General features: G+C 73.4%; 210 protein-coding genes, 5 pseudogenes and 1 riboswitch. Of the genes and pseudogenes, 113 read left to right on the forward strand and 102 right to left on the reverse strand.

The annotated features are described in order from the left end of the window. Positions 1–291: ADP-ribosylglycohydrolase family protein (locus tag B085_RS50185; RefSeq protein ID WP_037732761.1), on the reverse strand; the 291-nt coding region annotated here is incomplete at its 3' end. 417 nt (positions 292–708) lie between these two features. Here B085_RS50185 and B085_RS0129795 point away from each other — a divergent pair. Both B085_RS0129795 and B085_RS0129800 read left to right on the forward strand, forming a co-directional pair. Then, the gene (locus tag B085_RS0129795; RefSeq protein ID WP_018562263.1) at positions 709–1,989 is read left to right on the forward strand and encodes a VWA domain-containing protein; all 1,281 of its coding nucleotides are present in this window, start codon (positions 709–711) and stop codon (positions 1,987–1,989) included. Then, positions 1,989–2,885, forward strand: coding sequence for a hypothetical protein (locus B085_RS0129800; protein WP_018562264.1), 897 nt, complete (start codon positions 1,989–1,991; stop codon positions 2,883–2,885). The genes B085_RS0129795 and B085_RS0129800 overlap by 1 nt, the downstream gene beginning before the upstream one ends. Before the next feature lie 62 nt (positions 2,886–2,947). Here the strand turns inward: B085_RS0129800 and B085_RS0129805 are convergent, their stop codons facing one another. From B085_RS0129805 to B085_RS0129815, 3 genes are all read right to left on the reverse strand, one after another. After that, on the reverse strand, positions 2,948–3,385 hold the full coding sequence (locus tag B085_RS0129805) for an ankyrin repeat domain-containing protein (RefSeq protein ID WP_018562265.1): 438 nt from the start codon (positions 3,383–3,385) through the stop codon (positions 2,948–2,950). 10 nt (positions 3,386–3,395) lie between these two features. Next, complete coding sequence (locus B085_RS0129810) at positions 3,396–4,496, reverse strand: WD40/YVTN/BNR-like repeat-containing protein (RefSeq protein ID WP_199789250.1); 1,101 nt, start codon at positions 4,494–4,496, stop codon at positions 3,396–3,398. Positions 4,497–4,746: 250 nt separating this feature from the next. Beyond that, positions 4,747–6,081 carry a hypothetical protein gene (locus tag B085_RS0129815; RefSeq protein ID WP_018562267.1) on the reverse strand — a complete coding sequence of 445 codons (1,335 nt, stop codon included), beginning with the start codon at positions 6,079–6,081 and terminating at the stop codon, positions 4,747–4,749. Positions 6,082–6,353: 272 nt separating this feature from the next. Here B085_RS0129815 and B085_RS0129820 point away from each other — a divergent pair, with 272 nt between their 5' ends. From B085_RS0129820 to B085_RS0129830, 3 genes are all read left to right on the forward strand, one after another. Next, a complete protein-coding gene (locus tag B085_RS0129820; protein WP_018562268.1) occupies positions 6,354–7,316 on the forward strand; it encodes a hypothetical protein in 963 nt (320 codons plus the stop codon). 55 nt (positions 7,317–7,371) lie between these two features. Next, on the forward strand, positions 7,372–8,919 hold the full coding sequence (locus B085_RS44230) for an APC family permease (protein WP_018562269.1): 1,548 nt from the start codon (positions 7,372–7,374) through the stop codon (positions 8,917–8,919). Between the two features lie 103 nt (positions 8,920–9,022). Next, the gene (locus B085_RS0129830) at positions 9,023–10,981 is read left to right on the forward strand and encodes a primary-amine oxidase (RefSeq protein ID WP_018562270.1); all 1,959 of its coding nucleotides are present in this window, start codon (positions 9,023–9,025) and stop codon (positions 10,979–10,981) included. 58 nt (positions 10,982–11,039) lie between these two features. Here B085_RS0129830 and B085_RS0129835 read toward each other — a convergent pair whose 3' ends face one another. After that, entirely contained in the window at positions 11,040–12,044 is a 1,005-nt protein-coding gene (locus B085_RS0129835) for an aldo/keto reductase family protein (protein ID WP_018562271.1), read from the reverse strand. A gap of 220 nt (positions 12,045–12,264) precedes the next feature. After that, positions 12,265–13,128, reverse strand: coding sequence for a DUF6528 family protein (locus tag B085_RS0129840; protein ID WP_018562272.1), 864 nt, complete (start codon positions 13,126–13,128; stop codon positions 12,265–12,267). 69 nt (positions 13,129–13,197) lie between these two features. Between B085_RS0129840 and B085_RS44235 the strand changes: the two genes are divergently transcribed. After that, positions 13,198–13,812: a GNAT family N-acetyltransferase gene (locus tag B085_RS44235; RefSeq protein WP_018562273.1), complete on the forward strand. Its 615-nt coding sequence runs from the start codon at positions 13,198–13,200 to the stop codon at positions 13,810–13,812. Positions 13,813–13,887: 75 nt separating this feature from the next. Next, the gene (locus B085_RS0129850; RefSeq protein ID WP_018562274.1) at positions 13,888–16,284 is read left to right on the forward strand and encodes a Tex family protein; all 2,397 of its coding nucleotides are present in this window, start codon (positions 13,888–13,890) and stop codon (positions 16,282–16,284) included. A gap of 60 nt (positions 16,285–16,344) precedes the next feature. Here the strand turns inward: B085_RS0129850 and B085_RS51525 are convergent, their stop codons facing one another. From B085_RS51525 to B085_RS0129870, 4 genes are read right to left on the reverse strand one after another with little or no spacing between them, the layout of a single operon-like run. Next, positions 16,345–16,704, reverse strand: coding sequence for an alpha/beta hydrolase (locus B085_RS51525; protein ID WP_018562275.1), 360 nt, complete (start codon positions 16,702–16,704; stop codon positions 16,345–16,347). 10 nt (positions 16,705–16,714) lie between these two features. Continuing rightward, positions 16,715–18,295: an alpha/beta hydrolase gene (locus B085_RS0129860; protein WP_234018695.1), complete on the reverse strand. Its 1,581-nt coding sequence runs from the start codon at positions 18,293–18,295 to the stop codon at positions 16,715–16,717. A 15-nt stretch (positions 18,296–18,310) separates the two neighbouring features. Then, positions 18,311–19,837: an alpha/beta hydrolase gene (locus tag B085_RS0129865; RefSeq protein ID WP_018562277.1), complete on the reverse strand. Its 1,527-nt coding sequence runs from the start codon at positions 19,835–19,837 to the stop codon at positions 18,311–18,313. A 47-nt stretch (positions 19,838–19,884) separates the two neighbouring features. Next, complete coding sequence (locus B085_RS0129870; protein ID WP_018562278.1) at positions 19,885–21,447, reverse strand: alpha/beta hydrolase; 1,563 nt, start codon at positions 21,445–21,447, stop codon at positions 19,885–19,887. Between the two features lie 310 nt (positions 21,448–21,757). On the opposite strand from B085_RS0129870, the gene B085_RS0129875 reads away from it, so the two are divergent. The 5 genes from B085_RS0129875 (at position 21,758) to B085_RS0129895 (ending at position 26,549) form a co-directional block, all read left to right on the forward strand. Then, positions 21,758–23,746, forward strand: a complete 1,989-nt coding sequence (locus B085_RS0129875; RefSeq protein ID WP_018562279.1) for a Xaa-Pro dipeptidyl-peptidase — start codon at positions 21,758–21,760, stop codon at positions 23,744–23,746. Between the two features lie 94 nt (positions 23,747–23,840). Beyond that, positions 23,841–25,184: an MFS transporter gene (locus B085_RS0129880; RefSeq protein ID WP_018562280.1), complete on the forward strand. Its 1,344-nt coding sequence runs from the start codon at positions 23,841–23,843 to the stop codon at positions 25,182–25,184. A gap of 440 nt (positions 25,185–25,624) precedes the next feature. Further along, positions 25,625–26,014, forward strand: coding sequence for a hypothetical protein (locus B085_RS0129885; RefSeq protein ID WP_158689856.1), 390 nt, complete (start codon positions 25,625–25,627; stop codon positions 26,012–26,014). Between the two features lie 62 nt (positions 26,015–26,076). Beyond that, on the forward strand, positions 26,077–26,247 hold the full coding sequence (locus tag B085_RS49660; protein ID WP_018562282.1) for a hypothetical protein: 171 nt from the start codon (positions 26,077–26,079) through the stop codon (positions 26,245–26,247). A gap of 119 nt (positions 26,248–26,366) precedes the next feature. Beyond that, positions 26,367–26,549 (forward strand): hypothetical protein, encoded by a 183-nt coding sequence (locus B085_RS0129895; RefSeq protein ID WP_018562283.1) that lies wholly within the window; start codon positions 26,367–26,369, stop codon positions 26,547–26,549. A gap of 24 nt (positions 26,550–26,573) precedes the next feature. Here the strand turns inward: B085_RS0129895 and B085_RS0129900 are convergent, their stop codons facing one another. After that, positions 26,574–27,074, reverse strand: a complete 501-nt coding sequence (locus tag B085_RS0129900) for a VOC family protein (protein ID WP_018562284.1) — start codon at positions 27,072–27,074, stop codon at positions 26,574–26,576. An 84-nt stretch (positions 27,075–27,158) separates the two neighbouring features. On the opposite strand from B085_RS0129900, the gene B085_RS0129905 reads away from it, so the two are divergent. Continuing rightward, positions 27,159–27,701: an MOSC domain-containing protein gene (locus B085_RS0129905; RefSeq protein ID WP_018562285.1), complete on the forward strand. Its 543-nt coding sequence runs from the start codon at positions 27,159–27,161 to the stop codon at positions 27,699–27,701. 2 nt (positions 27,702–27,703) lie between these two features. On the opposite strand, the gene B085_RS0129910 is transcribed toward B085_RS0129905, so the two are convergent. After that, positions 27,704–29,077: a tannase/feruloyl esterase family alpha/beta hydrolase gene (locus tag B085_RS0129910; RefSeq protein ID WP_018562286.1), complete on the reverse strand. Its 1,374-nt coding sequence runs from the start codon at positions 29,075–29,077 to the stop codon at positions 27,704–27,706. Positions 29,078–29,426: 349 nt separating this feature from the next. On the opposite strand from B085_RS0129910, the gene B085_RS0129915 reads away from it, so the two are divergent. Together B085_RS0129915 and B085_RS0129920 are read left to right on the forward strand one after the other, a co-directional pair. Then, positions 29,427–30,446, forward strand: a complete 1,020-nt coding sequence (locus B085_RS0129915; protein ID WP_018562287.1) for an isopenicillin N synthase family dioxygenase — start codon at positions 29,427–29,429, stop codon at positions 30,444–30,446. 38 nt (positions 30,447–30,484) lie between these two features. Next, positions 30,485–31,561: a PP2C family protein-serine/threonine phosphatase gene (locus B085_RS0129920; RefSeq protein ID WP_018562288.1), complete on the forward strand. Its 1,077-nt coding sequence runs from the start codon at positions 30,485–30,487 to the stop codon at positions 31,559–31,561. A 15-nt stretch (positions 31,562–31,576) separates the two neighbouring features. Here the strand turns inward: B085_RS0129920 and B085_RS44240 are convergent, their stop codons facing one another. Further along, positions 31,577–32,461, reverse strand: coding sequence for a peptidoglycan recognition protein (locus B085_RS44240; protein ID WP_018562289.1), 885 nt, complete (start codon positions 32,459–32,461; stop codon positions 31,577–31,579). 189 nt (positions 32,462–32,650) lie between these two features. Further along, positions 32,651–33,096, reverse strand: a pseudogene (locus B085_RS47550) (alpha-amylase); the annotation flags it as partial. A 310-nt stretch (positions 33,097–33,406) separates the two neighbouring features. Here B085_RS47550 and B085_RS0129940 point away from each other — a divergent pair. Continuing rightward, positions 33,407–34,168, forward strand: a complete 762-nt coding sequence (locus B085_RS0129940) for a class I SAM-dependent methyltransferase (RefSeq protein ID WP_018562290.1) — start codon at positions 33,407–33,409, stop codon at positions 34,166–34,168. 20 nt (positions 34,169–34,188) lie between these two features. Here the strand turns inward: B085_RS0129940 and B085_RS0129945 are convergent, their stop codons facing one another. Further along, positions 34,189–34,977, reverse strand: coding sequence for a class I SAM-dependent methyltransferase (locus B085_RS0129945; RefSeq protein ID WP_018562291.1), 789 nt, complete (start codon positions 34,975–34,977; stop codon positions 34,189–34,191). Positions 34,978–34,999: 22 nt separating this feature from the next. Then, positions 35,000–36,238, reverse strand: a complete 1,239-nt coding sequence (locus B085_RS0129950) for a DUF4032 domain-containing protein (protein ID WP_018562292.1) — start codon at positions 36,236–36,238, stop codon at positions 35,000–35,002. 65 nt (positions 36,239–36,303) lie between these two features. Between B085_RS0129950 and B085_RS0129955 the strand changes: the two genes are divergently transcribed. Next, on the forward strand, positions 36,304–37,683 hold the full coding sequence (locus tag B085_RS0129955; RefSeq protein ID WP_037732785.1) for an FAD-dependent oxidoreductase: 1,380 nt from the start codon (positions 36,304–36,306) through the stop codon (positions 37,681–37,683). 18 nt (positions 37,684–37,701) lie between these two features. On the opposite strand, the gene B085_RS0129960 is transcribed toward B085_RS0129955, so the two are convergent. Next, positions 37,702–38,631, reverse strand: coding sequence for a hypothetical protein (locus B085_RS0129960; protein WP_018562294.1), 930 nt, complete (start codon positions 38,629–38,631; stop codon positions 37,702–37,704). Positions 38,632–38,722: 91 nt separating this feature from the next. On the opposite strand from B085_RS0129960, the gene B085_RS44245 reads away from it, so the two are divergent. Both B085_RS44245 and B085_RS0129970 read left to right on the forward strand, forming a co-directional pair. Continuing rightward, a complete protein-coding gene (locus B085_RS44245; RefSeq protein WP_018562295.1) occupies positions 38,723–39,094 on the forward strand; it encodes a hypothetical protein in 372 nt (123 codons plus the stop codon). A gap of 14 nt (positions 39,095–39,108) precedes the next feature. Beyond that, complete coding sequence (locus B085_RS0129970) at positions 39,109–39,423, forward strand: hypothetical protein (protein ID WP_234018696.1); 315 nt, start codon at positions 39,109–39,111, stop codon at positions 39,421–39,423. An 88-nt stretch (positions 39,424–39,511) separates the two neighbouring features. On the opposite strand, the gene B085_RS0129975 is transcribed toward B085_RS0129970, so the two are convergent. Further along, the gene (locus B085_RS0129975; protein ID WP_018562297.1) at positions 39,512–39,832 is read right to left on the reverse strand and encodes a hypothetical protein; all 321 of its coding nucleotides are present in this window, start codon (positions 39,830–39,832) and stop codon (positions 39,512–39,514) included. A gap of 78 nt (positions 39,833–39,910) precedes the next feature. Continuing rightward, positions 39,911–40,435, reverse strand: a complete 525-nt coding sequence (locus tag B085_RS0129980) for a PadR family transcriptional regulator (RefSeq protein ID WP_018562298.1) — start codon at positions 40,433–40,435, stop codon at positions 39,911–39,913. Between the two features lie 71 nt (positions 40,436–40,506). On the opposite strand from B085_RS0129980, the gene B085_RS0129985 reads away from it, so the two are divergent. Further along, positions 40,507–41,280 (forward strand): alpha/beta fold hydrolase, encoded by a 774-nt coding sequence (locus tag B085_RS0129985; protein ID WP_018562299.1) that lies wholly within the window; start codon positions 40,507–40,509, stop codon positions 41,278–41,280. On the opposite strand, the gene B085_RS0129990 is transcribed toward B085_RS0129985, so the two are convergent. After that, entirely contained in the window at positions 41,205–41,888 is a 684-nt protein-coding gene (locus tag B085_RS0129990; protein ID WP_018562300.1) for a class I SAM-dependent methyltransferase, read from the reverse strand. The genes B085_RS0129985 and B085_RS0129990 overlap by 76 nt on opposite strands. A gap of 6 nt (positions 41,889–41,894) precedes the next feature. Here B085_RS0129990 and B085_RS0129995 point away from each other — a divergent pair, with 6 nt between their 5' ends. The 7 genes from B085_RS0129995 to B085_RS50190 all read left to right on the forward strand — a co-directional run bounded on the left by B085_RS0129995 (position 41,895) and on the right by B085_RS50190 (position 47,940). Further along, on the forward strand, positions 41,895–42,230 hold the full coding sequence (locus tag B085_RS0129995) for a YnfA family protein (protein WP_018562301.1): 336 nt from the start codon (positions 41,895–41,897) through the stop codon (positions 42,228–42,230). A 135-nt stretch (positions 42,231–42,365) separates the two neighbouring features. Further along, positions 42,366–43,136 carry an MHYT domain-containing protein gene (locus B085_RS0130000; RefSeq protein WP_018562302.1) on the forward strand — a complete coding sequence of 257 codons (771 nt, stop codon included), beginning with the start codon at positions 42,366–42,368 and terminating at the stop codon, positions 43,134–43,136. A gap of 125 nt (positions 43,137–43,261) precedes the next feature. Further along, entirely contained in the window at positions 43,262–45,736 is a 2,475-nt protein-coding gene (locus B085_RS44250) for a nitrate- and nitrite sensing domain-containing protein (RefSeq protein ID WP_018562303.1), read from the forward strand. Beyond that, on the forward strand, positions 45,733–46,155 hold the full coding sequence (locus tag B085_RS0130010) for a roadblock/LC7 domain-containing protein (protein WP_018562304.1): 423 nt from the start codon (positions 45,733–45,735) through the stop codon (positions 46,153–46,155). The genes B085_RS44250 and B085_RS0130010 overlap by 4 nt, the downstream gene beginning before the upstream one ends. Positions 46,156–46,169: 14 nt before the next feature. Continuing rightward, positions 46,170–46,565, forward strand: coding sequence for a DUF742 domain-containing protein (locus tag B085_RS0130015; protein WP_018562305.1), 396 nt, complete (start codon positions 46,170–46,172; stop codon positions 46,563–46,565). Further along, the gene (locus B085_RS0130020) at positions 46,546–47,136 is read left to right on the forward strand and encodes a GTP-binding protein (protein WP_018562306.1); all 591 of its coding nucleotides are present in this window, start codon (positions 46,546–46,548) and stop codon (positions 47,134–47,136) included. The genes B085_RS0130015 and B085_RS0130020 overlap by 20 nt, the downstream gene beginning before the upstream one ends. Positions 47,137–47,283: 147 nt before the next feature. Continuing rightward, positions 47,284–47,940 (forward strand): hypothetical protein, encoded by a 657-nt coding sequence (locus tag B085_RS50190; protein WP_018562307.1) that lies wholly within the window; start codon positions 47,284–47,286, stop codon positions 47,938–47,940. A gap of 26 nt (positions 47,941–47,966) precedes the next feature. Here the strand turns inward: B085_RS50190 and B085_RS0130030 are convergent, their stop codons facing one another. After that, a complete protein-coding gene (locus tag B085_RS0130030) occupies positions 47,967–48,395 on the reverse strand; it encodes a PPOX class F420-dependent oxidoreductase (protein WP_026251589.1) in 429 nt (142 codons plus the stop codon). Positions 48,396–48,429: 34 nt separating this feature from the next. Beyond that, complete coding sequence (locus tag B085_RS0130035) at positions 48,430–49,449, reverse strand: alpha/beta fold hydrolase (RefSeq protein ID WP_018562309.1); 1,020 nt, start codon at positions 49,447–49,449, stop codon at positions 48,430–48,432. A 238-nt stretch (positions 49,450–49,687) separates the two neighbouring features. Here B085_RS0130035 and B085_RS44260 point away from each other — a divergent pair, with 238 nt between their 5' ends. From B085_RS44260 to B085_RS44265, 5 genes are all read left to right on the forward strand, one after another. Further along, complete coding sequence (locus B085_RS44260; RefSeq protein WP_018562310.1) at positions 49,688–51,958, forward strand: nitrate- and nitrite sensing domain-containing protein; 2,271 nt, start codon at positions 49,688–49,690, stop codon at positions 51,956–51,958. Beyond that, positions 51,955–52,365 carry a roadblock/LC7 domain-containing protein gene (locus B085_RS0130045; RefSeq protein WP_018562311.1) on the forward strand — a complete coding sequence of 137 codons (411 nt, stop codon included), beginning with the start codon at positions 51,955–51,957 and terminating at the stop codon, positions 52,363–52,365. Before B085_RS44260 ends, B085_RS0130045 begins: the two co-directional genes overlap by 4 nt. Before the next feature lie 6 nt (positions 52,366–52,371). Then, a complete protein-coding gene (locus tag B085_RS0130050; protein ID WP_018562312.1) occupies positions 52,372–52,764 on the forward strand; it encodes a DUF742 domain-containing protein in 393 nt (130 codons plus the stop codon). Positions 52,765–52,816: 52 nt separating this feature from the next. After that, complete coding sequence (locus B085_RS0130055) at positions 52,817–53,296, forward strand: macro domain-containing protein (protein ID WP_018562313.1); 480 nt, start codon at positions 52,817–52,819, stop codon at positions 53,294–53,296. Between the two features lie 96 nt (positions 53,297–53,392). After that, positions 53,393–54,277, forward strand: coding sequence for a DUF6397 family protein (locus B085_RS44265; RefSeq protein WP_018562314.1), 885 nt, complete (start codon positions 53,393–53,395; stop codon positions 54,275–54,277). A 261-nt stretch (positions 54,278–54,538) separates the two neighbouring features. On the opposite strand, the gene B085_RS0130065 is transcribed toward B085_RS44265, so the two are convergent. Together B085_RS0130065 and B085_RS0130070 are read right to left on the reverse strand one after the other, a co-directional pair. Next, entirely contained in the window at positions 54,539–55,405 is an 867-nt protein-coding gene (locus B085_RS0130065) for an acyl-CoA thioesterase (protein WP_018562315.1), read from the reverse strand. 37 nt (positions 55,406–55,442) lie between these two features. Next, positions 55,443–57,956 (reverse strand): DEAD/DEAH box helicase, encoded by a 2,514-nt coding sequence (locus tag B085_RS0130070; protein ID WP_018562316.1) that lies wholly within the window; start codon positions 57,954–57,956, stop codon positions 55,443–55,445. A 135-nt stretch (positions 57,957–58,091) separates the two neighbouring features. Here B085_RS0130070 and B085_RS0130075 point away from each other — a divergent pair, with 135 nt between their 5' ends. After that, the gene (locus B085_RS0130075) at positions 58,092–58,883 is read left to right on the forward strand and encodes a metal-dependent hydrolase (protein WP_026251590.1); all 792 of its coding nucleotides are present in this window, start codon (positions 58,092–58,094) and stop codon (positions 58,881–58,883) included. A 52-nt stretch (positions 58,884–58,935) separates the two neighbouring features. Here B085_RS0130075 and B085_RS0130080 read toward each other — a convergent pair whose 3' ends face one another. Further along, on the reverse strand, positions 58,936–60,717 hold the full coding sequence (locus B085_RS0130080; protein ID WP_018562318.1) for an ABC transporter ATP-binding protein: 1,782 nt from the start codon (positions 60,715–60,717) through the stop codon (positions 58,936–58,938). Then, positions 60,714–62,525, reverse strand: a complete 1,812-nt coding sequence (locus tag B085_RS0130085) for an ABC transporter transmembrane domain-containing protein (protein WP_018562319.1) — start codon at positions 62,523–62,525, stop codon at positions 60,714–60,716. Before B085_RS0130085 ends, B085_RS0130080 begins: the two co-directional genes overlap by 4 nt. A 177-nt stretch (positions 62,526–62,702) precedes the next feature. Between B085_RS0130085 and B085_RS0130090 the strand changes: the two genes are divergently transcribed. Beyond that, positions 62,703–63,419: a L,D-transpeptidase family protein gene (locus tag B085_RS0130090; RefSeq protein WP_018562320.1), complete on the forward strand. Its 717-nt coding sequence runs from the start codon at positions 62,703–62,705 to the stop codon at positions 63,417–63,419. Between the two features lie 232 nt (positions 63,420–63,651). Further along, positions 63,652–65,355 carry a carbohydrate-binding module family 20 domain-containing protein gene (locus B085_RS0130095; protein WP_018562321.1) on the forward strand — a complete coding sequence of 568 codons (1,704 nt, stop codon included), beginning with the start codon at positions 63,652–63,654 and terminating at the stop codon, positions 65,353–65,355. Between the two features lie 43 nt (positions 65,356–65,398). Here the strand turns inward: B085_RS0130095 and B085_RS0130100 are convergent, their stop codons facing one another. Further along, complete coding sequence (locus B085_RS0130100) at positions 65,399–65,866, reverse strand: MarR family winged helix-turn-helix transcriptional regulator (RefSeq protein WP_018562322.1); 468 nt, start codon at positions 65,864–65,866, stop codon at positions 65,399–65,401. Positions 65,867–65,961: 95 nt separating this feature from the next. Between B085_RS0130100 and B085_RS0130105 the strand changes: the two genes are divergently transcribed. The 4 genes from B085_RS0130105 to B085_RS0130120 all read left to right on the forward strand — a co-directional run bounded on the left by B085_RS0130105 (position 65,962) and on the right by B085_RS0130120 (position 70,565). After that, positions 65,962–67,767 (forward strand): ABC transporter ATP-binding protein, encoded by a 1,806-nt coding sequence (locus B085_RS0130105; RefSeq protein WP_026251591.1) that lies wholly within the window; start codon positions 65,962–65,964, stop codon positions 67,765–67,767. Between the two features lie 9 nt (positions 67,768–67,776). Further along, complete coding sequence (locus B085_RS0130110) at positions 67,777–68,388, forward strand: hypothetical protein (protein WP_018562324.1); 612 nt, start codon at positions 67,777–67,779, stop codon at positions 68,386–68,388. Between the two features lie 102 nt (positions 68,389–68,490). After that, positions 68,491–68,865, forward strand: coding sequence for a DoxX family protein (locus B085_RS0130115; RefSeq protein WP_018562325.1), 375 nt, complete (start codon positions 68,491–68,493; stop codon positions 68,863–68,865). A 44-nt stretch (positions 68,866–68,909) separates the two neighbouring features. Next, positions 68,910–70,565 carry a bifunctional 3'-5' exonuclease/DNA polymerase gene (locus B085_RS0130120; RefSeq protein ID WP_018562326.1) on the forward strand — a complete coding sequence of 552 codons (1,656 nt, stop codon included), beginning with the start codon at positions 68,910–68,912 and terminating at the stop codon, positions 70,563–70,565. An 11-nt stretch (positions 70,566–70,576) separates the two neighbouring features. On the opposite strand, the gene B085_RS0130125 is transcribed toward B085_RS0130120, so the two are convergent. Genes B085_RS0130125 through B085_RS0130135 form a run of 3 tightly spaced genes read right to left on the reverse strand, consistent with a single transcriptional unit; the run spans position 70,577 to position 73,511 of the window. Next, positions 70,577–71,224: a LutC/YkgG family protein gene (locus tag B085_RS0130125; protein ID WP_018562327.1), complete on the reverse strand. Its 648-nt coding sequence runs from the start codon at positions 71,222–71,224 to the stop codon at positions 70,577–70,579. Beyond that, complete coding sequence (locus tag B085_RS0130130) at positions 71,221–72,750, reverse strand: lactate utilization protein B (protein ID WP_018562328.1); 1,530 nt, start codon at positions 72,748–72,750, stop codon at positions 71,221–71,223. Before B085_RS0130130 ends, B085_RS0130125 begins: the two co-directional genes overlap by 4 nt. Then, the gene (locus B085_RS0130135) at positions 72,747–73,511 is read right to left on the reverse strand and encodes a (Fe-S)-binding protein (protein WP_026251592.1); all 765 of its coding nucleotides are present in this window, start codon (positions 73,509–73,511) and stop codon (positions 72,747–72,749) included. The genes B085_RS0130130 and B085_RS0130135 overlap by 4 nt, the downstream gene beginning before the upstream one ends. 187 nt (positions 73,512–73,698) lie before the next feature. Here B085_RS0130135 and B085_RS0130140 point away from each other — a divergent pair, with 187 nt between their 5' ends. From B085_RS0130140 to B085_RS0130150, 3 genes and pseudogenes are all read left to right on the forward strand, one after another. Continuing rightward, positions 73,699–74,019, forward strand: coding sequence for an L-rhamnose mutarotase (locus B085_RS0130140; protein WP_026251593.1), 321 nt, complete (start codon positions 73,699–73,701; stop codon positions 74,017–74,019). Between the two features lie 337 nt (positions 74,020–74,356). Further along, a pseudogene (locus B085_RS50195) lies at positions 74,357–74,758 on the forward strand (RNA-guided endonuclease TnpB family protein); the annotation flags it as partial. Between the two features lie 257 nt (positions 74,759–75,015). Further along, entirely contained in the window at positions 75,016–76,041 is a 1,026-nt protein-coding gene (locus B085_RS0130150; RefSeq protein WP_018562332.1) for a LacI family DNA-binding transcriptional regulator, read from the forward strand. 68 nt (positions 76,042–76,109) lie between these two features. Here B085_RS0130150 and B085_RS0130155 read toward each other — a convergent pair whose 3' ends face one another. From B085_RS0130155 to B085_RS52015, 5 genes and pseudogenes are all read right to left on the reverse strand, one after another. After that, positions 76,110–77,210 carry a flavin-containing monooxygenase gene (locus tag B085_RS0130155; RefSeq protein WP_018562333.1) on the reverse strand — a complete coding sequence of 367 codons (1,101 nt, stop codon included), beginning with the start codon at positions 77,208–77,210 and terminating at the stop codon, positions 76,110–76,112. A 20-nt stretch (positions 77,211–77,230) separates the two neighbouring features. Beyond that, the gene (locus B085_RS51115; RefSeq protein WP_018562334.1) at positions 77,231–77,686 is read right to left on the reverse strand and encodes a hypothetical protein; all 456 of its coding nucleotides are present in this window, start codon (positions 77,684–77,686) and stop codon (positions 77,231–77,233) included. Between the two features lie 128 nt (positions 77,687–77,814). Beyond that, positions 77,815–78,471: pseudogene (locus tag B085_RS0130165) on the reverse strand (LLM class flavin-dependent oxidoreductase); the annotation flags it as partial. 11 nt (positions 78,472–78,482) lie between these two features. After that, positions 78,483–78,986 (reverse strand): annotated as a pseudogene (locus tag B085_RS44270) (ABC transporter substrate-binding protein); the annotation flags it as partial. A gap of 187 nt (positions 78,987–79,173) precedes the next feature. Beyond that, positions 79,174–79,257 (reverse strand): putative leader peptide, encoded by an 84-nt coding sequence (locus tag B085_RS52015; protein ID WP_419196570.1) that lies wholly within the window; start codon positions 79,255–79,257, stop codon positions 79,174–79,176. A gap of 165 nt (positions 79,258–79,422) precedes the next feature. Between B085_RS52015 and B085_RS0130180 the strand changes: the two genes are divergently transcribed. Next, positions 79,423–79,845 (forward strand): secondary thiamine-phosphate synthase enzyme YjbQ, encoded by a 423-nt coding sequence (locus B085_RS0130180; protein WP_018562338.1) that lies wholly within the window; start codon positions 79,423–79,425, stop codon positions 79,843–79,845. 35 nt (positions 79,846–79,880) lie between these two features. On the opposite strand, the gene B085_RS0130185 is transcribed toward B085_RS0130180, so the two are convergent. The 5 genes from B085_RS0130185 to B085_RS0130205 form a co-directional block, all read right to left on the reverse strand. Next, positions 79,881–80,552: an HAD family hydrolase gene (locus B085_RS0130185; protein WP_018562339.1), complete on the reverse strand. Its 672-nt coding sequence runs from the start codon at positions 80,550–80,552 to the stop codon at positions 79,881–79,883. 24 nt (positions 80,553–80,576) lie between these two features. Beyond that, positions 80,577–81,065, reverse strand: coding sequence for an Lrp/AsnC family transcriptional regulator (locus B085_RS0130190; protein ID WP_018562340.1), 489 nt, complete (start codon positions 81,063–81,065; stop codon positions 80,577–80,579). 71 nt (positions 81,066–81,136) lie between these two features. Further along, positions 81,137–83,344 carry a xanthine dehydrogenase family protein molybdopterin-binding subunit gene (locus B085_RS0130195; RefSeq protein WP_018562341.1) on the reverse strand — a complete coding sequence of 736 codons (2,208 nt, stop codon included), beginning with the start codon at positions 83,342–83,344 and terminating at the stop codon, positions 81,137–81,139. Further along, positions 83,341–84,330 (reverse strand): FAD binding domain-containing protein, encoded by a 990-nt coding sequence (locus B085_RS0130200; RefSeq protein WP_018562342.1) that lies wholly within the window; start codon positions 84,328–84,330, stop codon positions 83,341–83,343. The genes B085_RS0130195 and B085_RS0130200 overlap by 4 nt, the downstream gene beginning before the upstream one ends. Next, on the reverse strand, positions 84,317–84,844 hold the full coding sequence (locus tag B085_RS0130205; RefSeq protein WP_018562343.1) for a (2Fe-2S)-binding protein: 528 nt from the start codon (positions 84,842–84,844) through the stop codon (positions 84,317–84,319). The genes B085_RS0130200 and B085_RS0130205 overlap by 14 nt, the downstream gene beginning before the upstream one ends. Positions 84,845–85,211: 367 nt before the next feature. On the opposite strand from B085_RS0130205, the gene B085_RS0130210 reads away from it, so the two are divergent. From B085_RS0130210 to B085_RS0130220, 3 genes are all read left to right on the forward strand, one after another. Further along, on the forward strand, positions 85,212–86,729 hold the full coding sequence (locus B085_RS0130210; RefSeq protein WP_018562344.1) for an FUSC family protein: 1,518 nt from the start codon (positions 85,212–85,214) through the stop codon (positions 86,727–86,729). Between the two features lie 580 nt (positions 86,730–87,309). Further along, positions 87,310–88,446, forward strand: coding sequence for a nitric oxide synthase oxygenase (locus B085_RS0130215; RefSeq protein WP_037732806.1), 1,137 nt, complete (start codon positions 87,310–87,312; stop codon positions 88,444–88,446). A 78-nt stretch (positions 88,447–88,524) separates the two neighbouring features. After that, a complete protein-coding gene (locus B085_RS0130220; RefSeq protein WP_018562346.1) occupies positions 88,525–89,562 on the forward strand; it encodes a lactonase family protein in 1,038 nt (345 codons plus the stop codon). 93 nt (positions 89,563–89,655) lie between these two features. Here B085_RS0130220 and B085_RS0130225 read toward each other — a convergent pair whose 3' ends face one another. From B085_RS0130225 to B085_RS0130255, 7 genes are all read right to left on the reverse strand, one after another. Then, the gene (locus B085_RS0130225; protein WP_078620142.1) at positions 89,656–90,531 is read right to left on the reverse strand and encodes a sirohydrochlorin chelatase; all 876 of its coding nucleotides are present in this window, start codon (positions 90,529–90,531) and stop codon (positions 89,656–89,658) included. A gap of 126 nt (positions 90,532–90,657) precedes the next feature. Then, complete coding sequence (locus B085_RS0130230; protein ID WP_018562348.1) at positions 90,658–91,497, reverse strand: phospholipid scramblase-related protein; 840 nt, start codon at positions 91,495–91,497, stop codon at positions 90,658–90,660. A 25-nt stretch (positions 91,498–91,522) separates the two neighbouring features. Next, on the reverse strand, positions 91,523–92,200 hold the full coding sequence (locus tag B085_RS0130235) for a uracil-DNA glycosylase (protein ID WP_026251596.1): 678 nt from the start codon (positions 92,198–92,200) through the stop codon (positions 91,523–91,525). A 31-nt stretch (positions 92,201–92,231) separates the two neighbouring features. Further along, a complete protein-coding gene (locus B085_RS0130240; protein ID WP_018562350.1) occupies positions 92,232–93,320 on the reverse strand; it encodes a sialidase family protein in 1,089 nt (362 codons plus the stop codon). A 319-nt stretch (positions 93,321–93,639) separates the two neighbouring features. Further along, entirely contained in the window at positions 93,640–95,052 is a 1,413-nt protein-coding gene (locus B085_RS0130245; protein WP_018562351.1) for a nucleobase:cation symporter-2 family protein, read from the reverse strand. Positions 95,053–95,187: 135 nt separating this feature from the next. Then, positions 95,188–96,534, reverse strand: coding sequence for an FAD-dependent oxidoreductase (locus tag B085_RS0130250; RefSeq protein WP_026251597.1), 1,347 nt, complete (start codon positions 96,532–96,534; stop codon positions 95,188–95,190). A 143-nt stretch (positions 96,535–96,677) separates the two neighbouring features. After that, positions 96,678–97,355: a DUF305 domain-containing protein gene (locus B085_RS0130255; RefSeq protein WP_078620152.1), complete on the reverse strand. Its 678-nt coding sequence runs from the start codon at positions 97,353–97,355 to the stop codon at positions 96,678–96,680. A 104-nt stretch (positions 97,356–97,459) separates the two neighbouring features. Between B085_RS0130255 and B085_RS0130260 the strand changes: the two genes are divergently transcribed. Further along, positions 97,460–98,833: an LVIVD repeat-containing protein gene (locus tag B085_RS0130260; protein ID WP_202470593.1), complete on the forward strand. Its 1,374-nt coding sequence runs from the start codon at positions 97,460–97,462 to the stop codon at positions 98,831–98,833. On the opposite strand, the gene B085_RS0130265 is transcribed toward B085_RS0130260, so the two are convergent. The 6 genes from B085_RS0130265 to B085_RS0130295 form a co-directional block, all read right to left on the reverse strand. Continuing rightward, the gene (locus B085_RS0130265; protein ID WP_026251600.1) at positions 98,824–99,462 is read right to left on the reverse strand and encodes a TetR/AcrR family transcriptional regulator; all 639 of its coding nucleotides are present in this window, start codon (positions 99,460–99,462) and stop codon (positions 98,824–98,826) included. The genes B085_RS0130260 and B085_RS0130265 overlap by 10 nt on opposite strands. A gap of 154 nt (positions 99,463–99,616) precedes the next feature. Then, complete coding sequence (locus B085_RS0130275) at positions 99,617–100,312, reverse strand: HAD family hydrolase (protein WP_018562357.1); 696 nt, start codon at positions 100,310–100,312, stop codon at positions 99,617–99,619. Between the two features lie 40 nt (positions 100,313–100,352). Then, a complete protein-coding gene (locus B085_RS0130280; RefSeq protein ID WP_018562358.1) occupies positions 100,353–101,063 on the reverse strand; it encodes a phosphatase PAP2 family protein in 711 nt (236 codons plus the stop codon). Positions 101,064–101,073: 10 nt separating this feature from the next. Next, positions 101,074–102,012: a M56 family metallopeptidase gene (locus B085_RS0130285; protein ID WP_018562359.1), complete on the reverse strand. Its 939-nt coding sequence runs from the start codon at positions 102,010–102,012 to the stop codon at positions 101,074–101,076. Between the two features lie 72 nt (positions 102,013–102,084). After that, entirely contained in the window at positions 102,085–102,675 is a 591-nt protein-coding gene (locus B085_RS0130290) for a DUF5134 domain-containing protein (RefSeq protein ID WP_018562360.1), read from the reverse strand. A gap of 103 nt (positions 102,676–102,778) precedes the next feature. After that, positions 102,779–103,684 carry a DMT family transporter gene (locus tag B085_RS0130295; protein ID WP_018562361.1) on the reverse strand — a complete coding sequence of 302 codons (906 nt, stop codon included), beginning with the start codon at positions 103,682–103,684 and terminating at the stop codon, positions 102,779–102,781. On the opposite strand from B085_RS0130295, the gene B085_RS0130300 reads away from it, so the two are divergent. Further along, positions 103,683–105,137: a PLP-dependent aminotransferase family protein gene (locus B085_RS0130300; protein WP_018562362.1), complete on the forward strand. Its 1,455-nt coding sequence runs from the start codon at positions 103,683–103,685 to the stop codon at positions 105,135–105,137. The genes B085_RS0130295 and B085_RS0130300 overlap by 2 nt on opposite strands. A 9-nt stretch (positions 105,138–105,146) precedes the next feature. Here the strand turns inward: B085_RS0130300 and B085_RS0130305 are convergent, their stop codons facing one another. Next, positions 105,147–105,533: a VOC family protein gene (locus tag B085_RS0130305; RefSeq protein ID WP_018562363.1), complete on the reverse strand. Its 387-nt coding sequence runs from the start codon at positions 105,531–105,533 to the stop codon at positions 105,147–105,149. 74 nt (positions 105,534–105,607) lie between these two features. Here B085_RS0130305 and B085_RS0130310 point away from each other — a divergent pair, with 74 nt between their 5' ends. Next, complete coding sequence (locus tag B085_RS0130310) at positions 105,608–106,444, forward strand: hypothetical protein (RefSeq protein ID WP_018562364.1); 837 nt, start codon at positions 105,608–105,610, stop codon at positions 106,442–106,444. 40 nt (positions 106,445–106,484) lie between these two features. Beyond that, on the forward strand, positions 106,485–107,030 hold the full coding sequence (locus tag B085_RS0130315) for a GNAT family N-acetyltransferase (protein WP_018562365.1): 546 nt from the start codon (positions 106,485–106,487) through the stop codon (positions 107,028–107,030). Positions 107,031–107,074: 44 nt separating this feature from the next. Here the strand turns inward: B085_RS0130315 and B085_RS0130320 are convergent, their stop codons facing one another. Beyond that, a complete protein-coding gene (locus tag B085_RS0130320) occupies positions 107,075–107,770 on the reverse strand; it encodes a glycerophosphodiester phosphodiesterase (RefSeq protein WP_018562366.1) in 696 nt (231 codons plus the stop codon). Between the two features lie 228 nt (positions 107,771–107,998). Between B085_RS0130320 and B085_RS0130325 the strand changes: the two genes are divergently transcribed. From B085_RS0130325 to B085_RS0130335, 3 genes are read left to right on the forward strand one after another with little or no spacing between them, the layout of a single operon-like run. Then, on the forward strand, positions 107,999–109,417 hold the full coding sequence (locus tag B085_RS0130325; RefSeq protein ID WP_420706630.1) for a DUF6421 family protein: 1,419 nt from the start codon (positions 107,999–108,001) through the stop codon (positions 109,415–109,417). Between the two features lie 26 nt (positions 109,418–109,443). After that, positions 109,444–110,208: an SDR family oxidoreductase gene (locus B085_RS0130330; RefSeq protein WP_026251602.1), complete on the forward strand. Its 765-nt coding sequence runs from the start codon at positions 109,444–109,446 to the stop codon at positions 110,206–110,208. Further along, positions 110,187–111,284, forward strand: a complete 1,098-nt coding sequence (locus B085_RS0130335) for a threonine aldolase family protein (protein ID WP_018562369.1) — start codon at positions 110,187–110,189, stop codon at positions 111,282–111,284. The genes B085_RS0130330 and B085_RS0130335 overlap by 22 nt, the downstream gene beginning before the upstream one ends. Before the next feature lie 79 nt (positions 111,285–111,363). Here B085_RS0130335 and B085_RS0130340 read toward each other — a convergent pair whose 3' ends face one another. Together B085_RS0130340 and B085_RS44275 are read right to left on the reverse strand one after the other, a co-directional pair. Then, on the reverse strand, positions 111,364–111,633 hold the full coding sequence (locus B085_RS0130340; RefSeq protein WP_018562370.1) for a chaplin: 270 nt from the start codon (positions 111,631–111,633) through the stop codon (positions 111,364–111,366). 37 nt (positions 111,634–111,670) lie between these two features. Beyond that, positions 111,671–112,840: a sialidase family protein gene (locus B085_RS44275; RefSeq protein ID WP_018562371.1), complete on the reverse strand. Its 1,170-nt coding sequence runs from the start codon at positions 112,838–112,840 to the stop codon at positions 111,671–111,673. A 293-nt stretch (positions 112,841–113,133) separates the two neighbouring features. Here B085_RS44275 and B085_RS0130350 point away from each other — a divergent pair, with 293 nt between their 5' ends. Next, positions 113,134–114,528, forward strand: coding sequence for a peptidase C39 family protein (locus tag B085_RS0130350; RefSeq protein WP_026251603.1), 1,395 nt, complete (start codon positions 113,134–113,136; stop codon positions 114,526–114,528). A 20-nt stretch (positions 114,529–114,548) separates the two neighbouring features. Here the strand turns inward: B085_RS0130350 and B085_RS45965 are convergent, their stop codons facing one another. Next, positions 114,549–116,474: a M48 family metallopeptidase gene (locus B085_RS45965; RefSeq protein WP_018562373.1), complete on the reverse strand. Its 1,926-nt coding sequence runs from the start codon at positions 116,472–116,474 to the stop codon at positions 114,549–114,551. A 78-nt stretch (positions 116,475–116,552) separates the two neighbouring features. Next, a complete protein-coding gene (locus tag B085_RS0130360) occupies positions 116,553–118,214 on the reverse strand; it encodes an IclR family transcriptional regulator domain-containing protein (protein WP_018562374.1) in 1,662 nt (553 codons plus the stop codon). 145 nt (positions 118,215–118,359) lie between these two features. On the opposite strand from B085_RS0130360, the gene B085_RS0130365 reads away from it, so the two are divergent. The 11 genes from B085_RS0130365 to B085_RS0130415 all read left to right on the forward strand — a co-directional run bounded on the left by B085_RS0130365 (position 118,360) and on the right by B085_RS0130415 (position 128,294). Beyond that, entirely contained in the window at positions 118,360–119,130 is a 771-nt protein-coding gene (locus B085_RS0130365; protein ID WP_018562375.1) for a CoA transferase subunit A, read from the forward strand. Beyond that, positions 119,130–119,786, forward strand: a complete 657-nt coding sequence (locus B085_RS0130370; RefSeq protein ID WP_018562376.1) for a CoA transferase subunit B — start codon at positions 119,130–119,132, stop codon at positions 119,784–119,786. The genes B085_RS0130365 and B085_RS0130370 overlap by 1 nt, the downstream gene beginning before the upstream one ends. Further along, complete coding sequence (locus B085_RS0130375; RefSeq protein WP_018562377.1) at positions 119,783–120,976, forward strand: thiolase family protein; 1,194 nt, start codon at positions 119,783–119,785, stop codon at positions 120,974–120,976. The genes B085_RS0130370 and B085_RS0130375 overlap by 4 nt, the downstream gene beginning before the upstream one ends. A gap of 9 nt (positions 120,977–120,985) precedes the next feature. Next, positions 120,986–121,768 (forward strand): protocatechuate 3,4-dioxygenase subunit beta, encoded by a 783-nt coding sequence (gene pcaH / locus B085_RS0130380; protein WP_018562378.1) that lies wholly within the window; start codon positions 120,986–120,988, stop codon positions 121,766–121,768. Further along, positions 121,765–122,343 carry a protocatechuate 3,4-dioxygenase subunit alpha gene (gene pcaG, locus B085_RS0130385; protein ID WP_018562379.1) on the forward strand — a complete coding sequence of 193 codons (579 nt, stop codon included), beginning with the start codon at positions 121,765–121,767 and terminating at the stop codon, positions 122,341–122,343. The genes pcaH and pcaG overlap by 4 nt, the downstream gene beginning before the upstream one ends. Next, positions 122,312–123,739, forward strand: coding sequence for a 3-carboxy-cis,cis-muconate cycloisomerase (gene pcaB, locus B085_RS0130390; RefSeq protein ID WP_051102205.1), 1,428 nt, complete (start codon positions 122,312–122,314; stop codon positions 123,737–123,739). Before pcaG ends, pcaB begins: the two co-directional genes overlap by 32 nt. Positions 123,740–123,770: 31 nt before the next feature. Continuing rightward, the gene (gene pcaC, locus B085_RS0130395; protein WP_018562381.1) at positions 123,771–124,952 is read left to right on the forward strand and encodes a 4-carboxymuconolactone decarboxylase; all 1,182 of its coding nucleotides are present in this window, start codon (positions 123,771–123,773) and stop codon (positions 124,950–124,952) included. A gap of 8 nt (positions 124,953–124,960) precedes the next feature. Next, on the forward strand, positions 124,961–126,142 hold the full coding sequence (locus B085_RS0130400) for a 4-hydroxybenzoate 3-monooxygenase (protein WP_018562382.1): 1,182 nt from the start codon (positions 124,961–124,963) through the stop codon (positions 126,140–126,142). An 84-nt stretch (positions 126,143–126,226) separates the two neighbouring features. Continuing rightward, positions 126,227–126,937, forward strand: a complete 711-nt coding sequence (locus B085_RS0130405; protein ID WP_018562383.1) for a molybdopterin-dependent oxidoreductase — start codon at positions 126,227–126,229, stop codon at positions 126,935–126,937. Further along, entirely contained in the window at positions 126,921–127,565 is a 645-nt protein-coding gene (locus B085_RS44285; protein WP_051102206.1) for a cytochrome b/b6 domain-containing protein, read from the forward strand. The genes B085_RS0130405 and B085_RS44285 overlap by 17 nt, the downstream gene beginning before the upstream one ends. Before the next feature lie 279 nt (positions 127,566–127,844). Then, complete coding sequence (locus B085_RS0130415) at positions 127,845–128,294, forward strand: phospholipase (protein WP_018562385.1); 450 nt, start codon at positions 127,845–127,847, stop codon at positions 128,292–128,294. Between the two features lie 63 nt (positions 128,295–128,357). Here B085_RS0130415 and B085_RS0130420 read toward each other — a convergent pair whose 3' ends face one another. Next, on the reverse strand, positions 128,358–128,855 hold the full coding sequence (locus tag B085_RS0130420) for a peptidylprolyl isomerase (RefSeq protein ID WP_018562386.1): 498 nt from the start codon (positions 128,853–128,855) through the stop codon (positions 128,358–128,360). 93 nt (positions 128,856–128,948) lie between these two features. On the opposite strand from B085_RS0130420, the gene B085_RS0130425 reads away from it, so the two are divergent. Then, entirely contained in the window at positions 128,949–129,581 is a 633-nt protein-coding gene (locus B085_RS0130425) for a GNAT family N-acetyltransferase (RefSeq protein WP_018562387.1), read from the forward strand. Positions 129,582–129,649: 68 nt separating this feature from the next. On the opposite strand, the gene B085_RS0130430 is transcribed toward B085_RS0130425, so the two are convergent. After that, positions 129,650–130,657 (reverse strand): aldo/keto reductase, encoded by a 1,008-nt coding sequence (locus B085_RS0130430; protein ID WP_018562388.1) that lies wholly within the window; start codon positions 130,655–130,657, stop codon positions 129,650–129,652. A gap of 633 nt (positions 130,658–131,290) precedes the next feature. Next, positions 131,291–131,480, forward strand: a riboswitch (cyclic di-AMP (ydaO/yuaA leader). Positions 131,481–131,484: 4 nt separating this feature from the next. On the opposite strand from B085_RS0130430, the gene B085_RS0130435 reads away from it, so the two are divergent. The 3 genes from B085_RS0130435 to B085_RS0130445 all read left to right on the forward strand — a co-directional run bounded on the left by B085_RS0130435 (position 131,485) and on the right by B085_RS0130445 (position 135,816). Next, positions 131,485–132,639 (forward strand): transglycosylase family protein, encoded by a 1,155-nt coding sequence (locus tag B085_RS0130435; protein WP_018562389.1) that lies wholly within the window; start codon positions 131,485–131,487, stop codon positions 132,637–132,639. Between the two features lie 208 nt (positions 132,640–132,847). Beyond that, positions 132,848–133,663, forward strand: a complete 816-nt coding sequence (locus B085_RS0130440) for an SAM-dependent methyltransferase (protein ID WP_018562390.1) — start codon at positions 132,848–132,850, stop codon at positions 133,661–133,663. After that, positions 133,660–135,816 carry a putative bifunctional diguanylate cyclase/phosphodiesterase gene (locus tag B085_RS0130445; protein ID WP_018562391.1) on the forward strand — a complete coding sequence of 719 codons (2,157 nt, stop codon included), beginning with the start codon at positions 133,660–133,662 and terminating at the stop codon, positions 135,814–135,816. Before B085_RS0130440 ends, B085_RS0130445 begins: the two co-directional genes overlap by 4 nt. Here B085_RS0130445 and B085_RS0130450 read toward each other — a convergent pair. Further along, positions 135,783–136,613: an alpha/beta fold hydrolase gene (locus B085_RS0130450; RefSeq protein ID WP_234018698.1), complete on the reverse strand. Its 831-nt coding sequence runs from the start codon at positions 136,611–136,613 to the stop codon at positions 135,783–135,785. The two genes, B085_RS0130445 and B085_RS0130450, sit on opposite strands and share 34 nt — an antisense overlap. A gap of 134 nt (positions 136,614–136,747) precedes the next feature. Between B085_RS0130450 and B085_RS0130455 the strand changes: the two genes are divergently transcribed. The 5 genes from B085_RS0130455 (at position 136,748) to B085_RS0130475 (ending at position 140,548) form a co-directional block, all read left to right on the forward strand. Then, complete coding sequence (locus B085_RS0130455; protein ID WP_018562393.1) at positions 136,748–138,088, forward strand: PLP-dependent aminotransferase family protein; 1,341 nt, start codon at positions 136,748–136,750, stop codon at positions 138,086–138,088. 135 nt (positions 138,089–138,223) lie between these two features. Further along, positions 138,224–138,607, forward strand: a complete 384-nt coding sequence (locus B085_RS0130460) for a hypothetical protein (protein ID WP_026251605.1) — start codon at positions 138,224–138,226, stop codon at positions 138,605–138,607. Next, positions 138,604–139,584, forward strand: coding sequence for a hypothetical protein (locus B085_RS0130465; RefSeq protein ID WP_018562395.1), 981 nt, complete (start codon positions 138,604–138,606; stop codon positions 139,582–139,584). The genes B085_RS0130460 and B085_RS0130465 overlap by 4 nt, the downstream gene beginning before the upstream one ends. 80 nt (positions 139,585–139,664) lie before the next feature. Next, positions 139,665–140,057, forward strand: a complete 393-nt coding sequence (locus B085_RS0130470) for a roadblock/LC7 domain-containing protein (protein WP_018562396.1) — start codon at positions 139,665–139,667, stop codon at positions 140,055–140,057. 116 nt (positions 140,058–140,173) lie between these two features. Then, complete coding sequence (locus B085_RS0130475; protein ID WP_018562397.1) at positions 140,174–140,548, forward strand: hypothetical protein; 375 nt, start codon at positions 140,174–140,176, stop codon at positions 140,546–140,548. A gap of 106 nt (positions 140,549–140,654) precedes the next feature. Here B085_RS0130475 and B085_RS0130480 read toward each other — a convergent pair whose 3' ends face one another. Then, positions 140,655–141,086: a hypothetical protein gene (locus B085_RS0130480; RefSeq protein ID WP_158689857.1), complete on the reverse strand. Its 432-nt coding sequence runs from the start codon at positions 141,084–141,086 to the stop codon at positions 140,655–140,657. Positions 141,087–141,429: 343 nt separating this feature from the next. Between B085_RS0130480 and B085_RS0130485 the strand changes: the two genes are divergently transcribed. Next, complete coding sequence (locus B085_RS0130485) at positions 141,430–142,608, forward strand: acyl-CoA dehydrogenase family protein (protein ID WP_018562399.1); 1,179 nt, start codon at positions 141,430–141,432, stop codon at positions 142,606–142,608. Positions 142,609–142,678: 70 nt separating this feature from the next. Here the strand turns inward: B085_RS0130485 and B085_RS0130490 are convergent, their stop codons facing one another. Both B085_RS0130490 and B085_RS0130495 read right to left on the reverse strand, forming a co-directional pair. Then, positions 142,679–143,116: a hypothetical protein gene (locus tag B085_RS0130490; protein ID WP_018562400.1), complete on the reverse strand. Its 438-nt coding sequence runs from the start codon at positions 143,114–143,116 to the stop codon at positions 142,679–142,681. A 215-nt stretch (positions 143,117–143,331) separates the two neighbouring features. Next, positions 143,332–144,381, reverse strand: a complete 1,050-nt coding sequence (locus B085_RS0130495; RefSeq protein ID WP_199789252.1) for a LacI family DNA-binding transcriptional regulator — start codon at positions 144,379–144,381, stop codon at positions 143,332–143,334. Positions 144,382–144,521: 140 nt separating this feature from the next. Here B085_RS0130495 and B085_RS0130500 point away from each other — a divergent pair, with 140 nt between their 5' ends. From B085_RS0130500 to B085_RS0130530, 7 genes are read left to right on the forward strand one after another with little or no spacing between them, the layout of a single operon-like run. Beyond that, positions 144,522–145,826, forward strand: coding sequence for an ABC transporter substrate-binding protein (locus tag B085_RS0130500; RefSeq protein WP_018562402.1), 1,305 nt, complete (start codon positions 144,522–144,524; stop codon positions 145,824–145,826). A 16-nt stretch (positions 145,827–145,842) separates the two neighbouring features. Then, positions 145,843–146,772: a carbohydrate ABC transporter permease gene (locus B085_RS0130505; protein WP_018562403.1), complete on the forward strand. Its 930-nt coding sequence runs from the start codon at positions 145,843–145,845 to the stop codon at positions 146,770–146,772. After that, positions 146,772–147,590, forward strand: a complete 819-nt coding sequence (locus tag B085_RS0130510) for a carbohydrate ABC transporter permease (RefSeq protein WP_018562404.1) — start codon at positions 146,772–146,774, stop codon at positions 147,588–147,590. Before B085_RS0130505 ends, B085_RS0130510 begins: the two co-directional genes overlap by 1 nt. 47 nt (positions 147,591–147,637) lie before the next feature. Next, positions 147,638–149,932: a beta-glucosidase family protein gene (locus B085_RS0130515; RefSeq protein WP_078620153.1), complete on the forward strand. Its 2,295-nt coding sequence runs from the start codon at positions 147,638–147,640 to the stop codon at positions 149,930–149,932. Continuing rightward, the gene (locus B085_RS0130520) at positions 149,929–151,533 is read left to right on the forward strand and encodes a glycoside hydrolase family 43 protein (protein ID WP_018562406.1); all 1,605 of its coding nucleotides are present in this window, start codon (positions 149,929–149,931) and stop codon (positions 151,531–151,533) included. Before B085_RS0130515 ends, B085_RS0130520 begins: the two co-directional genes overlap by 4 nt. A gap of 13 nt (positions 151,534–151,546) precedes the next feature. Continuing rightward, a complete protein-coding gene (locus B085_RS0130525; protein ID WP_018562407.1) occupies positions 151,547–152,512 on the forward strand; it encodes an acetylxylan esterase in 966 nt (321 codons plus the stop codon). Between the two features lie 57 nt (positions 152,513–152,569). Beyond that, entirely contained in the window at positions 152,570–153,826 is a 1,257-nt protein-coding gene (locus B085_RS0130530; protein ID WP_018562408.1) for an MFS transporter, read from the forward strand. A 108-nt stretch (positions 153,827–153,934) separates the two neighbouring features. Here B085_RS0130530 and B085_RS0130535 read toward each other — a convergent pair whose 3' ends face one another. The 3 genes from B085_RS0130535 to paaI all read right to left on the reverse strand — a co-directional run bounded on the left by B085_RS0130535 (position 153,935) and on the right by paaI (position 156,605). Continuing rightward, complete coding sequence (locus B085_RS0130535) at positions 153,935–154,729, reverse strand: ArsR/SmtB family transcription factor (RefSeq protein WP_018562409.1); 795 nt, start codon at positions 154,727–154,729, stop codon at positions 153,935–153,937. Positions 154,730–154,848: 119 nt separating this feature from the next. Beyond that, positions 154,849–156,195 (reverse strand): phenylacetate--CoA ligase PaaK, encoded by a 1,347-nt coding sequence (gene paaK / locus B085_RS0130540; protein ID WP_018562410.1) that lies wholly within the window; start codon positions 156,193–156,195, stop codon positions 154,849–154,851. Next, entirely contained in the window at positions 156,192–156,605 is a 414-nt protein-coding gene (paaI, locus tag B085_RS0130545; RefSeq protein ID WP_018562411.1) for a hydroxyphenylacetyl-CoA thioesterase PaaI, read from the reverse strand. Before paaI ends, paaK begins: the two co-directional genes overlap by 4 nt. A 110-nt stretch (positions 156,606–156,715) precedes the next feature. Between paaI and B085_RS0130550 the strand changes: the two genes are divergently transcribed. The 7 genes from B085_RS0130550 (at position 156,716) to B085_RS0130580 (ending at position 162,872) form a co-directional block, all read left to right on the forward strand. Beyond that, complete coding sequence (locus B085_RS0130550; RefSeq protein ID WP_018562412.1) at positions 156,716–157,921, forward strand: thiolase family protein; 1,206 nt, start codon at positions 156,716–156,718, stop codon at positions 157,919–157,921. A gap of 112 nt (positions 157,922–158,033) precedes the next feature. Continuing rightward, entirely contained in the window at positions 158,034–159,017 is a 984-nt protein-coding gene (gene paaA / locus B085_RS0130555; protein WP_018562413.1) for a 1,2-phenylacetyl-CoA epoxidase subunit PaaA, read from the forward strand. Next, on the forward strand, positions 159,014–159,322 hold the full coding sequence (gene paaB, locus B085_RS0130560) for a 1,2-phenylacetyl-CoA epoxidase subunit PaaB (RefSeq protein WP_018562414.1): 309 nt from the start codon (positions 159,014–159,016) through the stop codon (positions 159,320–159,322). Before paaA ends, paaB begins: the two co-directional genes overlap by 4 nt. Positions 159,323–159,331: 9 nt before the next feature. Beyond that, a complete protein-coding gene (gene paaC, locus B085_RS0130565) occupies positions 159,332–160,189 on the forward strand; it encodes a 1,2-phenylacetyl-CoA epoxidase subunit PaaC (RefSeq protein ID WP_018562415.1) in 858 nt (285 codons plus the stop codon). After that, a complete protein-coding gene (gene paaD, locus B085_RS0130570; protein WP_018562416.1) occupies positions 160,186–160,707 on the forward strand; it encodes a 1,2-phenylacetyl-CoA epoxidase subunit PaaD in 522 nt (173 codons plus the stop codon). The genes paaC and paaD overlap by 4 nt, the downstream gene beginning before the upstream one ends. Next, entirely contained in the window at positions 160,707–161,816 is a 1,110-nt protein-coding gene (gene paaE, locus B085_RS0130575) for a 1,2-phenylacetyl-CoA epoxidase subunit PaaE (RefSeq protein ID WP_018562417.1), read from the forward strand. Before paaD ends, paaE begins: the two co-directional genes overlap by 1 nt. 114 nt (positions 161,817–161,930) lie before the next feature. Beyond that, positions 161,931–162,872: an anti-sigma factor RsbA family regulatory protein gene (locus tag B085_RS0130580; protein WP_018562418.1), complete on the forward strand. Its 942-nt coding sequence runs from the start codon at positions 161,931–161,933 to the stop codon at positions 162,870–162,872. A gap of 128 nt (positions 162,873–163,000) precedes the next feature. On the opposite strand, the gene B085_RS47560 is transcribed toward B085_RS0130580, so the two are convergent. The 4 genes from B085_RS47560 to B085_RS0130600 form a co-directional block, all read right to left on the reverse strand. Then, positions 163,001–163,135: a CsbD family protein gene (locus B085_RS47560; RefSeq protein WP_234018705.1), complete on the reverse strand. Its 135-nt coding sequence runs from the start codon at positions 163,133–163,135 to the stop codon at positions 163,001–163,003. Further along, the gene (locus tag B085_RS44290) at positions 163,089–163,970 is read right to left on the reverse strand and encodes a YihY/virulence factor BrkB family protein (RefSeq protein WP_018562419.1); all 882 of its coding nucleotides are present in this window, start codon (positions 163,968–163,970) and stop codon (positions 163,089–163,091) included. The genes B085_RS47560 and B085_RS44290 overlap by 47 nt, the downstream gene beginning before the upstream one ends. A 164-nt stretch (positions 163,971–164,134) precedes the next feature. After that, positions 164,135–165,283, reverse strand: a complete 1,149-nt coding sequence (locus B085_RS0130595; RefSeq protein WP_018562420.1) for an iron-containing redox enzyme family protein — start codon at positions 165,281–165,283, stop codon at positions 164,135–164,137. Between the two features lie 109 nt (positions 165,284–165,392). Beyond that, complete coding sequence (locus tag B085_RS0130600; protein WP_018562421.1) at positions 165,393–165,854, reverse strand: SRPBCC family protein; 462 nt, start codon at positions 165,852–165,854, stop codon at positions 165,393–165,395. A 136-nt stretch (positions 165,855–165,990) separates the two neighbouring features. Between B085_RS0130600 and B085_RS0130605 the strand changes: the two genes are divergently transcribed. The 6 genes from B085_RS0130605 (at position 165,991) to fxsA (ending at position 174,501) form a co-directional block, all read left to right on the forward strand. Continuing rightward, complete coding sequence (locus B085_RS0130605) at positions 165,991–168,387, forward strand: SpoIIE family protein phosphatase (RefSeq protein ID WP_018562422.1); 2,397 nt, start codon at positions 165,991–165,993, stop codon at positions 168,385–168,387. Between the two features lie 93 nt (positions 168,388–168,480). Next, positions 168,481–168,921: an Lrp/AsnC family transcriptional regulator gene (locus B085_RS0130610; protein ID WP_018562423.1), complete on the forward strand. Its 441-nt coding sequence runs from the start codon at positions 168,481–168,483 to the stop codon at positions 168,919–168,921. Between the two features lie 180 nt (positions 168,922–169,101). After that, complete coding sequence (locus B085_RS0130615; protein WP_078620154.1) at positions 169,102–170,652, forward strand: amidohydrolase; 1,551 nt, start codon at positions 169,102–169,104, stop codon at positions 170,650–170,652. 705 nt (positions 170,653–171,357) lie between these two features. After that, on the forward strand, positions 171,358–173,016 hold the full coding sequence (lnt, locus tag B085_RS44295; RefSeq protein ID WP_018562425.1) for an apolipoprotein N-acyltransferase: 1,659 nt from the start codon (positions 171,358–171,360) through the stop codon (positions 173,014–173,016). Continuing rightward, the gene (locus B085_RS0130625; RefSeq protein ID WP_026251612.1) at positions 173,013–173,807 is read left to right on the forward strand and encodes a polyprenol monophosphomannose synthase; all 795 of its coding nucleotides are present in this window, start codon (positions 173,013–173,015) and stop codon (positions 173,805–173,807) included. The genes lnt and B085_RS0130625 overlap by 4 nt, the downstream gene beginning before the upstream one ends. Positions 173,808–173,850: 43 nt before the next feature. After that, entirely contained in the window at positions 173,851–174,501 is a 651-nt protein-coding gene (gene fxsA / locus B085_RS0130630; RefSeq protein WP_051102209.1) for an FxsA family membrane protein, read from the forward strand. 61 nt (positions 174,502–174,562) lie between these two features. Here the strand turns inward: fxsA and B085_RS0130635 are convergent, their stop codons facing one another. The 3 genes from B085_RS0130635 to B085_RS49665 all read right to left on the reverse strand — a co-directional run bounded on the left by B085_RS0130635 (position 174,563) and on the right by B085_RS49665 (position 177,951). Continuing rightward, the gene (locus tag B085_RS0130635) at positions 174,563–174,937 is read right to left on the reverse strand and encodes an RNA polymerase-binding protein RbpA (protein WP_026251613.1); all 375 of its coding nucleotides are present in this window, start codon (positions 174,935–174,937) and stop codon (positions 174,563–174,565) included. A gap of 256 nt (positions 174,938–175,193) precedes the next feature. Further along, positions 175,194–176,633 carry an MFS transporter gene (locus tag B085_RS0130640; RefSeq protein WP_018562429.1) on the reverse strand — a complete coding sequence of 480 codons (1,440 nt, stop codon included), beginning with the start codon at positions 176,631–176,633 and terminating at the stop codon, positions 175,194–175,196. 166 nt (positions 176,634–176,799) lie between these two features. Then, the gene (locus B085_RS49665; protein WP_158689858.1) at positions 176,800–177,951 is read right to left on the reverse strand and encodes a cell wall anchor protein; all 1,152 of its coding nucleotides are present in this window, start codon (positions 177,949–177,951) and stop codon (positions 176,800–176,802) included. 842 nt (positions 177,952–178,793) lie between these two features. On the opposite strand from B085_RS49665, the gene B085_RS51120 reads away from it, so the two are divergent. Beyond that, the gene (locus B085_RS51120) at positions 178,794–179,930 is read left to right on the forward strand and encodes a class F sortase (protein WP_018562430.1); all 1,137 of its coding nucleotides are present in this window, start codon (positions 178,794–178,796) and stop codon (positions 179,928–179,930) included. Positions 179,931–179,961: 31 nt separating this feature from the next. Here the strand turns inward: B085_RS51120 and B085_RS48290 are convergent, their stop codons facing one another. Both B085_RS48290 and B085_RS48295 read right to left on the reverse strand, forming a co-directional pair. Next, positions 179,962–180,750, reverse strand: coding sequence for a glycerophosphodiester phosphodiesterase (locus tag B085_RS48290; protein ID WP_018562431.1), 789 nt, complete (start codon positions 180,748–180,750; stop codon positions 179,962–179,964). After that, positions 180,747–181,427: a YczE/YyaS/YitT family protein gene (locus B085_RS48295; protein WP_026251616.1), complete on the reverse strand. Its 681-nt coding sequence runs from the start codon at positions 181,425–181,427 to the stop codon at positions 180,747–180,749. The genes B085_RS48290 and B085_RS48295 overlap by 4 nt, the downstream gene beginning before the upstream one ends. Before the next feature lie 98 nt (positions 181,428–181,525). Between B085_RS48295 and B085_RS0130665 the strand changes: the two genes are divergently transcribed. Beyond that, positions 181,526–183,016, forward strand: a complete 1,491-nt coding sequence (locus B085_RS0130665) for a PLP-dependent aminotransferase family protein (RefSeq protein ID WP_018562433.1) — start codon at positions 181,526–181,528, stop codon at positions 183,014–183,016. A 75-nt stretch (positions 183,017–183,091) separates the two neighbouring features. Here B085_RS0130665 and B085_RS0130670 read toward each other — a convergent pair whose 3' ends face one another. Together B085_RS0130670 and B085_RS0130675 are read right to left on the reverse strand one after the other, a co-directional pair. Next, positions 183,092–183,478 (reverse strand): hypothetical protein, encoded by a 387-nt coding sequence (locus tag B085_RS0130670; protein WP_018562434.1) that lies wholly within the window; start codon positions 183,476–183,478, stop codon positions 183,092–183,094. Positions 183,479–183,704: 226 nt separating this feature from the next. Beyond that, positions 183,705–185,009 carry a M28 family metallopeptidase gene (locus B085_RS0130675; RefSeq protein WP_018562435.1) on the reverse strand — a complete coding sequence of 435 codons (1,305 nt, stop codon included), beginning with the start codon at positions 185,007–185,009 and terminating at the stop codon, positions 183,705–183,707. Positions 185,010–185,176: 167 nt separating this feature from the next. Here B085_RS0130675 and B085_RS0130680 point away from each other — a divergent pair, with 167 nt between their 5' ends. Then, entirely contained in the window at positions 185,177–185,554 is a 378-nt protein-coding gene (locus B085_RS0130680; RefSeq protein WP_026251618.1) for an RNA-binding S4 domain-containing protein, read from the forward strand. Between the two features lie 223 nt (positions 185,555–185,777). Here B085_RS0130680 and B085_RS0130685 read toward each other — a convergent pair whose 3' ends face one another. After that, entirely contained in the window at positions 185,778–188,090 is a 2,313-nt protein-coding gene (locus B085_RS0130685; RefSeq protein ID WP_018562437.1) for an ABC transporter permease, read from the reverse strand. Continuing rightward, the gene (locus B085_RS0130690) at positions 188,087–188,794 is read right to left on the reverse strand and encodes an ABC transporter ATP-binding protein (RefSeq protein ID WP_018562438.1); all 708 of its coding nucleotides are present in this window, start codon (positions 188,792–188,794) and stop codon (positions 188,087–188,089) included. Before B085_RS0130690 ends, B085_RS0130685 begins: the two co-directional genes overlap by 4 nt. Positions 188,795–188,932: 138 nt before the next feature. On the opposite strand from B085_RS0130690, the gene B085_RS0130695 reads away from it, so the two are divergent. Continuing rightward, on the forward strand, positions 188,933–189,859 hold the full coding sequence (locus B085_RS0130695) for a sensor histidine kinase (protein WP_018562439.1): 927 nt from the start codon (positions 188,933–188,935) through the stop codon (positions 189,857–189,859). Beyond that, complete coding sequence (locus B085_RS0130700; protein WP_018562440.1) at positions 189,856–190,566, forward strand: response regulator; 711 nt, start codon at positions 189,856–189,858, stop codon at positions 190,564–190,566. Before B085_RS0130695 ends, B085_RS0130700 begins: the two co-directional genes overlap by 4 nt. A 28-nt stretch (positions 190,567–190,594) precedes the next feature. Here B085_RS0130700 and B085_RS0130705 read toward each other — a convergent pair whose 3' ends face one another. After that, positions 190,595–191,839, reverse strand: a complete 1,245-nt coding sequence (locus B085_RS0130705; protein WP_018562441.1) for an MFS transporter — start codon at positions 191,837–191,839, stop codon at positions 190,595–190,597. A 57-nt stretch (positions 191,840–191,896) separates the two neighbouring features. Next, positions 191,897–192,349, reverse strand: a complete 453-nt coding sequence (locus tag B085_RS0130710; RefSeq protein ID WP_018562442.1) for a YchJ family metal-binding protein — start codon at positions 192,347–192,349, stop codon at positions 191,897–191,899. 111 nt (positions 192,350–192,460) lie between these two features. Between B085_RS0130710 and B085_RS0130715 the strand changes: the two genes are divergently transcribed. Next, the gene (locus tag B085_RS0130715) at positions 192,461–193,363 is read left to right on the forward strand and encodes a hypothetical protein (protein WP_018562443.1); all 903 of its coding nucleotides are present in this window, start codon (positions 192,461–192,463) and stop codon (positions 193,361–193,363) included. 3 nt (positions 193,364–193,366) lie between these two features. On the opposite strand, the gene B085_RS0130720 is transcribed toward B085_RS0130715, so the two are convergent. From B085_RS0130720 to B085_RS0130740, 6 genes and pseudogenes are all read right to left on the reverse strand, one after another. Next, complete coding sequence (locus B085_RS0130720) at positions 193,367–194,128, reverse strand: uracil-DNA glycosylase family protein (RefSeq protein ID WP_018562444.1); 762 nt, start codon at positions 194,126–194,128, stop codon at positions 193,367–193,369. Positions 194,129–194,255: 127 nt separating this feature from the next. Further along, positions 194,256–194,465: pseudogene (locus tag B085_RS52020) on the reverse strand (hypothetical protein); the annotation flags it as partial. A gap of 39 nt (positions 194,466–194,504) precedes the next feature. Then, positions 194,505–195,617 carry a spore photoproduct lyase family protein gene (locus tag B085_RS0130725; protein WP_078620158.1) on the reverse strand — a complete coding sequence of 371 codons (1,113 nt, stop codon included), beginning with the start codon at positions 195,615–195,617 and terminating at the stop codon, positions 194,505–194,507. A 78-nt stretch (positions 195,618–195,695) separates the two neighbouring features. Beyond that, positions 195,696–197,063, reverse strand: coding sequence for a cytochrome P450 (locus B085_RS0130730; protein ID WP_018562446.1), 1,368 nt, complete (start codon positions 197,061–197,063; stop codon positions 195,696–195,698). A gap of 561 nt (positions 197,064–197,624) precedes the next feature. Further along, positions 197,625–198,428 (reverse strand): DUF3152 domain-containing protein, encoded by an 804-nt coding sequence (locus B085_RS0130735; protein WP_018562447.1) that lies wholly within the window; start codon positions 198,426–198,428, stop codon positions 197,625–197,627. Positions 198,429–198,652: 224 nt separating this feature from the next. After that, the gene (locus B085_RS0130740) at positions 198,653–199,363 is read right to left on the reverse strand and encodes a TetR/AcrR family transcriptional regulator (RefSeq protein WP_018562448.1); all 711 of its coding nucleotides are present in this window, start codon (positions 199,361–199,363) and stop codon (positions 198,653–198,655) included. Positions 199,364–199,480: 117 nt separating this feature from the next. Here B085_RS0130740 and B085_RS0130745 point away from each other — a divergent pair, with 117 nt between their 5' ends. After that, positions 199,481–200,701 carry a saccharopine dehydrogenase family protein gene (locus B085_RS0130745; protein WP_018562449.1) on the forward strand — a complete coding sequence of 407 codons (1,221 nt, stop codon included), beginning with the start codon at positions 199,481–199,483 and terminating at the stop codon, positions 200,699–200,701. Here the strand turns inward: B085_RS0130745 and tgmB are convergent. From tgmB to B085_RS0130770, 5 genes are all read right to left on the reverse strand, one after another. Beyond that, positions 200,668–201,624: an ATP-grasp ribosomal peptide maturase gene (gene tgmB / locus B085_RS0130750; RefSeq protein WP_018562450.1), complete on the reverse strand. Its 957-nt coding sequence runs from the start codon at positions 201,622–201,624 to the stop codon at positions 200,668–200,670. The two genes, B085_RS0130745 and tgmB, sit on opposite strands and share 34 nt — an antisense overlap. Before the next feature lie 15 nt (positions 201,625–201,639). Then, on the reverse strand, positions 201,640–201,831 hold the full coding sequence (gene tgmA / locus B085_RS0130755; protein ID WP_018562451.1) for a putative ATP-grasp-modified RiPP: 192 nt from the start codon (positions 201,829–201,831) through the stop codon (positions 201,640–201,642). A 242-nt stretch (positions 201,832–202,073) separates the two neighbouring features. Continuing rightward, positions 202,074–203,561, reverse strand: a complete 1,488-nt coding sequence (locus tag B085_RS0130760) for a cryptochrome/photolyase family protein (protein WP_018562452.1) — start codon at positions 203,559–203,561, stop codon at positions 202,074–202,076. A gap of 181 nt (positions 203,562–203,742) precedes the next feature. Then, entirely contained in the window at positions 203,743–204,297 is a 555-nt protein-coding gene (locus tag B085_RS0130765) for a GNAT family N-acetyltransferase (RefSeq protein WP_018562453.1), read from the reverse strand. Further along, a complete protein-coding gene (locus tag B085_RS0130770) occupies positions 204,294–205,181 on the reverse strand; it encodes an amidohydrolase family protein (protein WP_026251621.1) in 888 nt (295 codons plus the stop codon). The genes B085_RS0130765 and B085_RS0130770 overlap by 4 nt, the downstream gene beginning before the upstream one ends. A gap of 265 nt (positions 205,182–205,446) precedes the next feature. On the opposite strand from B085_RS0130770, the gene B085_RS44305 reads away from it, so the two are divergent. The 3 genes from B085_RS44305 (at position 205,447) to B085_RS0130785 (ending at position 210,235) form a co-directional block, all read left to right on the forward strand. Next, entirely contained in the window at positions 205,447–206,583 is a 1,137-nt protein-coding gene (locus B085_RS44305) for a CaiB/BaiF CoA transferase family protein (RefSeq protein WP_018562455.1), read from the forward strand. Positions 206,584–206,799: 216 nt separating this feature from the next. Next, a complete protein-coding gene (locus tag B085_RS0130780; RefSeq protein WP_018562456.1) occupies positions 206,800–208,014 on the forward strand; it encodes an acetyl-CoA C-acetyltransferase in 1,215 nt (404 codons plus the stop codon). Positions 208,015–208,051: 37 nt separating this feature from the next. Then, on the forward strand, positions 208,052–210,235 hold the full coding sequence (locus tag B085_RS0130785; RefSeq protein ID WP_018562457.1) for a 3-hydroxyacyl-CoA dehydrogenase NAD-binding domain-containing protein: 2,184 nt from the start codon (positions 208,052–208,054) through the stop codon (positions 210,233–210,235). Between the two features lie 54 nt (positions 210,236–210,289). On the opposite strand, the gene B085_RS0130790 is transcribed toward B085_RS0130785, so the two are convergent. The 3 genes from B085_RS0130790 to B085_RS0130800 all read right to left on the reverse strand — a co-directional run bounded on the left by B085_RS0130790 (position 210,290) and on the right by B085_RS0130800 (position 214,155). Continuing rightward, positions 210,290–211,066: a MerR family transcriptional regulator gene (locus B085_RS0130790; protein WP_018562458.1), complete on the reverse strand. Its 777-nt coding sequence runs from the start codon at positions 211,064–211,066 to the stop codon at positions 210,290–210,292. Between the two features lie 144 nt (positions 211,067–211,210). Further along, positions 211,211–212,818, reverse strand: coding sequence for a PP2C family protein-serine/threonine phosphatase (locus B085_RS0130795; RefSeq protein ID WP_234018699.1), 1,608 nt, complete (start codon positions 212,816–212,818; stop codon positions 211,211–211,213). 179 nt (positions 212,819–212,997) lie between these two features. After that, positions 212,998–214,155 carry a PP2C family protein-serine/threonine phosphatase gene (locus B085_RS0130800; RefSeq protein WP_018562460.1) on the reverse strand — a complete coding sequence of 386 codons (1,158 nt, stop codon included), beginning with the start codon at positions 214,153–214,155 and terminating at the stop codon, positions 212,998–213,000. A gap of 136 nt (positions 214,156–214,291) precedes the next feature. On the opposite strand from B085_RS0130800, the gene B085_RS0130805 reads away from it, so the two are divergent. The 4 genes from B085_RS0130805 to B085_RS0130820 all read left to right on the forward strand — a co-directional run bounded on the left by B085_RS0130805 (position 214,292) and on the right by B085_RS0130820 (position 218,260). After that, positions 214,292–214,786 carry a MarR family winged helix-turn-helix transcriptional regulator gene (locus B085_RS0130805; protein ID WP_018562461.1) on the forward strand — a complete coding sequence of 165 codons (495 nt, stop codon included), beginning with the start codon at positions 214,292–214,294 and terminating at the stop codon, positions 214,784–214,786. Between the two features lie 206 nt (positions 214,787–214,992). Continuing rightward, positions 214,993–216,210 carry a PP2C family protein-serine/threonine phosphatase gene (locus tag B085_RS0130810; RefSeq protein ID WP_018562462.1) on the forward strand — a complete coding sequence of 406 codons (1,218 nt, stop codon included), beginning with the start codon at positions 214,993–214,995 and terminating at the stop codon, positions 216,208–216,210. Then, positions 216,207–217,820, forward strand: coding sequence for a sensor histidine kinase (locus tag B085_RS0130815; protein WP_037732829.1), 1,614 nt, complete (start codon positions 216,207–216,209; stop codon positions 217,818–217,820). Before B085_RS0130810 ends, B085_RS0130815 begins: the two co-directional genes overlap by 4 nt. 2 nt (positions 217,821–217,822) lie before the next feature. Beyond that, a complete protein-coding gene (locus tag B085_RS0130820) occupies positions 217,823–218,260 on the forward strand; it encodes a response regulator (protein WP_037732834.1) in 438 nt (145 codons plus the stop codon). Positions 218,261–218,279: 19 nt separating this feature from the next. Here B085_RS0130820 and B085_RS0130825 read toward each other — a convergent pair whose 3' ends face one another. Beyond that, positions 218,280–219,107: a DUF1206 domain-containing protein gene (locus B085_RS0130825; protein ID WP_018562465.1), complete on the reverse strand. Its 828-nt coding sequence runs from the start codon at positions 219,105–219,107 to the stop codon at positions 218,280–218,282. A gap of 171 nt (positions 219,108–219,278) precedes the next feature. Here B085_RS0130825 and B085_RS0130830 point away from each other — a divergent pair, with 171 nt between their 5' ends. Next, positions 219,279–219,542, forward strand: coding sequence for a GlsB/YeaQ/YmgE family stress response membrane protein (locus B085_RS0130830; protein WP_026251622.1), 264 nt, complete (start codon positions 219,279–219,281; stop codon positions 219,540–219,542). 169 nt (positions 219,543–219,711) lie between these two features. Further along, positions 219,712–220,215, forward strand: a complete 504-nt coding sequence (locus tag B085_RS0130835) for a DUF6328 family protein (protein WP_018562467.1) — start codon at positions 219,712–219,714, stop codon at positions 220,213–220,215. 91 nt (positions 220,216–220,306) lie between these two features. On the opposite strand, the gene B085_RS46310 is transcribed toward B085_RS0130835, so the two are convergent. The 3 genes from B085_RS46310 to B085_RS44310 form a co-directional block, all read right to left on the reverse strand. Next, positions 220,307–221,026 carry a hypothetical protein gene (locus B085_RS46310; protein ID WP_018562468.1) on the reverse strand — a complete coding sequence of 240 codons (720 nt, stop codon included), beginning with the start codon at positions 221,024–221,026 and terminating at the stop codon, positions 220,307–220,309. Beyond that, entirely contained in the window at positions 221,023–221,670 is a 648-nt protein-coding gene (locus B085_RS0130845) for a hypothetical protein (protein ID WP_018562469.1), read from the reverse strand. The genes B085_RS46310 and B085_RS0130845 overlap by 4 nt, the downstream gene beginning before the upstream one ends. A gap of 129 nt (positions 221,671–221,799) precedes the next feature. Further along, positions 221,800–222,168 (reverse strand): ATP-binding protein, encoded by a 369-nt coding sequence (locus B085_RS44310; protein WP_018562470.1) that lies wholly within the window; start codon positions 222,166–222,168, stop codon positions 221,800–221,802. A gap of 222 nt (positions 222,169–222,390) precedes the next feature. On the opposite strand from B085_RS44310, the gene B085_RS0130855 reads away from it, so the two are divergent. Then, positions 222,391–223,257, forward strand: coding sequence for a SigB/SigF/SigG family RNA polymerase sigma factor (locus B085_RS0130855; RefSeq protein ID WP_018562471.1), 867 nt, complete (start codon positions 222,391–222,393; stop codon positions 223,255–223,257). 79 nt (positions 223,258–223,336) lie between these two features. Continuing rightward, positions 223,337–224,533 (forward strand): low temperature requirement protein A, encoded by a 1,197-nt coding sequence (locus B085_RS0130860; protein WP_051102215.1) that lies wholly within the window; start codon positions 223,337–223,339, stop codon positions 224,531–224,533. A 54-nt stretch (positions 224,534–224,587) separates the two neighbouring features. Here the strand turns inward: B085_RS0130860 and B085_RS0130865 are convergent, their stop codons facing one another. Beyond that, positions 224,588–226,765 carry a discoidin domain-containing protein gene (locus B085_RS0130865; RefSeq protein WP_018562473.1) on the reverse strand — a complete coding sequence of 726 codons (2,178 nt, stop codon included), beginning with the start codon at positions 226,763–226,765 and terminating at the stop codon, positions 224,588–224,590. Positions 226,766–226,853 lie beyond the last annotated feature (88 nt).

Genomic DNA, 226,853 nt, shown 5'->3' on the forward strand with positions numbered 1-226,853 from the left:
CTGGAAGCCGGCGGCGATCGCGTCCAGGGCCTCGGGGCCGCGCAGGTCCGCCCCGGTCGCCGCCACCTGGGCGACGCAGACCTGCATCTGGGTGTCGTCGGAGTACTCGCCCGGCTCGTACGGACCCAGGCCGCCGCCGATCATCCGCGGCCGCTGGTCCTCACGCAGCGTCGCCTTGAACTCGTACGGCACACCCAGCGCGTCGCCCACGGCCGCGCCGAGCAGCACCCCGGCGGCCCGGTCGGCGGCGCGTGCGTCCAGGTGGGGATGGGGTACGGGGGAGTGGGCCACGGGCGTCCTCCAAATGATCCGGCGGCACGTGCGGGACGGGGCGAACGGCGGGTGCCGGGGCGAGCGCGGTCCTGGCCGAACGCGGCGGCTCCGGGGCATCCCGGGGCTGCCGGTTCGGAAGGGATCTCCGGCGTGATGCCACGTCAGCCTTCCACGGCGCCCCCCTTATCGTCAATAGGACACTATGGGTTCGGGAGGCGGATCGGGCGCGGTCCCGCAGGTGGCGGCGGCGGGGTGGCCGTCCGATGTGACGGCACGTCAGTTCGGTCGGCCGAGCCGGATGAGAGGGGTGACGGCGGACGCCCGCTGGTCCGCGCCGTGTCCCGGGCCCGAGGCACGGGCCGCTTCGGGGAGGGCCAGGGAGGAGCGGCCGGGGCCGAGTTGGGGGCGGCGGCGGATCTTCCATAGGATCCGCCAATGATCATAAGCAAACGGCTGGCGGCGGGGCTCTGCGGCCTCGCGGCCACCCTCGCCACCGCGCTCTTCCCGGCCGCGGCGCCGGCCGCCGCGGACGACGGGCCGGAGACCGCTCCCGAGCCCCCCAAGGTCGAGTTGGTGCTCGACGTCAGCGGTTCGATGCGCGCCAGCGACATCGACGGCAGGTCCCGCATGTCGGCGGCCAAGCAGGCGTTCAACGAGGTCATCGACGCCGTACCGGACGAGGTACGGCTCGGCATACGCACCCTCGGCGCCAACTACCCCGGCAAGGACAAGAAGGTCGGCTGCAGGGACACCGAGGCCCTCTACCCGGTCGGCACCGTCGACCGCACCGAGGCCAAGACGGCGGTCGCCACCCTCGCCCCCACCGGATGGACGCCGATCGGCCCCGCCCTGCAGGCCGCGGGCAAGGACCTCGCCGGCGGCGACGGCACCCGCCGCATCGTGCTCATCACCGACGGCGAGGACACCTGCCAGCCGCTCGACCCCTGCGAGGTCGCACGCGAACTCGCCGCCGAGGGCACCCACCTGGTCGTCGACACCCTCGGCCTGGTGCCCAACACCAAGATCCGCGAGCAGCTCAGCTGCATCGCCGAGGCCACCGGCGGCACCTACACCGCCGTCGACCACGCCGACCAGCTCTCCGACCGCATCAAGCAACTCGTCGACCGCTCGGCCGACAACGTGGTCGTCACCCCCACCGTCACCCAGGGCGCCGACCGCTGCGGGGACGCCCCGCTGCTCGGGGCCGGCGTCTACAGCGACCGCGAGGCGTTCACCGAGCACCGCTGGTACCGGGTGAGCGTCACCGACGGACAGGAACTGCGCGCCTCCGTCAGCGTCGGCGCCGACCGCGCCGTCAACCGCGACTACGGTGTCCTCGTACGGGCCGTCACCAGCGGTGGCCGGGAACTCGTACGGGGCTCCGAGGCGAGCAGCGGACGCACCGACGTCATCTCGTCCGGCCTGCGCTACGCCTGGCCCGAACGCGACGACTCCGACGCCGCGACCGCCCGCACCGTGTGCATCGAGGTCAGCAACTCCTTCTCCGCCCCCGACGCCGTCAAGCGCACCCCGGGCCTGCCGCTCGAACTCAGCGTCGACCTGGTCTCCTCGCCCGACGAGCCCTCCGACGTCGCCTCCTTCGGCCTGGGCCGCGGCTGGTGGCTGCTGGCGCTGATGGTCGTGACCGGTCTGGTCGCCGGTGTGCTGTGGGGCTGGATCTCGCGCTGGCGCGTCGCCGTCTGGAGGACCAACTGATGCGTACCATCCGAACGGCGCGCCGGGCGGCCGCCGTACTGCTCGCCGGTGCGGCCGTGTTCGCGGCCGGAGCGGGCACCGCCGCGGCCGACGACGCCACGCCCAGCCCGGGCGCGAGCGGCACCGGCGCCACCGAGGAGACCGTCCAGCCCGGCACCGGGTTCCGCACCGCGGGCAACCTCCGGCCGGGGGTGCGGACCACCCCGGCCAGTGCCTCCACCGGTGACTACCTGTACTGGGTGTTCCCCGCCGCCGCGGGCGAGGTGCCCACGGTCTCCGCGACCGTCACACTGCCGGAGGCCGCGACCCGGCACGGCAGCCAGACCTGGCAGCTCGACGTCTACGACGGCCTGCGCCGCCGTCAGGCGTGCGCCTCGGGCAAGCCGACCAGGACGGCGTCAGCGCAGGACACCCAGCTGGAGCTGAGCTGCCGGCTGCGCAGCGTCCGCGCGTGGTCCGAGGCCTGGGCCGACGACCCGCTGCCGGGCGCCTACTACATCCGGCTGACCGTGCTGCGGCTCCCGGACCAGGACCTCGGTCTGCCCGTCCAGGCGCAGATCGGCACCACCTCGACGGACGCGGGCGGCTCCAAGGCCGTCGACGGTGAACTCGCCGCCCCCCTCACCCCCGTCGCCAAGGCCGGGGCCACCCTCGACCCCAATGCCGTGCCCTCCGCCTCCGTCACGGAGGAGTCCGACGAAGCGGCGGACGGCGAGGCCGACCCCAGCGCCTCCCCGGTGCCGGCCGGTCTGGCCCAGCCCGAGGACGGCTGGGGCGGCGGCTGGTGGTCCGACCGCTGGATCTGGACCGCGGCCGGAGGCGTGCTCGCCGCGCTCGCGGGCGTCGCCGGCTACAGCCTCACCCGTGGTCGGGGACGCGTCCGCCCGGTCGCCTGACCCGCGGGACCGGTCACGCGCCGGTACGGAGCCCCGGAGGCTCCGTACCGGCGCGTGCGTGTTCACCCCTGCCCGGCGGGCGCCCTCCGCGCCGCCGCCGCCGCGCGCAGCAGCTCCGCCGTTCCCGGGTGCGGGCCGCGTTCCGCCCATTCCAGTGGGGTGAGCCCCGTGCCGTGGTCCTCGCGCAGCCCGGGGTCCGCGCCGTGGGCCAGCAGCTGACGCACCGTCTCCTCGTCGCCCCAGCAGGCGGCGGCGCACAGCGGTGTGCCCTCATCGCCGTGGCCGCTCTCGGTGTCCGGCCGCGCTCCCGCCGTCAGGAGCGGCGCGGCCACTGCTGCCGCGCCGCTCACCGAGGCCGCGTAGAGCGGGGTCGTGCCGTCCCGGTCGGCGTGTTCGGGGGACGCCCCCCGGCGCAGCAGTTCCCGGGCGGTACGGAGGGCGCCGCTCCCCGCCGCGGTCACCAGGGCCCGGCTGAGCTTCTTGCGGCGTCTGCGGTTCACCGGGAGCAGGTCACGCGGTGGCCGCCCCGCCGCGGCCGATCCCCAGGCGGGCGACGCGGCCCTTCTCGCCGGCGGCCCAGCAGCCCAGGTCCGGGGCGCAGTCGACGGTGTCGTAGGACCCGGTGGCGAACGTCCGCCAGGTCCGGCCCCCGTCCAGGCTCAGGTCGCTGCCGGACGGGCCCACCGCGATCGCCGCGCGCGAGGAGTGCGGCAGCCAGGTCACGCCCGAACGGTAGGCGGTGGGGGGACGTCCGGAACCGGACCAGGTCGCGCCGCCGTCGCGGGACACCGCGGCCGCCTCGGGGGAGGCCTGGTCGGGGCGGTAGTCCCCGCCCACGGCGATCCCGTGCCGCGCGTCGCGGAAGGCCAGTGCGAACACGCCCTTGGCCGGGTCGCCGGCGGGCAGCGTGGACGCCGCCACGGTCCAGGTCAGCCCCCGGTCGCGGGAGTGCAGGACACGGGCCTGCGACGCCCCGCCGGTCGCCAGCCACACGTCGCGCGGGCCCCGGCTCACCAGGCACTGACCGCTCGCCGCGAAGGAGGCCTCGCCGGCGAGCGCGGGCGGCATGCCGGCGGAGGGCAGCACCCGCCAACTGCGGCCCCCGTCACCGGTGGACAGCATCCGGTACCTGCCGTCGACCGGGTCGCTGACGGCGAGGCCGTGCCGGTCGTCGAAGAAGGTGACGCAGTCGTAGAAGGCCCGGGGGTCGGTGTTGCGGAACGTCTCCGTCCAGGTCGCGCCGCCGTCCTGGGTGCGCAGCACGCGGGACGCCTCGCCCTCGCCGATCGCCAGCACCACCGCGCGCCGCGCGTCGAACGCCTCGATGTCACGGAACTGCAGTTCGGCGGCACCGGGCGGCGACACGTCCGCCCAGTGACGTCCGCCGTCCACCGTGCGCAGCACCGTGCCCTCGGAACCGGCCACCCAGGCGGTGTCCCTGCCGACCGCCGCCAGCCCGCGGAAGCGCGCCGAGCTGCCGGTCTCCTTCAGTTCCCAGCGCGGACCGGGCCGTTCACCCGTCGCGCGGGCCGGGACCGCCGTCAGCGCGGCGAGCGCCGCCCCGCACAGCACGGCCGTCCACACCCGTCTCATCGTCCCCATCGGCGTCATGGCGCGGCAACCTAGCCCACCGCGCGGCACCGCACCAGACCGCCTCCGGCGCACCGCGCCCGCCACCACCACGCCGACTGCGGTCCTCTGGCCCGGGGTTCGCACGCGGGGCGCCGGACGGCCTCGTGGAGCACGGCCGGATCGCGGTGAGCGCGGCCCCCGAGCACGTCACCCGGGCCCGCTGCCGGCGGCGGGCCCGGGTGACCCGCGCCGCGACGGCGGCACCGGTCGGTCCGGCAGGGACGGTTCGTCAACGGGCCGCCGACAGCGCCGTCCTGGCCTGCTCGACGGCGATGGCCACCCGGGGGGACCCGCAGTCCCGGGCGAGTTCCACGGCGTCCCCCGTCAGGGCGCGGGCGGTGCCGAGGTCGCCGGTCAGGGCGCGGGCGAGCGCGGCACGCGCGGTGTAGAGCGTGCGGTCGCGCCGGTAGAGGGGATCCTGGATCGCCAGCGCCTTCTCCAGCAACGGGGCGGCCTCCTCCGCACGGCCGAGGTCCAGCAGCGCGATTCCGCTCTGCGCGCACAGTTCCGCCTCGTCGAACCAGTAGATCCACGAGGGGTCGTCGTCGCCCGGCGCGGTGTCCAGCAGCCGCCCCGCCTCCTCCAGCGACCGGCGGCACGCCGAGTCCTCGCCGAGCCCCGCGTGGGCCCGGGCCCGGCGGGTGGCGAGCATCGCCCGGGTGCGCGAGGTCGCCCCCGCCGCCACGGACTCGGCGGCCCGGGCCGCGGCGAGGGCGTCGTCGTGGCGGCCCGCGAACACGGCCTGGAGGCTCATTCCCGCCCACAGGTTGGCGGCCTGCGGGCGGTCCTCCGCGCCGTGCGCGAGGCGCAGTCCGGTGAGGAAGTGCCGCTGGGCGGCCCCGTGCCGTCCGCAGTCCGTGGCGGACCAGCCGCCCAGCTGGGCCAGCCCTGCGGCGGCGCGCAGCAGACGTGCGTCGAGTCCGTCCCGGCACGGCCCCCGGCGCAGCAGGTCCAGGGCGATCCGCAGATCGGCCTCCACCCGGTGCCGCACGGCCGCGCCGCCGAGCCGGTCGTCCAGTCGGCGCAGGCCGAGCACACCGCGCTCCAGCCACGCCACGGTCTCCTCGTCGGCCGCCGGCCCCTCCCGGCCGGCGACCGCTCCCGGGCCGCCCTGCGACGGCCCGCTGCCCCGCGCGCCGTCCGTCGCGGCGCTCCAGTCGCTGACGGCGTCGAGGAACCGCCGTCCCTCCAGCACCGGGTGGCTCCGCGGATCGCGTCCCCCGCCGTCCAGCAGGGCGTCCAGCGCGTCGAGACCGCCCGCCCGGGTCCACGGCAGCCCGTCGGGGATGCCGTCGAACGTCGGTAACCAGCCGGGCCACGGGCGGGCGTCGACCTCCCGCAGCGGTACGCCCAGCGCCCGGGCGAGGGCGCGCTGGCTGTCCCTCTCCGGCACCACGCCCCAGTGTTCCCAGCGCCACACCTTCTCCCGCCGGGCCGCCATGGGCACGCCCAGGGCACGGGCGTTGTCGGCGACGACCCGAGCGAGGTCCTGGTAGCTCCAGCCGTGGCTGCGCCGTACGGACGCCAGGGGATGAGGCGGTGCCGGCGCGGTGTCGTCCGCCACGGCGATGCTCCTTCGTCTCATATTCGTACGTTCGAATATCAGGCGCGGCGTGTGCCGCGCAGGCGATCGCCGCGATCCGTCCCGTTCCGTGTCCCGCGGCGCCCGCCCGTGCTCGGACACACGTGCGGGACTACATCGAGACAACAGAACCAGACTTGAAGTGGACCTGCTCATACCGCTTGGCTTTGTGTGATCAAGCGATCACCGGACGCCGAACGGGAAGCCCCGCCCCGGGCCGGACCTCACGTGCGCGCCGTGGAGGCACCCCGAGGATGACTCCTCCTCCACCCCCGTTCGGTTTCTCCCGCTCCCGGGACGACCTGCGGTTCGATCCTGCCCTGGACGACGAGCCACTGGCCGACGCCCGCGCCGCGCTCGCCCAGGGACGCTGGACGGCCGCCCGCAGCCTGCTCGCCGAGACCGGCGACGACTGGGACCGCCGCGGGCACCGCCTGGTCGTCCTCGGCGAGGGCGGCGCCAGCGCCACCTGGGCCCGCGAGTGGCAACTCGCCGAACCCGGCAGCTCCGACGCGGCCGCGCTGCTGGCCTCCGCGACGGTGTTCCGTGCCGTCGCCGGCAAGGAGAAGCCCGAACAGGCCCGCGAGGCCTGCCTCGCCGCCGCCGCGCTCACGCCGGCCGACCCCACCCCGTGGCTCTGCCTGCTGATCCTGGCCCGCCACACCGGCAGTGACGACGAGCAGATACGCGCCTTCGACCAGGTCCGCGGCCGCCATCGCAGCCACCACCACGGGCACCACCTGATGACGGCCTGCCTCGCCGAGCGCCCCCAGGCCGCGGACGGCGGCGCCTTCCACGAGGTGTACGAGTTCGTGGACTGGGCCGTCGGCGAGGCGCCCGCCGGCTCGCCGCTGGCCGTCCTCCCGGTCGTCGCGCACGCGGAGCTGTACCGCGTCCAGGCCACCGCCGGCACCCTGCCCGCCGACCCCGCGGCCTCCGGGCACTGGGACGGATGGCGGGCCCGGCAGGCGCTCAAGCGGGGCTTCGACTGGTGGCTGGAGTTCGACGGCGACGGGCACGACCACCCGCGCCTCCACCTCGACCTCAACTTCCTCGTCCACGCGCAGTTCCTGCAGGGCCGCACCGCCGAGGCCGCGGCCCTGTTCAACCGGATCGGCGTACACGCCACCCGCATCCCGTGGGCCTATCCGGACCGCGACCCCAAGAAGGCCTTCCGCGCCGCGCGCGAGGCCGTCCTCGGCCCCGGCTCCCCGTAGGGCCCGCTCACATGACGCACCAGCACACCATCACCCCTCCAAGGAAGGAACCATCATGCTGACGGGCAACAACCCTGGGATCAGCACGTTCAAGGGCGAGGAGAGAGCCCTGCGGGCCGACCGGCTCGGCATGCCCGGCCTGCTCCTGTCCGTGGTCGCCGCCAACGCCCCGCTCATGGTGGTCGCGGGCGTCATGCCCACCGCGTACGGAGTCATGGGCATCATCGGGCAGCCGCTGCTGTTCGTGATCCTCGGCTTGGTGCTCATCCTCTTCAGCGTCGGATACGCCGAGATGAGCCGCCATGTGCACAACGCGGGCGCCTTCTACGCCTACATCGCGCGCGGCCTCGGCGGCACCGCGGGCGCCGGCGCGTCGCTCGTCGCGCTCGTGTCCTACAGCGCCCTGCAGTTCGGCGTCTACGGCCTGTTCGGTTTCGAGATCTCCGGACTGTTCGAGACCTACCTGCACACCACGGTCGCCTGGTGGATACCGGCGGTCCTGGGCGTCCTCGTGGTCGGCGCGCTCGGCTGGCTGAAGATCGACCTCAACGCCAAGGTCCTGGGCGTCCTGCTGCTGATCGAGATCACCCTGGTCGTCATCTTCGACGTCGCCGCCATCGGCAACCCCGGCAAGGAGGGACTGTCGCTGCACGCCTTCGACCCGGGCACTCTCAGCGGCGCCGGGCTCGGTACGGCGCTGTGCCTGTGCATCGCCGCGTTCGTCGGCTTCGAGCAGCCCCCCGTCTACGCCGAGGAGACCAGCCGGCCGCAGGTGCTCGTCGCCCGGGTGACCTTCCTCGCCGTCACCTTCGTCGCGGTCTTCTTCGCCATCAGCTCCTGGGCGCTGAGCGTGGCCACCGGTCCGTCGCAGATCGTCGGCCAGTCGCAGAAGCAGGGTCCCGGGCTGCTGTTCGGGCTCAGCGAGTCGATCATCGGCGCCACCTTTACCGACGTCCTCCACGTCCTGTACGTGACCGGCATGTTCGCCTGCCTGCTCAGCTTCCACAACGTCGTCGCCCGCTACGCCTTCGCCATGGGCCGCGAGGGCCTGCTGCCCCCCGCCTTCGGGCGTACCAACCCCAAGAGCGGTGCCCCCGCCCACGGTTCGCTGCTGCAGACCGTCATCTCCCTCGTCGCCGTCGTCGCTTTCGCCGTCACCGACAGCAGCGGAGCCGCCGACCACGACCCGACCGCGCCCGTGCTCAAGCTCTTCACCTGGGGCGGCAACGTCGGCGCCCTGGGCATCATCGTGCTGCTGGCCACCACGGCCTTCGCGGTCATCGGCTACTTCGTCCGGCGCGGCGCGCTGCGCACCCAGGCGCCGAGGATCGCGGCCTCCGCTCTGGCGGGCATCGCGCTGGTCGTCATCGCGGTCTACGCGGTCAAGGACTTCGACGTCCTGGTCGCCGGCGCCGGCTCCGCCGTCTCCTGGGTGCTGCCCGGCATCATCGGTGTCACCGTCGTCGGCGGCCTGGGCTACGGCCTGGTCCTGCGCTCCACGCGTCCCGAGATGCACGCCCGCATCGGCCTCGGCAACGAGGCGTTCCGGATCGAGCAGGCCCGGGAGACCACGGACACCGAAGCGGAGACCGCCGCCTCCTGACCCCGGCCGGCTCGTCGCCCCTGCGGCCCGGGGGCGGCGGGCCGGTTCCATGTCCGTAGCACCCGTCCGCGCAACGACCAACGTCCACAAGAGGGTTGTCCCGATGTCCTCCTGCTGCCACACCGACGCAGACGCCGCGCCCGCCGCACCCCACCCCCTCGACCCGCTGACCGCCGACGAGATCTCCGCCGCCCGCCGCATCCTGACCGAGGAGGGCAGGGTCACCGACGCGACCCGCTTCCCCCTGGTCCTCCTCGACGAGCCCGACCGGCACACCGCCGACGCCCATCGCGACGGGGACCCCGTGGTGCGCCGGCTGCGCGTCACCCTCCTCGACTCGGTCACCGGCGCCGCCGCCGAGGCACTGGTCGACGTCACCGCGGGCGCCGTGGTCGCCCATCGCGCACTCGACACCGAGCAGGAGGGCCAGCCGCCGGTCACCTTCGAGGAGTACGAGATCGTCGAGCAGGTCGTGAAGGCCGACCCCGGCTGGCGCAAGGCCATGGCCGACCGCGGCGTCACCGACCTCGACCTGGCCGTCGCCGCGCCACTCGGCGCCGGCCCGCTGCGCTTCGAGGACCGCCCCGGCGCCCGCCTGATGCGCTCCCTGACCTGGCTGCGCTGCGACGCCTCCGACAGTCCCTGGGCGCACCCGGTGGCCGGGCTCGTCGCCGACGTCGACGTCATCGAGCGCAAGGTCGTCCGCCTCATCGACACCGGCGCCGTGCCCATTCCCACCGAATGCGGCCGCTACGAGGCCGAGTTCAACGGCCCGGCCCGCACCGATCTGCGCCCGCTGGAGATCACCCAGCCGGAGGGGCCGTCCTTCGCCCTGAGCGGCCGGCTGCTGACCTGGCAGAAGTGGCGCTTCCGCATCGACTTCAACGGCCGCGAGGGCCTGGTCCTGCACCAGATCGCCCACGAGGACGGCGACCGCGTCCGTCCCGTGCTGCACCGCGCCTCCCTGGCCGAGATGGCCGTCGCCTACGCCGAGCCCGGCGACGACCGCAACTGGGTCGCCTTCCTCGACGCCGGAGAGTACTCGCTGGGCCGCAACGCCAACGCCCTGAAGCTGGGCTGCGACTGCCTCGGCGAGATCACCTACCTCGACGCCGTCCTCTCCGACGACCTCGGCAACCCCGAGACGCTGCCCAACGCCATCTGCATCCACGAGGAGGACTACGGCCTCCTGTGGAAGCACACCGACATCTTCAACGACATGGCCGCCGAGAGCCGCCGCGCGCGCCGCCTGGTCGTCTCCTACATCGCCACCGTGGGCAACTACGACTACGGCTTCTACTGGTACTTCCACCAGGACGGCACGATCGCCTTCGAGGCCAAGTCCACCGGCATCGTGCAGACCTCGGCCGTCGAGCCCGGCACCGCCGACGCGGTCGGCACGGAGGTCGCGCCCGGCCTGCTCGCCCCGTTCCACCAGCACCTGTTCTGCGTACGGCTGGACGCGGCGGTCGACGGCCACGCCAACACGGTGGAGGAGGTGGACGTCGTCCCCGTCCCGAGCGGACCGGACAACCCCAACGGCAACGTCTTCACCACCCGGGTGACCCCGCTCGCCGACAGCGCCGAGGGCGGCCGCCTCGCCGACCCGCTGGCGGGCCGCCGCTGGCGGATCACCAACCCCGGCTCCCTCAACCGCATGGGCAAGCCCGTGGCGTACACCCTCGTGCCGCAGCCCGGCCCGGTCGTGCTCGCCCAGCCCGACTCGGCGGTCGCCCGGCGCATGGCCTACGGCACCAAGCACGTGTGGGTCACCCGGCACCGCCCCGAGCGGCGCTTCCCCGCGGGCGACTACCCCAACCAGAACGCGGGCGGCGCCGGACTGCCCCTGTGGACCGCGGCAGGCGAGTCGCTGGAGGACACCGAGCTGACCGTCTGGCACACCTTCGGCCCCACCCACCTGCCGCGGCTGGAGGAGTGGCCGGTCATGCCCGTCGACCACAGCGGGTTCACCCTCAAGCCGACCGGCTTCTTCGACCGCAACCCCTCGCTCGACCTCCCCAAGGAGACCCCGCGGGGCGAGGGCCACTGCCACACCGCCTGACGTGCACGCGCGCCCCGGCCCCGCGGTCCGTGCGGACCGCGGGGCCGGGGCGCACCGCTCAGGAGCGGTGCGGAGGGACGTTCTCGTGGACCCGCTTGGGGTCGGTCTCGGCGACCGGCTCCAGGATCTCCTCGATGCGCGCCATCAGCTCCTTCTCCAGGACGACGCCCGCCGCCTCGGCGTTCTCCGCGACCTGCTCCGGGCGGGAGGCGCCGACGATGGCCGCCGAGACGTTGGAGTTCTGCAGCACCCACGCCACCGCCAGCTGGGCCAGGGACAGCCCGGCCTCCGCGGCGAGCGGCTGGAGCCGCTGGACGGCGTCGAGCACGTCGTCGCGCATCCACCGCGAGATCATGCCCGCGCCGCCCTTGTCGTCGGTGGCACGCGAGCCCGCCGGGGGCTCCTGCCCCCGCCGGTACTTGCCGGTCAGCACACCCTGCGCGATCGGCGAGAAGACGATCTGGCCCATGCCCAGTTCCTCGCAGGCCGGGATGACCTCGCCCTCGATGGTCCGCCACAGGGCGTTGTACTGCGGCTGGTTCGACACCAGCGGGATGCGCAGCTCCCGCGCCATGGCGTGGGCGCGCCGGATCTGCTCGGCCGGCCACTCGGAGACGCCGATGTAGAGGGCCTTGCCCGAGTGGACGACGTCGGCGAACGCCTCCATCGTCTCCTCGAGCGGGGTGTCCACGTCGTACCGGTGCGCCTGGTACAGGTCGACGTAGTCGGTCTGCAGGCGGCGCAGCGAGCCGGCGATCGACTCCATGATGTGCTTGCGCGACAGCCCGCGGTCGTTGCGGCCCGGACCGGTCGGCCAGAAGACCTTGGTGAAGAGCTCGATGCCCTCGCGGCGCTCGCCCTTCAGCGCCTCACCGAGGACGGACTCGGCACGCGTGCCCGCGTAGACGTCGGCGGTGTCGAAGCTGGTGATGCCGACGTCCAGTGCCGCGCGCACGCACGCCGTGGCGGCGTCCGCCTCCACCTGCGAGCCGTGGGTGAGCCAGTTGCCGTACGCGATCTCGCTGATGACCAGGCCGCTACGGCCGAGATGGCGGTATTCCATGGGAGCGAAGCCTCCGGTGGCGTGTGCGTGGGTGCCGGTCGGCCGGGTGCTGGCGCACCGGGGCCGGCCGGGGGCGCGGCGCCCGGTCGGGCGTCGGCCGCAGGAAAGGTGGCAGGGGCAAGTACATCTGATCATTACATGCCCGGGTTGCGGCCCGGGGGCGGGTCCCCGCCCCGGCCCGCTCTGTCGCGACCCGGCGGCCCGCCCCGTCGCGTCCGCCTCAGCGGAAGTCCGGGGTCCACAGGCGCACCGTGGCGAACTCCGCACCGGGACGGGTCCGCGCGTACTCCGGCGTTCCGTCGGCGTCGAGGAACTCGACCGTCGGCCCGCCCCGGCCGCGGGGCCCCGCCGCCTGCGAACGGGCCCGGATCCGCGTCCCGGTCGGCTGGCTGGTGTACGCGCTCACCCCGCTCGCCCCGTCCACCTGCCGGTACCTGCGCGTCGCGACGTCCAGCCGGTACACCCCGTAGGTGTCGGTGAACCACAGCGCCCCCGGCTCGCCGTACACCGGCTGCAGGTCACGGCCCTCGCCCTCGAAGCGGACGGCGCTGTGCTCCGTCAGCGTCGTCGCCGCGCCCCTGCCCGACACCGTGTAGCGCACCAGCCGCCCGGCGCCGATCGCCCACAGCGCCCCGTGCTCCGGGTCGTACAGCACACCGCGCGCCCTCGGCAGCGGCACCGTGCGGAACGGCGTGCTCTGCTTGGTGTCCGCGTACAGCCGCAGCCGCCCGGGCGCCCCGGAGGCCACCACGATCACCCCGCCCGGGATGCGCTCGATCGCGTGCGGGCTGTCGGCCGGGGTCACCGTCTGCCACACGATCGCCCCGGTGTCCTCGCGCACCATCGCCGCCCGGCCGCCGGACGCGGCCACGAGCACCACCGGTCCGTACGCCTGCGTCCTGCGCAGCCGCACGTCCGACAGGTGCTGCCAGCTCGTGCCGGCCCCGCCCGGCGCACTCCAGCGCCAGGTCACGGCGGAGGCCCCCGACCAGTCGGCGGCCTCGGGGTCGAAGACCAGGACGCCGTTGCAGGACTGGTCCGCCGTGGCGATGGGATGGCTCTTCCGCGCGGCGTGCCGCGTCATGTCGTGCCCCCGTACGTCGTTGACGTGCCAACGAATATTCGGAGGATAGCGACGGCGGGTGCTGCCACGATGGGCCGCGTGACCGTACCGCGACCGAACGTCCACGCTTCGCCCGTATGGGAGATCGCCCCGCTCGCCGTTGACGACCCCGTCTCGAAGGACTTGCTGTGGAGGTACTACGACGACATCGTCAGCCGCTACTACGGCAGGCCGATGACCCGGGGGGAGATCGACGACCTGCTCACCGAGCACACCAGTGACGACCTCTCCGGCGCCTGCGGGCGCTTCCTCGTCGGCCGCCACGGGGGCCGCCCGGCCGGGTGCGCGGGCGTCCGTCTCCTCGCCCCCGGCGTCGCCGAACTCCGCCGTGTCTGGGTCGCCCCGGCGGCCCGCCGCACCGGCGGGGCCGCGCTGCTGGTAGGGGCGGCGGAGCGCGCGGCGCGCGATCACCTGGGCGCGGGCGTGATCCGCCTGGACACGCGGGCCGATCTGGTCGAGGCACGGACCCTGTACGCGAAGCTGGGCTACCGCGAGATCGCCGACTACAACGGAGAACGCTACGCCGACCACTGGTTCGAGAAGCGTCTCGGACCGGACCCCGGCGCGGACTGCGGCCCGGACTCCGGCGCGGACTTCGACCCGGACTTCGGCGCGGACTTCGACCCGGACTTCGGCGCGGCATAGGCCCAGGCTCGCGGCCGGACGGCCGGGCTCCGCAATAATGCACCGGTAGTCCAGCCAGAAAGCAGGTCGCACATCGTGACGACAACGGTCTCGGTCGAGCGCAGGATCGCCGAGGAACTCGGCGTACGGGAAGGTCAGGTCACATCGGCAGTCGAGCTGCTCGACGGCGGCGCGACCGTGCCGTTCGTGGCCCGGTACCGCAAGGAGGCGACGGACGGTCTCGACGACGCCCAGCTGCGGACGCTCGAGGAGCGCCTGCGCTACCTGCGCGAACTGGACGAGCGGCGGGCCGCGATCCTGGAGTCCATCGAGTCCCAGGGCAAGCTCGACGACGCACTGAAGGCGCAGATCCTCGCCGCGGACTCCAAGGCCCGCCTCGAGGACATCTACCTGCCCTACAAGCCCAAGCGGCGCACCAAGGCGCAGATCGCCCGCGAGGCGGGCCTGGAGCCGCTCGCCGACCGCCTCGTCGGTGATCCGTCCCTGGACCCGCAGGCCGAGGCCGCCGGCTTCGTCGACGCCGACAAGGGCGTCGCCGACGCCGCGGCGGCGCTGGAGGGCGCCCGGTCGATCCTCACCGAGCGGTGGTCCGAGGACGCCGACCTCGTCGGTGAACTCCGCACCCGGATGTGGGAGCGGGGCCGGCTCGTCGCCAAGGTGCGCGAGGGCAAGGAGGAGGAGGGCGCGAAGTTCGCGGACTACTTCGACTTCGCCGAGCCGTTCACCAAGCTCCCCTCGCACCGTGTGCTCGCCATGCTGCGCGGCGAGAAGGAGGAGGTCCTCGACCTCACCATGGAGCCGGAGGAGCCCGTCGAGGAGGGCCCCTCCACCTTCGAGCGCAAGATCGCCCACCACTTCGGCATCACCGACCGCGGCCGCCCCGCCGACAAGTGGCTCGGCGACAGCGTGCGCTGGGCCTGGCGCACCCGCTTCCTCGTACGGCTCGGCCTCGACCTGCGCGTCCAGCTGCGCCAGGACGCCGAGGACGAGGCGGTCCGGGTCTTCGCCGCCAACCTGCGCGACCTGCTGCTCGCCGCCCCCGCCGGCACGCGCGCCACCATGGGCCTGGACCCGGGCTTCCGCACCGGCGTCAAGGTGGCCGTGGTCGACGCGACGGGCAAGGTCGTCGCCACCGACACCATCTACCCGCACGTGCCGCGCAACCAGTGGGACGCCTCCATCGCGACGCTCGCCCAGCTCGCCGCCGCGCACAAGGTCGACCTCGTCGCCATCGGCAACGGCACCGCCTCGCGCGAGACCGACAAGCTCGCCGCGGACCTCGTCAAGCGCCACCCGGAGCTGAAGCTCACCAAGGCCGTCGTCTCGGAGGCCGGCGCCTCGGTGTACTCCGCCTCCGCCTACGCCTCGGCCGAGCTGCCCGACCTCGACGTGTCGCTGCGGGGCGCGGTCTCCATCGCCCGCCGCCTCCAGGACCCGCTCGCCGAACTCGTCAAGATCGACCCCAAGTCGATCGGCGTCGGCCAGTACCAGCACGACCTGTCCGAGGTGAAGCTCTCGCGCTCGCTCGACGCGGTCGTCGAGGACTGTGTGAACGGCGTCGGCGTCGACGTCAACACCGCCTCCGTGCCGCTGCTGCGCCGGGTCTCCGGGATCACCGAGAGCCTGGCCGCCAACATCGTCGCCCACCGGGACACCAATGGCCCGTTCCGCCGGCGCACCGCCCTGAAGGACGTGGCCCGGCTCGGCCCGAAGGCGTACGAGCAGTGCGCCGGCTTCCTGCGGATCCCCGACGGCGACGACCCGCTGGACGCCTCCAGCGTGCACCCCGAGTCCTATCCCGTCGTACGGCGCATGAGCACGGCGGCGGGCACCGACATCAAGGCGCTCATCGGCAACTCCACGGTGCTGCGGGGGCTGAGGCCGCAGGAGTTCGTCGACGACACCTTCGGTCTGCCGACCGTCAGCGACATCCTGTCCGAACTGGAGAAGCCCGGACGCGACCCGCGGCCCGCCTTCAAGACCGCCGCCTTCAAGGAGGGCGTGGAGGAGCTCAAGCACCTCGAGCCCGGCATGGTCCTGGAAGGCGTCGTCACCAATGTCGCGGCGTTCGGCGCCTTCGTGGACGTCGGTGTCCACCAGGACGGTCTGGTGCACGTCTCGGCGATGTCCAGGAACTTCGTGAGCGACCCCCGCGAGGTCGTCAAGCCCGGCGACATCGTCCGCGTCAAGGTGCTCGACGTCGACATCCCGCGCAAGCGCATCTCCCTCACCCTGCGCCTGGAGGACGAGGCGGGCGCGGCCAAGGGCAACGCCGGCGGCGGCCGCCAGGAGCGCGGTCAGCGCCCCGAACGCCAGGAGCGCGGCCCCCGTCCCGACCGCCGGGGCGGCAACCCGCCCCGCCAGTCCCGGGGCGACCGTGACCGCCCGGCCCCCGGCGGTGCCATGGCCGACGCCCTGCGCCGTGCCGGGCTCGACAAGGGACTCGGCGGAGGCAACGGCCGCCGCGGCTGAGCCGGCCGACGCGAGGCGCGCCCCCCCCGGCCGTACGGGGGAGCGCGCCTCGGCGGGGCCTCAGGGGCAGACGGTGCCCGCGGGCGGGAGCCCGCCGCCGAGCAGGTACCGGTCGACCACGGCGTCGACGCAGGCACTTCCAGGCTGAAGGTAGGCGGTGTGCCCGTCGCCGTCCCAGATGAGCAGCCGGGCCGAGGGGAACAGCCGGGTGAGCGCCTGCGCCCAGGAGTACGGGGTGGTCGGGTCGCGCAGGGTGCCGACGACCAGGATCGGCGCGGTGGACGGGGCCGGGCCGCGGCCGCGCGTCGTCGTCGCCTCCCGGGCCCGTGGCCGGTGTGCCTGACTGCGTCCATCGTCCTGCCTTTCCCATGTCGTGCGAAGTGGCGTGTGCCGAAGTGGTGCGCGGCGCTCGTCCCCCACGCGGTGCCCGTCAGCGGCATACGGTGCCGTCCGCCGGGAGCCGGCCGTGCAGGAGGTAGTCGTCGACGGCGGTGTCGACGCAGCGGCTGCCCTGCTGGTAGGCGGTGTGCCCGTCGCCGTCCCAGGTCAGGAGCCGGCCGGAGGAGAGCTGGCGGGCCAGGGCCCGGGCCTGGTCGTAGGGGGTGGCGGGGTCGCGGGTGGTGCCGACGACGAGGATGGGCGGGGCGCCGCGGGCGCTGATGCGGTGCGGCACCTGGGTCGGCCGGGCCGGCCAGTGGGCGCACATCGGGAGGAACCCGGCGTAGTAGGCGCCGAACTGGGGTGCCGCACGGCGGAACTCGGGCACGGCCGCACGCGTCTGCGCGTCGGTCGAGCGCGGACCCAGCGCGGAGCTCAGGCAGTTGATCGCCGCCAGGGACTGCTCACCCGGTCCTCCGGCGTCGTCCGTACCGAGGAGCAGCCGCCGGGTGGCGGCGTCGCCCGCCTGCACCTCGCGGAGCAGGGAGCGCAGTCCGCCCCATGCCGGCGTCGCGAGTGCCGAGGTGACCGCGGTGAGCAGATCGTCGCCGGTGGCCGGGACACCGCGGCCGTCCCCTTCGCGGGAGGCTTCGTCGAGTTCGGCGACCAGGTCGTCCAGGACGCGCCCCGCGTCCCGGAGCGAACCGCCGACCGGGCAGCCGGGGCGGGGGACGCAGTCGGCGGCGAAGGCCTCCCAGGCCACCTGGTAGCCGCGCGCCATGCCCAGGGTGGCGCGGAAGGCGTCCATGCCGGGGTCGACGGCGCCGTCGAGGACCATGCGGCCGACGCGGGAGGGGAAGAGCTCCGCGTAGGTGGCCCCCAGATAGCTTCCGTAGGAGTACCCGAGGAAGCCCAGCCGGTCGTCGCCGAGCAGCGCCCGTACGACGTCCATGTCCCGGGCGGCGTCTGGGGTGCCGACGTGGGGCAGGAGCCGGCCGGCGGTCCGCGCGCACGCACCGGCGATCAGCGCGAAGCCCGACCCGGGCCCCACGGCGTCCCCCTCGGCCTCGAGGGCGGCCGGCGAGGTGCCCGTCCCGCAGTCGACCGGGTCGCTGCGCCCCACGCCCCGGGGGTCGACGCCGACGAGGTCGTACGCGGCGCGTAGCGCGGGGGAGAAGCCGTCGGCGAAGGACAGGACGTCGTCGACCGCCGACACCCCGGGTCCGCCGGGATTGAGCAGCAGCGAGCCGAGCCGGGCCGCGCGCGGCCCGGTGGCCGGGTGGCGGACGACCGCCAGCCGGATGTCGCCGCGCTCCGGATGGGTGTAGTCCAGCGGCACCGTCACCGAGGTGCACCGGAACGACGCCGCTTCCCGGCAGGGCCGCCAGTCCAGTCGCTGCCGGTAGTAGCGCGACACGTCCGGCGCCGCCGCCGCCGAGGCGGCCACGGACGCCGCCGCCGAGGCGGCGGAGCCGACCGGAGTGGGCGCGGTCGCGGCCGCGGCCGCGGACCGCTTGGCTCCCGCCGGCCGGTGCGGGCGCTGTGGTGAACAGGCCGTCAGCACCAGGCAGGTGCTCAGCAGCCCGGCCGCGACGCGCCCGCGCCTGCCGGACAGGACACCCGTGGCCCGCACGGCGGCCACCGCCCGTCAGACGCAGACCGTGCCGGAGGGTGGTGTCCGGCCTTGTGTCAGGTAGGTGTCGACAGCGCTCTCTATGCAGGTGCTGCCCTGGTGGTACGCGGTGTGCCCGTCGCCGTCCCAGGTGAGGAGCCGCCCGGAGGAGAGCTGTCCGGCGAGGGCCCGCGCCCAGGGGTACGGGGTGGCCGGGTCACGCAGGGTGCCCACGACCAGGATCGGCGCCGCGCCGGCCGCGGTGATCCGGTGCGCGGACTGGTCCGGACGGACGGGCCATTGGGTGCACATCGGCAGGGTCCCGGCGTAGTACTCGCCGAACTGCGGGGCGGCCCGGCGGAATTCGGGCAGCGCCGCCTCCGCCTGGGCGACGGTCGACCACGTTCCCAGCGTGGAACTCAGACACGACACGGCGTAGTACGACTGGTCGCCCGGGTCGGTCTCCTCGTCCGCGCCCACGAGCGACTGAACCGCCGTGGTGTCACCGGCCCGCAACTGCGCGAGCGCGGCGCGCAGCGCCTCCCAGGCCGGGGCCCGCAGGGCGACGACCACCGCCGCGAGGACGGAGTCTCCCGTGACGGCGATGTCCTTGCCCTGCCGAAGGGGCGTGCGGTTCGCCTTCGCCACCAGGGAGTTCAGGATGCGGTCGGCCTCCTGGACCGAGTGCCCGACGGGGCAGCCGGGCCGGGTGGCGCAGTCGGCGGCGAAGGACTTCCAGGCGACCTCGTAGCCCCGGGCCTGTCCGATCGTGAACTCGTACCCGTCCAGGGAGGGGTCGACGGCGCCGTCGAGGACCATGCGGCCGACGCGGGTGGGGAACAGCTCGGCATAGGTGGCGCCGAGGTAGGTGCCGTACGAGAAACCCACGTAGTGGAGCCGCTCGTCGCCCAGCACGGCGCGTACGACGTCCATGTCGCGGGCGGCGTCCAGGGTGCCCACGTGCGGCAGCAACCGCCCCGCGTGGCGGCGGCATTCGGCCGCCACCTGCGCGTAGGCGGCGGCCGAGGCGCCGATGTCCGCCCTGCGCGCACCGGGGTCCGGGGCCGCCGCGGTGGTCTCGGTGGCGCAGTCCACCGGGGTGCTGGCGCCGACACCGCGCGGGTCGACCGCGACCAGGTCGTACGCGGCGCGCACCGCGGGGGAGAAGGAGTCGGCGTTGCCGAGGAGGTAGGCGATCGCGGACGAGCCCGGTCCGCCCGGGTTCATCTGCAGCGAGCCGACGCGGGCGGCGCCGTTCCCGGTGGCCTTCTGGCGTATCGCGGCCAGGGTGATCTCGCCGCCCGCGGGGCGGTCGTAGTCCAGTGGCACCTCGATGGTGGCGCACTGGAACGACGGCACCTCGGCGCAGGCCTTCCAGACCGGCTTCTGCCCGTAGTAGCGCGCCAGTTCCGCCGGTCCGGAGGTGGCGGCACCTCCTGCGGGCGCCGCCGGTGCCCCGGCCGGCGTCTGCCGGAGGTCGCCCGCCGCGCACGCGGTGAGCAGCAGCGCGCAGCTGCCGAGCACGGCGACGAAGCCGTGGAGCCTGCGTCGGGGTGCGTTCATGGCCACGCCTTTCTGTGCGCCGCGCGGAGCGCGGGGCGGGTGGTCAGTCAGCGGCAGACCGCGCCGGTGGGCGGGAGCAGACCGTGCAGCAGGTAGTCGTCGACGGCGGTGTCGACGCAGCGGCTGCCGCGCTGGTAGGCGGTGTGCCCGTCGCCGTCCCAGGTCAGGAGCCGGCCGGAGGAGAGCTGGCGGGCCAGGGCCCGGGCCTGGTCGTAGGGGGTGGCGGGGTCACGGGTGGTGCCGAGCACGAGGATGGGCCCGGCGCCGCGGGCGCTGACGCGGCGCGGGAGTTGCGTGGGCCGCGCGGGCCAGTGGGCGCACGTCGACAGGTCCTCGTTGTAGAACGCGCCGAACTGGGGCGAGGCCCGCCGGAACTCGGGCAGCGCCGCGAGCGTCTGGGCCGGGGTCGAGCGCGATTCGAGCGCGGAACTCAGGCAGTTGACGGCCGTCATGGACTCGTCGCCGGGCGCGTCGTCCTCCGAGCCCACGAGTTCCCGCAGCACACCGGTGTCGCCGGACCGCACACCGTCGAGCAGCGAGCGCAGCGTCTCCCAGTCGGGCGCGCGCAGCGCGGTGACGACCGCGCCGAGCAGGGCCTCGCCGTCGAGACGGTCGTCCTTGCCCTGCCGAAGGGGCGCGCGGTCGAGCGCGGCGACCAGCGCGTCCAGGGTCCGGCCCGCCTCCTTGACGGAGCGGCCGACCGGGCAGTGTCCGCGGCGGGCGCAGTCGTCGGCGAAGGACTCCCAGGCGATCTGGTACCCGCGGGCCTGGTTGAGGTAGGCGTGGTAGCCGTCCATGGCCGGGTCCACGGCGCCGTCCAGGACGAACCGGCCGACGCGGGAGGGGAAGAGCTCGGCGTAGGTGGCGCCCAGGTAGGTGCCGTAGGAGAAGCCGAGGAAGTGCAGGCGGTCCTCGCCCAGTACGGCGCGTACGACGTCCATGTCGCGGGCGGCGTCGAGGGTGCCCACGTGCGGCAGCAGCCGCCCGGCGCGCCGGGCGCAGTCCGCGGCGACCTCCGCGTGGTAGTCGGCCCAGGTGTCGATGATCGCGGCCTCGTCCGAGGACGGCGCACCGCGCGTCCCGGTGCCCGGAAGGCCGGTGGCACCGCACTCCACCGGCGTGCTGTGCCCGACGCCGCGCGGGTCGACCGCGACCAGGTCGTACGCGGCGCGCAGGGACGGGGAGTAGCTGTCGGCGTAGGCCAGCAGGTCGTCGACGGCGGAGAGACCGGGCCCGCCGGGGTTGATCTGGAGCGCGCCGATGCGCGCCGCCCCGCGGCCGGTGGCGGGCCTGCGGATGGCGGACAGCGCGATGTCGCCCGCCTCCGGGTGCGCGTAGTCGCGCGGCACCCTGAGGCTCGCGCACTGGAACGACCGTTCGGGGCAGTGCCTCCAGCGCGGGTCCTGCGTGTAGTAGCGCCGCAGGTCCACGCGGATCGGGGCGTCGGACGCACTCGCGGAGGCCGTCCCGGAGGGGACGGGCCCGGCGGTCCCGCCCGGGTGCGTCACGGCGGTGCACGTGGCGAGCAGCAGCCCGAACGCGACCAGCACGACGAGCGTGCAGAGCAGGCCGCGCCAGGGTATTCGGCCCGAGGCCGGGACAGCTTTCATCGCCACGCCTTCGTTTCCGCCCGTTGGGAGACGCGGGGCCGGTCGGCATCGGTGAGCGGCCGCGGGGACGGGTCCGGGCGCCACTCCCCGGCAGGGAGCGGTCACGCCGTCGCCCCCGCCCTTCGACTGCGTAACCAGGTCATCACAGATCGTGTGCGGGGGATCGCCGGGCTGAGCCGAACGCGTGAACCCGGCGCGCGGCCCCTGTGCCGCTCCGCGTCACAAGTGCCAAGGCGCCCCCGCAAGTTGTCCGGTATCGCTCTGGCACCAGGGGCGGGGCCGCGGCTAGCGTCCGCGGGTGCCTTCACCCATGCGCACCACCAGCCCCCGTACCGACCGCATCCGCATACGAACGACCTCCCTGGTGGCGACCGTGATCGCCGCCCTCGCAGCCGTCCTCCTCCCGGTCGCCACCGTGCAGGCCGCCTCCGCCGCTGGCACCGTCCGCCACGGGCTGAGCCGGCCGGACTACTCGTACGCCGACGCCGTCCGCGAGGCGGTCTGGGTCGAGACGGGCCGCGACGACGACGGCGACGGCCGCACCGACCGGGTCGCCGCCGACATCGTGCGGCCCCGCGAGCCCGCGGCCGCCGGCCGCAAGGTCCCGGTGATCATGGACGCGAGCCCTTACTACTCCTGCTGCGGACGCGGCAACGAGGGCCAGTCGAAGACCTACGACGACCAGGGCCGCATGGTCCAGGCCCCGTTGTACTACGACAACTACTTCGTCCCGCGCGGCTACGCCGTCGTCCTGGTCGACCTGGCCGGCACCAACCGCTCCGACGGCTGCGTGGACGTCGGCGGCCCCTCCGACATCGGCTCGGCCAAGGCAGTGATCGACTGGCTGAACGGCCGGGCCAAGGGCTACACCTCCCGCACCGGCTCCCGGCCCGCGAGCGCCCGCTGGTCCACCGGCGACGTCGGCATGATCGGCAAGAGCTGGGACGGGACGATCGCCAACGGCGTCGCCGCGACCGGGGTGCGCGGCCTGCGCACCATCGTGCCGATCAGCGCCATCAGCTCCTGGTACGACTACTACTTCCAGCAGGGTGCCGCCCTCTACGACTCCGGCCCCGACTGGCTGTCGGGCTACGTCGAGAGCCCGGACGCCCGCGCCCGCTGCGCCGCCGTGCAGCAGCGCATCGTCGACGGGGCGCCCCGCAGCGGCGACTGGACGAGGTTCTGGAGCGAACGCGACTACACCAAGGACGCCGGGAAGGTCCGCGCCAGCGTCTTCGCCGTCCACGGCATGCAGGACCTCAACGTCCGCACCAAGCACTTCGGCCAGTGGTGGGACGCGCTGGCCGCGCACGGCGTGGAACGCAAGGTGTGGCTGTCGCAGACCGGCCACGTCGACCCCTTCGACTTCCGGCGCGACGCATGGGTGTCCGCCCTGCACCGCTGGTTCGACCACTACCTGCTGGGCGTGCGCAACGGCGTGGAGCGCGAGCCCGGCGCCGACGTCGAACGCGCCCCCGACCAGTGGACGACCGACCGCTCCTGGCCGCCCGCCGGCACCGAACCCACCCGGCTGAACCTGCGCCCCGGCGCCGTCCCCGGCCAGGGCGGCCTGAGCACCGCGCCCGCCGTGCCCGGCAGCACCGCGGCCTTCACCGACACGCCGCAGGAGTGGGAGGAGGACTGGGCCGCCGGGGCGGACACCCCGAGCGACTCCAGGGCCGTCTTCACCACCGGCACCCTCAAGCGCGACCTGAGGCTGTCCGGCAGCGGGACGGTCACCGTCACCGCGTCCTCGTCGACCACCAGCGCGCACCTCTCGGCGGTCCTGGTCGACCTCGGCCCTGACACCGTCCGGGACTTCCTGGGCGCCAAGGAGGGCATCCTCGACCTGGCCACGAGCTCGTGCTGGGGCGAGAGCACGGAGGGCGACAGCGCCTGCTTCCGCGACACGGCCACCGACGCGGCCGACGTCACCCACACCGTGGTGAGCCGCGGCTGGGCCGACCTAGGGCACGCCGCCTCCGCGTGGCACGGGCGACCGCTCGTCCCGGGCCGGGCCTACACGGCCACCGTCACCCTGGCGGCCACCGACCACGTCGTCCCGGCCGGGCACCGGCTCGCGCTGATCGTCGCCGGCACCGACGGGGGAATGGTCGAGCCCCCCGACACCATCCCCACCGTCACCCTCGACCTGGCCCGCTCGCGTGCCCTGCTGCCGCTCGTCGGTGGAGCGCGCGGCCTCTCCGCCGCTGCCCCGCACGCGTCCGCCGCACAGCGCGTCGCGGACGTCCCGCCTGCCCCGCGCCGCACCTCGACCACGGTCCCCGCGGGGCGCTGATACAGGCCCTGCCCGTCCGCCCTCACGACCGGTGAGGGCGGACGGGTAGTGTCAGCGGGTCAGCGATAGTTGTACGAGGAAGCAAACAGCACCCGTGGACAGCAGCAAGAAGACCGCCGAGGACGCCCCCGCCGACGAACCCACCGCGGACCGCGTCACGGCGGCCGGCACAGCCGCCGCAGAGGACAGCAGCACCCGCCGGCGACGCTGGCTCATGGACACCCGCCCCCTGCGCCACCCCGCCTACCGCCGCCTGTGGAGCTCCACCACCGTGACCGCCGTGGGCAGCCAGCTCACCGCCGTCGCTGTGCCCAAGCAGATCTACGACATCACCGGCTCGTCCGCGTGGGTCGGCTACTCCAGCCTCGCCGGGCTTGTCCCGCTGGTGGTGTTCGCCCTGTGGGGCGGGGCCGTCGCCGACAGCGTGGACCGGCGCAAGCTGATGCTGCTCACGAACATCGCCATCGCCGTCACCTCGCTGCTCTTCTGGGTGCAGGCCTTCGCGGGCGCGCACTCCGTCTGGCTGCTCATGGTGCTGCTCGCCGCCCAGCAGGCGGCGGCCGGCATGAACGCCCCCGCGCGCAGCGCCGCCATCGCCCGCCTGGTGCCCGCCGAGGAACTGCCCGCCGCCATCGCCCTCGGCTCGACCGTCATGCAGACCGGCCTGATCGTCGGCCCGCTGCTCGCCGGCGTCCTCATACCCGTCATCGGCCTGGCCGACCTCTACCTCATCGACGCGATCGCCCTCACCGCGACCGTGTGGGCGGTGTGGCGGCTGCCCGCGCTGCCGCCCCTGGAGGCGAACGGGGCGCCCGTCGCCCGGCGCGGCGGCTGGCGCGAGGTCGGCGCCGGCTTCCGCTACATCACCGCGCAGCGCATCCTTCTGCTGTCCTTCCTCGCCGACATCGTCGCCATGGTCTTCGGCATGCCGCGCGCCCTGTTCCCCCAGCTCGCCCACACCACCTACGCCTCCTGGAACGAGGGCTTCGCACTCGGCCTGCTGTACGCGGCCATCCCCATCGGCGCCGTCGCCGGGGGACTGTTCTCGGGCACGTTCTCCCGCGCGAAGCGCCACGGCCTGATGGTCGTCATCGCGGTCTGCGGCTGGGGCGCCGCGATCACCGGACTGGGGCTCAGCGGCAGCCTGTGGTGGGCCGCGGGATTCCTGGCGCTGGCCGGGTTCGCGGACATGGTCTCGATGGTGTTCCGCAGCGCCATCCTGCAGTCGGTCGCGACCGACGACATGCGCGGGCGCATGCAAGGCGTCTTCACCGTGGTGGTCGCGGGCGGGCCCCGGCTGGCCGACCTCCTCCACGGCACGGCCGGCTCCGCGTTCGGGACGCGCGGCGCGGTCGCCGTGGGCGGTGTGCTCGTCGTGGTCGTGATGCTGGGCCTCGCGGCGGCGTTCCCCGTCTTCACCCGGTACCGGGGGGCCTGAGCCGGGGGAGTGGTGCCGAGCGCCCCGTCTCCGCTGTGGCGGTTCCCGGCGGCGACCCGGCCGCCGCCCCGTCCCGGTCGGGCACACGGGGGGCGGGGGCACGTCCGCGAGGTTCCGGGCGGAGTGCCGCCCCTGATCGTACCGGGCGCGACGTGCGGGGCGGTCGAGGGGGCCGCCTGGCGCGCCGCGGCTGTGCGTGTCCGGGGCGCGCCTCCCGCGGCCCGGTGGTTGTGTGCGGGTCCGTTGCGCCTGCGGCGGGCGGGGGAACCGCCCGCCGCAGGCGCGAACAACCCGCACCCGACAACGGACCGCAACCACAACGTCCCGCCCCCCGGATTGCGCCCCCCGGATGAACACGTGAGCCGATCAGCGTAGCGCCCCACGGGGTTCCCGTACGCGGCCGGTTAAGAGTGGGGTGTACGCATCCGGAGGAGCAGCGCATGCCGCATGCCGCAGCGGGACGTCCCCGTCGGGCCCCCGCAGGGCCCGCAGGGGCCGCGGTCGGGCTTTTCGCGGCGCTCGTGTGCCTGCTCCACGCGCTGTGCGCACCCGGGGTCGCGGCCCTGCAGTCGCCGGAGCCGACGGTGTCCGTGGCCGTCGCCACGGACGACCGGGGCAAGCAGACACACCACCTCCCGGCGAGCGTCGGGCGGCGGACCGCCCCGCAGGCCGGCCCCCAGCAGCGGGCCGGCACCGTCCAGGGCCACGCGGCGGACGCGGTCCACGACACCTGCCCCCCTGACCCCGTCGGGGCCGCGCTTCGCGGTCCCGCCCGGCATGTCGCCCCCGCGGGAAGACCGGAACACCTGCACCTCGTCCTGCGCTGCTGACGGGCCCTGCGTTCGCGGCCCCACACCCGTCAGCAGGACGAACCCCGCAGGAGGACCCCGCCATGCCCGTGGACATCTACGCGGCCCTGGGCGCGCTCGTGCGCGCCGAGGCCGCCCGTGACCGGGAACGGCCGGCCGCCGCCGACCGTCAGGAGACCACCCCCGAGTGCGCGACGGCGCCGGACGCGCCCGCGCAGGAACCCAGGGAACTGACCGAACGCCACCACGAGTGAGACCCGCCGGCCGCGCCCTGCCCGGCACCGGGCAGGGCGCGCCGTACGGGGGAACCGTCGCGCGTGATGCCGCGTTTACCCCAGTGAGTGCGGCACGTGCCGCAGACGGAGGCGGGAAGATGTCCAATCGCGCGAAGGTCGCCGTCGGCGGCGTGGCCGTCGGCCTGATCCTGTTGTGGGTGCTGCCGGCCTGGCTGGCGGTGCTGATCATCGTGGGCGTCCCCGTGGCCGCCTACCTCACCCTGGACCCTTCCCAGCGGCGCAGGCTGCGCCGGTCCGGCAGGCGCCAGATCGGCAAGTGACGAAGCGCGGGCCGCGATCGTCCCTCAGGTGGCGGAGCCCGCGGCCGCACCGGTGCCGAGGTCGGGGCCCCAGCGGTCGAGCGATGCCTGCAGGTCGAGGGGGAGGGGGCGGGTCACTTCCTGCCCCCGCGGCCAGTCCTCGCGGGGGACGCGCCACATGACCTCGAACTCGTTGCCGTCCGGGTCCTTGGCGTACAGCGACTTCGACACGAGGTGGTCGCTGGAGCCGACGAGCGCGTCGCGCTCGGTGAGCAGCCGGGCGGTGTCGGCCAGTTCGCGGAGTGTGCCGACCTCCCAGGCCAGGTGGTAGAGCCCGACGCGGCCCTGTTCGGGGCCGGGTGCGTCCGGGCCGATGACGAACAGCCCGAGGTCGTGGTCGTTGAGGGTGTCCTCGGCCCTCAGGAAGGCGGCGCGGCCGGGGATCTCCGCGGCCACCTCGAAGCCGAACACGGCGGTGTAGAACTCGACGGACCGGGCGACGTCGCGGATGTAGAGGACTGCGTGGTTCAGACGGCGAACAGGCATGACCTCAGGCTACGCCGCCATCATTGAAACTTCAATGAAATCTTTCGTTAGACTGACTGGGCGTTCGACCGACCGAGGGGGAGCATGACCGCGACCGTGACCGCCGTCAGCCGTGACGAGGGACATCACTTCAGCAAGCCCGTCCGCGACAGGATCCGCCTGCTGGCGGGACTCGGCGTGGAGGGCGACGCCCACCTCGGGGTGACGGTGCAGCACCGTTCGCGGGTGGCCCAGGACCCGACGCAGCCCAACCTGCGCCAGGTCCACCTGATCCACGGCGAACTCCACGACGAGTTGCGCACGTCAGGCTTCGAGGTCGCCCCCGGCGAGCTCGGCGAGAACGTCACCACGCGCGGTGTCGACCTGCTGGGCCTGCCCGTCGGGACCCGGCTGCGGCTCGGCGATCAGGCCGTCGTCGAGGTGACCGGGCTGCGCAACCCCTGCCTGCAGATCGACGGCTTCCGGCAGGGCCTGCTCAAGCAGGTCGTCGGCCGGGACGAACACGGCGCTGTCGTGCGCAAGGGCGGGATCATGGGCGTCGTCCTGCACGGCGGGGAGGTGCGGCCCGGCGACCCGATCGCCGTCGAGCTCCCCGACGGGCCGCACCGTCCGCTCGAGCGGGTCTGAGCTCAGGTCAGCGGGCAGGAGTCGACCACGTCCCCGGTCGCCGGCCGGGGCACCGTGCGGTCGGCGGGCGGGGTGCGGCCGTGCTCCACCCATGAGGTCAGCACGTCGAACGCGGCCCGGTAGCAGGGCAGGATCGGGCGCAGCCGGTCCGGATACGTGTCGTACAGGCCGTCGACGTGGTTGCCGCCCTCGATCGTGTAGTAGCGGTGCAGCCCACCCCGGCCCGCGGAGTCGATCATGCGGTCGTAGACGTCCGAGTCGGTCGCGATCGGCAGCAGCGTGTCAAGGGTGCCGTGCAGGGTGATCATCGGTTTGCCGATGCGCCCCGTGAGCGACACGCGGCCCACGGCCCGGTGCACGGCGGCCGGGCGCGCCGCGTAGTCGTAGTCGGCGTCCGACGCGCAGGGCGCCAGGATCTCCGGCACGGTCGTACCCGCGCTCGCACCCGGACAGGCGGGGTCGTACGAGGGGTCGAACAACGCGCGGTACACCTTCTGCGTCAGGCCCCAGTAGGCCTGCTGGTGGTAGGCCCACAGGAACTCCGAGCCCGGCGCGAAGCCCGCCGCCAGCAGGTCGGCGTCGCCGGCCCGGCCCAGGGAGCGGGCCACGGTGACCGGCAGTGAGGTCAGCAGGTTGGGGCCGTCCGCCGTCCAGAGCGTGCCCTCCCAGTCCACGCCGCCGTCGTAGAGCGCCGGGTGGTGCTCCAGCTGCCAGCGGGTGAGGTAGCCCCCGTTGGAGATGCCGGTCATGTAGGTACGGTGCGGCGTGCGGCCGTAGCGCGAGGCCACCGCCGCCTTCGCGGCCACCGTGAGCTGGGTCGTGCGCCGGTTCCACTCGGCCATCGCGTCACCCGGGCGGCGGCCGTCGGTGTAGAAGTCCGGCCCGCTGTTGCCCTTGTCTGTGGAGGCGAACGCGTACCCCCGGGCGATCGCCCAGTCGGAGATCAGGACGTCGAGCGAGTACTGCTTGCGGGTGCCGGGCGCGCCGGTCACGATCAGGCCACCGTTCCAGCGGTCCGGCAGCCGCAGCACGAACTGGGCGTCGTGCCGCCAGCCGTGCGTGGTGTTGAAGCCCGAGGTGTCGGGGAAGTAGCCGTCGACCTGCACTCCCGGCACGCCGGACGGGCGGGTGGTGCCGGCCGCCGCCAGACCCGCCTGGTCGGCGGTGTCGGTGTACGCGCTGCCCGCCAGCGCGGTGGTCGTCATGTCGGCCAGGCAGGCCTTCTGCTGGTGCTCGGCGCCGGGCACGGCGACCCGGTCCAGCCGGGCGCAGTGCCCCGCCGCACCCGAGGCCGCCTCCGCACCGGCGGGGACCGCGGCCGCGCCGAGCGCGAGCAGTGCGGCGGCGAGCAGGGGGACGCCTCTCCAGGGGCGCATGGGGAGCCTCCATTTGCACGTCGGGGATGGCTGCCGCCACATCGTGGCCCGTCCGTCACCGCAGCGGCCATGGCGTCGCCCCACGCCCGTGGCGCCCGGCTCATGGGGCCGCGTGACATGCGTCACCGACGACGATGACGCTGCGCAGTACCCTTGGCCCATGCTCTTGCTCGTGCGCCGCCGTCATGTGGACTTCGTCCGCGTCACGAGCATGTCCTGTCGCCGCAGCGGCTGATCCGACCCCGCCCCCTTCTCCCACTCGGCCCGCGACGCCGCCCCACCAGGGCCCCGCCGCGCAGCGTCCGGTCACCACCGGCGTGCCGGGTCCTCACCCTGCGGACACCACACCATGACGCTCCAGCTCCCCGTGATCGACCTCTCCGCGGCGGACCGCGGCCCCGAGGCACGAGCCCGTCTCCACCGCGAACTGCACTCCGCCGCCCACGAGGTCGGCTTCTTCCAGCTCACCGGCCACGGCGTGACCGCCGACGAGACCGCCGCCCTGATGCGGGCGATCCGCGCGTTCTTCGCCCTGCCCGAGGCCGACCGGCTCGCCATCGGCAACCTGAACTCCCCTCACTTCCGGGGCTACACCCGCACCGGCGAGGAGCGCACCGGCGGCAGCCGGGACTGGCGCGACCAGCTCGACATCGGGGCCGAGCGCCCGCAGCACGTCCCGGCCGCGGGCGAGCCCGCGTACTGGTGGCTGGAGGGCCCCAACCAGTGGCCGGGGTCCCTGCCCGAGCTCCGCGAACTCTCCCTGGCATGGATCGACCGGCTCAGCCGCGTCGCCCACCGGCTGCTGCACGAACTGCTCGCCGCCATCGGCGCCCCCGAGGACTTCTACGACGCGGCCTTCGCCGACGAGCCGCACCTGCACCTCAAGCTCGTCCGCTACCCGGGGACCGCACCCACCGGCGACGACCAGGGGGTCGGCGCGCACAAGGACTACGGCTTCCTCACCCTGCTGCTCCAGGACGAGGTCGGCGGCTTGCAGGTGGAGCGCTCCGACGGCCGCTTCCACGACGTGCCGCCGCTGCCCGGCGCCTTCGTCGTCAACCTGGGCGAACTGCTGGAGGTCGCCACCGACGGCTACCTCAAGGCCACCAACCACCGCGTGGTCAGCCCGGCCGGCGCCCGCGAACGCTACTCCGTGCCCTTCTTCTACAACCCGCGCCTCGACGCGCGCGTCGCCCCGCTCCCGTTCGAGCACGCCCACCGCGCGCCCGGCGCCACCCGGGACCCGGCCAACCCGCTCTTCGCCGAGTACGGCCGCAACGAGCTCAAGGGGTGGCTGCGCGCCCACCCCGAGGTCGCCCGCAGGCACCACCCGGAGCTCGTCGGGGCCGCGGCCGCGCCCACCGGCTGAGACGCGCGGCCCGCGCCCCCCGCGGTTACGGTGCCTGCATGGGCACGGCTCCGGCCGGGGACGGCACACTGCGGATCGGCGCACCGCCGCGCTGGCTGCGCCTGCTTCCGGTCGTCCTCCTCACCGCGCTGATCCTGGCCCAGGGCGTCACGCCCGGCGATGTCGAGCTCGGCGCCTACTACGCGGCGGTGGCGCCGCTCGCCGCGCTCACCTACGGCGTGGCGGGCACCGCGGTCATGGCGGCCGCCGTCGTGGTCGTCATGGAACTCCCCGTCGTGGGTTCGGGGACGCTGGTGGGCGCCGAACTCGGCGCCGTCGTCCTCATCGGCGCCCTCAGCGTGGTCATCGCCGCGGTGCAGCAACGCTTCCGGGGCCGCCTGGTGCTGGCCCGGACGGTGGCGGAGGCGGCGCAGCTCGCCGTCCTCGCCCCGGTGCCCGGCACGGTGGGGCGGGTGCGCTGCGCCGCCCTGTACCGGGCCGCGCAGCGCGGCACCCTGGTGGGCGGCGACCTGTACGACGTGCGGCCCGGCCCCTTCGGCGTACGGGCGCTGGTCGCCGACGTCCAGGGACACGGCCTCGCCGCGGTCGGCACGGTCGCGGCGCTGCTCGGCGCCTTCCGCGAGGGGGTGCTCGACGAGCGGGAGCTGCGTGGAGTTGCGGGACGCCTAGAACGGCGGCTCTCCCTGGACGCCGCCGGGAACGCCGAGTTGTTCGCCACCGCGTTGCTGCTGGAGTTCCCCGACGACGGGTCACGGGTGCGGCTGGTCTGCCAGGGGCACCCGCCCGCGCTGCTGCTGCGCGACCGCGAGGTGCGGGAGCTGGAGTGCGACCCCGGTCCGCCGCTCGGCGCGGGCCTGCCCGGACAGGCGCCGGCCCTGCCGTCGGTGGTGACCCTGCTGCCGGGGGACGTGATCCTCGCGTACACCGACGGCGTCACCGAGGCCCGCGACGCCTCGGGCACCTTCTACCCGCTCGCCCAACGCCTCGCCGCGAGGCTGGCGGAGGGCGCCGACCGCTCCCCGGAGGCGATCGTCGACGCGGTCTGGGAGGACCTGCGACGGTACGCGGGCGCGGTCGGCGACGATGTCGCGCTGCTGGCGCTCGCCCCCCGATGACACGGGAGGGGCCGGTCAGCCCTTGCTCTTCGCGGCGCGCAGCGGGGGGCGGCCCTGCAGTCGTGCGGCCTCGGTGCGGATCTCCGGGAGCTTGGCGTACAGCTCCTTGCCGGGGCAGTCGGTCATATAGGCGTCGCGGTGACCCGCGATGACGTGGAAGACCGCCCGCTCGCCCTTCTTGAAGCGGCTCTTGCTGCTGCTGGAGACCAGGCCGACCTCGCCCCGGGGATCGATGTCGGACAGCCCGAGCTTCCAGGCGGCGATCCGGGCGATCGACTCGGCCATCGCCTGCGGGACGCTGCCCTTCGCGTCGTAGGTGCCGATCGCGGCGATGCCCATGGTGTCCTTGTTGAAACCGATCGAGTGCGCCCCGGTGACGGGGCGGTCGGAGCCGCCCGCGCGCCCCTCGTAGATCGTGCCGCACTTGTCGACGAAGAAGTTGTAGGCGACGTCGTCCCAGTGGCGGCTCTGGATGTGGCCGGAGTAGATGTCCCGGATGATCTGCGGCACGTCCTTGCACCGGTAGTCGTTGCCGCTGTCGGTGTGGTGCAGGAAGACGGCCTTGACCGTGGTGCTGTAGTGCGGGGGCTCGGTGCGCAGCGACTCGTCGGCCCCCCAGCTCTTGCGCGGGACGATGTCGGGTTCGTGGGCCGGGTAGAGCGGTACCCGCTGCAGCCGGGCCCGGGCGGCCAGGTCGGGGAAGGGCATGAGCTGCGGGCTCGGCGCGGGGCGGGCGTGGACGGCGGGCGGGTCGGTGTGGATGACCGCGCTGTGCACCCCGAGGGCGGCCACGGCGACGACGCCGGCCGTCCCTGCGGCCGTGGCCCAGACGCGCGTCGTACGGCACGGACGTCCGGCCGCGCGGCGGCGCGCGTGCTTGGCCGCACGGTGTGAACCCATGAAATGAACATCAGCTCAAATGACCGGCACGCGGGGAGAGGACACGCCGGAGGGACCGCTGACCTCACCCGGATGTCCCGGTGCCCGCTGCCCCGGGGTGTCCCGGGCTTCCCCGCGAGTCCCGCGGACCCGCCGCCGCGGTGACGACCGCGGCGGCGGGTCCGGGGGCCCGGGTCGCCGTACCGCTCGTCACCTCAGGTAGGGCCCGTCCGAGGCGACCTTGCGCGGCGCGGTGTTGCCGCCGCCCAGGTCGAGGACGTACACGCGCAAATTGGCCTTGCCGGCGCGCCGACGGACAGGCTCCCGCCGGTCACGGTCCTGACCGCGCCGGTCACCGCGTCCGTGTATGTGCCGTGGGTATCCCGGTGAACGTGGCGCCGCCGCTCACCGTGAGCAGCGCGAGGCTGTCCACGCCGGTGGCGGCGTCGGTGCAGCGGCGCTTGAAGGCCACCTCGCCGACGACCCCGGCCGTGGAGTACTGGCCCGTCTGCAGCGCCGGCACCGCCCGCCGGATCCGGTTCAGCCGCTGCACGTGCTTGACCGGCGGCTGGGCGAGGGTCGTGGCCACCTGTCCGGACGCCGAGCCCCACGCTGCGGAAGCCGGAGGCGGTGACCTGGCTCTCCAGGTGCGTCCCGGTGGCGCGCGCCGGTCTCCACCCGCTCCTCGGGGATCCGGTCGAGTGGAAGACGACCTCCGGGTGGGGTAAGGAGTCAAGGCCGTACAGCGCCTCGGGCCCGAACCGCTCCCCGTCCGGCAGGATCACCGCCTCGACGCCGCCCCAGTCGTCGTCGCGACCGGCACGCGTCCGCCGGTCACCCATCCCACCGGCCGTACCCCGCTTGCCGTCATGTGTCCCCCTCCGTGGGTGGGTCCGCAGGCCCTCGCTGGTCACTATGCGAGATGTGGGTATCACCTGGCGGACAGCCGAGGTTAGCGTGGCGGTCATGACGCGGGAATGGGACGCCACCACGTACGACAGCCTGCCGCTGCCCCACGCGCAGTGGGGCCGCAAGACACTGGACCGCCTCGCACTTCGCGGCGACGAGCGTGTGCTCGACCTCGGCTGCGGCACCGGACGTGACACGGAGGCGCTGCTCGGACTGCTGCCGCACGGCCGGGTCGTGGCCGTCGACGGCTCGCTGCGCATGCTGGAGCGGCTCCGTGGGCGCCTCGCCGGACGCCTGGACCGCGTCGAGGTCGTGCACGCCGACATCACCGGCCCCCTTCCGGTGACGGGCACGGTGGACGCCGTCACCAGCGTCGCCACCCTCCACTGGATCCCCGACCACGCCGCGCTCTTCCGGGGTGTCGCACGCGTTCTGCGCCCCGGCGGACGCCTCGTCGCCGAATGCGGCGGGCGCGGCAACATCGCCGGCGTCTCGGCTGCCGTCGACGAGGTCCTCGGCCCGCAGCCCGCCGTCTGGAACTTCGCGGGCGTCCAGGAGACCGAACAGCGCCTGCGGGACGCCGGGTTCACAGACGTCGAGGTCGCCCTCGTGCCCGACCCCGCCCGCCTCGAACCGGGCCCGCAACTGCTCTCCTACCTCGCGGTCGTCGTCCTCGGCGGACAGCTGGAACGCCTCCCCGCCGAGGAGCACGAGGCCTTCGTCCGCGCCGTCGCCGGGCGCCTGCGGGAGCCCGTCGTGGACTACGTACGCCTCACGATCTCCGCGACGCGCGGGCCCGGGGGCACCGCCGGGGCCTGACCCCGTCCCGGCCCGGCCGGTCACAGACGCCGGGTGATCCGCAGCTCCGTCAGGTACCGCTTCACGACGCGGCCGCCGTACCGGCCGTCGGCCAGCGCCCGGATGCAGGCCAGCAGCCCTTCCCGCCGCGCGGCGGGAAGGGCGCGGTGGTTGGAGTAGCTGAGCAGCAGGTCGAGGTACTCGGCCGTGGTGTACGGCAGTTCGCGCTCGTAGCGGTGGAAGACGGCCGGCCCGAAGCGCCCGGAGCGGTCCGTCTCCCCGCTGTCGGCGGGGACGAGGGCCGCGGCGCGCGGCCGCAGGCCGGGCGGCGTCGCCGGGTCGAAGCGCTCGTAGCACTCCTGCACGTCCGCGAAGAAGGCCCGCGAGCCGCCGTCCACGTGGTGGGTGCCGACGACGGCCAGCACCCCGCCGGGACGCAGCGCCTCGGCGGACTTGACGACCGCCACGGCGGGATCGACCCAGTGGAACGCCGTGGCCGAGACGACGGCGTCGAACGGCTCGTCAGGGAGCGGCCAATCCTCGAAGGCGGAGACGACCACCTCGACCCCGGGGAACCGGGCCAGCCTGCGCCGGGCGACCGCCGCCATCGACGGGCCCAGCTCGACCGCCGTGACCCGGAAGCCGCGCTCCGCGAGCGGCACGGTGGCCTGCCCCGTCCCGCAGCCGATCTCCAGCACGCGCGCGCCGGGACCGAGGCCCGCCACCGCGGCCAGGTCGTCGAAGAGCACGCCGGGGTACCCCGGGCGGACCCGGTCGTAAAGTTCGGCGTCCTCGTCGAAGACGCCCCGCAGCGAACTCCGGTCGGTCACGCGTCGAGACTACGGCCTCGTCCTAGTCCGGCGGCAGGGGAACGGCGGGCCCCTGCGGCGACGCGAGGAGCACGTTGTGGATGTAGTCCTCGACCGCCGCGTCCAGACCCACGTCACGCTGCGCCCGCTCCGACATCAGCCAGCGGTGCTCCAGCAGCTCGTGGTAGATCTGCGCGGTGTCCAGCGAGCCGCGCAGCTCGCGCGGCACGGCGCGGACCGTCGGCCGGAAGACGTCGCGCACCCACCGGTGGGCCAGCACCTCGGGACGGGCGCCCAGCGGGTCGCCGGGGGCGTAGTCCTCCTGGGAGGCCATCCACGTCTCGAGGTCGTTGAGGAGGCTGCGGGCCTGGTTCTCCTCGGCGTCCAGACCGGTGAGGCGGAGCAGTTGGCGCTGGTGGTGCCCGGCGTCCACGACCTTGGGCAGGAAGGTGACGTCGTCGCCGTCGGGCGACCTCTGGATCTGCATCTCCGCGACATCGAAGCCGAGGTCGTTCAGCCGCCGGATGCGCCGGTCGATGTAGTGCCGCTTGGCCACCGGGTACACCGACTCGCGGGTGAGCTCGTGCCACAGCTCCTCGTAGCGGTCCGCGATGGCCTGCCCGAAGGTGACCGGGTCCACCGACGGGTGCAGCGAGCCGCCCGCCTCCAGGTCCAGCAGCTCGCCCGCGATGTTCACCCGGGCCACCTCGATGTCGTACTCGCGCTGGCCGCGCGAGAGGGTCGGCTGGATCTGCCCGGTCTCGGCGTCCACCAGGTAGGCGGCGTAGGCGCCCGCGTCCCGCCGGAAGAGGGTGTTCGACAGCGAGCAGTCGCCCCAGGCGAAGCCCGCCAGGTGCAGCCGGACGAGCAGCACGGCGAGCGCGTCCAGGAGCCGGTTGACGGTGCCCGGGCGCATCGTCGTCTCGAACATCGAGCGGTACGGCTGCGAGCCGCCCAGGTGCCGGGTGATCAGCACCGGTTCCAGCGCCTCGCCGCGGTCGTCGGTGCGGCCGGTGACGACGGCGAGCGCGTCGACCGCGGGTATGCCCATGCGGTCCAGGTCGCGCAGCAGCCCGTACTCGCGGACGGCCGCCCACTCGCCGACCTCCTTGACCGCCACGACCTCGTCGCCGGCGAGGGCGAAGCGGACGACGTGCCGCGAGATGCCCCGGGGCAGGGACACCAGATGCTCCTCGGGCCACTCCTCCAGCGGCACGTTCCACGGCAGGTCGAGGAGGGTCGCCGGATGGTCCGGGGAGGTCGCGGTGATCTGCAGGTCCATGGCGCCCAGTCTGCGGCAACGGGGTGATCGCGCGGGACACCGGGGCGGCGCATACGCTGCGGGACATGAGGGAACGGCTGGTGGTCATCGGTGGGGACGCCGCGGGGATGTCGGCGGCGTCGCAGGCGCGCAGGAGGAAGGGGCCCGACGAACTGGAGGTCGTCGCCTTCGAACGCGGGCGCCGCACCTCGTACTCGGCCTGCGGGATCCCGTACTGGATCGCGGGGGACGCCACCGGCCCCGACAAGCTGATCGCCCGCACGCCCGAGAAGCACCGTGCGCGCGACATCGACGTGCGGCTCGGCACCGAGGTCGTCGAGATCGACCGGGACCGCGGACGGGTGCGCACCCGGGACGTCCTCGGGGCGGAGGAGTGGACGGGTTACGACCAGCTCGTCATCGCCACCGGCGCCGTGCCCAAGCGGCCCCCGATCCCCGGGATCGACGCGGACGGCGTGTACGGCGTGCAGATCCTGGACGACGGCGAGGACATCATCGAGGCCCTCGACAGAAGGCCGCTGCGGGACGCCGTCGTGGTCGGCGGCGGCTACATCGGCGTGGAGATGGCAGAGGCCCTGCTGCGGCACGGGCTGAGGGTCACCCTGGTGGAACGCTCCGAGCAGCCCATGGCGACCCTCGACCCGGACATGGGGCGGCTGGTGCGCGAGGCCATGGAGTGCCTCGGCATCACCGTCGTCACCGGAGCCCCGGTGCGTGAGGTGCTCACCGGGGCGGACGGCCGGGTCCGCGCCGTGGCCACCGACGCGGGCGAGTACCCCGCGGACGTCGTCGTGCTCGGCCTCGGCGTCGCGCCCAACACCGGACTCGCCCGGGACGCGGGGCTGCCGATCGGCGCGCACGGCGGCCTGCTCACCGACCGCGCGATGCGCGTGCGCGACGAGGAGGCGATCTGGGCGGGCGGGGACTGCGTGGAGGTCCTCAACCTGGTCTCCGGCGGCATGCAGCACATCCCGCTGGGCACCCACGCCAACAAGCAGGGCCGCGTCATCGGCACCAACATCGGCGGCGGTTACGCCACGTTCCCGGGCGTGGTGGGCACGGCCGTCAGCAAGGTCTGCGACCTCGAGATCGCCCGCACGGGACTGAAGGAGTCCCAGGCACGCGCCGCCGGGCTGCAGTACGTCACCGCGGTCATCGAGTCCACCAGCAGGGCCGGCTACTACCCGGGCGCCGCCCCGATGACGGTCAAGGCGATCGCCGAGCGGCAGACCGGACGACTGCTCGGGCTGCAGATCGTGGGCCGCGAGGGCGCGGGCAAGCGCGTGGACATCGGCGCCGTCGCGCTCACCGCGGGTATGACCGTCGAGCAGATGACCGCGCTCGACCTTGGGTACGCCCCGCCGTTCTCGCCGGTCTGGGACCCGGTCCTGGTCGCCGCGCGCAAGGCCGACGGCAAGGTCCGCGCGGACGGCCACGGCGTCTGAACCGCGCCCGGCGCGCGCTCAGGCGGGTCGTACGGCCAGCTTCTCCAAAGCCTCCAGCAGGCCGGGGAGCTCCGGCCCCCGGCCGACCGGCAGCACCTCGCCGGGCTCCTCGTCCAGCAGCACGAAGGCGATGTCGTCGGTGCGGGCGACCAGGCTCCAGTCCTCGCCGTCCACGCGCAGGGTGCGTACGCCCTCACCCGCGGCGGTCGAGCGTATGCGGCCGGGCGGCGGGGGCGTACGCAGGTACTCCTGGGCGGCCTCCAGCGCGCGCCGCACCCCGGGGTGGATGCCGTTCGATCCTGGCTCCCGCCGGGACGGCTCCTCGGGTTGCTCGGCGGACTTCTTCCCGGCGGACTCCGGAGGCGTGGAGTCGGGGGGCGTGGAGTCCGGGGGTGTGGAGTCCGGGGGTGTGGAGTCCTGCGCCGCGCTGTCCGGCGCGCCGGATTCATCCGAATCATCCGACTCGTCCCCGGCTTCCAGCTGTTCCCGCCAGATCCGCCACCGGAGGGCTATCTCGTCGGCGCCCAGGCGCCGCTGCGCCGGCCCCCATGTCGCGGTGTCGGGCGGCGAGAGCGGCGGGCCGCCCTCGGTCTCCGGCGGATCGTGCGGATCGGGGACACCGGGCGCCGCCACCGCGACCGGCAGCGGCCAGCCGGGCAGCGCGGCGACGACGGAGCGCTCGTCGGGGGACAGGTCGTACTCCAGCCCGCAGTCCCACGCGGCGAGGGCGCAGGCCACCAGTGCCGTGTCGCTGATCGCCACCGTCCACCGGGCGCCCGTCCCGTCCTGGCCGAAGACGAGGCCGTAGCCGTCGTCCACCGGATCGAGCCCGAGCTTCGAGCAGGCCGCCGGATAGTCGTCCGCCAGGACGCCCGGGAACTGCGCGGGCGTCAGCATCGCCGCCGTGAGCACGAACAGCGCGTCGTCGTCCGTCGCGGACACGGGCATCCCCCTCCAGTGGTTTCCGAGTGGTGGGCGCACCCTAACCACCGGGTAACACCCGCGTCGAGAGCGGGGCGCGCCCTGACGGCGGGCGGCGATGAGGAAACGGCGCCGTCGCCTCCGCTTCGACGGGCGCGAGTTCCTGTGGACCGCCGGCATCGGGCACGCCGAGCAGCCCGACGGCACCTGCCGCCGCGCCGTCCTCGTCCGCGTGACGGACGTGGCGGCTCCCGGCGGGCGCGCCCTCGTCGCCGATCTGGTGTCGGCATCGGCGCCCGGTCCGTGGCGACACTGCGGGACCGGCACGGCCCACCCGACGCCGCGCGCCGTCCGCCTGCTCGTCGAGCACACGCTCGCCGTCGGCTGGGAGTCCGACGTCCCCGGCGCCCCCCTCGTGCTCACCGCCGGAAGCAGCGACCCGGGCCTGCCGGGGTTCCGTCTGTCCGCGGGCGGGAACGCCCCTGGGTGAGAGGGGTGATGCGGATGGCCACCTGGCTCCGGAGGTTCACCGCGGCGCGGCCGCCGGCGAGGTCCGTGAAGCCCCCGCCGCCCGGTGCGGAGCCCGCACGCAGGGCATCCCGGGAGCGCAACCTCTTCGAGGCGGCGGCCGCCCATGTCGCGGCCTCCGTGGAGGGGGACGAGCAGGCCCTTGAGGCCGCCTCGGCGCGGGTCGCCCCGGAGGCGCTGATGTTCGGGATCAGCGAACTCGCCCGGCGTGCGGTCGTGGTGCTCGCCCAGGAGCGCGGAGTCCCGCCACGGGCCGTCGCCCGGTCGCTGCTCGGTCTTCCCGAAGGCTGAGGCGGCCGCCGCCCTCACCGGGTCCGGGACACGGAGTACGGGCTTCGGGCGCCGGTCTCCGGTCCGCGCTCTGCTCGGGGGCGGGCCGTCAGATCCGGACCTCCACGGCGGCCGCGACCGTGTTCTCCCGCGGGCCGAACCCGGGGAGGAACAGCCGCATGGAGCAGTGGTCCTCGGCCTCCACGCCGACCTCCGTGCCCCAGTACGCGCCCAGTCGGCGCGCCACGTCGACCAGCCGGCGCCGCTCCTCGGGCGAGTAGGCGGGGAAACGCACCCAGCCGTGGTCGGAGACGGCGCGGCCGAGGTCGTTGAAGAGAGTGGCCCGCGCGCGCTGCTCCTCCTCGTCCGTCAGCGGGGTCGGGTCCCCCTCGCGGGGCACCAGCCGGGCGTTGTAGAGCTCTCGAGTCACGGGCGGCCTCGCGCTTCTCCTCGGTCGGACGTCCGCAGGCTACCGCCCGCGCCGCCCCGGAGGGATCCGCGGCCGGACTCAGGACTCCAGGGCGTCCAGGGTGGTGCGCAGCCAGCCGAGCTCCGCCCGTGTGGTGGCCCGTGCGATCGTCAGCACGCCCCGCCGGAACGGGTCGTCCAACTCCTCCGCCCGCAGCGGGCGGTCGCCGTCGTGGAAGAAGCTCGTGGGCTCCTCCAGGAAGGCGAGCCGGCGGCGCAGCACCGCGCTCTGCAGGGCGGGGTTGTCGAGATGGCGCAGGAAGGCGAGGAGCGTGAACCAGCGGTTCTCGTCGGAGATGTCCGCGGTGTCCGGCTCCGCGAGCCGCCTGCGCAGCTCGGCGCGGCCCTCGGCGGTAAGTGTCAGCACGTGGCGCGGCGCGGCCACGGCGCCCGGCTGGGTCTCGCGGCTCAGCAGACCGGCCTTCTCCAGGCGCTTGATGGCCGGGTAGAGCGTGCTCTCGGCCACCGGTTTGACGTGCCCGGTGAGTGCGGCGATGCGCTTGCGCAGCTCGTAGCCGTGCAGGGCGGCGTCGTAGAGGAAACCGAGGATCGCGAGTTCCAGCATGGTGCCATTGTGTCGCAGCGACGCTGTACCCCGTTGACGTAATACATCGTGGTCGATGTATAGTCTCCTCCATGCAGCAGACACGATTCACCGATGACGGGGCGTGCATCCGCTGGACAGGGACACCCGGGACCGGCTCCGCGCTCGTCTACGTGCACGGGCTGGGCGCGGCCTCCTCCGTCTACTTCGCCCACGTAGCGGCGGATCCTGTCCTCGCCGGGCGGCGTTCACTCCTCGTAGACCTGCCGGGCCACGGCATCAGCGACCGGCCCGCCGCCTTCGGCTACACCCTGGAGGAGCACGCGGACGCCCTCGCCGCGGTACTCGACGCCGCCGGGACGGGCCCGGCCGATGTGGTCGGCCACAGCATGGGAGGCGCCGTGGCGATCGTCCTCGCCGCACGCCGGCCCGACCTGGTGGCGCGCCTGGTGCTGGCGGAGGCGAACCTCGACGCGCGTCCGCGTGTGACGGCCGGCAGCAGCGGCATCGCGGCCTTCACCGAGGAGGAGTTCGTCCACGGCGGGGGCTTCGCCCGCGTCCTGGAGCGGGTCGGCCCGCGGTGGGCCGCCACGATGCGCCTGGCAGACCCGGTCGCCCTGCACCGCACCGCCTCGTCACTGCTGCGGGGGAGCGATCCGGTCATGCGCGAACTGCTGCTCTCGTCGCCCGTCCCGCGCACCTTTCTGCAGGGTGAGTCGAGCGGTGACCTGACCGGCCGGGCGGAGCTCGAGGCGGCCGGGGTGTCCGTCGTGACGGTCCCCGGCGCCGGTCACAACATCATGTTCGACAACGCCTGCGCCTTCGTCGACGCCATTGCGAGGAACCGCTCGTCGGTGTCGGTGTAGGAGGTCATGGTCCATCCCGAGGACTTCAGCAGGGGCCCCAGGTTGGGCTCGGCACGCAGGTCGTCCGGGGTGAGTTCCCGGCCCTGCCGGGCGGCCAGCGCCGCCCGGCCGATCGGGTGGAAGAGGGCCAGCCGGCCGCCGCCGGGCCGGGTGACCCGGGCCAGTTCGCGCAGACAGGCCCGGGGGTCCGGCAGATGCCCGATCAGTCCCGCGGCGAAGACGGCGTCCAAGGTGTCGTCGCGCAGCGGCAGCCTGGCGCAGTCGGCCAGCAGCAGGGCGCCGTGTTCCCGGCGTCCCGCGCCCGCCGCGGCGGCGAGCATCTCAGGCGTCAGGTCGGCACCGACGACCGTCCCGGAGGCCCCCACGGCCGCGCGCAGGAACGGCAGTGCCCGGCCGGTGCCGCACCCCGCGTCGAGGACCGCCTGGCCCTCCCGCAGGCCCAGTTCGGCCACACCGGCCCGGTAGGCGGGGGCGTCGTCGGGGTAGCGGGTCTCCCAGTCGGCGGCGCGGGCGGCGAAGAACGCGCGGATCTGCGCGGGGTCGGTGTGCACGACGGTCCACCTCCGGTTCGGGGCACGCCCCGGGGCGCACGGGACGCGGGGCATCATGGTCGCATGATCCCGTTCCGCTCCGTCTGCTTGTTCCTGCTCGCCGCGCTGCTGGAGATCGGCGGCGCCTGGCTGGTCTGGCAGGGGCTGCGCGAGCACCGGGGATGGGCGTGGATCGGGGCGGGGGTCATCGCCCTGGGCCTGTACGGGTGTGTCGCCACCCTGCAGCCGGACGCCGAGTTCGGCCGCATCCTGGCCGCCTACGGCGGGGTGTTCATCGCGGGCTCGCTGGCATGGGGGATGGTGGCGGACGGCTTCCGGCCCGACCGCTACGACGTGGCGGGTGCCCTGGTCTGCCTGGTGGGCGTGGGGATCATCATGTACGCGCCGCGCAGTGGCTGAAACCCGCCTCCTTTGTGCAGGTTCGCGCTGTGCGTGATCGCCGGAGAACCGTATCCGTAAAGCACGTTGTCAAATAACGCAGGGTTCCGTCATGCCCCGAGCGTGCGAGCACCCTCGCACTAGCGTCCCGGGGCCATGGGACACATCGACCACGCCGCCTTCGGCTGGCTGACCCCGCTGCTCTCGTACGCCATGGCGTGCGTCGGCGCGGCGCTCGGACTGCGCTGTACCGTACGGGCCCTGGCCGCGACCGGCCGCTCCCGGCGCAACTGGCTGATCACCGCCGCGAGTGCCCTCGGCACCGGCATCTGGACGATGCACTTCGTCGCCATGCTCGGCTTCCGCGTCAGCGGCACCGAGATCCGCTACAGCGTCCCCCTGACCGTCCTCAGCCTCGCCGTCGCCATGGTGGTCGTCGGCCTCGGCGTCTTCGCCGTCGGCTACGGCGGCGGCCGCTTCCGGGCCCTCGTGATCGGCGGCCTCACCACGGGGGTGGGCGTGGCCAGCATGCACTACCTGGGCATGGCCGCCGTACGACTGCACGGCGCGGTGTCCTACGAACCGTGGCTCGTGGCCCTTTCCGTCGTCATCGCCTGGGCCGCCGCGACCGCGGCCCTGTGGGCCGCGCTCACCATCCACCGGCCCGTGGTCGTCGCCGGCGCCTCCCTGGTGATGGGCGCGGCGGTCAGCAGCATGCACTACACCGGGATGCTCGCCGTGCAGGTCCGGGTCAGGCCCTCGGCGGACGTGCTGTCCGGCTCCGGCGCGACCGCCTTCCTCTTCCCCCTGATCGTCGGGCTGGGCTCCTACCTCTTCCTCACCTCCGCCTTTGTCGCGCTCTCCCCGACGGCGAGGGAACGCCTCGCCTCCGCGACCGCCCAGCGCGTCGGCGAGGGGGCCCTGTGACGCCGCCACGGGGCCGCAGAGCGCATGCCGGACTCCCCGCGGACGAGGAACCGTCCTCTCACGCGGCCGACGGCGGACGGGACGGCGGGACCGCTCAGGGCAGGCTGAGCCTGCGCCCGAGGAGCGTGCGCGCGAAGATCGTGTCGCTGCTCATGGTGCCCGTCGTCTCGCTGATGGCGCTGTGGGCCTTCGCCGCCGTCACCACGGCCCAGGACCTCTCCGGGGGGCTGCGTGCCCAGCGCATCGCAGAAACGATCCGCGAACCGGTCGCGGGCACCGTGACCGCCCTGCAGGCCGAACGCCGCGCCGCCACCCGCTACCTGGCGCGGCCCACCACCGAGGCCGCCGCCGAACTGAGCAGGCGCGCCACCGCCACCGACCGCGCAGCCGCCCTGCTGCGAATGGGCGGCGGCCACACCGTCGCCGACGGCACCGGCCTGCCCGGCACCGCGGCCGTGCGGGTGCGCACCTTCGTCGGCGACGTGGAGCGACTGCGCGGACTCCGTCCCGGCATCACCCGGGGCGCGGTGGACTGGCGGCAGACGTACCGCGTCTACACCGACGCGGTGACCGACGGATTCGCGATCGGCGGCGCCCTCGCCACGTCCCGCGGCGAGCGCACCGCCCTGGAGATCGGCCGCGCCGCAGAGCAGCTGTCCCGCGAGGACGCCCTGCTCGCCGCGGCCGCCCTCACCCGTGGGCTCCCCACGGACCGCTACCGCGACCTGAGCGGCGCCGTCACCGCCCGCCGTGTGCTGCTCGCGGGTTGTACGGCCGACCTCGGCGGCGCCGGCCGTACCGCCTGGGAGCGGCTGACCCGCACCTCCGCGTACACGGACCTCGAGGCGATGGAGGACGCCGTCCTCGACGCCGGGCCGGGCAGGGACGCCGCGGAAAGCGCGGGCTCGGCCTCCTGGGACCGGGCCGCCGCGCAGGTGCTGTCCGGCCTGGAGAAGGTCGCCACGGCCGCCGCGCCCGCCGACCGGTCCATCGCGCAGAGCCTGTTGAGCACCTCGGGCATCGCCGTCCTGCTCGGCCTCCTCGGTGTCGTCGCCTCCCTCTTCATCTCTGTACGGATCGGCCGCGGCCTCGTCGTCGAACTGATCGGTCTGCGCAACACCGCGCTCGAACTCGCCCGCCGCAAACTGCCGCGCGCCATGCGGCGGCTCCGCGCCGGGGAGGAGATCGACCTCGGCAAGGAGGCGCCCCTCGGCAGGCACGGCGCCGACGAGATCGGCCAGGTCGCCGAGGCACTGGCAACGGTGCAGCGCGCCGCTCTGCGCGCCGCCGCGGAGCGCGCCGAACTGGTCAACGGGGTCTCCGGCGTCTTCGTCAACCTCGCGCGCCGCAGCCAGGTCCTCGTGCACCGTCAGCTGGCGCTGCTCGACAGCATGGAACGGCGCACCGAGGACCCGGGCGAGCTGGAGGACCTGTTCAGGCTCGACCACCTCACCACCAGGATGCGGCGGCACGCCGAGGGCCTGATCATCCTCTCCGGCGCCGCTCCGGGCCGCGCCTGGAGCAAACCCGTGCCCCTCACCCATGTGGTGCGCGCCGCCGTCGCGGAGGTCGAGGACTACGCCCGCGTCGAGGTCCGCCGGCTCCCCCTCGCGGCGGTCGTCGGCTCCGCGGTCGCCGACCTCACCCATCTCATCGCCGAACTCGTCGAGAACGCCACCCAGTTCTCCCCGCCGCACACCAAGGTGCGCGTCTACGGCGAGCAGGTCGGCAACGGCTACGCCCTGGAGATCGAGGACCGCGGGCTCGGCATGGGCAAGGAGTCCATGGACGAGGCGAACCGGCGTATCGCCCGGACCCAGGCGCTCGACCTGTTCGACAGCGACCGGCTCGGCCTGTTCGTCGTCAGCCGGCTCGCCCGGCGGCACGACGTCAGGGTCTCCCTGCGCACCTCCCCGTACGGCGGCACCACCGCCGTCGTCCTGCTGCCCACCGCCCTGCTCGACATGAGGGCACCCGAGGCCCGCGCCCCACGGGGCGTGGGGACGGGGGGCGCGGCGTCCGGCCCGCACGGACCCCGCCAGGGGCCCGCGGAGGTCCTGCCCCCGGCGGCGGCCTCCCCGCGCGGCGACGGCGACGGGCTGCCGCGCCCCTCCCCGCCCCGGTCCGACCGCCTGCCGGAGCCCCCGGCGCCCCTGCCCGCCCCGGCCCAGGACGGGGTGCCCGCTCCAGCGGTCGTCGGCGCCGCCGTGGCCGCGCCCGCCGCCGACGGAGGACTCCCGCGCCGAGTACGCCGCGCGAGCCTCGCCCCGCAGCTCCTGGAGCCTCGCGCACCCGAACGCACCCCTGGGCCGCAGGGCGTGGAGGACGCAGTCCCCGAACGGACGGCCGAGCAGGCGCGCTCGACGATGGCCGCATTCCGCCGTGGCTGGGTCCGGGGCGGCGGCACCGGAGCCCGCGACGCCGCCGACGGGGAGCCGGCCGGCCCACGCCCCCCGCGCCCCGCCCCGCAGCGCGCCGGCGTCCGGCCCGGCCCCGGAGGACCGGGCCACCGAGGCGGTACGGACACCACGCCCGAGGACGGCGAGCAGGACCACGCCGGCACCACGGACCCGGCACCCCGCGAAGGAGAGCACGAATGATCGACGCATCGAACCGGTCCGGTGAACTGGACTGGCTGCTCGACGACATCACGGACCGGGTGGCCCACGTCCGCCACGCCGTGGTGCTGTCGGGCGACGGCCTGGCCGTGGGCTCCTCACGCGGGCTGACCCGCGAGGACGCCGAGCACCTGGCGGCCGTCGCCTCGGGCTTCCACAGCCTCGCCAAGGGCGCCGGACGTCATTTCGCGGCCGGTCAGGTGCGGCAGACCATGGTCGAACTCGACCAGGGCTTCCTCTTCGTGGCCGCCGCGGGCGAGGGCTCCTGCCTTGCGGTGTTCACCGGTGCGGGCGCCGATGTCGGCCTGATCGCCTATGAGATGGCCCGCCTCGTCAAGCGCGTGGGCGAGCATCTGCACACCCCGCCGCGCCTCGGCGCCGCCGGCCCGGCCGCCGGTTGACCGGCACCCGGGTGATGAGCGGCGGGCACCAGCGCGGGCCGGACGGCCACTGGTACGACGACGCGGCCGGGCCCCTGGTGCGCCCGTACGCCATGACCGGTGGCCGTACCCGGCCCGGCTCGGCGGTCGCCGCCCTGGACCTGATCGCCCTGGTGCTCGCCGAACCCGGCGCCGCCGACGATCCCGCGCTCGAACCCGAGCACAACGCGCTGCTCGCGCTGTGCCGGGACGAGCCCCTGTCGGTCGCGGAGCTGGCGGCCGACGCCGACCTGCCGGTGGGCGTCGTACGCGTGCTCCTCGGCGACCTCCTGACGCTCGGCAGCGTACGGGTGAGCAGTCCCGTACCGCCGGCGCAGCTACCCGACGAGCGCATCCTGCGAGAGGTGATCAATGGACTCCGGGCACTCTGAGACGCCGGTCATGGCCCTGAAGATCCTCATCGCGGGGGGATTCGGGGTGGGCAAGACCACCATGGTGGGCGCGGTGAGCGAGATCCGGCCGCTGCGCACCGAGGAGCAGCTGACCGAGGCCGGGCGACATGTGGACGACACCATAGGAGTCGAGCGGAAGTCCACCACCACAGTGGCGATGGACTTCGGCCGCATCACTATCAGGGCCGGACTCTCGCTCTACCTTTTCGGCACCCCCGGCCAGGACCGGTTCTGGTTCCTGTGGGACGAGCTGTCACAAGGGGCGCTCGGCGCGGTCGTGCTCGCCGACACCCGCCGCCTGGAGGACTCCTTCCCGGCTGTGGACTTCTTCGAGCACCGTAAGATCCCGTTCGCCGTCGCCGTCAACCGCTTCCCCGGCACGCAGGAGCACCGCCCCGAGGACGTCGCGCGCGCCCTCGACCTCCAGGACGGCACCCCTGTCGTCCTCTGCGACGCAAGGGACCGCGCGTCGGGCAAGGAGGTGCTGATCGCCCTCGTCGAGCACGCCGGGCGGATGCACGCGGCGCGCCTTCTGGAGTCGGTGAGCTGACACTCCGTGGCGGAGCGGGGCACCTTAGCAGAACGGCGTCGCCGATGAAGGAATTCACCGTGCATTGAGAGACTCCCGGACCGGGTGCGTACAGGTGGCCAGACGGGGCGCACGGGCCCCGACGCCCCTACCGCTCAAGGAGTCCAGATGCACAAGCGGATCGGTGCCGCAGTCGCCGGAACGGCCGCTGCCCTCCTCCTCGTCACCGCCTGCGGCGGGTCGAACGGCTACGACCAGGCCGGCAGCGTGGCACCGGCGGCCCAGCAGCAGGACGCGGCCCAGTCGGCCACCGCGCAGCCGGGATCCGGGTACGGGTACGACAGCGAGACCTCGGACGACCCGTCCTCGGGCACCGACGACGGATACGCCGGCGGTACGGACGACAGCTCCGACAGCGGCACCACGGACGCCGCCTCCGAGAAGAAGTGGCCCATCCTGTCCGTCGTCAACGACGCCAAGCTCGGCGACATCCTCGTCGACTCCAAGGGCCGCACCTTGTACCGCTTCGACAAGGACACCGACTGGCCGATGGTGTCCAACTGCACCGGCGAGTGCCTCAAGAAGTGGCCGGCCGCCAAGCCCGTCACCAAGGCGCAGGCCGAGGCCGCGGGCCTCAACCCCAAGCTCGTCAGCACCTACACCCGGCCGGACGGCACCAAGCAGCTGTCGTACAACTGCTGGCCCGTCTACTGGTTCGCCGGTGACACCAAGCCCGGCGACACCAACGGCCACGGCGTGGGCGGCACCTGGTGGGCGATGGCCGCCAACGGCAAGAAGGCCAACGGAGGCAAGCCGATCCGCTGACCCGGCCGGCGGCCGGCCACCGGGGCTCAGTCCGCCACGCCGGACTCGGCGAGCACCTTGCCGATCCGCACCCGCACCAGGAGTTCACCGGGCACCCCATTGCGGGCCCCGAACTCCTCGGCGACGTCCTCGCCCATGTAACGGGCGGCGATCCGGGTGGCCCACTCCCGCAGCGGGCAGGGTTCCTCGCTCACCTCGGCCCGTCCCTGAAGCACCACGTACGCGAACGGCGGCCGGTCATCGTCCACACACAGGGCGACCCGGCCGTCGCGCGTGATGTTGCGGCCCTTGACGGTGGCCTTGCCCGTGTTGAACACGATGTCGTCGCCGTCCAGCAGGAACCATACGGGCGCCACATGGGGCGTTCCGTCCGCCCGCGTGGTCGCCAGCTTGCCCGTGCGCGTCCCGGCGGAGACGAAGGCCCGCCACTCTTCCTCGGTCATCCTGTGTCCCATGCCCCCATCCTGCCCCGGACGGCGGCCTGCGGCCTCAGGACCCGCTGGAGGGGTGCGACGGCTCGGCCTCCGGGTAGAGCGACACGTCCAGCCGTCCGCGCCGCAGCAGCCGGCGCCAGAGCACCGGGTCGTACTCCTGCGGCGTGGTGGTGGCGAGGAAATCCTCCAGCACGTCGACGAACCGGCCGGGCGCGTCATGGTGCGGGAAGTGCCCCGCGTCCTCGAACAGTTCCAGCCGGCTGCCCGGCATCGCGGTGTGCGCTCTCAAGGCGTGGCGCACCGGGATCACCCCGTCGTGCTCGCCCCACATGATCAGGGTCGGCAGACCCGCCGTCAGGTAACTGCGGTCCATCATCGTGATGACCTGCCCCCGTATGTCGACACCGGCACGGAGGGTGCGCAGAAAGGCCTGACGCGCCATGGAGCTGTCCAGCATGAGGTAGCGCTCCAGGACGTAGTCGAAGTCGTGACGGCCCAGCCCGAGCCCGCCGGTGGTCCGCAGCAGAGGCGCGAGCAGCCGCAGCGCCCCGCGTACGGGCGGTGAGGTGGCGAGTGGCAGCGCCACCTCGGAACCCGGACCGGACGCCAGGCGCAGCAACGGGTGCACCTCCGGCCCCAGGCCGCCACCGCCCACGATCACCAGGCGTTCGCAGCGCTCGGGGAACTGGTACGCGAACTGCATCGCGACGCCCGCCCCGAGCGAGTGCCCCACGACCGACACCCGGTCGACGTCCAGCACCCCCAGCAGGTCGCGCATCCCGCACGCGTAGGCCGCCACCGCGTAGTCGGCACGGGGGCGCTCACTGTCACCGTGGCCCAGGAGATCGGGCGCGATGACCGTGTGCCGGCGCCCCAGCCGGGGCAGGATGTGCGCCCATGTCGCCGAGGAGTCGCCGAGACCGTGGATCAGCAGCAGCGGCGGCCCGCTGCCGCCCAGCCGGAACGCACGCCGGTAGCCATGGATGTCGCGATGGACCAGAGGGATTCCCTGCGAACCGTCCTCCGCGTCCGGGGCGGGACCGTAGACCCGGCGCACGACCTGTCCCCGTTCCATGCGTCCAGCGTGCGGCAGGGGGGTTTCCCCCGCAATGCCGCGCCGTTAGCGCGAGGTGAACGCGCCGCGGGTGGAGCGGGCGGATCGAGCAGGGTACGCCGCTCCACCCGGCGCCGCACCCGCGAGCGTCACAAGGAAAGGGATTGTGAGATGTCACAGTCGGTGTCACCAAGAGGGCATTCGTGGGTCAGACTGTGCCCCTCCCCATCGAACCCATGGTCGACCGAGGACCTCACGCATGCGCCTGCGCCCCCGCACCATCCGCACGCAACTCGTGGTACTTCTCCTGGTGCCGCTGCTCTCGCTGGCGGGTCTGTGGACATACAGCACCTTCACCTCGGTGCGCGGGGCCTTCGCCCTCATGGGGATCGCCGACACCTACCGCTACTACGGGACCCCCGCGGACGACCTCGGACGGGCCCTGCAGGTCGAGCGGCGGCTCGCCGTCGCCTATGTGGCGTCCGACGGCGGGACCGGCGGCGCCGAACTGGAGAGCGCCGAGCGGACCACCGACCGGCTGCTCGCGGTCGTCCGCGAGCACGCGCGCGAACGGGCCCGGGGCACCGAACTGGACCTCGCCCAGCGGCGTCGGCTCACCGAACTGATCACCGCCGCCAAGGACCTGCGGCCGCTGCGCGACGACGTCAGGCAGCGCGACATCGGCTGGTCGATGACGCTCCACCGCTACTCGTCTGTGATCGACCCCATCTTCCGGCTGCGCGGATCGCTCGCCGCGCTCCAGAGTGGCGAGGTCGCCCGGCAGGGCGGTTTCGTCATCGACCTCGTACGTGCCAGGGAACTGCTGTCCCGCGAGGACGCTATGCTCACCGCCGCGCAGGTCGGTCCACCCATGACGGCCAGCCAGTACCGCGAGTTCATCGGGACCATCGACGGACGCAAGCTACTGCACTCCATCGTCGACCCCGAGTTGACCAAGGCCGCCAAGGAGAGCCTCGACGAGTTCGACGGCGGCAGCGTCGCCTGGTCGCTGGACTCCATGGAGACCGCGGCCCGCTCGGCGGGCGCCAAGGACGTCGGCCTCGTCGTCTCCCGTGACCGCTGGCGGCAGAACGCCGACCGGGCGCTCACCGCGCTCAGCGACATCAACGTCGCGGCGGCCGGCGAGGTGGGCGAGCAGGCGCGTGGCGACGGCATGGACGTGCTCGTGCGGACCGGCGCGGTCAGCCTCGCCGGACTCTTCCTCGTCGTCCTGTCGGTCGTCATCTCCCTGCTCATCGGGCGCGGCATCGCCCGCCGGCTCACGCTGCTGCGCAACCAGGCGCTGGAACTGTCGGGGAAGCGGCTGCCCGAGGTGCTCCGCAGGCTGCGCGCGGGCGAGGATCTCGACCATGACGCCGTCGCCCGCGCCGCACCCGACCTGCGCTTCGGCGCCGACGAGATCGGACAGGTCGGCCGGGCCTTCAACAACGCCCAGCGCGCCGCCGTCCAGGCGGCCGTCGACCAGGAGAAGCTGCGGCGCGGGGTCTCCGCCGTCTTCACCAATCTGGCCCGCCGCAGCCAGGTGCTGCTGCACCGTCAACTGACACTGCTCGACGCCATGGAGCGCCGCTCCGGTGACCCGGCGGACCTCGACGACCTCTTCCGCGTCGACCACATCGCCGTCCGCATGCGCCGGCACGCCGAGGGCCTGCTGATCCTCTCCGGGAACGCACCGGGCCGCGCCTGGCGCCGCCCGGTCCGGCTCGCGGAGGTGGCGCGCGCCGCGGTCGGCGAGGTCGAGCACTACCAGCGGGTCACCGTCCGGCGCATGCCCCGGGTGGCGCTGACCGGCCCCGCGGTCGCCGATGTGCTGCACCTGCTGGCGGAACTCATCGACAACGCCACGGCCTTCTCGCCGCCCGACACCAAGGTCGAGGTGCGCGGCGAGATCGTCGCCGGAGGCTACGTCCTGGAGGTCGAGGACCGCGGCCTGGGCATGAGCACCGAGCGGCTCGCCGACGCCAACAACGAACTCGGCGAGGCCGGCGCGGGGTCGGAACTCCCCGAGACCGACCGTCTGGGCCTGTTCACCGTCGGCCGGCTCGCCGCCCGGCAGGGAGTGCGCGTCACCCTGCGCCGCGGGCGGTTCGACGGCACCGTGGCGGTGGTGTTCATCCCGCAGTCGGTGCTCGTGGACGCCTCGGGCGACGACGTCGAGACCGGGGAGCACATGCTCCGTCCGCGCGCCGTGCCCGAACCGCCGGGTCCGGACCGGGCGGACGCCGCGCCGCGCACGCCGAGGCCGCGCCGGGGGCCGACCCGGCCGCGCGAGGAAGGCCGCACGGTGACGGGGTTGCCGAAGCGGCAGCGGCAGGCCAGTCTCGTAGCGCAACTGAGGGACGACGGCGTGCACCAGAGCCCGGCGGAGCCGCCCGGTGGGGGAGACGAAAGGGAACGATCTCCGGAAGAGGCTCGTTCCACCATCACTGCGTTCGCCCGCGGCCTGGCCCGCGGCAGGGACGCCGCAGCACCGCAAGGAACAGCGGAGACCGGGGAGATCGGGGGATGACGGTGAGCAGTGGACTCACGTGGCTGATGGACGATCTGACAGAGCGGGTGCCGCACGTCAGGCACGCGCTGGTGCTCTCCGGCGACGGTCTGGTGACCGGGGCGAGCACCAGTCTGGACCGTGCCACGGCCGAGCACCTGGCCGCCGTCTCGTCCGGGTTCCACAGCCTCGCCAAGGGCGCGGGCCGGCACTTCGACGCGGGCGGCGTACGGCAGACGATGGTGGAGTTCGACGACGGTTTCCTGTTCGTCACGGCCGCGGGCGAGGGCAGTTGCCTGTCCGTGCTCAGCGGGGTGCAGGCCGACGTGGGGCAGATCGCCTACGAGATGACCCTCATGGTCCACCGGGTCGGTGAACACCTCGGTGTCACGCCGCGCCGGCACGACGCGGCGGCACCGGGGGAGTGATGAAGCATGAACCCGAGCCCGCCGGGAGATGAGGGCGCGCTCTGGTATGACGACGAGGCCGGTCCGATGGTGCGCGCCTACACCATCACCGGTGGTCGCACCCGGCCGGACTCCGACAGTGACGTCGACCTGATCGCCGTCATGGTCCCGGCCGTCGGTACGGCCCCCGACGACAACCTCGACGAGGAGCACCTGGCGCTCCTGGACCTGTGCCGGGACGCCCCCCTCACCGTGGCCGAACTGGCCTCGGAGGCCGATCTCGCGCTCGGCGTCGTCCGCGTGCTGCTCGGCGACCTCCTCCGGGACGGCCATCTGCGGGCCGTCCGGCCCGTGCCGCCCGCGGAACTGCCCGATGTGGGGCTGCTCAGGGACGTCATCGACGGCCTGCGCGCCCTGTGAACCGGGCCGTCGACCAGACGGCGTTGTCGGACCCGGGACGTACGGTGACCCCATGGAGGGGATCACGTACGTCCGGGGGGACGCCACCGCGCCGCAGGGCAAGGGCGTCAAGCTGATCGTCCACGTCTGCAACGACGTGGGCGGCTGGGGGAGGGGATTCGTCGTCGCGCTCTCCCGCCGCTGGCCGGAGCCCGAGGCCGCCTACCGGCGGTGGCACCGCGAGCGAGCCGGCAACGACTTCGCCCTGGGAGCCGTCCAGTTCGTCCGGGTCGGCGAGTGGGTGTGGGTGGCCAATCTCGTCGGGCAGCGCGGCATCCGCAGGGGCGCGAAAGGCGTCCCCGTGCGGTACGAGGCGATCGACGCCGGGCTGGCCCTGGTGGCGCGGATGGCCGCGGAACTCGGCGCGTCGGTGCACATGCCCCGGATCGGATGCGGGCTCGCGGGCGGGCGCTGGGAGCGGGTCGCGCCGTCGATCGAGGAGCGGCTGGTGCGCCGCGGGATCTCCGTCACCGTCTACGACCACGGTGCGTGACGGGGAGTTATCCACAGGCCCCGGCGGATGTCGCCGCGAGGACCTACAGTCGTGACTGTAAGTGATGAGTCGCTACGGAAGGTCAGGGGGAGTGGCATGGCTGTCAAGGAGGCCACCGTCCGCGAGGCGCTCGGCATGCAGCGCGCCCGGGAGGAATTGTCCCTGGAGGCGGAAGAGTTCGAGGTCGCGCTGCAGACCGGCGAGGTGCGCACGGCACCGGCCGTCGGCGGACGCCGGCGTGTCGTGCGGGAGGACGTGGACCGGCTGCGGGAGGAGGAGGGCTTTCCCGACCGCCTGCGCGCGCGGCTGGCACTGGTGGGCAGCATCGAGGGCGCGGCACTGATCGGGATCAGCCGGGAGCGTTTCACCCGGCTCGCCAAGGGCGGCTTCCTCCGCCCCGTCCGCTGGTACGTCAACCGCTACCGGGCCGTGGTGTGGCTCTATCTGGCCGAGGACGTACGGCGGTTCGCCCGGGCCCAACCGGCGCTGCTGGAAGGCCGGCTGCCCGCCGCGCTGCGCGATGCCCTCGACGAGGGCGAGGACCGCCGCGCCCGCGGCTGGCGGGCGCGACGCGTGGAGGAACTCGTGCGGGACGCCGAGGACGCCTGGGCCGAGGCGTCCGCCTGGTCAGCCCTCCTCGGCCCGGAGGCGGCCGCCGACGCGGTGCCGGACGAACGTGAACGGGCCCACCTGCGCCGGCTGTGCCCTGCGCTCCCGGCCGGCAGCACGGGCTCGTACGCCACCCGTGAGCTGATCGAGGCCCAGACCGTGGCCTCCCACCCCGACGAGGTCGCCTTCGCCCAGGTCTCGCTCGCCGACGCGCTGCTGCGGGCCCGCGCCGCCGGCCCGGCCCCGCACCCCGAGCGCGCCACTCCGGCCGCCGCCCCGGTCCGGTCGGCGTCCCCGCCACCCTGCGCCGAGCCACCGCCACCGCCCCCGGTGTCGCGCAGCCGCTGGCGCCGCCTGCTCGGACTGGGGTGACGGGCCGGTGTCACACCGCGCGCCACCAGGCGGTGATGACGACGTCGTGACCGACGGCCCCGATCCTGCTGATCACCGACGGCGACTGCGACGTCCTGCGGGTGCGCCGCGAACACGCCTTCCTGACACCCCACGACGCCCGGCTCCCCTTCACGCCGCGGGGTCCGGTCTTCCGCATGCGCTGAGGGCCGCGGCCGGCGAAGGGCGACCCGCACGGTACCTGCGCAACGGCGCCGGGCCCCAGGGGGCGGGGCCCGGCGCTCAGTCGCCGTGCTTGCGGAACAGGCCCTCCTGGACCACGGAGACCAGCATCCGGCCCTCGCGGTCGTAGATGCGGCCGCGGGCCAGGCCACGCGCCCCGGTCGCGATGGGGGACTCCTGGTCGTAGAGGAACCACTCGTCGGTACGGAACGGCCGGTGGAACCACATCGCGTGGTCGAGCGAGGCCATGTCGAACCCGCGGGGCCCCCACAGCGGCTCGACGGGCACGCGCACGGCGTCCAGCAGCATCATGTCGCTGGCGTACGTGAGGGCGCAGGTGTGCACCAGAGGGTCGTCGCCGAGCGGGCCCACCGCGCGCATCCAGACCGCGCTGCGGGGCTCGGCGCCCGCCACCTCCTCGGCGGTCCAGCGCAGCCGGTCCACGTAGCGGATGTCGAACGGCTGCCGTCGCGCCATCCGCTCCAACTGCTCGGGCAGTTCGCCGAGGTGCTCGCGCAGTTCGTCGCTCAGCTTCGGCAGGCTCTCCGGGTCCGGCACCTCACGCATCGCCAGCTGGTGCTCGAACCCGGGCTCCGGCACGTGGAAGGAGGCGGTCAGGTTGAAGATCGTCCGGCCCTGCTGCACCGCGACCACGCGGCGCGTGGTGAAGGAGCGGCCGTCGCGGATCCGCTCCACCTGGTACACGATCGGGACCCCGGGGCGCCCCGGGCGCAGGAAGTACGCGTGCAGGGAGTGCACCGGACGGCTGCCGTCCGTCGTGCGCCCGGCCGCGACCAGCGCCTGGCCCGCCACCTGTCCGCCGAACACCCGCTGCAGGCGCTCCTCGGGACTCTGCCCGCGGAAGATGTCCTCCTCGATCCGCTCCAGGTCGAGGAGGTCCACCAGCCGCTCGGCGGGACTGGTCATCGGGTGCGCTCCCTCGCGCGGGTGGCCGCTCCCACGGTCACAGCGCCCCCACCGCCGTCACCTTGACCACCGCGCGGCCCTCCTCGTCGGAGGCGGTGAGGTCGATCTCGGCGGAGATACCCCAGTCGTGGTCGCCTTCCGGGTCCGCGAAGGTCTGGCGGACCTTCCACAGCCCCTCGGCCGGACGCTCCTCGATCTGCAGCAGCTTCGGGCCGCGCGCGTCGGGTCCGGTGCCCAGGTCCTCGTACTCGTCCCAGTAGGCGTCCATGGCCTCGGCCCACGCGTTCGCGTCCCAGCCGGAGGCGGCGTCCATCTCGCCGAGTTCGCCGAAGCGATCCAGCGCCGCCAGCTCCACCCGGCGGAACATGGCGTTGCGCACCAGGACCCGGAAGGCGCGGGCGTTGGCCGTGACGGGCTTGACCTGATCGGCCCGCTCCTGGGCCTCCTCAGCGGTCATCTCCCCGGGGTTGGCGAGCTGCTCCCACTCGTCCAGCAGGCTGGAGTCGACCTGGCGGACCAGCTCGCCCAGCCAGGCGATGAGGTCCTGCAGGTCCTCCGACTTCAGGTCGTCCGGGACGGTGTGCCCGAGCGCCTTGTACGCGCCCGCGAGGTAGCGCAGCACGATGCCCTCGGTCCTGGCCAGCTCGTAGTTCGAGACGAACTCGGAGAAAGTCATCGCCCGTTCGTACATGTCGCGCACGACCGACTTGGGGGACAGCGGGTGGTCGCCGACCCAGGGGTGGCTCTTGCGGTAGACGCCGTAGGCGTGCGACAGCACCTCCTCCAGCGGCTTGGGGTAGGAGACGTCCTGGAGCCGCTCCATCCGCTCCTCGTACTCGACCCCGTCGGCCTTCATCGCCGCGACGGCCTCACCGCGCGCCTTGTTCTCCTGGGCGGCGAGGATCTGCCGCGGGTCGTCGAGGGTCGACTCGATCACCGACAGCATGTCCAGCGCGTAGGAGGGGGACTCCGGGTCGAGCAGCTCGAACGCGGCCAGCGCGAAGGTGGACAGCGGCTGGTTCAGCGCGAAGTCCTGCTGCAGGTCGACCGTCAGCCGGACGATGCGCCCCTCCTCGTCGGGCTCGTCCAGCCGCTCCACGACCCCGCCCGCCAGCAGCGAGCGGTAGATCGCGATCGCCCTGCGGATGTGCCGCAGCTGGGACCGGCGGTCCTCGTGGTTGTCCTCCAGCAGCCGCCGCATCGCGTCGAAGGCGTTGCCGGGTCGGGCGATGACCGACAGCAGCATCGCGTGGGTGACCCGGAACCGGGAGGTGAGCGGCTCGGGGTCGGAGGCGATGAGCCTCTCGAAGGTGTTCTCCGTCCATGCGACGAAGCCCTCGGGCGCCTTCTTGCGCACCACCTTGCGGCGCTTCTTCGGGTCGTCGCCGGCCTTCGCGAGGGCCTTCTCGTTCTCGATCACGTGCTCCGGCGCCTGCGCCACCACGAAGCCGGAGGTGTCGAACCCGGCGCGCCCGGCACGGCCCGCGATCTGGTGGAACTCACGGGAGCGCAGCACGCGCACGCGGTTGCCGTCGTACTTGGTGAGGGCGGTGAACAGCACGGTGCGGATGGGCACGTTGACGCCGACGCCGAGGGTGTCGGTGCCGCAGATGACCTTCAGCAGTCCCGCCTGCGCCAGCTTCTCCACCAGGCGCCGGTACTTGGGCAGCATGCCGGCGTGGTGCACGCCGATGCCGTGCCGGACGAAGCGCGACAGATTGCGGCCGAACGTCGTCGTGAAGCGGAAGTTCCCGATGAGCTCCGCGATGGCGTCCTTCTCGGCGCGCGTGCACATGTTGATGCTCATCAGCGCCTGCGCCCGCTCCACGGCGGCCGCCTGCGTGAAGTGCACGATGTACACGGGAGCCTGGCGGGTCTCCAGCAGCTCGGTCAGCGTCTCGGTGAGCGGGGTCAGCCGGTACTCGTACGACAGCGGCACCGGCCGCGTCGCCGAGCGCACGACGGTCGTCGGCCGGCCGGTGCGGCGGGTGAGGTCGGTCTCGAACCGCGAGACGTCACCGAGCGTCGCGGACATCAGCAGGAACTGCGCCTGCGGCAGTTCCAGCAGCGGGATCTGCCACGCCCAGCCGCGGTCGGGCTCCGCGTAGAAGTGGAACTCGTCCATGACGACCTGGCCGATGTCGGCGTTCTTGCCGTCGCGCAGCGCTATCGACGCCAGCACCTCCGCCGTGCAGCAGATGACGGGGGCGTCCGGGTTGACCGAGGCGTCGCCGGTCAGCATGCCGACGTTCTCGGTGCCGAAGAGCTTGCACAGGTCGAAGAACTTCTCCGACACCAGGGCCTTGATCGGGGCGGTGTAGAAGGTGACCTCGTCCCGGGCCAGTGCGGCGAAGTGCGCACCGGCCGCGACCAGGCTCTTCCCCGAGCCGGTGGGGGTCGACAGGATGACGTTCGCCCCCGACACCACCTCGATCAGCGCCTCCTCCTGAGCGGGGTAGAGGGAGATGCCGCTGCCCTCCGCCCAGGAGGAGAAGGCCTCGAAGAGGGCGTCGGGATCGGGCTCGGAAGGCAGCTGATCGATGAGGGTCACACCACCATCTTGCCTGTCCCGGGGACCAGGGGAGGAACCGGCGGCGCACACGAAGATCGGCCGACGGTATGGTGTGCCGTCGACTGGGCGTCAAGTCCGCTGTCAGAGCGGGCCGAAAGGGGCGGGACACACACCATGATGGGACCGGCACATTCCATCTCCGGAGCGGCGGCATGGCTGTCCGTGGGAGCAGTCTCCGCGGGGCTCGGTCATCCGATGCCGTGGCCGACCATCGTGGTCGGCGCGCTGATCTGCGCCGGCGCGGCTCTCGCTCCCGACCTGGACCACAAGGCGGCGACGATCTCGCGGGCCTTCGGCCCCATATCGCGCGGGCTGTGCGAGATCATCGACAAGCTGTCGTTCGCCACCTACAAGAGGACCCGGAAGCCCGGCGACCCCGTGCGCCAGGGCGGGCACCGCACCCTCACCCACACATGGCTGTGGGCGGTCCTGATGGGCGCCGCGGCCTCCGGCCTGGCCCTGGTGGGCGGCCGGTGGGCGGTGCTCGTCATCCTCTTCGTGCACGCGGTACTGGCCGTCGAGGGGCTGCTGTGGCGGCAGGCCCGGGTCTCCAGCGACATCCTGGTCTGGCTGCTCGGCGCGACCAGCGCCTGGGTGCTGGCGGACGCCCTGGACAGCACCGAGAGCGGCAAGGCCTGGCTGTTCACCGAGCCCGGCCAGCACTACCTGTGGATCGGCGTCCCCATTGTGCTGGGCTCCATCGTGCACTGCATCGGCGACGCCCTGACCGTGTCCGGCTGTCCGGTGCTGTGGCCCATCCCGGTCGGGCGCAGGCGCTGGTACCCGCTCGGCCCGCCCAAGTTCATGCGCTTCCGCGCGGGCAGCAAGGTCGAGGTCAAGGTGCTGACGCCGGTGTTCTTCGTGATCGGCGGCGTGGGCGCGGCCGGGGCCCTGTTCTTCGGCTGACCGCCCCCACCGCCCCACCGCCGTCTCGTACGCGGCGCCGTGCCGGTCCGCACTATCCGTGCCAGGACCGCCACAGCGCCGCGTAGGCGCCGTCGGCCTCGACCAGCTGGTGGTGGCTGCCCAGCTCGCTGATGCGGCCGTCCTCGACGACCGCGATCAGGTCGGCGTCGTGCGCCGTGTGCAGCCGGTGCGCGATGGCCACCACGGTCCTGCCGTCCAGCACACGGGCGAGCGACCGCTCCAGATGGCGCGCCGCGCGCGGGTCCAGCAGCGAGGTGGCCTCGTCCAGCACCAGGGTGTGCGGGTCGGCGAGGACGAGCCGTGCCAGCGCCACCTGCTGCGCCTGGGCCGGGGTCAGCGCGGTGCCGCCCGAGCCGACCTCGGTACCGAGGCCGTCGTCGAGGCCCCGCGCCCACCCGTCGGCGTCGACCGCGGCGAGCGCCGCCCACAGCTCTCCGTCACCCGCTCCCGCACGGGCGAGCAGCAGGTTGTCCCGGAGCGTGCCGACGAAGACGTGGTGCTCCTGGTTGACCAGGGCCACGTGCTCACGGACCCGCTCCGCGGGCATCCGGGCCAGCTGGGCGCCGCCCAGGGTGACCTCGCCGGCCCGCGGGCTGTAGATCCCGGCCAGCAGCCGCCCCAGCGTCGACTTGCCCGCCCCGGACGGGCCGACCAGGGCCAGCCGGGTGCCCGGGCGCACCCGCAGGCTCACCCCGTGCAGAACGTCGCTGCCGGCGCGGTAGCCGAAGCGCACCTCGTCGGCGTGGACGTCGCGTCCGTCCGGTGCCACCCGCTCGTCCCCGGCGCCCTGCTCGACCTCCCGGACACCGACGAGCCGCGCCAGCGAAACCTGCGCCACCTGCAGCTCGTCGTACCAGCGCAGGATGAGGTTGATCGGGTCGACCAGCATCTGCGCGTACAGCGCGCCCGTCGTCAGCTCGCCCACCGACACCCTGCCGTGCAGCACCAGCGTGCCGCCGATCAGCAGCACCGAGGCGAGGATGAGCATGTACGTCACGTTGATCACCGGGAAGAGCACGCTGCGCAGCCACATCGTGTAGCGCTCCCACTCCACCCACTGGCGGATACGGGTGCGCGACAGCTCCTCGCGGCGGTCGCCGAGCCGGTGCGCCTCGATAGTGCGCCCGGCGTCCACGGACTCCGCGAGGACCGCTGAGACGGCGGCGTAACCGGCCGCTTCGGAGCGGTAGCCCTGAGGGGCCCGCCGGAAGTACCAGCGGCAGCCCGCGAGGAGCACCGGCACGGCCACCAGCACCGCCAGCGCCAGCGGCGGCGAGGTGGCCGTCAGCGCGCCGAGCAGCAGACCGCTCCACACCACGGCGATCGCCAGCTGCGGCACGGCCTCCCGCATCGCGTTCGAGAGCCGGTCGATGTCCGTGGTGATACGGGACAGCAGGTCGCCCGTGCCCGCCCGCTCCAGGACACCGGGCGGCAGCCCCACGGACCGTACGAGGAAGTCCTCGCGGAGGTCCGCCAGCATCCGCTCGCCCAGGACCGCGCCGCGCAGCCGCACCTCCCGGACGAACACCGTCTGCACGGCGAGCGCCACGGCGAACAGCGCCATGGTGCGTCCGAGGTGAAGGTCGCGGCGGCCCGCCGCCAGGTCCTCGACGAGCCCGCCCAGCAGGTAGGGGCCGGCCATCGAGGCGACGACGGCGACGGTGTTCACCGACACGAGCAGCGCGAAGGCGCCCTTGTGCCGCCGGGCCAGCTCGCCGACGTAAGCGCGCACGGTGGCGGGCGAGCCCACCGGCAGGGTCGTCACGTGCCGTGGCGCGGCCGGGTCGTACTCCGGCGGTTCCACGCCGATCATGCGGTCTCCTCGGCTTTCTCGAGTCGTGCGGATTGCTCGGGTCCCTCGGTTTCGTTCTCGGTCTCGCGGGTGACGACGGCGCGGTAGCCGAGGTCGGCGCGGAGCAGTTCGCGGTGCGTGCCGGACGCGCGCACCGCGCCGTCCTCCACGAACACCACCCGGTCCGCACGGTCCAGCAGCAGCGGGCTGGAGGTGAGGACCACCGTCGTCCGGCCGGCGCGCAGCGCCCTGAGGCCCTGGGCGATCCGGGCCTCGGTGTGCGCGTCGACGGCGCTGGTCGGCTCGTCCAGCACCAGGACCTCCGGATCGGTGACGAGCGACCGGGCCAGCGCCAGCCGCTGCCTTTGGCCGCCCGACAAGGACCGTCCGCGCTTGGTGATCGGGGACCGCATCGGGTCCCCGGAGTCGTCCGCCGAGGCCTGCGCCAGCGCGTCGAGCACATCGCCGCACTGCGCCGCCGCGAGCGCCTCGGCCGGGGTGACGTGGCCGGAGGCGGGCACGTCCAGCAGTTCGGTCAGCGTGCCGGAGAGCAGCACCGGGTCCTTGTCCTGGACCAGCACGGTGGCGCGGGCCGCCATCAGGGGAAGGCCGTCCAGCGCCGTCCCGCCGAGCAGCACCGAGGGGGCGTCCCCGGCCCGGGTGGGACTGTGCCCGCCCAGCCGGTCGGCGAGGGCGCCCGCCGCGTCCGGGTCCCCGCAGACCACGGCGGTCAGTTCGCCGGCCGTGGCGAGCAGCCCCGTCACCGGGTCGTGGAGGTCGCCCGCCGGCAGCGGGTCCGCGGGCGTCCACGTACCGCGGTGGTCCCCCGCGCTGTCCCGCCGCAGTGCCAGCACTGCGGCGGCGCGCTGCGCGGAGGGCCGCGAGAAGGAGTACGCCATCGCGATCTCCTCGAAGCCGCGCAGCGGGAACAGCAGGAAGACCACCGTCCCGTAGACGGTGACCAGTTCGCCCACCGCGATCCGTCCGTCCAGCGCCAGCCGTGCGCCGTACCAGGTCACCGCGAGCAGCAGCAGACCGGGCAGTGCCACTTGGACGGCGCTGATCAGCGCCCACATCCGCGCGTTGCGGACGGCGGCGCCCCGGACCTCCTGGGAGGCCTGCCGGTAGCGGGACAGGAACAGTTCCTCGCCGCCGATGCCGCGCAGGACGCGCAGTCCGGCCACGGTGTCGGAGGCGAGTTCGGTGGCCTTGCCCGCCTTGGCACGCTGCTCGTCGGCCCGCCGTGTCGCGCGGGGCAGCAACGGCAGCACCGACAGGGCCAGCACGGGGACGCCCACGGCGACGATCAGCCCCAGTTCGGGCCGGTAGACGAGCAGGGCGACGGTGACGCCGACGGTCGCCAGCAGCGAGCAGGCGAAGCGGGCCAGCGCCTCGACGAACCAGCCGATCTTCTCGACGTCGCCGGTGCTCACCGCGACGACCTCGCCCGCCGCGACCCGACGGGTGAGCAGCGAGCCCAGTTCCACGGTCTTGCGCGACAAAAGGAGCTGCACCCTGGCGGCCGCGGCGATCCAGTTGGTGACGGCGGTGCGGTGCAGCATGGTGTCGCCGACGGCGGTCACCACGCCCAGGGCGAGGATCAGGCCGCCCGCGAACGCGAGGCGTCCGCCGGAGCCGTCGACGACGGCCTGCACGGCGATGCCGACCGCGGCCGGGAAGCAGGCCACGGCCGCCATGTGGAGGGTGCCCCACAACGCGGCCTTGACCTGGCCCCGGATCTGGCGCTGTTCCAGCCAGAGCAGGAAACGGAAGCCGGACCGGGTGTCGGGGACACCCGGATCGGCATGGGGGAGAGCGCGTAGCGACATGACGTCCCGACATCGGTGCTGAGGGGTGGGAGCAGACGTGCCAGCGTCGCGTCACCGACGTGACGAATTCAACCCGTTTTTTCCCGCCGCGGGTGGAACGGGCCACGGTCGGCATCCGTCCTCGACCAGGGGTGCGAGGATGGAGCGCGACGGCACGAAAGTGGGGCGGTTCGAGTGATGCGTGGGGCGGGGACGGTGGTCGTCGCGGCGGCGCTGATGCTGCTCGCCGGCTGTGCCGGGGGCACCGACGAGCACCGGGACACGACGCGGCATACCGTACGGCAGCCGCCGCACGCGACCCAGGCGGCCGCCACGCAGGGGATCCCGGATGTCGGTTCCGCGCTTCGGTCGCGCATCCCGGCCGACTCCCGTCAGGTCGTGGCGGTGTACGGGGACGATGCGCGTTCGGCGGACTCGACCATCGTGCTGTACACCCGGCAGGGCGACCTGTGGAAGCGTGAGCGCTCCTGGTCCGGGCACAACGGCAAGCGCGGCTGGACGACCGACCACCATGAGGGCGACAGGAAGAGTCCGGTGGGCGTGTTCACGCTGTCCGACGCGGGCGGCGTTCTGGCCGAACCGGATTCCCGGCTCCCGTACCACCGCTCCTCCGCCTTCACCGCGCCGCGGTCGTGGTCCCGTTCGCACTGGCACGACTTCGACCTGGTCATCGCCATCGACTACAACCGGGTCAAGGGAACGTCCCCGCTCGATCCGACCCGGCCCGAGGGCCAGTCCAAGGGCGGCGGGATCTGGCTGCACATGGACCACGGCAGCGGCACGTCGGCCTGCGTCAGCCAGTCCAAGGCCGACATGGAGTACCTGCTGCGCACGCTCGACCCGGCGCTGCACCCGGTCGTGGTGATGGGGGACCGGGCGCACCTGAAGGCCTGACGGCCGATCAGGAGGCGGGACGACGGGGCTTGCAGGGTCGCTGCAAGAGTGGAGCGGGCCTTTTCCGCAAGAGGTTGAAAGTTTTTCCACGCGACGTATTGACGCTACCCCTCCGTGGGACCAGTCTCCTACCCGGAGTTCCCACGGGCGGGAACTCCGCCCCCACACTCGATGGCCCGGCGCGTGGCTGTCTTCGGGGCACCTTTGTGCCCGAACACGAAGGAGCCGCACCATGAGATCGCGTTTTCTGCGCGCGGGTCTGGCCGCACTGCTCGGCACGGCCGGGCTCGTCGGCGTCTCGCAGCAGCCGGCCGATGCAGCACCGCCCGGGAGCAAGGACGTCACCGCCACCCTCTTCGAGTGGAAGTTCGCCTCGGTCGCCAAGGAGTGCACCAGCACGCTCGGCCCGGCCGGGTACGGCTACGTCGAGGTGTCGCCGCCCCAGGAGCACGTCCAGGGCGCGCAGTGGTGGACCTCCTACCAGCCCGTCAGCTACCGCATAGCGGGCCGGCTGGGCGACAGCACGGCGTTCAGGAACATGGTCGACACCTGTCACGCCGCCGGGGTGAAGGTCGTCGCCGACGCCGTCGTCAACCACATGAGTGCCGGCTCCGGCACCGGCACCGGCGGCACGTCGTACAGCAAGTACAACTACCCGGGTTACTACCAGAACCAGGACTTCCACTCCTGCCGGACGAACATCTCCGACTACACCAACCGCGACAACGTCCAGAACTGCGAACTCGTCGGGCTCTCGGACCTGAACACCGGCAGCGACTACGTGCGCTCGACGATCGCGGCGTACATGAACAACCTCATCGCGCTGGGGGTCGACGGATTCCGCATCGACGCCGCCAAGCACATCGCGGCCTCGGACCTCGCGGCCGTCAAGGCCAAGCTCACCAACCCCTCGGTCTTCTGGGCGCAGGAGGTGATCTACGGCTCCGGAGAGGCCGTGCAGCCCGGCGAGTACACCGGCACCGGTGACGTCGACGCCTTCCAGGGCGCGTACGACCTGAAGCGGATCTTCACCAGCGAGAAGCTCGCCCACCTCGGCAACTGGGGCGCCTCATGGGGCGCCGGCTACCTTTCGAGCGGCAGCTCCCGCACCTTCGTCGACAACTGGGACACCGAGCGCAACGGCTCGACCCTCAACTACAAGGCGGGCGCGACCTACACCCTGGCCAACGTCTACATGCTGGCCTGGCCCTACGGCTCGCCGAACGTCTACTCCGGCTACGAGTTCTCCGACAACGACGCGGGCCCGCCCAACGGCGGCACCGTCAACGCCTGCTACAGCGACGGCTGGAAGTGCCAGCACGCCTGGCCGCAGATCGCGGGGATGGTCGGGTTCCGCAACGCCGTGGCCGGCACCGCGGTGACCAACTGGTGGTCCAACGGCAACAACGCCATCGCCTTCGGGCGCGGCAGCAAGGGCTACGTCGCGATCAACCACGAGAGCGGCCCGCTGACGCAGACCTTCGCCACCTCGCTGCCCGCCGGCACCTATTGCGACGTGCAGCACAGCGGCGCCACCTACACCGTCGGCTCGGACGGCAGGTTCACCGCCACCATCGGTGCCCACGACGCGGTCGCGCTCCACGCCGGTGCCCTGTGCGGCACCGGAGGCGGCACCTCTCCCGCGAGCGGCGCGTCCTTCTCGGCCAACGCCACCACGGTGTGGGGCCAGAACGTCTACGTCGTCGGCGGCAACGCCGCGCTCGGCAACTGGAACACCGGCAGCGCCCTGCCGATGTCCTCTGCGGCCTACCCGGTGTGGAAGCTCGACGTCTCCATGGGCGCGGGCACGTCCTTCGAGTACAAGTACATCAAGAAGGACAGCAACGGGAACGTCACCTGGGAGTCGGGCGCCAACCGTACGGCGACCGTCCCCGCGAGCGGCAAGGTGACGCTGAGCGACACCTGGCGCGCCTGACGCCCCGGCGCGTTTTGACGCGCCGGCTCAGGTCCTCCGGCCCTCAGCAGCGACCTGGCGCGGTGTCCAGGGCGGCGAGCAACGCCGTCAGGGCATCGCGCTGGTCCGTGTCCAGGGGGGCGAGCAGTTCCTCGGCCGCCGCCCGGCGGGCCCCGCGCAGGCGCCGCACGGCGTCGTCGCCGTCCTCGGTCAGCTCGATGCGCACCACCCTGCGGTTGGCCGGGTCGGGCGCCCTGCGGACGAGCCCCCGCTCCTCCAGGGCGTCGGTCAGGCTCGTCACCGCGCGCGGCACGACGTCCAGTCGTTCCGCGAGGTCGGCCATCCGGGGCGCGGGTCCGCTCTTGAGGATGTGCGCGACCGTGCGCAGCATGCGCGCCTGGGCCGGCGTGACGCCCACCGGCTCCAGGTGCCGCCGCTGTGCGCGGTGCAGGCGCCGGGTCAGCCACAGCAACTGGTCGGCGAGGCGTCCGGTGGTCTCGTCGGTGTCCGCGGCGAAGGTGCGGGATTCCATGGTCAGAGGGTATCAGGATGCACTTCATTGTGAGTATAGGTAACAATGAACTACACTCTCAACGTCCCGCCCCGCCCGGACCTTTCGGAGGCCCTTTGCACCCCGATGCAACCTCGCGGTGGACCCCGCCGCCCAAGGACCCCGCCCGACCAACCGACCTACGCCGCGTCGTGCGGCTCTTCCGCCCCTACCGCGCCCGCCTCGCCCTCGTCGGGCTCCTCGTCGGCGCCGCCTCGCTCGTCTCGGTCGCCTCGCCCTTCATGCTGCGCGAGATCCTCGACACCGCGATCCCGCAGGGCCGTACCGGGCTGCTGAGTCTGCTCGCCCTCGGCATGATCGCCACCGCGGTCCTGAACAGCGTCTTCGGAGTCCTGCAGACCCTGATCTCCACCACGGTGGGCCAGCGCGTCATGCACGACCTGCGCACCGCCGTCTACGAGCGGCTGCAGCGCATGTCGCTCGCCTTCTTCACCCGGACCCGCACCGGAGAGGTGCAGTCCCGCATAGCCAACGACATCGGCGGCATGCAGGCCACCGTCACCTCCACCGCGACCTCGCTGGTCTCCAACCTCACCAGCGTCGTGGCCACCGTCGTCGCGATGATCGCCTTGGACTGGCGGCTGACCATCGCCTCCCTGCTGCTGCTCCCGGTCTTCGTGTGGATCAGCCGCCGGGTCGGCACCGAACGCAAGAAGATCACCACCCAGCGCCAGAAGCAGATGGCGGCGATGTCCGCCATCGTCACAGAGTCGCTCTCGGTCAGCGGCATCCTCCTCGGCCGCACCATGGGACGCGCCGAATCCCTCACGCGCTCCTTCGCCGACGAGTCCGACCGGCTGGTCGATCTCGAGGTGCGCTCCAACATGGCCGGCCGCTGGCGGATGTCCACCATCGGCGTGGTCATGGCCGCCATGCCCGCGCTCATCTACTGGGTCGCCGGCTTCGCCGTCCACGGAGCGGGCGGCACCGTGTCCATCGGCACGCTCGTGGCCTTCGTCTCGCTCCAGCAGGGACTGTTCCGGCCCACTGTCAGCCTGCTGTCGACCGGTGTCCAGATGCAGACCTCGCTCGCGCTCTTCCAGCGCATCTTCGAGTACCTCGACCTGCCCGTCGACATCACCGAGAAGGACGACCCCGTACACCTGCCGCGGGTGCGCGGCGACATCCGTTTCGAAGGCGTCGGCTTCTCCTACGACCCGGCCTCGACCGGGCGCACCCTCGACGGCATCGACCTGACGGTCCCGGCCGGCGGCAGCCTGGCCGTCGTCGGCGCGACCGGCTCCGGCAAGAGCACCCTGAGCTACCTCGTGCCCCGGCTGTACGACGTCACAGAGGGGCGCGTCACCCTCGATGGCCACGACGTGCGCGACCTGGCCTTCGACACGCTCGCCGCGTCGGTCGGCGTCGTCTCCCAGGAGACGTACCTCTTCCACGCCTCGGTCGCCGAGAACCTGCGCTTCGCCAAGCCCGACGCCACCGACGAGGAGGTCGTCGCCGCCGCGCGCGCCGCGCAGATCCACGACCACATCGCGGGCCTGCCCGACGGCTACGACACCGTGGTCGGCGAGCGCGGCTACCGCTTCTCGGGCGGCGAGAAGCAGCGACTGGCGATCGCGCGGACGATCCTGCGGGACCCCCCGGTCCTCATCCTCGACGAGGCCACCAGCGCGCTGGACACCCGTACCGAGCACGCCGTCCAGGACGCCATCGACGGCCTCTCCGCGGGCCGCACGACCATCACCATCGCCCACCGGCTGTCCACCGTCCGCGACGCCGACCAGATCGTCGTCCTCGACCACGGCCGGATCGTGGAACGTGGCAGCCACGAGGAACTGCTCGCCCTGGACGGCCGCTACGCCGCCCTGGTCCGCCGTGACGCCCAACTCGTCCGTACGGCATGATCCTCGGCCATGGGACCCATCGCGGGGGCGGAACTCCCCGGCTACCGGCAGATCGAGGCGGACGTCTGGACCAACGACCACGGCGACCTCGTCAGCCTGCACTGGTTCGACGTGCCGCCGGACATCCCCGCGCCCCTGGACGACCTGCCACGCCTGCGGCACGCCCTGGCCCACTACACGGCCGGGGCGGGCGGCGGCCTCATCGAGGCCGACGTCCTGCACCTGGGGACGGTGCCGACGCTGCGGCAGGTCATCAAGGTCCCCCTGCCGGACCGCCCCACCGGCCAGGCGTTCCTGGGCAGCTACACCCTTCCCCGCGCCTCCTGCAGCGCCGTCGTGAAGGTGCAGGCCCTGGAGCAGGGCACCACCGGCGCCCGGGAGGCGAAGGTGCTCATCGAACTAGGCCCCGAGCGCTATTTCATGCCCCATCCGTACGCCGCCGACCTGCGGCAGGGTCTGCCCTTCCACTGGGGCGACGCCCCCCACTACGACGCGCACTTCCCGGAGCACCCGCTCACCCGGATCCGGGACACGCTCGCCCAGCTCGCCGTGTCGCTCCGGGTCGCCCCGGAGTTCGCGGCGCTGCCGCCCTTCGCGGGACCGACCTTCGGCACGGCGTGAGCCGGGTGAGCAAGCGCACACCCGGGCCCGGGCGATCGCCCGCCCCGCGCGGGACACCGGCGCTAACCTGAGCGGCGCCGCGCCGACCGCAGGAGGCAACCGATGGCCGCGTCCGACCGCTCCGCCCTGCTGCTGGCCAGGCTGCTCGCCACCACGGGCACCGCGCACTTCGTGGCGCCCCGGCCCTTCGACGCGATCGTCCCGCGCGTCCTGCCCGGCGAGCCCCGCACCTGGACCTACGTCAGCGGCGCGGTGGAGCTGGCGCTCGCCGCGGGCATCGCCCTGCCCCGTACCCGCCGGGCGAGCGCCCTGCTGGCTGCCGGCTTCTTCACCGCCGTGCTCCCCGCCAACGTGAAAATGGCCCGCGACTGGCGCGAGCGGCCCGCACCCCTGCGAAAGGCGGCCTACGCCCGGCTGCCGCTGCAGGCGCCACTCGTGCTGTGGGCCCTGAAGGTGAGCCGCGACAACCGCCCCTGACCGGCCCGCGGGGCGTTGTCGGTGCCTCGTTCTACTCTCGGACGGTGACCTCGTCCAGGAGCCTGTCCGTCGCCGTCGTCGCCGATCCCCTGGGGACCGGCGGGCGGCTGCAGGCGCTGCGCGAGGACGGCACCGCCGACGGGCCCCCGCAGGCCGTCGGCGACCTCGCGGCGGCCGTCGCCGAGCGCGAGGCCCGGCAGGCGCCCCGCTGGGTGTGGGCGGCGACCGACGAGATCTATCCGCCTTTGCTGGAACGGGTCCCGGTACGTCCGGCACGCTGCCACGACCTCAAGCTCGTCGAGGCACTGCTGCTGGGGTCCGAGGAACGCTGGGGCCTGCCCCGTTCGCTGGGCGCCGCCTGGGCCCGGCCGCGCGGGCTCCCCGTGCCGGAGGACGCGCGTGAAGGCGGCCCCGACGACCAGCCGGTGCTCTTCGCCGCCGACCGCCACCATCTGCCGACGGGCACCGACCCGCTTGAGGCTGTGGTCGCCGTCCACGCCGACCAGCAGCGTCGCATCGCCCTGTCCGAACATCCCGACCGGCTGCGCCTGCTGTGCGCCGCCGAGTCCGCCGGCGCCCTGGCCGCCGCCGAGATGACCTGGGACGGCCTGCCCTGGAGCGCCGCCGCCCACGACGCGGTGCTCATCGGGCTGCTGGGCCCCCGTCCGGCGGGCGGCATCCGCCCCAAGGTGCTCTCGGAGCTGGCCACCGGCATCCAGGAGGCCCTGGGCCGCCCGGTCAACCCCGACTCGCCCGCCCAGCTCCTGCCGGCCTTCGAGCGCGTGGGTGTGAAGATCGACTCCACCCGCTCCCATGTGCTGCGGGAGGTCGGGCACCCGGCCGCGGCGCTGCTGCTGCGCTACAAGGAGCTCTCCCGCATCCACAGCGCCCACGGCTGGGCCTGGCGCGAACAGTGGGCTCCCACCGGGCGGTTCCACCCCGAATACGTCGTCGGCGGTGTCGTCTCCGGCCGCTGGGCCACCCGCGGCGGCGGCGCCCTGCAGATCCCCCGGCAGATCCGCGCCGCCGTGGTCGCGGACCCCGGGCACCGGCTGGTCGTCGCCGACGCGGGCCAGCTGGAACCCCGCGTCCTCGCCGCCCTCTCCGGTGATCCCGGGCTGATGGCGGCCGCCGCCGAGGGCGACCTCTACGCCGCCCTCGCGCGCACCGCGTTCGGCGGCGACCGCGCCCGGGCCAAACTCGGTCTGCTGGGTGCCATGTACGGCCAGACCAGCGGGGAGGTGGGGCCGCTGCTCGAGGTGCTGCGCCGCCGTTTCCCGGCCGCCATGCGCCTGGTGGAGTCCGCCGCCCGCACCGGGGAGGGCGGCGGCGTCGTCCGGTCCCACCTCGGGCGTACCTCACCGGCCCCGTCCGCCGAGCGGCAGGACCTCACCGACGCCCAGGCCCGCTCCTGGGGGCGCTTCACCCGCAACTTCGTCATCCAGGCCACGGCCGCCGAATGGGCGCTGGCGGTGCTGGCCTCGCTGCGCCGCCGCCTGGCGGCGCTCGGCGGAGGGCCGCGTCTGGTGTTCTTCCTGCATGACGAGGTCATCGTGCACACACCCCGGGAGCTTGCCCCCGAGGTGGAGCGCGCCGTCGCCGAGTCCGCGGAGGAGGCCCGGCGCCTGCTCTTCGGCCCGACGCCGGTGCCCTTCCCGCTGCAGACCCATGTCGTCGAGTGCTACGCGGACGCCAAATGAGCGGCGCGCGGTCAGTCCGTCACGAGGACGACCTCCAGGGTGCGCGGCCCGTGCACACCCTCGACGCGGTCCAGCTCGATGTCGCTGGTGGCCGAGGGCCCGGAGATCCACGTCAACGGCCGGACGGGATCGAGCCGTTCCAGTGCCTGCGGCACCGAGTCCACGACCTGCTCCGGGACGCGCACGACGACGACGTGGTGGTCCGGGACGAGGGTGATCCTGCGCCGCCCCTGGTCGGTCCCGGCGTCCAGCACGATGGTGCCGGTCTCGGCGATCGCCACCGCGCAGCCGGTGACGACGCTGTCGACGGCGTCGAGTTCGCGGGCCGTCAGCCCGGCCGAGTCGGGCACCTGTTCCACATCCTGCACCGCCGATAGCCACCGCTCCGGAAGGCCGGGCGGTACGACGACCCGCCGGACACCGCGCGCGGCCAGCAGGCCCGCGAGGCGGCCGGGGAGTTCGGCGCCGGTGGCGCGGTGGACGATCGCACGGTAGTCGGCGAGGTTCTCGGCCAGCAGATCCGCCGTCTGCGCGGCGTCCCGTTGTCCGTGGACGCGCAGATAGCCGCGGTCCACCGCGCCGCGTGCCGGCGCCGTTGCGTGCGGCGCGTCGGTCAGGGCGCGGCGGATCCGCCCCAGGACCTGGTCACGGGTGCTCACTTGGTGCCCTCCCTGCTCTTGGTGCCGGTGCCGGTGCCGGTGCCGGTGCCGGTGTCCGCTGCGCCCGTCCCCCGGGTGCGCTGCCACCAGTCACGGAAGGACTCCGCAGGCACCGCCGGGACGTCCCGGGTGTCGGTCCACGCCTTTCCGGGCCCCGGCAGCCGCCGCGGGTGGAACCTGCGGGTCCGCGCGGCCAGCCGCTGGCCGGCGCGCAGCGCCGCCGGGTGGTTCAGGGTCCAGCGTGCGGCGCGCATGGCCGCCCGCTCCGCCGCGTGGCCCTTGGCGGGCCGGAGCGTCACCCTGTTGCCCGCCCGGGTCACCTCACCGCCCTGCACCACGCGTTCCCGCAGGTGGACGAGGACCTCCGGGATGTCGATGGCGACCGGGCACACCTCGTAGCAGGCGCCGCAGAGGGACGAGGCGTACGGCAGCGAGGCGTCGAGCGCGGTGTCCGTGCCGCGGAGCTGCGGGGTGAGGATGGCGCCGATCGGGCCCGGGTAGGCGGAGCCGTACGCGTGCCCGCCCGCCCGCTCGTACACAGGGCAGACGTTGAGGCAGGCCGAGCAGCGGATGCAGCGCAGGGCCTGCCGCCCCACCTCGTCGGCGAGGGTGTCGGTGCGGCCGTTGTCGACGAGGACGAGATGGAAGGTGCGTGGCCCGTCCTCGTCGGTGGTCCCGGTCCAGGTGCTCGTGTACGGGTTCATCCGCTCCGCCGTGGAGGAGCGCGGCAGGAGCTGCAGGAACACCTCGAGGTCCTGCCAGCTCGGCAGCACCTTCTCGATGCCGACCACCGAGATCAGGGTCTCGGGCAGCGTCAGGCACATGCGGCCGTTGCCCTCGGACTCCACCACGACCAGGGTGCCGGTCTCGGCGATCATGAAGTTGGCGCCCGAGATGCCGACCTTGGCGCGCAGGAACTTCTCCCGGAGGTGGAGCCGCGCGGCCTCGGCCAGTTCGGCGGGGGAGTCCGACAGCCCCTCGGGTGCCGGACGGCCCCAGCGGCCCATGGCGTCGGTGAAGATGTCGCGGATCTCGGAGCGGTTGCGGTGGATCGCGGGCACCAGGATGTGACTCGGCAGGTCGTCGCCGAGCTGCACGATCAGCTCGGCGAGGTCCGTCTCGTAGGCGGCGATCCCGGCCTCCGCGAGCGCGTCGTTGAGGCCGATCTCTTGCGTCGCCATGGACTTGACCTTGACGACCTCGGTCTCGCCGGTTGCGCGCACCAGGTCCGTCACGATGCGGTTGGCCTCGTCCGCGTCGGCAGCCCAGTGGACGGTGCCGCCCGCGGCGGTGACCGCCTCCTCCAGCCGCACCAGGTAGTGGTCGAGATGGCGCAGCACATCGTCCTTGATCTGCTTGCCCGCCGCGCGCAGCTGCTGCCAGTCGTCGAGTTCGGCGACGGCGCGGGCCCGCTTGTCCCGGATGGTGTGGGTGGCGTGCCGCAGGTTGCCGCGCAGCGTCGTGTCGCGCACGGCCTCGCCGGCGGCGACGGGGAAGGCGGGCATGCCCAGGTACGTGCCGCTCATCGGATGCCTCCGTAGGGATGCTCCTCGGTCGACGCGAGGATCTCGGCGAGGTGGACCGGCCGGACCTCGGAGCCGAGCCGGGCGAGGGTGCCGCCGATGTGCATCAGGCACGAGTTGTCCACGGTGCACACGGCTCGTGCGCCGGTGGAGGTGATGTTGCGTGCCTTGTCCGCGCCCATGGCGGCGGAGACGGCCGCGTTCTTGACGGCGAAGGTGCCGCCGAACCCGCAGCACTCCTCGGCGCCGGGCAGCTCGACCAGCTCCAGCCCCTTCACATGGCTGAGCAGCTCCTGCGGGCGGCGACCCAGCCCCAGCATCCGCAGGCCATGACAGGTCGGATGATAGGTGACGAGATGGGGGAAGTATGCGCCGACGTCCGTCACCTTGAGCACATCGGTGAGGAACTCGGTCAGCTCGTAGGTGCGCGGCACCACGGACGCGGCGACGGCGGCGAGGCCCTCCCCGCGCCCTTCCGCGCGGGCCCGCTCGCCGATCCGGGGGTAGTTGTCACGCACCATCGCGGCGCAGGAACCGGAGGGGGTGACGATGTGGTCGTAGCCCTCGAAGGCTCTGGCGTACCGCTCCACCAGGGGCTCCGTCTCGTGGCGGTAGCCGGTGTTGAACTGCGGCTGGCCGCAGCAGGTCTGTGCGGCGGGGAAGTCCACGGTCACCCCCAGCCGCTCCAGCAGGGTCACGACGGCCTTCCCCGTATCCGGGTACAGCGTGTCGTTCACGCAAGTGACGAACAGTGCTACGCGCATGCGGCCTCCTCACGGTCGGCACGGCCACCCGTGGGCTCATACTGCCGTATGTGCCCCGCACCATGGGGCAGAGATCGGATGTCTGCGCGTCGCAGAAGGTGCCATTGACGAGCCATGTCGGGGTGTCCTAACGTCCCTGCCATCGATTGAAACCTTTCATATCAGACCCGAGAGGCCAGGGCCGACCGTGCAGCGCGTCTGTTTCCTGTTGAAGGTCCGCAAGGACCGGCTCGCCGAGTACCGTGAGCGCCACGCCGCCGTCTGGCCCGAGATGCTGGACGCCCTCTCCGCCTCCGGCTGGCACAACTACTCGCTCTTCCTCCGCGAGGACGGCCTGCTCGTCGGCTACCTGGAGACCGAGGACTTCGCCGCCGCCCAGGAGGCGATGGCGGCGACCGATGTCAACGCCCGCTGGCAGGCCGAGATGGCCGACTTCTTCGAGGCGCTTGACGGGGCCCGGCCCGACGAGGCCATGCGGCCCCTCACCGAGGTCTTCCACCTGGCGTGACGGCGCGGCCCCGGCCCGCGCGGACGATCCGCCCGCCCGAAAGGCCGCGATTCCGCTCCGTCGCCCTTGTTCGGTCACCCGGACACGCCGGTCGGACCTCCGATCAGGGTCTCCGACGGCACCCCTCGGGCCCGGTGACACCCCCCCAGGTCATCCGCTCGACAGGGGGCAACAGTCATGCCGGGCCCGGAAGCCGGCGGCCCTCTTGCAGGACCGCGAAAAACATAAGGGGGAACGGGTCCTAGGGTCGGAGCCGTGAGGCGGCGGAGTCCCCCTGTGTATGTGTTCTGACCTGTGCTCTCTTTCGTTGTCAGTGGGGACTGTTAGGTTCCGCAGCATGACGGCGACGGTGGTGACGGAGCGGGGGTCCGGGGGTGCCCGGTACACCCATCGGCTGCCTGTGTCGTCCAGCGAGTGCCGGGCTGGAGGCGGAGTGGGCGCGCTGCCGGTGGGTGTGGAACGAGTGCGTGGCGGTGTCCCGCAGGGTCCACGGCCTGAACAGGACCGCTGAGGAGAAGATCACGTGCGGCCCCGCGCAGCTCGACAAGATGCTGACCGAGGCGCGGCGGTCGATCGCGCGGCTGCGGGAGGGCAGTTCGGGGTGCCGCAGCAGCAGGTCATCCGGGACTTCGCGAAGTCCCGTGCCAAAGCCTTGAAGGACATCGCGGCGCGGCCGCCGATGAGGGAGCGGGCCGGGATGCCCCGGATCAAGCGCAAGCGCGAGGCCGCCCCGTCGCTGACTACACCGCCCGGGGTTCGCACCGCGTGCGGAGCCCCGTCCCCCAGGGACAAGAACGCCGCGCGCGTGATGCCGGTCCGGGCTGGTCTCACCCCGCTGGTGCCGATCGTGTAAGCGCTGGTGGACCGCTGGTCCTCAGCCCACGTGAGCCAGGAATCCCCGTTCTCCAGGGCGGGGAGGATGTCAAGTATGCGTAGCATGAACCCGCGGCCTGCGGCGGGCCGGCGGCAGGAGGTAGGGCGGAGCTCGTGACACGCATGGTGGGGATCAAGGACGTCGCCCGGCAGGCAGGTGTTTCGGTCGGCACGGTGTCGAACGTGATCAACCGGCCCGACATGGTCTCCGAGGACACGCGTGCCCGCGTGCTGTCGGTCATCGAGCAACTCGGGTACGTGCGAAGTGAGTCCGCCCGGCAGCTGAGGGCGGGCCGCAGCAGGATCATCGCGCTGCTCGTGCTCGACATGGCCAACCCGTTCTTCGTGGACGTCGCCTCGGGGGCCGAGCGGGCCGCCCGGGAGACCGGACTCGGGGTGATGCTCTGCAACAGCGGTGAGAGCCCCTCGGAAGAGGCCGACTACCTCGGGCTCTTCGCCGAGCAGCGGGTACGCGGCGTCCTGGTGACGCCCGCGGACACCAGCGGCCGGAACATCGCCTCCTTCCGGCGGCACGGCATCCCCTTCGTCTTCGTCGACCGCGTCGTGCCGAGCGCCGAGGCCTGCTCGGTGTCCGTGGACGACATCGAGGGCGGCCGCCTCGCCGTCGACCACCTCATCGAGCGCGGCCACGAGCGCATCGTCTACGTCAGCGGTCCGATGCACCTCGCCCAGTGCCAGGACCGGCGCACCGGCGCCCTGGAGGCGCTCGCCGCCGCCGGGCTCCCCGCGGACTCCCTGGCGCACATCGAGGCCGAGCGGCTCGACGTCCCCTCCGGACGCGACGCCGGCGCCCGCCTGCTGGGGATGGCCAACCGCCCGACCGCCGTCTTCTGCGCCAACGACCTGCTCGCGCTGGGCGTGCTCCAGGCGCTGTACGCCGCGGGCATCGCGGTGCCCGAGGAGATCGCGCTGGTCGGCTACGACGACATCGAGTTCGCGGCGGCCGCTGCGGTGCCGCTCACCTCCGTACGGCAGCCCGCGTACCGGATGGGCCGCGCGGCGGCCGATCTGCTCATCGAGGAGACCGGGGACGCGGCCGAGGAGCACGAGCACCGGCGCATCGTCTTCCAGCCCGAACTCGTCGTCCGCGCCTCCACTCTGGGCAAGAGCAGCCGCGCCGTCCGCTGAGCCCTCCGGGCGGCCCCGTAGCCCTCCCGGTATGTGCGCCAGGGGTCCCGGCGCCCGGGAGGCCGCCGTCAGCCGGCCGCGGCCACCGGTTCCGGTGTGCGGGTCCCGTCCCGTCCCCACAGGTGGGCACGGATCTCGCGGACCGCGCTGCGGCCGGCCCGGTTCGCGCCGATCGTGCTCGCGGAGGGGCCGTAGCCGATGAGGTGGATCCGGGGGTCGGCGGCGACCCGGGTGAGCCCCTCCAGGCGGATGCCGCCGCCTGAGCCGCGCAGGTGCAGCGGGGCGAGGTGGTCGAGGGCCGCCCGGAAGCCGGTGGCCCACAGGATGACGTCGGCGGTGACATGGCGGCCGTCCGCCCAGCTCACGCCGTCCTCGGTGATCAGGTCGAACATGGGGAGGCGTTCGAGGATCCCGCGCTCACGCGCGCGTTCCATCGCCTCGGTCATGGGGAGCCCCGTCACGCTGACGACGCTCTGGGGCGGCAGACCGCGCTTGACGCGCTCCTCGACCAGCGCGACCGCGGCCCGGCCCTGCTCCTCCCCGAAGGGGCCGCTGTGGTAGACGGGAGGCCGCCGGGTGACCCAGGTCGTCGCGGCCGCGCCGCCCGGCTCATGGAGTTCCATCAGCAGCTGGACGGCGGAGGTGCCGCCGCCGACGACGATCACGTGCTTCCCGGCGAACTCCTCCCGCCCGCGGTAGCCGGCGGTGTGCAGCTGGCGGCCGCGGAAGACCTCCTGGCCCGAATAGCGAGGCACGAAGGGCCGGTCCCAGGTCCCGGTGGCGTTGATCAGCGCGCGGGCCGCCCAGGTGCCCGCGTCGGACTCGACGAGCAGCCGGCCCTCCGGGCCCTCACGGACCGTGGAGACGTCGACCGGGCGGTGCACGCGCAGGTCGAAGGCGCGCTCGTAACGGTCGAAGTACTCCGCGACCACCTCGGCGGACGGCCGGTCGGGGTCGGCCCCCTCCAGTTCCATTCCGGGCAGCGAGTGCACCCCGTGCGCCCTGCCGTACGTCAGCGTCGGCCAGCGGTACTGCCAGGCGCCGCCGGGGCCGGGGGAGTGGTCGAGGACGACGAAGTCCTCGTCGGGCCGCATCCCCGCCCTTCGCAGGAAGTACGCGCCGGACAGTCCGGCCTGCCCGGCCCCGATGACGGCGACGTCCACATCCACATGGTTCACGCTTCCACCAACTACGCGCCTTCGCGGAAGCTTCCCGCGGACACCTCGCGGCGTAGCCGGGCCACCCGGGCGGCGGCCTCCTCCAGGCGGGACAGCGGCAGGTCGCCGTCGGCGACCGCCCTGGTGGCCGCGGTGCGGATGGCCTCCCGGACGCCCGTGCCGCAGCCGGGTCCGAGCTGGAGCAGGTCCACGCCCGAGAGCCAGGCTAGGACGGCGGCGCCCGGGACGCCCCAGCCCTCCACGACCTCGTCGGTGTCGAGCGGCTCGCTGATCAGGACCGCGCCGTCGCCGAACTCGTCCCGCAGCAGCTCGGTGACCGCGGGCCCGCTGAGCGCGGCGGGGACGCCGATGGTGACCGCCCCGGCCCGTTCCAGTCCGCGCCGGAGCCATTCCGGCGGCCTGCGGGTCCGGCCGGCGGGCAGCAGGCAGACGTCCACCAGCGCGGCGACGCGGTGCGGTGCGTACACGTGGAAGTCCCCCTCTGGCGGTCGGGCGGGCGCTGCCGACCCTATCCCGAGGGGCGGCAAGTGGTCCAGACCAATCGGAGGGCGGCCGCCCGGATCAGGACAGCCGCCCCCCGTCGCACGGCGACCGCCCTCACCTGCTCCGGCGGCTCGCCCCAGGTCGGGTAGACGTCGGCGTGCCGGGCGGCGACGGGCCCGGCCGCCGGTGAGGAGCCCCCGAAGAAGATCTGCGGTAGCGGGTCGGGCGGCAACGCGGTCAGTCCGCCCTCGACCCGGTAGTGCTCCCCGTCGAAGTCGAAGGGCCGCCCGCCCCACACCCCGCGCACCACCGACAGGAATTCGTCGGTGCGCGCGTAGCGGGAGTCGTGGTCCAGGTGGTCGCCGAAGCGGCGCTGTTCGACGGAGTCCCCGCCGGTGACGACGTTGAGCAGGAGCCGGCCCCGGGTGATCCGCTGGTAGATCGCCGCCATCTGCGCGGCCAGGACCGGCGAGAGGACCCCCGGCCGGAACGCGACCAGGAACTTCAGCCGTTCGGTGTGCTGCGACAGCGCGACCGTGGTCAGCCACGCGTCCTCGCACCAGGTGCCGGTGGGCGTCAGGACGGCCTCGAAGCCCAGCCCGCCGGCCGCCCGGGCGATCTGCGCCAGGTAGTCGATGTCAGGGGCGCGCACCCCGGAGACCGGCGTGACGCGTGAGCGCTTCACGCCGCCGTCGGCGTAGGCGTGACGGTCCACCAGGGTGCGGCCGTCGCCGCCGGTGGGCAGGAACCAGTGCAGGTGAACGGACATGTGCGGCCCTCTCAGCGGGTGCGTGCGGCGGTGGTGGAGGCGGGCAGGCCGGCGTTGAAGCGCCGGTCGACGAAGGCGGCGAAGTCCATGTGCCGCGGGATGAGCCCGAGGTCCTCGAAGGTGTCGGCGATCTCCTGCTCGGAGGCGACGGCGGCGTCGTCCACGGCCACCGAGACGCGGGTGCCGTTGGTGCGCTCCACCGCGTCCAGCGCCACCTCCTACGGCAGGCCGGTCTCCTTGGCCCACACCTTCGCCCACTGCTCCGGGTGTTCCGCGACCCACTCCTGGGCGCGCCGCAGGCGCTCCAGGTAGTCGCCGATGGCGGCCGACTTCGCCTTGTCCGCCAGGGCACCCGGTGCGGCGACCTGGAAGGCGAGCCCATTGACGCGCCCGGTGCCGGTGGTCAGGACGCGCGCGCCGTTGTCGCGCAGCACCTGGGAGGTGTACGGGTCCCAGATCGCCCAGGCGTCGACCTTGCCCCCGCTGAAAGCGGCGAGCGCGTCGGCGGGCTGCAGAGATAAGAAGGCTCCACATGGGGGAGGCGGCGAGCGGGCACGCACGCTCCTCCGACGCGCGACCGGTCAGGCGCAGGCGAGGGCGCTACGACTCGTCACGGGAACGCGTACGGGGGAGTTGCGGGAAGGGCGCGCACAGGCGCGGATGGCACGTGGGACGAAGGGCGTGCGAAAAGGTGGGGAAGCGTCAGCAGCCGCGGTGACAGGCGGCGGAGGCCACCCGCAGCAGGTCGATGTGACCGCGCGTGGTGAGCAGAACGGGACGCGACATGTGGACGACCGTAGCCAGGCCGTCCAGATGGCGTCAACGGCGTCTCGGCCCTCGGAACGCCTTCGGAACGCCTTCGGAACGCCTTGGGAACGCCTTCGGCCGCCTTCGGAACACCGGCGGCCACCCCGGAACGCGCGGGCCCACGGCGTGGGCCACCATGGTCACATGGCCGACGCATTCTCCACCCGCACCATCGACGTCACCACCGGCAGCCGGGAGACGGTCCACGATCTGACCGGTGCCTGCGCCGGCTTCCTCGACGACGTCTCCCACGGACGCGACGGGCTGCTGAACGTGTTCGTCCCGCACGCCACCGCCGGGATCGCCGTCATCGAGACCGGCGCGGGCAGCGACGACGACCTGCTGGCGGCGCTCCAGGACCTGCTCCCCGCCGACGACCGCTGGCGCCACCGCCACGGCAGTCCCGGTCACGGCCGCGACCATGTGCTGCCCGCCGTCGTCCCGCCGCACGCCACGCTCCCGGTGGTCGGCGGCCGGCTCGAACTGGGCACATGGCAGTCCGTCGTCCTGGTCGACACCAACCGCGACAACCCCCGGCGCCAGGTACGGCTGAGCTTCCTGGGGTGACCGCCGAGCGACCCGGCCGTCCGGCCGTCAGGCCGTCAGGCCGTCAGCCAATTCACGACCGCCCGCGCGTCGAAGGCGCCCTGCCCGCCGCGCACCAGCAGACCGGCCGTCGCGAAGGCGGGGTCGTCGGCCTGCACGGCCAGGTACGGGACGGCCACGCACCGCATGCCCGCCCGGTGCGCGGCCTCCGCGCCCGGCGGCGCGTCCTCGACGACCACGCAGTCCGCCGGGTCCGCGTCGAGCCTGGCCGCCGCCTCCAGGAAGACGTCCGGGGCGGGCTTGCCGCGCTCGACCTCCTCCGCGGAGACCACGGTCGTCAGCAGGGCGTCCAACCCGGTGCCGGCCAGCACCGCGCGTATCGCCTCCCGCGAGGAGCCCGAGGCCACCGCCAGGGGGTGCCCGGCCTTCGCCAGCAGCTCGACGAACTCCCGCATCCGCGGGAACACCTCGGTGGCGCCGCGGGCCAGCTCCAGGTAGAGCCGGTTCTTGCCGTCCAGCAGCTCCTGGACGGACGCCGACAGGGCGTACTCCTCGCGCAGGGCCTCCAGCGTCTCCTTGGTGCCGATGCCGATGAAGCGCCGGTGCTGCTCCCAGGTGAAGTCGTCCACGCCGTGCGCGGCCAGCAGCCTGCGGCCCGCCTCGAAGTAGTTGGGCTCGTTGTCCACGAGGGTGCCGTCGAGGTCGAATATCACCGCGGGGAGCGTCATGCCACCAGCATGCCAAGCCGGTCGTCACGGCGTGCGCCCGGCCGCCGCGTCACGGCCGACCTCCCGCACCAGCGGCAGCATCCGCTGCGGGACCCGCTCGCGCAGCGCGACCTCCGTGCGGGTGCGCACCACACCCGGCACCTGGACCAGGCGCTGGATCACGTCCTCCAGGTGCGCGGCGTCCCGGGCGACCACCCGGGTGAGCAGGTCGCCGCCGCCGGTGATCGAGAACGCCTCGATGATCTCGGGTACCGCGGCCAGGGCCCGGCCCGTGGCGTCCAGATGGCCCTGCGTCACCTCCAGGTGGACGAAGGCCAGCACCCGGTACCCCAGGGCCTCCGGCGAGAGCCGCGGGCCGTACCCGGTGATCACCCCGTCCCGGTCCAGCCGGTCCAGCCGCGCCTGCAGGGTTCCGCGCGCCACACCGAGGATGCGGGCGTACTCGCGGACGCTGGTGCGCGGCTGTTCCAGCAGCAGGGCCAGGATCCGGGCGTCCAGCTCGTCGGCGGGCACGGGCCGCGGCCTCCTCGGGGTCCGGGGGCGGTGGGGAGGGCCCGACGCTGCCGACGGCCCGTGCGCGCCGCTCAGAGCAGGTCGTCGATGGTGATCGGCAGGTCGCGGATGCGCTTTCCGGTGGCGTGGTACACGGCGTTGGAGATGGCGGGCGCGATGCCCACCAGGCCGACCTCGCCGACGCCCTTGGTGCCGGTCGGCGTGCCGCGATCGGGTTCACCGACGAAGATCACGTCCAGCTCCGGGATGTCGGCGTTCACGGCGACGAGGTAGTCGCCGAACGTCCCGTTGGCGATGCGGCCGGTGCGCGGGTCGGTGACGGTGTCCTCGAACAGGGCCATGCCGATCCCGCCGACCGTCCCGCCGATGATCTGGCTCCTGGCCGTCTTCTCGTTGAGGATGCGGCCGCCGTCGATCGCGGACACCACCCGGGCGACCCGGACGATGCCCAGGTCCGCGTCGACGCGCACCTCCACGAACTTCGCGCCGTAGGCCCCGGCCGGGGACATGCCGATCTCCGCCGCGTCCGGCGGTTTGCTGCTCCCGGTCGCCGTGAGCTGCGCCAGGCCGTGCCGGGCCAGGATGTCGGCGTACGACTCCCCGCGGTCCGGGCGGCCGGCGAGGTGGACCCGGCCGCCGGAGGCCTCCACGTCCTCGGGGGAGGCGCCCAGCAGCGGCGAGTCGGCGTCCCCGCGGACGAGGTCCGCGAACAGCCCCACGAGCCTGCGGCAGGCGTCGTGCACGGCGTTGCCGAGCGCACCGGTCAGCCCGGAGCCGCCCGCCATCATCGAGTCGGGCATGTCGGAGTCGCCGAGGTCGAAGCGGACCTTGTCCAGGGGAAGCCCGAGTTCCTCGGCGGACAGCTGCGCCATCACGGTGTACGTGCCCGTGCCGATGTCCGTCGCCGCGCTGCGCACGAACGCGCTCCCGTCGCGGTTGACGGTGGCCTCGGCCATGCACGGCGTCGCGAAGTACGGGAACATCGCGCTCGCCATGCCGTAGCCCACCAGCCAGTTGCCGTCGCGCATGGACCGTGGCTCCGGGTTCCGGTCGGCCCAGCCGAAGCGCCGCGCGCCGACCTCGTAGCACTCCAGGATCGCCTTGCCCGACCAGGGCAGCCCGTTGCGCGGGTCGACCTCGGTGTGGTTGTGGATCCGCAGCTCCAGCGGGTCCATGCGCAGGGTGTACGCCAGCTCGTCCATGGCCGACTCCAGCGCGAAGCTGCCCTGCGCCTCCGCCGGGGCCCGCATCGACGTCGGCACGGCGATGTTGAGCTTGGCCTGCTGGTCCCGGGTGATCACGTTGGGGCACCGGTAGGCGAAGGAGGTCCCGTGGGAGAACGGCTCGAAGTCGTTGTCCTCCATGCTCAGCGAGCTGAGGCTGCGGTGGTCGAGAGCCACCAGCGCGCCGTCGCGCGAGGCGCCCACGCTGAGCCACTGCACCCCGCTGGGCCGGTGTCCGACCGAGGTGAACATCTGCGGCCGGGTCAGTACGAGCTTCACCGGGCGCTTGGTCGTCCGGGCGGCCATCGCGGTGAGGATGACGTGCGGCCACGCCCGCAGCCCGGCGCCGAAGCCGCCGCCCACGTAGGGCACCAGCACCCGCACCGAGCTCTCGGGGATCCCGAAGACCATGGCGAGGGTGGTGCGCACCATCGACGGCCACTGGCTGGTGTCGTGGACGGTGAGGGTGTCCTCCTCCCATGCGGCGAGGGTGGCGAACAGCCCGAGCGGGTTGTTGGTGTTGTCCGCCGTGAAGTACGTGCCGCGCACGATGACGTCGGCGGCCTCCAGGGCGGCGGAGACGTCGCCGCGCGAGTGGTCCATCTTCCACGGGTCCACCAGGTGCTGCGCCCTCGGGTCCTGAAGGTCCAGCAGCGGCTCGGCGGCCTCGTACTCGGCGTGCACCAGTCGTGCCGCCGCGGCGGCCTGTTCCGGTGTCTCGGCCACCACGAAGGCGATGTGCTGGCCGTGGTGCATGACCCGGTCGTTGCGCAGCGGCGCGGGCGGTGCCTCGCCGAGCACCGTGGTGGGGCCGGTTCCGACCCGCGGGGCGTTCTCGTGGGTGAGCACCGAGATCACGCCGGGGGAGCGTTCCGCCTCCTCGGTGTCCATGCGGATGATCCGGCCCGCGGAGACGGTGCTCTGCACCAGGGCGCCGTAGGCCTGGCCGGGGACACTGAAGTCCATCGGGTAGGGCGCGGAGCCGGTGACCTTGCGCGGTCCGTCGACCCGGTTGACGCCCGCACCGACCAGCGGCCTGCTCTCGACCGTGCTCATGCCGTCACTCCTGACACTGTCTGCAGTTCGCGGACGAGGGTCCGGCGGGCCAGCGGCACCTTGAAGGCCGTGCCCGGCACGGTCCACGCGTCGCGCATCGTCGCCTCGGACGCGTCCTGGAACGTGGCCGACGTCGCGGGAGCGCCGGTCAGCACGTGCTCGGCCTCGTACGCCCGCCACGGTTTCGAGCCCACCCCGCCCAGCCCGACCCGGGCCTGACGGATCGTGCCGTCCTCCACCACCAGCACCACGGCGGCCGAGGTCAGCGCGAACTCGTACGACACCCGGTCGCGGACCTTGAGGTAACCCGAGCGGGCGGACGGCGGCGGGAGCGGGATCTCGACCTCGGTGATCAGCTCGGCGTGCTCCAGGACGTTCTCCCGCTCGGGGCTCTCGTCGGCCGTCACGTAGAACTCCGTCAGCGGGACGGTGCGCCGCCCCGACAGCCCCTGGATGTGCACGACCGCGTCCAGCGCCACGAGCGCGACGGCGAGGTCCGAGGCGTGCAGCGCGATGCAGTTCTCGTTCACGCCGAGCACGGCGTGCATCCTGGCCGCGCCTTGCACGGCCCCGCAGCCCGTGCCCGGTGCGCGCTTGTTGCACTCGAGGACCGTCGGGTCGCGGAAGTAGCGGCAGCGGGTCCGCTGCAGCAGGTTGCCGCCGATGGTGGCCATGTTCCGCAGCTGCACCGACGCGCCCAGCAGGAGGGCCTCGCGCACCACCGGAAGCCGCTCGGCGACCGTGGCGTCGGCGGCCAGTTCCTCCATCGTGGCCAGTGCCCCCACGTGCAGCGACTCGCCGCGCCGCTCGATGCCGTGCAGCGGTAGCCGGGTGATGTCGATCAGCGTCGGCGGCTCCAGGACCCCGTCCTTCATCAGGTCCAGCTGGGTCGTGCCGCCCGCGAGGCAGGACGCCGACGGGTCCTCCGCCAGCATACGCACGACCTCCTGGGTGTCGGTGGCCCGTACGTAGTCAAAGGTGCGCATCGTAACCTCCGCCGGACGCCGCCTCGCGGACGGCGGCCACGATGTTGGGATAGGCGCCGCAGCGGCACAGGTTGCCGCTCATGAACTCCCGGATCTCCTCGTCGGAACCAGCCCGGCCCTCGGCCATCAGCGCCACCGCGGACATGATCTGCCCGGGGGTGCAGAAACCGCACTGGAAGCCGTCGTGGTCCATGAACGCCCGCTGCACCGGGTGCGGTCCCTCGGCGCCGGCGACACCCTCGATGGTGGTGATCGCCCGGCCCTCGGCCTGGGCGGCCAGTGTCAGGCAGGCCAGCACTCTCCTGCCGTCGAGATGGACCGTGCACGCTCCGCAGGCTCCCTGGTCGCATCCCTTCTTGGTGCCCGTCAGGCCCAGCCGGTCCCGCAGCGCGTCCAGCAGTGTGACCCGGGTGTCCAGGCGCAGGGTGTACGACCGGCCGTTGACGTCGAGTGTCACGACCCTCTCGGTGGTTCCGGGACGGTCCACGTCCCGCTCGCTCGCCACGTCCCTCATCGCGTCCTCCTCCGGACGGGTCGGATACGACTCGAGCCCCTCCTGGGGCGGATCCGGTGAGTTGGTTCGTCAGGCGCCTTTAAAGGCGGGATCGACTTTTCGCGTCAATACGTCCGCCTTTCTCCTCAATATACGCCGAATGGGGGTTTTGGCATGGGCCAGTGGCCCGGCCCCGCCCCGGCCGCACGATCTCCGGGTGGGCCAATGGCCCAGTGGACTCGCGCTCGGTTGAGCCATGGGCACCGGGGATGTTTTCCTGGGGGCGACGATGGCGTTGCGGCAGCCACGAGGCCCCGCAGCGCCTTTTCCATGCGCGGACACATGCCGTGACACGAACGAGGGGGCGGACGGGCACGTGGTGAGGCGGATGTTCATCGCACCGGACCCGGGGCGCACGCGGCTGCGCAGCGCCTCGCGCGCGGTTCTGGGCATCACGGGGGCGGTCGCCGCCGTGGCCATGGCCGGGCTGCCGCTCCCCGCCGCCGTGGTCGCCGGGCTCGCCGCGCTGCTCGCGCTGTTCGTGGTCACCGACCGGGACCCCGACCGCCAGGCCGTGACCACCGCGCTGATGCCCGCGGCGGGGTTTCCCGTCCTCGCGCTGGCCGCGTGGCTGCACCCGTACCCGGGCGCACGGGACGCGGCCTTCCTCGCGGTGGTCTTCGCCGGGGTCTACGCCCGCCGCTGGGGGCCGCGCGGCCACGCGCTGGGCGTCTTCGCCTTCATGATGTTTTTCATAGCCCAGTTCCTGCGGGCCGCTCCCGGACTGCTGCCGGAGCTGTACGGGGCCATGGGCCTCGGGCTCGGCTGCGCCGCCCTCGTCCGCTTCGGCCTGTGGTGCTACGAGCGCGAGGCCGTCCCGGCGCCGGCCGTCGCCCTGCCGCAGCCCCGGGGGCTGCGCCGCCCGACGACCCGGCAGGCGTTCCAGGCGGTGCTCGCGGGGGCCATCGCGGTGGCGGTGGGCCAGGCGCTGTCCGAGGACCGCTGGTACTGGGCCGTCGGCACGGCCTGGTGGATCTTCGTGAACACCACCTCACGGGGCGAGACCCTCGTTCGCGGCTTCCGCCGCGTCCTGGGCACGGTCACCGGCATCGCCGCGGGGTTCGCCGTGGCGCTCCCGCTGCACGGGGCGCCCGCGCCGACGGCGGCGCTCGTCGCCGTCTGCGTCTTCGGGATCTTCTACACCGCCCCGGTCTCGTACAGCTGGATGATGTTCTTCGTGACGGTCATGGCGGGGCTGCTCTACGGCCTGCTCGGCATCCTCCACCCCGGACTGCTCGCCCTGCGGCTGGGGGAGACCGCCGTCGGTGCCCTGGGCGCGGTCGTCGCCGTCCTCGTGGTGCTGCCGGTGAGCACGCACGCGGCGACCGACGACTGGATCCGCCGCGCGCTCCACGCGGTCCGCGCCTTCGCCGGCGAGGCCGCCCGCCACCTCGCCGGCGGGCCCGGCGACGACCTCGCCCGCCACGTGACGGAACTCGACGTCCTCCTGGAGCGGGTACGGGCCACCGTCGCCCCGCTGGTGCACCCCCTCAGCCCGCTGCGCCGCCGCAAGGCGCGGGCCCGTACCGTCCTCGCCCTGCTCGACGAGTGCGCCCGCCAGGTCCGCGGCCTCGCGGAGGTCGTGGCGGACCCGCACGCCTGCCACGACGAACGCCTCACCGCGGCCTGCCGCCGTGTCGAGATCGCCGTGCGGCGACTGGTGCCCCCGGACGCGGCCGGGAGCGTGACCCCGGCGCCCGGTGCGGCCGTACGCGAGAGCGCGGGGCCGCATCCGCACGCCGACCGGGCGCTGGAGCACCTGCGCGGCCTCGAGACGGCCCTGGCCGGTCTGGCCGTTCCCCTGGGCGCCTCCGCGCGCCCGGAGCCGTCGGCCGGGACCGCCTGAGCCGCTGCGGGCCCGCCGCCGTGTCGCGACCGCCGTGCGGCGTCCGGTGTCGCGTACGGGGAGCGTTCTCGCCGGGCGGAGACCCGTCGGCGGCGCCGGGCGTGCGTTCCGGGTTCATGTGCGCCCCCGGCCGATCGGGACCGGTCGAGGTCGCCACGTGACCGGATTGTGTCCGATCTGGGTCGTGATGTCGTCAATTCACCTGATGAGACGTCCTGTTCGGCCCGGCGTGCCAGGATGACTGACTCCGGACGAGCGGCGGGACCGATCCCGTCTCGTGCCGTATCCGCGGGCCGTGAGGGAAACGGTTCGCCGTGAGGGCAACGGTTTGTGCAGGGCGGTCTTGGGGGTGCCAGGCGTGCTGAGATTTCTGCGCCGTACCGGGGGGAAGAACGAACGGCGTGCCGGGCCGGGCCGTGTCCCGCCCGCGGCGGAGCACGCGCGGATGGACGGCCCGGAGCCACTGGCCGGGTGCCCCGCGGGGCACCCGCAGGCCGTGGACGAGGGCGGCGAGACGCCGCGTCCCGATGAGGCGGCGGCCGCCTGCCCGGTCGACGGCGCCGCAGGTCGAGACGGGACGATGGCGAGCACCGTCCGGCACAAGGAGGTGGACGTCCGCGCGCTGGCCACCGACTTCCTGCGGCAGTACCACAGCGAGCTCCCCGGCGTCGCGGGCGACCCGCGGCAGCGGCTGGCCGCGGTGCTCGCCGAGATCGACGCGACGGGCACCTACCGGCACACCCACGAGGAACTCGTCTTCGGCGCGCGCGTCGCCTGGCGGAACAGCAACCGCTGCATAGGGCGGCTGTACTGGAACTCCCTGCAGGTCCGCGACCGCCGCCACGTCGCCACGGCGCGCGGGGTGGCCATGGAGGCCGCCGCCCACCTGAGGGTCGCGACCAACGGAGGGCGCATCCGCCCGGTGGTCACCGTCTTCGCCCCGGACACCCCGGACCGTCCCGGCCCGAGGATCTGGAACGACCAGCTCATCCGCTACGCCGGCTACGCCCGGCCCGACGGCGGGGTGCTGGGCGACCCGGGCAACACCGGCATCACCGAAGTGGCCCGGCGACTCGGCTGGTCCGGTGGTCCCGGCACGCCCTTCGACGTCCTGCCGCTGGTCGTGCAGGGCGGGGCCGAGCCGCCGCGCCACTTCACGCTGCCCGCCGACGCCGTGCTGGAGGTGCCGATCGAGCACCCGGAGCTCGACTGGCTGGCGGAGTGGGGCCTGCGCTGGCACGCCGTCCCGGCCATCTCCTCCATGTGCCTGGAGATCGGCGGCGTCTGCTACCCGGCCGCCCCCTTCAACGGCTGGTACATGGGCACCGAGATAGGCGCCCGCAACTTCGCCGACACCGACCGCTACGACCTCCTGCCGCGCTTCGCCGACCGGCTCGGCCTGGACACCGGCAGCGACCGCTCGCTCTGGCGCGACCGCGCCCTGGTCGAGCTCAACCGGGCGGTGCTGCACTCCTTCGACCGCGTCGGCGCCAGTATCACCGACCACCACACCGAGTCCCGGCGCTTCCTCGCCCACATCGAACGGGAGGAGCGCAAGGGCCGTCCGGTGCCCGCCGACTGGTCGTGGATCGTCCCGCCCATCTCCGGCTCGGCCACCGGCGTCTTCCACCGCTACTACGACACCGGCGACCTGACGCCCGCCTACGTCCACCACCCCGAGTCGCTCGCCCTCGCCCGCGGCGAGACGCTGGTGTGACGGGGGCAACGGGATCGGTTTCCGGCCACTGCGTTACTCTCAGCCGCCGTACAGACAACCTGCGGAAGAGGTACGGCAGTGGCCGGGCACGTTTACATCGGGTCGTTCACCTCGGCGGGCGGCAAGGGACTGACCACCGCCGCCGTCGACCCCGATTCGGGAGCGCTGACGGTGCTGCGCACCGACTCCGCGGTGGGTGACCCGTCCTTCCTCGTGCTCTCCGAGGACCGCGGGCTGCTCTACACCGTCAGCGAGCACCCCGAGGACGGCGGCGCGGCCGTGTTCTCACTGGGAGACCCCGCCCGCCCCGAACCGCTGGGCGCCACAGTGCCGGTGGGCGGCGGCGCGCCCACCCACCTGTGCCTGCACCGGGGACACCTGCTCACCGCCAACTACGCCTCCGGCACCGTCAGCGTGCTGCCGGTCGACGAGCGCGGCGCGCTCGGCGGGCCGCGCCACGTCCTGGAGCACGAGGGCGACGGCCCCGACCCGGAGCGGCAGGAGGGCCCGCACGCCCACATGGTGCTGCCCGACCCCTCCGGGCGCTGGGTGCTGACCGTGGACCTCGGCACGGACTCCGTACGCGTCTGCGAACTCGACGCGGACAGCGGGGAACTGGAGGTGGAACGCGAGATGGGCCTGCGCTCCGGCAGCGGACCGCGCCACCTGACCTTCCACCCGCGCGGGGACCGCGCCTACGTCATGAACGAGCTGGACTCCGTGGTGACGGTCTGTCACTGGGACGCGGAGGCGGGCCGTCTGAAGCCCGTCGCCGAGGTCTGCGTGCTGCCCGCGGACGCCTCCGGCCCGAACTACCCCTCCGAGCTGGTCGTCTCCCCCGACGGCCGGTTCGCCTGGGCCGCCAACCGCGGGCACAACAGCATCGCCGTGCTGTCCGTCGATGCCAGCGGTGACCGGCTGGAACTGCTGGAGACGGTGGACTGCGGCGGTGACTGGCCGCGCCATCTGACCCTCGACCCCTCCGGGAAGCGGCTCTACGCGGCCAACGAGCGCTCCGGCGACGTCAGCTGGTTCGACGTGGACCCGGCCACCGGCACGCCGAAGCTCGCGGGCTCGGTTCCCGTGCCGGCCGCGTCCTGCGTGGTCTTCGGCTGACGGCGGCGGCATGCCCGTACGCGCAACGGCGTGGTGGTCGGCCCCGGTATGCCGGGGCCGACCACCACGCCGTCGTCGTCGAGGCCCGCGGCTTCAGCCCAGCGGAGCGCCCTGCGACGGCTGGGCGATGCCCAGGGACGCGGTGTACGTGGAGACGACCAGCTTGCCGATGGCCGGGTAGGGGCCCAGCGCGTCGGCCGCGGAGCAGTCGGCCTCCTTGGCGGCGTCGTGCAGCACCTCGGGGGCGACCTCGGGACCGACCACGTACGGCGCGAGAGCCAGCGTGGTCGAGCCGGAGGAGCGCAGCTGCTCGGCGGCCCCGGCGACCGAGCCCTCGATGTCCAGCGCGGCGGCCAGCACCGGCACCGCGAGACGCGCGGCCAGCAGCAGACCGGTCACCCCCGCAGCCTGGACGGCCTCCTCGCCACCCACGGTGGCCAGGATGATGCCGTCGGCGGCCGTGGCCACAGTGAACAGGCGGGCGCGGTCGGCGCGGGCCAGGCCGGCCTCGGAGAGACGCACGTGCAGCGCCTCCGCCAGCAGCGGGTGGGGGCCGAGCACGTCGGTCACCTCCGCCGCGGAACGGCTGTCCGCCACGGCCTGGCGCAGTCGGCGCATCACCGAGGCCTCGGGGCCGGCCAGCAGGGGGACCACGACGGCCGCGGGGGTCTGGTCACCGCGCTCGGTGGCGGCCTGGGCCAGCACGGACTCGAGAGTCGGGTACTCCTCGCCGTCGCCGTCGACGTAGCCGATACGCGGGTCGAGTCCGGAGAGCTCGATGCGGGCGATGCTGACGATCTCCTCCGCGAGACTGCGTATCGCGGAGGAGGGGGTGCCGGGCACGGCGAGGACCAGCGCGGGTGCACCCTCGGGCGCGGTCAGCGGTTCCGGCCGCCGGTGCCGCCCGGGCTGGCGGGGGCGGGGCATACGAACGGGCAGGCCGGGTGCGGGGCCTTCGGCAGTGCTCATGGCGAGGCATGCTAGTGCCTTTGCGCGCTCGGTTGTTCGGGCGGGTCCATCGCAGGGGTTACCTGTCCGGTTCTGTCCTGATACGGTGCCGGGTCCGCACGCCCCGGCACCGTATTCGTGCCACGATCAGCCGAGTCCGCGCGAGTCCTGCTTGAGGGCGGTGTCCACGGTCAGGGCGGAGGCGACGACCATGCTCAGCAGGGGGTCCGGCAGTTGCCGGTGGATCTGCAGCACGTAGTTGTCGGCGGTGGTGAACATCGTCTTCGCCAGGCCCTCCCAGGTCTTGGTGATCCGGGCGACCTCGGTGTCGGTGTGGTCGACGATGGCGAAGTTCCAGGCGCGCCAGTTCTCGGCCTTGATCGCCCCGATCTTCTGGCCGTTCACCTCGAAGGCGAAGTTGATCTTGCCGATGGCGTTCTGCTGGACGATCTCGCCGAGCGTCATGCCGTCGGCGCGCTGCACGATCACCTTCGACTTGATGAACTTCGCCGGACGCGTCAGCAGCAGCTGCGGCTGTCCGTGCGCGTCACGGACCTCCAGGCGCACCGACAGGAACTGGTCGACGCTCGCGACGAAGCGCAGCACCTTCCGCGCGGTGCTCTGGCCGACCTGGAGCACCGAGCCGAGCTGGCGCCCCTGCTGGTCGAAGACGCTGTACTCGTTGTTCAGCTCGATGAGCTTGGCCTTCTGGTTGACCACCAGGACGGGCTCGCTGAAGAGCGTTCCCCCACCCGGGCCGGTGGGGGCGACGCCCGCCTGCTGCTGCACCTGGCGCTGGATGCGCGAGGGGTCGGCGCCCCCGTCGACGCCCAGTTCCCAGGGGTTCTCCTTGGGCTGCGACGGGACCTGCGCGCCGCCCGGGTGGGTGTGCTCCGTCCACTGGGAGCCGTCCCAGTAGCGCAGCAGGTTCTGCGTGCCGTGCGGGTCCGGGTACCAGCCCGCCGGGGTGTTCGATTGCGTCGTCACCCGGGCAGGGTAACGGCTGCCTCTGTCAGGGCAGCCGCCAGTCCACCGGATTCGCGCCCTGCCGTGCCAGGAGGTCGTTGGCCCGGCTGAACGGACGCGACCCGAAGAAGCCGCGGTCGGCCGACATGGGAGAGGGGTGGGCGGACTCGACCGCAGGAAGACTTCCCAGCAGCGGGCGAAGCCTGCGCGCGTCGGAGCCCCACAGGATGGACACCAGCGGCTTGCCGCGCGCGACGAGCGCGCGCATGGCCTGCTCGGTGACCTCCTCCCAGCCCCTGCCGCGGTGCCCCCCGGGCTTGCGGGGTGCGGTGGTGAGCGCCCTGTTGAGCAACAGGACGCCCTGCCGCGTCCAGGGGGTCAGGTCGCCGTTGGAGGGCCGGGGCAGGCCGAGGTCGGTGTTCAGCTCCCGGTAGATGTTCTCCAGGCTGCCGGGCAGCGGCCGCACCTCCGGGGCCACCGAGAACGACAGCCCGACGGCGTGCCCCGGGGTGGGGTACGGGTCCTGGCCCACGATGAGCACCCTGACGTCGTCGAAGGGCTGCTGGAACGCGCGCAGCACGTTCGCCCCCGACGGCACGTAGGTGCGGCCCGCGGCTATCTCGGCGCGCAGGAAGTCGCCCATTTCGGCGATCTTCCCGGCGACCGGCTCAAGCGCCTTGGCCCAGCCCTCTTCGACGATCTCGTTCAACGGTCGTGCTGCCACGGGGAGTCACTCTAGTGGCTCGCACCGACAGTCAGACCACGGCCGCCCTCACGCACAGCACGTCGGGCAGGTGCGAGACCACGAGCCGCCAGCTGTCGCCCTCGTCGGAGCTGGCGTACACCTCGCCGTTGCGGTTGCCGAAGTACACGCCGACCGGGTCCGCGTCGTCGGTGCGCAGCGCGTCGCGCAGGACCACGCCGTAGTGGTCCTCCGTGGGCAGGCCGGCGGACAGGGCCGTCCACGAGGCCCCCGCGTCCTCGGTGCGGTAGACCCGGCAGCGGTAGTCGGGCTGGTAGCGGTCGCTGCCGTCGTTGACCGGGGAGACGTACGCGACGCCGCCGCGGCGGGGGTGGGTGGTGACCGCGAAGCCGAAGTCCGCGGGCAGGCCCTTGCCGATCTCCGTCCACGCCGCGCCGGCGTCGTCGCTGCGGTAGACCCCGCCGTGGTTCTGCAGATACAACCGGTCCGGGTCCTCCGCGTCGCGGGCGATCTTGTGCACGCACTGGCCGAAATCCGGGTAGGGGTCGGGCAGGAACTCCGCCTTGAGCCCGGTGTTGGACGACGTCCAGCTCGCGCCGCCGTCGGACGAGCGGTAGACGCCGCCGGAGGAGACGGCCGCGATCACCGCGTCGGCGTCACGCGGATCGGTGACCACCGTGTGCACCGCCTGCCCGCCGAATCCGGCGCCCCACAGCTCCCGCTGCGGGTGCTCCCACAGGCTCCGCACGAACTCGAAGGTCACCCCGCCGTCGTCGGAGCGGAAGAGCGCGCCCGGTTCCGTGCCGGCCCACACCAGGTCCGGGGCGCCGGTGCCGGCGGGCTGGATCTGCCAGACGCGCTCCAGCGAGGTGTCCGTGTCCTTGGGGAACCGCACCGCGGGCCGCGCCGGCTCCTCCCAACTGCGCCCGAGGTCGTCGGAGCGGAAGACCGAGGGGCCCCAGTGCGAGCTGTCCGCGCCGACCAGCAGCCGGGGCACTGCCCGGCGCGTGTCGATGCCGACCGAGTACACCGCCTGCATGGGGAAGTGCGGTCCGGTCAGCTCCCACGTGCCGGCGCCGCCACGCCGCCGTCCCAGGAACAGTCCTTTGCGTGTGCCGATCGCGAGTACGACGTCGTCCATGACGCACCATCTCCGAACTACGGGAATGTGTCCTGCCTCACAGATTCTGCACCGCCCCACCGACAACGGGGACCGCGGCGCGCGTTTCCCCAGGGAAGGGGGGCGCACCCGGCCGCGGGCGGGCGGTGCCCCGTACGTGAAACGAGCGGCCAGGCGGTCACCGTCCGCGGACCCGTCGGCCCTGTTCCGGCCCCCGGGATCCGGCTGGCAGATCCGCGGTCGAGCCGGGCGGGAGAGCCCTCTTCCGGGTGCTCCGGGCGCCGGCGTGGTCACCCGGAACCACCGGGGCACGTCCAAGACGAACGCGCCGCGCGCCGACCTAGAGGCGCTCCTCCCCGGGCTCGTGGACGGCGTCCTCGCCGCCACCGACCGGCAGGACGGGCGGCCCGGCGGGGTCGGCGGCCTCGTCCGCGCCTGAACCGGGGCCGCCGGGCAGGTGGTTGAAGAGCAGGTTCAGCGCGATCGCGGTGATGCACCCCGCGCTGATCCCGCTGTCCATCACCGTCTGGAACCAGTCGGGGAAGGCGTCGTACACATTCGGGACGCCGACCGGCAGCAGTCCGACCGCGACCGACACCGCCACCACGGTCAGATTGCCGTTGCCGTGGAAGTCGACGGTGGACAGGGTCCGCACCCCGCTGGCCGCCACCGTCCCGAACATCACCAGGCCCGCGCCGCCCAGCACCGGCGCCGGGATCGCCGCGACCACGGCGCCCAGTTTGGGCAGCAGCCCCAGCAGCACGAGGATGCCGCCCGCGGTCGCCACCACCCAGCGGCTGCGCACCCGGGTCATCCCCACCAGCCCCACGTTCTGGGCGTAGGCGGTGTACGGGAAGGTGTTGAAGACCCCGCCGAGCACGGTCGACACGCCGTCGGCGCGCAGCCCGTCCGCGAGCCGCCGCGGCTCCACGTGGCGGCCGGTCAACTCGCCCACGGCGATGATGTCGCCGGTCGTCTCGGTCATCGTCACCAGGGCCACGACGAGCATGGAGGCGATCGCCGCGCCCTGGAAGTCGGGCGTGCCGAAGTGGAACGGCGTGCTGATCCCGACCCAGTCGGCGTCGCCGACCGCGCCGAAGTCGGTGAAGCCCAGCGGCACGGCCGCCAGGGTGCCCAGCACGATGCCCGCCAGGACCGCGATGCGCGCGACGGCAGGGGGCGCGAAGCGCTGCACCAGCAGGACGGCCACGAGCACCGCGGCAGCCAGCCCGATGTTCCGCGGCGCCCCGAAGTCGGCCGAACCCGCCCCTCCCGCGGCCCAGTTGCCCGCCACCGGTAGCAGGCTGAGCCCGATGACCAGGATCACGGTGCCGGTCACCAGCGGTGGGAAGAACCGCAGCAGCCGCCCGAAGACCGGTGCCAGTAGGACCATCGCCACTCCCGAGGCGATGACGGCGCCGTAGATCGCGGGGAGTCCGCCGTCCTGTCCGATCAGCACCATGGGCGCGACCGCCGCGAAGGTGCAGCCCTGCATGATGGGCAGCCGGACACCGAACCGCCACCAGCCCACGCACTGCAGCAGCGTGGCGATGCCGCACACCAGCAGGTCCGCCGTGATCAGGTAGGCGAGGTCGGCGGGCGGCAGCTTCAGCGCACCGCCGACGATGAGCGGCACGGCCACCGCGCCGGCGTACATCGCCAGTACGTGCTGCAGCCCGAACGCCCCGAGCTGGACGGCGGGCAGGACCTCGTCGACGGGATGGACGGCGGGACGGTGCGGCGGCGTCGCCATGGGCAGCTCCTCGAACGCGGCGCGGGTGAGCGGGGGAACGACGAGGCAGTTGCCCGACGAGGCAGTTGCCCGGGATCCCGGTGGGCGTGAACGGCCTGGTGATCGCGGAGGGGCTCCATTCGCTCCCCGCGGGTCTCAGCCCGTGGGGCGTGCGGCTGCCAACAGCCCTTCCCAGTCGGGGATCTTCACGGTCGCGCGGTCCAGCGACCGGCCCAGCGCCGCCTCGGCGGCCTCGATGGCCTCCCACCCGGTCCACTCCACCGGGTCCTGCCCCAGTGCCCGAAGCCCCTCCAGCGGATCGGCGGCCGTGGTGCGGCGGGCCAGCAGTTCCCGCGCGTCGGCGACCAGGGCCGCCGCCGTCTGCTTGGCGCAGGGCCGGTTGGTGCCGATGACCCCGGTCGGCCCGCGCTTGATCCAGCCGGCGACGTACTCTCCGGGCGAGGGCACACCACCGCGCAGCACACGGCCCTCCTCGTTGGGCACGATGCCGAGCCGGTCGTCGAAGGGCAGCCCCTCCAGCGGTACGCCGCGGTAACCGACCGACCGCAGCACCAGTTGGGCGTCGATGTCCTCCAGGACACCGGTGCCCCGCACCCCGCCCCGCCCGTCCGGAGCGGTCCGCTCGAACCGCACCCCCGTCACCCCGTCCTCACCGAGCACCGCCACGGGTCGCAGGAAGAACCGCAGATGGATGCGGCGCCGCCGGCCCGCGGCCGGCCGGGAGGCCCAGCCGCGCAGCACCTCCACATTGCGCCGGGCGACCGGTACGAGGTCCTGCGGATCGGTGTACGCGGGGTCGAGCTCCAGCTCCTCGGGGCGTACCAGCACGTCGGCGTCGGGCAGGTCGCCGAGCTCGCGCAGCTCCTTGGTGGTGAATTTCGCCTGCGAGGGCCCGCGCCGCCCCACCATGTGGACGTCCGTGACGCGGCTGTCCGCCAGGGCCCGCAGTACTCCCTCGGGCACATCGGTGCGGCGCAGTTCCTCGCCGCCCCGGGCCAGGATGCGGGCCACGTCGACGGCGACGTTGCCCACCCCGACGACGACGGCGGAGCGGGCGCGCAGCGGGAAACCGTCGGGAGCCTCGTCGGGATGGGCGCTGTACCAGGAGACGAAGTGCGTGGCCGCGCAACTGCCGGGCAGGTCCTCCCCGGGCACGCCCAGCCGGCGGTCCGTCGCGGCGCCGAAGCAGTACACCACCGCGTGGTACAGCCCCAGCAGGGCCCGCGGGGACAGCCCCGGACCCCCGACGGTCACATCGCCCAGGAAACGGATCCGGGGGTCCTCCAGGACGCGCCGCAGCGTGCCCTGCAGGGACTTGATCTTCTCGTGGTCGGGGGCCACCCCGTACCGGACCAGCCCGTAGGGGCAGGGCAGCCGGTCGAGAACGTCGACGGAGACGTCCGGCACCGCCTCCTGGCGGGTCAGCGCCTCGGCCGTGTACACCCCGCTGGGACCTGAACCGACGACTGCCACACGCAGCACGGGCGCCTCCCCTTCGGCGAGGGTTGGGTTCACCTCGGCGGCCCGTGTGCCGCCCGGAGCGGGCGGGACGGGCGGCCACGTCCAGCATCGCACCGAGGGGGCCGCCGGGGGGAGGGCACCGGAGCGTGTCGCGGTCCGGGATGTCAGCCCATGGCGCGCATCCGGGCGATCTCGGCGCTCTGCTGCGCGATCACGTCGTTCGCCCACTCGCCGACCTGGACGTTGCGGCCGTGCGTGAGCACGTCCGTGGCCATCGTCACCGCTCCGCGGTGGTGGGCGATCATCAGACGCAGGAACTGCCGGTCGAACTCGGCGCCGCGCGCCTCGCGCAGCGCGGCCAGCTGCGCCGCGGTCGCCATTCCGGGCATCGAGGCGTGGTCATGGTCGTGGGCGGTGCCGTGGGAGCCGCCGTTGGTCTTGAGCCAGGCCTCCATGACGTCGATCTCCGGGCCCTGCGCGGCGTCGATGCGTGCGGCGAGCGCCCGGACCTGCTCCCCCGAGGCGTGGTTGTCGGCAAGGGCGGTCATGACAAGCGCCTGCTGGTGGTGGGCGACCATGTTCGTCACATAGGTGAGGTCTGCCGGGTTCGGGGAGTCGTCGGGCAGGGCCTTCGCCGCCTCGTCCCTGGAGAGTGTGGTGGCTTTCTCACCCGGTGCGCCCGGCGCGATGACCGAGGGCGCGGCGGACGCGGAATCGCTCCCGGAACCGCCATCGCAGCTGGTCAGGGCGAGCACTAAGGAGGCGGTGAGGGCCAGCGCGGGCAGCGTCGCAACGCGATACGAGGAAAACACCAGAGCATTGTCATCTTTTGACGCGCACATGAGAAGGGCCATACTGCCGGGGTCCGCATGAAGTTCAATCGCGAACGGATACAAGGGAGGACGCGGTGAAGCGCTTACGTACAGCCCTCGCTCGCCCCGGACGACTGGCGACCCTGGCGGCCGCCGCCGTCACGTTGCTCGGACTGGCGGTCCCCGCCCCCGCCACGGCCGACGGGAGCATCCCGGGTGTCGACGAGGTCGTCACGAGCGCCAACGTCGAGCACCTGGTCAACATACCCAAGCAGTCCCTAGGGGGGTTCAACACCGACCTGGCGTTCCAGGGGAGATACGCCTTCGCGGGCAACTACGACGGCTTTGTCATCTACGACATCAGCCGTCCCACCAGCCCCAAGATGGTCAGCCAGGTCCTGTGCCCCGGATCCCAGAACGACATCTCGGTCTCGGGGAACCTGCTGGTCCTGTCCACCGACTCCTCGCGCTCCGACAACTCCTGCGCGAGCACGAGCCAGTCCGCCGCCGAGAAGTCCTCCTGGGAGGGCGTCAAGGTCTTCGACATCAGCGACAAGGCCAACCCGCGCTACGTCGCCGCCGTGGAGACCGCCTGCGGTTCCCACACCCACACCCTCGTGCCCGGCAAGCGCGACCTGTTCGTCTATGTGTCCTCCTACTCGCCCAGCGCCTCCTTCCCCGACTGCCAGCCGCCGCACGACGGCATCTCCGTGGTGAAGATCCCGCGCAACCACCCGGAGCAGGCTGCCGTCACGGCCTTCCCCGTCCTCTTCCCGGACGGCGGCAACCCGGGCGTCCCGCCCACCGACACCCAGGCCCGGGTCAGTGAGACCACCGGCTGCCACGACATCACCGCGTTCCCGAAGCTGAAGCTCGCCGCTGGCGCCTGCATGGGCGACGGCATCCTGATGGACATCTCCGACCCCGAGCGGCCGAAGGTCCTCGACCGCGTCCAGGACAACGTCAACTTCTCGTTCTGGCACTCGGCGACCTTCAACGAACGGGGCAACAAGGTCGTCTTCACCGACGAGCTGGGCGGTGGTGGCGGCGCCGAGTGCAACGCCGCGATCGGTCCGCAGCGCGGTGCCGACGGCATCTACGACATCGTCCGCAAGCACGGCAAGTCCAAGCTCGTCTTCCGCAACTACTACAAGATCCCGCGCCACCAGGCCGACACCGAGAACTGCGTCGCCCACAACGGGTCGCTCATCCCCGCCAAGGGCCGCGACATCATGGTCCAGGCCTGGTACCAGGGCGGCGTCTCCGTCTGGGACTTCACCGACTCCGCCCGACCCAAGGAGATCGGCTTCTTCGAGCGCGGGCCCATCTCGGCCGACACGCTGACCCTCGGCGGCTCCTGGAGCGCCTACTACTACAACGGTTACATCTACTCGAACGACATCGCCAAGGGCTTCGACGTCCTCAAGATCTCCGACCGGCGCACCGACAGCGCCCGGGGCATCAGGATCGCCGAGCTCAACGTCCAGACCCAGCCCGACTACCGCTGAGCGGTCCCGGGCAGCGGCGTTCCGCCGGGCGGCAGGTCGCCCGGCGGAACGCCGAGTTCCCAGGGCAGGCCGTACCGCTGGAAGGCGTCGGCCCTCAGCCGCGCCAGCGGCATGGCCGCGCCCGGGATCAACTGCGCGAACACCCCGCCCATGAGCAGAGCCCGCAGCATCCGGTAGTCCTGCTCGGGGTCCGCCGAACCCCAGGCCCGTACGGCGCCCAGCAGCAGTTCGGCCAGGCGCTGCCGTTCCTCGCACTCGCTGAACCCCTCCGCCTGGAGGATGCCTGCCATGTGCGCCCGCATGACGACCGGATGGCGCACGGGCAGCGCCAGGACGGCGTCGATCGCCCGGGCCAGCACCTCGCGGCCGTCGGCGGGGGCGGGCTCCCGCCTCAGCGCCGCGGCCAGTTCGCAGTGCATCAGCCGGTGCGCGGCCGACTGCAGCAGCAGCCGCTTGCCGGGGAAGTAGTACGACACCAGACCGCGTGCCGTGCCCGCGCGGTCGGCGATGTCCCCGAGCGTCGTGGCCTCGTACCCGCGCTCCTCCACCAGTTCAACGGTCGCCTGCAGCAGGCGCTCCCGTGAACGCCGGCGCATCGCTTCATTGACCGAAGGTCGCCGAGGGGACATGCTTTACTCCTGCGTTGACTGGCTCGGAGCCAATATACTCAGAGCCGGCCCGCCGTGAGTGGCATGCTCATGCGGGTCACGGGGGTGAGGTGCATGTACCCGGCGGCGCGGGGGACCGCCGGGTACCGCATCTCCGCCGGCGGCTCACATCCCGTCAGGCGGTCAGCTCCAGCACCGGCAGCAGCCCCGACGGGCGCTGCTCCACGGGCAGGTGGTCCACCAGGTGCACCGCGCAGCCCAGCGCCGCCGCCCCGCCGTCCGCACGCCGGTCGTCCCCGACCATCGCGACGCGCTCCGGCGGCAGGCCCAGCCCCTCGCACGCGATGCGGAACAGCCGCGGATCCGGCTTCTTGGCGCCGTGCTCGAAGCTCAGGACGAAGACGTCCACCAGCTCTTCCAGACCATGGGCGCGGAACACCGGCCGCAGGTCCCAACCGATGTTGCTCACCACCGCCACCGGCACGCCCCGGTGCCGCAACTCCCCGAGCACCTCCCTCGCGTCCGGGTACGGCGACCAGGCGTCAGGCTCCATGTGCCGGTCGTACAGCGCCTCGTAGGCCTCCTCCCACGGCAGCTCCACCTGCCGCGCCAGCGCGGTGAACGCCGCGCGGTGGTGCTCCGCCGACAGATCCCGCTCCTGCCACAGCCGCTCCAGCCGCGCCGGCACGCGCTCCGGCGGCGCGCCGCCCGGAAGCCCGCCGGCCCGTTCCAGGCGCTCCGCGTAGGCCGCCAGTTCGCTCTCGCCGAGCGTGACCCCCAGCCGCTCCAGCACCGTGCCCAGCCAGCGCCGGGCGGGCTCGGCCCGCAGTAGCGTCCCGGAGAAGTCGAACATGTATCCCTTGATGGTCATGCCCGCCATCCTCCCCCGAACCGTCGGGCGGTACGGCGTCTCAGGGGGGCGGCCGGTCCGGTTCCCCGGTGCCCGTGCGCCAGGGTTCGCAGAGCGCGGCCGTGCCCGTGAGGACGGCCGCCGCGAGCAGCCAGCCGCCCAGGACGTCGGAGGGCCAGTGGACGCCGAGGTAGACGCGGGTGAAGCCGACGCCGACGACCGACACGAAGGCGACGGCGCAGGCGGCCACGAACCAGGGGGAGCGGGCTGGCACGCGCAGCAGCAGCAGCCACAGCAGGGCGCCGCAGACGAGTGCGGCGGTCGTCGCGTGGCCGGAGGGGAAGGCGGCGAAGGCCGCTGAGTCGACGGGGTCGGGCCAGCGCGGGCGTTCCCGGCCGACGAGGGCCTTGGCGGCCTGCTGGATCACCCAGCCGAGGGTGCCGGCCAGCACCAGCCACAGGGCCTTGCGGTTCTCGCGCCGTACGAGCAGCCACACCACGGCCGCGAGCAGCAGCAGACGCATCGTCAGCGGATCCCAGACCCAGTCGGTGAGCACGCGGTTGAGCCGGGTCCAGCCGGAGTGCCGCACCGCGACGGCGTGCAGCTCCACCGTGAGGGCCCGGTCGGCGGCGAGCAGCGGCCCCCAGCGCGCCGCGACGAGCCCGAGCAGCAGCAGGAAGGCGGCGGAGGCCGCCGCGCACTGGCTCAGACACGCGGTGCGCAGGGCGCGGTCGGGATCCCGGACGTCGGACGGTGCGGGAGGGGCGTGCATACAGCCGAGGCTACGTGAGCGCCCCGATTCCCGGGCCGAATGCCACGACCAACGGCACGACGGGGATCAGCAGCGCGCACGCGGAGGCATGGGCGCGGCCGAGGCGGGTGAGGCGGGGCGCCGGGTCCAGCAGCCGGTTGACGCGGACCGGGACCTGCGCGTCCGGCGCCGGACAGGGGCCGAACACACCGCGGTCCTCGTTGAGTTCGACCAGGGCCAGCGCGGTCGTGAGCCGCCCGAAGCGGCGTGAGGCGATGTCGTCGGCGGCGAGCTCGACGAGCCGGTGCACCTGGTCGCGGAACCCGGCGAAGACCGGCACCTGCGGGAACCCCGAGGCCAGTGCGCCGGCGCAGTGCAGCAGGACGTCGTGCCTGGCCCGCGCGTGGCCCTGCTCGTGGGCGAGTACCGAGTCGAGCTGACGCCCCTTCAGGCGTCGCAGCGCGGCCGTGGTGATGACCAGTTGCGGCCGGGGGCCGGTCAGCCACCAGGCGTCCGGACGCTCACTCTCCAGGACGACCAGCCGCTCGTCGGAGGCGGCGGCCTCACCGGGCAGCCGTGGCGAACGGGCCCGCAGTTCGGCGCGGCGTGCCCGCTGCCGGGCGCCGGCCCTGCGGATCTCGCGGGCGAGCATCGCCGCCGTCCAGACGCCGCCGCAGGCCAGCAGGACCGCCAGATAGCCCGCCCAGGGACCGTAGCCGGGCAGTTCGTAGGCGGCGACGACACCCCGGGGGGCGAAGGCGAACAGCCCCTCGCGCAGCCAGGTCCAGGTGGCGGAGGCGCTGAGGGCCATGGCCAGGAACAGGCACAGCAGAACCGCGCCGACCACGCACTGCCACACCCACAGGGCCAGCACCGGTTCCCGCTCGGGCCAGGCGGCGCGGGTGAGCAGGCGAGGGGCCATGGCGGCCGCCACCGCACCGAGCAGGAGCAGCGCGAGCGGGACGGTCATGCCGCCACACTATGAGGGCGTCGCTCCGCACGGGTACGGTCTTCGAGGGGAAAGTGACGCGCCTCACTGCCGTCACAGGGTGAGGAGCATGGCGAACATCCCGATCGCCATGGACACGCGGCACGCCGAGGCCAGTTCGGGAGCGTGCGCCACCGGTACGGCGCCCCCCGCGGCCCCCGTACCCGCCGCGGCCACGGTGGCCGGAGCCGAGACCAGACGGACGCCCGCGGCCAGGACGTATATCGCGAAGTACGCCAGCAGCAGCCCGGTCGCCGCGGGCGTCCCGGCAGGGGCGTGGCCCGCGTGGGCCGCGCCGCCGACGGCGCCCGCCTCGGCCATGGCCACCGCCATGTAGACCATCGCCCCGGCGCCCACCGCGTGGTGCAGATGGTGCGCGTCGTGACGGGCCAGCAGCAGCGCCCGCACCGCGGCGGCGCCGAAGACCAGGCCGAAGGCCGCGGCGGCCCACCGCGGCGGATCGAGGACCGACACCGGCACCGCCATCGCGGCCATGCCCATCCCCATCAGCGCCTCGGCGCGCGCCACCCGGCGCTCCTCGGGCCCGGTGCCGGGGCAGCCGAGCCGGGTGCGGAACAGGCAGTACGCCCCCGTGGCGGTGCCGAGCACCACGAGCAGCCAGGCCACCAGCGGTGGTCCGTGCATGAGCGGCCCTCCTTCGGCTCCTGCGCGGAGGATGCCCGGCCACGGCGGCGCACACTCCAGCGCACGGGCGTACCGGGGGAGCGCGGCGGGGCCGTACAGGGCCTCAGCTGCGGGCCCGCTGGGTGACGGCCACGCACACCAGGACCGCCAGCGCGGCCGGCCCGGTCAGCGCGCCCAGGTCCTCGCCGAGCAGCGCGGCGGCCCAGACGAGCGTCAGCAACGGCTGCGCGAGCTGCAACTGGCTGGCACGCGCGACGCCGATGGCGGCCATGCCCCGGTACCAGACCATCAGCCCGAGGAACTGGGACACCACCGAGACCCAGAGCAGCCCCGCCACCGCCTGCCCGCCGAGGTGCACCGGTTCGAGCGCGAGCGCGACCGCCGCCGCCGGCACCGTCAGGGGCAGCGCGCCCACCAGCGCCCACCCGATGACCTGCCAGCCCGGCATGACCGAGGCCAGCCGCCCGCCCTCGACGTAGCCGGCCGCGCAGACCAGCAGCGACGCGAAGAGGAAGAGGTCGCCCGTGGTCAGGGCTCCGCCGCCCTGCCAGAGGGCGAAGCCCACCACGACGGCACCGCCCGCGACGGCGGCGGACCAGAACGGCTTCGACGGGCGCGTCCCGACGCGTACGGCGGCCAGCACCGCGGTCACCAGCGGCAGCGCGCCCACGACGACGGCGGCGTGCGAGGTGTCGGTGGTGCGCAGCGCCAGGGTGGTCAGCAGGGGGAAGCCGAGGACGACACCGAGGGCCACGACCGCGAGCCCCGGCCAGTACCGGCGGTCGGGCACCGGCACCCGCGCCGCGGTGAGACAGACGGCCGCCACGGCCGCGGCCAGCACGCCCCGGACGGTGGTGGCCGTCCAGGGGCCGAGCCCCGTCAGCGCCCAGTGCGTCGCGGGGAAGGTCAGGGAGAAGGCGGCGACGCCCAGTCCGGCGAGAGCGGTGCCGCCCGCGCGGCTCCCGACCGCTATCGGCGGAACCGCAGTAGCGCTATTCTGTGCTGTCATGAATGACGGTAGCAGTTCCGGAAACCTCGCGGATACCCTGCGCGATGAGCTTCACCGCTACTCGCCGGGCGAGAAGCTGCCGTCGAGTCGTGTTCTCGTCGACCGCTTCGGCGTCAGCCCCGTCACGGTCTCCCGCGCCCTGGCCGCCCTCGCGGCCGAGGGGCTGGTCGTCACCCGTCCCGGCGCGGGCGCCTACCGTGCCCGCAGCGCCGCCGCCGGACCTCGGGCCGTCGACACCTCCTGGCAGCAGGTCGCCCTCACCGTCGAGGAGCAGCACGGCGAACCCGCGCCCAGGGTCGTCGACGCCTCCGGCGTGACCGCCAGCCTCGCCGTACCCCCGCCCGGGGTCATCGCCTTCAACGGCGGCTATCTGCACTCCTCGCTCCAGCCCGGGCAGGCCCTCGGCGCCGCGCTCGCCCGCGCCGCCCGCCGGCCCGGCGCCTGGGACATGCCGCCGCTGGAGGGGCTGACGGCGCTGCGGGCCTGGTTCGCCCGCGAGGCGGGCGGCCCCGGCGGCGCCCTCGGCCCCGCCAACGTCCTCGTCACGGCGGGCGGCCAGGCCGCGCTCACCACCGCCCTGCGCGCGCTCGCCCCGCCCGGCTCGCCGGTGCTGGTCGAGTCGCCGACGTATCCCGGCGCCATGGCCGTCGCGCGCGCCGCCGGCCTGCGTCCCGTCCCCGTCCCCGTGGACGAGGACGGCGTGCGCCCCGAGCTGCTCGCCGACGCCTTCGCCGCCACCGGCGCCCGGGTCTTCTTCTGCCAGCCGCTCTTCCAGAACCCCACCGGGGCCGTCCTCGCCGCCGACCGCCGCCACCGGATCACCGAGATCGCCCGCGCCGCCGGGGCCTTCGTCATCGAGGACGACTTCGCCCGGCGCCTCGGCCACGGCGCCGAACCGCCGCCGCCCCTGGTCGCGGACGACCCGTACGGCACCGTCGTGCACGTCACCTCGCTGACCAAGCCCACCTCGCCCAGCCTGCGCGTCGGCGCGCTGGTCGCCCGCGGCCCGGTCATGGAGCGGCTGCGCGCCATCCAGGTCGTCGACAGCTTCTTCGTGCCGCGGCCCCTCCAGGAGGCCACCCTCGAACTCGTCGGCGCCCCCGCCTGGCCCCGCCATCTGCGGGCCGTCTCCGCGGGCCTGCGCGACCGCCGTGACGCGATGTCCGCCGCCCTCCACCGCGAACTGCCGGGTCTGACGGCCGGGGTCCACGTCCCCGTCGGCGGCTACCAGCTCTGGCTCCGGCTCCCCGACGGCACGGACGAGTCCGCCCTGGCCGCCGCCTCGCTGCGTGCCGGCACCGCCGTGGCCCCCGGGCGCCCCTACTTCGCCGCCGAGGCCCCGGCCCCGTACGTCCGCCTGAGCTTCGCCGACACCAGCGGCACCGAGGAGATCGCCGAGGGCGTCCGCCGGTTCGCGGCGGCCTGCGCCGAGACGGGCGTGGACCCGGCCTGAGCAGCGGGCCTAGGGGCGGTAGCGCAGCGGGTGATCGGCCGGCACCTCCACCACGCAGATCTCGATCCCGTCGGGATCCTCGAGCCACATCTCGACCAGCCCCCACGGCTCCCGGACGGGCTCCCGCACGATGCGCACCCCGCGCCCGGCGAACCGCCGGTGGCACTCCGCGACGTCCTCGACCTGGAGCCACAGCCGCAGCCCCGGGGCGGGCGGCCCGTCGGCCCGCCCCGAGACCTCCAGGAAGCCCCCGCCCAGGAAGAACACGGTGCCGCGCTCCTCCCAGGGCCCGAACTCGCGGTAGACCGCCAGCCCCAGGTCGTCGCGGTAGAAGGCGCGGGACCGCTCGAGATCCGTCGGCCGCAGCAGGATCCGGCTGCTCAGTACGTTCGTCACGGGCCCGAAGCTACCCACGCGCCGCCCGGAAAACCGGCTGACACGAGGTCCCCGGCTGCGCGAGGCTGCCCTGCATGGAGCACGGCCCCGGCGTGATCGCCCCGCTGTTCACGACCTGCACCCGCTGCGGCGCCGAGGCCGGCTATCACGCCGGTGTGTGCGTCATCGACGGCGTCCTTCACTGGAGCGTGCAGGGCGGCTGCGAGGCATGCGGGGCCGGCGAGGTGGGGTGCGGACGCGGCGAGGTCCCCGAGCACGTCAGCGCCGCCCTGATCGCCGCCCACGGCGAGGTGGTGCTGCGCGCCGAGCCGCTGCCCGGCACCGCGGCCGCGCGTGCCTTCAAGACGGTGCGCGAGGTGTTCGGTGTGCCGCTCGCCGAGGTCCGCGGACGGCTGCGCGCGCTCGCCGCGGAGGGCGAGCGGGGGACGGAACCCGAGACGGCGCTGCTGGCCGCCCGCCTGCGGGAGGGCGGGTTCGGCGTCACGCTGGAGGCCGGGGAGCCGCCCACGGGCGAGAAGCGCTTCGTGCCCACCTCCCCCGGCCGCGGCTGGCCCGCCAACCCGGCCGCCCACGGCCTACCGGTCCTCGCCGCCGCTCCCGCCCGTGTCGGCCGCGGCAGGGGCCGCGAGATGACCCTTGTCCCGGGAAGCCTGCCCGAGGAGTCGCGCGAACCGCTCGCCGACTACCTCGCGGCAGGCCGGGTACTCGTCGTCGCCGCGAGCCACGCCCCGGATCCGCTGGCCGAGGGGCCCTACGAGTACGTCAGGGTCGGGCGGGCCACCGACGGCACGTGGGCGTGGGACCTGGCCTGGGAGCAGTGGGTGCGCCGGCGGGGGTGCGCGCCGCCCGAGGAGTTCGTGCGGCACGTAGAGGCCAGGGGTTTTGTGCCGCCTCCCGGCACGAACGGCTAGCCTCGGGACGAACCGCCGCCGCCGAGAGGACGCCCCCGCCATGGAGACCGCACAGCCCGTCGCCCGCCCCGTCTTCCGTACCGCCACCCGTGAGGACGTCCCCGCGCTCGTCGCGCTGATCGAGTCGGCGTACCGCGGCGAGTCGAGCCGCACCGGGTGGACGACGGAGGCGGACCTGCTCGAAGGCCAGCGCACCGATCCCGAGGGCGTGGCGGCCGTCATCGAGGGCGAGCGGAGCCTGATCCTCGCGGTCGAGTCGGACGGCGCCGTCGTGGCCTGCTGCCAGCTGGAGAACCGCGACGGGCACGCCTACTTCGGGATGTTCGCCGTGCGCCCGGCCCTCCAGGGCGGCGGCGTGGGCAAGCTGGTGCTCGCCGAGGCGGAGCGGCTGGCCCGCGAGGAGTGGGCGGCGGACGAGATGCACATGACGGTGATCACCCAGCGCGCGGACCTGATCGCCTGGTACGTGCGCCGCGGCTACGTACGGACCGGCCGCACCAGCCCGTTCCCGTACGGCGACGCGCGGTTCGGGCTGCCCACCCGCGACGACCTCGCCTTCGAGTTGCTGGTCAAGAAGCTCGCCTGAGCCGCCTCGCCTCGCCCCGCCCGCCCCGCCCGACCCGGGCAGGGTCACCAGTCGGTGAGGCCGCCCTCGACCGCGCGCTTGACCGCCGGCATGTCGGTGACGACGCCGTCCAGGCCGAGGGCCCGCGCCAGCGCGAGGTCGGCCGGGGTGTTCACGGTCCAGGAGATCACCGAGATCCCCGCGCGGTGGCACTCCTGCACCAGCGCCAGGCTGATCCGCCGCAGGCTCAGGCTGACGAGCTTCGCGCCGACCGCCTGGGCCCGGGTGACGATCTCCGAGCCCATCGGGCCCTGGGCGACCAGGACGGTGCGCACGTCGGGCACCAGTTCGCGGATCTCCGCGAGCGCCTCGTCGTGGAAGGACAGCACGTCCACGCGCCCGGCCAGGTCGCGCTCGAGCATCGTCGCCGCCAGCACGCGCGCCGCCGCGACGTCCTTGATCTCGGCCTGGATCGGCTTGGTGACCGCGTCCAGCACCTCCTCGAACACCGGGATCCGCTCGCCGTGCCCCGCGTCCAGATCGCGCAGCTCGTCCAGGGTGAAGTCGCCGATCAGACCGGAGCCGTCCGTGGTGCGGTCGACCTTCACGTCGTGCATGACGATCAGGGCGCCGTCCTTGCTCAGGTGCAGGTCGAGCTCGATCTGGTCCATGTCCTCGCGCTCGGCGCGGACGAAGGAACGAAGGGTGTTCTCGGGCTCGACGCCCATGACACCGCGGTGGCCGACGGTGAGAAAGCTCAAAGGGGATCGCTTCCGTGCTGGGTGCTGCGCGTGATCGACGGACAGTCGGCAGCCTAGCGGGCCCTTGCGGCGCAAGGCCGAACGCGGCATGAACGGCGCGGCCGCCCGCAGGAAGATCCACGGTCCGGGGCCGCATCAGCGGAAGAATCTCCTCCGCCTCCACTTGAACGGGAGAAGCTGCCGTATATACGGTGAGCTGACAACAGGTTCTTCAGCGAAGGAGGGGTCGTGACGGAAATTCTGTCGCCGGTCGCGGCATCGATGGACAGCGCAGCCACCAGCGAGGCCGGTGTGTCCGGCGGCGGCATTGTCCGGCACCCGGCCTGGGCGGTCCTGAAGCAGGCGGTGGAGGAGATCCGCCCCTGGCAGAGCAAGGACGGCTCGATCGACTTCTCCGCGGAGGGCGCGCCCGAGCGCGCCGACGCCGAGGGCGCCCTGAACCGGGCGGTCCGCGCCATCGAGGACCTCTCCCCGCTCGTGCCGCACGACAAGGCCTACCACGAGGCCCTGGTCGTGGACCTGCGCCGCTGGGCCGAGAACGGCTTCGCGGTGCCCGACTTCCTCGACTCGCTGCTGGCCTTCCACCCCGCGGCCGACCGCCGGGACGGCCTGGAGCACCTCGTGGTGTTCCCGATGTACACGCAGAACGGCAACCCGGACCGCAACCTGGAGGCCGTCGCCCTGCGCGTCGTCTGGCCGGAGTGGCTGTCCGAGCTGGAGCGCACCCGCTACGACAACCCCCTCTTCGTGCCGATCACCTTCGAGGACTTCACCCCCGGGTACGACACGAACTCCGCCGTGCTCTTCCCGGAGACCGTCGCCGTCCGCGAGGCGCCCGAGCGCTTCACCTGGGGCGGTATCTTCTGCGACCGCGAGGCCGCCCGCTTCCGCGCCGTGAGCCGCGCCGCGGTGGACACCCTCGGCCTGGAACTCCCCGAGGACGCCCTCGAGCTCCTCGGCGACCAGGACCTCAGCCAGCAGACCTTCACGCTGTGGGACATGATCCACGACCGCACGCACAGCCACGGCGACCTGCCCTTCGACCCCTTCATGATCAAGCAGCGGCAGCCGTTCTGGATGTACGGACTGGAGGAGCTGCGCTGCGACCTCACGACCTTCAAGGAGGCCGTGCAGCTGGAGGCCGAGGGACACGGCATGGGCCGCTACGTCCAGTACGCGATCCTCTTCGACCGCCTCTTCCGCTTCCCGGTCACCGGCGACCGCGTCCGCAACTACGACGGCCTGGGCGGCCAGCTGCTCTTCGCCTACCTGCACAAGCACGACGCCGTACGCTGGACGGACAACAGGCTCCACATCGACTGGCAGCGCGCCCCGCAGGTGACCAACCAGCTGTGCGCCGACATCGAGAAGCTGTACCGGGACGGCATCGACCGCCCCAAGCTGGTGCACTGGTTCGCCGCCTACGACCTCGTCGCGGACTACCTCTCGCCGCACCCCGGTTCGGTCTGGGCCAAGGGCCCGGAGGCCCTGGACCTCGACCAGCCGCCGCGGAAGCTCGTGGACGACGTGCTGCCGGACGAATTTCCGCTCAGCATGTTCTACGAGGCCCTGGCGAAGAAGCTGCGTGATGTGATCGCCTCGACGAAGGGCATCACGGCCCACGGCACCGGCCAGGTGGCCGCGTGACCGATTCAGGCGAGGAGGCGGCGGAGATGACGGAAGCCAACGAGGCGGCCAGGGGACCCCTGGCCGGAGCCGTGATCGCGGTGGCGGGGGCCGGCGGCCCCGCCGGACGCGCGACGCTGCAGCGACTCGCCCGTGCCGGCGCCTGGGTCATCGCCGCCGACGCCAATCCGGAGCGGCTCGCCGAGGCCGTGGACCTGGCCCGCTTCGACGCCGGCGGCGCGGGGATCACCGGCGACATCGTCGACCTGCTCGACCTGGACGCCACCCGCGAGTGGGCGGGCCGCATCGAGAAGGAGCACGGCCGGATCGACGGCATGGTCCACCTGGTCGGCGGCTGGCGCGGTTCGGCCTCCTTCCCGGAGACCGACCTCGCGGACTGGGACTTCCTGGAGAAGCTGCTGATCCGCACCGTCCAGCACACCTCGCTGGCCTTCCACGACGGACTGCTGTCCAGCCCCGTCGGTCGCTACGTGCTGATCAGCGCCGCCGGTGCCACCCAGCCCACCGCCGGCAACGCGGCGTACGCCGCGGCCAAGGCCGCCGCCGAGGCGTGGACGCTGGCGATGGGCGACTCGTTCCGCAAGCTCGCGGGGGAGCAGGGCCCGTCCGCCGCCGCCACCGTCCTGGTGATCAAGGCGCTGGTGCACGAGCAGATGCGCAAGGAGCGCCCGAACGCCAAGTTCGCGGGCTTCACCGATGTGACCGACCTGGCCGACGCCATCGCGGACGTGTGGAACCGGCCCGCCGAAGAAGTGAACGGAACCCGCCAGTGGCTGACACCCCGCCCGTGACCGCACCCCGGACCGACGCGGTCCGGCACCACGACCCCCGCGTCCGGGGCTTCGCCAGCGACAACTACGCGGGCGTCCACCCCGAGGTGCTGGCGGCGATCGCCCTCGCCAACGGCGGCCACCAGGTCGCCTACGGCGAGGACGACTACACCGCCCACCTGCAGGACGTCTTCCGCGCCCACTTCGGCCCGCGGGCCGAGGCCTTCCCGGTCTTCAACGGCACCGGCGCCAACGTCGTGGCCCTGCAGGCGCTCACCGAGCGCTGGGGCGCGGTCGTCTGCGCCGCCTCCGCCCACATCCACGTGGACGAGGGCGGCGCCCCGGAGCGGATGGGCGGCCTGAAGCTGCTCACCGTGCCCACCCCGGACGGCAAGCTCACCCCGGAGCTGATCGACCGGGAGGCCTGGGGCTTCGACGACGAGCACCGCGCGCAGCCGCAGGTCGTCTCGATCACGCAGTCCACCGAACTGGGCACCTGCTACACGCCCGAGGAGATCCGTGCGATCTGCGACCACGCCCACGAGCGGGGTCTGGCCGTCCACCTCGACGGCTCGCGGATCGCCAACGCCGCGGCCACCCTCGGGGTGCCGCTGCGCGCGTTCACCACGGACGCGGGCGTGGACGTGCTGTCCTTCGGCGGCACCAAGAACGGGCTGCTGCTGGGCGAGTGCGTCGTGGTGCTGAACCCGGAGCGGGTGCGGGCGATGAAGCACCTGCGGAAGCTGTCCATGCAGCTCGCCTCCAAGATGCGCTTCGTGTCGGTGCAGTTCGAGGCGCTGCTCGCCGGCGACCTGTGGCTGCGCAGCGCCGGTCACGCCAACGCGATGGCCCGGCGCCTGGAGTCGGCCGTCCGTGCCGTCGAGGGTGTCACCGTCGTCCGCCCCGTACAGGCCAACGCGGTCTTCGCGCTGCTGCCGCGCGAGGTCAGCGAACGGCTGCAGAAGCGCTACCGCTTCTATTTCTGGGACGAGTCGACCGGCGAGGTCCGCTGGATGTGCTCGTTCGACACCACCGAGGAGGACGTGGATTCCTTCGCGGCGGCGCTGGCCGAGGAAATGGCCGTGCACTCCGCCTGAGTCGCAAGGCCCGAGGGGTGTACGGGATTTCCCGTACACCCCTCGGTGCGTCATTCCGCGCCCCTCATGGGGCGCCGGATCACGCGTTGACGCAGACGTTGCCGGCCGCGGGGTTGAGCAGCCCGGGGATGTTGATGGTGTTGCCGCACAGGTTGATCGGCACGCTCACCGGAATCTGGATGACGTTGCCGCTGGCGACACCGGGCGAGCCGACGGCGGCGGCCTGGGCCGAGGCACCGCCGTGGTCGTAGCCGCGACCGTGGTCGGACGCGGTGGCGGCACCGGCGGCACCGAGCACGGTGGCGCCGGCGACGGCGGTCAGGGCCGCGGCCTTCGCGATGCGCATCATTCGTTCTCCTTATGGAAGATCACTCTGTGGACCCTGCTCAACGACCCGCCGTGGGGCCGGATGTGGGAATCCACCCGTTCGGCCCTTGCGTCAACCGCGTAAACGTCACCGACTCGTACGGGGAGGTGATTCCGGTCTCGTAGAGCAGGCCGACCGTGCCGTCGGGGAGTTCGACGAGGTCGGAGTAGGCCGCGGGGAGGTCGCTGACGGGAGGTCCAGACGTCCACGACGCGCCCTGGTCGCCGCTGACCCGGAGGGTCATCAGGCGGCGCTTGGCGGGGTCGGCCGGGCCCGAGTACACCAGGGCCCCTGTTCGGGTGCGCAGTACGCTGCCCTGCACCTCGGGGCCCTCCAAGGCGCCCTGAGGCCGGAAGACGCCGGTGAGGGTGAGCCCGCCGTCCGGACTGTAGGCGTCGGCGCGGGTGGGGGCCGAGAACCCGCGGTCGTCACGGCTGTTGACGTAGACCCGGCCGTCCGGGAGTTCGGCCATGGTGCTCTCGTTGAGGTTGAGCCAGTCCCCGGGAAGCGCCTGGACGAATCCGAGGTGCCAGTTCTGCCCGCCGTCGTCGCTGTACAGGGCGTGGGCGCCGTGCAGCGTCTCGCCTGCCAGGACGGAGGTGTGGTTCGCGGGTACCAGCAGCCGTCCGGCGTGCGGGCCGCTCCTGAGGGCGATGGCGTGCCCCGGACCGGTCGCGTACCAGCGCCAGCCGGGGGGTTTGACCGTGGACGTGATGTCGCGGGGCGCGGACCAGGTCAGGCCGCCGGAGTCGCTGTGCAGTTCGTGCACGAGCCGTGCCCTGCCGGTGCCGCGGCAGATCAGCAGGACGACGCGGCCGGTGCGGGGATCGACCACCGGGGCGGGGTTGCCGAAGGTCTGGGTGCCGGCGTCGGCGATCACCTGGAGGGGCTCCCAGGTGCAGCCTCCGTCGTAGGAGCGCCGGAGCACGACGTCGATGTCACCGTCGTCCGCCGCCGAGTTGCGCCGGCCCTCGGCGAAGGCGAGGACGGTGGTCCCGCCGACGCGTACGACCGCCGGGATCCGGAAGGTGTGGTAGCCCTGCGTCCCGGACCGGAAGGGCACCGAGGTCGTGCAGGCCGCGGGAAGCGGCGTCGCCGCCTCGCCCACGGACGCGTGCCATCCGGTGGCGCCGGTGAACAGCAGGGCGAGGCCGGCCAGCGTGCGCCGGCGTCCGGCGGCGAATGTCATCGGGCGGTTCCTCCGGGGCGGCGTGCGGTCGGCCGGCGGCGCCACATTCTCATCGGTCCGTCCCGGTTGCGGTATGACACTCCGTTCGACGTTTATCCGGTAGTTCAATATGAGGAATTACGCCGAAACGGGCAGGGATATGCTTGACGATTCGCCGGGCCCCGCCTTTCTCTGTGTCAGAGGTATCGACCAATGAATGTGCCCGGATTCTTTCGGGGGTGCTGGTCGAAAGGCCCGCGTGGAGCGATAGTTGTGCACCTGTCGTCCATGCCCATGACAGGGGGACCCCCGCCATGACCCGACCGACCCCGCGTCGAACGGTGCTGGCCGCCGCCATCGCGGCAGCCACCGCGGCGGCGACCGCCCCGCGGGCCCTCGCCGCGTCCGACGCGGACGCGTGCGACCTCGCCGACGACGTGGTGGGCATGCCGGGCGCCCACGACGGCGACGCGGCCCCCGTGGACTACCGCGCCTGGACGCGCTGGGCCGACTGGCACCGCGGGCGGGGCTCGGGCACCGGTGTCGTGCCCGGCCCGCGCCCCGGCGTGGCCATCCTGCGCCCCACGGGCACGATCGAGTACACCGACCCGCACACCCGGATCACCGCCCCGTGGGAGACCGCCACCTGGACCTCTCCCGAGCACACCCCGCGGCACCCGGCGACCGAGATCGTGGCCTCCTGGAACGCCCGCACGCCTCCCGGCACGTGGATCCAGGTCGAGTTGCGGGCCGCCTACACCGACGGCAGCCGCTCGCCGTGGTACGTGATGGGCCGCTGGGCCTCGGGTGACGCGGACATCAGGCGCACCTCCGTCGACGACCAGAGCGACGGCAGGAGCAGCGTCTGGACCGACACGCTCTCCGTCGACGACCCCGCCTCGGGCCTGCGGCTCGCCTCCTACCGGCTGCGGCTCACCCTGCTGCGGACCCCCGGCTCGCGGGTCACCCCCACCGTGTGGCGGCTCGGGGCCATGGCCTCCGACATCCCCGACCGGTTCACCGTGCCGGCCTCGGTGCCGGGCGTGGGACGGGGGATCGAACTGCCCGTGCCGCGCTACTCGCAGGAGATCCACAAGGGCCAGTACCCGCAGTACGACAACGGTGGCGAGGCCTGGTGCAGCCCGACGGGCTCGCAGATGGTGATCGAGTACTGGGGCCGCGAGCCGACCGCCGCCGACCTGGCCTGGGTCGACCCCTCCTACGCCGACCCCCAGGTCGACCACGCCGCCCGCCAGACCTACGACAGCCAGTACGAGGGCTGCGGCAACTGGCCGTTCAACGCGGCCTATGCCGCGACCTACCGCGACATGGTGGGCGTCATCACCCGGCTCCGGGGCATGGGCGACGTCGAACTGCTCATCAGGGCGGGCATCCCGGTGATAACGTCCCAGTCCTTCCTCGCCACCGAACTCGACGGCGCGGGGTACGGGACCTCCGGGCATCTGATGTGCGTCATCGGCTTCACCGCGGACGGCGACGTCATCGCCAACGACCCCGCGAGCCCCGACGACGCCTCGGTGCGCCGCGTCTACAAGCGGGCGCAGTTCGAGACGATCTGGCTCAGGACGAAGCGCTACACCGCTGACGGGCAGCTGCGCAGCGGCACGGGCGGCGTCTGCTACCTGTACTGGCCCCTGCGGCCCTCCGGCCGTCAGGCGCGGGCACTGCAGCGGATCGGGGTCCTGTAGGCGCCGAGCCCCGGCCGCGTTCAGCGGGTGGGGGCGGGCCTGATCGGCACCACCAGGTCGGACACGTCGGGGAGCGAACGCAGCGGGAGACTGAGGCTCGGCAGCGGCAACAGGGAGGGGACGTACGTCGGCTGGTAGGAGGGGAAGGCCGTCCGCCAGTCCAGGGCCGGATAGTCGGTCGCTCCGGGTATCCGCGGGCCGCAGTCCAGTGTCCCGTCGACGATGCGGCAGAGTGTCACGGCCGGTGACGGTGTCTGCGTGTCGTCGTTGCCGCCGGCCGTCGCGATGATGGTCAGGACGAGGGCGGCCGCGCCCATCGTCACCAGCGTGGCACGGGTCTGGCGCTTCTTCCGCTCCTCCGCTTCGGGGTCCACGACGGTCGTGAACTCCCATCCACGGAAGGACGGCTCCCTCGCGTCGCCCGGTATCCCCTCGACCCACGGATTCGCCGGGTCTGGCGGCCCCGACCGGTCGGGGTCCACGTCCAGCAGCGTGAGGTGGAGCCGCAGCCGGTCGAGGACCGGCGGCTCGGAGAGCGCCTCCGCGACGAGCACGCGCAGCCCGTCGTCGGCGAGGCCGTCGCACACCAGGCGCGTGCCGCCGCCCCAGAGCGGGATCCAGGAGGCCCGTCCCTCCCTGAGCAGGGTGTGGCCCACCAGCGCGTACAGCGCCTCCGCCAGCTCCTCCCGGGTGCCGTCGAACTCCTGGACCAGCGGCGCCGGTCCGTCGTCGGCGAGCAGACGCAGCACCGTGTCCAGCCCCGGTAGCCGCTCCCCGGTCGCGCGGGACGCGGCACGCAGCAGGTCCCAGGCGCGGGTGCCCGCCACGCGGTTGGCGGAGAGCTCGATCCAGCGCTCCCACGGTACGGTCGTCTGGCCGCGGCCCGATGGACCCCGCAGCTCCTCGAGCACCCCTCCCAGGTCCTCGGGCAGCAGCCGGAGCGCCCCCGTGCCGTCGTCCTCCCCGGGCGGGACGTCGAGTTCCCCGAGGCGGCGCAGCCTGAGGCCGAGCGGGGGATGAGAGTCGCGCCGGTGCGAGCGGGTGCGTTCGTCGTCCACCGGCACGCGACGGACGCCCAGCTCGCCGAGGAGCGAACGGAACGCCAGGTAGGGGTTGTCCGGGTGCATCCCCGCGAGGGCGGACGGACCGAGCCACTCCCGCCGGAACCTCTGCCACGCCGACGCGGTGCCGTGCGTCGCGCGCAGCGCCGAGGCCGTCACCTCTCGTCCTGCCAGACGCGCGGCCGTACGGTCCGCCTCCAGTTCCTGATGGCGGCGGACCGCGAAGGTGAGCCACCGGAAGGCCAGCGTGTACAGCCGTACCGAGCCGCGGACCACGAGGTGCGGGAGGGAGAACCACCGTCTCCCGGTGTCCCACTGACCGAGCGTCGTGGCCAGTGCCACGTCGCACCGGTAGGCGACCGCGCCGAACCGGGTGTGCTGGTGGGAGAAATGGCCGAACTCGTGGGCCAGCACGGCCCTCAGCTCTGCGTGGGTGAGACTCGACAGCAGGGGCAGTCCCAGGTGGAGCCGCCGCTGCCCGGACAGCAGGCCCAGGGCCGCCCCGTCCTCGGAAACGGAGGCGTTGGCGTCCCCGGTCAGCAGCAGCACGTCCGGCGGGCGCGCCCCGACCCGCCAGGCGATGCCCGTGGCCAACTCCCACAGCGCGGGCGCCTCTTCGCGGGACACCTGCACCGCGTCCGGACGCAGGGGGGTCGACCGGGTTATCGCGCCCAGCCCCTGGGCCATGCTCAGCAGCAGCGGGACGGAGACCGCCGCGATGAGGACACCGCGCAGCGCGAGGTCCGTCTGGCCGTCACGGGCCGCGAGCAGGAAGAGGCCCAGCAGCCCCAGGATGCCGAGGCCGAGCCCCCCGATCAGGACGACGAGCCCCGCCAGCAGCACGATCGCCAGCAGCGCCCGTAACGACGCCCACACCGTGTTCACCGCCCACCCCCTCGCGTCCCCCGTGTTCCTCGATGATGCCCTCTCGCGGACGCCGCGGACCACTTGTCCACAGGCTCCTCAGCCGGCCGGCACGCGCGCGTAACGGCCCGCCACGCGCAGGTCGTCGCCGATGCGCGCGGCGGCAGCGAGGAGCGGGGGCAGCAGTTCGGAGCGCGACTCCTCCACGGAGCGGCGGCTGGCGTGCATGGAGACGTTGATCGCCGCCACCACCCGGCCCTCGCGGTCGCGGACGGGGACGGCGATGGACCGCAGGCCCTCCTCCAGCTCCTCGCTGACCAGGGCGTGCCCGTCGGCGGCGACCTCCTCGATGACCCGGGCCAGGTGCGGTGCGTCCGTGACGGTGTACGGGGTCAGCCGCGTGAAGTCGGTGCGCCCGAGGTGTGCCGCGCGTTCGCGCTCGGGCAGCCCCGCCAGCAGTACGCGCCCCATCGCGGTCGCGTACGCGGGGAAGCGGGTGCCGAGAGTGATGTTGACGCTCATGATGCGGACGGTGGGGACGCGCGCCACGTACTGGATGTCCTCGCCGGACAGCACCGCCATCGACGCGGAGTCGTGCACCGTCTCGACCAGTTCGATCAGGTGGGGCTGGGCGATCTCGGGGAGCGTCAGCCGCGACAGGTGGGCGCAGCCCAGCTCCAGCACATGCGGGGTGAGCCGGAACAGGCGTCCCGAGGAGGCGACGTAGCCCAGGTGCTCCAGGGTGATCAGGGAGCGCCGCGCGGTGGCGCGGGCCAGTCCGGTGGCCTCGGCGACGGCGGTCAGGGGGAGTTCGCCCCGGCCCTCGCCGAAGGCGGTGAGCACGGTGAGCCCGCGGGCCAGCGACTCCACGAACTCCGGCCCGAGTTCCTGCTTGGAGGCCCGCGTCCAGGTGGCGGGGGACGCGCCGCCCGGTGAGGGGGCGGGTGCGGCGGCCGGCCGGGAGAGGGCGTCCTCCATGGCCGCGACCGTCTCCCGCAGCCGGGGCAGGACGGCCTCGCGCAGCGAACCGGCGCTGTGCCTGCTGGTGTGGCTGACCACGCTCACCGCGCACACCGGCCGCCCGGCGCCGTCCCGTACGGGCACGGCGACGGCGATCAGTCCCGGTTCGATGAGCTGGTCGTCGGCGGACCAGCCGTGGGCACCGGCGGCGGCGACCCGCTCCGTGAAGGAGGCTGCGGCGTCGCCGTGCCCCCGTGGCAGCGCGGGGAAGCCGGTGTCCTGCGGGTCCGCCGCGCGGCGGCGGCGCCAGCGCTCCCAGTCGGCGTCGTCCCAGTCGCCCGCGAAGAGCGCCCCGGGGGCGCCGCGTTCGGCGGGCAGCTGGTCGCCGATGCGGAAGGTCAGCGACATCGCGCGGCGCCGGGTCGCCTGGTGGACGAAGCGGACCCCGTCGCCGTCCGGCACGGCGATGGACACGGACTCGTCCAGGCCGTCCGCGAGGGCGTCGGCGAGCGGTCCCAGCAGGTCGGGGAAGCGGCTGGCGGCGAGGTAGGCGTTGCCGAGCTCCATCAGCCGCGGGGCGAGAACGGCGTCGCGGCCCTCGACCCGCAGGTACCCGGTCCTGACGAGGGTGCTGACCACCCGGTCCACCGTGGAGCGCGCCAGGCCGGTGGCGCGCACGAGGTCGCCGACCGAGCGGCGGCCGTCCGCCGCGGCGAGCTCGCGCAGCACCGCGAGTCCCCGGACCAGGGGGCCGACGACCTCCTGCGGAGGGGGAGCGGTCGCGGTGGTCAGCGGTGTCATCAGCACTCCAGCGTGGCGAAATGTCGTCGAAACCGTACCGCCCCGGAACGTTGACAGAGCGGGCGCCCGAGGATCAGACTCGGCACGAGCAATTGTGAACTTAAGTTCACTGGACGAACAAGATGATCGAGAAAGTGGGCGCAGGATGGACAAGGTGGTCGCCTCGGCCGCTGAGGCCGTAGCGGACGTCCAGGACGGCGCTTCGCTGGCGGTCGGCGGCTTCGGCCTGAGCGGCGTGCCGAACACGCTGATCCAGGCCGTGTACGAAGCCGGGGTCGGCGGCCTCGCCGTCGTCTCCAACAACTGCGGCGCCCTCGACTCGGGCCTCGCGGTCCTGCTGGCCGCGCACCGCATCGCCCGCGTCACCGGCAGCTACATCGGGGCCAACAAGGAGTTCGCCCGCCAGTACCTCGCCGGCGAGCTGGAACTCGAACTGATCCCGCAGGGCACCCTGGCCGAGCGCCTGCGCGCGGGCGGCTGCGGCATCCCCGCCTTCTACACCCCGGCGGGCGTCGGCACCCAGGTCGCCGAGGGCGGCCTGCCCTGGCGCTACGACGGGGACGGAGGCGTGGCGCTGGCCTCCCCGCCCAAGGAGGTGCGCGCCTTCGACGGCGCCGAGTACGTCCTGGAGCGCGGCATCACCACCGACTTCGCCCTCGTGCGCGCCGCCAAGGGCGACCGCCACGGCAACCTGGTCTTCAACAAGGCCTCCCGCAACTTCAACCCGCTCGCCGCGATGGCCGGCCGGATCACCGTCGCCGAGGTCGAGGAACTCGTCGAGCCCGGCGCGATCGACCCCGACCAGGTGCACCTGCCCGGCATCTTCGTCCAGCGCGTGGTCGCGCTCACCCCGGAGCAGGCCGCCGACAAGAAGATCGAATTCCGTACCGTCACCGCCAGGGAGGTGCGGGCCTGATGGCCTGGACACGCGACGAGATGGCCGCCCGGGCGGCCCGGGAACTGCGCGACGGCGAGTACGTCAACCTCGGCATCGGCCTGCCGACGCTGATCCCCAACCACCTTCCCGAAGGCGTCGAGGTCGTCCTCGAGTCGGAGAACGGCATCCTCGGCACCGGCCCCTTCCCGTACGAGGAGGAGGTCGACCCCGACCTGATCAACGCCGGCAAGGAGACCGTCACCGTGCTGCCGGGCGCGGCCTTCTTCGACTCCGCGCTGTCCTTCGGGATGATCCGCGGCGGTCACATCGACACCGCCGTGCTCGGCGCCATGCAGGTCTCCGCCCGAGGCGACCTGGCCAACTGGGCCATCCCCGGCAAGCTCGTCACCGGCATCGGCGGCGCCATGGACCTGGTGCACGGCGCCCGGCGGGTCATCGTCACCATGACGCACACCGCCAAGGACGGCAGTCCCAAGATCCTCCGGGAGTGCGCGCTGCCGCTCACCGGCAAGGCGTGCGTGGACCGGATCATCACCGACCTGGGCGTCCTGGACGTCACCGACCGGGGACTCGTCCTCGTGGAGACCGCACCCGGCGTCACCACGCAGGAGATCCTGGAGAAGACCGCGGCTCCGGTGCACGTCGCCGTCGCCGCAGAAGGGAGCGCCCGATGAGCGGGCAGCTGCGTGAGGTGTACATCGTCGACGCCGTCCGTACACCGGTCGGCAAGTACGGCGGCGCCCTGTCGGGAGTGCGCCCCGACGACCTCGCGGCGCACGTCGTGGCCTCCCTGGTGGCCCGTACGCCCGAGCTCGACCCGGCCAGGATCGACGACGTCTTCTTCGGCGACGCCAACGGCGCCGGCGAGGACAACCGCAACGTCGCCCGGATGGCCGCACTGCTCGCAGGGCTGCCCGTCACCGTCCCCGGCACCACGGTCAACCGGCTCTGCGGCTCCGGAATGGAGGCCGTGATCCAGGCCGCCCGCGCCGTGGCCGTCGGCGACGTCTCCGTCGCCGTCGCCGGCGGCGTGGAGTCGATGAGCCGCGCCCCGTGGGTGCTGCCCAAGCCGGAACGCGCCTTCCCGGCGGGCCACCAGGAGATGTACTCCACCACCCTCGGATGGCGCATGGTCAACCCGAGGATGGACCCGCGGTGGACCATCCCGCTGGGCGAGAGCGCCGAGCTGATCGCCGACCGGCACGGCATCACCAGGGAGCAGCAGGACGCCTTCGCCGTGGCCAGCCACGAGAAGGCCGCCCGCGCCTGGAAGGACGGCCTGTACGAGGCCGAGGTCGTCCCGGTCGAGGGCGTGGACCTGCCGCGCGACGAGACGATCCGCGACAACACCTCCATGGAGGCGCTCGCCCGGCTGAAGCCCGCCTTCCGCAAGGACGGCGGCACCGTCACGGCGGGCAACTCCTCGCCCCTCAACGACGGAGCGGCGGCCCTGCTCATCGTCGACGAGGAGGGCCTGAAGGCCACCGGCCGCGAGCCGCTGGCCCGCATCCGCGCCTCGGCCGTCACCGGCATCGAGCCCGACTACTTCGGCCTCGCCCCCGTCGAAGCCGTCCGCAAGGCGCTCGCCAAAGCCGGCAAGGGCTTCGGCGACCTCGGCACCGTCGAGCTGAACGAGGCCTTCGCCGCGCAGGTGCTCGGCTGCCTCGCCGGCTGGCCCGGACTCGACCCCTCCATCGTCAACCCGCGCGGCGGCGCCATCGCCGTCGGCCACCCGCTCGGCGCCTCCGGCGCCCGCATCGCCGGCGCCGTCGCCCACCAGCTCGCGGCCGCGGGCTCGGGCACCGGCCTCGCCGCCCTGTGCATCGGCGTCGGGCAGGGCCTGGCCCTGGTCCTCGAACGGTAGGAGTCCCGTATGAGCAGCCCCCTCACCCAGGGCGAGATCTCCGCCGAGATCGCCGACGAGCGCGCGGCCCACGCCAAGCGCCTCGCCGACGGCGGAGCCGCCCGGGACCACCCCGACCGGGGGTACGCCCCCTACCGCAGCAGCGTCCTGCGGCACCCCAAGCGGCCCTTGGTGGCGGCGGGCGCGGCGGCCGGCGACCCCGAGGCGGTCGAGCTCTCCGGGCCGGTCTTCGGCGTCACCGACGTCACGGCGCTCGACCACGACCTGACGCGCCAGCACCGGGCCGAGCCGCTGGGCGAGCGCATCAGGGTGACCGGGCGTGTCCTGGACCGCGCGGGCCGCCCCGTGCGCGGCCAGCTCGTGGAGATCTGGCAGGCCAACGCCTCCGGCCGCTACGCCCACCAGCGCGACGACCACCCCGCCCCGCTGGACCCCCACTTCACGGGCGTCGGCCGCACCCTGACCGGCGAGGACGGCTCCTACGAGTTCGTCACCATCAAGCCCGGCGCCTACCCCTGGCGCAACCACGTCAACGCCTGGCGCCCGGCGCACATCCACTTCTCGCTCTTCGGGCCGGCCTTCACCCAGCGCCTGGTCACCCAGATGTACTTCCCCGGCGACCCGCTCTTCGCGTACGACCCGATCCTGCAGTCCGTCACCGACGACTCGGCGCGGCGCCGGCTCGTCGCGACGTACGATCACGACCTGTCCACCCCCGAACGGTCGCTCGGCTACCGCTGGGACATCGTCCTGGACGGCCCGGCCGCCACCTGGATCGAGGAGGGCCGATGAGCACCGGGACGCCTGCTCCCGCTCCCACGCCCTCGCAGACCGTGGGCCCCTTCTTCGGCTACGCGCTGCCGTTCCCCAAGGGCGGAGACCTCGCCCCGGCCGGGCACCCGGACACCGTCACCGTCCACGGCTGGGTCTACGACGGTGCCGGGCAGCCCGTCCCCGACGCGCTCCTCGAGGTCTGGCAGCCGGCACCCGACGGCTCCCGCCACGGCGCCCCCGGTTCGCTGCGGCGCGACCCGGTCACCGGCTCCGTCGTGGGGCGCGACGGACTGGTCTTCACCGGCTTCGGGCGCATCGCCACCGACGCGGACGGGCACTACGCGATCCACACGCTGCCACCGGGCGGCGTCCCCTACCTGTCGGTGATCGTCTTCGCCCGCGGTCTGCTCCACCATCTGCACACCCGGGTCTACCTCGGGGACGCCGAGGGCGACCCGCTGCTCGGCTCCCTGGCGCCGGAGCGGCGCGCCACCCTGGTCGCCACTCCCGAGGGCGGGCGCGTCCACCGCTTCGACGTACGGCTCCAGTACGACGGGGTCCATGAGGAGACGGTCTTCCTTGCCTTCGACTGACCCCGCCGCGGACGTCGGCCTGCTCTCCCCGGTCCGGGCCGGGTCGGCCGCCGAGGAGGCGACCGGGGACGCCGCCTTCGTGCGGGGCATGCTCGACGCCGAGGCCGCGCTGACCCGGGCGCAGGCCGCGCTCGGCCTCGCACCGGGGTCCGCGGCGGCCGCGGTGACCGCCGCCGCGGCCGAACCGGGCCGGTTCGACCCGCGCCACCTGGCGCTGCGCGCACGCGCCGGGGGCAACCCCGTGATCCCGCTGGTGGCCGACCTGACCGAGGCCGTGGGCGAGCGCGACGTGAACGCCGCCCCCTATGTACATCGCGGCGCCACCAGCCAGGACGTCCTGGACACCGCCGCGATGCTCGTCGCGTCCCGCGCGCTCCGCCCCGTCCTGGACGATCTCGCCGAAGCGGCCGGGGTGCTGGAGCGGATCGCCGCGGAGCACCGCGACACCCCGATGGCGGGCCGCACCCTGACGCAGCACGCGGTCCCCACCACCTTCGGACTCAAGGCGGCCGGCTGGCGGGCCCTCGTCCTGGACGCGCACGACCGCCTGACCGCCGTCCGCGGCGGCCTGCCCGCACAACTGGGCGGCGCGGCCGGCACACTCGCCGCCTTCGGCGCCTTCGCCGAGGCGGACGGCGCCGCCCCGGGCACGAGCGCCGCCCCTGGGCGCCTCCTCGCCGCCTATGCCGCCGAGACCGGCCTGGCGGAGCCCGCGCTGCCCTGGCACACCCTGCGGACCCCCGTCGCCGACCTCGCCGGGGCACTCGCCTTCGCGGCGGGCGCACTGGGGAAGGTCGCCGCCGACGTACTGGTGCTGTCGCGCACCGAGACCGGGGAGGTCACCGAGGGCGCCGGCGGCGGTTCCTCGGCCATGCCCCACAAGGCCAACCCCGTCCGCGCCACGCTCGTCGCCGCCGCGGCCCGCCAGGTACCGGCGCTCGCCGCCGTGCTGTACGGCTCGCTGGCCGCGGAGGACGAGCGCCCGGCAGGCGCCTGGCACGCCGAATGGCAGCCGCTGCGCGAGGCCCTGCGCCTCGTCGGCGGCGCCGCCCGGGACACCGCCGGACTCGCCGCGGAACTGCGCGTCCACCCGCACCGCATGCGCGAGAACCTCGACGCGACCGGCGGGCTGGTGGTCACCGAACGTCTCGCCGCCGACCTGACCGCTCTCATGGGCCGCGGCGAGGCCAGGTCCGCCCTCGCGCGGGCCTCCAGGCGCGTCGCCGAGGAGGGGATCACCCTCGGCGACGCCCTCGCGCAGGACCCGGCGCTCGGCGGCCTCCTCCCCGAGGGCCGCCTGCGCGAACTCACCGACCCCACCCGCTACACCGGCTCCGCGGGCGCGCTCGTCGACCGCGCCCTGCGCCGCCCCGGCCCCGCGGGGACGTCCTCGTGACCGCCCCCGCCCCCTTCCGCGAGGAGCCCGCATGAGCACGCCGTACGAGGCCGTGGAACCGCGACTGCCGCACCACCGGGTGGACGGCGCCCCGGGCCTGCCGCCACTGATCCTCGGCCCGAGCCTGGGCACCTCGCTCGCCGTGTGGGACCCGCAGGTCCCGGCCCTGGCCCGCGGTCACCGCGTCATCCGCTGGGACCTGCCCGGCCACGGCGGCACCCCCGCGTCGCTGCTCCCCGAGGACGGCACGGTCGAGGACCTGGCGCGCACGGTGCTGGCCCTCGCCGACGCGCTGGGCGCCGAACGCTTCGCCTACGCCGGCGTCTCCCTCGGCGGCGCCGTGGGGACCTGGCTCGCGATCCACCACCCCGAACGGGTCACCGCGCTCGCGATCGTGTGCTCCTCCGCCGACTTCGGCGACCCGGACCGCTGGCGTGAACGCGCCGGCCTGGTCAGGGCGAAGGGCACGGGACCCGTCGCCGACACCGCCGCCGGGCGCTGGTTCACCCCGGGCTTCAGCGGCGCCCCCGCCGTCAGCGCCCTCCTGGACGACCTGCGCGCCGCCGACCCGGAGGCGTACGCCACCCTCTGCGACGCCCTCGCCGCCTTCGACGTACGCGCCGACCTGCACCGGATCACGGCGCCGACCCTCGTCGTCGCGGGCCGCGGCGATCCGGCGACCCCGGTCGCGGACGCCCGTGTCCTCGCCGACGGCATCCCCGGCGCGAGCCTCACCGAGGTGGCGCACGCCGCGCACCTGGCCGGCGTCGAGCGTCCCGCCCCCGTCCTCGCCGCGCTCCTGCAGCACTTCGCCACCGAGCCCGCCGCCGACGACGGAGCCCGCCACACCGCGGGCATGGCCGTCCGCCGTGCCGTGCTCGGGGACGCGCACGTCGACCGGGCGATCGCCCGCACCACCGCCTTCACCGCCCCCTTCCAGGACTTCATCACGCGCTACGCGTGGGGCGAGATCTGGACCAGGCCGGGCCTGAGCCGCAGGACCCGCAGCTGCATCACGCTGACCGCGCTGGTGGCCCACGGCCGGCTCGACGAGCTGGCGATGCACGTGCGCGGGGCCCGGCACAACGGCCTGACCCGGGAGGAGATCCAGGAGGTCCTGCTCCAGTCCGCCGTCTACTGCGGGGTTCCCGCGGCCAACGCCGCGTTCGCCGTCGCGAACCGCGTCCTCGAGGAAGAGGAAGAAGAGGAGTAGGAGAACACATGCAGCACCACACCACCGTCGGCATCGTCGGCGGCGGCCCCGCCGGCCTCCTGCTGGCCCGTCTGCTCCACGGCCACGGCATCGACTGTGTCGTCCTGGAGAGCCGCGAACGCGCCTACGTCGAGCGACGCCAGCGCGCCGGGATCCTGGAACAGGGCACGGTCGACGTGCTGCGCTCCTGCGGCGCGGGGGAGCGGCTGGACCGCGAGGGCCTGGTCCACGACGGCATCGAGCTGCGCTGGAACCGCGGTTCCCACCGGGTGGACCTCCCGGCGCTCACCGGGGGCCGGCGCGTGTGGGTCTACGCCCAGACCGAGGTCGTCAAGGACCTGATCGCCCTCCAGCTGGAGGACGGGGCCCCGCTGCTGTTCGGCGCCCATGTGCACGCCGTGGAAGGGGCCGACACGGACCGTCCGGTGGTCCGCTACCGCCACGAGGGCCTGGAGAAAACCCTCACCTGCGACTACGTGGTCGGTTGCGACGGCTTCCACGGCGTGACGCGCTCGGCGCTCCCGGAGCACGCCCGGCGGACGTACGAGCGGGTCTACCCGTTCTCGTGGCTGGGCATCCTCGCCGACGTCGCGCCGTCGTGCGACGAGTTGATCTACGCCCACTCGCCCCGCGGCTTCGCTCTGCACAGCATGCGTTCCCCCGAGGTCAGCCGGCTCTACCTGCAGGTGCCCAACGGCACCGACCCCGCCGAGTGGTCGGACGAGCGGATCTGGGACGAACTGGACGCCCGCTTCGCCGTCGACGGGGACTGGAAGCTGGACCGGGGCCCCGTCACCTCCAAGGCCGTGCTGCCGATGCGGAGCTTCGTGACCGAGCCGATGCGCTGGGGACGGGTCCTGCTCGCCGGCGACGCCGCGCACATCGTGCCGCCGACCGGCGCCAAGGGCCTCAACCTGGCCGCCGCCGACGTCATCGTGCTGGCCCGCGCCCTCGCCCACCTCGACGACACCGGCTCCAGCGCCCTGCTCGACGCCTACTCCGACACCTGCCTGCGGCGGGTGTGGCGCGCCGAGCACTTCTCCTGGTTCATGACCACGACCCTGCACACCGACCCGGCGCAGAGCGACTTCGACACCCGGCTGCAGATCTCCCAGCTGGACCGGATCGCCGCCTCCCCGCACGCGGCGGCCGAACTCGCCGAGAACTACGCGGGCCTGGAGATCGGCTAGCCCCGGTAGCCGACCTCTTACCGCTTGCTTACGAGCGGCACCCGGCGGTCCGCAACCGCACCGCGCGGGCTTACCGTGAGAACCATGGACGACAAGGGCACGCCGGTCGGCCGGCGCGTGGTGCTCGGGATGCTCGGGCTGGGCGCCCTCGGGGTGGCGTTCGGCAGCCGTGCGCAGGACGGCCTGGACTCGGCGCTCTCCCAGGTGGCGGGGAAGGACCCGACCGGGATCAGCGGGCTGCTCCCCGGGGGCGGCGGTTTCCGCATCTACAACGTGGCCCCCTCCGTCCCCCACCGGGACGCGACCGACTACCGCCTCACCGTCTCCGGCCTCGTCGACCGGACGGCCACCCACACCCTCGCCGACCTGCGGGCGATGCCGCAGACCCGGCTGGTGCGCGACGTGCAGTGCGTGACCGGATGGCGCGTGCCCGGTACGCCCTTCGAAGGGGTGCGGCTGTCCCACCTCCTCGACCTCGCGGGCGTGCAGGACGGTGCCGGGGCCGTCCGCTTCACCTGCTTCGACGGGGTCTACAGCGAGAGCCTCACCCTCGAACAGGCCCGCAGGGACGACGTCCTGGTGGCCCTGAGGATGCAGGACAAACCGGTCAGCACGGCCCACGGCGGCCCCGTGCGGCTCTACGTGGCGCCGATGTACTTCTACAAGTCCGCCAAGTGGCTCTCGGGCATCGAGGTCACCCGGGACGTACGGCCCGGTTACTGGGAGCACTACGGCTACGAGGTCGACGCCTGGGTCGGCCGCTCGAACGGACGGCACGATGACCCCACGTCCTGAGAGGGTGCGCCGCTTCACCCGCGGCGAGCACCGGGTGCACCGCGCGACGGCCGCCCTGATGCTGGTCTGCCTGGTCACGGCGGCGGCCCTCTACCTGCCACCGCTCGCCGAACTCGTGGGCCGCAGGCGGCTGGTGGTCACGGTTCACGAGTGGTCCGGCATCGCCCTGCCGCTGCCCGCGCTCCTGGGCCTCGCCTCCCGCGCCTTCCGGCGCGACCTGCGGCTGCTCAACCGGTTCGCCCCGTACGACCGCGGCTGGCTGCGCGACACGGTGCGCCGGGTGCCCCACGACCGGCGTACGGCGGGCAAGTTCAACGCGGGCCAGAAGCTGTACGCGTCCTTCGCCGCGGGTGCGGTGCTCGTCATGCTCGGCACCGGTCTGCTGATGATGTTCCCGCACCTGAGCGGTGTGGTGTGGCGTACCGGCGCGACCTTCGTCCACGACTGGCTGGCCCTCGCGGTGGCGGCCGTGGTGGCGGGACACCTGTGGATGGCGGCGGGGGACCCCGAGGCGCGGCTGGGGATGCGCACGGGGTTCGTCACGCCAGAGTGGGCGCGTCGCCATCATCCGCGGTGGGAGCACGCGGAGCCGGGTGAGCCGGGGCCGCCCGACACCGGCGCTTCCTAGCGGGACATGCGGTCCGCGGGGTCCGCGGGGTCCGCGGGGTCCGCGGGGTCCGCGGGGCACTGAACCAGACAGAGGTGTCGGGCTCTTGACGTGCCGTCGACGGTCACCGTCGGCGGCACGTCGTCATGTTCATGCAATTTTTGCCGTCCGACATCTACTCGCATAGACCTTCGGAGCTCCATCCTGGCTTCGCACACCAGTACCACCTGTTCGGTTCCGCATCCGGTTGCACCTCCCTGCCCGCGCGTCACAACGCGCCCGTCAGTGACTGGAGTCCCCATGCGCCGAATCACGACCGGTTTCGCCGCCACCGCGGTCGCCGCCGTCGCCACCGTCGTCTTCACCGTCCCCGCCCAGGCCGCTCCCGCCGACAAGGCCCAGGTGCTGGCCGGTTGGACCCAGACCAGCGCCTCCAGCTACAACAGCTGGTGGTCCGCCCGCGGCAACCAGGGTGCCTGGGCGGCCTACGGCTTCGACTGGTCCACCGACTACTGCAGCAGCTCCCCGGACAACCCCTTCGGCTTCCCGTTCCAGAACTCCTGCGCCCGGCACGACTTCGGCTACCGCAACTACAAGGCGATGGGCACCTTCTCCGCCAACAAGAGCCGCCTCGACAGCGCCTTCTACGAGGACCTGAAGCGCATCTGCGGCAACTACGGCGGCGCGACCGCGACCGCCTGCAACAGCACCGCCTGGACCTACTACCAGGCGGTCAAGGCCTTCGGCTGACCCGCGGATCACGGCGGCCCGGCACCGGGAGCACCGGTGCCGGGCCGCTACCGTGGGACAGGGTCAGGCGACCGTGCCGGACTTGGCGATCTCGATGCGGGCGCTGGTGGCGCCGGTGCGCGAGCCGAGGGACTCGACCTTCTTGACGACGTCCATGCCCTCGACGACCTCGCCGAAGACCACGTGCTTGCCGTCGAGCCAGTCGGTGACGATCGTGGTGATGAAGAACTGCGAGCCGTTGGTGTTCGGGCCCGCGTTGGCCATGGAGAGCTGGCCGGGCTTGGTGTGCTTGAGCTGGAAGTTCTCGTCGGCGAACTTCTCGCCGTAGATGCTCTTGCCACCGGTGCCGTTGCCGGCGGTGAAGTCGCCTCCCTGGAGCATGAAGTCGGGGATCACGCGGTGGAAGTGCGAACCCTCGAAGCCGAAGCCGTGCTCGCCGGTCGCGAGCTCACGGAAGTTCCGCGCGGTCTTGGGGACCACGTCGTCGAACAGGGTGAACACGATCCGTCCGGCGGGCTCGCCGTCGATCGTGATGTCGAAGAACACGTCGTTGCTGTTCATGCCCCCATTTTCGCATCCGTGACGCCCGGCCTCCGACGCGCCCCGCGGAAACGCGCTTGACGGGCGACCCGGCCGGACACCACCATCCGGGGCATGCCCGAATCCGTGATCTTGGAAGGCCGGCACGTCCGCCTGGAGCCGCTGAGCGCCGCCCACACGGACGGGCTGCTGCGCGCCGCCAGCGAATCCCGCGACACCTACGCCTACACCAAGGTGCCCGAGGACCGTGAGGCGATGGCGCGCTACGTCGAGGAGGCCCTCCAGGAGCAGGCGAGCGGCGCCTCGCTCCCCTTCGCCGTGCGGGACGTCAGGCGCGACGCCCTGATCGGTTCCACCCGGTTCCTCGACCTCGACTACTGGACGGCCACCCCCGCCCGGCCCGCGGGCCCCTCCGTGCCCCGCGACGGCGCGGTGCCCACCGTCGCCGAGATCGGCAGCACCTGGCTCGCCGCCTCCGCCCAGCGCACCCCCTGCAACACCGAGGCGAAGCTGCTGCTGCTCACCCACGCGTTCGACGTGTGGGGTGTGTTCCGCGTCACCTTGAAGACGGACGCGCGCAACGCGCTTTCCCGGTCGGCGATCGAACGCATCGGCGGCCGCTTCGAGGGCATTCGCCGCGCCCACATCCGTGCCGTGGACGGCACCGTCCGCGACAGCGCGTACTACTCGGTCCTCGCCGAGGAGTGGCCCGGCGTCCGCGCCGCGCTGGAGGCCCGTCTGGCCTGAGCCCGGCGGCGTACGCGAGGACGGGCCGGCCCTCGTGGGGTCCGGCCCGTCCGTGCGCGGCGGTGGGGTTACGGGATGCGCACGCCCGCCTCGGTGGAGAGACGGTCGATCTCGGCGAGCTCGTCGGCGCCGAGCGGGCCCGCGTCGAGGGCGGCGAGGTTCTGGTCGAGCTGGGCCACGCTGCTCGCGCCGATGAGCACGGACACGACCCGCGGGTCGCGCAGCACCCAGGTCAGGGCCAGCTGGGCCAGGGTCTGGCCGCGCTCGCCCGCGAGCTTGTCGAGGGCGCGCAGGAAGGTGAGCTTCCGCTCGGTCAGGGCGTCGCGCTTGAGGAAGTGGCCCAGCGCCATCCGCGAGTCGGCGGGCACGCCGTCCAGGTAGCGGTCGGTGAGCTGGCCCTGGGCGAGCGGCGAGTACGCGATGAGGGCGGTTCCGGTGTCGCCGACGGCGTCGAGGACGCCGTCCTCCGGGTCGCGCTGGAGAATGCTGTAGGCCGCCTGGTGGATCAGCAGGGGGGTGCCCAGCTCGCGCAGGATCTCGGTCGCGCGGCGGTGTGCCTCGGCGGGGTAGTTGGAGATGCCGGCGTAGAGGGCCTTGCCCTGGCGGACCGCGGAGTCCAGGGCGCCCATGGTCTCCTCCAGGGGCGTGTCCGGGTCGAAGCGGTGCGAGTAGAAGACGTCGACGTGGTCCAGGCCCATGCGGCCCAGGGACTGGTCGAGGGAGGACAGCATGTACTTGCGGCTGCCCCACTCGCCGTACGGACCGGGCCACATGTCGTACCCGGCCTTGGTCGCGATGAAGAGCTCGTCGCGGTACGGGCGGAAGTCCTGGGCGAGGAGCGTGCCGAAATTGGCCTCGGCCGAGCCCGCGGGCGGGCCGTAGTTGTTGGCCAGGTCGATGTGGACCACGCCGCGGTCGACGGCGCGGCGCAGCACCGCGCGCTGGTTCTCCAGCGGCGAGGTGTCGCCGAAGTTGTGCCACAGGCCCAGGGACACGACGGGCAGCAGGACCCCACTGCGCCCGGTCCTGCGGTAGTCCATCGAGGTGTAGCGGTCGTCGGCGGCGAGATAGGGCACGCGAGGGCTCCTGGGCGATGTAAGAAAATGTGCTGGATTGGGAGGCTACCGTCGCCGAATCGACGCTGTCACGCCCGTTTTCCGGAGTTCCGTCGTCGTCCGCCCGCTCTTCCGGCCCCTCCGGAGGGGGCGTTGTGGCGTACGCCACACCGCGGACGGTGCCGTATCCGCGCATCCGGGAATCGCCGGCCGCCCCCGGCGGTTGGCTCAGGGGGTGTTCGTGCGGGCGGCCCCTCAGAAGGGCGCGGTCGAGGGTGGATTGGACCGGAACACGTCCGCTCTTATCCGGCATTGATGCATCTAACCGGACATATGCGCCCACAGTGCATGCGTAATACCTCGTTGCGTGATGGGTGTCACGTGCCGGACACGCAGCGCAGGCCCCGGGCGACGCAGCGTCGATTTTCCCCGCCGAATTTCACCGGGCGATGTCGCGTGATTACCGAGGGGCAATTTTTCGCCTACGCAGAGCGGACACTTCTCACGTAACGTCACGCAGGTAATTGATCGACTTGCGGTATGCCGGGGGGCGTGATTCCGCTCCTTGCCCCGGAACGATTCCGTCGTTTAGCTTCCAGATCTCGCAGGACAAATGCCTGCGAGATTCTTCCGGGTGGAACGCCTAGTCCTGCCGCTGCCCGGACGCCGGATGACAAGACCGCACGGCAGGAGCGGGGGACCCAGGTAGTTTGCCGTTCCCGTTGGTCTCGGGACGGCTAGGGGTGAAGTCGCAGTGACACGCCTTCATACGGCGTGCCTCATTGCGGCCGGGCATCTCCAGCCCGAACCCGACAGCTTACCTCGCAGGCGTCGGAGAGGAATTCGGCATGCCCGGTAAGGGAAAGCACCGTCGTCCGCGGAACACCCGTATCACCCGTATCAGCGCGCTGGCCGGCACCACCGGTGCGGCCGTGGCGCTCCCGATCATCGGTGCCACCGGTGCCCACGCCGCTCCCGTGAGCGTCTGGGACAAGGTCGCGGCCTGCGAGAGCACCAACAACTGGTCCATCAACACCGGTAACGGCTTCTACGGCGGCCTGCAGTTCACCCAGAGCACCTGGGCCGGCTTCGGCGGCACGAAGTACGCCCCGCGCGCGGACCTCGCCACCAAGGCTCAGCAGATCGCGACCGCGGAGAAGGTCCTGGCGACCCAGGGCCCGCAGGCCTGGCCCGTGTGCGGTCCGAAGGCCGGTCTGACCAAGGCGATGGCCAACCCGTCGGCCACCCCGGAGAGCGTCTCCGGCACGGCCGCGAAGCCCGCCGCCAAGCCCGCCGCCCCCGCCAGGAAGGCCGAGGCGCCGAAGGCCACCACCGCGCCGAAGGCCACCACCGCGCCGAAGAGCGCCGGCGGCTCCTACGCGGTCGCCGGCGGCGACACCCTCTCCAAGATCGCCGACGCCCGGTCGGTCCAGGGCGGCTGGCAGAAGCTGTACGCCGACAACAAGTCGGTCATCGGCGGCAACCCGAACCTGATCTACCCGGGTCAGGTCCTGTCCCTCGGGGAGAAGGCCGCCGCCAAGCCCGCGCCGAAGGCCGCGAAGGCCGCCCCGGCCGCCGCCAAGGCCGCCTACACCTCCGGCTACACCGCCCCGCTCGACCGCGTCACCCTGGGCACCGCCTACCACCAGGCCGGCGCCATGTGGTCCAAGGGCTACCACACCGGTGTCGACTTCATCGCCTCGACCGGCACCAAGGTGAAGTCGATCGCCGCCGGCACCGTGGTCTCCTCGGGCTGGGGCGGCTCGTACGGCAACCAGGTCGTCGTCAAGCACGCCGACGGCCGGTACTCGCAGTACGCCCACCTGTCCTCGCTGTCGGTCTCGGCCGGCCAGACGGTCTCGGCCGGTCAGCAGCTGGGCCTGTCGGGCGCCACCGGCAACGTGACCGGTCCGCACCTGCACTTCGAGGTGCGCACCACCCCCGACTTCGGCTCCGACATGGACCCGCTGGCCTACCTGCGCGCCCACGGCGTCAACGTCTGATTGAACTGATCCACCGTCATCCGGCGGTAGCCTGTGCCCTGTTCCCCGCTTGTTGGGAACAGGGCACATGCCTTTGGTCTGTGACCGAAAACGGATCGAATATTTCCATTTCTTGTTTCCTCTCGAACGGTCGATCAGTAGCCTCTGTCGCACGTGGTCGTGTCCACGACCACGTGTCCCGATCGCCGACGACGAGTTGGAGCCGTTGATGGAGCGTCCCGCCTGGGCCCCGCAAGGCATCGATCTTTCCGTGCCGAGCGTGTCCCGCATCTACGACTACTACCTGGGCGGCTCGCACAACTTCGAGGTCGACCGGGAGGCCGGACGGCGGGCCATCGAGGCATTTCCGGGGCTGCCGAAGATCATGCAGGCCAACCGCGCTTTCATGCGCAGGGCGGTGCGCTTCTCCGTCGACCAGGGCATCACCCAGTTCCTCGACATCGGCTCCGGCATTCCCACCTTCGGCAACGTCCACGAGGTCGCCCAGGCCGCCAGTCCCGGCGCCCACGTCGTCTACGTCGACCACGACCCGGTCGCCGTCGCCCACAGCCGTGCCGTGCTGGAGGGCGTCGAGCACGCCGCCATCGTCGCCGCCGACCTGCGTTCCCCCCGCGACATCCTGGACAGCGCCGAGGTCCGCGGGCTCATCGACCTGGAGCGCCCGGTCGCGCTGCTGCTCGTCGCGGTCCTGCACTTCCTCGAGGACGCCGACGAACCGGCCAAGGCGGTGGCCGAGTTGCGGGATGCCATCGCCCCCGGCAGCCTGCTGGTCGTCACCCACGCCTCGGTCGAGGGAGGCCCGCGCAGACCCGAGGAGGGGGAGCGGGTCGAGAACGTCTACCGCAGCGCGAGCTCACCGCTGATCATGCGGTCCCGGGCCGGGGTGGAGCGCTTCTTCGACGGCTTCGACCTCGTCGAGCCCGGCCTGGTCTCCGCGCCGTTGTGGCGCCCCGACGGCTCGGACGACGAGGAACTCGACCCGGTCGTCTTCAGCGGGTTCGCGGGCGTCGGCCGCAAGGCGTGACCGTGACCAGAGAACCCGGCCCGGAGCCGGAGCCCGCCGACAGTCTGCGGCGCTTCGCGATCATCTGGAGCCGGGCGATCTACCCGGCCACCGCCACCTCCATGACGCGCGGCGAGTTCGAGGAGTACCTGCTCCCGCTCGCCGCGCGTCTCAACGCCACCCTGCGCGCGCAGCCCTTCGACCCCCGTCCGGCCGCGGAGGTCGGCGCCGCGCTCGTGGCCGCGCACTGCACCGACCCCGCCGCGCTCGCGCGCATCCTCGACGTCGTCGACGCCTACCTGCTGCTGTACTGCCCGCCCGGCCCCGCCCTCCCGTCCGAGGAGAGCCGTACCCGGTGCAACCGCCTGCAGCACTGGGTGGCCGCCGGGTACACCCGGGCCCTGCAGGAGCGCACACGGACCGAGCAGGAGGCTTTGTCCCGTGCGGCGCTGGCCGCCCGGGCCGTGACCGAACAGGCCCTCTACGAGAGCGAGGTCCGCTTCCGCGCGGTCTTCCAAGGCGCCTCCATAGGCATCGGCATCGCCGACATGGACGGCCGCGTCCTGGACGTCAACGCCGCACTCACCACCATGTTCGGCGGCCTGGAGCGGCACATCCGCAGCCGGAACGTCTACGACTGGGTGCACCCGGACGACGCCCCCGAGGTCTGGGAGATGCAGCGCCAGCTCAACCGGGGCGAACGCGACCACTACCGCATGGAGAAGGCCTACTACCGGCCGGACGGCACCGTCCTGTGGACCAATCTGACGGTCTCCCTGCTGCGTGACGCCGGCGGCGTCCCCCAGTACATGCTCGCGCTGATGGAGGACATCACCGAGGAGCGCCTGCTCAGCGAGCGGCTGCGGTACGAGGCCACCCACGACGCCCTCACCGGTCTCGCCAACCGGAACCTGTTCTTCGAGCGCCTGGAGCAGACGCTGGACGGCCCCGACGGCGTGGGCGTCGGCGTCTGCTACCTCGACCTGGACGGCTTCAAGGACGTCAACGACAGCCTCGGCCACGCCGTCGGCGACCGGCTCCTGGTCGCCGTCGCCGAACGCCTCCAGGCCTGCGTCACCTCTCCCGACCAGCTCGTGGCCCGCATCGGCGGCGACGAGTTCGCCGCCCTCGTCGTCAACCCCGCCAGCCGCGCCGACATCACCGGCCTCGCCGACCTGATCCTGGCCGCGCTGGCCGATCCGATCCGGGTGGACGGCCGCGACCTGTCCGTACGGTGCAGCATCGGCATCGTCGAGGGCCAGGCCGGTTCCCTGGGGCCCGCCGAGGCGCTGCGCAGCGCCGACATCACGATGTACCGGGCCAAGGCCGCCGGCGGCAACCGCTTCGAGGTGGCCGACCCCGACTCCGACGCGCGCGCCATCACCCGGCACGGGCTGACCAATCGGCTGCCGACGGCGCTGGAACGCGGCGAGTTCTTCATCGAATACCAGCCATTGGTGCGGCTCGACGACGGCAGTGTCCGCGGCGCCGAGGCACTGGTGCGCTGGTGCCACCCGATGCACGGGGTCCTCGGCCCCGACCAGTTCATCCCGCTCGCCGAGAGCACCGGGCTGATCGTGCCGCTCGGCCACTGGGTGCTGCAGCAGGCCGCCTGGCAGGCACGGGACTGGCAGTTCCCGCGCAGCGACGGCGATCCGCTGCGGATCAACGTCAACCTCTCCCCGGCCCAGCTCGGCCACCCCGGCCTCGTCCCGGAGACCCTCGCGGTGATCAAGGACGCCGGACTGGAGCCGACCGCCCTGTGCCTTGAGGTCACCGAGAGCGCCTTCATCGGCGCCGACGAGGAATTGATGCGCCCGCTGCGGGAGTTCGCCGAACTCGGCATGGCCATCGCCCTCGACGACTTCGGCACCGGCTACTCCAACCTGGCCTCGCTGCGCCGGCTGCCCATCACCACGCTCAAGCTCGACCGCTCCTTCACGCGCGGCATGCAGCAGCGGCCGGCCGATCCGGTGGACGTGAAGATCGTCGAGATCGTCGTCGATCTGGCGCACACCCTCGGGCTGTCGGTGACGGTGGAGGGCGTGGAGACCGGCACGCAGGCCGAGCACCTGCGCGCCCTGGGCTGCGACACCGCGCAGGGGTGGTACTACGCCCGGCCCGGGCCGCCCGACCGCCTTCACTCGCTCTCGCTGGTCGACACCACGACCTGAGAACACGAACCGAGGAACCCCAGCAGCGCCTGGTTGAACTCCTCGGGACACTCCAGGTTCGGCAGGTGGCCCGCGCCCTCGACGACCACGAGGCGCGAACCGCGGACGGCCGCGTGCATCGCCTCGGCCTCGGCGACGGGGGTGAACGCGTCGTCCCGGCCGACCACGATCAGCGTGGGCACCCCCACCGCGGTCAGCACAGGCCCGTAGTCGGGCCGCCGGGCGCGGCCGCGCAGGGCCGCCGCGGCGCCCTCGGGGGAGGCGCCGCGCATCATCCGCAGGACGTGACCGGCGACTTCGGGAAGCGCGGTCACGTTGCGGGGCGCGATCATCCGGTCCAGCACCTCGTCGGCGTAGCCGGACATCCCCTCGGCGGTCAGTCGTTCCGCCATCGTCTCGCGGGCCCGCCGGCCCTCCTCCGTGTCGGCGCCGGGGAAGGTGTCGGCGAGCACGAGCCCGGTCGCACGGCCGGGGAACAGCCGCTGGAACTCCATGACGATCTGACCGCCCATCGACAGCCCGCCGACGACCGCCTCCGGAACGCCCAGGTGGTCCAGCAGGGCGGCGACGTCGCGGGCGAAGGTCTCCAGCGGGGTGACGCCCGGGACGACCTCGCTCGCACCGTAGCCGCGCAGGTCCGGCACGATCACCCGGCGGCCGGCCGCCGCGACGGGGACCTGCGGTGCCCACATCGAGCGGTCGAAGGGGTGGCCGTGCACCAGCACCAGAGGTGTGCCCGGACCGTCCCCCTCGTCGTCGTACGCCAATGTGACTCCGTTGACCACTGCCGTCGCCAAGGGGATCTCCTCGCCTCGCATACGCCCCCTTCCGCGGGGGTGTTGAGCGCGATGCTAGGTTCCGCCCCCGACTCGGTGCAATAGGATCTTTGCTCTCGGTGCAATGCCGGGATTGCCTCACGAGGGGATCACCGATGGACGACTACCGCACGGTCGCGGACGCCCTCGCCGCCGACATCACCGCCGGACGCCTGCGTCCCGGCGACCGGCTCGCACCGCAGCGGGCGTTCGCGCGGCGGCACGGCATCGCCAACTCCACGGCGATCCGCGTCTACGCCGAACTCGCCCGCCGGGGCCTGGTCGTGGGAGAGGTGGGGCGCGGAACCTTCGTCCGTGCCGCACCGCCCGCCGACGGGCCCGCGCTCGCCGAGCCGGCACCCCAGCGGATCGACCTGGAGCTCAACCACCCCGTCGCCGAAGGCCAGTCGCAGCTGCTCGCCCCGGGGCTCGCCGCGCTGCAGCGCCCCGACGTCCTCGGCGCCGCGCTGCGCCCGCTCACCGCCGCGGGCACCCCGGCCGCACGCGAGGCCTTCGCCGAACTGCTCGCCCGCGGCGGACCGCGTCCCGACCCCGGCCGGTTGCTCTTCGCGGGCAACGGCCGCCAGGCCATCGCCGGCGCCCTCGCCGCGCTCGTCCCGCCCGGCGGCCGTCTCGCCGTGGAGGCGTTCACCTACCCCGTGGTCAAGGCGCTCGCCGCACGGCTCGGGATCACCCTCGTCCCCGTCCCCTCCGACGAGCACGGGTTGCTGCCCGCCGCCCTCGCCGAACTGCACCGCGCCGCCCCGCTGCACGCGCTCTACACCCAGCCCACCCTGCACAATCCGCTCGGCGTCACGATGCCGGACGGCCGCCGGGCCGAACTCGCGGAAACCCTCCACCGGCTGGGCCTGCACGCCGTCGAGGACGCCGTCTGGGGGTTCCTCGCCGCGGACGCCCCGCCGCCGCTCGCGGTGTACGCTCCCGACCGCGTCGTCCTCGTCGACAGCCTCTCCAAGCGGCTCGCCCCCGGGCTCACCGCCGGCGTCGCGCTCACTCCCCGGGAGCTTTCCGCCCCGGTCTCCGCGGCCCTGCGTTCGGCCGGCGCGGCCGCCTCCGGCTTCGCGCTGGCCGTCGCCTGCCGGTGGATCGGCGACGGCGCCGTGGACGCGGTGGTCGCGGCCAAGCGGCGCGACGCGGCCGCGCGCGCCCGGGTCGCCGCCGAGCGCCTCGCCGGGTTCTCGGTCACGGCCGATCCGCGCGCCTGCTTCTGCTGGTGGCGGCTGCCAGCGCCCTGGCGCGCCGACACCTTCGTCGCGGCCGCCGCCCGGCGGGGGATCGCCGTCACCCCGGCCGCCGCCTTCGCCGCGGGCCGCGGCGGGGCGCCGCACGCCGTACGGATCGGCCTCGCCTCGCCGTCGCCGCAGGTCCTGGACGAGGCGCTGGACGTCCTCGCGCGGATCGCCAGGGGCGGACCCGAGGACAATTGCGCCGACTGATCACAAGCGGCGGCGAATCCTAGCGAGTCACCCGCACATGCCTCTGGAAAATGCCCCAACTCACCTTTTCCGCGTACGGGATGAGTAACGTTCCGTGCTGTTCCGTATACCAGAAGTCGCGGCGAAGGGGTGGGCGTGCCCGGCATAGACGAGTGCCTTTCCGAGGCGCTGGCGATTCCCGGTGTGCTCGGGGCGAGTGTGGTCGACTGGAGCAGCGGTCTCCTCCTCGGGGCGGTCGGGCAGGAACCGGGACACGGTCACGAGGCGGCCGCGGCGGACACCACCGAGGCGGCGCGGGCGGTCGTGGAGAGCGGCACCTTCACCGCCAAGGAGTCCGGACGGGTGCCGGTCGAGGACATCATCATCACCGCGGCGGGGAGCTACCACCTCATCCGCTTCCTCGACACCTCCTTCGACAGCGACGTCGTCCTCTACCTGTGGCTGGACCGGTCGATGGCCAACCTGGCCGTCGCCCGGCTCGGACTGCAGTCCATCGCCGAGCGGCTGGTGCTCGTATGACCGGCGCGGAGGCGGCGCGGCCGGCGCTGGCCGTCCGCGGCCTGCCCCGGCGCACTCCGGCGCGCGGAGGCGCGCAGGCCCAGGTGCGCGCGGGGGTGGTGGGCGCGTACGCCTTCACCGCCGCGCTGGCCCGGCTCGCCGAGGCGAGGGCGAGCGGAGCGCTGTACGGATCGGCGGGCGCGGTCTACCTGCACGACGGGGCGATCGTCCACGCCGAGAGCCCCTGCGCCCCCGACCTCGGGGTACGGCTCATGGCCTGCGGGCTGCTCTCCCCGGACCAGTGGCGCGAGGCGGTCACCACCGCGAGCGCCGAGCGCGGCGTCGGCGGGCACCTCGTCGACACCGGGAGGGTGGCCCGCGGGGAACTGGAGTTGTGCCACCTGCTGGCGCTCTTCGACGCCGCCTACTTCACGCTGCTGCCCGACTCGGAACCCGACCGGTTCCAGCCGGGGGCCACCTCCCGGCTGGGCCCCATCTCCCGGGCGGTCCCCGCGCAGCGCGTGGCCAGGGAGGCGCAGCGGCGCCGCGCGCAACTGGAGCGGGCCTGGCCCTGGGACGACACCGACGCCGGCCCCGTCGTCCCGCGCTCCGAGGGCGAGGTGCGCGGCGGCCGTGCCAGGGCCCCCACGCCCGGTCAGCTGGCGGTGCTGGCGGCGGCGGACGGATCCCGTACGCCCGTGCAGATCGCCTGGCACCTGGGACGCTCCGCTTTCGCGACCCTGCTGGACGTACGCCGGCTGGCCGCGACCGGCCGGATCAGCATGCCGGTCCGCGCCCAGGCGCCCGCGGTTCCGGCGCCCCCGCGCCCGGCGGTCCCGCCGGCACCGCCCGTGCCGGTGCCGCCCGTGCCCGTGCAAGCGGCTCCGGTGGCGCCGCCCCCGGCTTACGGCGGACCGCAGCCGGCGGTCATGCCGTCCTCCGACCCCTCAGTCGCCCTGTTGCTACGACTTCGTGCCGCCCTGGAGGCCCGCCTGTGAGCGCCCTGCCGACCCGCCCGGCGCCCGCCGAACGACCGTGGAGGAAGGCTCTGCGGCAGCTCGCCGGAAGGAGACAGCTGGTGGCACTCGAAGCCGACGTACTGGCCGAACTCCGGAGCCTGCGGGCGAGGCTGCCGCACCTGACGGGCGGGCTCGTCGCCAGCGTCGACGGCCTGGTCGTCGCACACGACCTGAGCGGGCCGGAGCCGGAGGGGGTCGCCGCGCTGACGGCGGCGGCGCTGGGCGTGGCCGCCCGCATCACCGAGGCCACCGAATGCGGCGGCTTCCGGGAACTGCTCGTCAGGGGGGACCGCGGCTACATCGCCGCGTACGCCGCCGGCGGCGCGATGGCCCTCGCCCTGGTGGCGGGACCCGGCTCCAACGTGGGCCGCCTGCACTTGGAGGCCCGTCGATCCAGTCGACGGATCGAGGATCTCGTCGACCTCGCGCTCCAACGTCAGGAGCGGAAATGACCGTACGACCCAGTTCATCAGCCGACAAGCCGCCGGGCACGGGACGCGGCCGCGCCGCCACCGGACCCAGGCATTCGTCACGTCAGAGAACTCAACCCCAAGGAAGCGAGACCGCAATGGCCAACACCGAGACCGCGCTGAAGGATGTAATGACGTCGATCGAGGGCGTCCTGGGCGTCGCTCTCGTGGACTACGGCAGCGGCATGGCCCTGGGCACCCTCGGGGGCTCCAAGGACCTCGACCTGACCGTCGCGGCCGCGGGCAACACCGACGTCGTCCGCGCCAAGATGCGCACGATGGAGATGCTCAACCTCAAGGAGCACATCGAGGACATCCTGATCACGCTCAACACTCAGATTCACATGATCCGGCTGCTGACCGGGCGTTCGGGCAAGGGCCTGTTCCTCTACGTCGCGCTGGACAAGGAGCGCGCGAACCTGGCGATGGCCCGCCACCAGCTCAGGCGCATCGAAGCCGACCTGGAGGTCTGACCCGCCCCGTCCCGGAGCCCGCGGCCGACGGCGGCCCGGCACATCAGGCGCAGGCCGACGTGTGCCGGGCCTCGCCCGTGCCGGGCCTCGCCCGTGCCGAGGCCGATCAGCGGCTCGCGGAGGACGAGGGCGCGGAGGACGAGCCGCCGGAATGGCCGTGGTGCGCGCCCTCCTCGACCCTGCCGCCCAGCTTCTCGCGTACCGGCTCCAGCGCCTCGGGTTCGGCCTCCACCACCCAGCGCTCGCCGATCAGGTAGGAGCCGCCGTACGGCTCCGCCTCCTCCAGCCACGACTTCTGGCCGGCGGAGCTGGTGAAGGTGAGCATCACGTAGGCACCGCGTGCCGTCGTGCACGCCCCCTGGCGCAGGTCCTCCACGTCGGTCTGCAACTGCGGGGTGCACCCGACGGCCTCGCCGATCCGCTCCAGGGCGACCGGCCCGCCCGCCGCATCCGTGTCCTGGCCGCCGCAGCCCGTCACCGCCAGCGCGACGACCGCCACCGCGGCCACCCTCGGGACCCACGCACGGAACACGGACACCGGCATCACCTTTCCTCGCTTGCGACGCGGGTCGCTCACGTCCCGCACGCGCACCGCGCGCGCGACGACGTTAACCCGAACGGCCCATCAGTCCGTACAGCCTTGCGAAAAGCCGGCCACCGGGTGTGCGGTATGGAAAAATCCGCCGCCGCACGCCCCGGAAGGCCTGGCACCCCGTGACTCCGACGCCTCCGATCGGGCATACTCCAACGCGCCGAAGCCGCAGGTCGGACCATGCCGTGACCCGGCGGGAGACCATCGGTCGACGGTCGACGACCCGGTAGCGCCGCCACAACCCTGAGCGGACGCCGCCGCAGCGCCCGACAGGGAGGAGAGTGCCGCCATGTCCCACGACGGCCTTCAGCCGGTGGACCGACAGCTTCCCACCGAGGAGGCCCGCGACCTGCTCGCGCTCGTACGCGAGCTGGCCCAGCGGGAGATCAAGCCCCGGGCGGCCGAGGAGGAGGACGCGGGCGTCTTCCCGCGCGAGGTCTTCCGCCTCATCGGCGAGGCGGGGCTGCTCGGACTGCCCTACCCGGAGGAGTACGGCGGCGGTGGCCAGCCGTACGAGGTGTACCTGCAGGTGCTCGAGGAACTGGCCGCCGCCCGGCTCACGGTCGGCCTCGGCGTCAGCGTGCACACCCTGGCCTGCCACGCCGTCGCCCACTACGGCAGCAAGGAGCAGCGCACCGAGCACCTGCCCGCCATGCTCGGCGGCTCCCTGCTCGGCGCCTACTGCCTCTCCGAGCCCGCCGCGGGCTCCGACGCCGCCTCCCTGCGCACCCGGGCGACCCGCGAGGGAGCGGCATGGCGGATCGACGGCACCAAGGCGTGGATCACCCACGGCGGTGTCGCGGACTTCTACACGGTGCTCGCCCGCAGCGGTGCCGAGGGCGCGCGCGGCATCACCGCGTACCTGGTGCCCGGCGACGCGCCGGGCCTGACCGCGGCGGTCCCGGAGAAGAAGATGGGCATGAAGGGGTCGCCCACGGCCCAGGTCCACTTCGACGGCGTGACCGTCCCCGACAGCCGCCGCGTCGGCGACGAGGGCCAGGGCTTCACCATCGCCCTGTCGGCCCTCGACTCCGGCCGCCTCGGCATCGCCGCCTGCGCCATCGGCGTCGCCCAGGCCGCCCTCGACGAGGCGCTCGCGTACGGGATGACCCGGCAGCAGTTCGGCCGTCCCGTCGTGGACTTCCAGGGGCTGCGCTTCATGATCGCCGACATGGCCACCAGGATCGAGGCCGGCCGGGCGCTGTACCTCGCGGCGGCCCGGCTGCGTGACGCGGGCCGGCCGTTCTCCCGGCAGGCCGCCATGGCCAAGCTGTTCTGCACGGACGCCGCGATGCAGGTGACCACGGACGCGGTGCAGCTGCTCGGTGGTTACGGCTACACCGCCGACTTCCCGGTCGAGCGGTACATGCGGGAGGCCAAGGTGCTGCAGATCGTCGAGGGCACCAACCAGATCCAGCGCATGGTGATCGCCCGCAGCCTCGCCGGTCCGGAGAGCAAGGAGCGCTGAGCCCCGGCGCGACGGTGCCGCGCCGCCCGGCAGAGGCGGCGCGGCGCCGTGCGTACGCGGTGGGCGCGGTTCAGGCCGCGCGCTGGAACGGTACGCGGATCGGCCGGGAACCGGGCCCGCCGACGTGGGAGAACGGCTGAGTGCGCCAGTCCAGCCCGACGGGGAGCGTCAGCAGCGCGCCCCATTCGAGGTCCTCGGCGCGGGCGTCGTCGTCGGCCGGCGCGACCTCGGGCGTGGGACGGCCCGAGCCGGGGCAGACCGTCAGCCCGAACGGGTTCCACGGCGAGGCGCACAGCGCGTGCTGCGGCAGGACGTCCTCGTCGGCGAGGAGGGCGATCGGGCGGGCACAGTCGGGGCAGTGCACCCGGAAGATCTCATAACCCTCGTCGTCGAGGGCGTCGTCGGCGTCGTCCGCCGTCAGCAGCTCGAACGGCTCGCGACGTTCGTGCTCCTCCTCGAGCACCGCCGGCGTGCGTTCGCCGCGGCCATGTCGTGCGTGGGTGCGCATGGGTGCATCTCCCCCTCAGAAGAACGCCCACCAGCGGGGCCGGCCGGGCTCTTGGCCTCGGCCATAGCGAGCATTTCCCGCCTCGCGCCCGCGGTAATCGCCGCCACCCCGAAGAGCGTTGACATCGAGTGTGGCCTTCGTCACATCGCCGCTCCAGGGGGTGCCCCGCGCCCCCGCGGACGCCGCCGTGCGCCCGTTCCGCGCCCTTTCGGGTGTCAACCCCCGGGGGTCGCCCCGGGCTCCCGCGGGGATGCCGTGCTCTTCCTGACGACCAGTCTGACGCCAAGCTCCATACGGGTGTTGCTCTTGTCGCCGACCTCCTCGGGCTGCGAGAGCCGGAGCAGCATCCGGGCGGCCTCCTCGGCCATCTCGACCAGCGGCTGGTTGACGGTGGTCAGCGACGGGCTCGCCCACTGGGCGAGCGGGATGTCGTCGTAGCCCACCACGGACAGGTCGCGGGGCACCTGCAGCCCCTTGACCCGGGCCGCCTCCAGGACGCCCAGTGCCTGCAGGTCGCTGCCCGCGAAGATGGCGGTCGGCGGGTCGGGCTGCTCCAGCAGGGCGAGGGCGCCGTCGTGACCGCCCTGGACGTGGAAGTCCCCGTAGCGGATCAGGTCGTTGTCGACGGTGAGTCCCGCCATGCCCATGGCCGAGCGGAAGCCGTCGAGGCGGGCCAGGGAGCACAGCATGTCGTCGGGTCCGGTGATGATCCCGATGCGGCGGTGGCCGAGGTCGATGAGGTGGCGGGTGGCCGCGACGCCGCCGGCCCAGTTCGCAGAGCCCACGGACGGGACGTCGGGCTCGGGGTCGCCGGCCGGGTCGATGATCACGAAGTTGATGGCCCGTGAGCGCAGCTTGCGCTTTATGTCGTCGGGCAGCGAGGAGAAGACCAGGACGACGCCGAGCGGGCGGCGGCGGAGCACGCCCTCGATCCACTCGGGGCCGGGGGCGTGCCGGGTGCCGCTCTCGGTGAGCACCACGCTCATGTTGCGGCTCTTGGCGACGTTCTCCACGCCCCGGATGAGCTCCATCGCCCAGACGCTCTCGAGTTCGTGGAAGACGATCTCGATCAGCCGCGACTCGGGCTGGGTGGGGGAGGGGCGCTGGTAGCCGTTCGCCTCCAGCAGGCGTTCGACCTTGCTCCGGGTCGGCGCGGCCACGTCGGGACGTCCATTGAGCACCTTCGAAACTGTCGAAAGTGACACGCCCGCTTTCGAAGCCACATCGGCCAGAGTGATCCTGCCCTCGGTCTCATCATCACGCATGCCGCACAGGATAGAGCACCGCCGTTCGGTAACGGTTTGGTCGCGTCAATTCCCCGCTGTTGACCCCGACGAGGGGGGCGCCTACGGTCCCTCATCAAACGAATTTCGGCAAAGTGGCCGAAACTTTCGAGAGGTCGAACATGAAGAAGCGTGCGTGGTTCCCCCGTGCCGTCGCCGGCGGCGCGACACTGGCACTGGGTCTGACCCTGACCGCCTGCGGCGGTGACGGCGCCTCGGCGGGGGGTGATTCCGGGACGATCCACGTCCTCGTGTACGGCGACTCCGCGAACAAGGTGGAGAGGGCGATCGTCGCCGAGTTCAACAAGACCTCGAAGGTCAAGGCCGTCCTCGACACGATCCCCGGTGCGGACTACCAGCAGAAGCTGCAGACCGTCATCAACACCAAGCAGGCCCCCGACGTCTTCTTCAACTGGGGAGGCGGCAGCATCCAGCCGTTCGTGAAGGCCGGTCTGCTGCTCCCGCTCGACGACTTCATCAAGAAGGACCCGGGCCTGAAGGACAAATTCCTGCCCTCGGTCTTCAACACCGCGGTCGTCGACGGCAAGTCCTACGGCGTTCCGATGCGCGGCACCCAGCCGGTGCTGATGTTCAACAACAAGAAGGTGCTCGCCGACGCCGGCGTCCAGCCGCCGAAGACCTGGGACGAGCTCCTGGACGCCGTCCGAAAGCTCAAGGCCAAGGGCGTCACCCCGATCGCGCTCGGCGGCGGTGACCGGTGGCCGACCCTGATGTGGTTCGAGTACCTCTACGACCGCATCGCCGGCCCGGAGCTGTTCACCAAGGCGCTCGGCGGCGACAAGAGCGCCTGGGAGAGCGAGGACAGCAAGAAGGCGCTGGGCATGCTCAAGGAGCTGATCGACGCCGGTGCCTTCGGCACCAACTACGACTCGGTGAAGTTCACCGACGGCGGCTCGCCCCAGCTGCTGGCCTCCGGCAAGGCCGGCTTCGAGCTCATGGGCTCCTGGGAGTACTCCACGCAGCAGGACGCCAGCCCGGACTTCGCCAAGAACGACCTGGGCTACACCAACTTCCCGTCCGTCTCCGGCGGCAAGGGTGACGCCGCGAACGTCGTCGGCAACACCAACAACTTCTACTCGGTGCTGAAGAAGACCGAGCACCCCGAAGCGGTGGCGGAGTTCCTCAAGCTCATGTACTCCGACGACTTCGTCAAGCAGCAGCTGGCCATCGGCAACCTGCCGACCACCACGAACACCACCCAGTTCCTCGACACGACGGACCACCCCGAGTACCTGAAGTACCAGTTCGACCTGGTCGAGAAGGCCCCGTCGTTCCAGCTGTCGTGGGACCAGGCCTACCCGCCGTCGGCCGGCACGCCGATACAGCAGGCCGTGCAGCAGTTCTTCAACGGCCAGATCGACGCGGACGGCTTCATCAAGGCCATGCAGGCCCTGCCCACCTCCTGAGAGCGACGTCCCCCGCATGGTCTCCCTCACCGCCACCGTGACGGGCAAGCGGCAGACGCGTCGTCCGGCCGGCCGTTCCATCGGCCGGCCGGGCCTCGCCTGGGCGCTCCCCGCCACGATCTTCTTCGCCCTCTTCGCCATCGTGCCGCTGGTACTGGTGGCGGTCCTCTCCTTCACCAGCTGGAGCGGTCTGGGCTCGCCCGAGTACGCGGGCTTCGACAACTGGGTCAAGGTCTTCCAGGACCCGGTGATGATCAAGAGCCTCTGGCTGAGCGTGCTTCTCACCGTGCTCGGCGTCGTCGTCCAGACCCCGCTGAGCATCCTGCTCGGCGTCTGGGCGGCCGGTCCGGAGCGGAACCGCGCCGTGCTGTCCGCGATCTTCTTCGTGCCGCTGCTGCTCTCCGCCACCGCCGTGTCGGTGCTGTGGCGCGCACTGCTCGACCCCAACTTCGGTGTCCCCTCGCAGGCGCGCTGGCTGTTCGGCGACGGCAACCTCTTCGGCACGCAGACCGCCGCGATCGGCGTACTCGTCTTCGTCAGCACCTGGCAGTTCACCCCGTTCCACGCGCTGATCTACCAGGGCGCGGCGCGGGCCGTCCCGCAGGTGCTCTACCAGGCCGCCGAGATCGACGGCGCGGGCACCGTACGGCAGTTCTTCCACGTCACGCTGCCGCAGCTGCGCAACTCGATCATCACCTCGATGATCCTGATGATCGTCGGTGGTCTCACCACCTTCGACACGGTGCTGATCCTCACCCAGGGCGGCCCCGGCACCGACACCACGATCAGCGCCTACTACATGTACGACAAGGCGTTCAAGGGCTTCGACTTCGGCGCCGGCGCAGCGGTCGCGCTGATGCTCGTCGTCGTCGCCACGGTGATCTCGCTGGTCGTCGTCCGCGTCTCCGGCTACGACAAGATGACCGGCACCAAGGAGGGGCTCTGATGAGGCGACGCCCCAACTACCTCGCGGGACTGGGCGCCCTGCTGTGGCTGGGCCTGGTCGGCACGCCGCTGTACGTCATGCTCGGCGCCACCGTGCAATCGCGCGCCGACTACAGCGCGGGCGGCCCGCTGTCCTTCCCCCGTTCCTTCACCCTGGACAACTACGTCCAGGACTTCAGCAACGGCTTCGGGCAGTACTTCCTGAACACGGTCGTCGTCACCGTCAGCGTCGTGGCCATCGTGCTGCTGCTCGTGCCGCCGCTGGCGTTCACCATCGTCCGCAACCGGGGCCGCGGTGTGTCCCAGGTGTTCCGGCTCTTCCTGCTGGGCCTGGCCATCCCCGCGCAGGCCGTGATCGTCCCGATGTTCTACGTGATCAGCAAGGCCGGGCTCTACGACAACCTCATCGGCGTCATCCTGCCGACCGCGGCGTTCTGCCTGCCGGTCTGCACCCTGATCCTGACCGGCACGATGCGTGACATCACCAGCGAGCTGTTCGAGGCGATGGCCATGGACGGCGCCTCCGTCCGGCGGACCTTCTTCCAGCTCGTCCTGCCGCTGTCCGGAAGCGGACTGTCGACGATCGTCGTCTTCTCCGCCCTGCAGGCCTGGAACGGCTTCCTCTTCCCCCTGGTGCTCACCCAGTCCGAGGAGACCAAGGTGCTCACTCTGGGGCTCTACAACTTCCGGACCCAGTACGGCATCAACATCCCCGGCCTGCTGGCCGCCGTGGTGCTGTCCACGATTCCCGTCCTGCTCGTCTACCTGTTCGCCCGCCGTGCCCTCGTGCAGGGCCTCATGGGCGTCGGAGGAAAGTGAACGACAACGTGACCGCCGACTCCCGCGTCGAGGCGCTCATCCGCGAGATGACCCTGGACGAGAAGATCGCCCAGCTCTACGGCGTCTGGGTCGGCGCCTCCGGCGAAGGTGCCGAAGTCGCCCCCCACCAGCACGACATGGAGGAGCCGCCCAGCCTCGACGAGCTCCTGCCGGACGGCCTCGGACAGCTCACCCGGCCCTTCGGCACCGTCCCCGTCGACCCCGCCCTGGGCGCCCTGTCCCTGATGCGCACCCAGCAACGGGTCGCCGCGGCCAACCGGTTCGGCATCCCGGCCATGGCCCACGAGGAATGCCTCGCGGGCTTCGCGGCCTGGGGTGCGACCACCTACCCCGTCCCGCTGTCCTGGGGCGCCTCCTTCGACCCCGAGCTGGTCCGGGTGATGGCCGCGGCCATCGGCCGCGACATGCGCTCGGTCGGCGTCCACCAGGGCCTGGCCCCGGTCCTCGACGTCGTGCGCGACGCGCGCTGGGGCCGGGTCGAGGAGACCATCGGCGAGGACCCGTACCTCGTGGGGACCATCGCCACCGCCTACATCCAGGGCCTGGAGTCCGCGGGCATCGTGGCCACCCTGAAGCACTTCGCCGGCTACTCCGCCTCCCGCGCCGGGCGCAACCTGGCGCCGGTCAGCATGGGTCCGCGGGAGCGCGCCGACGTCGTCCTGCCGCCCTTCGAGATGGCGGTCCGGGAGAGCGGCGTCCGGTCCGTGATGCACGCGTACACCGACACCGACGGCGTGCCCTCGGCCGCCGACGAGGAGCTGCTGACCGGCCTGCTCCGCGACACCTGGGGCTTCGACGGGACGGTGGTCGCCGACTACTTCGGGATCGCGTTCCTCAAGACCCTGCACGGCGTCGCCGCCGACTGGGCGGACGCCGCGGGCACCGCGCTCCACGCGGGTGTGGACGTGGAACTCCCCACCGTCAAGACCTTCGGGCAGCCGCTGCGGGACGCCGTCGCCGCGGGGCTGGTCGACGAGAAGCTCGTGGACCGCGCGCTGCGCCGCGTCCTGACCCAGAAGGCGCAGCTCGGCCTGCTCGACCCGGGGTGGAGCCCCGTGCCGTCCGCGCTCGCCGGGGCCGACCTCTCCGACCCGCAGGGCCTGCGGGGCACGGTCGACCTGAACTCCGCCGCCCACCGGGACCTGTCGCGGCGCCTGGCCGAGCGGTCCGCCGTCCTGCTGAGCAACGACGGCACCCTGCCCCTGGGGCGGCCCGCCCGCATCGCGCTCGTCGGTCCCCAGGCGGAGACCCCGACCGCCGTGCTGGGCTGCTACTCCTTCCCCGTGCACGTCGGCGCGCAGCACCCGGACACCCCGCTCGGCATCGACCTGCCGACGCTGCGCCAGGCCCTGGTGGCGGAGTTCCCCGGCTCGGAGATCGTGACGGTGGCGGGCTGCGGCGTCGATGACAGCGATGTCTCCGGCATCGCGGCGGCCGTACGCGCGGCCCGCGACGCCGACGTGGTCGTCGCGGCGCTCGGCGACCGCGCCGGGCTCTTCGGCCGCGGCACCAGCGGTGAGGGCTGCGACGCGGAGTCGCTCACCCTGCCCGGCGTGCAGCAGCGGCTGCTCGACGCGCTCCTCGACACGGGGACGCCCGTCGTGCTCACGTTGCTGGCCGGCCGCCCCTACGCCCTCGGACGGGCCGTGGAGGAGGCCGCGGCCGTCGTCCAGACCTTCTTCCCGGGGCAGGAGGGCACCCCGGCCCTGGCGGGAGTGCTGAGCGGGCGGATCAACCCGTCCGGGAGGCTGCCGGTGAGCGTGCCCCGGCACCCGGGCGTCCAGCCCTCCACCTACCTCGCCGCGCCGCTCGCGCGGGCCAGCGAGGTCTCCAACATCGACCCGGCCGCGGCCTTCGGCTTCGGCCACGGGCTGACGTACACGGCCTTCGAGTGGTCCGCGCCGGAGGTACACGGCGCCGACGGCCGGGCCGTCACCGGCACCGACGGCGAGGTCGAGCTGTCCTTCACCGTCCGCAACACCGGTGGCCGCGCGGGCAGCGAGGTCGTCCAGGTCTACCTGCACGACCCGATCGCCTCCGTCGTCCAGCCGGTGCAGCGGCTCGTCGGCTACCTCCGGGTGCCGCTGGAGGCGGGCGAGGCGCGGCGCATCGGCGTCACGGTCCCCGCCGACGTCGCCGCCTTCACCGGCCGGGACGGCCGCCGCGTCGTGGAACCGGGCGAGCTGGAGGTGCGGCTGGCGGCCTCCAGCACCGACGTCCGGTTCACCGTGCGGGCCGAACTGACCGGTCCGGCACGGCAGGTGGACCACACCCGGCGGCTGCACGCGCTGGTCACCGGCGCGCCGGAGGAGTCCAGGTGAGCCTGCCCGAAGGGACGGGGGAGGCGGCGGGGACCGTCGCCAACCCCGTCCTGCCGGGCTGCCATCCCGACCCGAGCGTCTGCCGGGTCGGGACCGACTTCTACCTGGTGACCTCGACGTTCGAGTACTTCCCTGGAATCCCGGTGTTCCACAGCCGCGACCTGGTCCACTGGCGGCCGATCGGGCACGTCCTGGACCGGCCCTCGCAGGTGGACCTCGGTACCGTCGCCTCCTCCGAGGGGATCTTCGCCGCGACGATCCGGCACCACCGGGGCCGCTTCTACGTCGTGACCACCCTGGTCGGCGGCAGCGGACGGGGCGGCACCTTCGTCGTCACCGCCACCGACCCCGCCGGGCCGTGGAGCGACCCGGTGTGGCTGGACGACGCGCCCGGCATCGACCCCTCCCTGTTCTTCGACGACGACGGCCGCGCCTGGTGCACCGGCACGCGGCTCGCGGAACCGGGGGAGTGGGAGGGGCAGACCGACGTCTGGCTGCGGGAGTTCGACACCGCGGAGCTGACCCTCACCGGCCCCGAACACCTGCTGTGGCGCGGGGCGCTGCACGGCGCGGTGTGGGCCGAGGGGCCCCACCTGTACAAGGTGGACGGCCGCTACTACCTGCTGGCCGCGGAGGGTGGCACAGAGCACCGGCACGCCGTCAGCGTCGCTCGGGCCGACCACGTCGCCGGCCCGTACACCGGCAACCCGGCCAACCCGGTCTTCACCCACCGCCACCTGGGCCGCGACTTCCCCGTCGTCGGCGTCGGCCACGCCGATCTGGTGCGGACGGCGGAGGGTGAGTGGTGGGCGGTGCTGCTCGGCAGCCGCCCGTACGGCGGGTACCACCCCAACCTCGGACGGGAGACCTTCCTCGTCCCGGTGCGCTGGGAGGACGGCTGGCCGCTCTTCGCACCCGGCGTCGGCACCGCGATCGGCCCGTTCCGCCCGCCCGCGGTCGCCGCTCCCGCGGACGGGTCTCAACCGGAGCCGGTGCGCGACGACTTCGACGGCCCCCTGCTGGACCCGCGGTGGAACCAGGTGCGCACCGCGGAACCCTTCTGGTCGCTCACCGCACGCCCCGGCGCGCTCCGGCTGCCGCTCGGGCCCGCGACACTCGCCGAGGCCGGCACCCCCTGCTTCCTCGGCCGGCGTCAGCAGCACCAGGACGTCAGCGTCCGCGCGCTCGTGGACGTGGAGCCCCGGACGCCGCGGGAGTGGGCGGGGCTCGCCGTCCGCCAGTCCGAGGCCGACCATCTGGTGTTCGCGGTGGCCGGCGACGGCCGCGGCGGCCGCCGCGTGCTCGCCGCGGTCCGCACCGGCGGGGAGGAACGCCTGGTCGCGGAGGCGCCGTTGCCTTCCGGTCCCGTGGTGCTGCGGATCCACGCCGAGGGCCAGCGCTACGGGCTGCGCTGGGCCCCGGCCGGCGCGGGACCGGACGCGGAGACCGAACTGACCGCCGTGGACGGCGGCTTCCTCAGCTCGCCCCGCGCCGGCGGCTTCCTCGGGGTCTGGCTCGGCCCGTACGCCACCGCCCACGGCGCCCCCTCCGCCACCGTCGCCGACGTCGACTGGTTCGACTACCGGCCGCTCGCCCCCTGACCTGGAGCCGACGTTGTTCACCGACCTCCCCGAGGCCGAACTGCGGGACCACCGCAGCACCCAGACCGTGCCCGCCGACTTCGACGACTTCTGGCGGACGACGCTCGCCGAGTCGCGCGCCGCCGGGACGGCCGCGGTCACCGTCACCCCCGCGCCCGGACCCCGGCTGAGCACGGTGGCCGTCTTCGACGTCACCTTCCCCGGCTTCGGCGGCGAGCCCGTACGGGCCTGGCTGCGGCTGCCGCACGGCGCCGAGGGACCGCTGCCCGCGGTCGTCCAGTACGTCGGCTACGGCGGCGGCAGGGGCCACGCCCTGGACAACCTGCTGTGGGCGTCCGCGGGCTTCGCCCACTTCCAGATGGACACCCGGGGCCAGGGCTCGGGCTGGAGCCGCGGCGACACCCCCGACTCCGGCACCACGGGCCCGCAGGCCCCCGGCATGATGACCCGCGGCATCGACGACCCCCGCACCTACTACTACCGCCGCCTGTTCACGGACGCCGTCCGCGCCGTGGACGCGGTCCGTACGCTGCCCTCGGTCGACGCCGGCCGGATCGCGGTCCTCGGCGCGAGCCAGGGCGGCGGCACCGCGCTCGCCGTGACGGCCCTCGCCCCCGAGGTACACGCCGTGGTGGCGCACGTCCCGTTCCTGTGCGACTTCCCGCGGGCCGCGGTCATCACGGACGCCGACCCGTACCGCGAGATCGGCCGCTACCTCGCCGTCCACCGCGGCAACGCCGAGCGGGTCATGCGCACCCTGTCCTACTTCGACGGCGTCAACTTCGCCGCCCGCGCCAAGGTGCCGGCCCGCTTCTCCGCCGCCCTGATGGACGAGATCACGCCGCCTTCGACGGTCTTCGCGGCGTACAACGCGTACGCGGGGCCCAAGGAGATGGCCGTGTGGCCCTGGAACGGCCACGAGGGCGGCGCGATCGACGACGACGCGGAGGCACTGGCCTTCCTGCGCGCGCGGCTCTGACACCCCGCCCCGGCAAACCTGTTGCCGGGTACCGGACCCCCGGCTACGGTCGCCCCCATGTCCCTGGGCATGTACCGCCACATCCTCATCCGGCCCGTCCTGACCTGGGGGGCCGTGGCCGTGGGGGCGCGGATGCCGGTGGCCATGGCGCCGCTCGCGCTGGTGTTCCTGGTGCGGGAGCGGACCGGTGGCTACACGTTCGGCGCGCTGCTCGCCGCCGCCTATGTGATCGGGGAGATCGCCGGGGCGCCACTGCTCGGCATGCGGCTCGAAGCCGAGCGGGCGCGGCCGCAGTTGGCGCTGGGGCTCGCGGCGGGAGCGGTGGGCTTCGCCGGTCTCGGGGTCCTGCCCGGCGCCCACCCCGCCGTACTGGCCGGGTTCGCGTTCCTGGCGGGGGCGGCTCCCGCCGCCGCCCCCGGTGGCATGCGGCAACTGCTCACCTCGATCGTGCCGGAGCGGGCCGTGACGCAGGCGCTCAGCGCCGAGTCGGTGCTGACCTTCGCGATCTGGGCGGTGAGCCCGGCCGCGGTGACGGGGCTCGCGCTGGGCGTGGCCCCGTACACCCCGCTGCTGCTCGCCGCCGTCCTCATGGCGGCCTCGGTGGCCGGTCTGTGGGCGCTGCCCGCCGGATGGCGGACCGACCGCCGGGACCGCGGCGGTGAGTCGATGCTCCGGATCACGATCCGCGCCTGGCCGGTCTACGTCACGGGCGCCGCGTCCTTGTCGCTGCTCGCCCTCGCCGAGCTGATCCTGCCGGCGCTCCTGGAGCACCGGGGGATGGCACTCGGTCTCGCCGGGCCGCTGCTCGCCGGGTTCGCTGCCGGGTCGGGGGTCGGGTCCTTCCTGTACGGGCTGCGCGCCGCCTGGCCGGGGCGGTTGCCGGTGCAGTCGCTGGTGCTCCTGCTCGCGGTGTCGGCGTGCGTGGCACTCGTCGCCGTACTTCCGTCGGCGCCCTGGATGGGCGCGATCCTGCTGGTCGCCGGTGTCCTGCAGGCGGGGGCGATGCTGACCCGGAACCTGCAACTGCGGCAGGTCCTGCCCGCCAGCGCGCTCGCCGCCGGCTACTCGGTGATGTACGCCGCCGTGGGCGCGGGCTACGCCGCGGCGGGCAGCCTCTCCGGTGCGTTGCTCGAGGTGACCGGGCCGGACGTCGCGATCCTGGCCGGGGTCGGCCTGACCCTTCTGCTCACCGTCGTCGCGGCGGCCGGGGAGCGTTCTACGCGCCGGCGTACCACCCGGGCCGGCCCGGGCCTCGGTATCGCGGCGGAGGGCGTACCGGTGAGCGATCACGGTGACGCCCGGCCCAGCCCGTAGTCGGCCGCGGACGGAGGGGGCGTGCCGGCGGGCATCGCGTCCACAACCTCCCCCGACAAAACGGCTAGGCCACGGCTAGGCCACGGCTAGGCCACGGCTAGGCCACGGCTAGGCCTTTGGTTCCGGCAGCGGCTCGCCGGTCTCCAGCAGCGTCTTCAGGCCCGACACCAGGGCGGGCCAGCCCTGGGAGACCATGCCCAGCACCGCGCTGCCCGGGTCGTGGGCCTCGTGGACGACGGTCAGCCTGACCGTCTCCCCGAGCGGTTCGATCTCGAACGTCACCTGGGAGCGGCGGTCCGCGGCCAGCCGGGCGCGCACCTCCTCGTCCACCCCGGCGTTGGCGGCCCACTCCGGGGTGAAGGTGTGCCAGGTGTACGAGAGCCGGCGGGGCGGCTCGGACTCCAGCACGACCTGGGCGGGATCGGCGGTACGGGCGCCGGCCTCCTCCCAGACCATCGCCGAGCCGGCCGCCCACTCCGTCTCGAAGGCGACGCCCCAGTAGCGGCGCGTGAACGCCGGGTCGGTCAGGGCCTGCCAGAGGCGCTCGGGTGTGGTGCGGATGTACGTCGTGTAGACGAATGCGGACTCGCTCATGGGTGCCTGCTCCAATGCTCTCTGCAGGTCGGCGAGCGCCTGCGCGCGCCCGCGGTCGTACCGGTCGATCCATCGCTCGGCGACGGCGTTGATCGGAGCGGCGTTGAGGTAGTGCAGCTTCTCCCGGCCCCGCCGGACCGTGGTGACCAACTGGGCCTTCTCCAGCACGGACAGGTGCTTGCTGACCGACTGCCGGGCCATGTCCAGCTCGGCGCACAGCTCGCGCAGGGTCTGGCCGTTGCGCGCGTTGAGGCTGTCCAGCAGCCGTCTGCGGCCGGCGTCGGCCAGTGCCCTGAAGACCTCGTCCATCCCGATTCCCCGTCGCGCCGAACATGCAGCCGTGTGGCTGCCTGTCGACCATAGGCAGCCACACGGCTGCATGTCAATCCGGTCGGCCGGGGAGGGGCGCGGGGCGGGTTCCGGCGCCGCTATCCGGCCCGCAGATCCCGTACGCGGCGGATCTTGCCGACGGAGCGCTCGACGGTGTCGGGTTCGACGACCGTCACCTCGACGCTCACGCCCACGCCGTCCTTGACGCCGGCGGCGACGGAGCGCGCCGCCTCCTCGCGCAGTGCGGCCCCGGCGTCCGGGCGCGCCTCGACGACGACCTCCATGTGGTCCATCCGGCCGCGCTTGGTGAGCCGGATCTGGAAGTGCGGGGCCACGCCGGGTGTGCGCAGCACGATCTCCTCGATCTGGCTGGGGAAGACGTTCACCCCGCGCAGGATGATCATGTCGTCGGAGCGGCCGGTGATCTTCTGGATGCGGCGGAAGGCGGGGCGGGCGGTGCCGGGCAGCAGCCGGGTCAGGTCGCGCGTGCGGTAACGGATGATGGGCAGCGCCTCCTTGGTGAGGGAGGTGAAGACGAGCTCGCCCTCCTCGCCCTCCGGCAGAGGTTCGCCCGTGATCGGGTCGACGACCTCGGGGTAGAAGTGGTCCTCCCACACGTGCAGGCCGTCCTTGGTCTCCACGCACTCCTGGGCGACGCCCGGGCCGATCACCTCGGACAGGCCGTAGATGTCGACCGCGTGGATGTCCATGCGCTCCTCGATCTCCCGGCGCATCTCCTCCGTCCACGGCTCCGCGCCGAAGATGCCGACCCGCAGCGAGGTGCCGCGCGGGTCGACGCCCTGGCGCTCGAACTCGTCCAGCAGGGTGAGCATGTAGGACGGGGTGACCATGATGATCTCGGGCCTGAAGTCCTGGATGATCTGCACCTGGCGGGCCGTCATGCCGCCCGAGGCGGGGATCACCGTGCACCCGGCGCGCTCGGCGCCGTAGTGCGCGCCCAGACCGCCGGTGAACAGGCCGTATCCGTAGGAGATGTGCACCTTGTGGCCGGGACGGCCGCCGGCGGCGCGTATGGAGCGGGCCACCACGTCGGACCACATGGACAGGTCGTTCTCGGTGTATCCCACCACGGTGGGCAGGCCGGTCGTGCCGCTGGAGGCGTGGACGCGGCGCACCTGGTCCATGGGGACGGCGAACATGCCGAAGGGGTAGTTGTCGCGCAGGTCGGCCTTGGTGGTGAAGGGGAAGCGGGCCAGGTCGTCCAGGCTCGCGCAGTCCTCGGGGCGCAGCCCGGCCTCGTCGAACTTCTTCCGGTACGCCTCGACGTTGTCGTACGCGTGGCGCAGCGTCGCCCGGAGCCGGGTCGACTGCAGCTCCCGCAGCTGCGCGGGGCTCAGCTTCTCGGCGGGGTCCAGCAGGCCCTGGGGGAGCGGCTCGCCCAGGCGCGTCCCCGCGGTCGCCCGGTTCGCCGGCTCGCTGCTCATCCGTTCTCCTTCGTGCGTCCGATGCTGCGGCTGCGCCCGCGGAACTCGGCGACCACCTGGTCGCCCCGCAGAATGCTCACGTCGTAGATGCCGCTGCGGCCGAAGCGGGTGCGCTCCTGCGCGGTGGCCACCAGTTCGTCCCCCTCGTGGACGGGGGCGACGAAGCTGATGTCGGCGCCGGCGGCGACCGTCACCGGGCCGTGGCTGTTGCAGGCGCAGGCGAAGGCGGTGTCGGCGAAGAGGAAGAGGTAGCCGCCGTGGGCGATTCCGTGCCCGTTGACCATGGCGGGCGTGACGGTCATGCGCAGCACGGCCGTTCCGTCGCCGGTCTCCAGCAGCTCGATGCCGAGGCTCTGCGACGCCTTGTCCGCCGCGAACATGCTCTCCGCCGGGCCCTGCGTCGTGTCCATGGCACCCCTCACGATCGTCACCACCCTTGTGAACCGACCGAACATTCGGTTAGCGTGCGGCACGCTCAAGGTAATCCAGCATCCGAACTGCCTGTCAAGAGGTGGAACGCATGTCCCAGCACCTCCCCGCGCGACCCGCTGACGAGGTCTTCCTGATCGACGGCGCGCGCACCCCGCAGGGCCGCTACGGCGGCGCACTCGCGTCCGTGCGCCCCGACGACCTGGCCGCCCTGGTGGTCGGCGAGGCCGTAGGCCGTGCCGGGATCCCGGCCGAGTCCGTGGACGAGGTGATCCTCGGCGCCGCCAACCAGGCCGGCGAGGACAACCGCGACGTCGCCCGGATGGCCGCGCTGCTGGCCGGTCTGCCGCACACCGTGCCCGGCTACACCGTCAACCGGCTCTGCGCCTCCGGTCTCACCGCCGTCGCCTCGGCGGCGCAGGCGATCCGCTCCGGCGAGGCGGACCTGGTCGTCGCCGGCGGTGTGGAGTCGATGACCCGCGCCCCGTGGGTGATGGCCAAGCCCGGCACCCCGTGGGCCAAGCCCGGCGAGGTGCACGACACCTCCCTGGGCTGGCGCTTCACCAACCCGCGCTTCACCCCCAAGGACACCCTGTCCATGGGGGAGACCGCGGAGGAGGTCGCCGCCCTGGACGGGATCACCCGCGCCGACTCGGACGCCTTCGCGCTGCGCAGCCACCAGCGGGCCGTCGCGGCCCAGGAGGCCGGTCGCTTCGACCGCGAGATCGTGCCGGTCGCCGTCAAGGGCGGCGAGGTCACCCGAGACGAGGGGCCGCGCCCCTCGACCACGCTGGAGAAGTTCGGGTCGCTGCGCACCATCTTCCGCGAGGACGGCATCGTGACCGCCGGCTCCTCCTCGCCGCTCTCGGACGGCGCCGCCGCCCTCGTGGTCGCCGGCCGCGCCGCGGTCGAGCGGTACGGGCTCACCCCCCGCGCCCGGATCGTCACCACCGCCACCGCCGGTGTCGAGCCCCACCTCATGGGCCTCGGACCCGTCCCGGCGACGGAGAAGGCCCTCGCGCGCGCCGGATGGCAGACCGGTGACCTGGACGCCGTCGAGCTCAACGAGGCCTTCGCCGCCCAGGCGCTCGCGGTCGTCCGCCGCCTCAAGCTGGACGAGGAGCGGGTCAACGCCGACGGCGGCGCGATCGCGCTCGGCCACCCGCTGGGCTGCTCCGGAGCCCGCATCCTGCTCACCCTTCTCGGCCGTCTGGAGCGCGAGGGCGGCCGCCGCGGCCTGGCCACCCTCTGCGTGGGGGTCGGCCAGGGCGTGGCGATGCTGGTGGAGCGGGTGTGAGAGCGGAGGCTTCGGCGGAGGGCGGGCCGCCGTCGTCCACAGGGCTTGCCGGGTGCGGCAAAGTTCGTCAGACTGTAACCGAACGAATGGTCGGTAGGGGAAGTTGGTATCGATGACCACACCGAACGCCACCGTGCCGGCGGAGGGCGCGCAGACGCTGCTCCAGGAGCACTTCGACGCCACGATCGCGCGGGACCAGCGCATCGAGCCGCGGGACTGGATGCCCGAGGGCTACCGCAGGACGCTGGTCCGGCAGATCGCGCAGCACGCGCACTCGGAGATCATCGGCATGCAGCCCGAGGGCGAGTGGATCACCCGCGCCCCCTCACTGCGCCGCAAGGCCATCCTGTTCGCGAAGGTCCAGGACGAGGCCGGCCACGGGCTCTACCTCTACTCGGCGGCCGAGACCCTGGGCGTCGACCGCGCGGACCTCACGCAGCGCCTGATCGAAGGCCGCCAGAAGTACTCCTCGATCTTCAACTACCCGACCCTCAGCTTCGCCGACGTCGGCGTCATCGGCTGGTTCGTCGACGGCGCCGCCATCTGCAACCAGGTGCCGCTGTGCCGCTCCTCCTACGGGCCGTACGCCCGCGCCATGGTGCGCATCTGCAAGGAGGAGTCCTTCCACCAGCGCCAGGGCTACGAGCTGCTGATGACGATGATGCGCGGCACCGAGGCCCAGCGGGAGATGGTGCAGGACGCGGTGGACCGCTGGTGGTGGCCGTCACTGATGATGTTCGGCCCGCCCGACGGGGATTCGCCCAACTCGGCCGCCTCCATGGCCTGGAAGATCAAGCGCCACAGCAACGACGAGCTGCGCCAGCGGTTCGTCGACATGACCGTCCCGCAGGCCGACAGGCTCGGCGTGACCCTGCCCGACCCGGAGCTGCGCTGGAACGCGGAGCGCGGCCGGCACGACTTCGGCACCCCCGACTGGTCCGAGCTGCAGCGCGTCATCAGCGGCGACGGACCGTGCAACAGCGAGCGGATGGAACGCCGCCGCTCCGCACACGAGGAAGGCGCCTGGGTGCGCGAGGCCGCGACCGCCCACGCCGCCAAGCGGGCGGCCCGGGCAGAGGAAGGAGCCGTGGCATGAGCACCACCGGCGACAGCACGACCCGGGCCGAGTGGCCCCTGTACGAGGTGTTCGTCCGCGGCAAGCGCGGCCTGAACCACGTCCACGTCGGCTCCCTGCACGCCGCCGACGACCGCATGGCGCTGACCCACGCCCGCGACCTGTACACCCGGCGCAACGAGGGCGTGAGCATCTGGGTGGTGCGGTCGGAGCACATCACCGCGTCCACGAGGGACGAGAAGGACCCCTTCTTCACGCCCAGTGCCGACAAGGTCTACCGGCACCCCACCTTCTACGACATCCCCGAAGACGTCCCCCACATCTAGGAGCAGGGCATGAGCGACGAGCACGTCTACCTGTCCCTGGCCGAGGGGCACGACGACAGCGACGCCCGCTGGGCGTTCGGCACCGGCTTCGAGGACCCGCTGCACGGCGTCGACACCGCCGTGCCCGAGGGCGTGGACGCCGCGGAGCTGGCCGCCCGCTGCCTGGCGCTCGGCGACGACGCCCTGGTCGCCGCCCAGCGCCTGGCCGAGTGGTGCACCCGCGCCCCGGAGCTGGAGGAGGAGGTGGCCCTCGCCAACATCGGGCTCGACCTGCTCGGCCAGGCCCGTCTGCTCTACTCCCGCGCCGGTCAGGTGGACGGCACCGGCCGCGACGAGGACGCCTACGCCTACTTCCGGGACGCCGCCCAGTTCCGCAACGTGCGCCTGGCCGAACTTCCCTGCGGGGACTTCGCGTTCTCCATGGCCCGGCTGCTGGTCACGTCCTGCTGGCGGCTCGCCGTCTTCGAGCCCCTCGCCCGCACCGCGCAGGATCCGGTGCTCGCCGCCGTCGCCGCCAAGGGCGTGAACGAGCTGACCTACCACCGGCAGTACGCCGCGGAGTGGGTGGTACGGCTCGGCGACGGCACCGAGGAGTCGCACCGCCGCATGCGGGCCGGTCTTGAGCAGGCCGCCCCCTACCTGGAGGAGCTCTTCACGGCCGCCGCGACGTGCGGCGCCGACCCGGCCGGTGTGCGGGACGAGGTGACCGCGGCGCTGCGCCAGGTCACCGAGGCCGCCGGGCTGCCCGCGGTCGAGGCCGAGCCCCTGCCCGGCCACGGCCGTGAGGGCGACCGCACCGAACACCTCGCCCCGTTGCTCGCGGAGTTGCAGGGCATCGCCCGGGCGCACCCCGGAGCGGTCTGGTGAGCGCCGTGACCGTGCTCCCCGACGCGCACCGGGCGGCCCGCGTGGCCGCCGAGGTGCCGGACCCAGAGTTGCCCATGCTGACCCTGGCCGACCTCGGCGTGCTGCGCGACGTGGAGGTCGCCCCGGACGGCACCGTCGTCGCCGCCCTCACCCCCACGTACTCGGGCTGCCCCGCCATGGCGGAGATGCGCGCCGATGTGGCCGCCCGGCTGCGCGCCGCCGGCTTCCCCCGGGTCGAGATCCGCACCGTCCTGGACCCGCCGTGGACGACCGACTGGATCACCCCCGAGGGCCGCCGCAAGCTCGCCGAGCACGGCATCGCACCACCCGGCCCCGCGCCCCGGCGCGCCGCCGGGCCGGTGCCGCTGGTGCTCACCACCACCCGGTGCTCGGTCGCCTGCCCCCGCTGCGGTTCGGCGGACACCGAGGAGACCTCGCGCTTCGCCGCCACCTCCTGCAAGGCCCTGTGGCGCTGCCGTGCCTGCCTGGAGCCGTTCGAGTACGTCAAGGAGATCTGATGGCCCCGACCACCCCCGCCCCGCAGGCGCCGGCCCCGCGTGTCCGCCGCCGCCCGGCGTTCCACGGCCTGCGGGTCGCCGCGGTCGAGACGCTCTGCGAGGACGCGGCCGCCGTCAGTTTCGACATACCGCGCGAACTGGCCGAGGAGTTCGCCTTCGCGCCCGGGCAGTCCCTCACGCTGCGCCGCGAGGTCGACGGCCGCGACGAGCGACGCTCGTACTCCATCTGCTCACCCTCCGGTGCCACCCCCCGCATCGGGGTGCGCGTGGTGCCCGGCGGGCTGTTCTCGGCCTGGCTGGTGCACGAGGTGCGCCCGGGCGACATCGTCGAGGTCATGGGGCCCACCGGCGCCTTCACCCCCGACCTCACCGCGCCCGGGCACCATGTGCTCATCGCGGCGGGCTCCGGGATCACCCCGATGCTCTCCATCGCCGAGTCCGTCCTCGCCGCCGACCTCGGCTCCGAGGTCACGCTCTTCTACGGCAACCGGCGCACGGACACGGTCATGTTCGCCGACGAACTCGCCGAGCTGAAGGACCTGTACCCCGCCCGGTTCCAGCTCGCCCACGTGCTCTCACGGGAACCGCGCGAGGCCGACGTGCTCTCCGGCCGGCTGGACGCCGGACGGCTCGCCGCGCTCGTCGAGGGCCTCGTCGACGTCCCGAACGCCGACCACTGGTGGCTGTGCGGTCCGCACGGCATGGTCGTCGACGCCCAGCAGGTCCTCGCCGGGCTCGGCGTGCCGGACGACCGGGTGCACCAGGAGCTGTTCTACGCCGACGACGAACCCGTCATCCCGCTCCGCCACGAGGACGCCGTGACCGAGGGCCCGGTCAGCCAGGTCACCGTCGTCCTCGACGGCCGCACCACCACGGCCGCGCTTCCGCGTGACCGCAGCGTTCTCGACGGCGCCCAGCGCACCCGCCCCGATCTGCCCTTCGCCTGCAAAGGCGGCGTCTGCGGCACCTGCCGGGCACTCGTCACCGACGGCAAGGCGGAGATGCGCCGCAACTTCGCCCTCGAGGCGTCCGAGGTCGACGCGGGCTATGTGCTGACCTGCCAGAGCTATCCGGTCTCCGAGAAGCTGGCGGTCGACTACGACAGCTGACGCCTCGACGAGGCTTCGGCGTCGCCTCGACGACGTCTCGCTGACGGCTCGTCACTGCCTGCGACTCCCGGGAACCGGTTGGTAGGGTCGGCCCCGGGGGTGGGAGGTGGCGACGTGCTGAGTGAGGTCGGCGAGGTATGCGACGCCGGACCGTTCGTGCACCCCGCGCTGTTCTACCGGGACGCGGAGGAGTACACGGCCGACACGGTGCCTTTCCTGCTGGAGGGGATGGACGCGGGGGAACCGGTCGCCGTCGCGGTGCCCCCGCCCCGCCTCGCCCAGCTGCGCGCCGCGTTGGGCCCGCGCGGCACCGAGGTGCGGTGGATCGACATGGAGCGGGCCGGGCGCAATCCCGGCCGCATCATCCCCGGTGTGCTGCGGGCCTTCGCCGACAGCCGCCCGGCGGGCCGGGTGCGCATCATCGGGGAGCCCGTCTGGCCCGGGCGGAGCGCCCTCGAGTACCCGGCGTGCGCCCAGCACGAAGCACTGATCAACATGGCGTTCGCCGGACGTACCGTCACGATCCTGTGCCCCTACGACGCCGCCCGGCTGGACTCCGCGGTGCTGGCGGAGGCCCGCGCCACCCATCCCGTGGTGCTCGACGGTGGCCGTGAGCACCGCAGCGCCCACTACGCCCCGCGCCGGGTGATCGCCGCGCACAACCGGCTGCCGCAACGCCCCTCCGGCGCGCTCGCCTTCGGCTTCGCGGAGCCGCAACTCGCCGAGGCCCGGCACACCGCGACGGCCGAGGCGCGCCGCCTGGGGCTGGAGGGCGACCGGCTCGCCGAGTTCTCCGTCGCCGTCGGCGAACTGATCACGAACAGCGTGCTGCACGGCGGTGGTTCGGGCGCGGTCCACGTCTGGGGGGAGGACGGCCACGTGGTGTGCGAGGTGCACGACCGCGGACGGCTGACCGACCCGCTCGCCGGGCGCCGCCCGGCGTCCCGGGACCTGCCCCATGGCAGGGGCCTGCTGATGGTCAACCGCATCGCCGACCTGGTGCGCCAGCGCGCCACCGGCGACGGCACGACGATCCGCTTCTACCTGCGCTTCTGACCGGCCGCGACCGGCAGGCGTCGCCACGACCGGCCGGGCCCGCCACCGCACGCCCGTGGGACCGGAGGGCGCGCTGCGCCCCGACGGTCCCACGGGCACCCCACAAACGGTGTGCGGACGAGCCGGCGTCAGTGGTCGAGGGTGTCCTTGCCCTTCTCCACTACTTGCTTGGCATCGCCCTTGGCCTGGTCGGCCTTGCCCTTCAGCCGCAAGCTCTCATCGCCGGTCAGCTTGCCCGTGGCCTCCTCGGCTTTGCCCTTCATCTTCTGACCGGTGTTCTTGACCTTCTTCTCGGCACCCATGGGGTTCTCCTTCCGGGGGTCGATCGGCGCTCCCTTCCGCCTGCCCGTAAGGTCCCTGATGAAACCATTTGCTCGGATTCTGCAGATGACGGCCCAGCAGGGCGCCCCCGAACACCACGAAACCCACCCCGATCAGCCAGCACTGCACGATCAGCACCGTGCCGACGGCCCCGTACGAGACGGCGTTGGTCACGATCAGCGGGGCGAACACGAACGAGGAGAACACCCGCAGCCCGATGAGGCCCGCCATGGTCGCGATCGCCCCGGGCACCAGCGCCGCCCACGGCACCTGTCCGGCCAGCAGGAAGTACTGGCCCCACCAGAAGAAGAGGAAGCCCAGCGCGACGCCCGTGCCGCCGCGGAGCACCGTGTCCGGCCACCCCCCGCCCAGCACGGCGCCGCTCTGCGCCTCCGCGAACAGGTAGGCCGTCAGCGCCGCCAGCCACACGGCCCGCCGCCACACGTGGTGCCACGGGGTGGGCGGCACCTGCCAGATCCGGGTGTACCCGACCTCGACGCACGCCGCGAAGGAGAGCCCGAACAGCGCCAGCGCCAGCAGGCTCAGACCGCTCGTACTGCTGATCACCTTGCGCGGGGCGGCGAACAGCTCCTTCACGGCCTGTGCGGGTTCGGCCGACAGCCCCATGCCGTCCACGACCCACTGCGCGAAGCCGTATCCGTGGAAGGGCACCGCCGCGGCGACCACGATCAGCAGCGGGACCAGCGTCACCAGGCCGAGCGCCGCGAATCCCATCGAGCGCTGCAGAAGCTCCAGCTCGCCGCCCTCGTGCCACATGCGGCCCGCCCGTGAGTCCCGCCAGGACCGGTAAGGATGCCGGAGCCAACGGGCCGCCCCACCTGCCATCGCGGCTGCCTCAGCGCACGGTGGCGCCGGCCGCCGCGCGGCGTGCCGTCCCCACGGTCCCCAGGGGTGCTGAGCCCATCGCTCGACCTCCTTGCTCAGGCCTGCTCGGCGGGCTGGACGCCGCTGCGACGCGCTGCCCGAGCCTCCTGAGGTGCCCTTTCCCCGTACGATCCGGACGAACCGGACGGCAGGGAGAGCCCCGGTGCGGTGCGCAGCGAGGTGCGCCCGGCGCGCCACGCGCCCAGCAGGTGCTCCTCCAGGCGCCCGTCCAGCAGTGCCGTGGCGCGGATCCCCAGCACGACGTCGGCGGTGAGACCCGGTTCACGTGCCAGCAGGTCCCCGATCACGTCGCGGCGCATCACCTGCTCGTGCACCGCGTCGGCCTCTATGTGCTCGTCGTAGAAGTGCCGGCAGGCGGCGCCGCCGCCGAGCCGGTCGATGGCCTCCACCGTCCGGCGGGCGGACGGCGCGGTGGTGATCTCGGCGGCGGCGAAGTGTCCCACGAGGGCCCCGCGCAGTTCCCGGTGCAGGCCCAGCCAGGACATCAGGTTCACGGTGGCGAGGGTGACGGCCGGCACGGCGTCCACGTAGTGCCCGTAGGAGGAGTCCAGCCCGGCGTCCCGGAGCAGGTCCGCGTACAGCTGCGCGTGGACGCGCTCCCCGCGCCCGCTCCCGAACTCGTCGTACTCGACGGCCACGAGCGCTGCCTTGGCCTGGCCGGTGAGCCTCGGGATGACCCACGCCTGGGGGTCGGCCTCCTTCAGCTGGTAGACCGACCGGTGCACGAAGTACTCCCGCAGCTGCTCCCAGGTGGCCTCGTCACGGAGGAAGTGCGACACGCCGCGGGCCTCACGAGGCTCGACCAGCAGCCCCTCCAGTTCAGCCTCCAGGGCCGCTCGGCCCGCGGCGCCGTCCGGCGTGGCGGGCAGGCCGGCGCGGATCGCCGTCCCGAAGGCTCCCTCCATGGCACCGCGCAGCGCCAGCAGGCCCGGATCCCACTCCCAGCCCGGGTGCACCCCGGCGAAGCCCCGGTAGTGGAGCTCGTAGCAGACGTGCAGGGCGAGCTGCAGGTCCTCGCCGAACGGATCGGCGTCCTCGACCGCGCAGGCGGGCGGCGGCAGGGCGGTTCCCGGCGGGCCCCCGGTCAGGGCGCCCAGCACGGTCCGGGAGAGGGGGCCGCGCGCCGCGGGCGGCGCGGGCTCGGCGGTCACGGGAGCGGTCGAGAGGTCGCGCACGGCGTCCATCGGGTCCTCCGTCGGTCTGGTGCGGTGAGGCCCTCGGCGTGCGGGCGTCCCCGGGGCCGGCCGGTGGCCGCCCGCCGCCGCGCTGCGGGCACGCCGGCCCGGGCGGAGGTCATCCGCCCGGGGCGACGCGGCCGCGCCAGGCGCCCGTCTCGCTGCCCCGCTCCTCGATGAAGTGCTTGAACCGCCGTAGGTCGCCCCGCGCCCGCCGGTCGACGACGCCGAGGGCGTCGGCCGCCTTCTCCGCGAGCCCGGAGGTCTCCACCTCCATGGCGAGGTTGACCCGGGTGTGCGAGGCGTCCAGCTCCAGGAAGGTCACGACACCGCGCTGCCGTACGTCCCCGGTGACGGTGCGCCACGCGACCCGCTCGTCCGGAAGCTGGTCGACGATCTCCGTGTCGAACTCCCGACGCGCACCGGCGACATTCATCACCCAGTGGTTGTGCCGGTCGTCGACCTGGGTCACCTGTTCCACGCCCTCCATGAAGTTCGGGAACTCCTCGAACTGCGTCCACTGGTTGTACGCGGTGTGCAGCGGGACGCCGACGTCGACGGATTCGCTGATCGTGCCCATGGGTGCTCTCCTTCCGAGGAATCCTCTGGGTCGGCTTCCCGGTGCGGATGCGCCTAATCGTCCCGATACGGTGCGTCCCCCCGCCGCCCACCCGGCGCGGGATTCCCCCGGGGAGTGATTGTGCGATGCTCGCAGAGTGAGCCACGACGGCGTCGCCTCCGCGTCCGGTGGCCGGCCCGACGAGCGGTCCGCGGCCGACCAGCTGGCCCGTACCGTCGCCCGGCTCCGCGCCGAACTCGACGAGGAGCGGCTCGCCGCACCCGCCCGGTCCGCGGCCGAACGGGCCAGGGGAGTCCTGATGGGACGGCTCGGGGTGGGCCCCGGCGCCGCCCAGGAGGAACTGGAGCGGCGCGCGAACCGGGCCGGACGCACCGTGCTGGAGGAGGCATGGGCGCTCCTCGGCGACATCCACACCCCCCGCGTCCCGCTCACCCCGCCGCAGCAGCCGGAACCGGCCGCCGACTCCGGCGTCCCCCCGCCCGGCGAACTGCCCTCCGTCTTCACCTCGTCCAGGTACACTTCCCGGCACCGCCGCCCGACTCCGCGCCCGCTGGGGATCGACGGCGTCCGCACCGCCGCGGGCACCTCGGAGGAACTGACCTGGCTGCTCGTCGGGCGACTCGGGGAGAGCGCGGACGTCGACGCCGTCCTGCTCTACACCAGCGCACCCGCGGGCGGGCTCGACCTCGTCGCCCACTCGGGCATCGACGCGGGCACCGCATCCGCCTGGGGACACGTGCCGCCGCTGGCGGAGCTGGCACCCGTGGAGGCGGTCCGCCTGGGCCGCCCGGTGTGGCTCCGCGGCCTCGACAAGGACGGCGCCGACCGCGCCCTCGTGGGCGACCGCCCCGGCACATGGGCCTCCCGGGCCTGGCTGCCGCTGCGCCGCGGCGAGGACGTGGTGGGCGTGGCGGGATTCCTCCGCGAACGCCCCGGCGACTTCGACGCCGCCGACCGCGCCGTGCTGACCGCCGCCGCGCGGGCCTGCGAGACGTGCCTGTCACCCGTCCCCGCCGTGACCTGGCCGGCGACCGTCCAGGCCGTCCTCGACACCCTGTTCGAGGCCGCCGTCCTCCTCGTCCCCGTACGGGGCGCGGAGGGCGAGGTGACCGACTTCCGCATCGAGGCGGCCGCCCCGGCCTCGGTGGACGTGGCCGGGCGTACGGGGCGCGAACTGGTCGGGCGGCGCGTCCTGGAGTGCTACCCGACGGTGGCCGGCACCCCGCTCTGGCACGGATACCTGGAGACCCTCTCGACCGGTGAGCCGTTCGAGAGCGACCTCTTCGAGTACCACGAGGTGGCCGCGGGCATACCGCGGACCTCCACCTACTCCGTGGCGGCGGCGCGCCTGGGCGATGCCCTCGTCGTGTCCTGGCTGCGGCACGACACGGCCGACCGGGAGGTCGAACGGCTGCGCCGCCTGCAGCACCTGGGCAACCTAGGCTGGGCCGACTGGGACCTGGTCGCGGACGACCTGAGCTGGTCGCCGCAGGTGTACACGGTCTTCGACCGGGACCCGGCACTCGGGCCGATGCCGCTCGACGAGCTGCCGCAGCACCTCTTCCCCGAGGACGTCCCCGCCGTGGGCGCCGCGGTGCACGCGCTGCTCGAACGGGGCGAACCGGTCGACGCGCCCTTCCGTATCCGCACCGCCCACGGCACCCGCCACCTGCGCATGGTCGCCGAGGCCGTCACCGACGCCGAGGGCACGCCCGTGGTGGTGCACGGCTTCTTCCAGGACCTGACCGACCTGCGCCACGGCGAGATCGCCCTCGACGAGGCCCACCGCGCGTTCAGCACGCAGCAGCGGACGTTGAACGCCGAGCACATCCTGGCGCGGCGGCTGCAGCGCGCGCTGCTGCCCGTCCCCGAGGAACCCTTCCAGCTGGGCGGCGTCAGCTGCGACGTCTCGTACCTGCCGGCCGAGAGCACGATCCAGATCGGCGGCGACTGGTTCACCGCGGTCGCGCTCCCCGACGGCTCCGTGATGCTCGCGGTCGGCGACGTCGCCGGCCACGGCGTCGAGGCCGTGGCCACGATGGCCGGGCTCCGCTACGGCGCCGAGGCCATGGCCCTGAGCGGCACGCCCCCGCACCGCCTGCTGGAGCGCCTCAACCAGGTGCTCATGAACACCGGTTCCGCGACCGCCACCATGGTCCTCGCCCAGTACCGGCCCGCCGAGGGCGTCCTCACCTGGGCGCAGGCCGGGCACCTCCCCGTGCTCCACCTCCACGGCGGACGCGCCGCGTACCTGGAGCGCCCGGAGGGGCGCATCCTCGGCGCCGGCCGCGACAGCGTCTACGGCCTGTGCGAGACCCCGCTGCGCCCCGGGGACCGGCTCTTCCTCTTCACCGACGGTCTCATCGAGCGCCGCGGCCAGGATCTCGACACCGGCCTCGCCGACCTCGCCCGCGTCGCCGAGCGCGTCGCCACGGAGGACTGCACCACGGTCGCCGCCGTCCTCACGCACGCCCTCGGCCCCGCCAACCCGCGGGACGACACCTGCCTCCTCTGCGTCCGCATCTGCCCCTGACCCCCGAGGCCCGGCACCCGGGGCCCCGGCCCCGACCGGTGCCGGGGCGGCCGGATACCGCCGGCGACCGCGGACCCTGTAGGTTCTTGCGCTGTGGAGGAGCTGGACCGGCAGATCGTGGAACTTCTCGTGGCCGACGGGCGCATGAGCTACACCGACCTGGGCAAGGCCACCGGCCTGTCCACGTCCGCGGTGCACCAGCGCGTCCGGCGCCTGGAACAGCGCGGGGTGATCCGCGGGTACGCGGCGATCGTGGACCCGGAGTCGGTGGGCCTGTCGCTGACGGCGTTCATCTCGGTGAAGCCCTTCGACCCGAGCGCCCCCGACGACATCGCCGACCGGCTCGCCGAGGTCCCCGAGATCGAGGCCTGCCACAGCGTCGCGGGCGAGGAGAACTACATCCTCAAGGTCCGGGTGGCGACCCCGATCGAGCTGGAGCACCTGCTCGCGAGGATCCGCACACTGGCCGGGGTCTCCACCCGCACCACGGTCGTCCTCTCCACGCCGTACGAGGCGCGACCACCACGCGTCTGAGGGGACCCTCGGCCCCCGACCCACCGCACCATCCCGTCCCCGCCCCCACCGGCACCCGGGCGGGCCCACCATCACATCGCGAGGCGAAACCCAGTGCCGCACACCACGAACGAGCCGACCACCACCGTGCTGCTGCGCGGCGGCAACGTCTACAGCCCCGCCGACCCCTTCGCGACGGCCATGGTCGTCGACGGCGGCACGGTCGCCTGGGTCGGCTCCGAGGGCGCCGCGGATTCCTACGCGGCGGGCGCGGACGAGGTGATCGACCTCGACGGGGCGCTGGTCACCCCCGCCTTCACCGACGCCCATGTGCACACCACCGCCACCGGCCTGGCGCTGACCGGCCTCGACCTGGCCCCGTCCCGGGACCTGGCCGACGCCCTCGCCCGGGTCGCCGCGTTCGCGCACGCCCACCCCGCCCACCGCGTGCTGCTCGGTCACGGCTGGGACGAGAGCCGCTGGCCCGAGCAGCGTCCGCCGACCCGCGCGGAGCTCGACGCGGCGACCGGCGGCCGCCCCCTGTACCTGACGCGCGCCGACGTCCACTCGGCCGTCGTCACCAGCGCCCTGCTCGCGCTGGTCCCCGGCGCCGAGGCCATGGCCGGCCACCACCCCGACGGGCCCCTGACCCGCGACGCCCACCACGCGGTCCGGCGCGCCGCCTACGCCGCCGTCACGCCCGAGCAGCGCGCCGCGGCCCAGCGTGCCGCGCTCGCACACGCCGCCTCGCTCGGCATCGGCGCCGTCCACGAGTGCGCAGGGCCGGACATCTCCTCCGAGGACGACCTCACCGCGCTGCTGCGGCTCGCCGCCGCCGAGCCCGGGCCGCACGTGTTCGGCTACTGGGCCGAGGCCGTGACGCGCGCCGGGGACCTCGCGCGGATCCGCGACCTGGGCGCCGTCGGCGCCGGCGGCGACCTCTTCGTGGACGGCTCCATCGGCTCCCGTACGGCCTGCCTGCACGCCCCCTACACCGACGCGCCCGCCGCCGGCGGCACCGCCTACCTGGACGCGGACGCGATCGCCGAACACGTGGCGGTGTGCACCGAGGCCGGGGTGCAGGCGGGGTTCCACGCGATCGGCGACGCCGCCGTGGCGGCCGTCGCGCGGGGGGTGCGCGAGGCCGCCGCCCGGGTGGGCCTGGACCGGGTGCGCGCGCTGCGCCACCGCGTGGAGCACGCCGAGATGATGTCCGAGGAGACCATCGCCGCCTTCGCCGAGCTGGGCCTGGTCGCCTCCGTACAGCCCGCCTTCGACGCCGCGTGGGGCGGTGAGGACGGCATGTACGCCCAGCGCCTCGGCGCCGAGCGGGCCCGCACCCTCAACCCGTTCGCGGCGATGACCCGGGCCGGTGTGCCCCTGGCCCTCGGCTCCGACAGCCCGGTCACCCCGCTCGACCCCTGGGGCACGCTGCGCGCCGCGGCGTTCCACCGGACCCTGGAGCACCGCATCTCCGTCCGCGGCGCGTTCAACGCCCACACCCGCGGCGGCTGGCGTGCCGTGGGCCGCGACGACGCGGGCGTCCTCGTGCCCGGCGCACCCGCGGACTACGTGGTGTGGCAGGCCGGTGACCTCGTGGTCCAGGCCCCCGACGAGCGGGTCGCCAACTGGTCGACCGACCCGCGCTCCGGCACCCCCGGCCTGCCCGACCTCACCCCCGGGCTCCCGCTGCCGACGGCGATGCGCACCGTGGTCGGCGGCCGTACGGTCTTCGCACGGCCGAACGAGTGACGGGTCAACGGCCGATGCCCCGAACGGTTCTCCGTCGGGATGGCATGGAACTTTCCCCGGCCTTGCGTTGACCTGCTGATTCGGTCAATCCACGCAGGTCAAGCCGCTGTTGACAGGCGGCGGTCGGGGGCGAGTAGGTTCGGCCGGGTCCACCACCGGACGTCCGACCGGATCTCCGTGCGCCGACGGCCGCAGCTGGGCCACCGGGCGTCGCGCCGTACGGCGCGCGCCACCGGAGCCAGGTCCAGCACTCGCGGCACGGAACGCGGTCCGCCTCGCCGAGAGGCTCCGCCCGGTCGGCAGGTGTGACCCGGGAGGGGCCCGGACGCCCAGTAGACAACGGCCTTGTCGCCGATCCGCAGCCAGCGGGTCCCAGGTCGGCCCGAAGGGCGTTCCGGGCCCCGAGCAGATCACGCCCCTCCCCGCCCGCCGTCGCTGCCCCGCCGGCCCTGAACCGCCCGGCCTGTGTGGCGGGGGTGCCGCCGCAAGGGCGCCGGCCGCCCGCAGGGGCTGATCGACGGCGTCCGGCGCCGGCCGGGACGCCGCCAGGGGCGGTCCGTGCCCGCGTTCGGCGCAGTGCCCCGCGCCGGCGGTTCCGTGCCGAGCGCCCGCGCGGGAGGCTTTGCCCGCCCGGGGTCCGCGGACAGGGCCGTTGGAGGTACGGTCACTCTCACACAGTGACCACCTGCAGGAAGGCCGCGTACCTTGCGACCGCGCTCCGACGCCGCACCGGCCCCCGCCGCGCCGCCGGCGACGTCCGTAGAACCGCTGCCGCCGCCCGCCCCGGCACCCGGGCGCACGGCCCGCATGGCCCACGCCGTGCGGGCGAACGCGCGGCGGTCGGCGCTCGCCGCACTGTGCGGCCTGGCCCTGGCGGCCGCGTTCCCGCCGTACGGGGTGTGGCCGCTGTCGGTCGTGGCCGTGGCGGGTCTCGCGCTGCTGACCCGGGGCCGCAGCGCCCGTCAGGGCGCGTGGCTGGGCTTCGCCTTCGGACTGCCGTTCTTCGTATGGCTCCTGATGTGGCTGCGGGTGATCGGCTGGGACGCGGTCGTGGGCCTGTCCGTCATCGAGGCCGCCTTCGTCGCCGTGCTGGGCGCCGGCCTGGCGGTCACCTCACGGCTGCGTGCCTGGCCGCTGTGGGGCGCCTGCCTGTGGGTGGCGGAGGAACTCGCCAGGGACCGGCTGCCGTTCGGCGGCTTCCCCTGGGGCAGGCTGGCCTTCGCGAACACCGGCACCCCCTTCACCCCGCTCGCCGCGCTCGGCGGCGCGCCGCTGGTGACCTTCGCCGTCGCACTGTGCGGCTCGCTGCTGGCCGCGGCCGCCGTCGCCGTGTGGCGGCTGCGCAAGGGCCCGGTCGTCTTCGGCAGGCGGCGCTTCGTGCCCGCCACGTCGGCCTCGGTGCTTGCCGCCGCCGCCTTCGCCGCGGGGTACGCGGTGCCGGTGCCCACCGCGGCCGACGACACCGTCCGGGTGGCCATCGTGCAGGGCAACGTCCAGCAGCCGGGGATGCACTTCCTCGGCCGGCCGCTGAAGATCCTCACCAACCACGTCGAGGCGACCCTGAAGCTCGCCGAGGACGTCAAGGCGGGCCGCGTGCCCAAGCCCGATCTGGTGATCTGGCCCGAGAACTCCTCCGACATGGACCCGTTCGCCGAGCCCCAGGCCTACGCCCTGATCACCGAGGCGGTCCGGGCCGTCGGCGTCCCCGTCCTCGTCGGCGCCCTGGTCGACGGGCCGGACGCGGACCACGTCCAGAACGAGGGCATCGTCTGGGACCCGGAGAGCGGCCCCGGCGACCACTACACCAAGCAGCACCCGGTGCCCTTCGGCGAGTACGTGCCCTTCCGCGAGCAGCTCACCAAGGTCATCAAGCGGCTCGACCAGGTCCCGCGCGACTTCTATCCCGGCAAGGGCAGCGGGGTCCTGCAGATCGGCCCGGCGAAGCTCGGCGACGTCATCTGCTTCGAGGTGGCGTACGACGGGATCGTCCACGACACCGTCACCGCGGGCGCCCGCGCCCTGGTCATCCAGACCAACAACGCCACCTACGGCCGCACCGGCCAGCCCGAGCAGCAGCTGGCGATGTCTCGGCTGCGCGCGGTCGAGCACGGCCGCGCCGTGGTGACGGCGGCGACCAGCGGCATCACCGCCGTGGTCGCCCCCGACGGGCGGATCGAGCAGCAGACCGAGGAGTTCACGCGGGCCGTGCTCAGCGCGCAGCTGCCCCTCCGCGACGATCTGACCGTCGCCGACCGCGTCGGCTCCGCTCCCGAATGGACCCTCGCTATGGTGGGCCTCCTGTCCTGGGCCGCGGCGATCGTGCTGGGCAGGCGAGGACGTACCGAGACGGAGGAGCAGCAGTGAGCGATGGCGGTGGGGTCACCCGTGGCGCAGCCCAGGGGAGGGCTTTCGGGCCGCTCGGCTCGGTTCTCGTGATCATCCCGACGTACAACGAGGCCGACAACGTCAAGCCGATCGTCGCCCGGGTCCGCGCGGCCGTGCCCGAGGCGCACGTCCTCGTCGCGGACGACAACAGCCCCGACGGCACCGGCAAGCTCGCCGACGAACTGGCCGCGGCCGACGACCACGTCCACGTGCTGCACCGCAAGGGCAAGGAGGGGCTGGGCGCCGCCTACCTGGCGGGCTTCCGCTGGGGCATCGAGCACGACTACGGCGTGCTCGTGGAGATGGACGCCGACGGCTCGCACCAGCCCGAGGAGTTGCCGCGTCTGCTGACCGCGCTCAAGGGCGCCGACGTGGTGCTGGGCTCCCGGTGGATCCCGGGCGGGCGCGTGGTCAACTGGCCCAAGTCCCGGGAGTTCCTGTCGCGCGGCGGCAGCACGTACTCGCGGCTGCTGCTCGACGTGCCGCTGCGCGACGTCACCGGAGGCTACCGGGCGTTCCGCAAGGAGACGCTGCTGGGCCTGGGGATGGAGGAGGTGGCCTCCCAGGGCTACTGCTTCCAGGTCGACCTCGCCTGGCGCGCGGTGAAGTCCGGCTTCCACGTCGTCGAGGTCCCGATCACCTTTGTGGAGCGGGAGCGCGGCGACAGCAAGATGAGCCGGGAGATCGTCGCCGAGGCTCTGTGGCGGGTCACCGCCTGGGGCGTCGGCTCCCGTGTGAGGCGGCTGGCGTCCGGACGGCGCCGCGGCTGACCGGCCCTCCGGGCTCCGGCGGGGAACAGGCACAATGGTGCGTATGACGATCAGTTCCCCGCCGCCGGCCGGTCCGCGGCAACCGGGTGGCGACGCGCGTCCGCGACGGCGTTCGCGCGCCGGCAGGTGGATACCGCTGGGTGTGGCCGCCTACGCGCTGCTGGAGATCTGGCTCCTCATCCTCGTGGCCGGGGCCGCCGGCGGACTCACCGTCCTCCTGCTGCTCGTGGTGGGCTTCGTCGGCGGGGCGCTGGCCGTGCGGCATGCCGGGCGCAGCGCCTGGCGGGCGCTGAACGAGGCCATGCGCTCCGGCGGACCCGAGCGGGACGAGCGGGACCGCGAGGGGCGGGATGCGGCGGGGGCCGGGAACGGCCGCAGCGGCGCGGCGCCGATCATGATCGGTGGCCTGCTGCTGATGGTGCCCGGGTTGGTCTCGGACCTGGCGGGGCTGCTCTTCCTCTTCCCGCCGACCCGTTCGCTGCTGACGCGTGCGGGCGCGCGCGCCCTGGACCGCCGGGCCGCCGCGGCCCGTGAGCGGGAAGCGGGCTCGGGCTCGCTGGGCGACCTCTTCGCCCAGGCGCGTGCCGCCGAGGAGCAGATGCGCATCCACCGTCCCGACGGCAAGGTCATCCAGGGCGAGGTCGTCGACCGCGGCCCGGAGCGGAACGACGAAAACCCCGGGCCGCGGCACTGAAGCCACGCTCGCCCGGGGCGCACGTCTGCCGGGCCCGCCCCTCACGGGCCCATTCCTTCTGTCAGGCGGTCTTGCGGTGGTCCCGCGGATGCACCGCGATGTTCATGGCGCCGGAGCGCAGGACGGCCAGCCGCTCGGCCAGCACCTCCTCCAGCTCCTCGAGCGTGCGCCGCTCCATGAGCATGTCCCAGTGCGTACGCGCGGGCTTGCTCGCCTTCTCCTCCGGGCCCTCTCCATCGACCAGGAGCGCGATCTGGCCGCAGGCGCGGCACTCCCACTCCGGCGGAATCTCGGCTTCCACCGAGAACGGCATCTCGAATCGATGTCCGTTCCGGCATGCGTACTCAACGGTCTGGCGCGGTGCCAGATCGATGCCGCGGTCGGTCTCGTAGCTCGTCGCCCCGAGTCGCGTGCCGCGGAGAGCTCGCTCACTCATGAATCGTGCCTCCCGGGCTGTGTCGCCCACAGGACAGGTGTCGCTGTCGTCGTCATCCGGTCAACGTCCGGTCGGCGGTGAAGATTCCCGTTGCCGGGAGGTGCGTCGCCCGTCGTGCCGCCCCTTTTTGTACCCATCGACGCCCGTTTTGTCACATCTAGCGAGAGATGTCACCCTGCGTTCTGGTATCTTTAGCGCGCAGTAACGGTCCGTCCGACGGCCAACGGCGTACACTACCGCGCCGCACCCATCCGTACTAAATCGTCTCGGGGACCGGATTGCCCGCGGCCTCCACGGCCCGCCGCATCGGTACCCTCGCCAGCAGCACGAACCCGATGACGAAGAACGCCACCAGGGACACGATCGCGTCCCGGTAGCTCCCGGTCAGCTGGTACGTCAGACCGAACAGCAGCGGGCCCAGCCAGCTGGTGCCCCGGTCGCTGATCTCGTACACCGAGTAGTACTCGGCCTCCTTGCCGCGCGGGATGAGGTGTGAGAAGAGCGAGCGCGACAGCGCCTGGCTGCCGCCCAGGACCATCCCGATGGCCGCCGCCAGACAGTAGAACGCCACCGGCTCGCCGGCCGGCAGGAAGAAGCCGGCCCCGATCGTCAGCGTCCACGCCACCAGCGAGCCCAGCACGGTGCGGCGCGCGCCGTACCGCGCCGCGAGCCGGCCCAGCAGCAGGGCGCCGAAGACGGCCAGCACCTGTACCAGGAGGATCGCGCCGATCAGTGCCGTCTCGTCCAGCTCCAGCTCCTCGGAGCCGTAGAGCGAGGCCTGTGAGATCACGGTCTGGATGCCGTCGTTGTAGACGAGGTAGGCCAGCAGGAACGCCAGGGTGAGCGGGTGGCGGCGCATGTCCCGCAAGGTGGAGGCGAGTTGGCGCCAGCCCTGGCGCAGTGAACCCGCGCCCTCGGCGGCCTGGCCGCCGGACCGCCCGGCCGGCGCGGTGTCGCGCAGCCGCAGCAGCGGGACGAGCGTGAAGACCGCCCACCACAGGCCCGCCGAGGCGAGGCAGATCCGCACCGCCATGCCCTTGGAGAGGCCGACCGCGTCGTGCCCGAGGAACAGCGCCAGATTGGCGACCAGCATCAACGCGCCGGCCGCGTAACCGAACGCCCAGCCACGCGAGGAGACCGCGTCCCGCTCGTGCGGTTCGGCGATCTCCGGCAGGAAGGCGTTGTAGAGGACCATGGCCGAGGCGAACGCCACGTTGGCGACGATCAGGAGTCCGCCGCCGAGGAGGTAGCGGTCCCCGGTCACGAAGAACATCGCCGTCGTCGCCGCCGCGCCGATGTACGCGAACGCCCCGAGCAGCGCCTTCTTGCGGCCCGTCCGGTCGGCGACCGCCCCGGCGAGCGGCATCACCAGGACCGACAGCAGCACGGAGGCGGAGACCGCGTACGCGAAGTACGCACCGGCGCGGACCGGTATCCCGAGCGGGTGGACGTAGCCGTCCGGGTCCGCGGCCGCCTCCGCGACGTCGGTGAGGTACGGCCCCAGGAAGACCGTGATCACACTGGTGGAGAAGACCGAGTTGGCCCAGTCGTAGAAGTACCAGCCGCGCTGTGCGCGCTGCCGCTCGTGCGCCGGGGCGGCGTCACCGTCGTGCACCGCCGTGTCCTGCGCCTCACCCGTGGTCACCCGTGGTTCCTGCCGATCCGTGTCGTGCGCCGTGCCGATGTGATCGGTCATGATGCCATCCACGGCCGGGGTGGGGGAGGGGGATCATCCGCCGGATTCCCGCGTTCACTTGGCGGACGCCTCCCGTCCGCCCGCGCCGTGCACGGGACTGCCCCCGGGCGCCGCGCGGGCGCCCGGGGGCAGTGCGGTCAGCCTGTGCCACGGAGGCCCGCGACGATCAGGCGCGACCGCCGTTCACGCGCCGACGGCGCAGCATGTAGACACCGCCACCGGCACCGGCGAGCAGGAGCGAGGCGCCGAGCAGGGTCTCCGGGGTGTTCATGCCGATGGAACCGCCGAAGCCGGTGTCGGGGCCGCCGCCGTTGCCGCCGCCGCCACCACCGCCGCCGCCGTTGCCGCCGCCCCCGCCGCCGTTGCCGCCGCCGTAACCGCCGCCGCCGTGGCCTCCCTTGCAGCCCTTGTTGCCGCGACCGTAGCCGCCGTTGTCGTCGCCGCCGCGGCCGCCGCCGTTGCCGCCCCACGAGTCGTCCATGTTGCGGCCGTCGTCGGACCCGCCGCCGAAGCTCTGCGCGGTCAGGTCGTTGCCGTTGTTGTCGTCACCTCCGTTGCTGTCGCTGTCGTTGTTTCCGCCGCCGTTGTTGTCGCGACCGCCGCCGTTGCCGCCGCCGTTGCCGCCGTTGCCGCCGTTGCCGCCGCCGTTGCCGCCGTTGCCGCCGTTGCCGCCGCCGTCGCCGCCGTTGCCGCCGCGACCGCCGCCGTTGTCGCCGCCCCCGTTGCCACCGCCGCCGTTGCCGCCGCCGTAACCGCCGCCACCGCCGCCGTGGCCGGAGTCGTCGTCGCCGCCCCACCACGACTCGCACCGGTCGTCGCCGCCGTAGCCGCCGTGACCGCGCCCGTAGCCGCCGCCGCCACCACCGTGGCCGCCGCCGTAACCGCCCTTTCCTCCGTGTTCGCCCCCGCGACCGCCGCCGTCACGGCCGCCCTCGCCGTCACGGCCGCCCTCGCCGTCACGGCCGCCCTCACCGTTGCCGTCGACGCTGACGGTCACGGTCGAGGTGACCTGGCCGTCGGTGCCGTCCGGCTCGTTGCAGGTCAGCTGGACCTGGTAGGTACCCGAGGGCGTGGCCTTGTCCACAAGGAGACGGAGGCTTGTGGTCGTGGCGGAGCCCACCGGCTCCACGCTCGGGAGGGTGGTCACGTAGGTCGGCGGCGTGATGCAGCCGCCGAGCGTGAAGGTGACGACTTCGCCCGGGGCGACACGGCCGTTGTTGGAGACGGAGACGATCGGGTCTGCGACCGCCACACTTGCCGGCAGGACGACGGCCGTGACCGTCATCGCCGCCGCTGCGAGAATGCGTGAACCACGCATGGGGGGAACCTCCTTGCGGACGGGGCAGGCGGGATCGGAGATCACCGCGACACGTACTGCGACCGCGTCCTTGAGATCCATGGCACGAGGGCGGGGATCTTCACGCACCTCGGAATCGGCACACGCCGTCCCCCGGACGGGGCATCAAGATTCCGGCCGGAACAGCGTTGTCGCAGGTGGGAGCTGTACCCAAGACCGTGTCAGAAAAATGTGAAGAGCTCGTCAAACGGGTGACCCGGAAATCCCACGGGCCCGCAGCGACGGATGCGCCGTCAGGCGACGCGCCATCAGGCGACGACACGTCAAATGCGCGGTAAGCGCGGCCGAAGAATGCGACCGCCAGCCGGACCGCCCCTACGGGGCGACCGAGTGGCGCGTGCGCGCCGCAACAGCAGCTCGCGGAGGGTGCTCTCACGCCCGATCACCGCCACCGTCCGGACGCGTCGTTCACGGCACCCCGGAACCGGCGGCCCTCCCGGGCGCCGGAAGGTCCCCGGCGGGGCCTCGGCCATGCGCACGGCAGCCCGCTCGACGGGCGGCGCCCGGCAGTCGTGGTGCGCGCGCGGTACACGACGACCGTGGGCGCGGCCAGCGCGTGCGGGGCTTCGGGGCCGACGGCACACGGGTGTTGAGCGCCCATCAGGACGCGGTCGGCATCATCGGCGCTGCTTCCGGTGGCGCAGCGCCGGTTGCCCCCGCTGCCGCAGCGACGCCACCCGATCGAGTGGGACGCACATTGCCCGGTTCGCGCTGATCCATCCGCGTTTGACGCATACTTCGGTTTACCATCATTTATGACGGACTGTCACTCATGACTGACCGGTCGGAGCCGAAGGACTGCGATGCTGCGAAACTCCGGGGATCACACCACCCCCGTGCCCTGGTACGGACAGCCCGACGCCTGGTACGGGCAGCCCGACCCCTGGTTCGGCCAGCCGTTCGTGCCCGAGCCCACCGCTGACGCGCCAGGCGCGCCCGGCCGGCCGGACCGCGCGCCGCAGCCCCCGGCCCGGGCCCGGCCCGCGGACCCGGCCGCCGCGCAGGCGGGGCAGCCGCCCAGGAAGAAGAAGCGGAAGCCGAAGGGCGAACCGGCCGCGAAGGCTCCGCGCCTGTCGAAGGGCGCGGCGAAGCCGCCCGTACCGGCCGGCGGGAAGCCTCCGGCGCCGGCCGTCGGAAAACCGCCCGCACCGGCCGGTGCGAAGCCGCCGGTCTCCGCCGCCGCGAAGCCCCCGGCCCGCTCCGGGCCGGCTGCGCCGCCCCGCCGCCGGCCGATGCGCCGTCCCGCCCGTCCGGCCGGTGGCTCCGCCGCGCGCCCCGGGGGCGGCCGTCCCCGGCAACTGAAGCTCACCCGGCGCGGCCGCGGCGCGGTCGGGGTGCTCGTGTGCACGGTCCTCGTCGCCGGAGTGGTGCTGACCTTCCAGGGCTTCACCGGCATGGACGGGCCGCCCCAGCCCTCCGCCGCCTCCGCGGCCCTTTCCGACGCGGCCGCGATCAAGGCCCCGCCGCCGCTCCCCCCGGCCCAGCCGACGCGCATCCGCATCCCCGGTGTGAGCATCGACGCGCCGATCATGAACGTGGGGCTGGACAGCCGCGGCGTGATCGCGGCGCCGCCGCTCGAGAAGGCGGGGGAGGCCGCCTGGTTCAAGGACTCGGTCAGCCCGGGGGCCCGGGGCTCCTCCGTGATCGTGGGGCACGTCGACAACGAGAGCGGCCCCGCGGTCTTCTACAGTCTCGGGGCGCTGAAGAAGGGCTCGACCATCGACGTCGTCCGGGACGACGGCACCACGGCGATCTTCACCATCTACGGCATCGAGGTGTTCACCAAGGCCGAGTTCCCCGCCAAGCGCATCTACAAGGACACCAAGGACCCCGAGCTGCGCGTGATCACCTGCGGCGGCACCTACACCAAGGGCTCGGGCTACTCGGGCAACGTCGTGGTCTTCGCCCGCATGTCCAAGACGAAGCAGGTCAAGATCTGACGGGCGCCGGCGGCCGGTCGGTACCCGGCCGTCAGGCCCAGACCCCGCGTTCGGTGAACACCGCGCGCAGGGCCTCCAGCCGGTCGGTCATGATCCCGTCCACGCCGAGGTCCAGCAGGGTGCGCATCCGGGCCTCGTCGTTGATCGTCCACACGTGCACCTGCAGGCCCAGCCGGTGCGCCGCCGCGATGAACGCGGGGTCTACGACCCGGACGCCGTACGCCCGCTCGGGCACCTGGACGCACACCGCTCCTCGCCGCCGCGCCGCGGCGAGGAGCAGCCGTTCGGCGGCACGGCCGCCGCGGGAGAGCAGGCGCAGGTCCGCCACGCCCCTGGTGCCCAGGGAACTGGCGAGCCGCGATCCACCCAGTGCCCGGGCGCGGACCAGCCGGGCCTCGGAGAACGAGCCCACGCACACCCGGTCCCACGCGCCGGCCCGGCGCACCGCCTCCACCAGGGGCTCGACCGCGGCGTCCGACTTGGTGTCCACGTTCCAGCGGGCGTCCGGGAACTCCTCCAGCAGTTCCTCGAACAGCGGCACCGGCTCCCTCCCGGCCACGCGGGCCCGGCCCACCTCGCTCAACGGCAGGTCCGCGATCCGCCCGCCGGCGTCGGTGACCCGGTCCAGGGACGCGTCGTGGAAGGCCACCAGTACGCCGTCCGAGGTCAGGTGGACGTCGGTCTCCAGGTAGCGGTAGCCGAGGTCGACGGCCCGCCGGAAGGCCCAGGCGGTGTTCTCCAGGCCGTCCGCGGTGCCGCCGCGGTGGGCGAAGGCGATCGGGGCGGGGCTGTCGAGGTACGGATGGCGTATGTCGCTCACTCCGGCAGTATGGCGCGCCCCTCCGCGGTGTCCGCCACCGACTGCCCTCCGCGTGCGACGACCACGGAGTCGTCCTGCGGCCCGGACCGCGGCAGCTCGAACAGGCGCAGGAAGAACTGGGCCAGCGGCCCGATCGAGACCGCGTAGACGACAGTCCCCACGCCGACGCTGCCGCCGAGGGCGAAGCCGACCGCCAGCACGGTGACCTCGATCGCCGTGCGCACCAGGCGGATGGAGCGGCCCGTGCGACGGTGCAGGCCCGTCATCAGGCCGTCGCGGGGGCCCGGGCCGTACCGGGCGGTGATGTAGAGGCCGGTCGCCACGCCGTTGAGCAGCACGCCCGCCACCAGCAGCGGGATCCGCACGCCGAGACCGCCCGGCTGGGGCAGCAGGGCCAGCGTCGCGTCCATCGACAGGCCGACGACGAAGACGTTGGAGACCGTGCCCAGCCCGGGCCGCTGGCGCAGCGGCCACCACAGCAGCAGGACGAGCGCGCCCACCCCCACCGAGACCAGGCCGATGCTGACGCCGGTGTGCCGTGAGATGCCCTGGTGGAGGACGTCCCACGGGTCGAGGCCCAGCGCGGCGCGCACCTGGAGGGCCGCGCTCGCCCCGTAGAGGGCCAGTCCCGCGTACAGGTGCAACAGGCGGCGTGCTGTTCTGGATTGGCCCTCCACGAGGCCCCCCTCTGGCCGTGACGACGAGATGCGCGACACTATGTGGCATGGTCCTGGGATAAATCCATGGCCAATGTGTGGAAGGTGGACCGGTAACCATGTCGCAGTGGACCGCAACGGTAGGGGTCACTCATCTCGCGCGCCTGCTCGAGCCCCGTCCGGCGCAGCGCGCCGCCGGACGCCGCGTCCCCGCCTACCGTGGGCTCGCCGACGGCATCAGGGTCCTGGTCCTGGAGGGACGCGTGCCCGTGGCGGCACGGCTCCCCGCGGAACGCGAACTGGCGCTGGCCCTCGCCGTCAGCCGCACCACCGTCGCCGCCGCCTACGAGGCGCTGCGCGCCGAGGGCTTCGCCCGGTCGCGGCGCGGCGCCGGCACGTGGACCGCCGTGCCGGACGGCCACGCCCTGCCCACCCGCGGTCTGGAGCCGCTGCCGCCGGACGCCGCCGGCACCGTCATCGACCTCGGCTGCGCGGCGCTGCCCGCGCCCGAGCCGTGGCTGACCCGCGCGGTCCAGGGCGCCCTGGGCGACCTGCCGTCCTACTCGGCCACCCACGGCGACTTCCCCGCCGGGCTGCCCGTGCTGCGCGAGTCCATCGCGGCGCGCTACACCGCGCGCGGCATCCCCACCCTCCCCGAGCAGATCATGGTGACCACCGGCGCCATGGGCGCCATCGCGGCCGCCGTGCGGCGGCTCGGCACCCCCGGGGAGCGGGTGGCCGTCGAGTCGCCGAGCTACGCCAACGTCCTGGAGCTGCTGCGGGAGAACGGCGCCCGGCTCGTCCCCGTCGCCATGCGCGAGGGCCTCGGCGGCTGGGACCTCGACGCCTGGAAGCGCGTCCTGCGCGACGCGGCGCCCCGCATGGCCTACGTCATGCCCGACTTCCACAACCCCACCGGCACCCTCGTCCCGGACGACCAGCGCCGCGCCCTCGTCGAGGCCGCCCGCGCCGCCGGCACCGTACTCGTCGCCGACGAGACGATGGCCGAGCTCCCCCTCGACGGGGACGAGTCCGCGCCGCGCCCGATGGCCGCCTTCGACCGCGGCGGCAGCGTCATCACCGTCGGCTCCGCGAGCAAGGCGATCTGGGCCGGGCTGCGCATCGGCTGGGTCCGCGCCGCCCCCGACGTCGTACGCCGCCTCGTCAGCGCCCGTGCCTACCTCGACCTCGGCTCGCCCGTCGTGGACCAGCTCGCCGTGGCCTGGCTGCTGCGCACCGGAGCGTGGGACGACGCGGTCGCCGCCCGGCGGGAAAGGGCCCGAGCCCACCGCGACGACCTGGTCGCGGCGCTGCGCGAGCGGCTGCCCGACTGGGAGTTCGCCGTCCCGTCCGGCGGCATGACGATGTGGGTGCGGACCGGCGACGTCTCCGGCTCACGCCTCGCCGTCGCGGGCGAGCGCCTCGGCGTCCGCGTCCCCTCCGGTCCGCGGTTCGGTGTCGACGGCGCGTTCGAGGGCTACATCCGGCTGCCCTTCACCGTCGGCGGTCCCGTCGCGCGTGACGCCGTCGAGCGCCTGGCGGCGGCCGCGCAGACCGTCCGCGACGGCGGCGGTTCCGAGGGCGAGGGCGCGGGGCTCTTCGTGGCCTGACCTGGCGGCGCCCGGGACAGTACACGGGACGGCCCGCCAGGCGGGCCGTCCCGGGCGCGGGGGGCGCCGTCCGGCTCAGCGGCTGTCGGGGAGTTCCGTGAGGCGGAGCCGGAGCTCGACCTCCTGGTCGCCGGAGACCGATCCCTGCTCCTCGAGGCGGAAGGAGTCGCCGAGCACCTTCTTGACCTCGCGTACGTGACGGGGGCCGCCGGAGAGGTCGGCGGTGAGGGAGCCGTCGAGGTGGACGGGGCCGAGTTCGTGGCCGTGGCTGCGGGTGTCGACGGAGGCGGCCCACACGGTCGGGTGGGAGGACCCGGGACGGGGCTCCACGGCCTCGGTCAGCGACTCGCCGGGACGCGTCGGGAAGGCGGCCTCCAACGCGCCGAGCACGGCTCCGGCGTCCTGCCGCTCGCAGCCGGTGAGGAGGACGTCGACGTGGGAATTGGTGTGATGACTGCTCATCAGCGCTTCTCCTCTCGCGGGAGGCCCGGCACGGTACGTCCGGCACCGCACGCCGCGCCCCTCTTCAGCGTAGGACGGCGACCGGGTACCCGCAGCGGGCGCCCCGCGCGCCGCCGCGTAGGGCGAGGGTGGGGTCACGTTCCGTCGCCGCCCGCGTGGGCGGCGCCTGCGGCGGTCCGGGTTGCGGTCCCCGTGAGGGAACGGGGACCGCCACCGGCGCGGGCGGCTAGAAGGTCAGCTTCCAGCTGTTGATGTAGCCGGTGTCCTGGGAGGCCACGTCCTGCACGCGCAGCTTCCACGTGCCATTGGCGACCTCGCTCGACGCGTTGACCGTGTACGTGGCGATGACGTTGTCCGCGGAGTCGCTGCCGCTGGAGTTCTTCAGCCGGTAGCTGCTCCCGTCCGGGGCGACGAGATCCACGACGAGGTCGCCGCGCCAGGTGTGCCGGATGTCCACGCCGACAGCGAGGGCCGAGGGGGCGTTGCCGCCGATCCCGCTGACGGTGATCGAGGACGTCACGGCCGCGCCGTTGTCGGGGACGCTGACGTCCGCGGTGTTCTCGAAGACCGTGCCGGGCGGGGGAGCGGTGGCGGTGCCCAGGGTCCAGATCGCGTTGGCGATCGCGTCGCTGTTGTTGTCGAGCGCGGTGTCGTTGATGTTCGACGTCGTGTCGCAGGACGAGTGGTAGCAGCGGTCGAAGGCCTGTCCGGCCGTGCCGCCCCACTTCTGCGCCTGCGCCGAGGTCTTGGTGTAGTCCGCGCCGGAGAACAGCCCGCCGACCGGGATGCCCGCGCTCTTGAAGGGCGCGTGGTCGGAGCGGCCGTCGCCCTCGGTCTCGATCTCGGTCGCGATGCCCTTGGCGGCGTACCAGTCCTTGAAGACCTTCTCGAGGGCGGAGTCGTCGTCGTAGACGAAGTAGCCCGGGTTCGGCGAGCCGATCATGTCGAAGTTCAGGTAGCCGTCGATCTTGGCGCGCTCGGTGGAGGCCAGGCCGTTGACGTACGCCCGGGAGCCGACCATGCCGAGTTCCTCGGCGCCCCACCAGCCGAACCGCAGGTGCTTCGTGGGCTGCAGGTTCTCGCGCGCGACGGCCAGGGCGGTCTCCAGGACCGCGGCGGAGCCGGAGCCGTTGTCGTTGATGCCCGGCCCCGCGGTGACCGAGTCGAGGTGCGCCCCGGCCATGATCACGTGGTTGGTGTCGCCGCCGGGCCAGTCGGCGACCAGGTTCCAGCCGGTGGCGCCGCTCGAGGTGAACTGCTGCAGCACGGTGGTGTAGCCGGCGGCGTCGAGCTTGGCCTTCACGTAGTCGATCGAGGCCCGGTAGCCGGCTCTGCCGTGGGCCCGGTTGCCGCCGTTGGCGGTGGCGATCGACTGCAACTGGCTCAGGTGCGCCTTGACGTTCGCCACCGGGATGTCGGGGGCGGCGGCGAGGGCGGTGGGCCGCGCGGAGGCGGGTGTCGCGGAGGCGGTGAGCAGGGCCGCCGCGAGCGCGGTGGCGGCGCCGGCGGCGACGATCTTGAATGCGGGCACAGGTCACTCCGGTGTGTGGGGGATGGAGTTGCGCGGGACTGTGCGGGCGGTACGTCGGCACTTTTGACGTGTGCATGCCTGCGCGCATCCTGTGGCTCGCGGTGCCTCCCGTCAAGAGCGCATACCGGACACCGCGTTCCGGGAACCGGGCGCGCTAGGGTCGTGACATGGCTGACGACGAGGGCCCTGTGCGGGTCGACGCCTGGATCTGGTCCGTACGGCTCACGAAGACGCGCTCCATGGCCGCCACCGCGTGCCGTGCCGGGCACGTACGGGTCAACGGCGAGCGCGTCAAGCCCGCGCACGCGGTCCGCCCCGGTGACGAGGTGCGCCTGCGCGGCGTGGGGCACGAGCGGATCGTCGTCGTCACACGTCTGGTGCGGAAGCGGGTCGGCGCCCCCGTCGCGGCGGAGTGCTTCGTCGACAACAGCCCTCCGCCGCCCACCCCCGAGCAGATGCCGGCGCCCGTCCTCCGCGACCGCGGCGCGGGCCGGCCGACCAAGCGCGAGCGGCGGGACATGGAACGGCTGCGCGGTACGCGCTGAGGCGTGCGCGTGCTCGGCCGGGCCGTGACCCCGGCGTCCGCTTCGGCGAGCGGCGCCGCGCCGTGGGAAGGCACAACTCCGCACGGTGACAGGCCGGTGCGGGGAGCGGGCGGTGCCACGGCTCCCGACCGTGGTCCGGGTGCCGCAGGCCGCGGCATGAGCCCCTGCCGCCGGGGCAGGGGCTCACGGGGTGGTGACCCGCGGACGAACCGCGTTCGCGCCGTCACTCGTTGTGGAGCACCTGGGCGATCGTCAGGCGGGCCGCGCGGCGGGCGGGGAGATAGGCGCCGAGGACCGCGATGGCGATGCCCGTGACGGCGAGGGCGGTCAGGGCCGCCGGGTGCCAGACGTCCGTCATGTACGGGGGGAGGGTGGTGTCGACGGCGTCCGCCATGCGCGGGACGACCTGCCCGTAGGCCCAGATGCCGAGCGGGACGCCGAGCACGGAGCCGAGGGCGCCGAGTGCCGTCATCGAGGTCGTCATCATCACCGTGACCTGGCGCGGGGTCATGCCGATGGACTTCAGCATGCCCAGGTCGCGCCGCCGGTCGCGGGTGTTGAGGACGACCGTGTTGAAGACGCCGAGGGACGCCACGACGGCCAGCATCGTGGTGAGCGCCGAGGCGGAGCCGACGACGGTCTGGGTGATGGTGTTCGGGCCCGTGATCGCCGGGTCGACGCCCGGGTCGGCGGCCGCGGCCGCGCGGGCGTACGCGGACGGGTCGGTGCCGTCGCGGAGCTTGACGTGGTAGGCGATGGGCCTCTCCTCGGGGGCGAGTGCCGTGAACGTCGTCCAGTCGGTTGCGAGCAGTTCGCCGTTGGTCTCCATGAACGCGCCGACGACGGTCGTCTCCTGGCTCCGCCCGCCCTTCTGCAACCGCACCTCGTCGCCGACCCGCAGCCCCGACTGCCGGAGCCAGGCCGTCCCAGCGACGACCTCGCCGGCCCGCCGCATCCAGCGGCCCTCGGTGAGCACGCTGTCCAGTTCGGGTCCGTCGCCACGGCGGCCCTCGAGCATCGCCTTCCGGGCGGAACCGGCGACCGTCACCTCCACGTCCCCCCGGGCCGTGATCCCGGCGGCGCCGGGCAACGAGGCGAGCAGGGAGTGGAGTTCCGGGTCGGAGTGCTCGGGCCCGACGAGCTTGCCGTGCCGCACGGCGCTCGCGTACACCGTGACCTGGTAGGCGTCCCGGCCCGCGTTGCCGAACCGGGTCATCGTCGTGGCCAGACCGGAGGCGAACGTCACGGTGGTCACGCCCAGGACCACCGCCGCCACCGTCAGGGCGCTGCGGCCGGGCCGGGCGAACGGCAGCCCCACGCCGAGGCTCACCGAGCGCGGCAGCCGGCTGCCGGCCAGGCGCCGCTGCACGCCCAGGGCGCGGCCGGTCCGCGGGGCGGTGCCCGCGCTGATCGCCCGCGCCGCGGAGAGCCGGCGCGCGCGCAGCGAGGGGGCGAGCGCGGCGAGGACGCAGACGGCGGGCATGCCGAGCAGGGCGAGCACGTTCACCCACGGCGCGATGCCGACGCTGTCATGGAAGACGCCCGCGTCGGGCCCGGTGAACGTGAACCGTAGGAACGGCGCCGCCAGCAGGTTCCCGGCGACGACGCCGGCGGCGCAGCCGAGGACCGCGGGCGCGGTCACCATCGCCAGGTACACCGCGAGCACCTGCCCCGGGGTGAACCCCAGGGCCTTGAGGATGCCGATGTGCCGGAAGCCGGAGATCACGGCACCGCTGACCACATTGGCGACGATCAGCACGGACACGACGATGCCGAGGATGCCGAAGGCCGACAGGTACGGCGCGTACGCCCGCGCCGCCGCGCCGATCCGGTGCTTGAGCGTGAGGTACGACTCGGAGCCGGCGAGGGCGCCCTGCGGGAGCCGCGCGGTCACCGCGCCCATCCGCTCGCGGAGCCGGGTGTCCGACGACGCGTCGGAGAAGCGGAGGAGCAGCTGCGTGGTGGCCGGGTGCAGCGCGTCGATCTGGGAGGGTGCGACCCAGGCGTCCGCGGTACGGCTCAGGTCGAAGGCGAAGCCGACGATGGTGAGCGTGGGGCCGGAAGGGACAGGGATCCGTTTGCCCAGGTCGTCGGCGGTCCAGTCCGACTGCCGGTTGAGGACTACCTCGCCGGGCGCGGTCGCCCAGCGGCCCGCCCAGAGGTCGAGCCGGTCCACCTCGCCGCCCGGCTCCGCCCGGCCGACGACCGTGACCTCGCCGAAGACCCCGTACTGCGCGGTGTCCCGCGGCAGCGCGACCGTGGCACGGGGGAACGGCCCTTCGACGGCCTCGACGCCGGGATCCCGCGCTGCCCGCGCCAGTTGCGCGTCCGAGGCCACGGACCGGTCGAACGCGGCGACGACATGGGGCCCGCGCTGCTCGCCGAAGGCCTTGTCGAACGGCGCGGAGGCCGCGTCGACCAGTCCGAGCGCGACGACGATCGCCCCTGTCGAGGTCAGCGTCACCAGAGCGATGACGAGGGTCTGTAGCCTGCGCCGCCGTACGGCCGCCCGCGCGGCCCGCCACACCGCCCTCATGCGGACGGCTCCAGGGTGTGCTGCCCGGTCACCCGGCCGTCGGCGAGGGTGATCAGGCGGCCGGCGCAGCGGCGCGCCAGGTGCTCGTCGTGCGTCACCAGGACGAGCGTCTGGCCGATCTGGTTGAGGTCGAGGAGCAGGTCCATCACCTGCTCGCCCGCGCGGCTGTCCAGGGCGCCGGTCGGTTCGTCGGCGAGCAGCAGGGCGGGCCGGTTCATCAACGCGCGTGCCACGGCGACCCGTTGGCGTTCGCCGCCGCTCAGCACGGCCGGGTGGGCCTTGGCGCGGTCCGCGATGCCGAGTTCCTCGAGGAGTTCCATGGCGCGGCGCCGGGCGGGACGGGCCGGGGTGCCGGTGAGCTGGGCGGCGAGCGCGACGTTGTCCAGCGCTGACAGGTCGTCGACGAGGTTGAAGAACTGGAAGATCATGCCGATGCGGCGTCGCCGGTACAGGGCGAGGCCCTTCTCGCTCAACCGCCCCACGTCCTCGCCGTGGACCAGCACGGTGCCGCCCGTGGGGCGGTCGAGACCGGCGATCATGTTGAGCAGGGTGGACTTGCCGCACCCCGAGGGACCCATCACCGCGACCGCCTCGCCGGCGCGGATCTCCAGCGTCACGCCGTCCAGTGCCGTCGTCTCGCCGTATTCCCTGCGTACGCCGTCGAGTCGTACGACCGTCTTCCCGCTGCTGTCCTCAGTGACCATGCACAGGACGCTAGGCGCCCGGCGCGGCCCGGACATCCCTCCCCGGATGGCATCTTGGCGGGGATCTCATCCCGGGGACGCAGAACCCTGCATCCAGGGGCTGATGCGCCCGTGTTGATCGTCTGCGAAGGTGGACCCGTGGCGATCGGGGAGCCGGACGTGCTGGTGGCGGCGCTGGGGGTGGCGTGCGCGGTCGCCGTCTGCCTGGCGGTGGCCCTGGTGCGCACGCGGCGCCGCTGGCAGTCGGCCCTGGGGGAGCGCGGCTGGCTGCTGGAGCGGGAGCGGGAGAGCGCCGCGCGCACCGCGGTGGCGGCCGAACGGGAGCGCATCGCGCGGGAGTTGCACGACATCGTCAGTCACAACGTCAGCCTGATGGTGGTGCAGGCCGGGGCCGCCCGCGAGGTGCTGGGCACCATGCCGGACGAGGCCGCGGCGGCGCTCCGGTCGGTCGAGGACGCGGGGCGCGGCGCCATGACGGACCTGCGGCACATGCTGGGACTGCTGGCGCCGTCCGCGGGCGGCGGGGACGACGAGGGCGGGGAGCGCGATCCGGACGGGGCCGGCGAGGGCGGCGCCGTGGCGCTGGCCCCGCAGCCCGGCCTCGACCGGCTGGGGATGCTGGTCGACCGGGTCTCCTTCGCCGGGCTGCCCGTCGAGGTGCGCGTCGCCGGGGAGCCGCGCCCGCTGCCGCAGGGCGTCGACGTGACGGCTTACCGCATCATCCAGGAGGCGCTGACCAACGCGCTCCGGCACGGTGACGGAGGGAGGGCGGAGGTGACGGTGCGGTACGCGGAGCGCGCGCTGCGCGTCGAGGTGCTCAACACCGGCCCCAGCGTGCTGAACGCAACCGGAACCGGAGCAGGGCCCGGAACCGGAACCGGAACAGGGCCCGGAACCGGAGCAGGGCCCGGGGCCACCGCCGCTCCGCGCCGCCGGGAAGGCACCGGGCGCGGGCTGCTGGGCCTGCGTGAACGGGTCGCGGTGTACGGGGGAGACCTGGACGCCCGGCGCCGTCTCGGCGGCGGTTACCGGGTCAGGGCGCGCATCCCGCTGGACCGGCCGTGACGGCGGCGGAGGGGGCGTCCCCGCGTGTGCTCGTCGCCGACGACCAGAGGCTCATCCGGACCGGCTTCCGGCTCATCCTCACGGCGCGCGGCATCACGGTGGTCGGCGAGGCGGCGGACGGCGCGGAGGCGGTCGCCGAGGCCCGCAGGCTGCGGCCGGACGTCGTGCTCATGGACATCCGCATGCCCACCATGGACGGCCTGGAGGCCACCGGCCGCATCCTGGAGCAGATCCCGGAGTGCCGGGTGCTCATCCTCACCACTTTCGACCTCGACCGCTACGTCTACACGGCGCTGTCGGCCGGGGCGAGCGGCTTCCTGCTCAAGGACGTCACGCCCGAGCACCTGGCGGCGGCCGTGCGGCTCGTCGACACCGGGGACGCCCTGCTGGCGCCGTCGATCACGCGCAGGCTGGTGGAGCGCTTCGCCTCCGGGGCGGGGGCCGCGCAGGACGGTCCTTCGGCCCACGCCGGCCTCGCCGCCCTGACGCCGCGCGAACGGGAGGTCCTCACGCTGCTCGGCCGAGGCCTGTCCAACCTCGAACTGGCCGCGGAGCTGACGCTGAGCGAGGCGACGGTGAAGTCGCACGTCGCCCGCATCTTCGCCAAGCTGGCGTTGCGCGACCGGGCCCAGGCGGTGGTCCTGGCCTACGAGACCGGCCTGGTACGGCCGGGCGGCCCCGGCGCCGCATCCTCCCCCGGGCGTTGACCGGCCGTCCTCCCCTCCTTCGCCCGCCTCAGACGCGGTCGGCCGCGGGGACGGGGTCCGGGGCGGCGAGGCGCCGCCGGTGGGGCAGCAGGAAGGCCGTCCCCAGGATGAGGACGCCGGCGGCGGCGACGGCCGTACGGGGACCGGTGACGGCGGCGAGCAGGCCCCAACTCGCCGTCAGCGCCGCGATGGTGGCGCTGCTGGTGACGGACCACGCCGACAGGACGCGGGCGACCTGGTCGGCGGGGCTGTGCTCGAGCCGGTAGGTGGCGAGGACGGGGTTGAACACCCCCACGCACGTGACCAGGCCGAACTCGACCAGGATGACGAGCACCAGTCCCCACGGGCCGGGCCGGACGAAGGCCAGGCCGACGAGCCAGCAGGCCCTGAGGGCCCCGCTGGCGACCATCACGCGGCGCTGCCCGTACCGGGGGACCAGCCGCCGTGAGAGCCGGGAGCCGACCAGGCCGCCGAGGCAGGGCACCCCGAAGGCGAGCCCGTACTGCCAGGGGGCGAATCCCAGGTCGCGCAGGAGGAGGACGGCCAGCAGCGGTGCGGTCGCCATGATCAGGCCGTTGACCAGGGTGGTGTTGAAGAACAGCAGGCGCAGGGTGGGGTGGCCCAGGATGCGCCGCCAGCCGTCGAGCAGGTCGCCGGGGCGGAAGGGCAGCGCCGTCTTCGGCGCCGGTGGCGCGTCCTCACCGCCCATCGCCCGGATGCCGAACGCCGACAGCAGGAAGCTGGCCGCGTTCACCACGGTGGTCACCAGGGGCCCGAACGCCCCCACGGCGAGACCGCCCGACGGCGGGCCGAGCGCCGTCGCCGTCCACATCGTCGACTCGAAACGGCCGTTGGCGCTCAGCAGGTGTTCCGGGCGCACCAGCGCCTTCAGGCAGGCTCCGCTCGCCGCGGTGAACACGACGTTGGATGCGGCGACGACGATCGACACCAGGACCAGTTGCAGAAAGGTCAGCACCCCGGCCAGATGGGCCACCGGGAGCGAGAGCAGGACCGCGAACCTGAGCAGGTCGGCGCCGATCATCACGGGCCGTTTGCGGCGCCGGTCCACCCAGGAGCCGAGCGGGATCGCGATCAGCGCCGCACCGGCCAGGCCTGCCGCGGACAGCAGGGACACCTGCGCCGGGCTGCTGTCCAGCAGGCGGATGGCGATGAGCGGGAAGGCGTCGAGCGCGAACCACGTGCCCGCCATGCTCGTGGCGTACGCCGTCCACAGCCATCCGAATTCGCGCCCCAGCGACGGCCCGCGCTCCACGACGTCCTCCCCGCTTCCGTTCCTCGCCCCCGGCTGTCCTGTAGTGCGGTTCGGGGCTCAGGGCAGGGGCGCCACGTAGACCCAGGCGCCGTCGTGGCGGACGAAGCGGCTGTTCTCCTCCATCACCTCGTGCTCACCGCGCACGCCGTAGTGCGCGCGGAAGGCGACGGTGCCCTCGCTGTGGAAGGCGCTGCCGTCGGTCGTGGCGAGGATCTCCAGCCGTTCCCAGCGCACGTGGTGGTCGAGGTCCAGCTCCGCGGGCCGGGTCTCCGGGTGCCAGGTGCGCAGCACGTACGCCGCGTCGCGCACCGCGTAGGCGCTGTAGCGGGAGCGCATCAGGGCCTCGGCGGTGGGGGCGGCGGCATGGCCCGAGTGGTACCGGCCGCAGCAGTCGCCGTACGCGGCGGCCAGCCCGCAGGGGCAGGACGCGCCGGGGGAGTGCGGCACTGGGCGGGTGTGGGGGCGCGGGGCGGAACGGCGGCCGGGGCGGGACTTGGGCATGCCGCCCATTGTGCACCGCCGCCGCGAGCCCGCCCGCAGGCCCCGTGACCACCGGCGATTCCGCCCGGGTAGCCTGCGGGACGGCAAAGATCTCCGCCCGCCCGACCCCGAGGAGCCCCCGTGCCGCAGCCGAGGATCGCCCTGGTGACGACCGCGCACCTCCCGGAGGGCACCGTCGACCGCGACCTGCCCCTGCTGCGGGACGCCGTCTCCGCCGCGGGCGCCGAGGCCGCGGTCGTGCACTGGGACGATCCGGACGTCGAATGGGCCGGATTCGACCTGGCGCTCATACGCTCGACCTGGGACTACACCTGGCGCACCGGGGAGTTCCTGGCCTGGGCGGACCGCTGCGGTGCCGCGACCACCCTGCTCAACCCGCCCGCGGTCGTGCGCTGGAACTGCGACAAGCGCTACCTGGGCGAGCTGGCCTCCCTCGGCGTTCCCGCGGTCGCCACCCGCTACCTGCCGCCGGGTGGCGGCACCGGCGGGCTGCCCGCGGACCACGAGTTCGTGGTCAAGCCCGCGGCGGGCGCGGGTGCCCGCTATGCCGCGCGATATCGCCCCGGGCAGCACGAGCAGGCGCGGGCGCACGTGGCGAGGATGCACGACGAGGGCATCACCGCCATGGTCCAGCCCTACATGCCGCGGATCGACACCACCGGCGAGCGCGCCCTGGTCTTCCTCGGCGGCCGCTTCCTGCACGCCATCGCCAAGAACGCCGTGCTCTCCCCGGACACGCGCTACGACCAGCGCAAGGTCGCCCACCCCGGCGTGCGCCCATGGACTCCGACGGAGGCCGAACTGGCCGCCGCGGAGCGGGCGCTGGCCGCCGTTCCGGGCAGGCCGGAGCTGCTCTACGCCCGGGTGGACCTGGTCGACGCCGAGGACGGCACGCCGCGCGTGATGGAGCTGGAGCTCATCGAGCCCAACCTGTTCCTCAAGGACCACCCGGACTCGCTGCCCGAGGTCGCCGGAGCGATCGTGCGCGCCGCGGGCCGAGCCGCAGGTCCCGCGGCGGGCTGAGCCTCAGCGGGTCACGGGCAGCCCGGCCCGCTCGCCGGCCGCCGCCAGGACCTCGCGCAGCATGGCGGGGGTGAGCCGCCCGGTGAAGGTGTTCTGCTGGCTGACGTGGTAGCAGCCGTACAGGTGCAGCGGCGGCTCCCCCTCCGTGGGGGCCGCCAGTTCCACGTGCGCGCCGTGCCCGAAGCGCGGAAGCGGGCGAGGCAGCCGGTACCCCGCGCCGCCGAGCACGGGCAGCAGCGCCTGCCAGCCGAACGCGCCGAGGACGACGATCGCGCGCAGCGTGGGCCGCAGCATCTCCAGTTCGCGCACCAGCCACGGGCGGCAGGTCAGCCGCTCCCGCGGAGTGGGCTTGTTGTCGGGCGGCGCGCAGTGGACGGGCGCGGTCACCCGCACCCCGTACAGCTCCAGGCCGTCGCCGCGTTCCGTGGAGGTGGGCTGGGAGGCGAGGCCGACGGCGTGCAGGGCCTCGAACAGCACGTCGCCGGAGCGGTCGCCGGTGAACATCCGGCCGGTGCGGTTGCCGCCGTGCGCCGCGGGGGCCAGACCGACCAGGGCCAGCGCGGCGTCCGGCGGGCCGAAGCCCGGCACCGGACGGGCCCAGTACTCCCACCCCGCGTAGGCGCGGCGCCGGACCCGGGCGGTCTCCTCGCGCCAGTCGACCAGCCGCGGGCAGGCCCGGCACCCGGTCAGCCGCTCGTCGAGCACGGCCAGGTCCTGCGCCCGGGGGGCGGCGAGGGCGGGGAAGTCCGCCGATTCCTGCTGCACCTGCGTGCCGTCCCTTCGCGGCCGGTACGGCGCTCGTACGGCCCGCCCCCACGCTACCCAGCCCCCGGCCCCGCCGCAGGAGGCGGCGGGGCCGGGGCACGCGGCGGTGCGTACGCGGGGTTGAGGCGCGGGCGGGCTCCGGCTCGGCCGCCGGACCCGGCGCCTCGACCTCGTCCGCCGTGTCGGCGGGGCGCAGCCCCTCGCCCTCGACGTCGACGTTCGGCAGGATCCGGTCCAGCCGGCCTGGCAGCCACCAGGCCCGCCGGCCCAGCAGTGCCAGCACCGCGGGGACGATGGCCATCCGCACGACGAAGGCGTCGAAGAAGACGGCCGTCGCGCTGCGTCACGCCGTGGGCGGGAACTTCCGCGGGGATCCTCAGAAGGCGTAGCGAACACGGAGCCACGGCGCGTGCTCCGCGGCGAGCGCCAGCAGCCGGCGTACGGACGCCGCCTTCTCCGCCGCGCGGTAGCGCACGTTGAGGTCCCCGTTCTGCGAACGCTTGGGCTCCTGCAGCCCCGGGCGCCACAGCAGTTCCTCGGCCCGGGGGTGCCAGCCCAGGTTGACCTCGTGCAGCCCGGCGTTGTGGGTGAGCATGATCACCTCGGCCGCTGCCTGGGACTTCACCGCCGCCGGAAGGACGTCGTCCAGGTGCCGGAACAGCTCCGCCCACGCGCCCTGCCACCCGGGGCGCACCACGACCGGCGACAGGTTGAAGTGCACCTCGTACCCGGCCTCGAGGAAGTCGCCCGCGGCGGCGATCCGTTCGGCCACCGGGCTGGTCCTGACGTCCAGCAGTCGGGAGTCCTCGGGCGGCATCAGCGAGAAGCGGATCCTCGTACGCCCGCGGGGGTCGAACCCCAGCAGGTCGGGGTTGACGAACTTGGTCGCGAAGGACGCCTTCGCCGTGGGCCACCGCCGGAAGGCAGCCACGAGGTCGGCGGTGTTGTCGCAGATCAGGGCGTCCACCGAGCAGTCGCCGTTCTCACCGACGTCGTACACCCACGCCCGCGGGTCGCACTGGTTCGCCTCGGGCTTGCGGCCCTGCTCGGCGACGTGCCGGGCGATGCGGCCGACGATCCGGTCGATGTTGGTGAAGGTGGTGACCGGGTTGGCGTAGCCCTTGCGGCGCGGAACGTAGCAGTAGGCGCAGGCCATGGCGCAGCCGTTGGAGGCGCCGGGCGCGATCCAGTCGGCGGAACGGCCGTTGGGGCGGACGGCCAGCGTCTTCTTCACCCCGAGGACCAGGGTCCGCGTCTTCACCCGCACCCAGCGTGCCGCGTTGCCCTCGTTGCCGTGCAGGCCCGGGATCCGCCAGTGCGACGGCACCTCGACGACCTCGGCGTCCGGGAATCGGGCGAGGATCTCGCGCCCCCGCGGGGAGGCGGCCGCTTCCGGCTCGGCGTACACGGTGCCGACGTCCAGCAGGCGTGCGGCTGCGGGGGAGTCGCGGAACGACGCGCCGCCCGCCGCCGGCTTCCGCGGGGGCATGACATCGTCGAGCGGGAACAGCCCGTCGGGTTCCTGTGCCACTGTCGCGAGCCTACCCGCACCGGCGGGGCAGCCGGCTCAGACGGCGCGCAGCGTCGCGGTCACCTCCCGGCCCGGCTGCAGGGTCAGGCCCGGGCGCGGGGGGATCTCGCCGGGATCGACGTCGACGTGGAAGCGCCGGGACAGGGTGGCCAGCACCAGCACCGCCTCCACCATCGCGAAGCGCGCGCCCAGGCAGGCCCGCGCGCCGCCGCCGAAGGGGAACCAGGCGTGGTCCGGCAGAGCGGCGGCCTCCTCGCCCTCCCACCGCTCGGGCCGGAACTCCCCGGGCGCGGGGAACCAGCGCGGGTCGCGGTGCGCGCTCCACTGGCTGGACCACAGCACCGTCCCCTCGGGGACCGGCCGCCCGTCGAGCACGGAGTCCTCCTTGGCGATGACGGTCATCAGCCACACGGGAGGGTAGAGCCGCAACGTCTCCTTGACGACCTGCTCGGTCCAGCGCAGGTCCTTGAGGTCGTCGAAGCGCGGGTCGCGGTCGCCCAGCACCCGGGAGAGCTCGTCGGTGAGCCGGTCGCGTGCGGCGGGGTTCCGCGCGAGCAGGTACCAGGCCCAGGTGAGGGTGGTGCCGGTGGTCTCGTGGCCGCCGATGTAGAGGGTGACCGCCTCGTCCCGGACCTCCCGGTCGGTGAGCGGGCGGCCCTCCTCGTCGACGGCCGCGAGCAGCCGGCTCAGCAGGTCGTCGCGCTCCTCGCCGCCGCGCCGCCGGGCGTCGGTGACCCGGGCCACCTCCGCGTCGATGACCCGGACCGCCGCCTTGAGTCTTCTTCGGCCCGGCGTCGGAACCCACGGCGGCAGGAACAGCGTGACGCCCCGGAACTCGTCGCCGATGGCGCGCTGGGCGACGTCCATCGCCCGGCCGATCACGTCCTCCCGTCCCGCCGTGTCGGCGCCGAACAGGGTCCGCACCGCGATCCGCTGGGTGAGGGCCAGCATCTCCCGCCGCACGTCGACGCGCCTGCCCGCGCACCAGCGTTCCGCGGTGGCCGCCGCGCTCTCCGCCATCGTGGCCGCGTACGACCGGACCTGACGGGGGCGGACGGCGGGCTGCACCAGCGCCCGCTTGCGGCGCCATGCGGGACCCTCGCTGGTGACCACGCCGTCCCCGAGCACCAGCTTGAACGCCCAGCCGAGTTCGGGATGGCGGAAGACGGTCTCCACGCCGGTCAGCAGTTCGCCGATGTGCTCCGGCCGGGACAGGAACAGCGCACGCTGCGGGCCGAGCCGCCAGCGCACGAGGTCGCCGTGCCCGCGCAGCGTGACGAAGAAGGCGAGCGGGTCGCGGGCGAAGGCCGGCAGACTGCCGATCAGCGGCAGACCTCGCGGGCCGGGAACGGGCAGGACGTCCGCAGCGGCGTCCTCGGGCTGTGCTGTGGTCTCCGCGGGCATGTCGTCCTGTCCTGGGCTCGACGGCGGGGCACGGGCAGAGCGGTCCGCACCCCAGCAAACCGGCGCGGCGCCCCGTGCGCCAGAGGGCCTCTGAGGCGGTCCGAGTCCGGCCGGAGTCCGCGCCGGGCAGGGGAGGCGACCCGCAGAGCGACCACCGGCCTGGTAGGCGGGTACAGCGGCGGGGCGGCGAGATGCCGACGGGAACGAGGGCATGGGGAGGGGCGCGGTCGCGCTCGGCGGTTCAGCCCGGGGAGGCGTCACGGGGCGTCGGAGTACGGCATGGCGCGGCCGGCCGGATGACGGGGCGAGGCGGGTGTGCGTCATCGCGTGCCTGCCGGGGGTGGCGACAGGCCGGAGTTGAGCGAGCCGCCGGGCGGCCGTGCCGAGCGGGCCCCGGCGGCTGGGCCGGGGGCGGGTGGAGCCCGGCGGGTTCGTGCTCGACGGGTCGAGGACCCCCGCTGCGCGGCATCGATGGCCCGCTGGGCACCAGGCGCCACCGGCCGGTCAGAGGCACGGGGAAGGACGCGGACCTCCGGTGTTCGGGCGGTCACGGGACGGCGGTCACGGGACGGCGGGGCCGGTGATCGCGTGGCCGTGGCGGTCGTAAGGCCAGGCGTTGGCGGTGCAGCCGTGGAGGCCCTTGATCTGCTGCATCATCGCCGGGGCAAGTCGCCCGTGGCCGGGGCAGCCACGATGGCCGCGGCCGAGGCGGTGGCCGACCTCGTGGTTGATGATCAGGGCCCGGTACTCGGCCGGGCGGCCCTTGTAGTAGGGGCTCAGCAGCACCCAGCGCTTGAGGTTGACCACGACGTCCTTGCCGCCGCTGCAGTTCACCTCGCCGCCGGTGTCCAGGCCGTACTCGGCGCACAGCGCGTCCGTGGTGTCCGGGGTGGCCAGGCGCACGAGGAAGTCGTACGGCGGTGAGTCGACGCGGCGGAAGGCGGCGCCGGCCGTCGTCCAGCCGCGCTTGTCGGCGAGTATGCGGTCGACCTCCGCGGCCACCGAGGCGGCGGAGAAGCCGGTGCCGTCCTCGACCTCCACTCCGTACCGCAGCGGGGTGCCGTGACCGAGGGTCCGCGAGGTTCCGGGGGCGCTGGTGAACCTGCCGTCGCCGTGCTCGGGCACCTGCGACCGGGCCGGTTTCGGCTTCGCCGTCCGGGTGGGGGCGGGCGACGGCACGGCGGAGGCGGCCGGTCCGTGCTGGGCGGCCGCGGGAGCAGTCCGCTCGCCCGCGTTCCGCCCGGCCGTCACGGCGTACAGCCCCACGGCGCAGACCGCGAGGACCAGCAGGACCGCCAGGCGCGACACCGCCGCGCGCCGCCGGGGTCCCGTCGCCGCAGGCCGGTTCGTCCGGGAGCGTGTCATGTCCCACACTCCGTACGGCCGCGCTTGAACGGGCGCCGGGCGCCGAGCCCGCACGACCCATGCCGCGGTCGTTCGGCCGTCGCGTCCGCGAGTGCCTCCTCGTCCACCACGACCGGATCCCGCACCTTCACCAACCCCACACTCCGTCGTACCGGGACCCCCGCAGGTCACGGGCGGGTCCGGCCCTCCAGTATGCGGAGTCGAGGTGAACGGCAGACGGGCCCTCAGTCCTGCCGCGACGCCGCCAGTCGGGCCGTGGCGCTGTCGAGCAGCATGTCGAGCGCGGTGGGGTAGGCGCTGCGGTTCATGCGGGCGACGAGCAGGCCGGCGGTGGCCGCGATGTGCGGATGGGTACGCGCCGGCAGCCGCGCGTACGTCTCCCGCCACACGTCCCGGTCGGCGGCGCGGGCGGCCTCTGGGAGGGCCAGCGTCGCCGCGTCCAGCGCGGCGAAGGCCAGGGCCTGGTCGATGAAGGCCTGGTAGATCGCGACCGCGGCGGGGTCGGGGAACCCGGCGGTGCGCAGGATGCCCAGGACCGCCTCGTCGGCCGCCGTCTCGTGGGCGCGCCCGGAGACCCGGCTCGCGGTGAGCACCGCCGCCTGCGGGTGGGCGAGGTAGGCGGTGTGGATGCGCAGCCCCAGGCCGCGCAGGTCGCTGCGCCAGGCGCCGGTGGACTCCCAGCCCTCCATCGCCCGGCCCATCAGGTCGTCCGCGATGGCCAGGGTGAGGTCGTCCACGCCGCGGAAGTAGCGGTACAGCGTGCTCGGGTCGGCGCCCAGCGCGGTGCCGAGCCGCCGTACGGTCAGCCCGGCCGAGCCGTGCTCGTGCAGCATGCGCAGCGCGGTGTCGACGATCAGCCGGTGCGAGAGCACCGCCCCGTTCCTGGTGGGGCGGCGGCGCCGGCGTGCCGCCTCCTGGACGACCCTCTTGGGCACGGGCCCCTCCCTTCGCGCAGCGCCGAGCTTATGCCAACACCATTGACCATACGTCGCGGGGCGGCGTTTCATCCCTGGGCAGAGGCGCCTCCGCCTCGGAACGGAGACCTGACAGCCATGCGTGTACTGCTTGTGGGAGCCGGCGGGGTGGGTACCGCCATCACCCGGATCGCCGCCCGTCGCTCGTTCTTCGAGGCCATCGTCGTCGCCGACCGGGACCTCGCCCGCGCCGAGGCCGCCGTGGCGGCCGTGGACGACGGGACCGGCCGGTTCTCCGCCGCCGCCGTCGACGCCTCCGACGAGGCCGCGGTGACCGCGTTGCTCACCGAGCGGCGCTGCGACGTCCTGCTCAACGCCACCGACCCGCGCTTCGTGATGCCCCTGTTCGGCGCCGCCCTCGCCGCCGGCGCCGACTACCTCGACATGGCGATGTCGCTGTCCCGACCGCACCCGGAGCACCCCTACGAGGAGTGCGGGGTCAAGCTCGGCGACGCCCAGTTCGAGCGGGCCGCCGAGTGGGAGAAGGCCGGACGGCTGGCCCTGGTCGGGATGGGTGTGGAGCCGGGCCTGTCGGACGTCTTCGCCCGCTACGCCGCCGACGAGCTGTTCGACACGATCGAGGAGATCGGGGTGCGCGACGGCGCGAACCTCACCGTCGACGGCTACGACTTCGCGCCGTCGTTCAGCATCTGGACCACCATCGAGGAGTGCCTCAACCCGCCGGTGGTGTACGAGGCCGCACGCGGCTGGTTCACGACCGAGCCCTTCAGCGAGCCCGAGGTCTTCGACTTCCCGGAGGGCATCGGGCCCGTCGGTTGTGTGAACGTCGAGCACGAGGAGGTGCTCCTGATGCCGCGCTGGGTCGACGCCGGACGTGTGACCTTCAAGTACGGCCTGGGGGAGGAGTTCATCGGCACCCTCAGGACCCTCCACCAGCTCGGCCTGGACCGCACCGGACCCGTCACCGTGCAGAGCGACCGGGGGCCGGTCCGGGTCAGCCCGCGGGACGTCGTGGCCGCCTGCCTGCCCGACCCGGCGACGCTGGGGGAGCGCATGCACGGCAAGACCTGCGCCGGAACGTGGGTCAAGGGGACGAAGGACGGCCGGGCGCGCGAGGTGTACCTGTACCACGTCGTCGACAACCAGTGGTCGATGCGCGAGTACGGCTCGCAGGCCGTCGTCTGGCAGACGGCCGTCAACCCCGTCGTGGCCCTGGAGCTGATGGCCGCGGGCATCTGGGCGGGCAGCGGAGTCCTCGGTCCCGAGGCCCTGGCCCCGCGTCCCTTCCTCGACCTGCTGACCTCCTACGGCTCCCCGTGGGGCGTGCGGGAGTCCTGACAGCCGGCCAGCCAGTCGGCGATGGCCGCGGTGATGGGCTGCCCCGTCGCCAGCTCGACGAAGCCGAACTGGCCGCCCTGGTTGCACTCCAGGAACCACCAGGTCCCGTCGGTGTCCTCGGCGAAGTCGAAGGCCCCGTAGGCGAGTCCGGCCGCGGCCATGTACTCCCGCACCGAGCGCGCGATGCGCACCGGTGGCTCCACGGGCTCCCAGTCGGCGTCCTCGGGGCTGTCGAACCGGCCGTCGACCTGGTCGGGACCGGACTTCTTGCGGGCCGCGAACAACCCCGTCCCCACACAGGTCAGGCGGATGTCGGCGGCCTTGGGTATGTACTGCTGCAGCAGCGTCGGCCCCGCCGCGACCGCGGAGAAGTCGGCGTCCGGGGCGACCAGCGTGGTCGGCAGCGCCATCGGCGGATCGCCCGGGTGCGTGCCGGAGACCGCCTTGACGACCAGCCGCGGATGCTGCTCGGCGAACTCCCGTGCCGCCTGCGGGAAGGTGGTGATGAGCGTGGCGGGCACCGCGAACCCCGAGTGGTGCGCGGTGAACAACTGCCATGGCTTGTAACGGGCCTGCGCCGCGGCGGCCGGGTGGTTCATCCACCGGGCCCGCACGCAGCGCAGCGCCCCGTACAGTGCCGCGCCGGCCTCGGCGGTCAGCCACTCGGACTGCTCCGCCGCGCCGGCGCCGGGTGTGCCGGGTCTTCGGATCCAGATGGAGCGCACGCTGTCCATGCTCACCATGCGCTCCTGGACCGACAGGTACCCGCGTACGTCACCGCGTACGTACTCGGCGGACATGGAGACCTCGCCGGGCAGGTCCGCAGGGTCCAGGCGGACCACCGGCGTCCCGCGGTCGTGCAGCGCCGCCACCACCAGGTCGGCGGTCACGTCCTCGGGGGAGGTGAGGATCAGGACGGTCATGGGGGTTCGGGGTGCTCAGTCGTCGAAGTGCGTCTTGGAGCCGGCGGTGGAGACGGTGGCTGCCGTGGCGAGCAGCAGCGCGCGGTCGGTGATGACGGGGCGTCCGTCGGGGAGCACGTTCAGCTGCAGGGCGGAATCGTAGGTGTACGGCGCTACGAATGTTTCGGGTGTGGCCGGCCGGGCATGAATCAGCGCGAACGGTCGCATGGCTTCTCCTCACTCTCCTGCGCGTCGGGCAGCAACCAGCTCCTGTGCCCAACTGCGGCCCTACGTATGAGACTCACGTGGTGCCCCGAACCGTTCCCTGTAACTGGTGTGACGCAGGTAACTATACGTACCTGAAGTGCATTGAGTTCACTACGCAGAGTGACGAAGTGACTCTCTTTCGTAGGTATCGCCAAGGGGCACCTGTGTACGGGTACCCGCTGCACGCCCGAGGTTGCGCACCGTCACGGAGCCCATCGCCCGCGCTCCTCCTCCAACGCCAGTACCTCGGGCAGGTTTCCCAGCCGCTCCAGACCCCGAACCGCCCTCGCCGTACGGTGGTTGGCCGCGAGCAGATCCCGGTGCCGGTGCACGAACGACCAGTAGCCGGTGGTGTACGGGCAGGCGCGCTCGCCCGTCCGTTCGGCGGGGCGGTAGGCGCAGCCGTCGCACAGGTCGCTCATGCGGTGGATGTAGGCGCCGGCCGAGGTGTACGGCTTGGTCGTCATCAGCCCGCCGTCGGCGTACTGGGACATCCCGACCACGTTCGGCGCCATCACCCAGTCGTGGCCGTCGACGAAGCAGCGATGAAACCAGTCGGTCAACTCCTCCGGATCCCAGCCGTGTTGGAGCGCGTGACTGCCCAGCACCATCAGCCGGGGGATGTGGTGGGTCCACCCCGTGTCGCGGACCTGGGCCAGCACCGTCGACAGGCAGCGCGCGCGCACCGCGTCCGCGTCCAGTTCCAGGAACCAGCGCGGCAGCCGCGTGTGGTGGCGCAGTTCGTTGCGGTGCCGGTAGTCCGCGCCGAAGTGCCAGTACACCTGCTGCACGTACTCGCGCCATCCGGCGATCTGCCGGACGAAGCCTTCCACGCTGTTCAGCGGCGCGTCGCCGGAGCGCAACGCGCGCTCTGCCCGCTCGACGCACTCGGCGGGGTGCAACAGCCCGAGGTTCAGGGGGGCGGAGAGCAGGCTGTGGCTCATCACCGGGTCCCCGGCGAGCATGGCGTCCTCGTACCGCCCGAACTCCGGCAGCCGGTGCGCGACGAAGGAGCGAAGTGCCGACAGTGCCTCGCGCCGGGTGACGGGGAACAGCCGCGGGCCGTCGCGGCCGACGAAGCGGACCCGGCCCTCGCGTTCCCAGCGGTCCAGGTCGCGCCGGACCTCGTCGTCGATCTCGTCCTCCTGCGGCCGCCAGGGCGGCGGTACCCCGAGGTCGTCCCGGCCCCGCGGTGGGGGTTCTCGGTTGTCGTGGTCCAGGTTCCAGCGGCCGCCGGCCGGCTCGCCGCCGTCCATCAGCAGGTCGTGGGAGCGGCGCACCCAGCGGTAGAAGTCCTCCAGCCGCAGGCGTGCTCCGCCGCGGTCCTCGATCCATCCGGCGAACTCCTCGCGCGACACCAGGAATCCGCGGTCCGGCAGGACCTCGACCCGGTCCAGCGATTCCACCAGCCGCAGCGCGGCCCGCGAGCTCGGCCGGCACACCGTCACCCGCGCGTCACCGGCTGCCTCGCGCAGCCCCTCGCGATAGGTGCCTGCCCGCACGTAGCGCACACGGTCGCCGAGTTCCGCCGCCCGGTGCCGCATCGCGGACAGCAGGAGGTGGGCCTTGGCCCGGTGCGAGCGGCGCCGGGCGAACGCCGAGCGCGCCTCGATCATCACCACGGGCGCGCCGGGGTCGAGGAAGTGCGGCCCCAGCTGGTCGCCGAAGAGCCAGTGCGGACGTGGCGCCATGCGGGCGTACCTCCCGTGCGACGTGGGGCGGACATCCGGGATGTACCGGATGTCCCGGGCGGGGACATCCTTCATCACGGCGGCCCCCGCCGCCCGCAACGGCGCCCGTGGCGGGCCGCCGATGTCGTCGTGGCGGAGTACCGGGATGCCGGTGCGCCGGAGTGCGGCGCCCCGGGCCGGGTCAGCCGCCCTGCGCCCCGCCGGGCCGGGTGACGTCGCGCTGCCAGCGGACCTCGCCGTCCACGACGACGGAGGTGGGGGCGAGGCCGGCGGCCGCGGCGACGGAACGGGACGCCAGGTGACCGGGGTGGACGTGGGCGACGACGCGGTCCACGGGGAGCGCCGCGAGCCGGGCGACGAGGGCGGCGGCGGCCTCGGTGGCGATGCCGCGGCCCTGCCAGGGGGTGCCGGTCACCCAGGCGACCTCCGCGACCGTGCCGTCCGGCGTTTCCCACGCCACCGTCGCCTGCACGGTGCCCGTGAGGCGGTCCTCCGCGCGCAGCCGGACCACCCAGTTCCACCAGGACACGGCGGGGTCGCCGGAGCCGGCGACCAGGCGGGTGTAGCGGGCGCGCAGACCCGGCGCGTCGTACGGGGTGCCGCCGGTGAACTCGTGCAGCCCGGGGTCGCGGAGCACGTCGGCCATCTCCCGCGCGTGACCGACCCGCAGCGGTTCGAGGACCAGCCGCGGCGTGGTGATCGTCCCGGGCCCGCCGGGCCGCGCGGGCGGCGTCACGCCGGGATCCCGAAGAGGCGGGCGGCGTTGCCGTACAGGACGGCCCCCGTCCACGCCTCGCCCAGTTCCAGCCGCGTCAGCGCCTGCAGGGCGTGCGGGTACGCGTACGGGATGTTGGGGAAGTCGCTGCCGAACAGGACGCGGTCACCGAGGCCGTCCAGCCGCTTGCGCTCCGGCGGCGGGAAGGGCGCGTCGGCCTCGCTGAAGTCCGTGAACGCCATCGTCGTGTCCAGGTGCACGCCCTCGTACCGCTCGGCGAGGTCCAGGAACGCCCCGTACTCCGGCATGCCCATGTGCGCGACGACCAGCCGCAGCCGGGGGTGCCGGGCCAGCAGCCGGGCGATCGGGCCGGGACCGGTGTGGCGGCCGGGGACGGGCCCCGACCCGCAGTGCGTGACCACGGGGACGCCGCCGTCCGCGAGCAGTCCCCAGACGGGGTCGAGCAGCGGGTCGTTGGGGTCGAAGGCCCCGACCTGCACGTGGCACTTGAAGACCCGGGCGCCCGCCTCCAGCGCCTGCCGGACGTAGCCCGGCGCCTCCGGCTCCGGGAAGAAGGTCGCCGTGTGCAGGCAGTCGGGCGTCCGGGCGGCGAAGCCGGCCGACCAGGAGTTCAGCCAGGCGGCCATCGCGGGCTTGTGCGGGTAGAGCATCGAGGTGAAGGCGCGCACTCCGAACGCCCGCAGCGTGGCGACCCGCTCGTCCTCGTCGGTGCGGTACGCGATCGGCCACGGCCGGCCCGTGAGCGGACCGGCGGAGTCGAAGTACGCCCAGACCTTGGCCAGCACGCGGTCCGGCATGAAGTGGGTGTGCACGTCCACGATTCCCGGCAGGCCCAGGCCCTGCCAGAGCTGCCTCACCCGTACGGTCTCGTCCGCCGGCGCCATGTCCGTCACCTGTGCCACTGTGCCTCCTCCATGGCGGTGATCCTCACACGAACCGCGGCCCGCCGGGGCTGCGGCCCTTGTCATCGGCATCGCGCATCCATAGCATCGCCAGTGTTACAGCAATACTGTCATGCTCGCCGCGAAGCCGGAGGCCCCGATGACCGAGGCGCGAACGCGACCGGGCGAACGAGCGGGCGATCGACCGGCACAACGACGGGCAGAACGACCGGGGGGATCGGCGTCCGCCGGCGGGCCGCTCGCCGGTGTGCGCGTGGTGGAGCTGGCCGGCATCGGCCCGGCCCCCTTCGCCGCCATGCTGCTCGGCGACCTCGGTGCCGACGTCGTCCGCGTCGACCGGCCGGGCGGCTCCCGGCTCGGCGTCGACCCGGCCCACGACGTCACCAACCGCAACAAGCGCTCCGTCGTCGCCGACCTCAAGAGCGAGGAGGGCGTCCGGCTGGTCCTGGACCTCGCCGCCCGCGCCGACGTCCTGCTGGAGGGCAACCGCCCCGGCGTCGCGGAGCGCCTCGGCGTCGGTCCCGCCGCCTGCCACGCCCGCAACCCCCGCCTCGTCTACGGCCGCATGACGGGCTGGGGCCAGGACGGGCCGCTCGCCCCGCGCGCCGGGCACGACATCGGGTACATCGCCGTCGCCGGGGCGCTGGGGATGATCGGCCCCGGGGACGGACCGCCCGCGATCCCGGCCAACCTGCTCGGCGACTACGCCGGCGGCTCCCTCTACCTGGTCACCGGGGTGCTCGCGGCTCTGCACCACGCCCGCGCCACCGGCACCGGCCAGGTCGTCGACGCGGCCGTCGTCGACGGCGTGGCCCACCTCGGCGCGATGATCCGCGGCATGGTCGCCGCCGGCGGCTGGCAGGACCGGCGCGGCGCCAACCTGCTGGACGGCGGCTGCCCCTACTACGCCGTCTACGAGACCGCCGACGGCGGCTGGATGGCCGTCGGCGCCCTGGAACCGGCCTTCTACGCGGAGTTCGTCCGGCTGCTCGGCCTCCCCGAGGACGCGCCCGACCGGGGCGACCTCGGACGCTGGGACGAACTGCGCACGCTCATCGCGGCCCGCTTCGCGTCCCGTACCCGCCGGGAGTGGACAGAGGTCTTCGAGGGCAGCGACGCCTGCACGGCTCCGGTGCTGTCGCTGGCCGAGGCCGCGGCCCATCCCCACCTGGCCGCCCGAGGCACCTTCGCCGGCACCGGCGGCATCACCCAGCCCGCTCCCGCCCCGCGCTTCTCCGCGACCCCAGGCGCCCTGCGGCGGCCGCCCGCCCTGCCCGGCGCGCACACCGCGGAGGTCGCCCGCGACTGGGACCTTCCGGTCTGCGTCCCCGGGGCCGCGACGCCCGCCCCCCTCGTCGAACGGGCCGGGGACCGGCTCCCGTAGCCGGGGCCACCGGCGGAAGGCGGGCACCAGCATGCGGCGCGACCTCTTCACGCCCGGGCAGGCGGCGTTCCGGGAGACCGCCGGCCGTCACCGGCGGACGTGTCCGGACCGGCTACGGCGGCACGACGGGCATCATGAAGGAGACCATCGGCCGTTCGCCGCCCGGCTGATCCGACCCGGCACGACACCGACACCCTCATCGAAAGGCATCCGACGTTGAGCACCGACGCCTACGTCTACGAGGCCATCCGCACCCCGCGCGGGCGCGGCAAGGCCAACGGCTCCCTGCACGGCACCAAGCCCATCGACCTGGTCACCGGTCTCATCGACGAACTGCGCCGCCGCCTGCCGGGCCTCGACCCGGCCGCGATCGACGACATCGTGCTCGGTGTCGTCACCCCGATCGGCGACCAGGGCTCCGACATCGCCAAGACCGCCGCCATCGCCGCCGGGCTTCCCGAGACCGTGGCCGGCGTCCAGGAGAACCGCTTCTGCGCCTCCGGACTGGAGGCCGTCAACATGGCCGCCGCCAAGGTCCGTTCCGGCTGGGAGGACCTGGTGCTCGCGGGCGGCGTGGAGTCGATGTCCCGCGTCGCCATGGGCTCCGACGGCGGCGCCTGGGCCATGGACCCGATGACCAGCTACACCACCGGCTTCGTGCCCCAGGGCGTCGGAGCCGACCTCATCGCCACCATCGAGGGCTTCAGCCGCCACGACGTGGACTCCTACGCCGCCGAGTCGCAGGCCCGCGCCGTCGAGGCCTGGAAGGAGGGCCGCTTCGACCGCTCCGTCGTCCCCGTCGTCGACCGCAACGGCCTGGTCGTCCTCGACCGCGACGAGCACATCCGGCCCGGCACCACCGCGGATAGCCTGGCCGGGCTCAAGCCGTCCTTCGCCGCGATCGGCGAGGCGGGCGGCTTCGACGCCGTCGCGCTGCAGAAGTACCACTGGGTCGAGAGGATCGACCACGTCCACCACGCGGGCAACTCCTCCGGCATCGTGGACGGCGCCGCACTGGTGGCCATCGGCAACCGTGAGACCGGCGAGCGCTTCGGCCTGACCCCGCGCGCCCGCATCGTCTCCGCCGCCGTCTCCGGTTCGGACCCCACCATCATGCTCACGGGCCCCGCGCCCGCCTGCCGCAAGGCGCTCGCCAAGGCCGGGCTGACCGTCGACGACATCGACCTCGTCGAGATCAACGAGGCCTTCGCCGCGGTCGTCCTGCGCTTCATGCGCGAGATGGGCCTCAGCCACGACAAGGTCAACGTCAACGGCGGCGCCATCGCGCTCGGCCACCCCCTCGGGGCCACCGGCGCCATGATCCTGGGGACCCTCGTCGACGAACTGGAACGCCGCGACCAGCGGTACGGACTCGCCACGCTGTGCGTCGGCGGCGGCATGGGCATCGCCACCGTCGTCGAGCGCCTCTGACCCGCTGTCCCGCACCCCGCTACGGAGCCGACCGAACATGACCGCTCTTCCGACGAACACCACCATCCGCTGGGAACAGGACGGGACCGGCGTCGTCACCCTCGTCCTCGACGACCCGAACCAGTCCGCGAACACCATGAACCAGGCCTTCAGGGAGTCCCTGCGGGCCGTGGCCGACCGCCTGGAGGCGGAACGCGACTCCGTCCGCGGTGTCATCGTCACCTCCGCCAAGAAGACCTTCTTCGCCGGCGGCGACCTGAAGGACATGATCAAGGCGGGGCCCGAGGACGCCCCGCAGATCTTCGAGGCCGGCATGGGCATGAAGCGCGACCTGCGGCGCATCGAGACCCTCGGCAAGCCCGTCGTCGCCGCCGTCAACGGCGCGGCCCTCGGCGGCGGTTACGAGATCGCGCTCGCCTGCCACCACCGCGTCGCGCTCGACGCGCCCGGCTCGAAGATCGGCCTGCCCGAGGCCACCCTCGGCCTGCTCCCCGGCGGCGGCGGGGTCGTCCGCACGGTGCGGCTGCTCGGCATCACCGACGCGCTGCTGAAGGTGCTGCTGCAGGGCAACCAGTACGACCCGCGGCGCGCGCTGGAGAACGGGCTGGTCCACGAGGTCGCGACCGGCCACGACGACATGCTCGCCAAGGCACACGCCTTCATCGACGCCCACCCCGAGTCCGCGCAGCCCTGGGACGCCAAGGGCTACCGCATCCCCGGCGGCACCCCCAGCACGCCCAAGTTCGCCGCCAACCTGCCCGCCTTCCCGGCCAACCTGCGCAAGCAGCTCGCCGGCGCCCCCTACCCGGCGCAGCGCAACATCCTGGCCACCGCCGTGGAGAGCGCCCAGGTCGACATCGACACCGCCTTCGCCATCGAGGCCCGCTACTTCACCGAGCTGGTGACCGGCCCGATCGCCAAGAACATGATCCAGGCCTTCTTCTTCGACATGCAGGCCGTCAACTCCGGTGCCAGCCGCCCCAAGGACGTGCCGGCCCGCACCGTCACCAAGGTGGCCGTGCTCGGCGCCGGCATGATGGGCGCGGGCATCGCCTACTCGTGCGCGAAGGCCGGCATCGAGGTCGTCCTGAAGGACGTCAGCGCCGAGGCCGCCGAGCGCGGCAAGGCGTACTCCGCCGGGCTCCTCGACAAGGCCGTGGCCAGGGGCCGTACCACCCCGGAGAAGCGGGACGAGCTGCTCGCCCGGATCCACGCCACCGCCGACCCGCAGGACCTGGCGGGCTGCGACGCCGTCATCGAGGCGGTCTTCGAGGATCCGGCCCTGAAGCACAAGGTGTTCCAGGAGATCGAGGGCGTCGTCGCCCCCGATGCCCTGCTGTGCTCCAACACCTCCACCCTGCCCATCTCGCTCCTGGCGGAGGGCGTGCAGCGGCGCGAGGACTTCATCGGCCTGCACTTCTTCTCGCCGGTCGACAGGATGCCGCTGGTCGAGATCATCAAGGGCGCCCGCACCGGCGACGAGGCGATCGCCCGCGCCTTCGACCTGGTCCGGCAGATCCGCAAGACCCCGATCGTCGTCAACGACTCGCGGGGCTTCTTCACCTCGCGCGTCATCGGGCACTTCATCAACGAGGGCGTGGCGATGGTCGGCGAGGGCGTCGACCCCGCGACCGTGGAACAGGCCGCCGCCCAGGCCGGCTACCCGGCCAAGGTGCTCTCCCTGATGGACGAGCTGACGCTCACGCTGCCCCGCAAGATCCGCGAGGAGTCCCGGCGCGCCGTGGAGGAGGCGGGCGGCACCTGGCAGCCGCATCCCGCCGACGCCGTCATCGACCGCATGGTCGAGGAGTTCGGACGCACCGGACGCAGCGGCGGCGCCGGCTTCTACGAGTACGCCGACGGCAAGCGCGCGGGCCTGTGGCCCGGACTGCGGGAGCACTTCACCAGGCCGGAGGCGGCGGCCGTCCCCTTCGAGGACCTCAAGGAGCGCATGCTCTTCGTCGAGGCGCTGGACACCGTCCGCTGCCTGGAGGAGGGTGTGCTGACCTCCGTCGCCGACGCCAACATCGGTTCCATCCTGGGCATCGGCTTCCCCGCCTGGACCGGTGGCGTCCTGCAGTACGTCAACGGCTACCCCGGAGGACCGGCCGGCTTCCTCGCCCGCGCCGAGGAGCTGAGGGCCGCCTACGGCGAACGCTTCGCGGCCCCGGAGTTGCTGGTGCGGAAGGCCGGGCGGGGCGAGACCTTCACCGACGGCTGACAAGCCCGGCCGGCGCCGCGGCCCCCCGTCCGGGGGACCGCGGCGCCGCCGCTCTCACTCCTCGCCGCGCGCCCGGTCGCCGAACCCGGTCGCCGTGGCCCGCAGTTCCTCGGCGAGCGACCGCTGGAAGGCGGTGACCAGGGCCTGGACGACCATCGGCTGCAGGTCGTCCGTGAGCCTGCGCATCCGGGCCCGCTCCTCGGGCGCCGGGCGCCCGGCCACGTACGGCTGCCACACCTCCTGCTGGAAGAGCCGGTGCAGCTCGTGCGCGACCGCGCGGGCGTGCTTCAGCAGGATCTCCCGGGTGGCGAGCAGCGTCTCCAGCGGGATCGGCATGTCCAGCAGGCGCACCCCCAGGTGCAGCAGTGCCGGGTTCACCAGCAGCACACCGGGGTCCGCGGTGGGGTGCAGGACGCCCACGGCGGCGAGCCGGTCCAGGTCGTGGCCGCTCAGCGGCCGTCCCGCCCGCTGCTCCAGCCCGTCCCGGGCCAGTTCCTCCGCGGCGTCGGGCATCCACGTCGCCACCAGCGCCCGGTGCACCGCGAGGTCCTCGGGGGTGATGTCGGCGGGCAGCTGCTCCAGGTAGCGGCCGATCGCGGCCAGCGTCAGCCCCTGCCGCTGAAGCTCCTCGATCAACGCCAGCCGGGCGAGGTGGTCCGGCCCGTACAGACCGATGCGGCGGGTGCCCAGTTCCGGCGGCGGCAGCAGGCCCTTGGCGCTGTAGAAGCGGATCGTGCGGACCGTCGTACCGGACCGCGCCGCGAGCTCGTCCACCGTCAGACGCGGCTCCTCGGCCGCCGGCGCGGTCTGCCGGGCGGGGGACTGCGTCATGCGCCGGATCTCGCTCTCTGCCTCGCCGCGCTGGTCATGACACCAGTATGACCGGTCACGGTGCGGAGCCGGGGCCGTGCGCACCCGCCCGGCGGCCCGAGGGAGACGGTGCCCGTCCCGTGCGCCCGGACAGTGCGTGGCCGTTCACCGCACTCGGACGCTGCCGCGCGGGGCGGCCACGCCGACCAGCGCGATGTCGTCGTGGGGACGGTCGGCGAGCCATTCGGTGGTGCGCAGCTCCACATGCTCGACCAGGGCCTCCACCGGCATGCCGACGCACCCGGCCACGGTCGTCTTCAGCCGCTCCGAACCGAAGAACTCACGGCCCGTCACCCCGCCGCGAGCCTCGGTGACGCCGTCCGAGTAGAGCAGGCAGCTCTCGCCGGGCTGCAGCACCGTGGTGAAGGTCGTGGCCCGCACGTCGGGCACCGCGCCGATCAGGGTGCCGGAGGTGCCGGCCTCCTCCACATCGCCGGAGACCCGCAGGATGAGCGGTGCCGGATGGCCGCCCGTGGTCAGCCGCAGCCGCACCTGGCCGCGGCCGAGCGGGGTGACGCCCGCCAGCACCATGGTGGCGAAGCGGGCGTGGGCGGTGTTGAGGAGCGCGTGGTTGAGCAGCGTCAGCAGCCGTACGTGGTCGGTCTCGACCAGCCGCAGGGCGCTGAGGGTGTTGCGGATCTTGCCGGTGAGGACGGCGGCCTCCAGGCCCTTTCCGCACACGTCCCCCAGCACCACGGTGCTCTCGCCGTCGGATTCCTCCGCCGGGTAGGTGTCGTAGAAGTCCCCGCCGATCCGCAGCGTCTCACGGGACGGCCGGTAGGAACCCGCCACCTCGGTGCCCCTGATGGGCCCCAGCCGCGGCGGCAGCAGTTCCTCCTGGAGCAGGGCGGCGCTGCGCGCCTGCTCGGTGTAGAGCACGGATGCGGAGATCGCGGCGCCGGCGCGGGCGGCGAAGACCTGGGCGAAGGCCTTCTCCTCGACCGTGAACGGCCCTCCGAGGCGGCGCATCAGGACGAGTGCGCCCGCCGGGACCCCGTTGCCGGGCAGCGGGGTGACCAGCAGCGACACCGGGGCGCCGAAGTCCTCGGGAAGCAGCCAGTCCGGGGCCCGCACGGGGTCGGTCCGGCGGGGCGGCGGCGGGGGCGACCCGGCCAGTGCCTCGGGCAGCCCCGGCACTTCGGCGGGGTCGACGGCCAGGGCGCACTCCTCCACGCCGGGGCGGCCCGCCACGGCCCGGGTCAGCCGCAGCCGCTGCCGGTCGGGCGGGGTGACGACCACCGCTGCGTCCGCGAGCCGCGAGGCGGCCAGCTCCGCCGTGGCGGTCACGCATGTGCGCGGGTCGAGCGAGGACAGCAGCCCGGCGGACGCCTCGGCCAGGAACTCCGCGCGGCCGTGGGCCAGCCGCAGCTCGCGGTCGGTGCTGCGGGCGTCCGTCACGTCGGTGAGATACCAGGCGTGGTGCCCGCCCGGGAGCTCGGCGCGGCGTGCCGTCACCTGCCGGCTCCCCATGCCGCCGTGCGCGGTGACCGTGCCCGAGGCGTCCGCCGCCGTCAGCCAGGCGGGGGCCGTCTCGGCGAGCACCCGGCCCGCCACCAGCCGGGGCGCCCAGGAGGTGATCACGGCGTTGACGGCACGGATCACCCCGGCGCGATCGCTCACCAGGACGGCGGTCTCGGTCAGGGACTCGACGAGCGCGCGCAGCACCCGCTGCCCGATCCGAGCGGAGGTGGCTGACCCCTGCTCTCGGGCCACTGGCGAGCGCGGAGGCGGGAGAGACGTCACGATGCGGTGGGAGCAAGGCCGGGGCCGTGTGGGACCGTCGGGATCGCTCCGGTCCTCTCGTACCTGGACGAAGGTGGGCCGGGCAAACAGTTGCCCTTCGGCAAGAGTCTTCCCCATCGCCCGTCACCAGGCAAGCTCCTCCCAGCGGTTCACCGCCAGTCCAGGCACACCACCAGCGCGTCGTCCTCGGCCTCCGGCAGTACGCGGTGACCCGGCAGTTCACCCAGGATCGCCCGCGGGACGTCCGCCGGCGGGAGCAGCCGGGTGGCCAGGACCGCGCGGGCCAGCGCCCGTTCCCCGTACGTCTCGCCGGCGGGGGAGGCGGTCGCGTACACGCCGTCGCTGATGATCAGGAGCCGGTCCCCGGAGCGCACCTCGAAGGGCTGCGGGACGTAGGGGGTGTCCTCGAACATGCCCAGGGGCGACTGGGCCTCGAAGTCGATCCGGTCCACCGTCGAACCGCGCAGCCGGTACACGCGCGGCGATCCGGCCTCGACCACCTCGGCCGCGCCGGTCGCCAGGTCGAAGCGCATCAGCAGGACCGACACGTACTGATCGCCCCGGTAGCGGGCGTAGACGGCCTGGTCCGCGAGCATCGCCTGGTCGGCGAGGGGGACGCCGGCGCGCCGGGCGTTGCGCAGCGCGTTCACGGTGAGACTGGTCAGCAGGGCGGCCTCGATGCCCTGTCCCATGCCGTTGGTGACGGTCAGCGTGAGGTCCCGCGCGGAGGCCGACCAGTCGAAGTTGTCGCCGTGGATGTCGTAGGCGGGCTCCAGCTGGGCGCCGAGAGCGTACTCGGGGCGGGCGCAGGCCCTTCCGGGCAGCAGCTCCCACTGCACCTCGGCGGCGAGGGTGAGCCGGTCCCGGCGGCGGGCGTGCAGGTAGCGGTCGGTGTCCCGGTCGGCGACGAGGAGGTGGTGGCCGAGCATCTCCGCGATCTCCGCGAGGTCGCGCACCTCCTCGGGCGCGGGTTCACCGGGCAGTGTGACGCTGAGCACGCCGATCCGGTCACCGCGCACACTCACCGGAAGGTGCAGGCGTACGCCCTCGTCGCCGGCCGCCTCGGCGAACGGTTCCTGGGCACCGAAGGCCCGGCCCTCGGGCGTTCCCGTGAGGGGTACGGCGGCCTCCGTGGGCTCGGGGGCGGAGACCGGCTGGAGCACCGCCAGGCCGTAGTCGGCGAGCAGGATCTCCACGGAGCGGGCCGCCCAGTGGGTGCGCAGGACGTCCGCCAGGGCGGCGGGCAGGGCGTGCGGGGGCGCGGCGCGCAGGGCGCGTTCGGCGGCGAGGGGGGCGTGTCGGTTCACCGGGGTGCGACGGTCCTTCTGGGAGCGGGGGCGGGTCGGTTAGCGTGGTGGCGCGCCGTTTGGCGCGCCCTGTCCTGTCTTCGTCTACCCGCTCGCCGGCGGTATCCCTCCGGCGGCACGCCGTGAGGAGGCCGCCTTGCCCGCCACCGCCGGATCGCAGCGGGACGCCGCCGTGGCCGCGGCGTCGTCCGTGGTCGAGGCACTCGAGGTGCTGTGGGGCCGCGGCCGGGACGCGGGAGACCCTCCCGTGCCGCCCTCGCAGTTGCGCGTGCTGTTCGCGCTGGAGGGCAACGAGGGGATCAATCTGCGGACGCTGTGCGACGTCCTGGGCGCCGGGCCGCCCGCGGTGAGCCGGCTCTGCGACCGGCTGCAGGCTGTGGGCTATCTCACCCGGGACACCAGCCCCACCTCACGGCGCGAGGTGTGCCTGTGGCTCACGCCGCGCGGTACGGCCTTCCTCGCCCAGCTGCGGGAACGCAGGGAGCAGGAACTGGCGACGGTCGTGTCGGCGATGCCCGAACGCGCCCGTCGCGCCCTGCTGGAGGGGCTGACCGCCTTCCGCTCCGCCGCCGAGGCGACGGGGCTCGGCGCCGTGCGGCCGCTCCCCGGAGGCCGCAGCCACAGCGCGTAGCCGTCCGGACCGTGCGCCCGGCCGCGCGCCCGGCGCCGGGGTGCCCACAGGCGGGCCGACCCGCATGCGATCGTTGTGTTCGACTACTGTTGCCAAACGGCAATGATCGAAGATGATCGGCACTGACCAAAGGGCATCCGGCCAGGGTGCCGTTCGCGTACGATCCCATCGCCCCACCCGGGGCACCACAGGGGCGGGGAGACGATGTGGAAGGCAACACGCTGACGCCCCCCGAGGGCGTCATCCCCAGACAGGGCGACGGCCGGCACAGCCGGCTCTCCGTCCTCCTCGTCGAGGACGACGCGGGGGACGCGCTGCTCGTCGAGGAGCTGGTCGCCGACAGCGGGGTGCCCGTCGAACTGCGCTGGGTACGCACGCTGGCCGAGGCCGGCACCGAGCTGGCCGCCCGCCCCGCCGACTGCGTCCTGCTCGACCTGCACCTGCCCGACGGCCAGGGCCTGGACGCCCTCGGCCGGGCGCTGTCGCTCACCGACCGTGCCGCCGTCGTCGTGCTCACCGGTCTCGCCGAGGAGCGGACCGGCCTGGCCGCGCTCTCCGCCGGCGCCCAGGACTACCTGGTCAAGGGACGGGTCGAGGGCGAACTCCTGGGCCGCGCGCTGCGCTACGCGGTCGAACGCAAGCAGGCCGAACGGGCCGCCCTCGCCCTGCGGGCCAGCCAGATGCGGGCCCAGGAGAACGCGCGCCTGGAGCGCGGGCTGCTCCCGCTGCCCATGCTGCGCACCAAGGACGTCACCGTCACACCGCGTTACCGCCCGGGCCGGGCCGACTCCCTGCTCGGCGGTGACTTCTACGACGTCGTGGAGACCACCGAGGGCGTCGTCCACACCCTCATCGGGGACGTCTCCGGGCACGGTCCCGACGAGGCCGCGCTCGGCGTCGGACTGCGCATCGCCTGGCGCACCCTGGTGCTGACCGGCGTCGAGGGCGCCCGGCAACTCGCCCTGCTGGAGCAGGTGCTGGTCGCCGAACGCGCCGCCCCCGAGATCTTCGCCACGGCCACCATCGTCGCCCTCGCCCCCGACCGCCGCACGGCCCGGGTCTGGCGGGCGGGCCACCACGGACTGCTCAACCTGACCCCGGACGGCACCGTCGAGTACATCGAGCCGCCCCGCGGGCCCGCCCTGGGCGTGGTGCCCGGCGTGGGGGAGTGGCCCGAGGGCCGGCTCGAACTGCGCCCCGGCCAGTCGCTGATGCTCTTCACGGACGGGTTGTTCGAGGGGCGCACCGACGAGGGACGGCTCGGCGAGGAGGGCCTGCTCGCCCTGGCCGGGCAGCACGCCACACTGCCCGCCTCCGAGTTCGTCGACACCCTGATCGCGCGCGCGGAGGCACTGGCCGCCGATCACGGCGGCCTGGACGACGACCTGGCGGTGGTCCACCTCACGTGGAGCGCCTCGCCGTGACCGCCGCCCGCGCGCGGCTGACCGTCCAGGGATGGATCGCGCTGGTCCTGGCCGCCCTGGGGGTGTTCATGACGATGGCCGCGGGTGTCGGCTTCACCCAGCTGCGGCGCACGGCGCAGGTCTCGGACCACCTCATCGCCCGGATCTCCCCCGCCCGTGTCGAGGCCTACCGGCTGCAGACCGCCCTCGTCGACCAGGAGACCGGGGTCCGCGGCTACGCCATCACCGGCGACCCGGACTTCCTGGAGCCCTACACCCGCGGCCGGGCCGTCGAGGAGGACGCCGCGCGCCGCATGCGCGGCCTCGTGGACGGCCTCCCGGAACTCGTCCGCGACCTGGAGGCGCTGCGGCAGGCCGCCGCCGACTGGCGCCGGCGGTACGCGCAGCAGGTCGTCGACCGCACCGAGGCCCTCGGTGGCGGCACCCCCGACGCGGCCACCACGCGCCGGGGCAAGGAGGCCTTCGACCGGGTCCGCGCCCTGTCCGCGACCCAGGCCCGCCGGCTGGACGCGGAACGCGTCGCCGGCACGCGGCAGCTGGCCGACGCCCGCACCCTGCGCGACCGGGTCTTCGGGCTCATGGTCGTGGCCTTCTTCCTCACCGCCGTCGCGCTCGCCGTCCTCGTGCGGGTGATGGTCGTCCGGCCGCTGAACCGGCTCAGCGAGGCCGTGCAGGACGTGTCGGGCGGCGAGTACGACCGTCGTATCCCGTCCCACGGGCCCGCCGACCTGCACGCCCTTGGGGCCGCCGTGGAGGGGATGCGGCGGCGCATCGTCACCGAACTGGGCGAGTCACGGCGCAAGGAGGAGCAACTGCGCCACGAGGGCGAGCTGCGCGAGGCGCAGGCCGAGGAACTGCGCCGCTCCAACGCGGAACTGGAGCAGTTCGCCTACGTCGCCTCACACGACTTGCAGGAACCGCTGCGCAAGGTCGCGTCCTTCTGCCAGCTGCTGGAGAAGCGCTACGCCGAGAGCCTCGACGAACGCGGCACGCAGTACATCGCCTTCGCCGTCGACGGCGCCAAGCGCATGCAGGTGCTCATCAACGACCTGCTGACCTTCTCCCGGGTCGGGCGGCTGAACGACGCCAGCGTGCCGGTCGCCCTGGACGAGCCGCTGGACCGCGCGCTGGGCAACCTGTCCGTCGCTATAGAGGAGTCGGGCGCCGTGATCGAGCGCCCGCCCGCGCTGCCCGGCGTCGTCGGCGACCCGACCCTGCTGGCCATGCTCTGGCAGAACCTGGTCGGCAACGCCGTCAAGTTCCGTGCGGAGCACCGGCCGCCGCGGGTGACCATCACCCTGGACGGGCCGGGAGCGGCGCAGGACCCCGGGCGCTCCGACGGGGACGGCATGCTCCACTTCTCGGTCACCGACAACGGCATCGGCGTGCCGGCCGAGTTCGCCGACAAGATCTTCGTCATCTTCCAGCGCCTGCACAGCCGGGACAGCTACGGGGGCACGGGCATCGGGCTCGCGCTGTGCAAGAAGATCGTGGAGTACCACGGCGGCCGGATCCGGCTCGACCCCGGCCGGTCGCAGGGCACCCGCATCCGCTTCACCCTGCCGGCGGCCGCCGAGCGGGCACCCGCACCGGAGGAGGAGTCCGCGTGAACCTGCAGGAACCGGAACCGATCATCGTGCTGCTCGTCGAGGACGACCCCGGCGACGAGCTGATGACCCGTGAGGCGTTCCAGGAGAACAAGGTCCGCAACGTCCTGCACGTCGTACGGGACGGCGAGGAGGCCCTCGACTTCCTCCACCGGCGCGGCGCCCACGCCGGCGCGCCGCGCCCCGGGCTGATCCTCCTCGACCTCAACCTGCCCCGCTTCGACGGCCGCCAGGTGCTCGCCGCGATCAAGGACGACGCCGACCTGTGCACCATCCCGGTCGTCGTCCTCACCACATCCGAGGCCGAGGAGGACATCCTGCGCAGCTACAAGCTGCACGCCAACGCCTATGTGACCAAGCCGGTGGACTTCGACCGCTTCATCGACGTGGTCCGGCAGATCGACGACTTCTTCGTGACGGTGGTGAAGCTCCCGGGCCGTTGATCCGGGCGCCCGGCGCGGTTCAGACCCTCCGCCAGCGAGCCATCGCCCAGGAGAACACCCCGAACAGCGCCAGCCCCGCCGCGACCACCGCCAGCAGCCACGGCCCGGCGGGGGTGTCCCGGAACGTGCGCAGAGTGTCGTCCAGGCCCTTCGCCCGGTCCGGGTCGAAGCGGACCGCCGCCACGACGACGAAGCAGCCCGCGGCGGCGAACACCACGCCCCGGCTGGCCCCTCCGGCGACCCCGAGGAAGTCGACCACCCGGCGCGCCCGCGGCGACATCGCTCCGGTCCGCAGGTGTTTGCGGAAGCGGCGCAGCAGCGCCCGTACCGCGATCCACACCCCGGCTCCCGCGAGGATCAGCCCCGCCGCCCCCACCAGCCAGCGGCCCATGGGCCAGCCCAGGGCGTGCGCGGTGACGTCCTTGGAGGTGCTGTCGCTCGAACCGCCCGCGGAGGAGCCGTTCACCGCGAAGGTCACCACCGAGTACGTCACGAAGGCGTAGAACACCGCGCGGGCGGCCGACATGAGCCGCTTGCCGGCCTTGTCCCCGTCCGGGCCCGCCGCGCCGAACGCGGCCTCCGACAACCGCCACAGCGTCATCCCGGCGAACCCCACCGCCAGGGCCCAGACCAGGAACCCGCCGAAGGGCTGCGCCGCGAGCCGGGCCACCGCGCCGCCCCGGTCGGCCTGCTCCGAGGAACCGTCGAAGGCGACCCGCAGCGCCAGCACCCCGAGCAGCGCGTAGACGACCCCACGCGCCGCCAGACCCGCCCGTGCCCCGGCGCGGATCGCCTTCCTCCCCCGCGTCCCGGGCCGTACCGCACCCGCACCCACCGTCGTGTCCACACCGGCCTCCCTGCCCCGACTGCCTCCGGTCCACCGGATGCCCCGTCGCGGCCGGAACACACCCGGCGACACGGTGCGGGGCGGGCTGCGTGGAGTGTCCGGCCCGGGGTATCCGCGTGATGCGAACACACTTCCGGCCAGGCGCCGGACGAAGCTGGGGTTGAGGTGGAGATGGAGATCTCGAGCATCATCAGTGCCATCGTGATCGGCCTGATCATCGGTGTGCTGGGGCGTCTGGTGGCGCCGGGGCGGCAGCCGATCGGAGTGCTGTGGACGATCGTCGTCGGCATCGTGGCGGCCTTCATCGGCAGCGCGATCGCCCAGGGGTTCGGCGTCGCCGACACCGACGGGGTCGACTGGGTCGAGTGGCTGATACAGATCGGCCTCGCGGCCGTCGGAGTGAGCCTGCTGGCGCGCAGCAAGTCGCGGCGGTGAGCACCGCGGTCCGGCTGCCCCCGCCCCGGGCGGAGGCAGCCGGACCGCGTACGAGGACGGCGACCGGACCGGCCGCCGTCCTCGTCGTGCCCGGGCCACGCCCGGCGCGACACGGGCAGCCGATGGTAAGTCAGCTATGACGTGCACGACAGAGGAAGGGGAGGGTGCCATGTCCAGTGACGACCCGGACGGCCGGACCGGCCCGAGGGACGGGCGGGACGAGACCGAGGACGAGCGCGCCGACCGGAAGTGGGGCGAGCTGATCCAGGAGGTGCGGGTCGCCCAGACGGGCGTGCAGATCCTCTTCGGCTTCCTGCTGACCGTCGTGTTCACCCCGCACTACGACCGGCTCGGGTCGACCGACCACACGATCTACATCGTCACCGTCGTGCTCGGCGCCTGTGCGACCGGGGCGCTGATCGGCCCGGTCTCCTTCCACCGGATCGTCTCCGGCAGCCGCATCAAGCCGCAGGCGGTGCGCTGGGCCTCGCGGCTCACCTTCGTCGGGCTCGTGCTGCTGCTGGCGACGATGACCTCGGCGCTGCTGCTGGTGCTGCGCGCCGCCACCCACGACGACTTCGTGCCGTGGCTCGTCGCCGCCGTCCTGGTCTGGTACCTGGTCTGCTGGTACGGCCTGCCGCTGTGGGCCCGGTACCGCCACACGGGCGACTGACGCGCGACCGGACGGCACGAAGGCCGGTGGGCCGGGAAACCCGAGGGTTTCCCGGCCCACCGGCCTTCGTGCCGTCCGCGGCGTGCGGTCCTCAGATGTGCAGGACGCGGTCGACGAGGTCGCGGTAGCCCTGCAGGGCCAGGCGCAGCCTCTCGGTGTCGCCGCGCTCGCTCTCGTTCCCTCCGCCGGCCCGCCAGCCCGAGCGCAGTTCGTCGCGCCGGCTGCGCAGTTCCTCCACCAGCCGCTCCGTGGCCTCGCCGAGGACCTCGTCGGCCTCCTCCACGGCGTGGCGCGGCTCGTCGACGAAGCCGCCGACCGCGTGATGCAGCCGCTGCTGCAACTTGTCCACCGCGCCGTCCACGCGCGGCGGAGCGCCCGGGGCGGGCACCCGCTCCTCCTGTCGCACCGGGCCGCCGCCGGGCTTCTCCGCCGCTGCGGGGCCGGAGCCGGGGCCGGGGCCGCCGGCCGTCGCCGGCTTGGCGTCGTGCTCGGGCTTGGCGTCATGTTCGGGCTTCGTGCCGGCCGTCGTGGGCCTCGCCCCGTCCTCGGGCCGTGACCAATTGGTGGGCCGGCGCGCGGCAGACAGCTCGTCACTCTTGTCGGACTTGTCAGCCTTGTCGGTCTTGTCGGCGCTCTCGGGCACGGGGGACTTCGGCTTGCCGGGGGTCTGCCCGGAGGGGGCCGTGCTCGCCGTGCTCCCCTCCCGTCCGGTGCCGGTGCCGGTGCCGGTGCCGTCCGTCGTGGCGGCCCGGTCGCTCCTGTCGGTTCCGTGGGTTCCGTCGGTGTCGTGGTGCTCGTGCGTGGGGTTCATCGGCTGCTCCAGGACGGCAGGTGGAAGCGATGGGAGCCGTTTCGGCCGGAGTCCGCGTCACCCGCGCCGTCCTCGCGCGAGGTGGTGCGGGGCTCCTTGTCCACCGCGATGAGGTCGTCGAACAGCGCCCGGGCGCCGAGCAGCCGCGCGCGCAGTTCCTCGGTGTCCGCCGTGGTGCGGTCACCGTCCTTACGGGGTTCCGCGGCGCCGCGCAGGTCGCGGTAGGCCTGGAGGTGCCGGGGGCGGTGGACCGACAGGGCGTCGATCTGTTCGCCCGAGGTGTGCTCCGGGAAGCCGCGTTCGTGCGCCAGCCGGTCCAGCAGCGCCGAGGCGTCGCGCACCGCCTTCGCGGGGGAGTCGACGAACCGCTCCTGCAGGGCGGCCCACTCGACGCGGTACTCCTCGGTCCGGCGTGCGCTCAGCGGCTCCGGGGCCAGACCGCCGTGCCGGTCGACGCGCTCCTGCAACTCGCGGTGCGCGGCGTCCGCGTCGCCCTCGTGCCGGGCGACCGTGCGTTCGTACTCCGGTCCGAAGCGGCGCCTGAGCCGTCCGGTACCGCCGCCGCCACGCCGCGTCGTGACGACCGCGGCGAGGGCGATCAGGACTGCGACGACGACCGCCCCGATGATGATGCCCGTGGTCATGGTGTGCCTCCCGGGGGCCGTCGTCCGGCCCCGACGTTCGAACTGGCCGTGGTGCGGGTCTCGTTGCACCAAAGGTGCGTGTTACCGCGATCCGTTCGTCCACACGTACGACGTCGGGGGAGGAGCGCGTCAGCGCGGCAGGTGCACGTGGACGATCTTGCCGCCCGCGCGCAGCAGCGTCACCCGGATGTCCCGGGCCAGCCGGCGCACCAGGCGCAGGCCGTAGCCGCCGGGCAGGAAGCGCTCGGAGGGCGGGGGCGGGGTCGGCAGCCGGTCGTTGTGGTCCTGGACGGACACGCGGATCGCGTCCGGCGCCGCCACCACGTCGAAGCCCGCCAGCCCGCCGCCGTACCGGAAGGCGTTGGTGACCAGTTCGGAGACGACCAGCAGGCAGTCCTCGACCCGCTCCGGATCGACTCCTCGCAGCCGCGCACGGGCGAAGTCACGTGCTTCGCCGACGGTGGTGGGCAGCGGCCGGTCCGCCGGAGCGGGCCGCACGGTCCCCGCGCCTTCCGCGTCTAGGTCAATGCTGTACACGCACGATCACCCCGTAGGCATCCTCGGTCCCTGACTGGTCTGCCCGGACTGGCCGGTCCTACGCTGCCCTTGGCGCGATTCACGTCCATCTGGGATCGGTGGGAATGCTTCGCGGAGTAGCGGGTACGCGAGGGGCAACGCAAGCGAACATGACGTAGAGGTGCAGAGGTGCGAGGAGGAGCCGTGATCGCCACCGTGAGCGGGACGAGCACCGGGGTCGAGAGCCCCGAGGTCGACGTACTGCCGCAGATCACCGACCCGAGCAGCGTGGCTCCCACGAGCGCGCGCCGCCTGTCGAAGCTCTTTCTCGAGCGCCTGACGGTGCTCGAGGAGGGCACCCAGGAGTACCAGTACGCCCGCAACACCCTCATTGAGATGAACATGTCGCTCGTGCGGTTCGCCGCCAGGCGCTTCCGCGACCGCAGCGACGAGATGGAGGACATCGTCCAGGTCGGGACGATCGGGCTGATCAAGGCCATCGACCGGTTCGACATCTCGCGCGAGGTGGAGTTCACCACCTTCGCCGTGCCCTACATCGTCGGTGAGATCAAGCGGTTCTTCCGCGACACGACCTGGGCCGTGCACGTACCGCGCCGCCTCCAGGAGCGCCGGGTGGAACTGGCCCGCGCCCGGGACGAGCTGTCCTCCCGGCTGGGCCGCGCCCCGAAGGTGGCCGAGCTCGCGGCACTCATGGACCTCTCCGAGGCCGAGGTCGTCGAGGCCCAGGTGGCCTCCAACGGCTACACCGCCTCCTCGCTGGACGCGGCCATGAACGGAGACGACGGCGACGACGGCGAGACGGTGCTCGCCGACTTCATCGGCGCGGTCGACCCCGCCATGGAACTCGTCGAGGACCTCGGCTCACTCGCACCGCTCGTCGTGGAGCTCGGTGAACGCGATCGGCAGCTGCTCCATCTGCGGTACGTGGAGGAGCTGACGCAGGCCCAGATCGGCGAGATCATGGGCTGCACGCAGATGCACGTCTCGCGGCTGCTCTCGCGCACCCTGGCCCGGCTGCGGGCCGGACTCCTCCAGGACGGCTGCGCCTGACCTCCATCCCGTCCCCCGCCACGTGCCCGTGCCCGGTCCCTTCGGGCGCGGGCACGTGCGCACCGCCTACGATGCGCGGATGACCGATCACGATCAGGCGGTGCCGGACCGCCGCTTCCGCCCGCTGGTCCGGATGACGGCCCGGGACCCGCACGAGCCGCACCGGGTCGCCACGCCGCTGGAGCTGTTCTTCGACCTCTGCTTCGTGGTGGCGGTGGCCCAGGCCGGTGTGCGGCTGGTGCACGCGGTCGCCGAGGGCCACGCCGGGCAGGGCGTCCTCGGCTACTGCCTGGTCTTCTTCGCGATCTGGCTGGCGTGGCTGAACTTCACCTGGTTCGCCTCGGCCTTCGACACCGACGACGTGCCGTACCGCATCGCCACGTTCGTCCAGATCGCCGGGGTCCTGGTGCTGGCGGCCGGAGTTCCCCGTGCGTTCGACGCCAACGACTTCTCGATCGCCGTCGCGGGCTACGTCATCATGCGCATCGCACTGGCATTCCAGTGGCTGCGCGCGGCACGCAACGCGGCCGGACCGGCGCGGACCACGGCGCTGAGCTACGCCGCGGGTCTGGTCGTCGTCCAGGTGGGATGGGTGCTCCTGCTGCTCCAGCCCGTCGGCGGGCTGTGGTACTGGGGCTTCCTGATCCTGGCGGTGGCGGAACTCTCGGTGCCCGTCTGGGCCGAGCGGGCGCAGCGCACCACCTGGCATCCGCACCACATCTCCGAGCGTTACGGCCTCTTCACCATCATCGTGCTCGGTGAGTCGGTGGCCGCCGCGACGGTGGCCGTGCAGTCCGCCGTGGACGAGTTCTCCGCGCTCGGCGAGCTGCTGCCCGTCGGCCTCGGAGGACTGCTGATCGTGTTCTCCGCCTACTGGATCTACTTCGCCGTCCCCATCCACCAGCACCTCACCAGCAGTGCGCGGGCGTTCCTGTGGGGCTACGGGCACTACCTCGTCTTCGGCTCGGCCGCCGCCATCGGCGCGGGACTTGAGGTGGTGGTCGAGCAGGCCGTGGGCAAGGCGCACATCTCGCAGACGGCCGCCGCGGCCTCCGTCACGCTGCCGACCGCCGTCTTCCTGCTGACGGTCTGGCTGATCCACTCCCGCAGCGCCAAGCGCGGGTTCGGCGAGCACGCGGTGCTGCCCGGCTGCGCCCTGGCGGTGCTGGCGAGCACCTTCTGCGGGCCCGCGGCGGTGCCGGTGGCCGGGCTCGCCATGGCGGCCGCGGTCGCCGTGGGCGAGGTGCTGCACTCCCGCCACCGGCCGGCCGCCTGAGCACGGCTCACGGGGTGCCCCGCCGGAGGAACGGGGCACCCCTGTCCTGAGCCGTCAGGGGAACGAGACCACCGTGGACGGCGTGGTCGAGGTGCCGGAGGTCGCGGAACCGGTGCCGTTGACGACGTGGTCGTACTGGCCCATGCCGCCCAGGGAGACCACCAGGACGTCGTGCATCTTGATCCCGGACTTCACCGGGACCTCGAAGCCATGGTCCATGCGGATCGTCGGATCGGTGGTGAAGTTGCAGTAACTGCCCAGGCCCCAGGCCTCGTGGCTGTTCACCGAGTCGTCCACCTTGTAGGCGGCCCAGCCCTTGGTGGCGCCGTTCTGGATGGCGGCCTGGTTGGGCGCGTCGTAGGCGATCTCGTTCTGGAAGAAGATCGTCCTGCCCCTCTCGCCGCTCCACTGGACGTCGTACTTCTTGAAGTGCTCGACGAACAGGCCGGTGGCCAGGACGTCGTCGCCGTTGACGCGCAGGCCGTAGTCGGCCGGGTTGGTGTCCCAGCCCACTCCGGCGCCGTGGTCGGCGCGCCAGATCCAGGTGTGGTCGATGACGGTGTCGTCGCTGTTGACCTCCATGCTGGTGGTCGCCCTGCCCGGTCCGGCGCCGCCGATGCGGATGAAGACGTCCTGCACGGTGGTCGGGTTGGCGGCGTGGTCGGCGGCCGCGCCCTGCGGGCCGACCTGGAGCAGCACCTGGGAATTGACCGCACCGGCGTCGATCAGGAACCCGGCGAGCTTCACGCCGTCGACGTCGGCGACCTTCATGGCCGTCACGCCGTTGTCGGGGATGATCGTCGCGAGGCCGAGGCCGAGCACGACGGTGTTCGCCCGGTTGACGTCGATGGTCTGGTCGATGTGGTACACGCCCGGGGTGAACAGCAGGTTGAGGCCCTGGGCGAGCGCGGCGTTGATGGTGGCGGCAGTCGCACCGGGCTTGACGACGTAGAACTGGCTCAGCGGGATCGAGGAGCCCTGCGGCGCGCCGTCGCCCCAGCTGGTGCCGCGGGCGTTGGTGCGCTTGGCGGGGACGAAGACCTTGTAGTCGTTGCCGTCGAGGTAGAGGAAGGGCTTCTCGCGGGAGACGGGGGTGGTGTCGAGCGTGGTGTAGGGCGGGTTGGGGAAGCTCTGCGCGGGGGCGCCCTGCACCCCGGAGAAGACCATGTTCCACACGCCGTTGGTCCAGCCGCCGACGGAGCTGTCGCGGGTGTACCACTGCTGCTGCGAGTACGGGCCCACGGTGCCGTCGATCTCGCTGTCGGCGATGTAGCCGCCGCTGGCCCAGCCGTAGCCGTTGGGGGCGAGGTTGAGGCCGCCCTTGACGTGCATACGGCGGAAGGGCGCGGCCTGGGCGACGGCCCAGCGGTCGGTGCCGTTCACCGGGTTCAGGGCGAGGTTCTCCGCGGAGCGCCAGAAGTTCTGGGTGGCGTTGCCGTTGAACCAGCCGGCGTCCACGGTCACGTCGCCGTTGAAGGTGGTGTCGTCGGGGGAGAGGCCGAGTCCGGCGATCGAGGTGTAGAAGCCGATGTTGGCGTTGATGTTGTTGTAGGTGCCGGGCTTGAACAGCAGCGCGTAGCGCCCGGTGCCGAACTGCGCCGACTCCTGCTGCTGGAAGACCTGGTCCAGCCTGGCCTGGATGCCCGGTGTCGAGGGGTCGAAGACCAGGACGTTCGGGCCGAGGTCGCCGCCGCCGGGGATCACCGGGCCGGTGCCGCCGTCGGTGGTGTGCACGGCGAGCTCCCACAGCGAGTAGCCGTACGCGGTGGCGCGGGTCGTGCCGTACACGCGCAGGTAGCGGCCGGTGCCGCTGACGGCGCGGGTCTCGGTGCCGCCGGCGCCGGTGGTGGTGGAGGCGACCGTGGTCCAGTCGGTGCCGTTGGCGGAGAGCTGGATCTGGTAGGCCTTGGCGTACGCGGCCTCCCAGCCGAGGACGACCTCGCAGACGGTCTGGGAGCCGCCGAGGTCCACCTGGATCCACTGGGGGTCGCTGAACGCGCTGGACCAGCGGGTGCCGGTGTTGCCGTCGACGGCGTTGGCGGCGGCGAAGGAGCCGTTCTCGGTGGAGGAGGCGGTGGCGGTCCTGCCCTGTGCGGCGTTGGCGGTGCCGCAGGCGGCGGCGTGGGCGTCGGTCAGGGGGCCGGCCGGGACGGTGAGCAGGGCGAGGAGTACGGCCAGCAGGGCGATCAGCCCCAGGGGTCTGCGGCGGGCGGCGTTGACTTCGGGTCTCATAGGAACTCCTGTGTCAGCCTCACGACTTAATTCAGGGCGTGAGTTAAGACGTGACAGAAGTCGCGGTCAAGACTCCTCGCACAAAGTG

The sequence above is a fragment of the Streptomyces sp. BoleA5 genome, assembly GCF_000373665.1.
Classification (GTDB): Bacteria; Actinomycetota; Actinomycetes; order Streptomycetales; family Streptomycetaceae; genus Actinacidiphila.

Coding starts and splice junctions, on each gene's coding strand:
- B085_RS0129830 (WP_018562270.1), top strand. CDS start 9,023: ATGTCCTCCTGCTGCCACACCGACGCAGACGCCGCGCCCGCCGCACCC.
- B085_RS0129900 (WP_018562284.1), bottom strand. CDS start 27,074: ATGCCTGTTCGCCGTCTGAACCACGCAGTCCTCTACATCCGCGACGTC.
- B085_RS0130300 (WP_018562362.1), top strand. CDS start 103,683: ATGAATGACGGTAGCAGTTCCGGAAACCTCGCGGATACCCTGCGCGAT.
- B085_RS0130010 (WP_018562304.1), top strand. CDS start 45,733: ATGATCGACGCATCGAACCGGTCCGGTGAACTGGACTGGCTGCTCGAC.
- B085_RS0129990 (WP_018562300.1), bottom strand. CDS start 41,888: ATGATGCCCCGCGTCCCGTGCGCCCCGGGGCGTGCCCCGAACCGGAGG.
- B085_RS0130725 (WP_078620158.1), bottom strand. CDS start 195,617: ATGCCCCCGCGGAAGCCGGCGGCGGGCGGCGCGTCGTTCCGCGACTCC.
- B085_RS46310 (WP_018562468.1), bottom strand. CDS start 221,026: ATGAACCCCACGCACGAGCACCACGACACCGACGGAACCCACGGAACC.
- B085_RS0130210 (WP_018562344.1), top strand. CDS start 85,212: ATGTTCATCGCACCGGACCCGGGGCGCACGCGGCTGCGCAGCGCCTCG.
- pcaC (WP_018562381.1), top strand. CDS start 123,771: ATGAGCACGCCGTACGAGGCCGTGGAACCGCGACTGCCGCACCACCGG.
- B085_RS52015 (WP_419196570.1), bottom strand. CDS start 79,257: ATGTCGCGTCCCGTTCTGCTCACCACGCGCGGTCACATCGACCTGCTG.
- paaB (WP_018562414.1), top strand. CDS start 159,014: ATGAGCACCACCGGCGACAGCACGACCCGGGCCGAGTGGCCCCTGTAC.
- paaK (WP_018562410.1), bottom strand. CDS start 156,195: ATGAGCAGCGAGCCGGCGAACCGGGCGACCGCGGGGACGCGCCTGGGC.
- B085_RS0130415 (WP_018562385.1), top strand. CDS start 127,845: ATGCGCCGAATCACGACCGGTTTCGCCGCCACCGCGGTCGCCGCCGTC.
- B085_RS0130085 (WP_018562319.1), bottom strand. CDS start 62,525: ATGTCGCTACGCGCTCTCCCCCATGCCGATCCGGGTGTCCCCGACACC.
- B085_RS0130280 (WP_018562358.1), bottom strand. CDS start 101,063: ATGCACGCCCCTCCCGCACCGTCCGACGTCCGGGATCCCGACCGCGCC.
- B085_RS0130595 (WP_018562420.1), bottom strand. CDS start 165,283: ATGGACGCCGTGCGCGACCTCTCGACCGCTCCCGTGACCGCCGAGCCC.
- B085_RS0129820 (WP_018562268.1), top strand. CDS start 6,354: ATGACTCCTCCTCCACCCCCGTTCGGTTTCTCCCGCTCCCGGGACGAC.
- B085_RS0130080 (WP_018562318.1), bottom strand. CDS start 60,717: ATGATCGGCGTGGAACCGCCGGAGTACGACCCGGCCGCGCCACGGCAC.
- B085_RS47560 (WP_234018705.1), bottom strand. CDS start 163,135: ATGAAGGGCAAAGCCGAGGAGGCCACGGGCAAGCTGACCGGCGATGAG.
- paaA (WP_018562413.1), top strand. CDS start 158,034: ATGACCACACCGAACGCCACCGTGCCGGCGGAGGGCGCGCAGACGCTG.
- B085_RS0129840 (WP_018562272.1), bottom strand. CDS start 13,128: ATGACGCGGCACGCCGCGCGGAAGAGCCATCCCATCGCCACGGCGGAC.
- B085_RS0129795 (WP_018562263.1), top strand. CDS start 709: ATGATCATAAGCAAACGGCTGGCGGCGGGGCTCTGCGGCCTCGCGGCC.
- B085_RS0130350 (WP_026251603.1), top strand. CDS start 113,134: ATGACCCGACCGACCCCGCGTCGAACGGTGCTGGCCGCCGCCATCGCG.
- B085_RS0130265 (WP_026251600.1), bottom strand. CDS start 99,462: ATGTCCCCTCGGCGACCTTCGGTCAATGAAGCGATGCGCCGGCGTTCA.
- B085_RS0129955 (WP_037732785.1), top strand. CDS start 36,304: ATGAGGGAACGGCTGGTGGTCATCGGTGGGGACGCCGCGGGGATGTCG.
- B085_RS0130500 (WP_018562402.1), top strand. CDS start 144,522: ATGAAGAAGCGTGCGTGGTTCCCCCGTGCCGTCGCCGGCGGCGCGACA.
- B085_RS0130290 (WP_018562360.1), bottom strand. CDS start 102,675: ATGCACGGACCACCGCTGGTGGCCTGGCTGCTCGTGGTGCTCGGCACC.
- B085_RS0130285 (WP_018562359.1), bottom strand. CDS start 102,012: ATGACCGTCCCGCTCGCGCTGCTCCTGCTCGGTGCGGTGGCGGCCGCC.
- B085_RS0130370 (WP_018562376.1), top strand. CDS start 119,130: ATGGCCTGGACACGCGACGAGATGGCCGCCCGGGCGGCCCGGGAACTG.
- B085_RS0129980 (WP_018562298.1), bottom strand. CDS start 40,435: ATGCTGGAACTCGCGATCCTCGGTTTCCTCTACGACGCCGCCCTGCAC.
- pcaH (WP_018562378.1), top strand. CDS start 120,986: ATGAGCAGCCCCCTCACCCAGGGCGAGATCTCCGCCGAGATCGCCGAC.
- B085_RS0129995 (WP_018562301.1), top strand. CDS start 41,895: ATGATCCCGTTCCGCTCCGTCTGCTTGTTCCTGCTCGCCGCGCTGCTG.
- B085_RS0130550 (WP_018562412.1), top strand. CDS start 156,716: ATGTCCCAGCACCTCCCCGCGCGACCCGCTGACGAGGTCTTCCTGATC.
- B085_RS0130735 (WP_018562447.1), bottom strand. CDS start 198,428: ATGACACGCTCCCGGACGAACCGGCCTGCGGCGACGGGACCCCGGCGG.
- B085_RS0130730 (WP_018562446.1), bottom strand. CDS start 197,063: ATGCCCGCGGAGACCACAGCACAGCCCGAGGACGCCGCTGCGGACGTC.
- B085_RS0130865 (WP_018562473.1), bottom strand. CDS start 226,765: ATGAGACCCGAAGTCAACGCCGCCCGCCGCAGACCCCTGGGGCTGATC.
- B085_RS0130785 (WP_018562457.1), top strand. CDS start 208,052: ATGACCGCTCTTCCGACGAACACCACCATCCGCTGGGAACAGGACGGG.
- B085_RS44290 (WP_018562419.1), bottom strand. CDS start 163,970: ATGTGGCACGAGGGCGGCGAGCTGGAGCTTCTGCAGCGCTCGATGGGA.
- B085_RS0130530 (WP_018562408.1), top strand. CDS start 152,570: ATGTCCCTGGGCATGTACCGCCACATCCTCATCCGGCCCGTCCTGACC.
- B085_RS0129865 (WP_018562277.1), bottom strand. CDS start 19,837: ATGAACGCACCCCGACGCAGGCTCCACGGCTTCGTCGCCGTGCTCGGC.
- B085_RS44235 (WP_018562273.1), top strand. CDS start 13,198: ATGGGCCGCGTGACCGTACCGCGACCGAACGTCCACGCTTCGCCCGTA.
- tgmB (WP_018562450.1), bottom strand. CDS start 201,624: ATGACCGTCCTGATCCTCACCTCCCCCGAGGACGTGACCGCCGACCTG.
- B085_RS0130015 (WP_018562305.1), top strand. CDS start 46,170: ATGAGCGGCGGGCACCAGCGCGGGCCGGACGGCCACTGGTACGACGAC.
- paaI (WP_018562411.1), bottom strand. CDS start 156,605: ATGGACACGACGCAGGGCCCGGCGGAGAGCATGTTCGCGGCGGACAAG.
- B085_RS0130310 (WP_018562364.1), top strand. CDS start 105,608: ATGGAGCACGGCCCCGGCGTGATCGCCCCGCTGTTCACGACCTGCACC.
- B085_RS0130090 (WP_018562320.1), top strand. CDS start 62,703: ATGCGTGGGGCGGGGACGGTGGTCGTCGCGGCGGCGCTGATGCTGCTC.
- B085_RS0129875 (WP_018562279.1), top strand. CDS start 21,758: ATGCGCACCACCAGCCCCCGTACCGACCGCATCCGCATACGAACGACC.
- B085_RS0130365 (WP_018562375.1), top strand. CDS start 118,360: ATGGACAAGGTGGTCGCCTCGGCCGCTGAGGCCGTAGCGGACGTCCAG.
- B085_RS0130030 (WP_026251589.1), bottom strand. CDS start 48,395: ATGGGACACAGGATGACCGAGGAAGAGTGGCGGGCCTTCGTCTCCGCC.
- B085_RS0129920 (WP_018562288.1), top strand. CDS start 30,485: ATGGGCACGGCTCCGGCCGGGGACGGCACACTGCGGATCGGCGCACCG.
- B085_RS0130150 (WP_018562332.1), top strand. CDS start 75,016: ATGGTGGGGATCAAGGACGTCGCCCGGCAGGCAGGTGTTTCGGTCGGC.
- B085_RS0129910 (WP_018562286.1), bottom strand. CDS start 29,077: ATGCGCCCCTGGAGAGGCGTCCCCCTGCTCGCCGCCGCACTGCTCGCG.
- B085_RS0130180 (WP_018562338.1), top strand. CDS start 79,423: ATGGCCGACGCATTCTCCACCCGCACCATCGACGTCACCACCGGCAGC.
- B085_RS0130670 (WP_018562434.1), bottom strand. CDS start 183,478: ATGAGCAGTCATCACACCAATTCCCACGTCGACGTCCTCCTCACCGGC.
- B085_RS0130215 (WP_037732806.1), top strand. CDS start 87,310: ATGGCGAGCACCGTCCGGCACAAGGAGGTGGACGTCCGCGCGCTGGCC.
- B085_RS0130505 (WP_018562403.1), top strand. CDS start 145,843: ATGGTCTCCCTCACCGCCACCGTGACGGGCAAGCGGCAGACGCGTCGT.
- B085_RS0130075 (WP_026251590.1), top strand. CDS start 58,092: ATGATGGGACCGGCACATTCCATCTCCGGAGCGGCGGCATGGCTGTCC.
- B085_RS0130340 (WP_018562370.1), bottom strand. CDS start 111,633: ATGATGCGCATCGCGAAGGCCGCGGCCCTGACCGCCGTCGCCGGCGCC.
- B085_RS44285 (WP_051102206.1), top strand. CDS start 126,921: ATGACCCCACGTCCTGAGAGGGTGCGCCGCTTCACCCGCGGCGAGCAC.
- B085_RS0130495 (WP_199789252.1), bottom strand. CDS start 144,381: ATGCGTGATGATGAGACCGAGGGCAGGATCACTCTGGCCGATGTGGCT.
- B085_RS0130110 (WP_018562324.1), top strand. CDS start 67,777: ATGGGACCCATCGCGGGGGCGGAACTCCCCGGCTACCGGCAGATCGAG.
- B085_RS0130665 (WP_018562433.1), top strand. CDS start 181,526: ATGTCGCAGTGGACCGCAACGGTAGGGGTCACTCATCTCGCGCGCCTG.
- fxsA (WP_051102209.1), top strand. CDS start 173,851: ATGACGATCAGTTCCCCGCCGCCGGCCGGTCCGCGGCAACCGGGTGGC.
- B085_RS0130205 (WP_018562343.1), bottom strand. CDS start 84,844: ATGAGGGACGTGGCGAGCGAGCGGGACGTGGACCGTCCCGGAACCACC.
- B085_RS0130690 (WP_018562438.1), bottom strand. CDS start 188,794: ATGGTCACTGAGGACAGCAGCGGGAAGACGGTCGTACGACTCGACGGC.
- B085_RS0130360 (WP_018562374.1), bottom strand. CDS start 118,214: ATGACACCGCTGACCACCGCGACCGCTCCCCCTCCGCAGGAGGTCGTC.
- paaC (WP_018562415.1), top strand. CDS start 159,332: ATGAGCGACGAGCACGTCTACCTGTCCCTGGCCGAGGGGCACGACGAC.
- B085_RS0130330 (WP_026251602.1), top strand. CDS start 109,444: ATGACGGAAGCCAACGAGGCGGCCAGGGGACCCCTGGCCGGAGCCGTG.
- B085_RS0130535 (WP_018562409.1), bottom strand. CDS start 154,729: ATGGACGAGGTCTTCAGGGCACTGGCCGACGCCGGCCGCAGACGGCTG.
- B085_RS0130240 (WP_018562350.1), bottom strand. CDS start 93,320: ATGGACGACGTCGTACTCGCGATCGGCACACGCAAAGGACTGTTCCTG.
- B085_RS0129800 (WP_018562264.1), top strand. CDS start 1,989: ATGCGTACCATCCGAACGGCGCGCCGGGCGGCCGCCGTACTGCTCGCC.
- B085_RS0130485 (WP_018562399.1), top strand. CDS start 141,430: ATGTCCCACGACGGCCTTCAGCCGGTGGACCGACAGCTTCCCACCGAG.
- B085_RS0130510 (WP_018562404.1), top strand. CDS start 146,772: ATGAGGCGACGCCCCAACTACCTCGCGGGACTGGGCGCCCTGCTGTGG.
- B085_RS0130225 (WP_078620142.1), bottom strand. CDS start 90,531: ATGAGCACTGCCGAAGGCCCCGCACCCGGCCTGCCCGTTCGTATGCCC.
- B085_RS0130745 (WP_018562449.1), top strand. CDS start 199,481: ATGCGTGTACTGCTTGTGGGAGCCGGCGGGGTGGGTACCGCCATCACC.
- B085_RS0130475 (WP_018562397.1), top strand. CDS start 140,174: ATGGCCAACACCGAGACCGCGCTGAAGGATGTAATGACGTCGATCGAG.
- B085_RS0130185 (WP_018562339.1), bottom strand. CDS start 80,552: ATGACGCTCCCCGCGGTGATATTCGACCTCGACGGCACCCTCGTGGAC.
- B085_RS0130035 (WP_018562309.1), bottom strand. CDS start 49,449: ATGGAACGGGGACAGGTCGTGCGCCGGGTCTACGGTCCCGCCCCGGAC.
- B085_RS0130400 (WP_018562382.1), top strand. CDS start 124,961: ATGCAGCACCACACCACCGTCGGCATCGTCGGCGGCGGCCCCGCCGGC.
- B085_RS0130640 (WP_018562429.1), bottom strand. CDS start 176,633: ATGACCGATCACATCGGCACGGCGCACGACACGGATCGGCAGGAACCA.
- B085_RS0130635 (WP_026251613.1), bottom strand. CDS start 174,937: ATGAGTGAGCGAGCTCTCCGCGGCACGCGACTCGGGGCGACGAGCTAC.
- B085_RS0130275 (WP_018562357.1), bottom strand. CDS start 100,312: ATGACCATCAAGGGATACATGTTCGACTTCTCCGGGACGCTACTGCGG.
- B085_RS0130760 (WP_018562452.1), bottom strand. CDS start 203,561: ATGGCGCCACGTCCGCACTGGCTCTTCGGCGACCAGCTGGGGCCGCAC.
- B085_RS0130045 (WP_018562311.1), top strand. CDS start 51,955: ATGACGGTGAGCAGTGGACTCACGTGGCTGATGGACGATCTGACAGAG.
- B085_RS0130130 (WP_018562328.1), bottom strand. CDS start 72,750: ATGAGCGGCACGTACCTGGGCATGCCCGCCTTCCCCGTCGCCGCCGGC.
- tgmA (WP_018562451.1), bottom strand. CDS start 201,831: ATGCGACCGTTCGCGCTGATTCATGCCCGGCCGGCCACACCCGAAACA.
- B085_RS49665 (WP_158689858.1), bottom strand. CDS start 177,951: ATGCGTGGTTCACGCATTCTCGCAGCGGCGGCGATGACGGTCACGGCC.
- B085_RS0130375 (WP_018562377.1), top strand. CDS start 119,783: ATGAGCGGGCAGCTGCGTGAGGTGTACATCGTCGACGCCGTCCGTACA.
- B085_RS0130095 (WP_018562321.1), top strand. CDS start 63,652: ATGAGATCGCGTTTTCTGCGCGCGGGTCTGGCCGCACTGCTCGGCACG.
- B085_RS0130680 (WP_026251618.1), top strand. CDS start 185,177: ATGGCTGACGACGAGGGCCCTGTGCGGGTCGACGCCTGGATCTGGTCC.
- B085_RS0130830 (WP_026251622.1), top strand. CDS start 219,279: ATGGAGATCTCGAGCATCATCAGTGCCATCGTGATCGGCCTGATCATC.
- B085_RS44260 (WP_018562310.1), top strand. CDS start 49,688: ATGCGCCTGCGCCCCCGCACCATCCGCACGCAACTCGTGGTACTTCTC.
- B085_RS0130770 (WP_026251621.1), bottom strand. CDS start 205,181: ATGGCGCCGGCGGACGAGACCGTACGGGTGAGGCAGCTCTGGCAGGGC.
- B085_RS0129950 (WP_018562292.1), bottom strand. CDS start 36,238: ATGGACCTGCAGATCACCGCGACCTCCCCGGACCATCCGGCGACCCTC.
- B085_RS0129885 (WP_158689856.1), top strand. CDS start 25,625: ATGCCGCATGCCGCAGCGGGACGTCCCCGTCGGGCCCCCGCAGGGCCC.
- B085_RS0130055 (WP_018562313.1), top strand. CDS start 52,817: ATGGAGGGGATCACGTACGTCCGGGGGGACGCCACCGCGCCGCAGGGC.
- B085_RS0130845 (WP_018562469.1), bottom strand. CDS start 221,670: ATGACCACGGGCATCATCATCGGGGCGGTCGTCGTCGCAGTCCTGATC.
- B085_RS49660 (WP_018562282.1), top strand. CDS start 26,077: ATGCCCGTGGACATCTACGCGGCCCTGGGCGCGCTCGTGCGCGCCGAG.
- B085_RS0130115 (WP_018562325.1), top strand. CDS start 68,491: ATGGCCGCGTCCGACCGCTCCGCCCTGCTGCTGGCCAGGCTGCTCGCC.
- B085_RS0129940 (WP_018562290.1), top strand. CDS start 33,407: ATGACGCGGGAATGGGACGCCACCACGTACGACAGCCTGCCGCTGCCC.
- B085_RS0129985 (WP_018562299.1), top strand. CDS start 40,507: ATGCAGCAGACACGATTCACCGATGACGGGGCGTGCATCCGCTGGACA.
- B085_RS0129810 (WP_199789250.1), bottom strand. CDS start 4,496: ATGACGCCGATGGGGACGATGAGACGGGTGTGGACGGCCGTGCTGTGC.
- pcaG (WP_018562379.1), top strand. CDS start 121,765: ATGAGCACCGGGACGCCTGCTCCCGCTCCCACGCCCTCGCAGACCGTG.
- B085_RS0130200 (WP_018562342.1), bottom strand. CDS start 84,330: ATGCGCACCTTTGACTACGTACGGGCCACCGACACCCAGGAGGTCGTG.
- B085_RS0130465 (WP_018562395.1), top strand. CDS start 138,604: ATGACCGGCGCGGAGGCGGCGCGGCCGGCGCTGGCCGTCCGCGGCCTG.
- B085_RS0130100 (WP_018562322.1), bottom strand. CDS start 65,866: ATGGAATCCCGCACCTTCGCCGCGGACACCGACGAGACCACCGGACGC.
- B085_RS0130065 (WP_018562315.1), bottom strand. CDS start 55,405: ATGACCAGTCCCGCCGAGCGGCTGGTGGACCTCCTCGACCTGGAGCGG.
- B085_RS0130490 (WP_018562400.1), bottom strand. CDS start 143,116: ATGCGCACCCACGCACGACATGGCCGCGGCGAACGCACGCCGGCGGTG.
- B085_RS0129915 (WP_018562287.1), top strand. CDS start 29,427: ATGACGCTCCAGCTCCCCGTGATCGACCTCTCCGCGGCGGACCGCGGC.
- B085_RS50190 (WP_018562307.1), top strand. CDS start 47,284: ATGCACAAGCGGATCGGTGCCGCAGTCGCCGGAACGGCCGCTGCCCTC.
- B085_RS0130515 (WP_078620153.1), top strand. CDS start 147,638: ATGACCCTGGACGAGAAGATCGCCCAGCTCTACGGCGTCTGGGTCGGC.
- B085_RS0130420 (WP_018562386.1), bottom strand. CDS start 128,855: ATGAACAGCAACGACGTGTTCTTCGACATCACGATCGACGGCGAGCCC.
- B085_RS0130790 (WP_018562458.1), bottom strand. CDS start 211,066: ATGACGCAGTCCCCCGCCCGGCAGACCGCGCCGGCGGCCGAGGAGCCG.
- B085_RS0129905 (WP_018562285.1), top strand. CDS start 27,159: ATGACCGCGACCGTGACCGCCGTCAGCCGTGACGAGGGACATCACTTC.
- B085_RS0130425 (WP_018562387.1), top strand. CDS start 128,949: ATGCCCGAATCCGTGATCTTGGAAGGCCGGCACGTCCGCCTGGAGCCG.
- B085_RS0130195 (WP_018562341.1), bottom strand. CDS start 83,344: ATGAGCACGGTCGAGAGCAGGCCGCTGGTCGGTGCGGGCGTCAACCGG.
- pcaB (WP_051102205.1), top strand. CDS start 122,312: ATGAGGAGACGGTCTTCCTTGCCTTCGACTGACCCCGCCGCGGACGTC.
- B085_RS0129870 (WP_018562278.1), bottom strand. CDS start 21,447: ATGAAAGCTGTCCCGGCCTCGGGCCGAATACCCTGGCGCGGCCTGCTC.
- B085_RS0130835 (WP_018562467.1), top strand. CDS start 219,712: ATGTCCAGTGACGACCCGGACGGCCGGACCGGCCCGAGGGACGGGCGG.
- B085_RS44265 (WP_018562314.1), top strand. CDS start 53,393: ATGGCTGTCAAGGAGGCCACCGTCCGCGAGGCGCTCGGCATGCAGCGC.
- B085_RS0130615 (WP_078620154.1), top strand. CDS start 169,102: ATGGTCGTCGACGGCGGCACGGTCGCCTGGGTCGGCTCCGAGGGCGCC.
- B085_RS0130135 (WP_026251592.1), bottom strand. CDS start 73,511: ATGCGCGTAGCACTGTTCGTCACTTGCGTGAACGACACGCTGTACCCG.
- B085_RS0130255 (WP_078620152.1), bottom strand. CDS start 97,355: ATGTGCGCGTCAAAAGATGACAATGCTCTGGTGTTTTCCTCGTATCGC.
- B085_RS0130685 (WP_018562437.1), bottom strand. CDS start 188,090: ATGAGGGCGGTGTGGCGGGCCGCGCGGGCGGCCGTACGGCGGCGCAGG.
- B085_RS44275 (WP_018562371.1), bottom strand. CDS start 112,840: ATGACATTCGCCGCCGGACGCCGGCGCACGCTGGCCGGCCTCGCCCTG.
- B085_RS0130245 (WP_018562351.1), bottom strand. CDS start 95,052: ATGGCGACGCCGCCGCACCGTCCCGCCGTCCATCCCGTCGACGAGGTC.
- B085_RS0130710 (WP_018562442.1), bottom strand. CDS start 192,349: ATGGGCGGCATGCCCAAGTCCCGCCCCGGCCGCCGTTCCGCCCCGCGC.
- B085_RS0130435 (WP_018562389.1), top strand. CDS start 131,485: ATGCCCGGTAAGGGAAAGCACCGTCGTCCGCGGAACACCCGTATCACC.
- B085_RS0130295 (WP_018562361.1), bottom strand. CDS start 103,684: ATGACAGCACAGAATAGCGCTACTGCGGTTCCGCCGATAGCGGTCGGG.
- B085_RS0130315 (WP_018562365.1), top strand. CDS start 106,485: ATGGAGACCGCACAGCCCGTCGCCCGCCCCGTCTTCCGTACCGCCACC.
- B085_RS44245 (WP_018562295.1), top strand. CDS start 38,723: ATGAGGAAACGGCGCCGTCGCCTCCGCTTCGACGGGCGCGAGTTCCTG.
- B085_RS0130000 (WP_018562302.1), top strand. CDS start 42,366: ATGGGACACATCGACCACGCCGCCTTCGGCTGGCTGACCCCGCTGCTC.
- B085_RS44240 (WP_018562289.1), bottom strand. CDS start 32,461: ATGGGTTCACACCGTGCGGCCAAGCACGCGCGCCGCCGCGCGGCCGGA.
- paaE (WP_018562417.1), top strand. CDS start 160,707: ATGGCCCCGACCACCCCCGCCCCGCAGGCGCCGGCCCCGCGTGTCCGC.
- B085_RS0129895 (WP_018562283.1), top strand. CDS start 26,367: ATGTCCAATCGCGCGAAGGTCGCCGTCGGCGGCGTGGCCGTCGGCCTG.
- B085_RS0129970 (WP_234018696.1), top strand. CDS start 39,109: ATGGCCACCTGGCTCCGGAGGTTCACCGCGGCGCGGCCGCCGGCGAGG.
- B085_RS51120 (WP_018562430.1), top strand. CDS start 178,794: ATGCTGCGAAACTCCGGGGATCACACCACCCCCGTGCCCTGGTACGGA.
- B085_RS0130440 (WP_018562390.1), top strand. CDS start 132,848: ATGGAGCGTCCCGCCTGGGCCCCGCAAGGCATCGATCTTTCCGTGCCG.
- B085_RS0130405 (WP_018562383.1), top strand. CDS start 126,227: ATGGACGACAAGGGCACGCCGGTCGGCCGGCGCGTGGTGCTCGGGATG.
- B085_RS0130600 (WP_018562421.1), bottom strand. CDS start 165,854: ATGGGCACGATCAGCGAATCCGTCGACGTCGGCGTCCCGCTGCACACC.
- B085_RS0129835 (WP_018562271.1), bottom strand. CDS start 12,044: ATGGAATACCGCCATCTCGGCCGTAGCGGCCTGGTCATCAGCGAGATC.
- B085_RS44230 (WP_018562269.1), top strand. CDS start 7,372: ATGCTGACGGGCAACAACCCTGGGATCAGCACGTTCAAGGGCGAGGAG.
- B085_RS0130455 (WP_018562393.1), top strand. CDS start 136,748: ATGGACGACTACCGCACGGTCGCGGACGCCCTCGCCGCCGACATCACC.
- B085_RS0129960 (WP_018562294.1), bottom strand. CDS start 38,631: ATGCCCGTGTCCGCGACGGACGACGACGCGCTGTTCGTGCTCACGGCG.
- B085_RS0130860 (WP_051102215.1), top strand. CDS start 223,337: ATGACCGATCACGATCAGGCGGTGCCGGACCGCCGCTTCCGCCCGCTG.
- B085_RS0130050 (WP_018562312.1), top strand. CDS start 52,372: ATGAACCCGAGCCCGCCGGGAGATGAGGGCGCGCTCTGGTATGACGAC.
- B085_RS0130020 (WP_018562306.1), top strand. CDS start 46,546: ATGGACTCCGGGCACTCTGAGACGCCGGTCATGGCCCTGAAGATCCTC.